General features: G+C 33.1%; 191 protein-coding genes, 6 tRNA genes, 1 other RNA gene and 1 riboswitch (2 of these 199 only partly in view). Of the genes, 85 read left to right on the forward strand and 113 right to left on the reverse strand.

Annotated features, from left to right (window positions below; translation table 11 throughout):
• The 3 genes from MJQ71_RS04530 to MJQ71_RS04540 all read right to left on the reverse strand — a co-directional run.
• Positions 1–1,295 carry the 5' portion of a PAS domain-containing hybrid sensor histidine kinase/response regulator gene (locus tag MJQ71_RS04530; protein ID WP_238804894.1) on the reverse strand. It extends 1,168 nt beyond the left edge of the window, so only the first 1,295 of its 2,463 coding nucleotides appear in the window; it begins with the start codon at positions 1,293–1,295; the stop codon falls past the left edge of the window.
• Entirely contained in the window at positions 1,295–2,374 is a 1,080-nt protein-coding gene (locus MJQ71_RS04535) for an FIST signal transduction protein (RefSeq protein WP_238804895.1), read from the reverse strand. The genes MJQ71_RS04530 and MJQ71_RS04535 overlap by 1 nt, the downstream gene beginning before the upstream one ends.
• 130 nt (positions 2,375–2,504) lie before the next feature.
• Positions 2,505–3,851, reverse strand: a complete 1,347-nt coding sequence (locus MJQ71_RS04540) for a sigma-54-dependent transcriptional regulator (protein ID WP_238804896.1) — start codon at positions 3,849–3,851, stop codon at positions 2,505–2,507.
• A gap of 170 nt (positions 3,852–4,021) precedes the next feature.
• On the opposite strand from MJQ71_RS04540, the gene MJQ71_RS04545 reads away from it, so the two are divergent.
• From MJQ71_RS04545 to MJQ71_RS04555, 3 genes are all read left to right on the forward strand, one after another.
• Complete coding sequence (locus MJQ71_RS04545) at positions 4,022–4,498, forward strand: response regulator (RefSeq protein WP_238804897.1); 477 nt, start codon at positions 4,022–4,024, stop codon at positions 4,496–4,498.
• 146 nt (positions 4,499–4,644) lie between these two features.
• Positions 4,645–5,667, forward strand: a complete 1,023-nt coding sequence (locus MJQ71_RS04550) for a radical SAM/SPASM domain-containing protein (protein ID WP_238804898.1) — start codon at positions 4,645–4,647, stop codon at positions 5,665–5,667.
• Positions 5,668–5,715: 48 nt separating this feature from the next.
• Positions 5,716–6,945 carry a nucleotide sugar dehydrogenase gene (locus MJQ71_RS04555; protein WP_238804899.1) on the forward strand — a complete coding sequence of 410 codons (1,230 nt, stop codon included), beginning with the start codon at positions 5,716–5,718 and terminating at the stop codon, positions 6,943–6,945.
• A gap of 18 nt (positions 6,946–6,963) precedes the next feature.
• On the opposite strand, the gene MJQ71_RS04560 is transcribed toward MJQ71_RS04555, so the two are convergent.
• The 5 genes from MJQ71_RS04560 to MJQ71_RS04580 form a co-directional block, all read right to left on the reverse strand.
• Positions 6,964–7,944 carry a response regulator gene (locus MJQ71_RS04560; protein ID WP_238804901.1) on the reverse strand — a complete coding sequence of 327 codons (981 nt, stop codon included), beginning with the start codon at positions 7,942–7,944 and terminating at the stop codon, positions 6,964–6,966.
• 4 nt (positions 7,945–7,948) lie between these two features.
• Complete coding sequence (locus tag MJQ71_RS04565) at positions 7,949–8,383, reverse strand: response regulator (RefSeq protein ID WP_238804903.1); 435 nt, start codon at positions 8,381–8,383, stop codon at positions 7,949–7,951.
• A gap of 2 nt (positions 8,384–8,385) precedes the next feature.
• On the reverse strand, positions 8,386–14,040 hold the full coding sequence (locus MJQ71_RS04570) for a PAS domain S-box protein (protein WP_238804905.1): 5,655 nt from the start codon (positions 14,038–14,040) through the stop codon (positions 8,386–8,388).
• 24 nt (positions 14,041–14,064) lie between these two features.
• Positions 14,065–14,466 (reverse strand): response regulator, encoded by a 402-nt coding sequence (locus MJQ71_RS04575; RefSeq protein ID WP_238804914.1) that lies wholly within the window; start codon positions 14,464–14,466, stop codon positions 14,065–14,067.
• Between the two features lie 384 nt (positions 14,467–14,850).
• Positions 14,851–16,314, reverse strand: coding sequence for a histidine kinase (locus MJQ71_RS04580; protein WP_238804916.1), 1,464 nt, complete (start codon positions 16,312–16,314; stop codon positions 14,851–14,853).
• A 221-nt stretch (positions 16,315–16,535) separates the two neighbouring features.
• On the opposite strand from MJQ71_RS04580, the gene MJQ71_RS04585 reads away from it, so the two are divergent.
• Complete coding sequence (locus tag MJQ71_RS04585) at positions 16,536–17,552, forward strand: zinc-binding alcohol dehydrogenase family protein (RefSeq protein WP_238804919.1); 1,017 nt, start codon at positions 16,536–16,538, stop codon at positions 17,550–17,552.
• Between the two features lie 160 nt (positions 17,553–17,712).
• Here the strand turns inward: MJQ71_RS04585 and MJQ71_RS04590 are convergent, their stop codons facing one another.
• Positions 17,713–18,336 (reverse strand): hypothetical protein, encoded by a 624-nt coding sequence (locus MJQ71_RS04590; protein ID WP_238804921.1) that lies wholly within the window; start codon positions 18,334–18,336, stop codon positions 17,713–17,715.
• Between the two features lie 498 nt (positions 18,337–18,834).
• Between MJQ71_RS04590 and MJQ71_RS04595 the strand changes: the two genes are divergently transcribed.
• From MJQ71_RS04595 to MJQ71_RS04625, 7 genes are all read left to right on the forward strand, one after another.
• Positions 18,835–19,896 carry an SMP-30/gluconolactonase/LRE family protein gene (locus MJQ71_RS04595; RefSeq protein ID WP_238804922.1) on the forward strand — a complete coding sequence of 354 codons (1,062 nt, stop codon included), beginning with the start codon at positions 18,835–18,837 and terminating at the stop codon, positions 19,894–19,896.
• Between the two features lie 96 nt (positions 19,897–19,992).
• On the forward strand, positions 19,993–20,763 hold the full coding sequence (locus MJQ71_RS04600; RefSeq protein WP_238804924.1) for an SDR family NAD(P)-dependent oxidoreductase: 771 nt from the start codon (positions 19,993–19,995) through the stop codon (positions 20,761–20,763).
• A gap of 2 nt (positions 20,764–20,765) precedes the next feature.
• Positions 20,766–21,533 (forward strand): SDR family NAD(P)-dependent oxidoreductase, encoded by a 768-nt coding sequence (locus tag MJQ71_RS04605; protein WP_238804926.1) that lies wholly within the window; start codon positions 20,766–20,768, stop codon positions 21,531–21,533.
• Positions 21,534–21,760: 227 nt separating this feature from the next.
• On the forward strand, positions 21,761–22,741 hold the full coding sequence (locus MJQ71_RS04610) for a VOC family protein (RefSeq protein WP_238804928.1): 981 nt from the start codon (positions 21,761–21,763) through the stop codon (positions 22,739–22,741).
• Positions 22,742–22,876: 135 nt separating this feature from the next.
• On the forward strand, positions 22,877–24,007 hold the full coding sequence (locus MJQ71_RS04615) for an alpha/beta hydrolase family protein (protein WP_238804931.1): 1,131 nt from the start codon (positions 22,877–22,879) through the stop codon (positions 24,005–24,007).
• A 42-nt stretch (positions 24,008–24,049) separates the two neighbouring features.
• A complete protein-coding gene (locus MJQ71_RS04620; protein WP_238804933.1) occupies positions 24,050–25,189 on the forward strand; it encodes an FAD-dependent oxidoreductase in 1,140 nt (379 codons plus the stop codon).
• A gap of 73 nt (positions 25,190–25,262) precedes the next feature.
• Positions 25,263–26,168 (forward strand): fumarylacetoacetate hydrolase family protein, encoded by a 906-nt coding sequence (locus tag MJQ71_RS04625; protein ID WP_238804935.1) that lies wholly within the window; start codon positions 25,263–25,265, stop codon positions 26,166–26,168.
• A gap of 78 nt (positions 26,169–26,246) precedes the next feature.
• Here MJQ71_RS04625 and MJQ71_RS04630 read toward each other — a convergent pair whose 3' ends face one another.
• From MJQ71_RS04630 to MJQ71_RS04755, 26 genes are all read right to left on the reverse strand, one after another.
• Positions 26,247–27,476 (reverse strand): serine hydrolase domain-containing protein, encoded by a 1,230-nt coding sequence (locus MJQ71_RS04630; RefSeq protein WP_238804936.1) that lies wholly within the window; start codon positions 27,474–27,476, stop codon positions 26,247–26,249.
• A 7-nt stretch (positions 27,477–27,483) separates the two neighbouring features.
• On the reverse strand, positions 27,484–27,978 hold the full coding sequence (locus MJQ71_RS04635) for a GNAT family N-acetyltransferase (RefSeq protein ID WP_238804938.1): 495 nt from the start codon (positions 27,976–27,978) through the stop codon (positions 27,484–27,486).
• The gene (locus MJQ71_RS04640) at positions 27,975–29,426 is read right to left on the reverse strand and encodes a sodium:solute symporter (protein WP_238804940.1); all 1,452 of its coding nucleotides are present in this window, start codon (positions 29,424–29,426) and stop codon (positions 27,975–27,977) included. The genes MJQ71_RS04635 and MJQ71_RS04640 overlap by 4 nt, the downstream gene beginning before the upstream one ends.
• Before the next feature lie 146 nt (positions 29,427–29,572).
• Positions 29,573–30,766 carry an NAD(P)/FAD-dependent oxidoreductase gene (locus MJQ71_RS04645; RefSeq protein ID WP_238804942.1) on the reverse strand — a complete coding sequence of 398 codons (1,194 nt, stop codon included), beginning with the start codon at positions 30,764–30,766 and terminating at the stop codon, positions 29,573–29,575.
• A 307-nt stretch (positions 30,767–31,073) separates the two neighbouring features.
• Entirely contained in the window at positions 31,074–32,489 is a 1,416-nt protein-coding gene (locus tag MJQ71_RS04650; RefSeq protein WP_238804945.1) for an MBL fold metallo-hydrolase, read from the reverse strand.
• A 341-nt stretch (positions 32,490–32,830) separates the two neighbouring features.
• On the reverse strand, positions 32,831–33,061 hold the full coding sequence (locus MJQ71_RS04655) for a hypothetical protein (protein ID WP_238804947.1): 231 nt from the start codon (positions 33,059–33,061) through the stop codon (positions 32,831–32,833).
• Positions 33,062–33,066: 5 nt separating this feature from the next.
• Entirely contained in the window at positions 33,067–33,945 is an 879-nt protein-coding gene (locus MJQ71_RS04660; RefSeq protein ID WP_238804949.1) for an AraC family transcriptional regulator, read from the reverse strand.
• 24 nt (positions 33,946–33,969) lie between these two features.
• Positions 33,970–34,470, reverse strand: a complete 501-nt coding sequence (locus MJQ71_RS04665) for a DUF6691 family protein (RefSeq protein WP_238804951.1) — start codon at positions 34,468–34,470, stop codon at positions 33,970–33,972.
• 21 nt (positions 34,471–34,491) lie between these two features.
• Positions 34,492–35,067, reverse strand: a complete 576-nt coding sequence (locus MJQ71_RS04670) for a YeeE/YedE family protein (RefSeq protein ID WP_238804953.1) — start codon at positions 35,065–35,067, stop codon at positions 34,492–34,494.
• 11 nt (positions 35,068–35,078) lie between these two features.
• Positions 35,079–36,482 carry an OprD family outer membrane porin gene (locus MJQ71_RS04675; protein ID WP_238804955.1) on the reverse strand — a complete coding sequence of 468 codons (1,404 nt, stop codon included), beginning with the start codon at positions 36,480–36,482 and terminating at the stop codon, positions 35,079–35,081.
• Positions 36,483–36,669: 187 nt separating this feature from the next.
• On the reverse strand, positions 36,670–38,349 hold the full coding sequence (locus MJQ71_RS04680; protein WP_238804957.1) for a bifunctional metallophosphatase/5'-nucleotidase: 1,680 nt from the start codon (positions 38,347–38,349) through the stop codon (positions 36,670–36,672).
• Between the two features lie 12 nt (positions 38,350–38,361).
• Complete coding sequence (locus MJQ71_RS04685; protein WP_238804959.1) at positions 38,362–38,790, reverse strand: DsrE family protein; 429 nt, start codon at positions 38,788–38,790, stop codon at positions 38,362–38,364.
• Between the two features lie 21 nt (positions 38,791–38,811).
• Positions 38,812–39,885, reverse strand: a complete 1,074-nt coding sequence (locus MJQ71_RS04690) for a c-type cytochrome (RefSeq protein WP_238804961.1) — start codon at positions 39,883–39,885, stop codon at positions 38,812–38,814.
• Positions 39,886–40,327: 442 nt separating this feature from the next.
• Entirely contained in the window at positions 40,328–40,720 is a 393-nt protein-coding gene (locus tag MJQ71_RS04695; RefSeq protein ID WP_238804966.1) for a cytochrome C, read from the reverse strand.
• A gap of 1 nt (position 40,721) precedes the next feature.
• The gene (locus tag MJQ71_RS04700; protein ID WP_238804968.1) at positions 40,722–40,982 is read right to left on the reverse strand and encodes a hypothetical protein; all 261 of its coding nucleotides are present in this window, start codon (positions 40,980–40,982) and stop codon (positions 40,722–40,724) included.
• A 28-nt stretch (positions 40,983–41,010) separates the two neighbouring features.
• Complete coding sequence (locus MJQ71_RS04705; protein ID WP_238804970.1) at positions 41,011–42,015, reverse strand: cbb3-type cytochrome c oxidase subunit II; 1,005 nt, start codon at positions 42,013–42,015, stop codon at positions 41,011–41,013.
• A 4-nt stretch (positions 42,016–42,019) separates the two neighbouring features.
• Positions 42,020–44,170, reverse strand: coding sequence for a cbb3-type cytochrome c oxidase subunit I (locus MJQ71_RS04710; RefSeq protein WP_238804972.1), 2,151 nt, complete (start codon positions 44,168–44,170; stop codon positions 42,020–42,022).
• Between the two features lie 292 nt (positions 44,171–44,462).
• Entirely contained in the window at positions 44,463–44,669 is a 207-nt protein-coding gene (locus MJQ71_RS04715; RefSeq protein ID WP_238804974.1) for a YgaP family membrane protein, read from the reverse strand.
• A gap of 154 nt (positions 44,670–44,823) precedes the next feature.
• Entirely contained in the window at positions 44,824–45,441 is a 618-nt protein-coding gene (locus tag MJQ71_RS04720; protein WP_238804976.1) for a Crp/Fnr family transcriptional regulator, read from the reverse strand.
• 161 nt (positions 45,442–45,602) lie between these two features.
• Positions 45,603–45,944, reverse strand: coding sequence for a hypothetical protein (locus MJQ71_RS04725; protein WP_238804978.1), 342 nt, complete (start codon positions 45,942–45,944; stop codon positions 45,603–45,605).
• Positions 45,945–46,199: 255 nt separating this feature from the next.
• A complete protein-coding gene (locus MJQ71_RS04730; RefSeq protein ID WP_238804980.1) occupies positions 46,200–46,418 on the reverse strand; it encodes a hypothetical protein in 219 nt (72 codons plus the stop codon).
• A gap of 62 nt (positions 46,419–46,480) precedes the next feature.
• Positions 46,481–47,896, reverse strand: coding sequence for an MBL fold metallo-hydrolase (locus tag MJQ71_RS04735; RefSeq protein ID WP_238804982.1), 1,416 nt, complete (start codon positions 47,894–47,896; stop codon positions 46,481–46,483).
• Positions 47,897–47,986: 90 nt separating this feature from the next.
• Positions 47,987–48,793: a sulfite exporter TauE/SafE family protein gene (locus MJQ71_RS04740; RefSeq protein WP_238804984.1), complete on the reverse strand. Its 807-nt coding sequence runs from the start codon at positions 48,791–48,793 to the stop codon at positions 47,987–47,989.
• A 138-nt stretch (positions 48,794–48,931) separates the two neighbouring features.
• Positions 48,932–49,582, reverse strand: coding sequence for a Crp/Fnr family transcriptional regulator (locus MJQ71_RS04745; protein ID WP_238804986.1), 651 nt, complete (start codon positions 49,580–49,582; stop codon positions 48,932–48,934).
• 167 nt (positions 49,583–49,749) lie between these two features.
• Positions 49,750–50,982 (reverse strand): MFS transporter, encoded by a 1,233-nt coding sequence (locus tag MJQ71_RS04750; protein ID WP_238804988.1) that lies wholly within the window; start codon positions 50,980–50,982, stop codon positions 49,750–49,752.
• 65 nt (positions 50,983–51,047) lie between these two features.
• Complete coding sequence (locus MJQ71_RS04755; protein WP_238804990.1) at positions 51,048–51,611, reverse strand: Crp/Fnr family transcriptional regulator; 564 nt, start codon at positions 51,609–51,611, stop codon at positions 51,048–51,050.
• A 377-nt stretch (positions 51,612–51,988) separates the two neighbouring features.
• Between MJQ71_RS04755 and MJQ71_RS04760 the strand changes: the two genes are divergently transcribed.
• The 10 genes from MJQ71_RS04760 to MJQ71_RS04800 all read left to right on the forward strand — a co-directional run bounded on the left by MJQ71_RS04760 (position 51,989) and on the right by MJQ71_RS04800 (position 56,301).
• Positions 51,989–52,642, forward strand: coding sequence for a DUF4138 domain-containing protein (locus MJQ71_RS04760; protein ID WP_238804992.1), 654 nt, complete (start codon positions 51,989–51,991; stop codon positions 52,640–52,642).
• Between the two features lie 47 nt (positions 52,643–52,689).
• Entirely contained in the window at positions 52,690–52,818 is a 129-nt protein-coding gene (locus tag MJQ71_RS20870) for a hypothetical protein (RefSeq protein WP_290370158.1), read from the forward strand.
• Positions 52,815–53,144, forward strand: coding sequence for a hypothetical protein (locus tag MJQ71_RS04765; RefSeq protein WP_238804994.1), 330 nt, complete (start codon positions 52,815–52,817; stop codon positions 53,142–53,144). The genes MJQ71_RS20870 and MJQ71_RS04765 overlap by 4 nt, the downstream gene beginning before the upstream one ends.
• 157 nt (positions 53,145–53,301) lie before the next feature.
• Entirely contained in the window at positions 53,302–53,802 is a 501-nt protein-coding gene (gene traM, locus MJQ71_RS04770) for a conjugative transposon protein TraM (RefSeq protein ID WP_238804995.1), read from the forward strand.
• A 20-nt stretch (positions 53,803–53,822) separates the two neighbouring features.
• On the forward strand, positions 53,823–54,320 hold the full coding sequence (locus tag MJQ71_RS04775) for a hypothetical protein (protein ID WP_238804996.1): 498 nt from the start codon (positions 53,823–53,825) through the stop codon (positions 54,318–54,320).
• Positions 54,321–54,358: 38 nt separating this feature from the next.
• Positions 54,359–54,622 carry a hypothetical protein gene (locus MJQ71_RS04780; RefSeq protein WP_238804997.1) on the forward strand — a complete coding sequence of 88 codons (264 nt, stop codon included), beginning with the start codon at positions 54,359–54,361 and terminating at the stop codon, positions 54,620–54,622.
• Positions 54,623–54,625: 3 nt separating this feature from the next.
• On the forward strand, positions 54,626–54,844 hold the full coding sequence (locus MJQ71_RS04785; RefSeq protein WP_238804998.1) for a hypothetical protein: 219 nt from the start codon (positions 54,626–54,628) through the stop codon (positions 54,842–54,844).
• Between the two features lie 215 nt (positions 54,845–55,059).
• Positions 55,060–55,365, forward strand: a complete 306-nt coding sequence (locus MJQ71_RS04790) for a hypothetical protein (protein ID WP_238804999.1) — start codon at positions 55,060–55,062, stop codon at positions 55,363–55,365.
• Positions 55,366–55,580: 215 nt separating this feature from the next.
• Positions 55,581–55,805: a hypothetical protein gene (locus MJQ71_RS04795; protein ID WP_238805000.1), complete on the forward strand. Its 225-nt coding sequence runs from the start codon at positions 55,581–55,583 to the stop codon at positions 55,803–55,805.
• 31 nt (positions 55,806–55,836) lie between these two features.
• On the forward strand, positions 55,837–56,301 hold the full coding sequence (locus MJQ71_RS04800; protein WP_238805001.1) for a tyrosine-type recombinase/integrase: 465 nt from the start codon (positions 55,837–55,839) through the stop codon (positions 56,299–56,301).
• A gap of 105 nt (positions 56,302–56,406) precedes the next feature.
• Here MJQ71_RS04800 and MJQ71_RS04805 read toward each other — a convergent pair.
• The 4 genes from MJQ71_RS04805 to MJQ71_RS04820 form a co-directional block, all read right to left on the reverse strand.
• Positions 56,407–56,480 (reverse strand) — tRNA-Asn (locus MJQ71_RS04805).
• Between the two features lie 154 nt (positions 56,481–56,634).
• Positions 56,635–56,919, reverse strand: coding sequence for a hypothetical protein (locus MJQ71_RS04810; RefSeq protein WP_238805003.1), 285 nt, complete (start codon positions 56,917–56,919; stop codon positions 56,635–56,637).
• Between the two features lie 20 nt (positions 56,920–56,939).
• Positions 56,940–57,572: a 16S rRNA (guanine(527)-N(7))-methyltransferase RsmG gene (gene rsmG / locus MJQ71_RS04815; protein WP_238805005.1), complete on the reverse strand. Its 633-nt coding sequence runs from the start codon at positions 57,570–57,572 to the stop codon at positions 56,940–56,942.
• Between the two features lie 42 nt (positions 57,573–57,614).
• Positions 57,615–58,841 carry a glycosyltransferase gene (locus tag MJQ71_RS04820; RefSeq protein WP_238805007.1) on the reverse strand — a complete coding sequence of 409 codons (1,227 nt, stop codon included), beginning with the start codon at positions 58,839–58,841 and terminating at the stop codon, positions 57,615–57,617.
• A gap of 128 nt (positions 58,842–58,969) precedes the next feature.
• Here MJQ71_RS04820 and tgt point away from each other — a divergent pair, with 128 nt between their 5' ends.
• Positions 58,970–60,100, forward strand: a complete 1,131-nt coding sequence (gene tgt / locus MJQ71_RS04825; protein ID WP_238806403.1) for a tRNA guanosine(34) transglycosylase Tgt — start codon at positions 58,970–58,972, stop codon at positions 60,098–60,100.
• Between the two features lie 4 nt (positions 60,101–60,104).
• Here tgt and MJQ71_RS04830 read toward each other — a convergent pair whose 3' ends face one another.
• The gene (locus MJQ71_RS04830) at positions 60,105–60,683 is read right to left on the reverse strand and encodes a DNA-3-methyladenine glycosylase (RefSeq protein WP_238805009.1); all 579 of its coding nucleotides are present in this window, start codon (positions 60,681–60,683) and stop codon (positions 60,105–60,107) included.
• Between the two features lie 92 nt (positions 60,684–60,775).
• On the opposite strand from MJQ71_RS04830, the gene MJQ71_RS04835 reads away from it, so the two are divergent.
• Positions 60,776–61,990 carry an NADH-quinone oxidoreductase subunit D gene (locus tag MJQ71_RS04835; protein WP_238805011.1) on the forward strand — a complete coding sequence of 405 codons (1,215 nt, stop codon included), beginning with the start codon at positions 60,776–60,778 and terminating at the stop codon, positions 61,988–61,990.
• Position 61,991: 1 nt separating this feature from the next.
• On the opposite strand, the gene MJQ71_RS04840 is transcribed toward MJQ71_RS04835, so the two are convergent.
• The 4 genes from MJQ71_RS04840 to MJQ71_RS04855 are packed head-to-tail and all read right to left on the reverse strand — an operon-like array spanning position 61,992 to position 68,040.
• Positions 61,992–63,365: an APC family permease gene (locus MJQ71_RS04840; RefSeq protein ID WP_238805013.1), complete on the reverse strand. Its 1,374-nt coding sequence runs from the start codon at positions 63,363–63,365 to the stop codon at positions 61,992–61,994.
• Between the two features lie 5 nt (positions 63,366–63,370).
• Positions 63,371–64,441, reverse strand: coding sequence for a mandelate racemase/muconate lactonizing enzyme family protein (locus MJQ71_RS04845; RefSeq protein ID WP_238805015.1), 1,071 nt, complete (start codon positions 64,439–64,441; stop codon positions 63,371–63,373).
• A gap of 2 nt (positions 64,442–64,443) precedes the next feature.
• Positions 64,444–65,487, reverse strand: coding sequence for an N-acetyltransferase DgcN family protein (locus tag MJQ71_RS04850; RefSeq protein ID WP_238805017.1), 1,044 nt, complete (start codon positions 65,485–65,487; stop codon positions 64,444–64,446).
• Positions 65,488–65,496: 9 nt separating this feature from the next.
• The gene (locus tag MJQ71_RS04855; RefSeq protein WP_238805019.1) at positions 65,497–68,040 is read right to left on the reverse strand and encodes a serine hydrolase; all 2,544 of its coding nucleotides are present in this window, start codon (positions 68,038–68,040) and stop codon (positions 65,497–65,499) included.
• 150 nt (positions 68,041–68,190) lie between these two features.
• On the opposite strand from MJQ71_RS04855, the gene MJQ71_RS04860 reads away from it, so the two are divergent.
• Positions 68,191–68,646: an Lrp/AsnC family transcriptional regulator gene (locus MJQ71_RS04860; protein WP_238805020.1), complete on the forward strand. Its 456-nt coding sequence runs from the start codon at positions 68,191–68,193 to the stop codon at positions 68,644–68,646.
• 18 nt (positions 68,647–68,664) lie between these two features.
• Here MJQ71_RS04860 and MJQ71_RS04865 read toward each other — a convergent pair whose 3' ends face one another.
• From MJQ71_RS04865 to MJQ71_RS04875, 3 genes are all read right to left on the reverse strand, one after another.
• Positions 68,665–69,864, reverse strand: a complete 1,200-nt coding sequence (locus MJQ71_RS04865) for a lycopene cyclase family protein (protein WP_238805021.1) — start codon at positions 69,862–69,864, stop codon at positions 68,665–68,667.
• Positions 69,865–69,891: 27 nt separating this feature from the next.
• The gene (lipA, locus tag MJQ71_RS04870) at positions 69,892–70,767 is read right to left on the reverse strand and encodes a lipoyl synthase (RefSeq protein ID WP_238805022.1); all 876 of its coding nucleotides are present in this window, start codon (positions 70,765–70,767) and stop codon (positions 69,892–69,894) included.
• Positions 70,768–70,855: 88 nt separating this feature from the next.
• Positions 70,856–71,626: a hypothetical protein gene (locus tag MJQ71_RS04875; RefSeq protein WP_238805023.1), complete on the reverse strand. Its 771-nt coding sequence runs from the start codon at positions 71,624–71,626 to the stop codon at positions 70,856–70,858.
• 163 nt (positions 71,627–71,789) lie between these two features.
• On the opposite strand from MJQ71_RS04875, the gene MJQ71_RS04880 reads away from it, so the two are divergent.
• Positions 71,790–72,203 (forward strand): OsmC family protein, encoded by a 414-nt coding sequence (locus MJQ71_RS04880; RefSeq protein ID WP_238805024.1) that lies wholly within the window; start codon positions 71,790–71,792, stop codon positions 72,201–72,203.
• A 57-nt stretch (positions 72,204–72,260) separates the two neighbouring features.
• Here MJQ71_RS04880 and ytxJ read toward each other — a convergent pair whose 3' ends face one another.
• Entirely contained in the window at positions 72,261–72,596 is a 336-nt protein-coding gene (gene ytxJ / locus MJQ71_RS04885) for a bacillithiol system redox-active protein YtxJ (RefSeq protein ID WP_238805025.1), read from the reverse strand.
• A complete protein-coding gene (locus MJQ71_RS04890; RefSeq protein ID WP_238805027.1) occupies positions 72,597–73,469 on the reverse strand; it encodes a hypothetical protein in 873 nt (290 codons plus the stop codon). It lies immediately after the preceding gene.
• 171 nt (positions 73,470–73,640) lie between these two features.
• Between MJQ71_RS04890 and MJQ71_RS04895 the strand changes: the two genes are divergently transcribed.
• The 4 genes from MJQ71_RS04895 to MJQ71_RS04910 all read left to right on the forward strand — a co-directional run bounded on the left by MJQ71_RS04895 (position 73,641) and on the right by MJQ71_RS04910 (position 77,855).
• Positions 73,641–74,915, forward strand: coding sequence for an aminotransferase class I/II-fold pyridoxal phosphate-dependent enzyme (locus tag MJQ71_RS04895; protein ID WP_238805029.1), 1,275 nt, complete (start codon positions 73,641–73,643; stop codon positions 74,913–74,915).
• 173 nt (positions 74,916–75,088) lie between these two features.
• Positions 75,089–76,573, forward strand: a complete 1,485-nt coding sequence (locus tag MJQ71_RS04900; RefSeq protein ID WP_238805031.1) for a helix-turn-helix domain-containing protein — start codon at positions 75,089–75,091, stop codon at positions 76,571–76,573.
• 117 nt (positions 76,574–76,690) lie between these two features.
• Positions 76,691–77,365, forward strand: coding sequence for a MotA/TolQ/ExbB proton channel family protein (locus MJQ71_RS04905; protein ID WP_238805033.1), 675 nt, complete (start codon positions 76,691–76,693; stop codon positions 77,363–77,365).
• A gap of 88 nt (positions 77,366–77,453) precedes the next feature.
• On the forward strand, positions 77,454–77,855 hold the full coding sequence (locus tag MJQ71_RS04910) for an ExbD/TolR family protein (protein WP_238805036.1): 402 nt from the start codon (positions 77,454–77,456) through the stop codon (positions 77,853–77,855).
• A gap of 106 nt (positions 77,856–77,961) precedes the next feature.
• Here the strand turns inward: MJQ71_RS04910 and MJQ71_RS04915 are convergent, their stop codons facing one another.
• The 11 genes from MJQ71_RS04915 to MJQ71_RS04965 form a co-directional block, all read right to left on the reverse strand.
• Positions 77,962–78,792, reverse strand: coding sequence for a CvfB family protein (locus MJQ71_RS04915; RefSeq protein ID WP_238805038.1), 831 nt, complete (start codon positions 78,790–78,792; stop codon positions 77,962–77,964).
• A gap of 37 nt (positions 78,793–78,829) precedes the next feature.
• The gene (locus MJQ71_RS04920) at positions 78,830–80,071 is read right to left on the reverse strand and encodes a pyridoxal phosphate-dependent aminotransferase (protein WP_238805040.1); all 1,242 of its coding nucleotides are present in this window, start codon (positions 80,069–80,071) and stop codon (positions 78,830–78,832) included.
• A 123-nt stretch (positions 80,072–80,194) separates the two neighbouring features.
• Positions 80,195–80,632, reverse strand: coding sequence for a Spy/CpxP family protein refolding chaperone (locus MJQ71_RS04925; protein ID WP_238805050.1), 438 nt, complete (start codon positions 80,630–80,632; stop codon positions 80,195–80,197).
• A gap of 11 nt (positions 80,633–80,643) precedes the next feature.
• Entirely contained in the window at positions 80,644–81,360 is a 717-nt protein-coding gene (locus MJQ71_RS04930) for a hypothetical protein (RefSeq protein WP_238805052.1), read from the reverse strand.
• Between the two features lie 69 nt (positions 81,361–81,429).
• Positions 81,430–81,996 (reverse strand): RNA polymerase sigma factor, encoded by a 567-nt coding sequence (locus tag MJQ71_RS04935; protein WP_238805054.1) that lies wholly within the window; start codon positions 81,994–81,996, stop codon positions 81,430–81,432.
• A gap of 62 nt (positions 81,997–82,058) precedes the next feature.
• A complete protein-coding gene (locus MJQ71_RS04940; protein WP_238805057.1) occupies positions 82,059–83,015 on the reverse strand; it encodes a transketolase family protein in 957 nt (318 codons plus the stop codon).
• 82 nt (positions 83,016–83,097) lie between these two features.
• Positions 83,098–83,964 carry a transketolase gene (locus tag MJQ71_RS04945; protein ID WP_238805059.1) on the reverse strand — a complete coding sequence of 289 codons (867 nt, stop codon included), beginning with the start codon at positions 83,962–83,964 and terminating at the stop codon, positions 83,098–83,100.
• 177 nt (positions 83,965–84,141) lie between these two features.
• Positions 84,142–84,966 carry a DUF1295 domain-containing protein gene (locus tag MJQ71_RS04950; RefSeq protein WP_238805061.1) on the reverse strand — a complete coding sequence of 275 codons (825 nt, stop codon included), beginning with the start codon at positions 84,964–84,966 and terminating at the stop codon, positions 84,142–84,144.
• Positions 84,967–85,008: 42 nt separating this feature from the next.
• Complete coding sequence (gene bcp, locus MJQ71_RS04955; protein ID WP_238805062.1) at positions 85,009–85,458, reverse strand: thioredoxin-dependent thiol peroxidase; 450 nt, start codon at positions 85,456–85,458, stop codon at positions 85,009–85,011.
• Entirely contained in the window at positions 85,391–87,451 is a 2,061-nt protein-coding gene (locus MJQ71_RS04960) for a M23 family metallopeptidase (RefSeq protein ID WP_238805063.1), read from the reverse strand. Before MJQ71_RS04960 ends, bcp begins: the two co-directional genes overlap by 68 nt.
• Before the next feature lie 81 nt (positions 87,452–87,532).
• Positions 87,533–88,144 (reverse strand): fumarylacetoacetate hydrolase family protein, encoded by a 612-nt coding sequence (locus MJQ71_RS04965; protein WP_238805064.1) that lies wholly within the window; start codon positions 88,142–88,144, stop codon positions 87,533–87,535.
• 213 nt (positions 88,145–88,357) lie between these two features.
• On the opposite strand from MJQ71_RS04965, the gene MJQ71_RS04970 reads away from it, so the two are divergent.
• The 3 genes from MJQ71_RS04970 to MJQ71_RS04980 are packed head-to-tail and all read left to right on the forward strand — an operon-like array spanning position 88,358 to position 90,071.
• The gene (locus MJQ71_RS04970; RefSeq protein WP_238805065.1) at positions 88,358–89,197 is read left to right on the forward strand and encodes a M48 family metallopeptidase; all 840 of its coding nucleotides are present in this window, start codon (positions 88,358–88,360) and stop codon (positions 89,195–89,197) included.
• Positions 89,194–89,604: a GNAT family N-acetyltransferase gene (locus MJQ71_RS04975; protein WP_238805066.1), complete on the forward strand. Its 411-nt coding sequence runs from the start codon at positions 89,194–89,196 to the stop codon at positions 89,602–89,604. Before MJQ71_RS04970 ends, MJQ71_RS04975 begins: the two co-directional genes overlap by 4 nt.
• Before the next feature lie 23 nt (positions 89,605–89,627).
• Complete coding sequence (locus tag MJQ71_RS04980) at positions 89,628–90,071, forward strand: DUF1572 family protein (RefSeq protein ID WP_238805067.1); 444 nt, start codon at positions 89,628–89,630, stop codon at positions 90,069–90,071.
• A 57-nt stretch (positions 90,072–90,128) separates the two neighbouring features.
• Here MJQ71_RS04980 and MJQ71_RS04985 read toward each other — a convergent pair whose 3' ends face one another.
• Positions 90,129–90,638: a cupin domain-containing protein gene (locus MJQ71_RS04985; protein WP_238805075.1), complete on the reverse strand. Its 510-nt coding sequence runs from the start codon at positions 90,636–90,638 to the stop codon at positions 90,129–90,131.
• Positions 90,639–90,796: 158 nt separating this feature from the next.
• On the opposite strand from MJQ71_RS04985, the gene MJQ71_RS04990 reads away from it, so the two are divergent.
• The 3 genes from MJQ71_RS04990 to folB all read left to right on the forward strand — a co-directional run bounded on the left by MJQ71_RS04990 (position 90,797) and on the right by folB (position 93,859).
• Complete coding sequence (locus tag MJQ71_RS04990; RefSeq protein WP_445447138.1) at positions 90,797–91,702, forward strand: WD40 repeat domain-containing protein; 906 nt, start codon at positions 90,797–90,799, stop codon at positions 91,700–91,702.
• Between the two features lie 210 nt (positions 91,703–91,912).
• Complete coding sequence (locus tag MJQ71_RS04995; protein WP_238805077.1) at positions 91,913–93,421, forward strand: DivIVA domain-containing protein; 1,509 nt, start codon at positions 91,913–91,915, stop codon at positions 93,419–93,421.
• A gap of 84 nt (positions 93,422–93,505) precedes the next feature.
• The gene (folB, locus tag MJQ71_RS05000; RefSeq protein WP_238805079.1) at positions 93,506–93,859 is read left to right on the forward strand and encodes a dihydroneopterin aldolase; all 354 of its coding nucleotides are present in this window, start codon (positions 93,506–93,508) and stop codon (positions 93,857–93,859) included.
• A gap of 3 nt (positions 93,860–93,862) precedes the next feature.
• On the opposite strand, the gene MJQ71_RS05005 is transcribed toward folB, so the two are convergent.
• Positions 93,863–95,854, reverse strand: coding sequence for a M1 family metallopeptidase (locus tag MJQ71_RS05005; protein ID WP_238805082.1), 1,992 nt, complete (start codon positions 95,852–95,854; stop codon positions 93,863–93,865).
• 392 nt (positions 95,855–96,246) lie between these two features.
• Between MJQ71_RS05005 and MJQ71_RS05010 the strand changes: the two genes are divergently transcribed.
• The gene (locus MJQ71_RS05010) at positions 96,247–97,692 is read left to right on the forward strand and encodes a hypothetical protein (RefSeq protein ID WP_238805084.1); all 1,446 of its coding nucleotides are present in this window, start codon (positions 96,247–96,249) and stop codon (positions 97,690–97,692) included.
• Positions 97,693–97,757: 65 nt separating this feature from the next.
• Here MJQ71_RS05010 and MJQ71_RS05015 read toward each other — a convergent pair whose 3' ends face one another.
• Positions 97,758–99,020, reverse strand: coding sequence for an asparagine synthetase B (locus MJQ71_RS05015; RefSeq protein WP_238805086.1), 1,263 nt, complete (start codon positions 99,018–99,020; stop codon positions 97,758–97,760).
• Positions 99,021–99,303: 283 nt separating this feature from the next.
• Between MJQ71_RS05015 and MJQ71_RS05020 the strand changes: the two genes are divergently transcribed.
• The 3 genes from MJQ71_RS05020 to MJQ71_RS05030 all read left to right on the forward strand — a co-directional run bounded on the left by MJQ71_RS05020 (position 99,304) and on the right by MJQ71_RS05030 (position 103,109).
• Entirely contained in the window at positions 99,304–100,416 is a 1,113-nt protein-coding gene (locus MJQ71_RS05020; RefSeq protein WP_238805087.1) for a Gfo/Idh/MocA family protein, read from the forward strand.
• 50 nt (positions 100,417–100,466) lie between these two features.
• Positions 100,467–101,708, forward strand: a complete 1,242-nt coding sequence (locus MJQ71_RS05025; RefSeq protein ID WP_238805088.1) for an ABC transporter permease — start codon at positions 100,467–100,469, stop codon at positions 101,706–101,708.
• Between the two features lie 195 nt (positions 101,709–101,903).
• Positions 101,904–103,109: a WG repeat-containing protein gene (locus MJQ71_RS05030; protein WP_238805089.1), complete on the forward strand. Its 1,206-nt coding sequence runs from the start codon at positions 101,904–101,906 to the stop codon at positions 103,107–103,109.
• An 18-nt stretch (positions 103,110–103,127) separates the two neighbouring features.
• Here the strand turns inward: MJQ71_RS05030 and MJQ71_RS05035 are convergent, their stop codons facing one another.
• From MJQ71_RS05035 to MJQ71_RS05045, 3 genes are all read right to left on the reverse strand, one after another.
• Positions 103,128–104,168: a serine hydrolase domain-containing protein gene (locus tag MJQ71_RS05035; protein WP_238805094.1), complete on the reverse strand. Its 1,041-nt coding sequence runs from the start codon at positions 104,166–104,168 to the stop codon at positions 103,128–103,130.
• 7 nt (positions 104,169–104,175) lie between these two features.
• On the reverse strand, positions 104,176–104,511 hold the full coding sequence (locus tag MJQ71_RS05040; protein ID WP_238805096.1) for a DUF6984 family protein: 336 nt from the start codon (positions 104,509–104,511) through the stop codon (positions 104,176–104,178).
• A 93-nt stretch (positions 104,512–104,604) separates the two neighbouring features.
• Entirely contained in the window at positions 104,605–105,324 is a 720-nt protein-coding gene (locus tag MJQ71_RS05045; RefSeq protein WP_238805098.1) for a hypothetical protein, read from the reverse strand.
• Positions 105,325–105,439: 115 nt separating this feature from the next.
• Between MJQ71_RS05045 and MJQ71_RS05050 the strand changes: the two genes are divergently transcribed.
• From MJQ71_RS05050 to MJQ71_RS05090, 9 genes are all read left to right on the forward strand, one after another.
• Positions 105,440–106,753 (forward strand): cryptochrome/photolyase family protein, encoded by a 1,314-nt coding sequence (locus MJQ71_RS05050; protein WP_238805100.1) that lies wholly within the window; start codon positions 105,440–105,442, stop codon positions 106,751–106,753.
• 112 nt (positions 106,754–106,865) lie between these two features.
• The gene (locus MJQ71_RS05055; protein ID WP_238805102.1) at positions 106,866–109,820 is read left to right on the forward strand and encodes a PD-(D/E)XK nuclease family protein; all 2,955 of its coding nucleotides are present in this window, start codon (positions 106,866–106,868) and stop codon (positions 109,818–109,820) included.
• Positions 109,821–109,876: 56 nt separating this feature from the next.
• Positions 109,877–110,938 carry a DegT/DnrJ/EryC1/StrS family aminotransferase gene (locus MJQ71_RS05060; protein WP_238805104.1) on the forward strand — a complete coding sequence of 354 codons (1,062 nt, stop codon included), beginning with the start codon at positions 109,877–109,879 and terminating at the stop codon, positions 110,936–110,938.
• A 28-nt stretch (positions 110,939–110,966) separates the two neighbouring features.
• Positions 110,967–111,857, forward strand: coding sequence for a glycosyltransferase family 2 protein (locus tag MJQ71_RS05065; protein WP_238805106.1), 891 nt, complete (start codon positions 110,967–110,969; stop codon positions 111,855–111,857).
• A gap of 30 nt (positions 111,858–111,887) precedes the next feature.
• Complete coding sequence (locus tag MJQ71_RS05070; RefSeq protein ID WP_238805109.1) at positions 111,888–112,685, forward strand: class I SAM-dependent methyltransferase; 798 nt, start codon at positions 111,888–111,890, stop codon at positions 112,683–112,685.
• 201 nt (positions 112,686–112,886) lie between these two features.
• Positions 112,887–112,971 (forward strand) — tRNA-Ser (locus MJQ71_RS05075).
• Positions 112,972–113,046: 75 nt separating this feature from the next.
• Positions 113,047–113,280, forward strand: coding sequence for a 4a-hydroxytetrahydrobiopterin dehydratase (locus MJQ71_RS05080; protein WP_238805111.1), 234 nt, complete (start codon positions 113,047–113,049; stop codon positions 113,278–113,280).
• 298 nt (positions 113,281–113,578) lie between these two features.
• Positions 113,579–114,874: an APC family permease gene (locus MJQ71_RS05085; protein ID WP_238805113.1), complete on the forward strand. Its 1,296-nt coding sequence runs from the start codon at positions 113,579–113,581 to the stop codon at positions 114,872–114,874.
• Between the two features lie 80 nt (positions 114,875–114,954).
• Positions 114,955–116,100 (forward strand): trans-sulfuration enzyme family protein, encoded by a 1,146-nt coding sequence (locus MJQ71_RS05090; RefSeq protein WP_238805115.1) that lies wholly within the window; start codon positions 114,955–114,957, stop codon positions 116,098–116,100.
• Between the two features lie 93 nt (positions 116,101–116,193).
• On the opposite strand, the gene MJQ71_RS05095 is transcribed toward MJQ71_RS05090, so the two are convergent.
• On the reverse strand, positions 116,194–116,334 hold the full coding sequence (locus tag MJQ71_RS05095) for a hypothetical protein (protein ID WP_238805117.1): 141 nt from the start codon (positions 116,332–116,334) through the stop codon (positions 116,194–116,196).
• A 203-nt stretch (positions 116,335–116,537) separates the two neighbouring features.
• Positions 116,538–116,672 carry a hypothetical protein gene (locus MJQ71_RS20875; protein WP_015031034.1) on the reverse strand — a complete coding sequence of 45 codons (135 nt, stop codon included), beginning with the start codon at positions 116,670–116,672 and terminating at the stop codon, positions 116,538–116,540.
• A gap of 247 nt (positions 116,673–116,919) precedes the next feature.
• Here MJQ71_RS20875 and rsmI point away from each other — a divergent pair, with 247 nt between their 5' ends.
• From rsmI to trmD, 10 genes are all read left to right on the forward strand, one after another.
• A complete protein-coding gene (gene rsmI / locus MJQ71_RS05100; protein WP_238806405.1) occupies positions 116,920–117,588 on the forward strand; it encodes a 16S rRNA (cytidine(1402)-2'-O)-methyltransferase in 669 nt (222 codons plus the stop codon).
• Between the two features lie 16 nt (positions 117,589–117,604).
• The gene (locus MJQ71_RS05105; RefSeq protein WP_238805119.1) at positions 117,605–118,525 is read left to right on the forward strand and encodes a sterol desaturase family protein; all 921 of its coding nucleotides are present in this window, start codon (positions 117,605–117,607) and stop codon (positions 118,523–118,525) included.
• Between the two features lie 69 nt (positions 118,526–118,594).
• Positions 118,595–119,341, forward strand: coding sequence for a 3-oxoacyl-[acyl-carrier-protein] reductase (gene fabG / locus MJQ71_RS05110; RefSeq protein ID WP_238805121.1), 747 nt, complete (start codon positions 118,595–118,597; stop codon positions 119,339–119,341).
• Positions 119,342–119,493: 152 nt separating this feature from the next.
• Positions 119,494–121,581, forward strand: a complete 2,088-nt coding sequence (locus MJQ71_RS05115; protein WP_238805123.1) for a VWA domain-containing protein — start codon at positions 119,494–119,496, stop codon at positions 121,579–121,581.
• A gap of 140 nt (positions 121,582–121,721) precedes the next feature.
• On the forward strand, positions 121,722–122,687 hold the full coding sequence (locus tag MJQ71_RS05120) for a Smr/MutS family protein (protein WP_238805125.1): 966 nt from the start codon (positions 121,722–121,724) through the stop codon (positions 122,685–122,687).
• A 36-nt stretch (positions 122,688–122,723) separates the two neighbouring features.
• Positions 122,724–124,130, forward strand: coding sequence for a DUF4403 family protein (locus MJQ71_RS05125; RefSeq protein WP_238805127.1), 1,407 nt, complete (start codon positions 122,724–122,726; stop codon positions 124,128–124,130).
• Between the two features lie 77 nt (positions 124,131–124,207).
• Positions 124,208–124,667: RNase P RNA component class A (rnpB, locus tag MJQ71_RS05130), an RNA gene on the forward strand.
• Between the two features lie 169 nt (positions 124,668–124,836).
• Entirely contained in the window at positions 124,837–125,376 is a 540-nt protein-coding gene (locus tag MJQ71_RS05135) for a 30S ribosomal protein S16 (RefSeq protein WP_238805129.1), read from the forward strand.
• Between the two features lie 82 nt (positions 125,377–125,458).
• On the forward strand, positions 125,459–126,022 hold the full coding sequence (rimM, locus tag MJQ71_RS05140; RefSeq protein WP_238805131.1) for a ribosome maturation factor RimM: 564 nt from the start codon (positions 125,459–125,461) through the stop codon (positions 126,020–126,022).
• Positions 126,023–126,051: 29 nt separating this feature from the next.
• A complete protein-coding gene (gene trmD / locus MJQ71_RS05145; RefSeq protein WP_238805132.1) occupies positions 126,052–126,744 on the forward strand; it encodes a tRNA (guanosine(37)-N1)-methyltransferase TrmD in 693 nt (230 codons plus the stop codon).
• 25 nt (positions 126,745–126,769) lie between these two features.
• Here the strand turns inward: trmD and MJQ71_RS05150 are convergent, their stop codons facing one another.
• Genes MJQ71_RS05150 through bla form a run of 4 tightly spaced genes read right to left on the reverse strand, consistent with a single transcriptional unit; the run spans position 126,770 to position 129,310 of the window.
• On the reverse strand, positions 126,770–127,570 hold the full coding sequence (locus MJQ71_RS05150; protein WP_238805134.1) for a hypothetical protein: 801 nt from the start codon (positions 127,568–127,570) through the stop codon (positions 126,770–126,772).
• 32 nt (positions 127,571–127,602) lie between these two features.
• Positions 127,603–128,025, reverse strand: coding sequence for a PH domain-containing protein (locus MJQ71_RS05155; protein WP_238805136.1), 423 nt, complete (start codon positions 128,023–128,025; stop codon positions 127,603–127,605).
• Position 128,026: 1 nt separating this feature from the next.
• Positions 128,027–128,515 carry a GyrI-like domain-containing protein gene (locus tag MJQ71_RS05160; protein WP_238805138.1) on the reverse strand — a complete coding sequence of 163 codons (489 nt, stop codon included), beginning with the start codon at positions 128,513–128,515 and terminating at the stop codon, positions 128,027–128,029.
• 36 nt (positions 128,516–128,551) lie between these two features.
• Positions 128,552–129,310, reverse strand: a complete 759-nt coding sequence (gene bla, locus MJQ71_RS05165; RefSeq protein WP_238805140.1) for a subclass B1 metallo-beta-lactamase — start codon at positions 129,308–129,310, stop codon at positions 128,552–128,554.
• A gap of 392 nt (positions 129,311–129,702) precedes the next feature.
• On the opposite strand from bla, the gene gyrA reads away from it, so the two are divergent.
• Together gyrA and MJQ71_RS05175 are read left to right on the forward strand one after the other, a co-directional pair.
• Positions 129,703–132,384, forward strand: a complete 2,682-nt coding sequence (gyrA, locus tag MJQ71_RS05170) for a DNA gyrase subunit A (RefSeq protein WP_290370160.1) — start codon at positions 129,703–129,705, stop codon at positions 132,382–132,384.
• A 219-nt stretch (positions 132,385–132,603) separates the two neighbouring features.
• Entirely contained in the window at positions 132,604–134,064 is a 1,461-nt protein-coding gene (locus tag MJQ71_RS05175) for a tetratricopeptide repeat protein (RefSeq protein WP_238805142.1), read from the forward strand.
• Between the two features lie 564 nt (positions 134,065–134,628).
• Here MJQ71_RS05175 and MJQ71_RS05180 read toward each other — a convergent pair.
• The 5 genes from MJQ71_RS05180 to MJQ71_RS05200 all read right to left on the reverse strand — a co-directional run bounded on the left by MJQ71_RS05180 (position 134,629) and on the right by MJQ71_RS05200 (position 140,579).
• Positions 134,629–134,955 (reverse strand): hypothetical protein, encoded by a 327-nt coding sequence (locus MJQ71_RS05180; RefSeq protein WP_238805144.1) that lies wholly within the window; start codon positions 134,953–134,955, stop codon positions 134,629–134,631.
• A gap of 65 nt (positions 134,956–135,020) precedes the next feature.
• The gene (locus MJQ71_RS05185) at positions 135,021–135,785 is read right to left on the reverse strand and encodes a ParA family protein (protein ID WP_238805146.1); all 765 of its coding nucleotides are present in this window, start codon (positions 135,783–135,785) and stop codon (positions 135,021–135,023) included.
• 690 nt (positions 135,786–136,475) lie between these two features.
• Entirely contained in the window at positions 136,476–137,564 is a 1,089-nt protein-coding gene (locus tag MJQ71_RS05190) for a YncE family protein (protein WP_238805148.1), read from the reverse strand.
• Between the two features lie 11 nt (positions 137,565–137,575).
• Entirely contained in the window at positions 137,576–139,630 is a 2,055-nt protein-coding gene (locus tag MJQ71_RS05195; protein WP_238805150.1) for a TonB-dependent receptor, read from the reverse strand.
• A 136-nt stretch (positions 139,631–139,766) separates the two neighbouring features.
• A riboswitch (cobalamin riboswitch) is annotated at positions 139,767–140,037 on the reverse strand.
• A gap of 116 nt (positions 140,038–140,153) precedes the next feature.
• Positions 140,154–140,579 (reverse strand): helix-turn-helix transcriptional regulator, encoded by a 426-nt coding sequence (locus MJQ71_RS05200; protein ID WP_238805152.1) that lies wholly within the window; start codon positions 140,577–140,579, stop codon positions 140,154–140,156.
• A gap of 818 nt (positions 140,580–141,397) precedes the next feature.
• Between MJQ71_RS05200 and MJQ71_RS05205 the strand changes: the two genes are divergently transcribed.
• A complete protein-coding gene (locus tag MJQ71_RS05205) occupies positions 141,398–142,693 on the forward strand; it encodes a voltage-gated chloride channel family protein (protein ID WP_238805155.1) in 1,296 nt (431 codons plus the stop codon).
• Positions 142,694–142,803: 110 nt separating this feature from the next.
• Here the strand turns inward: MJQ71_RS05205 and MJQ71_RS05210 are convergent, their stop codons facing one another.
• The gene (locus MJQ71_RS05210; RefSeq protein WP_238805157.1) at positions 142,804–143,613 is read right to left on the reverse strand and encodes a 2,3,4,5-tetrahydropyridine-2,6-dicarboxylate N-succinyltransferase; all 810 of its coding nucleotides are present in this window, start codon (positions 143,611–143,613) and stop codon (positions 142,804–142,806) included.
• Positions 143,614–144,063: 450 nt separating this feature from the next.
• Here MJQ71_RS05210 and gap point away from each other — a divergent pair, with 450 nt between their 5' ends.
• Entirely contained in the window at positions 144,064–145,077 is a 1,014-nt protein-coding gene (gap, locus tag MJQ71_RS05215) for a type I glyceraldehyde-3-phosphate dehydrogenase (RefSeq protein ID WP_238805160.1), read from the forward strand.
• Positions 145,078–145,117: 40 nt separating this feature from the next.
• Here the strand turns inward: gap and trmB are convergent, their stop codons facing one another.
• The 6 genes from trmB to MJQ71_RS05245 all read right to left on the reverse strand — a co-directional run bounded on the left by trmB (position 145,118) and on the right by MJQ71_RS05245 (position 154,304).
• Positions 145,118–145,777: a tRNA (guanosine(46)-N7)-methyltransferase TrmB gene (gene trmB, locus MJQ71_RS05220; protein WP_238805162.1), complete on the reverse strand. Its 660-nt coding sequence runs from the start codon at positions 145,775–145,777 to the stop codon at positions 145,118–145,120.
• 105 nt (positions 145,778–145,882) lie between these two features.
• Positions 145,883–147,193, reverse strand: coding sequence for a bifunctional folylpolyglutamate synthase/dihydrofolate synthase (locus MJQ71_RS05225; protein ID WP_238805163.1), 1,311 nt, complete (start codon positions 147,191–147,193; stop codon positions 145,883–145,885).
• Between the two features lie 113 nt (positions 147,194–147,306).
• Positions 147,307–148,311: a hypothetical protein gene (locus MJQ71_RS05230; RefSeq protein WP_238805164.1), complete on the reverse strand. Its 1,005-nt coding sequence runs from the start codon at positions 148,309–148,311 to the stop codon at positions 147,307–147,309.
• A gap of 86 nt (positions 148,312–148,397) precedes the next feature.
• The gene (locus tag MJQ71_RS05235; RefSeq protein WP_238805165.1) at positions 148,398–149,468 is read right to left on the reverse strand and encodes an HU domain-containing protein; all 1,071 of its coding nucleotides are present in this window, start codon (positions 149,466–149,468) and stop codon (positions 148,398–148,400) included.
• 40 nt (positions 149,469–149,508) lie between these two features.
• Positions 149,509–151,218 carry a TonB-dependent receptor gene (locus MJQ71_RS05240; RefSeq protein ID WP_238805166.1) on the reverse strand — a complete coding sequence of 570 codons (1,710 nt, stop codon included), beginning with the start codon at positions 151,216–151,218 and terminating at the stop codon, positions 149,509–149,511.
• 77 nt (positions 151,219–151,295) lie between these two features.
• Positions 151,296–154,304, reverse strand: coding sequence for a tetratricopeptide repeat protein (locus tag MJQ71_RS05245; protein WP_238805167.1), 3,009 nt, complete (start codon positions 154,302–154,304; stop codon positions 151,296–151,298).
• Positions 154,305–154,472: 168 nt separating this feature from the next.
• On the opposite strand from MJQ71_RS05245, the gene MJQ71_RS05250 reads away from it, so the two are divergent.
• Positions 154,473–156,296: a M61 family metallopeptidase gene (locus tag MJQ71_RS05250; RefSeq protein ID WP_238805168.1), complete on the forward strand. Its 1,824-nt coding sequence runs from the start codon at positions 154,473–154,475 to the stop codon at positions 156,294–156,296.
• Positions 156,297–156,354: 58 nt separating this feature from the next.
• Here MJQ71_RS05250 and MJQ71_RS05255 read toward each other — a convergent pair whose 3' ends face one another.
• Positions 156,355–156,597 carry a hypothetical protein gene (locus MJQ71_RS05255; RefSeq protein ID WP_238805169.1) on the reverse strand — a complete coding sequence of 81 codons (243 nt, stop codon included), beginning with the start codon at positions 156,595–156,597 and terminating at the stop codon, positions 156,355–156,357.
• Between the two features lie 106 nt (positions 156,598–156,703).
• Between MJQ71_RS05255 and MJQ71_RS05260 the strand changes: the two genes are divergently transcribed.
• A complete protein-coding gene (locus MJQ71_RS05260; RefSeq protein ID WP_238805171.1) occupies positions 156,704–157,741 on the forward strand; it encodes a tetratricopeptide repeat protein in 1,038 nt (345 codons plus the stop codon).
• Here the strand turns inward: MJQ71_RS05260 and menD are convergent.
• From menD to MJQ71_RS05295, 7 genes are all read right to left on the reverse strand, one after another.
• Positions 157,721–159,442: a 2-succinyl-5-enolpyruvyl-6-hydroxy-3-cyclohexene-1-carboxylic-acid synthase gene (gene menD / locus MJQ71_RS05265; RefSeq protein ID WP_238805173.1), complete on the reverse strand. Its 1,722-nt coding sequence runs from the start codon at positions 159,440–159,442 to the stop codon at positions 157,721–157,723. The two genes, MJQ71_RS05260 and menD, sit on opposite strands and share 21 nt — an antisense overlap.
• A gap of 87 nt (positions 159,443–159,529) precedes the next feature.
• A complete protein-coding gene (locus tag MJQ71_RS05270; protein WP_015031001.1) occupies positions 159,530–160,393 on the reverse strand; it encodes a sigma-70 family RNA polymerase sigma factor in 864 nt (287 codons plus the stop codon).
• 142 nt (positions 160,394–160,535) lie between these two features.
• A complete protein-coding gene (gene pnp, locus MJQ71_RS05275) occupies positions 160,536–162,665 on the reverse strand; it encodes a polyribonucleotide nucleotidyltransferase (RefSeq protein WP_238805176.1) in 2,130 nt (709 codons plus the stop codon).
• 151 nt (positions 162,666–162,816) lie between these two features.
• Complete coding sequence (gene rpsO / locus MJQ71_RS05280; RefSeq protein WP_238805178.1) at positions 162,817–163,092, reverse strand: 30S ribosomal protein S15; 276 nt, start codon at positions 163,090–163,092, stop codon at positions 162,817–162,819.
• A 481-nt stretch (positions 163,093–163,573) separates the two neighbouring features.
• Positions 163,574–163,657: transfer RNA gene (locus MJQ71_RS05285), tRNA-Leu, on the reverse strand.
• A gap of 96 nt (positions 163,658–163,753) precedes the next feature.
• Positions 163,754–163,826: transfer RNA gene (locus MJQ71_RS05290), tRNA-Lys, on the reverse strand.
• 84 nt (positions 163,827–163,910) lie between these two features.
• Positions 163,911–163,983: transfer RNA gene (locus MJQ71_RS05295), tRNA-Lys, on the reverse strand.
• A gap of 123 nt (positions 163,984–164,106) precedes the next feature.
• Between MJQ71_RS05295 and MJQ71_RS05300 the strand changes: the two genes are divergently transcribed.
• Entirely contained in the window at positions 164,107–164,847 is a 741-nt protein-coding gene (locus tag MJQ71_RS05300) for an SH3 domain-containing protein (RefSeq protein ID WP_238805181.1), read from the forward strand.
• An 18-nt stretch (positions 164,848–164,865) separates the two neighbouring features.
• Here MJQ71_RS05300 and MJQ71_RS05305 read toward each other — a convergent pair whose 3' ends face one another.
• Both MJQ71_RS05305 and MJQ71_RS05310 read right to left on the reverse strand, forming a co-directional pair.
• The gene (locus MJQ71_RS05305) at positions 164,866–165,687 is read right to left on the reverse strand and encodes an SDR family oxidoreductase (RefSeq protein ID WP_238806407.1); all 822 of its coding nucleotides are present in this window, start codon (positions 165,685–165,687) and stop codon (positions 164,866–164,868) included.
• A 95-nt stretch (positions 165,688–165,782) separates the two neighbouring features.
• On the reverse strand, positions 165,783–167,984 hold the full coding sequence (locus MJQ71_RS05310; RefSeq protein ID WP_238805183.1) for a T9SS type B sorting domain-containing protein: 2,202 nt from the start codon (positions 167,982–167,984) through the stop codon (positions 165,783–165,785).
• 144 nt (positions 167,985–168,128) lie between these two features.
• Here MJQ71_RS05310 and rlmD point away from each other — a divergent pair, with 144 nt between their 5' ends.
• On the forward strand, positions 168,129–169,553 hold the full coding sequence (rlmD, locus tag MJQ71_RS05315; protein WP_374759612.1) for a 23S rRNA (uracil(1939)-C(5))-methyltransferase RlmD: 1,425 nt from the start codon (positions 168,129–168,131) through the stop codon (positions 169,551–169,553).
• Between the two features lie 38 nt (positions 169,554–169,591).
• Here rlmD and trhO read toward each other — a convergent pair whose 3' ends face one another.
• Positions 169,592–170,638 carry an oxygen-dependent tRNA uridine(34) hydroxylase TrhO gene (trhO, locus tag MJQ71_RS05320; protein WP_238805184.1) on the reverse strand — a complete coding sequence of 349 codons (1,047 nt, stop codon included), beginning with the start codon at positions 170,636–170,638 and terminating at the stop codon, positions 169,592–169,594.
• A 155-nt stretch (positions 170,639–170,793) separates the two neighbouring features.
• Between trhO and MJQ71_RS05325 the strand changes: the two genes are divergently transcribed.
• Positions 170,794–171,435, forward strand: a complete 642-nt coding sequence (locus tag MJQ71_RS05325; RefSeq protein WP_238805186.1) for a deoxynucleoside kinase — start codon at positions 170,794–170,796, stop codon at positions 171,433–171,435.
• A gap of 38 nt (positions 171,436–171,473) precedes the next feature.
• Here MJQ71_RS05325 and MJQ71_RS05330 read toward each other — a convergent pair whose 3' ends face one another.
• Both MJQ71_RS05330 and MJQ71_RS05335 read right to left on the reverse strand, forming a co-directional pair.
• Positions 171,474–172,958 carry an LptF/LptG family permease gene (locus tag MJQ71_RS05330; protein WP_238805187.1) on the reverse strand — a complete coding sequence of 495 codons (1,485 nt, stop codon included), beginning with the start codon at positions 172,956–172,958 and terminating at the stop codon, positions 171,474–171,476.
• A 178-nt stretch (positions 172,959–173,136) separates the two neighbouring features.
• Positions 173,137–173,520, reverse strand: coding sequence for an START-like domain-containing protein (locus MJQ71_RS05335; RefSeq protein ID WP_238805188.1), 384 nt, complete (start codon positions 173,518–173,520; stop codon positions 173,137–173,139).
• Positions 173,521–173,720: 200 nt separating this feature from the next.
• On the opposite strand from MJQ71_RS05335, the gene MJQ71_RS05340 reads away from it, so the two are divergent.
• A tRNA-Met gene (locus MJQ71_RS05340) sits at positions 173,721–173,794 on the forward strand.
• Positions 173,795–173,844: 50 nt separating this feature from the next.
• On the opposite strand, the gene holA is transcribed toward MJQ71_RS05340, so the two are convergent.
• Together holA and MJQ71_RS05350 are read right to left on the reverse strand one after the other, a co-directional pair.
• Positions 173,845–174,852, reverse strand: coding sequence for a DNA polymerase III subunit delta (gene holA, locus MJQ71_RS05345; RefSeq protein WP_238805190.1), 1,008 nt, complete (start codon positions 174,850–174,852; stop codon positions 173,845–173,847).
• 14 nt (positions 174,853–174,866) lie between these two features.
• On the reverse strand, positions 174,867–175,490 hold the full coding sequence (locus tag MJQ71_RS05350; RefSeq protein WP_238805196.1) for an acyl carrier protein phosphodiesterase: 624 nt from the start codon (positions 175,488–175,490) through the stop codon (positions 174,867–174,869).
• A gap of 74 nt (positions 175,491–175,564) precedes the next feature.
• Between MJQ71_RS05350 and MJQ71_RS05355 the strand changes: the two genes are divergently transcribed.
• Positions 175,565–176,077: an FKBP-type peptidyl-prolyl cis-trans isomerase gene (locus tag MJQ71_RS05355; protein ID WP_238805198.1), complete on the forward strand. Its 513-nt coding sequence runs from the start codon at positions 175,565–175,567 to the stop codon at positions 176,075–176,077.
• On the opposite strand, the gene MJQ71_RS05360 is transcribed toward MJQ71_RS05355, so the two are convergent.
• A complete protein-coding gene (locus MJQ71_RS05360) occupies positions 176,074–176,550 on the reverse strand; it encodes a deoxycytidylate deaminase (protein ID WP_238805200.1) in 477 nt (158 codons plus the stop codon). The genes MJQ71_RS05355 and MJQ71_RS05360 overlap by 4 nt on opposite strands.
• Before the next feature lie 61 nt (positions 176,551–176,611).
• Between MJQ71_RS05360 and MJQ71_RS05365 the strand changes: the two genes are divergently transcribed.
• Positions 176,612–177,226, forward strand: a complete 615-nt coding sequence (locus tag MJQ71_RS05365; RefSeq protein WP_238805201.1) for a DUF2911 domain-containing protein — start codon at positions 176,612–176,614, stop codon at positions 177,224–177,226.
• A gap of 33 nt (positions 177,227–177,259) precedes the next feature.
• Here the strand turns inward: MJQ71_RS05365 and MJQ71_RS05370 are convergent, their stop codons facing one another.
• Positions 177,260–178,537 (reverse strand): M43 family zinc metalloprotease, encoded by a 1,278-nt coding sequence (locus MJQ71_RS05370; RefSeq protein ID WP_238805203.1) that lies wholly within the window; start codon positions 178,535–178,537, stop codon positions 177,260–177,262.
• Positions 178,538–178,588: 51 nt separating this feature from the next.
• The gene (locus tag MJQ71_RS05375; protein WP_238805205.1) at positions 178,589–179,539 is read right to left on the reverse strand and encodes a PhoH family protein; all 951 of its coding nucleotides are present in this window, start codon (positions 179,537–179,539) and stop codon (positions 178,589–178,591) included.
• A 257-nt stretch (positions 179,540–179,796) separates the two neighbouring features.
• Between MJQ71_RS05375 and dnaB the strand changes: the two genes are divergently transcribed.
• Together dnaB and murI are read left to right on the forward strand one after the other, a co-directional pair.
• The gene (gene dnaB / locus MJQ71_RS05380; RefSeq protein WP_238805207.1) at positions 179,797–181,419 is read left to right on the forward strand and encodes a replicative DNA helicase; all 1,623 of its coding nucleotides are present in this window, start codon (positions 179,797–179,799) and stop codon (positions 181,417–181,419) included.
• A 49-nt stretch (positions 181,420–181,468) separates the two neighbouring features.
• The gene (gene murI, locus MJQ71_RS05385; protein WP_238805209.1) at positions 181,469–182,248 is read left to right on the forward strand and encodes a glutamate racemase; all 780 of its coding nucleotides are present in this window, start codon (positions 181,469–181,471) and stop codon (positions 182,246–182,248) included.
• Here the strand turns inward: murI and MJQ71_RS05390 are convergent.
• On the reverse strand, positions 182,240–182,746 hold the full coding sequence (locus MJQ71_RS05390; protein WP_238805210.1) for a GNAT family N-acetyltransferase: 507 nt from the start codon (positions 182,744–182,746) through the stop codon (positions 182,240–182,242). The two genes, murI and MJQ71_RS05390, sit on opposite strands and share 9 nt — an antisense overlap.
• Before the next feature lie 109 nt (positions 182,747–182,855).
• Between MJQ71_RS05390 and surE the strand changes: the two genes are divergently transcribed.
• The gene (gene surE / locus MJQ71_RS05395; protein ID WP_238805211.1) at positions 182,856–183,623 is read left to right on the forward strand and encodes a 5'/3'-nucleotidase SurE; all 768 of its coding nucleotides are present in this window, start codon (positions 182,856–182,858) and stop codon (positions 183,621–183,623) included.
• A 47-nt stretch (positions 183,624–183,670) separates the two neighbouring features.
• Complete coding sequence (locus tag MJQ71_RS05400; protein WP_238805212.1) at positions 183,671–185,221, forward strand: GH3 family acyl-acid amido synthetase; 1,551 nt, start codon at positions 183,671–183,673, stop codon at positions 185,219–185,221.
• A gap of 46 nt (positions 185,222–185,267) precedes the next feature.
• Here MJQ71_RS05400 and MJQ71_RS05405 read toward each other — a convergent pair whose 3' ends face one another.
• From MJQ71_RS05405 to MJQ71_RS05420, 4 genes are all read right to left on the reverse strand, one after another.
• A complete protein-coding gene (locus tag MJQ71_RS05405; RefSeq protein WP_238805213.1) occupies positions 185,268–186,803 on the reverse strand; it encodes a c-type cytochrome domain-containing protein in 1,536 nt (511 codons plus the stop codon).
• Between the two features lie 158 nt (positions 186,804–186,961).
• Complete coding sequence (locus MJQ71_RS05410) at positions 186,962–188,725, reverse strand: RagB/SusD family nutrient uptake outer membrane protein (protein ID WP_238805215.1); 1,764 nt, start codon at positions 188,723–188,725, stop codon at positions 186,962–186,964.
• Between the two features lie 26 nt (positions 188,726–188,751).
• Entirely contained in the window at positions 188,752–192,006 is a 3,255-nt protein-coding gene (locus tag MJQ71_RS05415; RefSeq protein WP_238805217.1) for a SusC/RagA family TonB-linked outer membrane protein, read from the reverse strand.
• Positions 192,007–192,255: 249 nt separating this feature from the next.
• Entirely contained in the window at positions 192,256–193,791 is a 1,536-nt protein-coding gene (locus MJQ71_RS05420) for a S10 family peptidase (protein ID WP_238805219.1), read from the reverse strand.
• Positions 193,792–194,059: 268 nt separating this feature from the next.
• On the opposite strand from MJQ71_RS05420, the gene MJQ71_RS05425 reads away from it, so the two are divergent.
• Positions 194,060–196,810 (forward strand): DUF1553 domain-containing protein, encoded by a 2,751-nt coding sequence (locus MJQ71_RS05425; protein ID WP_238805221.1) that lies wholly within the window; start codon positions 194,060–194,062, stop codon positions 196,808–196,810.
• Positions 196,807–198,282: a DUF1501 domain-containing protein gene (locus tag MJQ71_RS05430; RefSeq protein ID WP_238805222.1), complete on the forward strand. Its 1,476-nt coding sequence runs from the start codon at positions 196,807–196,809 to the stop codon at positions 198,280–198,282. The genes MJQ71_RS05425 and MJQ71_RS05430 overlap by 4 nt, the downstream gene beginning before the upstream one ends.
• Positions 198,283–198,343: 61 nt before the next feature.
• Here the strand turns inward: MJQ71_RS05430 and MJQ71_RS05435 are convergent, their stop codons facing one another.
• Positions 198,344–199,765 carry a glycoside hydrolase family 125 protein gene (locus MJQ71_RS05435; RefSeq protein WP_238805223.1) on the reverse strand — a complete coding sequence of 474 codons (1,422 nt, stop codon included), beginning with the start codon at positions 199,763–199,765 and terminating at the stop codon, positions 198,344–198,346.
• 195 nt (positions 199,766–199,960) lie between these two features.
• On the opposite strand from MJQ71_RS05435, the gene MJQ71_RS05440 reads away from it, so the two are divergent.
• Positions 199,961–200,509 (forward strand): NUDIX domain-containing protein, encoded by a 549-nt coding sequence (locus MJQ71_RS05440; protein ID WP_238805224.1) that lies wholly within the window; start codon positions 199,961–199,963, stop codon positions 200,507–200,509.
• 1 nt (position 200,510) lies between these two features.
• Entirely contained in the window at positions 200,511–201,125 is a 615-nt protein-coding gene (locus tag MJQ71_RS05445) for a LysE family translocator (protein WP_238805225.1), read from the forward strand.
• 54 nt (positions 201,126–201,179) lie between these two features.
• Here the strand turns inward: MJQ71_RS05445 and MJQ71_RS05450 are convergent, their stop codons facing one another.
• From MJQ71_RS05450 to MJQ71_RS05465, 4 genes are all read right to left on the reverse strand, one after another.
• Complete coding sequence (locus tag MJQ71_RS05450; protein WP_238805226.1) at positions 201,180–202,106, reverse strand: SPFH domain-containing protein; 927 nt, start codon at positions 202,104–202,106, stop codon at positions 201,180–201,182.
• Between the two features lie 116 nt (positions 202,107–202,222).
• Positions 202,223–202,924: an SDR family NAD(P)-dependent oxidoreductase gene (locus MJQ71_RS05455; RefSeq protein WP_238805227.1), complete on the reverse strand. Its 702-nt coding sequence runs from the start codon at positions 202,922–202,924 to the stop codon at positions 202,223–202,225.
• A gap of 63 nt (positions 202,925–202,987) precedes the next feature.
• Positions 202,988–203,686, reverse strand: coding sequence for a GTP cyclohydrolase I FolE (gene folE / locus MJQ71_RS05460; RefSeq protein ID WP_238805228.1), 699 nt, complete (start codon positions 203,684–203,686; stop codon positions 202,988–202,990).
• Entirely contained in the window at positions 203,649–204,044 is a 396-nt protein-coding gene (locus MJQ71_RS05465) for a 6-pyruvoyl trahydropterin synthase family protein (RefSeq protein WP_238805230.1), read from the reverse strand. The genes folE and MJQ71_RS05465 overlap by 38 nt, the downstream gene beginning before the upstream one ends.
• 397 nt (positions 204,045–204,441) lie before the next feature.
• Between MJQ71_RS05465 and MJQ71_RS05470 the strand changes: the two genes are divergently transcribed.
• The 6 genes from MJQ71_RS05470 to MJQ71_RS05495 all read left to right on the forward strand — a co-directional run bounded on the left by MJQ71_RS05470 (position 204,442) and on the right by MJQ71_RS05495 (position 211,874).
• Positions 204,442–205,785: a Gfo/Idh/MocA family protein gene (locus tag MJQ71_RS05470; RefSeq protein WP_238805232.1), complete on the forward strand. Its 1,344-nt coding sequence runs from the start codon at positions 204,442–204,444 to the stop codon at positions 205,783–205,785.
• Positions 205,786–205,822: 37 nt separating this feature from the next.
• On the forward strand, positions 205,823–207,046 hold the full coding sequence (locus tag MJQ71_RS05475) for a sugar MFS transporter (RefSeq protein ID WP_238805234.1): 1,224 nt from the start codon (positions 205,823–205,825) through the stop codon (positions 207,044–207,046).
• 30 nt (positions 207,047–207,076) lie between these two features.
• Complete coding sequence (locus MJQ71_RS05480; RefSeq protein ID WP_238805236.1) at positions 207,077–208,255, forward strand: thiolase family protein; 1,179 nt, start codon at positions 207,077–207,079, stop codon at positions 208,253–208,255.
• Between the two features lie 59 nt (positions 208,256–208,314).
• Positions 208,315–209,643, forward strand: coding sequence for a galactokinase (locus tag MJQ71_RS05485; protein WP_238805238.1), 1,329 nt, complete (start codon positions 208,315–208,317; stop codon positions 209,641–209,643).
• Between the two features lie 172 nt (positions 209,644–209,815).
• Positions 209,816–211,192: an amidohydrolase gene (locus MJQ71_RS05490; RefSeq protein WP_238805240.1), complete on the forward strand. Its 1,377-nt coding sequence runs from the start codon at positions 209,816–209,818 to the stop codon at positions 211,190–211,192.
• Between the two features lie 52 nt (positions 211,193–211,244).
• On the forward strand, positions 211,245–211,874 hold the full coding sequence (locus MJQ71_RS05495) for an L-threonylcarbamoyladenylate synthase (RefSeq protein WP_238805242.1): 630 nt from the start codon (positions 211,245–211,247) through the stop codon (positions 211,872–211,874).
• A gap of 36 nt (positions 211,875–211,910) precedes the next feature.
• Here the strand turns inward: MJQ71_RS05495 and mtaB are convergent, their stop codons facing one another.
• Positions 211,911–213,242, reverse strand: a complete 1,332-nt coding sequence (mtaB, locus tag MJQ71_RS05500) for a tRNA (N(6)-L-threonylcarbamoyladenosine(37)-C(2))-methylthiotransferase MtaB (RefSeq protein WP_238805244.1) — start codon at positions 213,240–213,242, stop codon at positions 211,911–211,913.
• A 222-nt stretch (positions 213,243–213,464) separates the two neighbouring features.
• Between mtaB and purL the strand changes: the two genes are divergently transcribed.
• On the forward strand, positions 213,465–216,915 hold the 5' portion of the coding sequence (gene purL, locus MJQ71_RS05505; protein WP_290370162.1) for a phosphoribosylformylglycinamidine synthase. 278 nt of this gene lie beyond the right edge of the window; only the first 3,451 of its 3,729 coding nucleotides appear in the window; the start codon lies at positions 213,465–213,467; the stop codon falls past the right edge of the window.

Here is a 216,915-nt window from a genome sequence, read left to right on the forward strand (position 1 = left end):
ATATCAACTTTTTCATCAAATTTCAAGAAAAATCCAAGCCCTTTTTGTTCAGCTTTAAACTCATTGCTATTAATAATACTTTGGAGGATTTTCTTGAGATTAAATGGAATCTTCTGCAAAGTCATATTACCAGTTTCAATTTTAGAAAAATCTAAAATTGTATTAATAATTCCTTGTAAATTTTCTGCTGAAATTTGAAGCGTATTAATATAATCAATCTGTTGTGGAGTAAGTGAAGATTTCAGAATCAGATTTGTCATGCCCATAATTGCATTAAGGGGCGTTCGAATCTCATGACTTACCACTGATAAAAATTCTTGCTTAACTCTACTTGCTTCTTCGGCTTTTTCTTTGGCAAGTTGTAGTTCAGTTTCGTAACGTTTTCGTTCAGTGATGTCTGATTCAACGGCAATGAAATTGGTCAGAATGCCATTGTCATCAAATATAGGTTGAATAGAAAGTTCTATCCAATACTTTTCTCCACTCTTATTATAGTTTAATATTTCGGTTCTGAAACTATTGCGGAGGTTCAATTGCTCCCGAATAAATTTGATTGTTTCTTTATTTGTTTCTTTTCCTTGAAGCCAATGCCCTGGTGTTTTTCCTTTTACTTCTTCCAGCGAAAAGCCTGAAATGCGACTAAAACCAACATTCACCCACTCGATTTTACCAAAAGCATCTGTAATCACTATGGCATTATCAGTTTTTTCGGCAACAATTGCTAGTTTTTTGAGTTCTGTTTGATAGAGGATTTTTTGTTCAGTTTCTTTTAGAACTTGATTGTGAAGTAGGCAAGACTGCAAAGCAATACTAAACTTTTGTATTACTTTGACAGCCTTTTTTGCCTCATTCGTATCAAAAGCAGCTTGAGAGAAGTTATTCTCAGTGTAATAAAATTTAATAAATCCTAAGTTTGGTAATCGAATTAGCCAATAAGTACCCGAAGTAATATTTTTTTCAAAGTTAAACTCTTGAAAATTGGCCATTTCGCTATTAACGAAAATGGCCATATTTTCTTCGAGTCGGGTTACTATTTCGTGGTTAAGTGTAATTTCTTTTTGGTCAATTCTGAAATCGGGATTGGCATAAATTAGAGTATAATTATCTGAATTGGGTTTATTTATAATCTCATTTTTGAACCAAATAGAACCAAAATCAACATTTTTCTGTCTCATCCAGACAGTTAAAAAATCTTCACAAGTTTCAACTAAATTAAGTGAATTGCCAATAGATAGCGACAATTCATATAATTGTGAAAATTCCTGAACAATGTCAATTTTGATTACTTTTTCCATTAGTTATAAAGACAGGCTGCAACAATTGTTTTGTTGTAAAAATCTACAAACCCAGTTCCCGTTGAGGCAATTTCTCCGAGCGTGGCAACTCCTCTAATGTTGCATATTGAAGAATTATAAACCTCTTGTATAGCTTGTAATTCGTCCTCGAAGCGTTCATCCAAATATAATACTCTGGAAATACAGTCAAAAATCATTAAATTTGATAAGTTTTCTCTTGTTAACGTTGATTCAGCAACATGTTTTGCTGCTTCAATCAATGTTTCGGGATAACCAGTTAAAATTTGTAAAGTTGAATTTTCTGGAATGTCCGAAATACAAATGATTTCATTGTTATCATTTACTACAAAAGGGTCTCTAACGATGAATTCAGCACCTTCTTTATAAATTCCGAAAGGAAAAGTTCTTGCAATTTCTGTAAAATTATTTTCTGTAAATTTTACACTTGAATTAGATTCAATTACTTTTTTATAAACTTCAAATGCTGGTTGCCAGTTGAGTTCTTTGATTATATTTTTTTCGGTTGATGTGGCAATAAATGGGCCTGCAAACGCTTTCCAGCCATGTTTTACGCCGATTTTACTTTTAGTTTTAAGCAATGCAACCACAGCTCCATTTTGAAAAAGTCCTTCATTAGTAAAAAGGCAGGGCTCTTGTCGAAGGCTCAAAGAGCCAGCTCCTCCACCAACAATATTCATGTTACTGCCTAATACACCATATATTTTTCTTAAAAAACTATCAGTTTGGGTCATTAATCCATCGGTCAGTAGTAATGCAGTTCTGACGTCTTCCAAATTAGCTATTTTAGGAAAATTTGATTCATCCAAATTATCAAATTTTAAAACATATTCAACTTCAGGGATTTGTATCATCAAAAAACCATCCTCAAAACTTGTTGTTCCTTGAATAATCGATGGATAAATTCCACCAAAAATTTTCAAACCATGTTGATTACAAAATGCAATCAAGGAATTAGCTTGTGCTTTAGATTTGTCTGCAATGAAAACTAATAAACAACCACTATTACGTAATTCCTCAAGCGAAGAATCGGTAATATCCTGAATATCTTTAAAATACATTGTATTTATAATAGGACACGTACAATAATGTTGTTTCAGAAATTGTGCCTGATATATAAAAGATTGATAATGAGTATGTTAGTATTTTTGTTTTTTCCAAAAAAAAGACTTTTTTCCATTTTTTGGAAAATCAGACTTCCCCATTTTTAATCATATTATAGATAGTTGATTTACCAACGTCAAGTTTATCAGCAACAAATAGTACATCATTATCGTACTTATTAAGAAAATGACGGATAATTCGGCAAGTATATTCTCTTAGGGTGACTTCTTCTAATAAAAAAGCCTTTTCTGCTTTGATGGAGTTAAAAGTTATATCTTCGGATTTTATGATATTATCAGTAGACATTACGCAAGCTAATTCAATTACAGCTTTTAATTCACGAATATTGCCTGGAAAACTGTATTCAAATAATTTTTGTGCGGCTTCATTTGAAATATTAATTTTAGGAAGTCGGTTTTTCTTACAATACTCTTCTACAAAAAATTTTGAAAGCAATAAAATGTCATTTCCTCGTTCACGTAATGGTGGTAAGTGCAGATTTAGTCCAAGCAAACGATAGTATAAATCTTCTCTGAAAGTGCCTTTTTGAACCTCTTCTGCCAGATTTCGGTGTGTAGCAACAATGATTCTAGTGTCAACTTTTACAACTTGATTACCGCCAATTCTTACAATTTCTTGTTCTTGTAAAACTCTTAAAATTTTTGCTTGAATGGTTAAATCCATTTCGCCAATTTCATCTAAAAAAAGCGTTCCGCCGCTGGCTTCTTCAAATTTCCCAATGCGACGGTTTGTTGCACCTGTAAATGCTCCTTTTTCATGACCAAATAGTTCGCTTTCAACTAATTCTTTTGGAATGGCGGCTACATTGACAGCCACAAATGCATTTTTATTTCTAGCAGAATTATGATGAACAGCTTTCGCAACTAATTCTTTTCCAGTGCCTGTTTCACCATAAATTGAAATATTGATATTACTTTTTGCAGCTTTTTCCATCATCGAAAAAACCCTAAGTAAAGCAGGACTATTACCTTTGATGATGTTATCGAATTCGTATTTTTTTCTTACCTCAGCTCTTAATTGCGAAATTTCGGTACGAAGTTTTAGTGTTTCATTGATTTTTAGTATCGAATTCCATAGGTGTTCTTTGGTATTGATACCTTTTGTGATGTAATCATAAGCACCATTTTTTAGCAATTGTACCGCTGTTGAAATATCCTCTTGTCCTGAAATAATGATGACTGGAATCTCTGGGTATTCTTTTTGGATTTTTTTGAGAATTGTTTCGCCATCCATATCGGGCAGCGAATAATCAAGAGTTATAATAACAGGCCTTCGATAAAGATTATCTAGTAAATCTTTTCCTGTTTCAAATCTTTCAACAACGTAATCTGGGTTAAGTGTAATATGATACTCGAGCATGGCTCCATAAAAGGTATCATCTTCTACCACAAAAATCGTCTGTTGATTTTCCATTAATAATGTTGTACAGTTAGTGATTAAATTTCCACAAAAATAAGCTTTATTCCAAATATTGGAATGGAAACTTATTTTATGGTACTGTATTTGTTTGATTATAAGGCATTTGCATGATTTTATAATTTTGGATAGTGATTTGGAATACTTATTTTTAAAAAACAGGTAGCATGAAGAAAAGACTTTTAGTAATTGATGATAGCGAGATGATATTAGGCTTGATTAATTATTGCTTACATACAAAATTTGAATTGTTTTTGTGTAATCGTATAAGCAATGCCCAAACTTTGCTTCAAAAAGGTCTTTTGGTTGATGTTATTATTACGGATTTGAATTTGCCCGATGAAAATGGAAAGGATTTTATTCGGAAAATAAAGTCAAGCCCGATTTATTGTCATATTCCAACGATTGTAATTTCAGGAGAAAAAAACTTGCAATCCCAAAGCGAATGTTTAAATATTGGAGCTAATGATTATATTTCAAAACCCTTTAAACCCAACGAATTATTGTTGAGTATAATTAAGCAACTAGGTAATTTGGAAAAAGAAGTTTATGTGCCAAGTTTAAATTTTGAAGGCAATGATATTACCAAAACGATTGACTTTAGAAATACAGTGGCTACATTTAGAAATATTTCACATAAATAAATTGACAACTTAGTCATGGCTATTTTGCTGGAAAAAAGGCATCTGCTAGTAAATTTGAGATTCATGTCTTATATTTCGAGATATTGTGAATGAATTTAGCAGAAACTCTTAGTTTAAAAGATGCTTTTTGAATGTGAGATTGAAAAATGAACAGAAATATACAAGACGGCTTAAATTTTTTTTCTAAAGTTACCCCTGCACGAGCGTGGAATGCATTGAAAAATGTTTCAAGTTACATTGAGTCGAAAATAACGGGTAATTCAGTCCATCGCGGTTTGCCCATTGCCTTATCAATTGAACCAACAACTTCTTGTAATTTACGTTGCCCCGAATGCCCCAGTGGTTTACGTAGTTTTACTCGCCCGATTGGAATGCTTCAAGAAAGTCTATTTACAAAAACTATTGATGAACTTTCTGATACGTTACTATACTTAATATTTTATTTTCAAGGCGAACCTTATCTGCACCCACAATTTCTTGATTTGGTTAAGTATGCTGCAGCTAAAGGAATTTATACCGCAACATCTACAAATGCTCATTACCTAAATGATGAAAATGCTAAAAAAACCATCGAATCAGGTTTAGACCGAATGATTATTTCTATTGATGGAACAACCCAAGAAGTGTACGAACAATACAGAATAGGAGGGAGTTTAGCAAAAGTAATTGAAGGGACAAAAAATATTTTACGCTGGAAAAAAGAGCTAAATTCAAAAACGCCTCATGTCATATTTCAGTTTTTAGTAGTGAAACCCAACGAACATCAATTAGACGATGTTGTTAAATTGGCTCATGAATTAGGAGTTGATGAAGTGGCGTTTAAAACGGCACAGATTTATGACTATGAGGAAGGATCAGCTTTGATTCCGAGTATTGAAAAATATGCTCGTTACAAGCAAAATACTGATGGGACTTATAAAATAAAAAACAAATTGCTCGATCATTGCTGGAAAATGTGGCATTCGTGTGTTATCACTTGGGATGGTTTGGTTGTGCCTTGTTGTTTTGATAAAGATGCAACTTATCGTTTGGGGGATTTGAAGAAGCAGTCATTCAAAGATATTTGGCAAAACGAAAAGTACAAAACGTTCCGTCAATCGCTCACGACGGCTCGAGCTGAGATTGAAATGTGTAAAAATTGCACTGAAGGTACGAAAGTTTGGGGTTAATAAGCATTTTGTCAAAAGAGAAAGTAAGCTCACAAATGGAGTAAAATTATGTCGGAATCAACATTGAAAGAGAATAAAATAGCCGTCATTGGGCTGGGAAATATTGGATTACCTTTGGCAATAGAGTTCGGGAAAAAATACAAAACAATGGGTTTTGATGTTGATGAAGACCGAATTTTATCTCTTAAAAATGGAATTGATGCAAGAAATCCAAGCACTAATAAATTAAGTATTTCTGAAAATATTATTTTTACGAATGTCTTAGAAAATCTCCAAAATTGCAATATTTATATAATTTCGGTTGAAACGGCTGTTGATTTTAGCGGTAAGCCGAACCTTGATTCTTTGCTTATTGCTACAAAAAATATAGCATTGCTTCTCAAAAAAAATGATTTAGTGATTTTTGAATCAACCGTTTTTCCTGGCTGTACTGAGAATATTTGTGTGCCGATTTTGGAGCAGTTTAGTGCTTTAAAATTCAATATTGATTTTTTTGTAGGCTATTCTCCAGAGCGAATAAACACCGCCGACCCGATTCATACGTTAGTAAATACAGTCAAAATAACGGCTGGTTCTGATGCCGCAACGGCACAAAAAGTTGACCAATTATATCAATCAATAGTTGAAAGTACGCATTCTGTCTCTTCAATTAAAGTAGCTGAAGCTGCCAAATTACTCGAAAATGCTCAAAGAGATATAAATATTGCTTTCATGAATAATGTAGCAAATATTTTATCAAAGAGCGATATTCCTTTTGACGAAGTTTGGAACGCTAGTAGTAGTAAATGGAATTTTCTTAAATTTCATACTGGGCTTGTTGGTGGAGATTGTTTGCCGTTGGCATCCCATTACTTGAATTACCTTTCTGAAGAAAATGAAAATGTATTGAGCATTTCTAGAAAAATAAATGATGCTTTCCCACAAACCATTGCGAATCTTGTAATGAAGCAACTCAAACAAACATTTCCAAACGAAAAGAAGCCGAATATCCTTATTTTGGGAATTACTTATAAACCAAATACTCCGAGCGTAAAAGGGTCATTAGTGCCAATTTTAGTTAATATTTTGTTGGAAAATCAGTTAAATGTAAAAGTTTATGACCCAATGTCAGTGTTTGTAGATAATTATTTTGTTACAAACATAGATGATGAAAATCATTATCATCTTATTATAAAGGCTACACACCATCAGATTTTTGAAAAAATTGAGTTTCCAAAAATTGGAAAAGAAGGATATTTAATTTTTGATATTAATCAATTTGCCTTTAAAAAAAATTGATAGGATGAAATTTTTCGTTCAAAAATCAATTTTCTTTGTTTCTGAAACTTTTGCTTCATGCGTTTTACTCGAAATTTCTCGGATAATTTTATCCAACTCAAAGGCTGAACCTAAAAGGTTTTCTAGTAAATCGCTTTTTTCTGATTCGGTGCTTGATTCATCTTGAATAAGGTCAATCAAACCCATCATTCTTGCTAATGGAGCTCTAACAACATGCGATTGCATCCACGCTATTTCTTGTAGTTTCGTATTTTGATTTTCAATCGTATTTATGTAGTTGGTGATTTTTGTAATATCATTTACAATCACCAGATTTGCTTTTTTACCTTTGAAAAGTATCGAATTCTGTTTACATTCGACTTGGATAATCTCCCCATTTTTCTTTTGATGTTTACAAATTGAAGCTATTTCTTGAGAAGATATATTAATTTCGTTGACAGTCATGGACAGAAATTCATCTCTACTGTAACCATAATGTTCAATAGCAGCATTATTTACGTCTTGAAACTTTAAAGAATCAAATTCATAAACCCACATAGGTTGTGGACTGAGATGAAATAAATCACTATATCTTTGTTCAGATTCTTCTAACTCTAATTTCTTCTTTTTTCGCTCAATGGTGTAAATAATATTTTTATAAAGTGAAGTAGAAGTAATATCATCTTTTAATAAATAGTCTGCAACGCCTAAAGAGAGTGATTTTGTTCCAAAATCAACATCCGAAAAACCAGTTAGCACAATAATAGGTATTCCTTTGGCCATTAGAATCATTTCTGAAATTAACGCTTCTCTACTCATATCAGGAAGAGTTAAGTCCAATAGTATGACATCAAAGTTTATTTTGTTATTTTTGAAAAGTTGCTGAGCCTCAGAAAATGTCTTTAGATGCATTATTTGAGGTGCAAGAATCTGTTCTTCTAAATAATCTTCAATCAGTACAAAATCTCCGAGATTATCTTCAACAACAAGAATACCAAACTTTGTTGCATCTTTGTTCATAAACCTAATTCTTTTTTTTCGTCAATTTTACGATATTTAGCCACAGATTTTCAATTTTGGATAGTATTTTCATAAAATCCTTTATTTCAAATGGCTTGATGAGGTATCCATTTGCAAGATTTTTATCAGCTTTCTCAATGTCGCTAGTTGACGATGAAGTTGTTAGCATAATAACGGGTGTTTGTTTAATATTCTCGTTATTTCTAATTTCTTGAAGTACTTCGTGTCCATTTTTTTTTGGAAGATTTATATCCAACAATACCAAATCTGGCACGCCACTTTTGGAATAATTTCCCACTTGGTTTAGAAAATCAATCGCTTCTTTTCCATCTTTTACCACACTCACTTTATTGGCAAATTTACCTTCTTCAAACGTATCTAGTGTGAGCATAATGTCCCCGACATTATCTTCGACTAAAAGAATATGGATTGATTTCATAGTTATATATCTTGTTTAGCGATTGTAAAATAAAACGTACTACCCTTGCCTTCCTCTGATTTTACCCAAATATTGCCACCCAGATTTTCGATAATTTTCTTTGTTATAGCCAGTCCAATTCCTGTGCCAGAATACTCGTCTTTGTTGTGTAGCCTTTGGAAAATAATAAAAATTTTGTCAAAATACTTAGGGTCAATGCCAATGCCATTATCGGCGATTGAAAACTGCCAGTGGTTTTCAAAAGATTCTGCGGATATACTTATTTCAGGAATAATTCCATCTTGTGTACTGGTATATTTTAAACAATTTGAAATTAAATTTTGAAATACTTGCCTCATGTAATTTTTAGAGGTTATCAATTTTGGTAGGTTATTTATCGAAATAACAGCCTTTTTTTCTTTGATTTGTTTTCTATGCAGAATTAGTATTTCGTTAACTAATTCATTCAAATCTAATAATTCCATTTTATCTTCTGCTCTTCCAATCCTCGAAAACTCAAGCAAATCTAGGATAATTTGTCGCATGCGTTTTGCTCCATCAACTGCGAAATAAATATACTGCTTTCCTCGCTCATCAAGCACATCATTGTATTTTTTTTCTAATTGAGTCAAGAAACTTGTAATCATTCTGAGCGGTTCTTGTAAATCGTGGGAAGCAACATACGCGAATTGTTCGAGTTCAGCATTTGAAATAAGCAATTGCTGGACATATTTTTCAAGCTCATTATTGACATTTTTTATCTTTTCTTCTGCAACTTTTCGTTCAGTAATATCTCTTCCGATGCCAAGTAAACCAACAATTTTACCTTTGTCGTCTTTTATGGGCATTTTAGAAGTGAGCAACCAAATTGGATTCCCATTATGTGTAGTGAAATACTCTTCGTAATTTACTAGAGGTTTACCTGTTTTCAGAATCTCAATGTCATGCTTATATCCTTCGTGTGTCAAATTTGAAGAGAATAACTCTAAATCGGTTTTTCCCAAAACTTCCTCTTCAGTTTCTGCTCCAATCAGCGAATAGTCAAATTTATTACTTATGAGCTTTCTTGCATCGGTATCCTTATAATAAATGGTATCTGGCAAATTATCAATCAAAGTTCGAAGCAGATTTCTTTCAGATTTGATTTCTTGTTCGTTTCGTTTTCTTTCAGTAATATCTTTAAAATAGACTGTCATACCATCTTCCGAAGGGAAGGCACTCATTTCAAACCAACTTCCTAAATCAGACAAGTATTCCTCAAATCTCACAGGTGTATTTTCTTCAACAGCTCTGATATATTCATTATGAAATCTTAATGCTACAATTTGCTTAAAAGTTTGCCATAAATTTTTACCAATAATTTCTTCACGTTTAACTTTCAAAAGCTTTTCAGCTTCTTTGTTCCAATACGTAACAACCCAATTTTTATCTAAAGCATAGAAACCATCTTGAATACTTTCGAGGGTATTTACTATTTTGCGATTGGCTTCTATCAGTTGCTGTTCATGGTTTACTTTTTCAGTAATATCACGTTCAATAGCAATCCAATGAGTATACCAACCTGTTTCATCTGCAATTGGCGTTACTGAGAAATTTATCCAAAATGGCTCACCGTTCTTTTTATAATTGATAGTTGTGACTTCATACGGTTGCCAATTTCGTAGTGCAGTTCCGAGTCGATTAAGCTCTTCCATGTCTGATTGAGGCCCTTGCAAAATACGAGGACTTTTGCCAATTACATCTTCAGCACTATATCCTGTCATTTTGGTAAATGCTTCATTGACAAACAAAATACGTGGACCAGGCTCATCGAATGGTTCGGCTTCGGTAATCATTACTGAATCGTTTGTATTAAGCACGACCGATTCGTATAGTTTTAGTTGTTGCTCTCGCTCTTTTTGATTGGTAACATCTTGCATTGCACCAACCATCCTTGTTGCTTTACCATCATTATCTCTTTGAATAAAGCCTTTGGCAATTACATAAGCATACAGGCCATCAGCTTTTTGATAACGAAACTCTGCTTTCCAGTTCAGGTCATTTCCATCAATAAATTCTCTAATACTATTGCTTATTCTTTCTGAATCTTCGGGGTGCAAATGACTAATCCAAGAGTAAATATCTGACGATAATTCATCTTCGTTGTACCCAAACAGTTGTTTAAATCCTTCTCCCCAAAATAAAGTACCACTAGCTAAATCCCAATCCCAAATGGCATCTGAGGTGGCTTTTGTTGCCAAACGGTATCGTTCATTACTTTGAATGATTTTCTGTTGAGCAGCGTTTATTTCGGTTACATCGACAACAGAAGAAATTATTAAATTTTGGTCATACAGCGGAATATTTTTGCCATTAACAATCCGTTTTTCACCCGTTTGGGTAGTAATCACGATTCCGTCCCAACTCATGCGGGTTATGTCGCCACTTTCAATATCAGTCAAGATTCTTTGACTAATTTCGGCTCTATAAATTTTATCAGGAAATATTTTTTCGAAGAAATTCTGAACATCGGTTAACATTTCTGGTGGCCAGCCATAAATTTCTCCAAATTTTTTATTCATCAGCGTACTTTTACCGTCATCAATTTTATTAACAGCAATACCAATAGGCAGGTTGTCAAAGGCAGTTTCGATAAAAATATTGCGTTCTTCTAAAGCAAGTTGTGAATTTTTTTGCTCGGTTATATCTTGGATAGTTCCTTCTAACAAAAATACATTTCCATCATTATCTTTTACGAATTTTCCAATGATTTTAACCCAGTTTAAACTGCCATTTTTTAAAATGATTCTTATTTCATTATTAATTTCCGATTCACCATTAAATGCCAGTTTTTCAGCTTCTTCATATTTTTTTTTATCTTCTGGATGTATAGCATTTAAAAATGAGTCATAAGTCAGTACAAAAGATTCTTGGAGTCCAGTAAAAATATTGAATATGTCTTCTGAAATATCAAAAACTTTAGTGTTTAGATTTAACTGCCAATAACCTAGCTTAGCAATATTTGTTGCCGTGCGTAGTTTTGCTTCATTATTTCGGAGTTCTCTAAATGCTCTTACTTGTTCGGTTACGTCTTGAATTTGTACCAAAACGACTCTTTTTTCTCCCAAAGTCATTAAATGACCAACAGTTTCGACAGATATTAATTCGCCACTTTTTTTCTTGTGTCTGTATATTTTTCTATTTAATGATTTGAATGCTTCTTCGCTCTTAGTTGCCTCAGTAATGAAATGTATATCTTCTTTCGGCCTAATATCTTTAACGGACAATTGTAAAAACTCTTCACGTTCGTATCCATACTTAAGTAATGTTTCATTGTTACAATCAATGATTTGCAAGGTTTTAAAGTCGAAAATAAACATTGGTGCAGGATTATTTTCAAAAAGATATTTATAGCGATTAAACGATTCAACCAGTAAATTATCAATTGCTTTTTTTTCTGTAATATCTTTAGCTGTGCAGTAAACTAATCGACTTTTACTTTCCCATCTATTCGACCATAATATATCAACAACTCTACCGTCTTTGCGTACATAACGGTTTTCAAAATGAGCAACTTCTATATTTGATGTTATTTTAAGAGAAATTTCAATGGTTTTTTCTTTGTCTTCTGGATAAACAAAGTCTAAAAATGATTTACCAATAAGTTCATGAGGGTAATAACCCCATAATTTTTTTGAAGCGGCATTTACACTGACGAATTTGCCTTCATCATCAAATGTACAAATGACATCTAACGACAAATCTAAGATATTATTTAGGTGGTGAAGTGTGTCTTGTGTTGTTTTTTCGGCAATTACTTTTTCTGTAATAATTTTAGAAAGAACCGAAAATCCAGTCTGTATATTTTCATCACTAAAAATTGGATTGACTGTCACTTCAAAATATTGAAGTACCCCAGCTATCATTTCATCATAAATAAATGTTACGCTTTCTCCTTCAAAGGCTTTTTGGAAATTATTTTTTAGCAAATCAGCCTTTCCCATCGCATAATGTTCGAGGAGGTTTATCCCTTTATAAGGCGGTTTCCCAATCAGACCGATCGAAGCATCGACCATCGCTTTATTGAAGGTAATCATGTTGAAATCCATGTCCAACGAATATACAATGTCGGTCATATTGTCAACCAGTGCTTTAAATTCCGCCCGTTGCTCTTCTTCTTTAAGTTTAAGTTTCCTTTGCTCAGTAATATCTTTTGAGAAAATATTGATACCAATCAACACATTTTTTTCATTGAAAATAGGATTAGCCGCTACTTCATAATAAGTGATATTTTCATTTTGTAAAAAAGTGTCTTCAAATACCAGTCTTTCTCCTTTTTTTATAATCTCAAAAAAACGAAGGTATTTTTCTCTTTTTTCCTCGCCAAATAAATCAAAAACATTCATTCCTCTTTCCAATTGGACATTTCTCAACATCTTCATCAGATTTGAAAAAGAAGAATTAAATGTAATCAAGTTAAAATTGACATCTATTGAATAGATAAAATCAGGTGTATTTTCAATCAGAGCTTTTAAATCAGCTTCTTGGGCTTTTTGCTTTTTTTCAAGTGCAATAAGCTCAGTTATATTAGAGATTGTTACAAAAACGCCAATTATTTGTTGATGTCCATCGTATGCTGGATTATACTTTATTGAAAACAATAATTTATTACCATCTCTATCACAAACACCTAGGTGAGATTGTTCTTTATTGCCCTCTAAAACGTTTTCGTATATTTTTTTTACTTTTTCAAGTCTATCTGGCTGTGAATATTCAAGAATTGAAGCTCCTTTTTTTATTTCGATATTGAAATATTGTTTGTAGAGATTTTTAAATTGTTGATTAAAGGTGCTGATTATAAGGTTTGTATCAACTAAAATAAATGATTCCTCGGTGTTGTTCATTAGTAGTGACACTTCTTCTTCAGCTCGCTTCTTTTCCGAAATATCAATAATTCTGGTAAAAGTTTTTTCGATACCTTCATTGGTCAGAAATATTTGCGAGAAAACTTCAATCGGAATCTTTTTGCCATCTTTCTTAATTCCCACGAATTCTCCGAGGATATTTCCCTTCTTCTGTTGATGTTCTAAAAAATAATTAAATGATGGCGTTGTAGGATCAATCACTCCATCTCTGCCAATTTGTTGAAGTTCAGCCTCTGTATAACCGAATAACTGAGTAGCCGCATAGTTGGTAGAAATGATTGTTCCATCAGGTTTTGTGATAAAAAAAGGAGTTAATGAGTTTTGGAACATGGTTTTATAAATGCCTAAATCTTGTTCTTTTTCAAGCATTGAAACGAATTTTTCACTCACATCTTTTATTGTGTGAATGATACTTTCAACTTCATTTTTATCATTAAGTACTGGAATATTTTCTATCTCAAAGTATTTTACTTCAATTTTTTTGGTGGCTTCTTTGTGGAGAACACTTTGTATAACAACAAATTTTTGTGTTTCTTTTGTGCGGAGTGTATTCAGTAATGATTCTTCTAACTGAGCTGTTTGACCTTGTTCAGTACCATTTGAGATAAAATGTTCGAAAATACTTTTTCCTAGAATAGCTTTGGCAGCAATACTATTTTCGTTTTCGTACGCAGTATTTACTGCATTAATAGTAAATGTAAAATCATTGACCGATAGTAATAAACTTGGTAGAGGAAACGCCTTAAAAATATTATGTGTATGTATTAGATTCATAGCTTTTAGTAGTGTATGGTAATCTTAATCTTCAAATAAATGAGCTATACGCTGGTTCTTTTTTAGTTCTTCAAGCGATTTATTATTCAATGGTTTGTCAATATAACTAACAACTTGTGGATAAGACTTTGACTTTTCAAAATCACTATTATCAATAGAAGAACTAACGACAACGACATAAATTGGGTAATCTGTTGGTGTTTTATTAAGCACATCTAATAATTCCCATCCATCCATAATTGGCATATTGATGTCTAAAAAAATTAAAAGTGGTTGTTTTTCTTTATGATCCAGTATAAAATCTAATGCTAGTTGTCCGTTATCAAATTTGAGCGGATTTTCCGAAAAGCCATTTCTTTTAACCATCATTGTGTGCATTTTCTGAATCATTGAATCATCATCTACAATGAGCAAAATATGGTTCATAATAATTAAGTTTTAGTTGGATACTAAAGATAAACTTCGCGTTATGTGCAATTTTACAATGCCTTATTTGTAATTTCAATGATTTATATCAATATTATGCACTAAATTTTAGACAGAACTAAGCTGCTAATTGCACATAATTTTTCATGGCATTGATACCCTTTTTTATAGGAAATTAGTTAGAAGAGGTATTTTTAAAGAATGTACAATTTACAGTACATTTTCACATTTTTTGGGGATATTGAGCAAAACTACTTAAAAACACCAAACCAACAAAATGAAAGAATAATATATTTAATTAATTTTAATTAATAATTTTTTTAATAAATAATTTCGTAAAAAGATTGTTTTGTACATATAAAGTCAAAGATAAAACAGGATTTATTAAATCATTTCATCAGTAATTTGCTCAAAACTTATAATTACCTCAGTTCCTGTGGCTTGGTTTTGATTATCATAACAATCAATCACTTTTACTTGAAAATTTCTATCGGTTGATTCGTTAAGTAGGTCGATTCTTTTATGATTAATACCCATTGCCATTGATTTTTTATGGGGTTCGCCAAGAATATTTTTTGCCAATTGCGATTCCACTCTTCCAACGCCATTATCTTTTATTTTGCAAGTAATCACGCCGTTTGATTGACTGATTTCAATCGAAAGTTTGCTAACGATAGCAGGATTTGTAAAACCATGCTTAATTGCATTTTCAACGTATGGTTGGAGCAGCATTGGTGGAATAAACTGACTTTTTAAATGAAACCCATCGGAGATTTGAATACTAAAATCAAGGCTTTGTGGAAGCCTTTTTTTAGAAATATTAATGTACGTATTGATGAATTTTATTTCGTCAAAAAATGAAATAAATGTAGAATCCGAGTTTTCGAGCACTTGTCGCATCAATTTCGAAAATTCAGCAATATTTTGGATTGATTCTTCAATTTCACCTTTTAAAATATAGTATTGAAAAGAATTTAATGTATTAAAAATAAAATGAGGGTTAAGCTGTGAACTAAGTAATTGAGACTGAAAACGAGCACTTTGTTGTTTTTCTAAGCGAAGTGAGTTGATAATTTGTATTTTATCAGTAATATCAAATGCTATAATTGATTTACAAATCGACTGATTGAGTACAATCTGATTACAATATATTTCTACATCAATTTCTTCTTTTGATTTTTTGAAATGTTTATACCGTCCAACAAAGATATTTCCTTGTGTACTTTCATCTTTATTCAGTATTTCCATCAGTTGCTGTCCTTCAATCTCATCCCCAATGTCAATAAACGTCATTGAAAGAAGCTCTTCTTCGCTATATCCATACTTATTTATTGCTGCCTGATTTACCTGCATAAAACGTTTTTCCGATTGGTTATAAACCCATTTAGGTAGTGGACTAAGATGAAAAAGATCGCTATAACGTTTTTCGGAAGCTTCTAACTCAAGAATTGTCTTTTTACGTTCTATGGCATATAAAATACTTTTATAAAGAGAAGAAACACGAATGTCTTCTTTGATTAGATAATCAGAAACACCCAACGACAAAGATTTGATACTAAACTCAATATCGGTATATCCAGTAAGAACAAGAACGGGGCAGTCGAACGCCAAATCGATTATTTCGGATATAAGTACTTCGCCTTTATTATCGGGTAGCGTGAGATCGAGAAGAATTACATCGAATTTATTTCCACTATCTTGGAGAATATTTTTTGAATCTCGGAAATTTTTCGCCTGAGTGATACGTACATTATCCATCACTTCAGATAAATAATCGGATATTAAAATAAAATCACCAATGTTATCTTCAATTATTAGTAAATTATATGGCTTTTTGTCTTTTATCATTAATTTTCATTAATACATAAGCAAAGTAAATAATTATCCATAAAAAGCAATACGAAATGCAATCTATTTTTAAGGATATTTGTAAATTAAATTTTTTTAATAAGCAGTTGATTATCAGAAGTTTGCGATATTTTATTAGGAGCTTAATTTGTATTTGTAAAAATTAAGTTCTTAACTTTATCGTCCATAATTATCCATTTTCTAAATATTAATACCAAAAAATGAAACAATTAGTCTGCAAAACTCCCAAAGTTTTTGAGTATGAATCAGTAATAAAGCCGACTGTAAGTACTGGAAGAGCCATAATAAAAGTTAAAAGAATAGGAATTTGTGGAACAGACATTCATGCATTTGATGGTACTCAACCATATTTTAATTATCCAAGAATATTAGGACATGAATTGGCAGGTGAAATCATAGAAATAGCTCCACAATCAGATTTTTTTATAGGCGAAAATGTAACTATTATTCCATATTTTAGTTGTGGAAAATGTGTTGCTTGTCGGCAAAATAAACCTAATTGTTGCGTAGATATCAAAGTTTTTGGTGTTCATATCGACGGTGGAATGTCGGAATTTATTTCAGTCCCAATTGAGTATTTGATAAAAAACAAAAACCTGACTTTGGAAGAATTGGCACTTGTTGAACCTTTGGCTATTGGTTTACATGGAATTAGAAGAGCTGAAGTGACCAAGAATGATTTTGTGTTAGTGGTAGGGGCAGGACCAATTGGACTTGGGGTAATAGAGTTTGCCAAAATTACTGGAGCAACGGTTATTGTTTTAGACGTGAACGATGATAGATTGTCGTTTTGTAAAAATAAATTAGGAATTAGCCATGTGATAAATCCGAAATCGGAGGATGTTTTGACGAAATTAGCTCAAATAACAAATGGTGATATGGCAAATGTAGTAATTGATGCCACGGGCAATCTGAATGCAATCAATCAATCATTCAAATATTTGGCACACGGTGGGCGGTATGTGTTGGTAGGATTACAAAAAGGAGAAATAACGATTAATCATCCTGAGTTTCATAAGAGAGAAGCGACACTTATGAGCAGCCGAAATGCAACCCGTTCGGATTTTGAATATGTAATGCAATGTATTGAAAATAAAACCATTAACCCTAATCATTATATTACTCACCAATTAAATTTTGAAAAAGTTAAAGATGAGTTTGAAGAATTATTTAATCCGTCGAACGGCGTAATAAAAGCGATGATTTTTTTGGATTAGTTTAAATTCAAGTTTATTTTTAGAAGAAATTCCTAGATGTAATTAACTCAAATAACAAATATTTCATTTCAAGCACAACCATTGGTCGTGCTTGAAATTATCAATAAAGCTATTTTCTAATTAGTATTTATTGATACAATTCAGAAAATGAACATCAAATTCACTCAAAAACAGATAAAAGAGCCTCGCTTTTAATTCTTTTTGAAATATACTTCAATAAAATTAAAGAAATCATCCCGCCAATAATCAGAATTTGATTTGCACCTACTTTATGGGCCAAAAAGTGAGCTATACTACCAATTTGTTTGATATTGCTTGTTGTATGATGTTCGATCGAGCCTCCTTTTTCAATCAAAAAAGTATTTTGATATGTTTCCCAAGACAAAAAAGTTGTTGTACCTAAAATCACAGATGGGGCTAAAATAGCTTTCCAATTTTTCTTTTGCATTTTTTTCTCAACAAAATTTAATTTTGCCGCTAATGCATTTATTACAACTTTGGTGGTTTCTTCGCTTTCAAATTCAAAAGAAATATTTTTCATTTTCATTTCTTCTATAAAATAAATTTTCATGAAAGCTGTCTTGTTTTCAAATGAAATTTTTTCAATATCATGCAATTGTATTTTATTGACAGCTTTAAAAATACCAGTTTTGTAAATAGCTTTATTTTGAAATTTTTCTACATTATTTTCTTTCTTTTTGCTGAAGTAAATATGACTGTCGGTAAACATAAATGTTTGAAAAGTAGAGTCATTCAGTTTTAGCTGATAAATTGTATTTTGCATAGATTCTAGTTTTAAATACCACAAAGTGGTAAATGGTGTGGATTAATTTTTTTAATTTTTGCTGGATTAAATGTTGTACTAAATTAACAAAATTTAAGTCCAAATGAGATGAAATAAACATCAAATTTGTGCCTAAATGTACTAATGTAATTGTGAAGTTTACTCAATAAAGTATCAGGTTTAATTGAAGATGTGTTGTTTGGATTAATGGATTTGGACACAATAATATAAGTTTTTCAAGTTATTTGCAAACTTAAATTTAAAATATGACCGATTAATAACAAAATATTTTTATTGACCAACTAAAGGAAAAACGATAGTGTTTTTAGAATTAAAAGTGAAAATTTAATGCGGTAAGTTCAGCGAAGAGAAAAAAAGCATTTTAATGGGATGAGAATGATTGATTTTGATTCAAATTGGCTTTTTTTTGATTCACAAGTTGATTCAAATTGTAAGACTTTTGCTATGTAAATTTACAAAAAATAACAATATTTTTTTATGCTAATTAGGAGTAAAAGTGTTAATCCACTAAAAGATTGGCAAGTAAATCGAGATGAAATCAGGTTTCTTGGAAAAGATTTACAACGTCCAGAATGTATTTTAACCGAACCAGACGGAACTGTTTGGTCGGCTGATGCTCGTGGTGGAGTGATAAAAATGAAACATGATGGAATGCAAATTATCATCAATCCAAGTATATTAAATGATGAGTCAGAAAAACTTGGAAACACTAATGTTTTGTCTTTAGAAAACGATAATGCACGTTATATTTCTGCCATTGGGTCACTTCCTAATGGTCTTTGTTTTGATAAAAACGGTGATATTATTATTGCGAATTGGGGTACGAATAATATCGAAAAGATGACTCGTGAAGGTAGAATGACAACTATTTTAACCGAAATTGATGGAAAAACATTAGGTAAAACCAATTTTCCATTACGAGACACAAAGGGCAGAATTTGGTTTACTGTAACTACTTGTACCGAACCTTGGTCTGACCAAATTAATACGCGTGCAATGGATGGATACATAGTTTTGATGGATGAAAAAGGTGCCAGAATTGTAGCTGATGGATTTTGTGGAACGAATGAAATTAGATTTGATGACAAGGAAGAATGGCTTTATGTAGTAGAAAGTACTGCATGGAAAATTTCTCGATTGCGAGTAAAAGAAAATGGAGATTTATATAATCGAGAAACCTATGGCCCTGAAAAATTAGGAGGATTTCCTGATGGTTTTGCCTTTGATGCCTATGGAAATTTGTGGATAACACTCATTTTTACTGATGAACTTATTGTAATTACTCCTAATGGTGAAGTTTTAACTTTACTTGACGATAGCAATGAAGTAACCAAAAAACGTCTTTTTGAAGCCTACGAAAACCGATGCGTTACTCCAGACATTTTAGGAGCAACCCAAGGAACTCTTTGCCCTTGGATGGCAAGTTTGAGTTTTGGTGGAAAAGATTTGCAAACTGTTTATTTGGGTAGTTTGAGAGGCACACGGATTCCATATTTTCAAAGTCCAGTTGCTGGGCAAAAAATGATTCACTGGAAATAATAAAACCACCAAGAAAGAAAAACTAATTTGCCAAAATTTTATTCTTTTTGTGCATTATTTATATTTAAAATTGATTTTGAACTTTACCAAAATCGTATGAAAGACTTGTTTAGTTTAGTTGGGAAAATTGCAGTTATTACAGGGGCTAGTGCTGGAATGGGAAAAGCAATTGCCCGAATTTTAGGTTTAAATGGAGCAAAAGTTGTGATTTCAAGCAATGATGAAACCGCCTGCAGCAATGTTTTTGAGGAATTTCAAAAAGAAGGTATCCAAGTTACGGCCATCCCATGTGATATTTCAGTCAAAAAGGAAATTGATTTTTTGGTGAGCGAAACCGAAAGGCAGGTTGGTAAAATTGATATTTTGGTAAATTGTGTAGGCATTGCAATTCCTGGGTCATTTTTATCAATTAATACAGAAGATTTTGAAAAAACGATGCAAATAAATCTGCAAAGTGCCATTTATTTGACCAAAAAAGTAATTCCATCCATGCAACAAAAAAAAGATGGAGCAATTATTTATTTGTCTAGTTTATCAAGTGTAAGAGGAAATAAAAATTTGGGTTTATATGGTATTTCTAAAGCAGGTTTAGCTCAATTAGCTCGAAATTTGGCGGTCGAATTTGGACCAGATAATATTAGAGTTAACGCAATTTCACCAGGTGTGATTGATACTGAATTTGCAAAACCTATGACAACTAATTCCGAAATAATGGAAAGGAGAATAGCCTTAACCCCGCTTAGAAGGATTGGTAAAGTAGAAGAGGTAGCAGGTTTAGCGTTATTATTAGCTTCGAAAGCAGGTGGATTTATCACAGGACAAAATATTATCGTTGATGGCGGTACAACAATTTCAGACGGAAATTAATTATGAAAAAATTTGAAAATAAAGTTTGTTTAGTAACTGGTGCTTCTTCTGGGATTGGTAAAGCAACAGCACTTTCTTTTGCTCAAGCAGGAGCAAAAGTTGTAGTTTCTGATGTCAATGAAACACAAGGAATGCAAGTAGTTAATGAAATATCAGATTTTGGTGGAAATGCTATTTTCGTCAAATGTGATATTTCAAAAAAAGATGAAGTTGAAAATCTTGTAAAAACAACTGTTATCACTTTCGGACGTTTAGACTACGCCGTTAATTCGGCAGGTATTGCAGGAAAATTATCACTTCCAATCCATGAATATCCAGAAGATGAATGGTTGAATCAGATTCAAGTAAATCTTATCGGAACGTATTATTGTGTAAAAGCTCAAATAACTCAAATGCTTTTGCAAGGTGGAGGAAATATAGTTTGTGTTGCCTCTGCCGCAGGTTTACGTGGACAACCACAAAATTCGCCTTATGCAACTTCCAAACATGGAGTAGTGGGATTGGTTAAAACCGTTGCAATCGAATATGCAACTCAAAATATTCGTATAAATGCCGTTTGTCCAACCGCCATCGAAACGCCAATGATAATGCAAGGAAGAAGAAAATTGGCTGAAAACCCAGAAGCTCTTGAAGCAGCCAAAAATTATCAAGCCATGAAAAGAATGGGACAACCACAAGAAGTGGCAGATGTTGCCTTGTGGCTTTGTTCAGACCAATCGAGTTTTATTACTGGTCATGCAATGGCAGTTGATGGTGGTGCATTTGCTTAGAAAAAAGAAAGCACTAAGAATATTTTGATTCTTCAACTATTGAATACCCAAAGCTACTTAAATTTTTAAATAAGAATAGAGGAAGAGCATTTTATTCATGTAAAAATAAAAAACAGATTGATTTTGAATATTTATGGATTATTTATGATTCACAGCTTTCTTAAAATAAACTTAGTTTTGTATAATTTTTACTTAGAATATTTTAAATAAAAGAAACTTTATACAGAATGGCAAAGAATCCTCATTATTTATCACAATTAGCTTACGTAGAATTACTCAGCACTAACCTTAAAGAAACTGTTCGTTTCTACACTGAAATTGTAGGAATGGACCAAACTGGGCAAGATGAAAATTCGGTTTATTTACGTGCTTGGGGCGATTATTTCTTTCATACTCTAAAAATTACTCAATCTGATACCAAAGGATTAGGTGCAGTAGGCTGGAGAGCAGATAGTCAGGAAGCACTTGATGATTGTGTAGCTTATCTTGAATCAATTGGTGCAGGAAAAGGCTGGATAGAAGCTGACCTTGGCCGTGGGAAAGCATTCAAATTTCAGTCACCAGATGGACACAAACATGAAGTTTTTTGGGATGTAAAATGGTTGAGAGAAACAGGTGAAAGAGCAAGTATTTATGCCGACCGTTATGCTAGTAATCGCCGAAAAGGGGCAAATCCTCGCCGTATTGACCATTTTACGTATTTAGTTGCGAAGTTTCAATATGCCAAAGAAAAAGCATTTTGGCAGGGAATGGGCCTAAAAAATCCTGATGAGGTTAGATTAGAAGACCATATTCCACCGATTGGAGGGCTTTGGACAACAGGGAATTTATCGCATGATATAGCTATTTTTTCTGACCCAAATCTTGAGCCAGGACAAGGTATTGCCAACCATTTGTGTTATAATCTAGATAGTCGAGAAGAGGTGCTTTTGGCATTAGATTGGTTTACCGAAAAAGGATACAAAAGTGTTTGGGGAGCTCCAACAAGACATAAAGCTGACGAAGGTTTTTTCTTTTATATCATGGAACCACACACAGGTATTTTATTAGAAATTTATGCTTGTGCAAGACTAATTTTTGCTCCAGACCATGGGCCAGATGTACATTATTTGAAAGATAATCCGAATGATGCTTGGGGGTTAACGAATCCGTTTGAAGAAATGGCAAAAGGTAAAGTCGGTGGACTTGATAAGCCAATTGACATTTAATCAATGAGATGATTTGATTGTCAAGTAAATTAGATTTTTGTTCAAAACAAATAAATATGGAATTGGTAATTAATATTCGATTGCTATAAAATTAGTCAAGCACTTTCGAGTATCTTATTATTGATTAATCCAAAATTGAAAAATAAAACAAATATGTGGCATTATTTTCCTGGGCAGTATATGCCCTCATATCAAGTAAATAGAGCATTGACACAAGCTCACTACGGTGGTGGCGAATTTGCGGAATGTTTAGAAGTAGCAAGCCAAATTACACCAGGCGATAATGAAAGTTTTCATGTGGCTTGGGCAAAAATGGGAGATAGAGTATTTGATATTGCAGAAAATGCAGTCAAAAATGGTAATTTTCAAACGGCTAAACGTAGTTATTTGCGTGCTTTTAATTATTTGCGTACATCAGAGTTTTTTCTAAAACCAAGCGATGCCCGCAAAATTCCTTCTTACCTAAAATCAAGAGATGCTTTTATCAAAGCAACACCTTATTTTGAAGAAAAACCTTTAAAAATAGAAGTTCCTTTTGAAGGCTCATTTTTACCTGGGTATGTTTTCAAAGCACCAAATACAAATCATGCTCCAGCTATGATAATGTTTGGCGGTTTGGATAGTTTGGCCGAAGAATTATATTTTGGACCCGCTACTTTTCTGAATGAAAGAGGTATTTCATTGATTGTGCTTGATGGGCCAGGACAAGGAGCTTCGCTGAGATTAAATCATATTCATACAAGATATGATTTTAATGTTGCAGGTTCGGCAGCTTTGGATTGGGCAATTGAAAACTTGAAAAATGAAATAGATACGACAAAAATTGGTATAATGGCGGTTTCGATGGGTGGGTATATGGCAGCTCGTTGTGCGGCTTTTGAGCCACGATTCAAAATTTGTGCTGTTTGGGGAGCAGTTTGGTCTTACTATGAAATTTGGAAAAATCGTCCAGACAATCATCCTTTGGCCGAAATTGTACAGCATATTGTTGGAGCTGAAAATATGGAAGATGCCCGTGAACGTCTGAAGAAATTTACTTTAGATGAGGTAGCCAACAAAATTTCGATGCCAACCTACGTGCTTCATGGAGAAGATGACAGACAAAATTTTGTCGAAAATGCCTATAAGTTACAAGAGGCTTTGACTTGTGAAAAAATCATTGAAATTATTCCAAAAGAAGAAAGTGGTTCTGCTCATTGTCAAATTGATGATTTTACCAAAACATTCAATATGTACGATTGGATTGCCAAAGAATTGAAAAAATAACTGTTTGAAAAACGATTCAACCCTATAAAAATACTGATAAAAATGGCAAAAGTTAATAAAGTCCTAGTTGTTGGAGCAGGAATTGGTGGTATAACTGCTGCAATTGCTCTCAAAAAAACTGGAATTGACGTTGATATTATTGAGATTCATAAAGAATTTAATATTTATGGTGTTGGTATTATTCAGCAAGCCAATGCTTTACGTGCTTTAGATGCAATTGGCGTAGCAGACGAAGCAATGCGACGCGGGTCTCCGTACGGAAAAGTGAAAATGTGTACGCCTACTGGTCACCAAATTGGAGAAGCTGGAACGCCGCCAATGGGCCATTTTCCTAGCCATAACGGAATTTCACGAAAGATTTTACATGAAGTTTTGTATGATGAAGCTATTAAAGTCGGTATTCAATTTAGAATGGGAATTACTGTTGAAACAATTGATAATCAACCTGATAAAGTAAGTGTGACATTTACCGATGGCAGTGCTGGAGACTATGATATTCTCATAACGGCCGATGGAGTAAATTCTAAAGTTAGAGGAATGATTTTTGGCGATTACAAAGCTAAATATGTAGGACTGTCGGTTTGGCGTTATCCATTCAATCGACCTGCTGATTTGGATACTGGGTATATGTTTTTCGGTAAAAAGAGTAAAGTTGGATTGATTCCAATGACTTCAGAAACAATGTATATGTTTGTAGTAACGGCCGAAGGAGAAGATAATCCATTAATTCCAGAAAGTGAACTTGTTCCAAAACTGAGAAGTTATTTAGAGCCTTTTCCAGTAAAAATTGTTCAAGATTTAATTGAGCAAATAACTGAACCCAAACTTGTAAACTATCGACCTTTAGAAACTTTGCGTTTACCTTCGCCTTGGTACAAGGGTAGGGTAGTTGTAATTGGCGATGCTGCCCATGCAACCATTCCGCAGTTAGGTTCGGGAGCTGCTTTGGCCATCGAGGATGCGGTTGTTTTAAGCGAATTATTACAAAAAGATGCTCCAATTGAAAGTATTTTTGAAGAATACATGACCCGCCGATTTAATCGTTGCATGATGGTTGTTGATGCTTCTGAAACACTTGGAGCATGGGAGTTATTAGAATATCAAGGGAAACCCTTGCCCGAAGGAGCAAATGTAGGTATGTTGATGGGTAAAACCATGATGGCACTGACAGCCCCAATTTAATCGTTGTCTCAATTTTTCATAAAATTTTTATGAAAAATGTAATCATTCATCATTAATTTAAAAACTTGAATAAATGAAATTAGTAACATTCCTAAATAAAAACCAAGAAAGTAGGATTGGTTGGTTGGTTGGCGATGGTGTTGTAGATATGAATTTGGCAAGTGATAAACTACCCAATGAAATGCTCACTTTTATTGATAATTGCGAAGAATATTATAAAATTATTGATGAATTAGGTACAGTTGAACCTCACTTTTCGCTCAATGAAATCAAACTTTTGGCTCCTTTGCCTAATCCTCGAAGTTTCAGAGATTACATCGGCTTTGAGATGCACATGCTTAATGCGTCAAAATCGTTTGGTCATACAATAGGGAAGGCGTGGTACGAAATGCCAATATTTTACTTTACCAATCACCATGCTATTTATGGTCCTGATGATGAAATTAAGCGTCCTACCAAAGAAACAAAACTTGATATTGAGCTGGAAATAGCAGTAATTATTGGAAAAAAAGGAAAAGATATTGAAGCAAAAGATGCCAATGATTATGTTTTTGGATATACGGTTTTCAATGATTGGACAGCCAGAGCCATCCAAAAAGTTGAGATGGAAATTCCATTAGGGCCACACAAAGGCAAAGATTTTGCCAACGCCATTGGTCCATGTATCGTAACAAAAGATGAAATGGAGCAGTACCGAGGAGCAGATGGCAAATTTGATATTAAAATGATGTCAAGAATAAATGGTGTAACCGTTTGCGAAGGACATTATAACACGGTTTATCATACTTTTGAAAAAATGATTGAAAGGGCTTCTGAAAATAACGTTACGCTGATGCCGGGCGATATTCTTGGTTCAGGAACAGTCGGGTGGGGTAGTTTGATTGAAAATAATTTTACAGTTCATCGGCCCCTCGAGCCAGGCGATGTTGTTGAATTAGAAGTTGAAGGGATTGGTATTTTGAGAAATTCGGTTGTGTAATCAAAAACTGATATTTTACTAAATATCGTTTGCACATAAAAACGCCACAATAGGTTACTATTGTGGCGTTTTTGATATTTATTCACCATAATATTTTATTACTGATTGGAAGATTTTTTCTCTTATAGAATTAACATTGTAATAATCTTTGGTTTCTTGTAATCCCATGTTTTGGCGATTGATTAGCAAAATAATTGAAAGATTATCTTTTGGAACAATCGCAATACTTGTTCCAGTAAAACCAGTGTGACCAAAACTATCTTCTTTGGCATTTTTCATAAAGGCATTTTGATTATCCATCATCCAGCCCAGTCCATTTTTAAATGTATCTTTTGTTAGAAATTGTTTGATTGTTTTTTCTGAAATGAAACTTTTTGAATGCTTTTTGCTAGTATTTCTCAATACATCAATCAATTTTTGTATATCATCAACTGTCGAGAAAATACCAGCAGCACCCGAAACTCCCTCATTAGCATACCAAGCATTTCCATCATTTACTTCTCCTTTGAGCGTATATTTTCGCCAGCCATTCCATGAATTTGGGTCAATTTCATTGACTTTGAAACCTAAAGCAGCATCTTCAACCATTCGTTTTTCATAAGGATTTCCATGCGAAGTTGCTGCGATTTTAAACTTTAGTCCTTTATCATTGGGTTTGTAAGTTGTATTAGACATTTTTAACGGTTTAAAAATATTTTCTTCCATGAAAATATTTAAAGGCTTATTAGAAACTTTTTCAATAATTTCTCCCAAAATAGTAAATCCTAAATCACTATAATGGCGACCTTCTCCAAGCGGAAATTTGAGCGGCAATTCTTCGATAAATTTGTATGTTTCGGCTTTATTTTTACAACGATAATACAAAGGATACCAATCATACAGCCCCGAAGTATGCGTGAGCAAATGTCTGATTGTAATATCCTTTTTATCAACTTGATTGAACCCTTGGATGTATTTTCCTACTTTATCATCTACATTAATTTTGCCAGCATCAACCAAAAGCATTATGGCCGTAGTAGTTCCGATAACCTTGGTTAACGACGCAATATCATATAAATGATTGATTGTTGTTTTTTCAGGATTAGCCAAAATTTTACCATTAAAGTCTTTTATTTGGGCAAATCCATACGCTTTTTTGAGAATAATTTCATTGCCTTTTCTAATTTGGATAACTGCTCCCGGAATTTTAGCTTGTTCGATTTGTGTTTGAATGATGGCATCTATTTCAGAAATTAAAGCTTCTTTCTTTTGAGAAAAACCCAAAAAACAACTTAATGTAAGAAATAACGTAAATGATTTTTTTAGCATGATTAGGTCAATTTTTAACTTGTTTTTCTGATGGAACCATTGGAGCAATAGTTTTGCGAAGTAATATTTCAGTGAAACCTTCTTTCACAAAGTTATCTAAATTTCCAATGGTTTTGAAGCCAATTTGATGATAAAGTTTTATTGCTCTGACATTGAATGACGAAACACAAATAAAGATATTTGGCGAAACGTTAAATACTTTTTCTTCGCAAAAATTTAAGAGTTTTGTTCCAAATCCTTTGCCTCGGTGGGTTTCACTAATACAAAGCGTTTGAATATATCCTTTGAAAGTTCCACACATTTGCAAAATCACAAAACCAGCAATTTCCTCATTTAATTTCAAAAGATAAATCTCTTTGCATTGCCCTTCAAATGCATTTAAACATTGGCTATAATTTAAGTCCAGCGTTATCCAAGGGTCTGTTATTGCCATCATTTTAGCACATACAGCAAAATCATTAACATTAATTGTCTGTAAGATATTTAGTGCATCGGGTTTCATCTTCGTTGCTGAATTAAGGCTAAAAAAAGAATAGTCAATAAGGCATTTACAAGAATATTCATAAAACCGAAATCAAAATTATAAGCATTAATAAAATACTCATTGAGCAAATATGTAAGTAATGCAGCTCCAATACACGCCAAAGGAACGAGGGTTTCTTTGATCGTTATTTTTGAAAACAGCCCAACCAAATATAATCCTAAAAGTGGCCCGTAAGTATAGCCTGCAATTTTGAAAATAGTATTAATAATAGCTCCTTGACTATTCCAAAACGCCATTACGATAAGAAACATGACGATGTTTACACCCAATAATACTGCATTTTTTAACTTATTTTTCTTTTCGTGAGCTTGATTTTCAATATCTATAAAATCATAGCTAAAAGCAGTAGTGAGTGCCGTAATACAAGAATCGACACTAGCGAAAGTTGATGCAATAACACCTATCAAAAACGCCATTGCACCTATTTTTCCAAAATAATTTAAAGTTAGTAAAGGGTAAATTCCATCGGTATTTACAAACTTTCCGTTTTCAGTAGTAAGGCTGATGCCATTTTTTTCGGCATAAACATAAATAAGAATACCTAATCCTAAAAACAGCGTTTGGGCAAAAGCAATAAAAAAACTGAATGCAAAAACGTTTTTTCGTGCATCTTTCATGTTTTTTACTGTTAATGTTTTTTGCATCATACTTTGGTCAAGACCGACCAAAGCAATGGTTATTAGCAAACCAGAGATAAACTGTTTGAAAAAATTTGAGCCAGATTGAATATCCCAATCAAAAAGCTTTGCGTAAGGATGATGTACAATTGTTTGAATCATTTCAGAAATAGAAAGCCCCAACGAATTTTTAATAGTAAAAATGGAAATCGCAATTACAGAAATTAAGAAAAATGACTGTAAAGCATCCGTCCAAACAATTGTTTTTATGCCAGATTTGTTGGTGTATAACCAAATTAGGAGTAAAACGACTGCGATAGTTATAAAATATGGAATGTGAAAAGTATCAAAAAAAGCATACTGTAAAATTTTTACTGATAGCAGTAAGCGAAGTGCTGCACCGAAAGATTGCGACACTAAAAAAAATAATGAGCCTGTTTTATAAGTAATAGTACCAAAGCGAATTTTCAGATAAGTATAAATCGAAATCAGTTTTAATTGATGAAATAATGGAGTTAGAATGAAAGCAATAAACAAATATCCGACAAGGGTGCCAAGTATAAATTGGAAATAGTATAGATTGTTGTTGCCTACATTTCCAGGAATTGACACCAACGAAACTGCCGAAATCCCCGAACTAATCATGCCAAATGCAACCAAAAACCAAGGTGATTCCCTATTTCCGTCAAAAAAAGTATTATCATTTGTTTGTCTCGAAGTCAATCTTGCAATGACCATTAATATAGAAAAATAGGCTAAAATAACTAAAAAGATAAGTGTTGCACTCATTTTAGGTGTTTAGGGTTTGTTGAATAAAGTGTGATTATATTTGTTAAGTGAAGGCTTGCAAGATAGTTCTTAAATTAAAGAAAATAAAACAAACAAGCCCCAAAATTGCTTTCAGGGCTTGAAAAAATATAATTTTTTTACATTGTTTATGCCTTTCCTGTAAGAATTTGCCCCCAATACATTCTTGGCAAAATTTCTTTTTTAAGCATATACATACTCCAACGTTCTTTACTTTGGTCGAAAGGAAAAGTTTCCATTGGTTGATTATTATAATCAAATTCGGCTAAAACTAACTTGCCATAGCCAGTCAATAATGGACAAGAAGTATAACCTGTGTAACTCGCTCCAAAAGTCTGTTTTTCAATCAATGATAAAACATTAGCAACTACCACTGGTGCTTGCTTACGGATAGCTGCACCAGTTTTTGATGTTGGTAGTCCCGAAGCATCGCCGAGAGAGAAAATATTAGCATATTTTACGTGTTGAAGTGTGTTTTTGTCAACCTCTATCCAACCACCTGCATTAGCGAGAGGGCTATTTTTGATAAAATCGGGTGCTGATTGTGGTGGTGTAACATGAATCATATCGAATTCTACCCAAGTTTCAACGTCCTTATTGTTTTCGCCAATACCAACAAATTTTGCACGCTTTTTCGGCCCATCAATTTCATCAAGTCTTTCCATGAAATTAAGTTTGATGTTGCCACGTTTACAAACTTCTAAAAGGGTTTTCTCGTATTGAGGCACTGCAAAAAGTTTGGCTGCACCACTCCAATATTGTATGTTTGACTTGTCCAATATTCCATGTTTACGGAAGTAATCGGCAGCCATATACATAATTTTGTGCGGAGCTCCACCGCATTTAACAGGTGTATGCGGGTTATGAAAAATAGCCTTCCCACCCTTGAAGTTTTTGATACATTCAAAAGTATAAGGTGCTGATTGAAAACTATAATTACTACAAACACCATTTTTCCCAAGTGTTTCGGGCAAACCTTTGATGGCATTCCAATTGAGCTGAATACCTGGGCAAACAATTAGATAATCGTAAGTGTAAGTGGCATTATTTGTTGTAATAGCAAAGCCTTCAGGATTAAATGATTGCACCGATTCTTTTATCCAAGTAGCTTTTTTAGGCATAACATCGGCTTCATTTCTTTCAGTTTTCTGAATATCAAAAATGCCACTACCTACCAATGTCCATGCTGGTTGGTAGTAATGCTTTTCAGAAGGGTCAATTATGGCAATATCTAATTTACTATTTTTACGTAATAGCTGTGCTGCGACAGATATTCCTGCATTGCCGCCACCGACAATTATGATTTGATGATGATTTTTCATTGATTAAGGTGATTTTTGGAAATTGTTTTTTTGGAGTTTTTAAGATTTGTTAGGCTAAATAAAACTATATAAAGTATAAAAATATCTTTATATAGTTACAAATTTAGGCTTATAAACTCAAATCTTGTTAGGATAAATCATGCACTTTATAGCACTAATTATTTATTTGTAGTATTTTTTACTTCATGTACGAGCAAAAATTATAAAAGTTGGGATAAATGGTGTTTTTGGATATTGAGTCGACTATTTTAAACAAAAAAGCCAGTAAACTATAAAGTATTACTGGCTTTTGAAAAATAACAGGGATCTATAAAAGTGTTGTTGGACAAACATATTCTGTTTTAGGGACTTCTGTTTTGACAATTGCGGCAAACCCTCCTTTCACATCAACAAAATTATCCCAACCTCGTTGTTTCAAAATAGAAGCGGCAATCATACTGCGGTAGCCACCTGCACAATGCAAAATGAATGGTTTATCTTTTGGTATTTCTGCCAAATGCTCATTGATAGCATTTAGAGGAATATTTACGGCATTTATAATATGTTCAGAACCATATTCACTCTTTTTCCTAACATCAAAAACTAACAGTTGTTCGTTTGCATATTTTTGAGCAAATTCTTCTGCTGAAATTCTATCCACAGTTTCAAAATCTTTTCCCGTTGCTTTCCATGAAGCAAATCCGCCTTCCAAAAATCCAATAGCGTGGTCATAGCCAACACGGGCTAATCGTGTAATAGTTTCTTCCTCTTTACCTTCGTCAGTTACAAGTAAAATTTCTTGCTTTATATCAGGAATCAGTTCACCAACCCACATGGCAAAATTGCTATCCAAACCAATATTAATACTGTTTGGAATAAAGCCCGCAGCAAAATCATCTGTCTGACGGCTATCCAAAATCAAAGCATCGGTCTCATTAGCAACCACTTCAAATTCAGTTGGCGATAGTGCTTTCTCACCTCTTTCAATGACCGTATCCATGCTTTCATAACCTCTGATATTCATCAATACATTTTTTGGAAAATAGGCAGGTGGTGCTGTCAAACCTGTCAGGACGGCTTTAATAAACTCATCTTTGGTCATGTCTGGGCGTAAGGCATAGTTAAATAACTTCTGATTACCCAATGTATCAGTAGTTTCTTTACTCATCATTTTTCCACAAGCACTTCCTGCACCATGATTTGGATAAACAATTAAATCATCCGACAATGGCATTATTTTATTGCGTAGTGAATCAAATAAATGACCTGCTAATTTTTCTTCGGTCAAGTCTGCAATTACATGTTGGGCTAAATCTGGACGCCCAACATCACCAATAAAAAGTGTATCACCAGTTATCAAGCCATGTTCTTTCCCATTTTCATCAATCAATAGATAGGTGGTACTTTCCATTGTGTGTCCAGGTGTATGAATCGCTTTTACTTTACAAGTTCCCACTGCAAATATCTGATTATCTTCAGCAATAGTTGCCTCGAAAGCAGGTTTGGCAGTTGGGCCGTAAACTATTGTAGCACCTGTTTTTTTTGCTAAATCCAAATGCCCACTCACGAAATCTGCATGAAAATGGGTTTCAAATACATATTTGATTTTAGCATTATCTTTTTCCGCTCTATTGATATAAGGCTGAACTTCACGGAGAGGGTCAAAAATAGCAGCTTCACCATTACTTTCAAGATAATATGCGGCGTGTGCCAAACAGCCTGTATAGATTTGTTCGATTTTCATTGTTTTATTGTTTAATAGAAAAATGTTTATGATTTAATATTTTCAATTTTTGTTAGAAAATATCGTTTCAAGGGCATTTGTTAGAGCAAAAATGTTTCATTTGGCTAATTTGTTTTTATCAATTATAGGTCAAAATTGACTGTATTGAGAAAAAATAAAAATGATAATAATCATGTTCATTGAATTGTACTATCAATAGAATAAATTGTACTAAATAATATAAACATTTAAAGCTATTATGTGTATGATTTTTGAATAATAAATCAATAGGCAAAAAAACGCTCATACTTTACTGAATTGTAAAATATGAGCGTTTGCGAAATATTGTATTTTCGAGCGTTTTAAGATAGTTTTTTATTCAAAATAAAGTTTACAAATAATGCCCTGCCTAATAAAACGAATGGAAATCCATGTTGCATAAAATCGAACCAATCAAGAGCTTGCATACCTACTGCTCCACCCATTATCCAACTAACTTTACCAAAAATATGTGGCTCAGGAACAAATGGGGCAAGCCCCAAAGTTAGACTGACTACCAACCATAATTTCCAATTATTAAGATTTTTTTTCATTGTTATTACCGATTTAAAGTCCTAAATTTTTCGGGAGTGTGCCCAACGTCTTTTTTGAATAATCTGATAAAATACGAACAATCATCATATCCCAAATAATAGGCTGCTTCACAAACCGATATGCTTGAATGTAATAATAAACGTTTTGCTTCTAAAATTACTCGGTCTCTAATCATTTCTCCAGCAGTTCTACCAATTGTTTCTTTACAAACCGCATTGAGATAGTTGGCACTTATATTTAATTTTCCTGCAAAGTCTTTAACTGATTTTAAGTTCTTGTAATGTATTTCTATCAGATTTTCGAAAAGTCTTATTTTTGAAACATTCAGCGAGTTGCCATTTCCTTTAAAAATTGGTTGATAAATACGAATAGAATGCACAAGAATTAATTTTAAAAGAGACTTAACTTGACTATCTCTATATGGTTGATTCATTTGAAGCTCTTTAATGATTTCTTCAAATAAACTTTCGATAGTTTTGCTTTGCTCATCGCTAAAAACAACCAAAGGGACATCATTACTTCCATTATTGAAAAATGGTAGAGCCTGCAAAGAAAGACTCTTTTCTACCACCTCGAAAAACTCTTTTTTGAAAAATAAAGTATAACCAATAGTGTCTTCACTCAAATCCCATTCATGCACTTGACCATCATTCATAAAAAACATTTGATTTGGCTCAACAACAAATCGTTTGAAATCAATGTCGTGTGTTCCACTACCACGTTTTACATAAATAAGGTTATAAAAATCATGTCTATGAGGGAAATCTACAACCGTCAAATTTCTCATGTGAACTTCCAAGCGTCGGATATCCACATTCATCGTTATATGCTTATCGCATGAGTTTAACTGCTCAATTGTATAAATTGGAATAGTTTTCTTCATAGAGATGAAATTATTACAGTGTTATTAATTTGGTAGTTTATCTTTCAATAAACCATAAACCCAAGTACCAGCAACTGCACTCAAAAGTGTAGCAATCACGACCACATAACCACTACCAATTTGGGCAAAAAGTGGCCCTGGACAAGCTCCTGTAATTGCCCAGCCTAAACCGAAAATCAGACCGCCATAAACTTGCCCTTTTTGAAATTTCTTTGGGTGAAAATCTACTGTTTCGCCTGCTATTGTTTTGATATTAAACTTTTTAATTAAAAATACAGAAATCATTCCAACTACAACCGCACTACCAATTACGCCATACATGTGAAAACTCTGCAAACGAAACATTTCTTGGATACGAAACCAAGAAATAATTTCGGCTTTCACGAACACAATTCCGAACATTATCCCAACCACTAAATATTTAATATTGTCAGTCCAACTTTCGGCTACCTTCATATCATTTGGAGCTTCGCAAACGAATGGCTCAACAATAACAGTATTTTGGATTTCTTGAATATTTTTCATTGATTTTTTTCTTAGAAAATGTTAGAATAATTTAAAAATAATTGGCATAATTAGGTGTGTCATGGTAAAACCTCCAACCATAAAGCAACAAGTAGCAATCAATGACGGAACTTGCAAGTTTGAAAGTCCCATAATAGCATGACCAGAAGTACAACCTCCTGCATAACGAGTGCCAAAACCAACTAAAAAACCACCAAAAACAAAGAAAATAAGTCCTTTTATTGAAAATAACTTTTCAACTGAAAATAAGTCGGCGGGCATTAAACCCGAAAAATCTTTAATTCCTAATGCCTTCAAATCATTGATTGTGGCTTCTGAAAGCACAAAAGTATTTGGATTTTCTAAGAAATTAGTGGCTATAACTCCACCAAAAAATACGCCTAAAACAAAAATCAAGTTCCATATTTCTTTTTTCCAATCATATTTAAAAAAAGGAATATCGGCAGGAAAACAAGCTGCACAAACGTGTCGAAGTGATGATGAAATTCCGAAAGATTTATTGCCAATCAATAAAAGTGTTGGCACAGTAAGTCCAATAAGTGGGCCTGCTACGTACCAAGGCCAAGGTTGAATAATGAATTCAAAAATTTGTTTCATGCGATTTTATTTTAATAATGATAGTTGATAATTAAGTTTAAATGGGTCATGTTTACTTTGTTGAAAACGAAGCGGTCATTTTGGTAGGTTTCGCCAATATCGTCTTTCCGAACAACCAATAATAGAGCGTTCAGTCCTTTAAGATAATGGTCAAACTGATAAGTCAAACCTAAATTTATTTGTGAATAAGGAGGCATACCATATTTATTCAAAGCGAAATTCTTTACATCGGGTAAAGAAAAATAGCCACCGCTCAACTCTATTTTGATGTGTTTTTCAGGCTTGTAAAATGTATTAATTGTTGCAGCCGTGACATCACCAAATCCTTCGTTTCGTTCACGAGGCATGAATGTATAAAAAGGTTCACGACCCCATTCTCGTGGCATTAGATAACGCCCTTGTGCAGTTATTCGAGTGGCATTCAAAAACCAATCAAATTTTGCAGATTGTTGTCCAACTCGACCAGAAAACACTTTTGCTCCACTATTTATTTGGGTATATGCCTTGGTTGGGTCTTTATTTCCGCCATTTCCTACTGCATTTTGTTGAATATATTGCCCGCCTACAAACCAATTTTTACCTGCAATTGACTTTGATTTCCATTCGATTTTTAGTTGAGCGGTATTTAGAATGTTGTCGATATAAGTATCCCACAATTGAATATTCAATTGTTTTTTCTGATACGTTGAACCAATTACTCCAACACCAGCCGACTCAATATTATTTTTATATTGTGAAGGTTTTCCATTGACATCAACTCCCACTGGATAAATTCCGATGCTTTCGCCAGTATCAAACCACCGAACTGTTGAGCGGGGCGAAATTCGCCAAATATACTCCCCGTGCAGGCTTAGGTTTTTCCATTCTTTTACATCCAATGCGGCAGCTTCAATAAGTGTTGGACGCATTCGACCATCTTGTGGATTGATAAAAGGTGTTTGTGGAATTTGTCGTCCAATAGTTAAAATTGACTTTTTCCCTGCGTGAATCTTTAAGAATAATTCTTCAAGACGGTCTAAATCTTCGTGGTCATTGGGGCGTTCAATATCAAATAATCCAATTTCATAACGATTTACTTGATTTGTTTTTGAGTCAGATTTTGCTAAGTCCGAAGATTTTAGATTAAACATAAAAAAGCCGCTAATTCCAACTTGAAAATGTTTTAAAATCTTTGGTGTTTCATATCCAATACCCGCACCAATTCCCCAAGCATGATAGTCTGTCAGATCTCCTTTATTGACCGTTGCCGACATATATGAGCGTGCATGACCGTAAAAGCGTCCTTTTTCAAAAAAATGGCTTAATGTATTTGTGTCCTTTTCTGCTTCATGGTAAGCGTGAATTCCTTGTGCAACCGTTATGTTTATGGAAATAAAAAATGACCAAACAACATAATAAAAATTGATTCTTCTCATAATTTGATACTATAATGGTACAAAAGTATCGCTTAGAAAATGCTGAATCCGTGACAAATGTTACATTGGGAAATATTATTGATTTTTACCACTTAGGTACTAAGAAACACTAAGAAAAAAATAGAGACGTTACATTGCGGCAACGTCTCTGTAAACATAAATCATAGGTAGTTGTACTCGAAATCTTTTATACAAATTGATAATCTACGCCCGAAACTTGGCTTAATAAATCTTGTGGACCATCCAAAATCTTGGCATCGTGCCTTAATATTGGGGTAATAGGTGAGAATTTTTGTAAATATTCTTTCATCATACTATGTAGCGTAAAGGCAGTATTTGTACCTTCTTTTACACCTTTCATGCGACAAAGCATATCGTCTGGGTCGCCGTCTCGTTCACATGCACATAAAACATAGCTTTTGGTTAAATCAAGCGGTTGACCAGCAATCGTAACTTTTTGTACTCGATGCCCAACTCGTTCAAAAGCCTTAAATTCGACTTGCATTCCTTTGAAACGTATCAACCAACCGCCAAAACGCTTGGAAGCATCTTGGGCAAATACGTTTTGTAACTCTTTTTCGAGCCAATCCATGATTTGTTGACCAGTTGCTTTGGCGGTTCTGATAGTAGAATCAACGGGAAGCATATCGTATAAATAGCCTTCGGTAATGGCTACTTTGCCATCTTTTCCTGCCGTGCGAGGTGGGCAAAAACGAAAACCATTCGATAGTACCACATCTGCATTGACTTTCCATTTAAGAGCATCCACAATCATGGTATCAATGGTGTTTTCTACTACAAAATTTCGATAAAGCGGTACGGTACTGTATCCAAGTATTTTATTGATTTCTTCTTTGTAAGGTTTTTCTATTTCCTTAATAATATCCAAAACTTCCTTTTTTGCAGGAAATTTTTGCGGACTTACTTCGATGAGTTGATATTTTTCGCCAGTAATTTTTCCATTTTCGACCTTTAAATCCAGTCTTCCAACGAATGACCCAAAAGCCCCTGGTTCAACAATTTTTGAGTATTCGGCTTGAATCGGTTTGCGTACTCGCTCGTGCGTATCTGCTCCGAAAATATAATCAACGCCTTTGCAATCAGGGTGATTTCCGAGAGCAATTTGTTGCGAAAGTCCGAGATGCGAAAGAATAATGACAAAATCACATTGTTCTTGTTCTTTCAATAGTTCAACATACTGTTTTAGATTTTCTTCGGGTTTTGTATAAATAATTCCCTTGCTATAAAGTGGTGACTGGCGAAGCGGCACGAGTGGGTCAGTATAACCCAAAATGCCAATTTTTACGCCCAAACGATTGACAATTTGGTAAGGTTGGAAAATCAATTCTCCTTTCTTTCCATCGCCTAAATCGTGGTACATATTGGCACAAACTTTCGGAGCGAGCAAGCCGCCCATTAGTTTCTGCATATTTTTTTTGTAGTAAACTACTTCCCAGTTTCCTGGCAAATACATGTCATAATTGAGGGCATTGAGCAAAGGAACAAAAGCTTGTCCAGTAGTTTTTACCGAAAGCATACTGCCCTGAAACATATCGCCTGTGTCAATCGTGATGGTATTGTCGGGGTTTTCTTTCTTCAAAACATCCAAAGCAGTTGCCAAATGTGCATAACCGCCCGTTTTACGAAAAGTTAGTTGGTTATTTTCCCAAAATAACTCATCGTGAGCACGAAGCTGGCAATGCACATCGGTTGTTTGTAGAAAAGTAATTGTGCCATTTTTGGAAGTTTCTTTGCCATTTATTACCGAAACCTTAGTGTCATTATTAGCAGCTATTAAAGCACTTGGAGTTCCCGCAGCAGCAGTAGCCAAAAGCCCAGATTGTAAGAATTTTCGTCTTGATTGCATTTCTGATATTTTTTAAAATCCTGCTTTAATATATGACCAACCTTGCTCTTGCTTTTCGATAATTTCGACCAAACCCGCTGGCACAAAACCAGCTTTCGGGAAGATTTGCTCTTTGGTCAGTTTTTGTTGTTTGAGTGAGTTTTCACAAACCACAAACGAAACACCTTGCTCGATGAGATTATTGATTTCGGGTTCAAATTGGCTTTTGCCTTTTATCACCATTCCCAAACCTTTATTATGCACAACCACTTCAATTTTAGCAGTCGGCCAAACTGTAAGCACATTTGTTAGTTGTTTGGTCAATGCTCGATAGGCAACCGTATCGGGCGTAGCAAGATGAAAAACTACTCGATGTTCTTTAACTTTCTTTTGTTTTTGGGCAAAAACTTCAGTAGATGCAAATGCTAAAAATGCAAATAATAACAGATTGAGGGCTTTCATTGATTAAATATTTAAGGTTGATTATTTTGAATTTGATGATTTTTTGTGGGCTTCTTTCCATTCTTTGATTGGCTTGTAAGGACCGTATTTATGTTGTTGTTCAGAAAATGGGTCAGCGTAAGGACCAAAAGGATGGTCGAAAGGTTTGCCAGCAATATTTGGCCAATCTTTGCTTAAATCTTTAGTAGGGCGTGGTTGAGAATTGACAAAAGCTGCTAAATCCCACGCTTCTTCGTCGGTGAGTTGTGGGCGTTCGTAAGTTGCACCGAGCGGCATATTATACCTCACATAACCTGCAAAATTTGATATTCGGTATAATCCAGCACCATGATTATAACTATTTTTGCCCCAAAGGGGCGGATAAGTATAACTTTTGCCATTTTCGGCTAATATTCCCTCGCCGTTTGCTTGGTGGCACGATTGGCATTTTTGTTCATAAATTACACGTCCTTTTTCGGGGTCGTTGGCACGTTTTAAGCCTTTTACTTTAAAAATTCCAGCTCCACGAGGTGTAGTTTTCTTGGGTACATCTGAGCCTACCCATTTTATATAAGCTAAAATCGCTTTCATTTCTCGACTTGTTGAATCGAGTACTTTGCCGTTTAGACTTCGTTCAAAACAATCATTTACACGCTTTACTTGATTTTCAACTGCTCCCGAACGCTCTCTAAATTTTGGATAATTGGCTTGTACAGCAAAATAATTATTTCCCCAAGGCTGCGTTCCTGCATTCAAATGGCAGTTTTGACAATTCATGCCGTTGGAAATCTGTTTAACACTACCTTTAGGTCCTAAATATTCGGAAGTATGGGCAATGAGTTCTTTGCCGTATTTAACCAGTTTCTGTTCTTCGGGTTCGAGTTTCATTATTCGCCATTCGGCTGGGGCTGTCCAAACTTGCACGAAATTAGTGTCAATTTTTGCAACCTTTTTTCTCTCAGTAGGTTCTTCGGAAGTGTTCAAGTTGGGTACTCCAAAAAGATGTACATAAACAAATCCAAGTATAAGAAATATCGTAAGTAAGAGTAGCCCACTTAAAAAGGCTAAAATTGAGGTTAATTGTTTTGCGGCTTTGCTTGAATCTGATTTTGCCATAAGATAGCTTTGATAATTTACTACACAAAAATATGAGTAATATCATCGACCTTATGTGATATTTGTTACAAACTTAGAAATAATTGTATAAAACGAATATTTTAAGTTAAGAAAGCAACAAGCCTAATCAGCGTTGAACGCATTAAAAATGACACATTTGTTTAACGAATACCCCGTTATGGGTTAAATATTGACGGTCGGCCGCTGCTGTAAAAATAATAAAGTACCCGCCATCTAAGCCCCATCGGGGCGACCGTCGCTCGGCGAAATATTCCGCCTCGATGGGGCTTAGATGATTATTCGTTTTGAATTTTCTACCAATATACAATCCCTAACGGGATAATTACTCTTAAATACTCCAAAAATATCAATAATTTTAATGCGTTCAACCTGAAGCCTAATGATAAGACTTGTTGCTCTGCATTATTTATTCTACCTTATTTCAAGAAGTGAGAATATAATATATAGCCCAACCAAAAAATATAATCAGAGCTGCCCAAATCCACGACGGAATCGTTTTTGGCGTTTCGCTTCCATCAATCAAAAATTGCTTCTGATTGCCTTTTCCGTAGGCGTTTATCATTATCGGCAAAACTCCGTCAATCACGTCTTGGTCATTCAAGCCTTCGAGCGTAATGGCTGGACCATTTCTGACTGTAAAAGGCACAAGTTTTATGCCTTCTTTACCCGTTGGGTCTTTGCTGACAATCTTTAATGTATGTTCGCCATCAGTGAGTTTTCTGGAATCCAGCTCAAATTTGACAGGTGCTTCAAATTCACCGATAGGCTTTGGTTCGTTGTCTATAAATAAGATAACTGTGCTTTTTCCTTCCATTTTATTCAAAAGTTAAGAACATTCGTTTGATATGATTTTCTTCTTTTTCGCCTGGTTTTACCAGCCATTTTATTGCAAAAAACAAGGTAATAACCGTAATGGCGACAGTTCCCCAAACTATCACATAATCCCACTGACTTTCGGGGCCAGCTCCGTGGGCAATGCCTTGCAAAACTTTTGGTTGTTGTTTTTTACAAACATCGCAAGCAACCGAACTGACGTAGGTCATCAGAAATACCATCGAAAACAATATTTTTTTCATCGTTTTTTTTAATTTTAGCGTTTTGAAATTACTGAGCTGGTTTCTTCAAAGCCTCCATGAGTTTTTTAATTTCATCCGTCGTTACTTTTCGGCCAGTATTGCCCCAACTTGTGCGTTCGTGGTTCATTATTGCCGTTATTTCTTCGGGAATCAATTTATTATTTGTACCAACGGCAGGCATTACGCCATATTCTTCACGGGCATTATAGCCTTGCATAATGATACTTAGCATGATTTCTGGATTTTCGTCCAACACAATTTTACTGCCTTTGAGTGGTGGAAATGCCCCTTTCAAACCTTCGCCATTTTGTTGGTGGCAACTTTGGCAATTAGCTGCATAAAGAGCAGCACCGTCTAAATCCTCTGCTTCACCTGCACCGTCTTCGGCAGCTTTCTTTTCTTTTTTATACAAAAATTCAGGGTTGGGTGTACCGCCGGGCAATTTCACTTGTTTGAGCGATTGCAGATAAGTTACGAGTTGCAAAACCCTTTCAGAAGCGACTACTTTTCCTGTTTTTCCTTGCAAAAATTCAGCAGGAACATTCACAATTATATCACCATCATTGGGTTTTTCTTTAAAATCAAATAGCCATGGGTGAGCTGGCATAATTGACTGTTGCACAACTGCTCTCGGATTAAATAAGTGCAACAAATGCCAATCCAGACTTGGCTGACGAACGCCAATATTGGTCAAATCGGGGCCTGTTCGCTCCGTTCCCATGAGTGTTGCAGTATTTTGCAGAAAACTTGTTCGGGTAATTCCTGCATAATCGGCCGCAATATTTGGACGACTGCCCCAAGTTTTATCCATGTCAACATTTCGCACTTGCTGAGAGTGGCAACCAACGCAACCTTCGGAAATATAAATCAGTTTTCCAGCCATTTCATCGTCGGTCAGCGGTTGGCTGTCTGGCAAAGAGGCATTATTGGTTTGGTTTTCGATGGCAGGAAAAATTGCCACGAAAATCATCAGTATCGAAAACAGCACCACCGCTGCCGTAAACAGTTTTTTATGGTCATTAAAAAAATCCATGAGCTTAGTTTTGAGAGAGATTTACCTTTTGTTGTAATATTTTGAATGCTTCTTCTTTCACATCGAGTTCTTTGGTGGCAAACATCATTTTGTAGAAATTATATGCCAAAATCAAGTGCGAAATCCACATCATTGAGCCACCAATTGCTCGCCAAAGCCAATAGGGAGCCATCAGCACTACACTATCAATAAATGGTTTGCCTTCTGCCCACGATAAACCCTTGAAAGTACCGCCAATCATCAATGGAATGGTATAAAATTGTAAGCCAATTAGTGCAAACCAAAAATGAGCTCCGACCATTAATTGTGGTGGTTCTTGACCTGTTAGACGTGGAACAATGGCATAAATTCCTGCAAAAATGATGAATGTAATGATACCGTACATCGTGATATGCGAGTGGGCAATCGTAAAATCGGTGAAGTGCCAAATCAGGTTAGTTGAGCGAAAGGCTTCGGCAGTTCCTTGAAACGAACCAGTGAAATAATAGATAACGCCCACTACAAAAAATGGCAAAGAATAACTATTCGAGACTTTATTCCACGAACCTTTGAAGGTCATCAAGAAATTGATTGTTCCCGAAGTTACTGGAATTAACATGCCAACACTGCCAACAATTGCCACCGTTTGTAGCCACCACGGCAAAGAACTAAACACAAAATGGTGCGTACCTATGAGCGTATAAAACAAAATCTGAGTCCAGAAGGCTAAAACGCCGAGACTATATGAGAAAATCGGTTTATTGAGCTGTTGGGGAAGAAAATAATAGAGTAAACCCAAACAGAAAAACATAAACCAAAGCCCAACTGCTTGGTGCATATAAAAGCCTTGTAGAATAGTTTCACCAATGCCGTTTTGCCAAAAAGGAAGGTAAGAAACTACCGCAATAATAGGCAAGAAAATTACTGCCGAAGTGATGTACCAGTTGGAAATGTAAATTTCTTTGGTTTTGCGTAAAGCGACTGTTTTCAAATAATTTATCATACTCAAAACCAGACCTGCCGCAAAAAGCGACATGATTGGCCAAATGTATTCACGGTATTCGCCACCGCCGTTATTTACGCCAGCCATAAGCGAAATTGTACCTAAAATGTGTGATAAATTGATAAAAAACAGTGAATACCAACCCATTTTCAAACTTGCCAGAGGGCCGTTTCCGACCATCGGGACTACATAATAGCCCAAACCCAGCATTCCGAGCGATGCCCAACCCCAAAAGACCAAATTTGTATGTACTGGACGAAGGCGACCAAAACTCAACCAACTGAGTGAGTCGGCATCGGGGGCAATGAATTTTATGCCTACATATTCGCCAATGCTTGTGCCTAAAACCAACCAAAAAATTGCCGAGCCGATAAATGCCAAAATTAATTTTGTTAGATTTGGGTCAATCTTAGGACGAGGCATTGGTTTAGTTTTTTGAGCGAAGAAATTCATATCATGCTCACTTTTTACGTTTTTGAGCAAGCCTTTTTCATCGCTTGGGGCTTCTTTTCCTGACAGTTCATCATTATTTAGGTTGTAAGAAAGGGCTTTTTCTCTTCTTTCCAACTCGGTGTAATCTTGCATAACTTCGCCATTATCCAGCATTTCTGCCAATGTTTCAGCTTCTTGCATGAGATTTTTGGTTCGCATTTTGGTAAGCATTGCATTCAGCTTTGTTACCAATAAAATAAACCCAACCAAAAGCGGAATAAAGAGCAAAACCAAGGTAATCAAAACGCCAGGCTGAGTCATTAAAGATTCTCTAGTGGCAGGCAGAACATCAGACTGACCAAAACTAAATTGGCTAATGAATAGTAGTATGACCGTAAGCAAGCCTGATGATTTTAGCGAGTGAGTTTCATTATTTTTTTTGCCCAATAAGGCTCTCACTTGCTCAAAATCTAAGTCTGTGAGGTATTTTTCGGCTTTAATGCTCTGTGAAGAAAATTTTTGTTGGATAAGCTGTGTACTTTTCTTTTTGATACTTAGACCTGTATAAATAAAAAAGCCAACGATGGGCAAAAGAACAAGTAATACAAGCAGAAATAGACCTATATCGTGGCTCTCAAATAAAGCCGAACTGGTGCTGGATTGTGCAAAAACACTATTAATTGATAAAAGTAGTAATGCTGCAATCGACCATTTTGTTTTGTTGAAAATATGTTTTTTCATGTCCAAAATATTGATTGAAAATAATACTACAAATGTATGAGCAAGGTCATAAATAACTCATGCACATATCAAGGCATTGATAGTACTATTTATCTATTTTGAAATTCACGAGCAATGTCATTGTTTAAATTGTAAGCAAAACAGTTTTTATGAAAAAACAATAAAACTGCCAATTTGAAAGCATAATCGAAGAAAATAAGGTTATGTGATATTTATTACACAAGTAAAAATAAAACGTTCCACTGGAAATATTTTCAGTGGAACGAAAATGCCATATAACTATTTATATATTTTACTTTTTAACTGGACAAGTATCAATACCAATAATGGCATAAAGTGGGCAGAAACTAATTACAATTGTGAGTAAGAAAACTCCAGCGGCAACCAAAGCTACAATACCAAGTGTACCAGTAAGAATATTTGTGAAATATAGTAGCACAGCTAATGCTACTACAACGATGCGAATAATGCGGTCGGTGCCGCCCATGTTTGGTTTCATAATGTTATTTATTTTGAATGATTGAAAAATTCTATTATGAGATATAGCCCTATAAATAGCGAAAATCAAAGTAAACAAACTATTAATATTTTTATAGGTTTCGATTTCATGTATCAAATGTCGGCAATCATTTTTAACCAAGCAGTAACATTTGTTACAACCTTACTTCAATTCCATCAGGAAATTGTTCAATGAGTTTTTCATGTTCTAATTTTTTTGTTACTCGGCTAACAACTTCACGAGTTGTTCCCATCGCATCGGTAATTTCTCGGTGGCGAATTTTTATAAATGGGTCATTACTTTGTTGGGCTTTTTCTTGCAAAAAACGTAGTATCCGTTTGTCAAGATTTTCAAACAATACTTCATTGATTGTTTGAAGCAGGTCTATATAACGTAGATTATTTAATTGATGGAAGAAAATGCTAAACTCAGGAAATCGTTTGAGCCAAAAACGGATTAGTTGCGAGGGTAATAATAATAATTCGGTTTCAGTTTCGGTCTGGGCAATAATTTTACTCCCTTCCTCATTCAAAATGCTATAAAATGACATGATGCAACTTTCATTTGGCTGAATATAATAAAGTAAAAATTCTCGGTCATCATGTCGAGTAATCACTTTAAGTAGTCCATTCAAAACAATTGGAATCGCTTGAATAAATTGTCCTTCATGCACAATTTCAACACCTTTTGGAATTGTTTTAAATATTCCATTTTGCAAAATTTCATCATTTAGTTCTTGCGGAAATATATTAAACTGAGGTGGTAAAATCATTTTGAAAGCTATTTTAATGCAAATAAGGTGATTTCTTGGGGCATTTTTATTTTTAATCAGATTTGTTTTTCTGAAATTCCATCTTATAAATTACCCATCCAAAACCTGCAATTAGATGAAGTAATACTATACCGAAAATTATCTTTTCCCACATAGCTATATTAGTTTTTCGTAGCAATCATTCTAACTACATGACCTTTTCCTTGATGATAAAGGCCTTCGTCAAGGTCGATGATTTTATCTTCGAGCTGCAAAATTTTCAAGCCAGAAAATTCTTTTTCAACTTCTTCGACCGAAAATAACATAGACAAATCTTTTGGTCCACCCGATAAATAATTAAGTTGATTTTTATGAAACACCTCAAATATTATACAACCTGAAGTTTTGATGACCTGTGTTACTTTTTGATGAAATTCTTGACGTAAATGTGCAGGGAAATGAGCAAAAAATAAGCCGACTACATCAAATTGAATATTTTCGATCGAAAAATCGGCAACATTCATTATATCGTAATTGAGCGAAACTTCGTGAAAGTACGAACAAAACAGCTCGCACTTTCCTATTAAACCCTAAGCCTTATTACTATTAATGTTTTTGTCTAAAAAATCATCTTTAGAATATATTACAAAGAATATGTATTCTAAAAAACGCCTACCGTGATAAAAGTTACATAGCACAAAAAAACACGGATAAAATTACCCGTGTTTTCCGACCTGCTAAACCTCTAATTTATGGAACTATTAAATTCTTGTATCAATTTATTTGCTATTTTGTTTTAATTCTGAGTAGCCCATGTGTATCAGCAACGAAACTATCTCAACTCTTTTGATTGATGTATTATGCTCAATTTTTAAAGAAGCAAACTCTTTATCAACCGCTACCGAAAATACACCAGTCAAGTTTTTTAGGCGAATTTTGATTCTATCATAGCAATTATCGCACTTTATGTTTTCTAATACGATTTCAGAAATAGCCATTTTAAATAAATTTTTGAATCATAGCACCCACATTTAGTATTAAATGTGGGTGCTGAAATATTTTAACAAAACGCTTCTTCCATTACGCTCGTTACAACTGAATTTCCTTTATTTACCCAGTCATTGATACTTGCTGAATAATTTTTTACATTCTTGAAACCACTTTTCAGCAATAATGAATAACCAATGGCTGCTCTGTCGCCACTTTGGCAATGAATTATTACTTGCTTGTCTTTACTGATTTTATCCAAGTTTTGGAGCATTGTTCCAACAAAGATATTTTCTGCTTCGGCAATATGTCCAGTATTGTACTCGGCAACGCCTCTGATGTCGATCACTTGCACATCGTCTTTGCCTAAATAGCTTTTAAACTCATTAATTTCGATAATATCACTTTTTTGAAGTTCGATTCCTAAAGAATTTACATCCGAGACGTAACCCAAAACATTATCTAAACCGATACGCATTAATTTACGAGTTAAATCTTCAATTTGTGCATCGCTCGCCACCAACATAAACGATTCTTGATAGTTTACAAACCAACCCATCCAAGTTGCAAAAGCGTTATTTCCTTGAATATTGATACTATCAGGCACAAAACCTGCAGCAAAATCTACTTTATTACGGGCATCAATCAACTTGATTCCGTTGCTCATTGCGGTCTTTACTTCTTCTGCCGAAAGTTTCTTTTGCTTTGGCACTTCGGTCAATAAAGGTCTATCAACTTTATTGAGGTGTTTCATCATCGCAAAATACTTTGGTGGCTCTGGTTGGTCGGCCAAAAGATATTTTACAAAGCCTTCTTTGTCATCATCGTACTGGAACGCCCAGTTTCTGATTTTTTCGTAACCTACCGTTGAGCTTGGTACTGCACCCAAAGCTTTTCCACAAGCTGAACCTGCTCCGTGACCAGGCCAAACTTGCAAATAATCAGGCAAAGTTTCAAACTTTTGAATCGAACCAAACATCTGAATTGCTCCTGCTTCTTTTGTGCCAACAATTCCTGCTGCTTTTTCTAATAAATCGGGGCGACCAATATCTCCAACGAATACAAAATCTCCTGTAAATAACATCACAGGCTCTAAACTCGCAGGTTTATCTGTCAATAAAAAACTGATACTTTCAGGTGTGTGACCAGGTGTATGAATCACTTCTAAAGTCAGGTTTCCAACCGAAATTACGCTGCCATTTTTTAAACCAACATGGTTAAATTCATACTGCCAACCCTCCCCACCTTCATCGGAAAGATATATTTCTGCACCTGTAACGGCCGCCAATTCTCTCGAACCTGATAAAAAGTCGGCGTGAATATGGGTTTCGGTTACGTGTGTAATCTTCATATTGTTTTGCTTCGCAATTTCGAGATAAGTGTCAATATCTCTTTTTGGGTCAATTACGATAGCAATTCCTGCTTTTTGGCATCCTATAAAATAGCTCGCTTGAGCTAAACTTTTGTCATATACGTGTTGAAAAAACATAGTTTTATAAGTTTTAGATTTGATTCAAAATTAGATTGATTGAAAAACTTTTACTGTGACATTTATTACAAAGCCACGATTTTTTTGAAATTATTTAAAGAAAACTTCTTTCGTGATGATATAAATTCCCATTACCAGCACAAACCAACCAAATGATTTTTTGAGTTTTTCTCCAGAAATGAATTTCGACAAGTACGTTCCTAAGAATATTCCACTCACCGAAAGTGCAGTGAAAGGCAATAAGAAAGCCCAATCAACGTGGATATTCGATAAATCACCCAAAAATCCAATAAGTGATTTAGCTGCAATAATCAATAGTGAAGTTCCGACTGCCATTTTCATTGGTAAACGAGTAAAAAGAACGAGAGCAGGAATAATCAAAAATCCACCACCAGCACCAACTATTCCTGTCAATATTCCTACTAAACCGCCTTCAAGGGCAATCATCGGATAGTTGAATTTCAATTCGCCAGTGTTCTCTTCTTTTTCTTCTTTTTTATTTTTTATCATCGAATAAGATGCCGCCAACATGATTAATGCGAAGAAAACCATAATGCCTACGTTTTTGGAAATCTCAAAATCAGAAATATTAAATAGTGGGTCGGGAATGGCAGGAACTAAGTATTTTCGGGTAAGAAAAACGGTTGTAAAAGAAGGAATGGCAAACACCAAAGCTGCACGATAATTGACTAACTTTTTTTTCATAAAACTCGCCGAACCAACCAATGAAGTCATGCCAACGATAAAAAGTGAGTAAGCTGTAGAGATAACAGGGCTAATATTGAGCAAATAAACTAATACAGGTAAGGTAAGAATACTGCCGCCGCCGCCAATAAGACCCAAACTTACACCGATTAAGATTGAGGCAGCAAAGCCCATTATTTCAGTAGAATTCATTTTAATTGATAGTGTTTTGTGATTTAACACTACAAAAGTATCTTGCTTAAAATGCCTGTTCGGTGATAATTGTTACAAAGCCCCAAAAATTTATGATTTTTATCATTATTTTTTTTGAGATAAAAAAAGCCTTGAATTTTATTTCAAGGCTATATCCAGTAATTCAACTTTATTTCGAGAAAGCTTTACTCTTCCGAGGCGTTCGAGTTGTTTCAAAAGTCGAGAAATGACTTCTCGTGAAGTAGCCAGTTCATTACCCAATTCTTCGTGAGTTACATTAAAAACCGTGCATCCGCATTGAGTTGATTTTTTCTTTAATAAGGCAATTAATCTATCATCGAGTTTGAAAAAAGCGATTTGGTCAATTGCCGCCAGCAAATCATCAAAACGTTTTTGGTAAGTCATAAAAACAAATTCTTTCCAAGATGAATACTTGGTCATCCACTCATCAATTTTGCTGACAGGTACTGAAATTAACTGTGTTTGTGAGTCAGCTATCGCCGTAATTTCGCTTTGACGGCTATTCAGGCAACAAGTCAAAGACATGGCACATGAATCTTTTTCACCTAAATAATAGAGTAATGCTTCTCGTCCTTCGGAATCAGAACGCACAATTTTGACCGAACCACTCAACAAAATTGGAACTGTACGAATGTAGCCACCTGGACGCATCAAGACAAAACCTTCTTCTACGTCCATGTATGTACCAAATTCGGCAAGTTCTTTCAAAAGGCCAACTTCAAATGTTTTTCCGAATTTATCGTGTAAAAAAATAAGGTCTAATTTCATTTATTTAAATTGTTTCGTTGAGCTATCAGAATAAGTATTGTTGCAAATAGTCTCTTTTTCATAAAAAACATTTTGCTTAATAAAGTAACAATAAAAATGAATGACATTGCTCATATCTACTGTATAATAAATAAAAAATGATATAATTTAGATAAAAAGTACGATTATTAAATAGTTTTGGGCATTCGAGTTTGAATAACGATTGCCGATATAATGGTGATAATTCCAATCAAAATAACGGCGTATTGCATGCCGAAAATATCGGCAATTATGCCTGAAATAATCGCTCCAAAAGCGTAGCCTAAATCTCGCCAAAGTCTAAAGATTCCTATACTTTCTGCTCGTTGATTAGGATTTGTAAATGTGGCAATTGTTGATAAAAACGTAGGATAAACTAAGGCTGTGCCAATGCCTAAAAAAGCAGATAAAATGGTTAATACATAAAAATTCTTTGCGAAAACCAATAAAACAATAGCAATTCCTTGCACTAACATTCCCCAAAAAAGCATTTTTTTCTTAGAATAAATATCCGACATTTTTCCTGTGAAAAGCTGTCCAATGCCCCAAAAAGTTGGGTAAATAGCGGTAATAATGCCAATATCCTGATTATTTAGCTTTAATTGTAATAATAAAATTGGCAAAAATCCCCAAATCATCCCATCGTTTAGATTATTGATAAGACCTGCCTGTGTAACTGAACTCAATGTTTTATCGGAAAATGTAGTTGTCATAAATACATTTTCAGAAGTAGTAATTCTTGAATTTTTTGTTTCTTTCAAAACAAATTTTTTGGTGTCTTTCACCCAAATAATGCTTAATAAAAGCCCTAAAATAGAAATAACGATGCCTATATAAAATGGATAAGGTCGAACCCCATATTTTTCGGCAATATACCCTGTTAAGAATGCAACAATTCCTATTGCCAAATAACCAGCAAATTCATTGATTCCCATTGCGAGACCTCGTTGTTTCTCACCGACCAAATCCATTTTCATCACTACTGTACTGCTCCAAGTAAGTCCCTGACTAATACCCAGCAGCATATTTGCCACAATAATCCATGACCAGCTATTGGCATAAATAATGATAATAGGAATCGGCAATGCCAAGAGCCAACCGATTATCAAGAGGTTTTTCCGTCCTATTTTATTAGCTAAACGTCCAGTAAAATAATTGGCAATGGCTTTTGTGATGCCAAAAGCAATGATAAAAGAAAGTATTGCTGATTTTGAAGATAAACCAAATTCGGTTTCGGCTAATTGTGGAATAATTGAACGTTCTAAACCTACCATTCCGCCCACAAAAGCATTCAGAATGACCAACAAACCAAACTGTTGCCAATTTTCTTTAAGCCCTAATATAACTGAGATGTTTTGAGTGTTTGTTTTGTTAACTTCCATTTTGCATATATTTTATGCAAAGGTAGATGCACTCTTTTTAGCAAAATTTATCATAAGATAAATAATCAGCGTATACCCCTGATGCGGCTAAGGCTCACTTGTGTGATGCCCAAATAGGAAGCGATATATTTTAAAGGAACTCTTTGTAGTACATTTGGACTTTCTTTCAACAAAGCATTGTAACGTTCTTCGGCAGAATGAAATTGAATACTTTCTACTCGATTGACGGTGTCAACATAAGCTGCTTCAAATATCTTTCTGAACAAACGCTCTATTTCGGGAAATTTATCGTAGAGTTCAAATAGTTTCGGAGAATTGATGCCAATTAGTTCCGAATCCTCAATCATTTGAATGGCTTTACGAGAAGGTTTTCCAGTAAACAAACTTTCGACCCGTGCAATGATGGCATTTTCAAAAGCAAAACACTCAGTTATTTCAATTTCATCTTTATAATAGTAGATGCGAGCTACGCCTTTTTTTATAAAATAAATTGTGCGGCAAGTATGCCCGATTGATTGTAAATCTTGGTTTTTCTTAATAATTACAGGCTTACATATTTCAGAAATTGCCTTGTTTGCTTCTTCTGAAAGGGTATTGTATTTGTTGAAATATGTGATTAGGTTATTCACTATTTATCTAATAAGATTACAATATTCAAGATATTAAGTTATTTGCATTTATTACAGATATTTTGAATATATCCATCTAATATGTGTAAATCGTAAAATAAGATAAATTAATTCAAAAATAATTTTTGTCTCTAAAAAAAGATAAGAAGATTGTAAGTAACTACATAGTGGTTAGTATAAAAAGAGATACTTACGAAACCTTAGTTAATCCGATAAAATGTTTGTAAAATCAAAAACAATGATAGAAAATCGTAAGTTTTTATATTGTTGTTACACTTTCATTCTTACAGGCAGCGTGCCATCGGGCAGAAATACGATACTATTTATGTCAGTACCGAAAGTACGACGTATTTGATGAACCGATAAGCTTATTCAACTTGGGTAGCAAAGACTATGAAGCCAAAGCCGACTACCCTCATATTCTTTTCATTCGAGCCAGAACAACTTTGGCCAAACGAAGTACGATTGTAGTAACGCACGGCGATGAGATATTGACGGCTTACATTGCCTTCAAAATGAACTCGCAGGTCTTTTATGATTTCCGAAAAAAGCAATTACCGAAAGAAGAAATTATAGAGAATACTGAGCAAAAGCAAATAGAAAATAAGCTCAAATGCATGACAAGCCTGCCAAGAAATATCAAAATTGAAGCTAAAAAGCAACAAATTGAATTTAATTTATTGAATTTGTACAATGGCAATGAAGCAACCTTTTTGAGATTTTCGCTCCAAAATCAGAGTAGTATTATCTATGATTTAGACTATGTGAGTTTTACCTATATCGAAAAACGTAAACGCATGACCAAAAGGATAAATACATTGAATGGTGGTTTACAAGAAGTTGAACCGCTGATAAAAGTCGAAAAATTACTCACCGAATCGGGTAAAAGCAATGAGTATTTGTATGCTTTACCGCTATATTCTACTACTAAAGATGGCTTGTTACAAGTAATTTTTAGAGAAAAAGCTGGTTTGCGAAGTATCATCATTGAGATTCCCTTCAAGAAAATCCTTCGTGCAGAACTTTTTTAGTTGGTCAAAATTTTCAATACTACCATTTCAAAACGAATTATAAAACTATGTCTTCAGCCAATAGATTAGAAGAAAATCAAGAAGCCCAAAAGGAAGTTGGAATTCATCATAAACCAATACTGAGCAGATTTGCCAAAATCAAAGTTTTCTTGAAAAAAACTGGGCTGTATTGTTGATTTTAGTATTAATAATTATCTCATATATTGGTTTGCAAGCGGCTAAAAATGGCTTACAATCAAAAGCAAGGGAGCAAGCAGATTTCAAAGCTGGGGAAACGCCCGATTTAGTAAAGGATAACAAAGCAAAGGAGGAAGCTCAGACAAAAATTGATAGAGTTGGTGCGGCTGAAGGCAATAATCAAACTGATGAAACTAAACCATTGGAAGCAGATACTACCCAATTTGTGCGGTTTTTGATGTCAGATGCTTATAAAAAAACACAATACAATGAAGAAGGTTGCAATTGTAAAACAAGATACTATCAAGATTATAGAGAAAAATGATGTTAGGGCTGCAAAACCAATGTATAACACTCAAGTTTTCGCAGCAAAAATCAAAAGGGAGAAAATTAAGGTTTCAAAAAATGAAATCATACCAGAAACTGATGGATTCAATACAGTTGTAGTTTCATCAAAAAAGTAGGTTGAAAATACAACAAATATGGAATTTACATCACCCAAACGCTATTATAAAGCGGTAGTTTATGGCAATCAAACGGTCAGGAGTGGTTCACAAGTTCGGATAAGGTTATTAGAATCGCTCATAGTGGATGGACAAACAATTCCCCCAAATAGCCTGTGTACAAGAATTGCCATACTTGGGTCAAACCGAGTGGCTATTGCTCTTACCTCGGTCCAAGTTCATGGACAACAAATGAGTATCAAAAGCATCGTTTTCGATAAAGATTTATTGCCAGGTATTGCCTTTACCAATGAAAGTGAGGTAAAACAAAGTATTCGCCAACAACGCAATTCGGGTATTGACCAAGCCAACAATGATGTTATTAATAACATTCCACAAATCGGCGGTACAGCAGGTGCAGCTCTATCAACAGGAGTTGGCGTAATAAATGGAATTTCTAAGAGTATTCGCTATGGTGGTGAGAAATACATTGGTGAAATCACCTTAGAAGAAGGTTACAGAGTATTTATTCAACAGTAATTTAAACCAAACAAAATCTTATGAAAACACGCTTTTTAATTTTATTCCTATTGATTGGAAAAATTAGTTTTGCCCAGATTCCAAGCATTGACCTAACGGCAATTCAACGATTAATTGAATTGAAAAATACCGTTGCTACCTTGAAAAAAGGTTTAGCACTCCAAAAAAACATTGATACTAACACAATGGGCGACGAAGCCAACTCAACTGCTCTCGTAGAAGCACAAGGTAAAATCGAAGATTTTTTAAGAGATAGCGATGAATACATTCGTTTATCGTTTAATAATACTGCTTATAGCGATTTGAATAATTTGAGTCGTTTTAGCCAAAATTTGAAAAGTAATATCTCCAATAACCTGAATAGTAGTACTTGGAAAGTAAATGATTTACAAGTTTATTTGATGAGACAAACTACTCAGCCAATAGTGGTTCGGAATTTTATGATGCCCTCACTAAAGGTATTTCGTTGGATAATAAGCAAGGTACGAATACCATTAATGGCTACTATGACAATCTGAGTAAACTTTATAATCGCCAATATGCTCTGCAAACGGTTATGCAGAAAAAGAAAATTCAACAAGCTTTGACTTACTACAAAATGGCTGATGAATTGGAAGCAAAAGCAATGGCACTAAACGAAGGAATGAAAAGCCAAACAGCAGGTAAACCTTTCAGTTTACAAAACAAAGGGGTGTTTGGACTTAATAAATCCACTAATGCTGGCGGATTATTTGATGATTTATTTTCATCTAATTCGGTGGAATTACCCAATTTTACTTCGTCTGGAGTAATTAAGGTGAATGGGCAAAATTATGTATAATTGATGGCAAATCCTTTTGGACTCATTGGCTCACTGTTCAAAGGAGGGTCAAAAACATCCCAAGTGTATTTAGATGAAATAATTAAACAGAGAATAGAAGCAAAAGTACAAAATCAAGCCAATGCCGTACAAACCGAAATCTGCAATAATATCCTAAAAACTGTCTTCGAGGGTAAGGATGAAAATTATTCGGAGCTTTTGAATAGCCTTAATTTCACCTGAAGTAGTTTCAGCACAAAATCGGGTTTACGTATAAGCACAGGCGAACGCATTGCAGGAAATAAATTCTCTATTGATTTAATCACTAAGACCCAAGAACTCAGAGAAAAAGCAGATGCTCTGGTACTCGAAGCTTTAAAACGCACTGATGAACAAAAACAGTTGGATGCGGTTTGGCAAAAGGAAATGATTAGAAAATCGCTAATCAAGATGACTTTATGAGAAAAATAGCACTCATTACCCAAATTGTTGTTGCACTAAGCTGTTTCTCTTGTCAAGAAAACCCTGAAGGTGTTATGTTAGAGTATTTCAAAGTAGCAAATGAAGTAGTCAATAGCGATACCATTGAAGTGGATTATTTACACCAACATTTGTCAAAACGAGCTAAGAGAATGATTGATTCGTTACCACTTTTGATGCCATATAGTTTACTATCACTCACAAAAAAAGGGACATTGGCAATTGCTGAAATAAAAGACCAACAATCCATCACGAAAGACTCAGTTGTTTTAATGTTGATTTGATTTACATCGGAGGGAATGTTTGTACTATTCAACAAGCAATGGTCTTTGAAAATAATGCGTGGAAACTAAGTATTTCCACCAAATAAATGTTATTTTATTTAGAATAAAAATCAAAAAAATGCTCGGTTTTACTGGGTGTTTTTTTGAAATAATTTTCAAATTAATACACTTATTGCATTGTATTTGTAAAATAAACATTGACAACTCTAAATAAAATGACATTACCTACCAAAACATCGGCCTTAGATGCGATTAAAATATATGAAACAATTTATAAGGAAGTGCCTTCAATGATAGATGCCAGCCCAGAACCACTGACCTTTTGGGCAACAGTATTAGGTTTATCCAACTCGGCAGTTTCCAACAAGAAAAAAGGGAGAAGAGACTGGAAAGCCAGTGAAATAAAAAACGTACTGAAAGCACTAAAAAAAGACACTTGATTTATGGCTTTTTTCATACTTAGGCAATGGAATGAATTTTACTGATATCATCCACTTAACCTGGCAAGATATAAATGATGATAAAATCTTGTTTCAAAGACAGAAAACGATGAAAAGTAATACGGATATTTCGGTGAGAATAAATGATACTATGAGAGAGGTATTAGACCGATGGGCAAATAAGCAAAAAAATGAGAAAGACTTTGTATTTCCCTTTCTGGTCGGTATTAATTCACTTGAAAAACGTAAAGCTGAAGTGCATCAAGTCGTTAAAGTAACTAATCACTGTATGAACCAGATTGGGGCTAAGTTAGGAATAAAAGAAAAACTCAATACTTATGTTGCACGTCATAGCTCAGCTACGAGATTATTAAGAAGCAATGCTCCTTTGGCAATGATAAAAGAAAAATTAGGACATAAAAAGTTTTCTACAACTGAAAGTTATTTGGGGAGTTTTGAAAAAGAAGTAGAAGACAAATATTTAGATAAATTGTGATTTGCCGAATTTGTAGTGAGACTTGTAGTGAGACCAATTTTTTAAGGCATAAAAAAAAGAGCTACATTTTATTGTAACTCTTTGATTATAAAGCTTTTAACTCTGCTCCCGAAGCTGGGCTCGAACCAGCGACCCTCTGATTAACAGTCAGATGCTCTAACCGACTGAGCTATTCGGGAATCCTATTTTTGAATTAGATTTTGGTCTTCATTTCTTCGTTCCGAAATCATAATGCAAAGGTAAGGGTTTTATTTTTTGTTGTCAATAAAAAAATAAAATATTTTTTTACTTTTTTATCTTAATAAACAATGTTTTAAGTCATAATATTGATAATCAATGCTTTGCACGTTCTAAAATTAAATCTTTTATTTTTCGTGCATCAGACTTAACAAAGTTTTGAATCAAAATTTCTTGCTCTCTTGCTCTTGCTTTTATTCTGATTGTTGAAAAAAAGATGCCAGAGTCGATTTCTACTCCTGCAATATCATTGTAGAAAACAAAATTTTCACTACTTCTAAAAACTTTTCTCTCTTTGAATGTAACGCCTTTTTCGCTGAAAATAACTTCATCGGGCAATAATGGATTTTTAAGTGTACTTGCTGAAAATCTTTCGTTCATATCTTTAAAAGTTTGAATGTTCAAAATGGTACGTGTACTACTTTCTTGGTTTCAAAAAAATCTTCACTAAAATAGTCGGATAAATTATATAAGGTATATTCTCCGCCAAATTCGGCCAACTCTTCTTCTAAATCACCACCTTTTAAGTATAAAATGCCATTTTTTAGGTCATTAAATTGATTTTTTGTTACTTTATTCAATACCCAACCATAAAATGGCTTTAGCCGTGTTACAGCTCTGCTTATAATAAAATCGTAGTCACTTAGTACGTTTTCTGCTCTTTCATGCTGAGCTGTGAGATTTGTCAGACCAATCGCTTGTGCGACTTCTGTAACAACTTTTATTTTTTTTCCGATAGAATCAACCAAATGAAACTGACATTCTGGAAATAAAATAGCCAAAGGAATACCAGGAAAACCTCCACCTGTACCTACATCTAAAATTTCTGTACCTGGTTTGAATGACATTACCTTTGCAATCCCTAATGAATGAAGCACGTGTTTTTCGTAAAGATTTTCAATATCTTGCCTTGAAACAACATTGATTTGGGCATTCCAAAAACTATATAATTCCTGTAATTGCCCAAATTGATGCAATTGCTTCTCTGTAATACTAGGAAAATATTTTGTTATGATATTTATTGTTGACTGCATTTTAGCTTAGTTTGAATGACAGCAAGTTATACGCTTGCTTTACTAACGCCATTTGATTTTTTTAGGATTAGTAAAAATAGTTACGAGTCCAAAAATTAGATAATAACCAGCATAGAGCATATCATAATATGGTATTCTCCATGAACTAATGGTAGAATTGAGCTTTTTATTGGCTTTTGCCAAAACAATCCATCTAATGAATAACCAAAAGAAAAATACAAAGGTTATCAAACGCATCCAATCATTATACAAATAAAAATCTTGTAGATTGTTATCATCTAATAAGTAAGTAGGAATTCTTGACCATTCTGGAGCTTCAAACCAATCAGGTTTTACGAAAAATGCTGGTAAAAACCAAAGCCAACAAATTAAATGACTGGCTGCTAATAAACCTAGCGATATTTTATCACGAAGTTTATATCGTTTACCAACCGAAAGATGGCGGCGTTTTTGTGTAACCCAGTCTCCCCAAGTTTTCTTCGGAACTGAAATTGTATGAGCGTTTGCATCAATGCAAATAGCAACGTTTTCATTATTTGAGGCTTCATTGACAAATAAATCATCATCACCACCCAAAAGTCCATGGTGGCTGGCAAATCCATTTGTTACCCAAAATAATTCTCGACGATACATTAAGTTTCTACCAATACCCATGTAAGGCATTTTTGCTAAAGCAAAAGATAGGTATTGAATAGCCGTTTGAAAAGTTTCGTATCGAATTAAAGAATTAAGTCGAGAATTTTCAAATTGATATGGAGAAAAGCCCAGTACAACATCTTTACTTTGCGTCATTTGTGCAACCATTGTATCAATCCAAAATTCGCTAGTCGGGCGGCAATCGGCATCTGTTAGCAAAATAATTTCTTTGCTAGCTTTCTTGATACCCATTGTTACTGCATATTTTTTGGCTGTAAAATGCGAGGGTAAACTTTCAATTCTTACAAAATTCACTTTTTTATATCCACCTTCATTGAAAAGTAAATAATCATAAGTTCCATCTACTGAGCGGTCATCAGCAACAATTATCTCAAAATTTGGATATTGTTGTGCTTCAAGTAACGGAAGTAATTCTTTAAGATTTTCTAATTCATTCCAAGCTGCCACAACAACCGAAACACTTGGCTTTGTTTTTTGCTCTGATTCTGGCTCTGATTCTGGCTCAATATCGTTGTGCGAAAGCAAACGACTGAAAATTCCAAGAATATACGCAAGTTGAACAACTATAGCAGTAAAAAAAATAAACGGTAGTAAATAGTGCCAAAACACCATGTAAATGCGATTTAGGTGAAATATTGTGCAAATATACAAACCTTCAACGAAAGGAAGAGATAGTTGGGGCTAAAAAAATCAATCAATAAATACTTGTATTAGCCAAAATGAAGGTTGAAATTTGTTGTATGAAATATGAATTACAAAAAACTGACTCTCAATCGAAAGCTCGAGCTGGGAAAATGACAACTGACCATGGCGAAATATTGACGCCAATTTTTATGCCTGTCGGTACGGCTGCTACTGTTAAAGCTGTTCATCAACGTGAATTGGTGAATGACGTAAAAGCTCAAATTATTTTGGGGAATACTTACCATTTATACTTACGTCCAGGATTGGATATTTTAGAGCGTGCTGGTGGATTGCATAAATTTAATGGTTGGAGTGGCCCGATACTAACTGATTCGGGAGGATATCAGGTTTTTTCATTAAAAGATATTCGTAAAATTTCGGAAGAAGGGGTAAAGTTTCAATCGCATATTGATGGCTCGAGACATTTATTTACACCCGAAAATGTGATGGATACGCAACGAATCATAGGAGCGGATATTATCATGGCATTTGACGAATGTGCTCCATATCCTTGTGATTATAGTTATGCAAAAAAATCAATGGAAATGACACATCGTTGGCTTACTCGCTGTATTGACAGATTTGATTCTACTGAAGGCAAATACGGATATTCACAATCTCTTTTTCCGATTGTTCAAGGAAGCGTCTATAAAGATTTACGTATTCAGTCGGCCGAATTTATAGCTGAACAAAACCGAGATGGAAATGCAATTGGTGGTTTAGCAGTTGGCGAACCTGCCGAAAAAATGTATGAAACTATTGATTATGTAAATGATATTTTACCAAAAGATAAACCAAGATATTTGATGGGAGTAGGAACTCCTGAAAATATTTTGGAAGGAATAGCTCTTGGAATTGATATGTTCGATTGCGTAATGCCAACTCGAAATGCACGAAATGGAATGTTGTTTACAACACAAGGAATAATCAATATTAGGAATGAAAAATGGAAAGATGATTTTACGCCAATTGACGAAACACTTGGAGGCTATGCCAGTACATTTTATTCAAAAGCATATTTACGTCATTTGGTAAAATGTGATGAAATTTTGGCAGCACAAATTGCTAGTATTCATAACTTGACTTTCTATTTATGGTTGGTCGGACAAGCTCGTGAACATATTCTTGCAGGAGATTTCTTTTCTTGGAAAAATACAATGGTAAAACAAACCATGCAACGGTTGTAAAAAGTCACTTCCGACTAACAAACTTATTGCCTTCAATATAAAAACGATACGGCAAATCTGCTCCTTGTGTAATTCCGATGCGAGTGGTTGTCACGATTTGAAAATCGGTTGATTGGGTATTAATGCAGTGAAATTTGTCGGAATCCAACGGGAAGAAGTTGAAACCAGGCGTGATTGCCATCGCTTGAACTAATTTGGCAGGGCCGTTGCACAAATTACATAAATTTTTTGTGTTGCGTCTTTCTTGCATTAATTCAATGCCTTCAATTGGTTCTAATGCTCGAATCAAAATGGCTTCGCCAATATTTTTTGCACCACTCACAATATTGAAACAATGGTGTAAACCGTAAATAAGATAAACATAAGCGACTCCAGCATTTTCAAACATTGCTGCGTTTCGTGTCGTTTTTTTTCGATAAGCATGACAAGCTGGGTCATTGTGTAAATATGCCTCGGTTTCAACAATAATACCAGAAGTGCGTCCTTGTGGACTTTCATGGACCAGTGTACAACCTAGCAATTGCTTTGCTAAAGATAATGTATTATGTTTTTCGTAAAATTCTTTGGGAAGAAGGTTTTGCATCTGTACTTTTGGTAAGTTTTTACTACGAATATATGTATTATCTTTTATATACGACAATTTGAAGCATTGTCAAAAATGAATATTATTGAACCTTGAAACAAATACAATATAAATATCGTCCCGATAATCTTACGATTTCTGAACCCAATAAGTATAAAACAGAAGATTTGTACTCGGAAGAAATGGTGCTTAATCTTGGCCCTCAACACCCATCTACACACGGAGTTTTGCGTTTAGAAGTGCTTACCGATGGCGAAATTGTAGCAGATGTTGTATCTCATTTAGGTTATTTACATCGTTGTTTTGAAAAACATGCAGAAAGTTTGCCTTTCAATCAAATCATACCTTATGTTGATAGAATGGATTATGTGGCTTCCATGAATTCTGAACTAGCCTATGTAATGGGTGTAGAAAAAATGCTTGGAATTGATAAAGATTTACCAAAAAGAGTCGAATATATTAGAGTTTTGGTGGCTGAACTTAATAGGATTGCATCTCATTTTATTGCCATTGGTACTTATGCACTCGATATAGGTGCAGCAACGCCATTTTTGTGGTTATTGCGTGACCGTGAACATATTTTGAGAATGTTGGAATGGCTTTGCGGTGCAAGATTATTATATAATTATATTTGGGTTGGTGGACTTTTCTATGATTTGCCTGTTGGTTTTGAGGAACGTTGCCTAGAATTTGTTAATTACCTAAAGCCCAAATTGATAGAATTGCAGCAATTAGTTATTGAAAATCATATTTTTATTAATCGAACTGCAAATATTGGTGTATTGCCCTTACCAATGGCAATTAACTTTGGTTGTACAGGCCCTGTTTTGCGTGGTTCGGGTCTAAAATGGGATTTACGGAAAGTTGATGCGTATTCGGTTTATTCTGAAATTGAATTTGATATTCCTGTTGGAAAAGGTGAAGTCGGTAAGGTGGGGGATTGTTGGGATAGAAATAATGTTCGAGTAAAAGAGTGTTGGGAATCACTAAGAATAATTGAGCAATGCCTAGAAAAACTAACAAAAGAGCATAAACGTACCAAAGAATTTGACCCACAAGCTTTAGTTCCAAAGAAAATTCGCCCACCGAAAATGGATTTCTATTGTCGTGCCGAAAACCCAAAAGGAGAGTTAGGCTTCTTTTTTCGGACTGATGGCCGCTCAGATGTACCAACACGAGTAAAAGCTAGGGCATGTTCTTTTAATAATTTATCGGTTTTACCCGAATTATCAAGAGGAGGAATGATTGCCGATTTGGTAGCAGTTATTGGTTCGCTTGATGTGGTGATGGGGGAGGTTGACCGCTAAATTATTTCCAAAATAAATAAAATGGAATACCAGTTGCTATTAAACCTAACCCAAATAATGCTTCATAAGGTTGATTGAAAATAGTTACAAAAAGTAACGAAACACAGAAAAGTACAAAGAAAATAGGTACAAAAGGATAACCAATAACTTTGTATTTTCGCTCAATTTCTGGATTCTTCAAACGTAAAATAATTACACCTAAAGCTGTGCTTCCATAGTAGATAAAAGAAGCAAAAATTAACATGTCAGTTAGTTGATCAAAACTGCCAGACCATATTAAAAGTATTGACCATATTGACTGTAACAAGAGAGCTACATCAGGTGTTTTATAAATAGGATGAATTGATGCTGCTTTTTTGAAGAACAATTGGTCACGTGCCATGGCATAAAAAATCCGAGCCGACATCATAATTGAACTATTGGTGGCATTTAAAGTAGTTATAAGTATCAAACAGGCTACAAAAAGCATTCCCGTACTACCTAAAATTTTGTTAGCAACCTCAATCGCAGCGATTTTATTTGGAGTTTCATTGAGTTGAATAAAAAAGTCAATCGGTAAAATATAGACAAAAACGATATTCAACATTACATAAATCAAAATCACAATTCCTGTCCCAATTCCTAGAGCCAAAGGAAGATTTTTTTGTGGATTCTTGACTTCTTCACCTATATATCCAATGTGATTCCAACCTTCGTAACCCCAAAAAGCACCTAAACTAGCAATCATCATTGCTTTCATCATTCCCCAACCATACAGTTTACTTTCGTCAAAATTTACACTTTTTTGAGTTAAATTCTCAAAACTGCCTTCCTCAGCCTTTAAACCAAAAATGATGAATAAAAGCACTGCTATAAACATCAAATAGGTCAAAATACTACTTAAACTTTCAGCGAATTTTATGCCTCTATAATTTAGATAAGTAAGTAAAATAGTTAATAATGAAGCCAGCAATTTGATGGATAAATTATCAAAAATATTGATTCCAAAAATAATGCAACTGAGATTTGATGATGGAAGTGGAATAAGGCTATTGAATGATTGAGCAAAAATGTAAGCAAGAGCAGCAATGGCAGCGGTTTTCATCACTGTGAAATTTCCCCATCCATATAAAAAAGCAAAAAAACGTCCATAAATTTTTTGAAAATAAGCATATTCTCCACCCGAATCAGGAAACATACTAGCCATCTCGGCTGTTGATAAAGCTCCAGCTAAACTAATAATCCCTGCTAAAATCCAACATAAAATCACCAATAACGGCGAACCTAATTCGGCAGACATTGGGGCAATTTTCTTGAAAACCCCAGAGCCAACAATTACGCTAACCACCAAAATTGTTGCCGCTCTAAGTCCGATTTTAGGAATGAGTTTAGACATATTTTTTAATTGAGTATATCGTATCCAAATCCCGCTTTATCGGTGATTTTTAAGTAGCCATTTTCCAAAATGAAACCTCCACTTACCAAATCTTCTGCCAAATCAAAACTGCCGTCAAGGTCGAGGTAACGGGTATTTTGGCAAGCATAAGCAACGTGTAGAGCAGCCGTAATACTTGCGATACTTTCGTCATTGCAGCCCCAAAATAAATCAATATTGGCATTTTGAGCAATGGTAGCAATTTCTAAAGCTCCCATGATTCCACCACATTTCATTAATTTAATATTGAAAATTCCGAATGGCTGAGGGTTTGAGCTAAATTGTAAAGCCGATTTTGCATTTTTCAAAGATTCATCTCCAGTTAAAACTTTTCGATGTTGAGCCTCAAGCTGCAATAATTCTGATTCTTTTCCTACTTTTAGTGGTTGTTCTATCAATTCAATGCCAATAGTATCAGTTTTTGTTAGAAATTTCTTTAAATCTTGTAACGAATATCCTTGATTAGCATCAACTCTGATTTTTAGATTATTTTTATAAATTTCATGCAAACGAGTGACACGCTCTATATCTTCGTCCACATCAAGGCCTGTTTTTACTTTCAAAACTTTAAAACCTAGCTTGAAATATTTTTCTGCTTCTTCTAAAGTCTCAGTTACATTCATGATTCCAATGGTAACTGAAGTAGGCAAAAATTTAATTTTTTGTCCATAAAAATCAACAATCGGTATATTCAAAAACTTTCCAAAAGTATCGTGTAAAGCAAGGTCAATGGCAGCTTGTGTACCGGCCAAATTTGGGAATTGTTGACAGGCTTCAAAAATTATTTGCTGAAAATGTCTAATATCTCGCCCAACCAAGTTATGAACAAACTCAGTTTGCAAATTCAAATAAGTTTGTTGTGAATTTTCTCCTATAACCTCTTCTGCTGGACTTGCAGAACCCAAGCCAACGATTCCATTTTCTAGTTCAATTTCTAAAAAAACTAATTCTACATCAGTAAAAGTACTATATGCAATTGTATATGGTTTGGTTAAGGCTAAGTTTTTTAGGTAGGGGCGAACCGCTTTGATTTTCATTGCTATAAGGCTTTTAGTGTAGAAACAATCTTTTCAACGCCTTCTTGAATCGGCAATAAAACAGGTATTTTTAAAGATTTTTCATAGAAATTTTGGTATTCGTAAGCTTCTTCGGTAGAGCATTTTTCGGTGTTGAGAGCCACTGCAATTACTTTTGAACCTAATTTCTCAATAATTTCTATTTCTGATTCAACACTCGGGATTTTTCCCCAACAGGGGTCATCATCAAAAAACTTCCTTTTCGGTGCATGAAGTAAAACTACATAATTCGCATTGCCAGAAATCAATAATTCTAGTCCGCACGGCCCGCTCGGATTGCGTAAAGAAGATTGCCCTTCAAGCAAAATTATGTCAGGTTTTGTTTCATTCCAACAAGTCACAATAGCATTTTCTAACTCACCAGAAACAAAATCATTTAAAGTTGAATCGAAAATAAAACCGTATTTTCCACCTTGTAACCAACCTGTTTGTCCTGTGAAAATCATTTCTGCATTTAAGCCACTAGCTTGACAAGCTTGCTTAATCATTCTTGCGGTGGTTCGTTTGCCCATGGCACAATCCATCCCAATCACGGCAATCGTTTTAGCTTTTACTTGGTATATTTCACCTGTCCAAAAATGTAAATCTTTTCTTGTTTTAGGTTTTCTAATATCAGTTAAAGTAACATTATTTTGAGTGGCTAATTCAACAATTTCTGGTTTTTCGCTAAGGTATTCATGTAGCCCATTGACGATAGAAATACCTTTTTTAATAGCATCTTTTACAATTTCTAGCATTGGATGAGGTAAAACACCACCAATTGTTGCTATTCCAATAATCAGAAAATCAATATTGATTAATTGTTTTTGTGCCGAATGCAATGATTCAAAAATAGGAATATTTCGATTTTTTCCGTCCAACAATTCACCTGCGTCCTTTCCAGCAGTGCTTTCAGAGTCAATTACACCAATAATATTGTACCTTTCAGTTCCTCTAATTAATCCGTGTGCGGTTTTGGCATCGCCTTTTTGTAACAAGCCATTTGTTAAAATTACTGCTTTATTCATTTAAACTTTTTATTGTTTTTTTATTAATACGCCCGAATACTTTCCAGTAGATTTTTGCGATTGGAAAACTAATTCGCCATTGACCCAAACTTTTTCAATACCTGTTGAAAGGGCTTTCCCATTTTGAATATTGGCATTATCAATAACTGTATCAGGATTAAAAAGCACTAAATCAGCATAATTTCCATTGGCAATGATTCCTCGATTATTGATTCCAAGATTTTCGGCTGATAAACCTGTCATTTTATAAATAGCTGTTTCTAAAGGCATTAACTTTTGTTCTCTTACGTACCTTCCTAGTATTTTGGTGAAAGTTCCATGACCACGAGGATGCCCGCTTGATGAGCCATCCGAGCAAATATTGGTATGTGGCCAAACCAAGAATTTAGCTACATCATTTTCATCCATTGATTTGCCCATAATTGCTTCGATTCCTTCATCAAAATCAGGATTTTTTTCTTCAAAATCTGCTGCAATAGCAATCAAATCCATCAATGTTTGAGAAGGTTTTTCGTTCCGTTCTTTGGCAATTTCGGAAATAGTCTTTCCTGCATAAGTTTTATTGGGAGCAAACCTTACCAAAACAGACTTTTCAGGGTCAAATAATTGATTTACAGCAAATTCAGCACTTGCGGCATTGTTATAATCACGATTTGGAAATAAAACTCTGAGCGTCGAATTCCAAAAATCATAAGGGTAGCAATCAGCTGTAATGTTAATACCTTCAGCTCTTGCTTTTTGTAATTTGGCAAGTAACTGTGGCGACTTTCCCCATTGGTCTTTTTTGGCAATTTTAATATGAGAAATCTGTACTGGTATTTTTGAACTTCGCCCAATTTCGATGATTTCGTCAATAGCTTCATCTAAATTTATATCTTCGCTTCTCACGTGACTCATATATCTTCCGCCATTTTGGGCTACAATATCAGTTAACTGAAGTATTTCATCTCGATTTGAAAAGAAAGCCGATTCATATTCTAAGCCTGTTGCTAAACCTAATGAACCCTTTTTTAATTCATTTTGTAATAAAACCTTCATTTTATCAACTTCGGCGGCTTTGGCAGTTCGATAAAGACTTTTGGTTCCCATCACTTCTGTTCTCAAGGTTGAGTGACCCGTATAAGAAGCAACATTTATGGCTACTGGATGTTTCTTGAAGAAATTTTTTAGCGTATCCATTGGATAACTGCCACCATCTTGACCAATAACAATTGTTGTAATACCTTGGCTGACAGCAGGAATAGCTTCAGGAACTTTATTCAAGCCCCCAAAATGATGGCTGTGAGAATCAATAAATCCGGGAGACAAAACCAGTCCTTGACCATCGGTGATTGTTTCATTTGAGAATGCTTCTAAATTACCAATTTCCCAAATTTTATCATCCTTCAAACGGATATCTTCTTTTCTGGCTGGTGTTCCTGTGCCATCAATGAGTTGGACGTTTTTTATGAGTTGGGTCGAAGCAATTTTCGCAGATTTTCCTTCTAAAATGTCTTTAACGATATTTCTGACACTGGCATTACTCGAATTTGTCAGAATTATAACAGTGGTTTTTTTCTCGAGATTTCGTTCAATACTATTCAAAAAACCAACCCAACTTCCTGTATGATTTAAAATATTTCCGTTTTTCTCAATGAACCACCCAAAGCCATAATTGTAGGTTTTACCATTATTTAATTTAACTGGCGAAAAGGCTTCCTTGAGCGTTTTCGCACTCACAAGCTTGGTAGTATAAAGTGCTTGTTCCCATTTTAATAAATCTTCTGCCGAAGAATAAATATTTCCGTCACCAATGACACCATCTAGTCTAATAAGGTCATTCAAGTAGTTTTTGCCGTTTTTCCTCTCAAAACCATAAACCCGCTGAATATTGACACTCAACGGGCTTTGCATGTTTAGGTAATAAACATAGGTGTTTGTTAATGAAAGTGGTTGGGTAATATGTTTTTTGAAAAAATCTTCGATTTTCATCCCAGATGTTTTCTCAATAATTAATGCCAATATAATATAGCCTGTATTACAATATTCCCATTTTGAACCAGACTCGAAATTGAGTTTTGGTTTGAGATGAGAGAAAAGCTGAAGCATTTTCTCATTGTTAAGCGTATCAAGCGTATTATTATAACGAATTGCCAAATCAAAATACTCAGGTAAGCCCGAAGTATGCGTCAAAAGTTGCCTAATCGAAATGTGTTTGTATGGAAATGAAGGCAAAAACTTTTGAACTTTATCATCGTATTGCAATTTTCCTTGTTCTTGCAAAATCATCGTCATCATTGCCACAAATTGCTTTGAAATGGAGGCTAAATTAAAAGACGACTGTACTGAAAGTGCTTCTTGGGTTTGTATATTAGCTATTCCAAGGGCTTTTTTATACAAGGTTTTACCATCTTGAGCAATCAAAACTACTCCGTTAAACATCGACTTTTCGTGAAGTTTAACCAATGCAGAATCTAATATAACTATTTGGGAATGTGACGGTTGAGCTTTTGAAGTCAAAATTATACTTCCCAAAATCAAAAATAACAGACTTTTAAGATATAAATTCTGCATGAATGAATTCTTTATGATGCTGTAAAATTTTAATAAATCTATTTTTTATTCTTTAAAAATGAAAATTTATCAAACAAAATAAATATAAAACCTTAATTTTAAGCAAAATATTCTTTTTTACGTTTTTTTTAATTAATAAAAAAGCAAATTATGCTGGATACAATCGACAAAAAAATACTTAAGCTTTTGCAGAAAAATGCAAAATTAACAATCAAGGAATTAGCTGAAGAGCTAAATTTAACCACTTCTCCGATTTTTGAACGTATAAAAAGGTTGGAAAAAGAAGAGATTATTGAGGGATATGTTGCTTTGCTTAATGCCGAAAAAGTAGAAAAAGGACAAGTAGTTTTTTGTAATGTATCTATGCCTATTTACACGAAAGAAAATATTGATTCGTTTGAAAAAATTGTCCAATCAATGCCACAAGTGATGGAATGTTATCATTTAGCAGGAATGGTTGATTATCAATTAAAGGTTTTTGTGAAAGATATTAAGGAGTATGACAGTTTTTTGAAAAAAATGGCAGAAATTCAGGTTGTTAAAGTTCACAGTAGTGCCATAGTATTGCATAATGTAAAATATTCAACTGTGATTTCAGTTGATTAAACTTAGGCTAAAATCAATTTAAACAAAAAACTTTCGTCGTACTACATCTAAAACAGCAGCTATAAACTTTGTTTTTTTTGTTGAATACATGATTTTGATTTCTTCCAAAAGTGTAGTATCTCCATCCAAAAATTTAAAAATCTGTGAGGGTGAATTTTTGTTGTACAAGTCGGCAAAAACTTCGGCTGCTGGTAAACGTTTTTGCTCTAAAACATTCAAAAAAACGCTTGAATAGAACAAAAAACGTTTTTTAAACCAAGTTTCTTTTATAATTGGTGAACCAGTTTTTTCTAAATGAGCAACAATTTGCTTTAGTCTTCTTTGAGTATTCTGAAAGGTGTACCCTGTGGCTGGATTGGTGTACCCGCCAGCAGTACCTATTCTTATAATATGTTTACTAGGAAACTCGTTTGTGCTTTCATCACTCATCGGAATAATGCCAAATTCTTCTTCAAGAATCTGATAATGAGTCAATTGTATTTTTTCTAATATATATTTTTTTATTTCAGAATCGTATTCTTCGGTTGTCAAAAGAGATTCATTAAACAAAGTATATTCAATTAAAGCGGTATGTTCATCAAATGGTAAAACATATATAAAACGACAATCATTTTGCTGCTCAATCCCAAAATTCATCATGTCTGGTAGGGCAGGGTTGAAAATCGGTTTTTCACTTCTAATGACGAATCCTTTGAAATGTTGAAGTAAATTATGGTTGTTTTTGATGTTAAGTTTAAGCTTGTAAGTGCTATCAAAAATGAAGTTAGCTCGTATTTTTTTACCTGCTTTGGTTGTAACAAAAGCGTCGTTTTTATTTTCTTGAATGGCTGCTACCGAATCTTTTAGCCATTCAATGTTGCCAGTTTTTTTTAGCTCGCCTATAACAAAATTATAGAAATCAATTCCACGAAGGAGTTTATAATAATAATCGCCAATATCTAAAATTTGCGAATTATTTTTGGTATCGCAAAATTTAACTGAAGACCATTTTTTATAAAGAATTTGTTCGAAAGTATTGTCTCCAACTTCCCAAAATGCCCAAGTTCGGTCGTTTATATTTTTTTCTTGTGGTTCAATTATCAGAATAGATTTATTTGATATCCGACTCATTTTCAAGTAATAAGCCAACGAAAGTCCTGCCATTCCGCCACCGCAAATGATATAATCATAAACGCCTTCGGTTTCTTCAAAATGAACATCTGTATTATTTTTTGTCATGAAAAATTCATGTTTTATTTAAATAAATTAAACATGAACATGTCTTTCAGCGTGGTAACTCGAACGAACCAAAGGCCCAGATTCTACATATTTTAGACCACGTTTTAAACCTTCTTCACGATACATTGCAAATGTATCAGGGTGAATAAAGTCAATTACTTCGTGGTGCATTTTGGTTGGTTGAAGGTATTGTCCAAGTGTTAGGATATCCAAACCATTTTCCGCTAAATCATCAATTGCTTTGAAAACTTCGTCTTGAGTTTCGCCCAAACCAAGCATAATACCTGATTTTGTACGTTGACCATATTCTTTCGTACGACGGATTTGTTCTAAACTTCGGGCATATTTTGCTTGCGGACGAACATTTCTGTACAAACGTTCGACGGTTTCCATGTTATGAGAAACAACCTCTTGTCCTGCTGAAATCATGCGATAAAGAGCTTCCCAATTACTTTTTGTATCTGGAATTAGAGTTTCAATAGTAGTTTTGGGTGAAGATTCCTTAACCGCTTTTACCGTCTGGTACCAAATTTCTGCACCTTTATCTTTCAATTCATCTCGATTTACAGAGGTAATTACGGCATGTTTCACTTGCATTAAAAGAATCGCTTCTGCTACACGACGAGGTTCATCGGTGTCATATTCGTTTGGACGACCTGTTGCAACGGCACAAAATGTACAACTACGGGTACAAACATTCCCCAAAATCATGAAAGTAGCTGTTCCTTCTCCCCAGCATTCTCCCATATTTGGGCAGTTCCCAGATTGGCAAATCGTGTGAAGTTTATATTCATCCACTAAACCACGTACTTTTTTGAAGTTTTCGCCAATTGGCAATTTTACTCTCAACCAATCAGGGCGACGAGTACGTTGTTCGTTACTTACAACGGGCAATTCTATCATTATTGACTTTAATTAAGCAGATTTTGAGATTAATTTATTGATTTCTATGAATCAACGCTTTCTACCACAAAGGTACAGATTTATGTTTTTAACGAAGTTGTTTTTTTTGTTTTCTATTTCCAAAATATACAGTTAAAAAGCCTGAGGTATAAAAATTTGAATTTTTGGTTAATTGACTTGACATAATTTCAGGTGTTTTGCTGAATAATTCAGCGGTTAAACCAATTTCAAAACCAGTCAAACTATTACCAAAAGTATTCATATCAATGTTTGCTGCAACTTTAATATGAGCTCCTGGATTAAACTGAATACCTTTAAAAAACTCATTCATTATCCCAGCAGAACCTTGTATTCTGTTAAGTTCTTTATGAATATTTGGATCATATTGTACAATTTCAATAGCACCTCGCCCTGTGCGGTCATATTTTATATAATATGGTTTTTGTAACCCAATTGAAGGACCTCCTGCTAAAATTAGACTAATTCCAATGCCATCTTCGCCATTTTTCTTGAAATAAACGATCTCTCGGCCATATTGAGGTCTCACAGAAAACAAGTAATTAGTTTTACCAAAGATAAAACGATTAGCGATGCTTGTTGGCTCTGATTTTTCTTTCGGATGTTTAATATTGACTGCTTCAATAGCAATGTATCTGTGTAGTGGATGACCCTTAGTATTACCAATTGCACTTGAATGACGAACAACAAATCCGCCTAATAAGCCTGAGTTTGTATTAGTAGTTGCTCCGTAAGCAAGCATTTTATAATCTTCGCTTGTTTTTTTTGTCGGAGTTTTTTTTTGGGCAAAAGTACTTATTGAAGTCAGTACTAATAATATGCTAAATAATTTTGAAATCATTATTTTCGTCGAAGTTTACAATATAAATATAAACGTATTTTTTTAGAAAAACATCTTAAAATTAACGAAATTAATTAAACTTATGTTTTTAGTTTTTGAAAAATACTAGTTTTTAACTTATTTTGAATAGTTTATTAACAAAATAATATTAACAATTTTAGAAATGCCTACTTCAAAAATAGTTTATCTTGGCGATTTACGTACTCAAGCCACACATTTGCAATCAAATGAAACAATTATTACCGATGCCCCTGTTGATAATAATGGAAAAGGAGAAGCTTTTTCTCCAACTGATTTAGCAGCAACGTCACTTGGTAGTTGTGCAATGACAATTATGGGAATCGTAGCAAAACGTGAAGGGCTTGATTTATCAGGAACTACCATCGAAATTACAAAAATTATGTCGGGTGAAGCTCCTCGTAGAATTGCTAAAATTGAAGTAAATTTCACAATGAAAACTTCTGAGATTTTGACTGATGAAGTCAAAGCAAAATACGTAAGAGCAGCACTTACTTGTCCAGTATCATTGAGTTTACATCCTGATATTGAACAAGTTTTTAATTTTGAGTGGTTGTAATTTTATAAAAGGCTTTAATAATGAATTTTTTAAATAAATTCATTATTAAAGCCTTTACTACAAATTCTCAATTATTTCGTCAAATCTAATATCAAAGTGTGAAGCATCATAAATTGATTTTCCATTTTTGATTATTAAAACTTGTGGAGATTCGTGTTCGACATCAAATTCTTCGGCAATTTTATTAGAAATAGGTCTTAGTTTTAGTAAGTCTAAGTAATAAGGTTTTAAGCCTTTTGCATTTTCATCTTTCCAAGCACGTTCTAATCTTGATAAAGCTGTTGCACTTATTGAGCAGGTTGTACTATGCTTTAATATCATAACTGCTTGGTTATGAGATTCTTTCTTTATTTCTTCTAATTGTACTTCGCTAGTGAGGTTATTCCAATTCATCTAAAATATCTTATTTGTTTCAGCTAAAACGTGCCAAAAGATTGAAAAGTTTCTTTTGGTTGATTTGGTTATTTCATCAAAAATATTTTTTATAGTTTCCAATATTTTTTGAAAGTGAATTAAATTCTTGATGTTGAACAATACTTTAACATAATTTTTAATGAATTGTTCAAAAGATTCTTGCTGATTTAGCGAATTATTGTCTTGATTGAGAGCAATACCAACGGCAATCATAAAATAAACAAATGCACTAAGAGAATATTGAATGATATAAAGAGAAAGAATAGAATTTTCGTAAATAAAAAAATTGTAACAGTATAAAACATCTTTCAAAAAGATTAAGCTGACACCAAGTGCTACCCAAACGTAACTTTTACCTTTTACACGTCTAAATAATCCGTGAGAGATTAAAATCATTTCTTGAACAGCATAAAATATCAATAAAAAGTATAAAGCGTCAGGAATTACTGGAATGAGAACGGTTCCAAAGAAGATAAAAATAATTGTTATTGGAATGAGTAGTTTGGGTAAATCTTGCAATTTGTCAGAGTAGATTCGTGTACCTTCTTTTCTAAAAACAACAATTAGTATCATGTGCATCACAATGGTCATTGTTATTTGTAATACTTCTCCTATTTGTCCACCAAGAAGAATGAGAGAATCAGAAAAGGAACCTACGAGGTAGGTTAAGTACATGGCAATGTCTATTGAAGTAGTTCTCCAATGTCGTTTGAAACCGTACCAAATACCAATCATAGGCAGAACAAAAATATGTCCGATAGATACCAATAGTGCAATGCTATTGAAAAGACCAAAACCTGTCAATCCAATGAGCAAGACTACTAGTAATGCTATTAGCCTATTTATATTCATTTATAAGAAAACAATTATAGAAATGGGTTATTAAATACAAATATTGGAAAAAAAAATGTAAAATTATATTTATCTGTTTTTTTTAATTTAAAATATTTTAAAAATGGCATTGTTTTTGACAAAACCCTAATAAGTTATTGTCCCCAATCCATTTTTTTTATTAAAATAGTTATGAAACATTTGTCTAAACAGTTACAATTTGTAAACGACGTTTATAATCATGCAACAGATATTGGAATAATTAGGTTAAAGGCAAGGAAAGATGAGGAATCTAACAGAGTTATACACATAAATGATAACCCACTTGTTAATTTTGCTACTAATAATTTTTTGGGTTTTGAAAATGACCCACGAGTAAAAGAAGCTGCCATTGAAGGAATCAATCGTTATGGCTTATTTACTTCGGTGTCGAGAACCTACTTTTCATATGAACATTATCTTGAATTAGAAGAAAAATTAGAAAAAATATTTGACTTACCTGTTTTCCTAGCTAACAATACTTCCCAAGGTCATTTTTCGTATTTACCACTAATAATTGGCAAAAATGATGCAATTATAACTGATCAATTTTTACACGCAAGCGTTCAAGTTGTGGTACAATATCTTAAAGGTGGTGGCGTGTACAATGAAATGATTCGACATAATCAGATGGACGCTCTTGAAGCTAGAATCAAAGTTTTGAGTGAAAGTTATGACAGAATCTGGTATTTTGCTGATAGTGTTTATTCGATGCATGGTGATATGGCCCCAATGAAAGACATTGAATCTTTATTGAATACTTATGACAAATTTCATGCGTATATAGATGATGCTCACGGCATGAGCTGGATTGGCAAAAATGGTAAAGGGTTTTGTTTGCATCATTTACCAAAACATGAAAAACTCTACGCAATATGTTCTTTGAATAAAGGTTTTGGAGCTACCAGTGCAGCATTAGTTTTTCCAAATCAACAAGTAAAGGATTTGGTTCATAATTGTGGATTTCCTGTTATTTTTTCCTCACCAACCATGCATGCTGGCGTAACAGCAGCATCGAAAATTGCAGATATTCATTTATCAGTCGAAATTTACGAAAAGCAAATTATGCTAGGTGAACGAATAGAATATTTCAACCGAAGAGCCAAAGAATTAAATCTACCACTTGCTAATTTCTTGCATACACCAATTTTTTATTTAGGTTTAGGAAGTTTAGAAGAAGTATTCCGCTTTTCAAAGCATTTACAGAGCAAAGGCTTTATAATGAGTGTCGCTTCAGCTCCAAGTGTGCCTCTCAATCAATCTGGTTTAAGATTTATTTTAGGGCTACATCAAACAATTCAAGATATTGAAAATTTGGTATGTACTGTTGCTCAATTTATGGAAGATTTGGAGAAATCAGGCCAATTTAACCGAGAAATAGTATTGAAAGCCTTCCGAAAGGGCGAGAAAAAAAGAGACATAGTTTAGTATATTTCATCGAAAGAATCAAGCGTTTGTTAATTAACAAACGCTTTTTTTGTGTTTTTTCAAGAAAGATTCGTGAAATTTGTACAATTTTGTTACCTTTATTGTCGAATTCCGACAAAGTTAGTTTTCCACCAACCACCCTAAGATAAACCAAAGTAACTCCGAAATCATTAATGAGCCTTAATACCGATAATATCCGCCTTGTATTCGGACTAAAACTTAAACAACTTCGACTAGATAAAGCAATGTCCCTCACCGAACTTGCACAAAAATCTGGTCTTTCTATGTCATATATTAATGAAATTGAAAAAGGCAAAAAATACCCAAAATCTGATAAAATAGTAGCATTGGCAGAAGCAATGGGTGTTGATTATGACACCTTAGTCTCGTTGAAACTAAACAAAAAATTAGAGCCAATTTCAGAATTACTTCGCTCAAATTTCCTAACAGAATTACCTTTTGAGATTTTCGGTATTTCGCCCGCCGATTTACTAGAATTATTGTCTGACGCACCCACAAAACTTAGTGCATTTATTAGTACGATTATCGAAATTGGTCGTAGCTATAATATGTCAGTTGAGCAGTTTTATTTTGCAGTTTTGAGGTCATATCAAGAAATGCACGATAATTATTTCCCTGAAATTGAAATTGAAGTAGATAAGTTTTTAGCCGAACACAAAATTTCTGCTGAGCAACAAATTGACGAATACTTTTTGTCAAACTTACTAACCGATAAATACGGTTTTACCATTAAGTATTTTGACGAAGAGGATTATCCTGATATTGTTAATATTCGTTCTGTTTTTTTACCAAAAAATAATACACTTTTAATCAATAAACGAATTACTTCCGACCAAAGAGCCTTTACACTTGGCCGTGAGTTGGGTTTTTTGTTTATGAAAATTAAAGATAGGCCTTATACTTCTTCTTGGGTTGAAGTAAAATCGTTCGATTCGGTACTCAATAATTTTAATGCTTCGTATTTTGCAGGAGCGATTTTAATTAGAAAAGAGAAATTGATTGAGAAATTAGAAAAGTTATTCAATCAAGAAACATGGAACAATAAAACGCTGATTGAACTTGCAGATTACTTTCAAGCCACACCCGAAACACTTTATCACAGAATTAGTAATGTTTTACCAAAATATTTTGGGATTGACGGAATATTTTTCTTGCGATTTGAGTCGGCTTCAGGGCATAAAGAGTACCACTTAACAAAGGAAATGCACCTCGCAAAAAAGCATACACCTCACGAAACTCAAAAAGAACATTATTGTCGTCGTTGGATTTCGCTAAATATTTTAGATGATGTATCAAATTTGCAGCAAAATGCGAAATACAAAGTGCCATTGGTTGGCGTACAAATTTCAAATTATATTGATTCCGAAAACCAATATTTTGTAATGTCAATGGCTCGACCATTAAACATTATTTCACATATCAATGTAAGTGTGACTATGGGATTTGAGCTAAATGATAACCTTAGAAATAAGTTTAAATTTTTGGCTGACCCCGCAATTCCAGTGCGTGAAGTAAATCAAACTTGTGAGCGTTGTAGTTTATTTGATTGTAAAGAAAGGGTTGCCGCTCCAATTATTTTACAGAAAAAAAGACAAATGGATAATATGAAAATGGCTCTAAAATCAATGGGAGCGTAGTTTGTTTAATTTATATTCATTTAATTTTTTCCTTTTTTTGAAAAAAACAAGGTATTATATACTAAATTTCATTATTTTAAAGTTTAATAACGAAACCATACATTTCACGACCTAAATATGTTACAAACAATTTTGCTCCAAGTTGATTCAACCGCTACTGCGGCAAATGCACAATCAATCAATTATTTAAGCTTACTTCTTAAAGGAGGTATTGTTGTTTATCCAATTTTATTTTTGTTGTTTGTAGCCATATTTTTTATTCTCGAACGCTATTTGTTTATAAAAAATGCTTCAAATATTGATTTTGGATTTCTGAGATCTTTAAAAGACAATATTCTTCGTGGAGACTTACGAACAGCAACTACATTGTGTAAAAGTACTAATTTACCCATTGCTCGAATATTGGAAAAAGGTATTACACGTATAGGTCGCCCTGTAAAAGATATAGAAAGTGCCATGGAGATTCAGGCAAACTTAGAGGTTTCTAAAATGGAAAAAAACATGGGTTATCTTGGGCTTATCGCTGGGGTTGCTCCGATTTTGGGTTTTATTGGTACAATTTTAGGAATTATCCGTATTTTTTATGACATCGGTACAACGGGTAATTTTACAATTGAAATTATTGCCAATGGTCTTTATGAAAAAATGATTTCGTCTTGTTCAGGTCTTGTAGTTGGCTTGGTTGCTTATATTGGTTATCATAGTATAAATATGATGATTGACAAATTTGGTATTCATTTACAAGCAACTGTCATGGATTTTCTTGATACATTGAACGAGCCAGTAAGATAGTAAGCACATCAATTAATTTGTCATTAAATATTTTTACAAATAGCAAATAACTACATGTTTTTGCGAAATAAGAGATAAAATTTTTATAATGAAACTCAAAAGACAAAGAAGATTTGAAGCTGAGGTATCAACATCATCATTGAACGATATCATGTTCTTTTTGCTGTTGTTTTTCCTAATTATATCGACATTAGGCAATCCGAATGTAATAAAATTATTATTACCAAAGTCTTCAAAATCTACACATGACGTAAGCAAACAGCCTATTTCATTAACGATAACTAAAGATAAAGTATATTATATTAATTCTACACCAATACCATTTCCGCAACTGGAAGAAAGACTATTAGCGGCAGTTCAAGGAATGGAAGAACCAACAGTCGTGCTTAGAGCCGAAAGTTCGTTGACAGTTCAAGATTTAGTAGATGCGATGTCATTAGGTGCAAAACTTAAAATTAGAATGGTTTTGGCAACCGAATTGAATAAATAAACAGATTATTGCGTTTGGAAAAGGTATGATTTTAAGTCAACAAAAAAAGCTCAGGATTGATTATCAACCCTGAGCTTTTTTTGTTTTTGAATAGCATTTCAAGAAATTAATTCAAATAAATTCCATCGTCTTCTAGTCTAACTATTCTTTGGCGATATAATGCTCCAATCGCTTTTTTGAAAGTTTTCTTACTCATCTCTAGTTGGTACATTACATAATTAGCATCGCTTTTATCGGTAATATCCAAAAAACCATTATTAGACTTTAGCTTATTCAGAATTCGTTCAGCGTTTGGTTCAATATTTTCATATCCTTGTTTTTGCAAACTTAAGTCGATTCTTTTATCTTCTCGGATATTCTTGATAAAGCCTTTTGTACGCGAACCAACTTTTACCCTTTGAAAAATTTCATTTTCATAAATCAAGCCTTTGTATTTATTATTGATTACTGCATTGAGACCCATGTCTGTTTCTTCAAAAATCAATAAATCAACTTCCTGTCCAATTTTTAAATCAATGTTTTCCTTTTCAAAATAACGGTTTACTTTACAAGAGGCAACTAAACGGTCGGTTTCATCATCTAAATATAAATAAACTGCGTACCATTTTCCCTCTTCCATTTTTTTATTTTGTTCACGAAAAGGAACAAATAAATCTTTTTCTAAACCCCAATCGAGGAATGCCCCAATGGCAGTTACTGCTTTTACTTGCAAACAAGCAAATTCGTTTAGTTGAATTTTTGGTTCAAGGTTAGTTGCAATAATCCTGTCTTCCGAATCTTTGTAAATGAATACTTCAATATCATCGCCTACGATGGCATTTTCGGGGACATATTTTTTAGGTAAGAGAACATCATTTTCTTCGTCATCACCTAAGAACATTCCAACGCTTGTGCCTCGAAGTATTTTTAACGTATTTTTTACACCAAGATGAAGCATATATTTATTTAATTAATTTGCATTTTTCGACATCAAATTATGCCATTTCCATTTCATCGACTCGTGTTCGAGAATGTTCCAAAAAATTTCGGATTCTACCGCTAGCAGTTTCCAATTCTTCGGTTGATGCCAAAAAAACAATTCTAAAATGGTCTGGTTTTATATAATTGAATCCAGTGCCAGATACGACCAATACTTTTTGCTCGCAAAGAAGATCATAAGTAAATTGCTCATCATCCTTAAATGAAAACTTTCTTAAATCTATTTTTGGGAAAAGATATAATGCTCCTTTTGGTTTCACACAAGTAATTCCTGGAATATCAGTCATTTTATAATGAACCAAGTCTCTTTGTTTGCATAATCGACCAGTAGGAGCAACCAAATCATCAATACTTTGGTATCCACCAAGTGCTGTTTGGATTGCATATTGAGCGGGTACATTAGCACATAAACGCAAACTTGCTAAGAGAGTGAAACCTTCTACGAAAGATTTTGCTCGATGTGTTGCTCCGCTTAAAATCACCCAACCACCACGGAAACCAGTTGCACGATAGTTTTTAGACAAACCACCATAGGTCATCACAAAAACATCATCGCTCAAGGAAGCCATAGGTATATGTTTTGCTCCATCAAACAGGATTTTATCATAAATTTCATCTGCAAAAACTATTAAATTATGTTCTGCTGCAATTTTAATAATTCCTTCTAAAATATCTTTGTCGTAAACTGCTCCAGTTGGATTATTTGGATTAATCACTACGATTCCTTTGGTTTTTCTAGTGATTTTTCTGCGAATATCATCTAAATCAGGGTTCCAATCTGATTCTTCATCACAGATATAATGTACTGGTTTTCCGCCAGAAAGAGCCACAGATGTTGTCCAAAGTGGATAATCAGGCGATGGAATTAAAATTTCATCGCCATCATTTAGAAGTGCCTGCATCGTCATCACGATGAGTTCACTTACACCATTTCCAATAAAAATATCATCAATCGTAACACCACGCACACCAATTTGCTGAGTATAGTGCATGATGGCTTTTCTGGCTGCAAAAATACCCAAATGATGCACGTATCCTTGTGCATTTCGAATATTCATGATCATGTCATGAACAATTTCATCAGGAACATCAAAACCAAAAGGTGCTGGATTTCCAATGTTTAGATTGATGATTTTTTGCCCCATAGCCTCTAGTTGTTGAGCTTTTTCAAAAACTGGCCCGCGGATAGCATAACTCAAATTATTGAGACGATTGCTTTTATTGATATTGTTTTGCATCTTCAAAAGAATAATTTCTACACAAAATTAGTCAAAAATCATGCGTTATTTTGATTTCTTCCAATAAAAAAGGTTAGACCTCTTTAAAATCTAACCTTTTTTATCCTTTAATGTGTTATTATGTCAATTGTTTTCTTTTTCGTTGAGTCTTTCTAATAACATTTTATTGAAATTAGCTTCTGTTCGTTTAAGTTCCGAAAACTGACGAGGAGTAATTGTTTTCAATATTTTACTCATATATTCTTCTTCTAAATCTGTTTCTTTTCGACGAAGCACAAGCACTTGTTTTTGTGCAGCCACAATTTTTTCATCAGTGCTAGTTAATGAAGATGCTTCATCCATCGTTCGACGGATATTTTTTTTAAGTTCAATTCTCTTATTTTCGTATTCATTATACACAGCCCAAAATTGTGGAGCTTGCTCTGGAGTTAGATTCAATCGCTCAGTAATCATACCGATTTTTGCTGCATGAATTTTTTGCCCGCGTTGCCCAGATTCTCCCCTTTGCCCAATGGTAACAAACGGAAGTAATAATAAGATGTATATTATTAAATTTTTCATTTTTCTTTGATTTATATCTCTTCTTCTAAATCTTGGTTTTGTAAATGCTCCAAAATATCTTGTTTGCTGATTTGTAAGCCATCTAATACTTTATTTGAGTTTTGTGACGAATTGCTGTTTTCAAGGGCAGTTTCATATTCTAAATAGCTCAAATCTTGCGTTTCCAAATACGTTTTTATTTCATCTTTACTTATATTTTCTAGAGCAAGAGCGGTTTTGTCTTTAGAAAATTGCGGAATTGCAAACCATAAACCAACAAATAAGACTATACTCGCTGCCGCAGACCATTTTAACCGAGAAGATTTTAACCAGTCGATTTTTATAATTTTACCTTTGTTTAGTCGCTCGATTTTTGCTATTATTTCATCAGTTAATGAATCAAAATATCCATTTGGTACGGCAAAAATATTTGCTTTATCCAAACTTTCAATGGCGATAACTTTTTCAAGAGTCGAAAAATAATTATCAGGAGTTTGGAAAATATTAACCCTTTCCAAATCTTCTAGTTTGATTTTTTTATCCTCAATTTGGTCAATTTTTGATAAAATAATTGAAGAAAGATTGTCGAAATATCCTTCGGGTGTTGTAAATGTTTGTTTAGAAATAAAGTTTACACTTGGTTCTTTTTCTGTTTCGATTTGTTGTTGGATAGATAAAGTGAGTTGTTCAAAGTAATTGTTAGGAACTTTGAAAACGTTTGTTTTGACTATTTTATCTAAAGAAATCATCCGAGAAATTGAAAAAAATGCTTTAACGTTTATTGGACAAACATATTTTAAAATGGTTTAATACTTTTATTAAAAACTTGCTTCTTGATTATTAAGCGACTCTTCAATTTTTTTTACCGCCAAATGATAAGATGCTTTTAAAGCTCCCACTGAAGTACCAGTTATTTCTGATATTTCTTCATATTTCATATCATCATAATACTTCATATTAAATACAAGTCGCTGTTTATCAGGTAGTTGCAAAAGAGCTTTTTGAAGTTTAATCTGAATCTCATCACCTGAAATATAGTCTTGACTAATTGAGCTTTCAAGCGTATTCAACAGGTCGAGGCTATCGTTATTTTCGAGTGGGATGTGATTTTGGCGGCGTTTTTTTTGTAGAAAATTTAAACTTTCATTCGTGGCAATTCGGTAAATCCAAGTATAAAGTTGGGCGTCACCTCGAAAATTTTGGAGTCCTTGCCAGATTTTTATGAAAGTTTCTTGCACAACATCATCGGCATCGTCGTGGTCAATGACCATTTTGCGGATATGCCAGTATATTTTTTGCTGATATTTTTTTATCAGGGCTTCAAATGCCTTCCGACGGGTTTCTGGGTTTAGAATGTCGGCAACTAATTCTTGGTCTGTTTGCATAAATTATTATAAAAACTTACAGGTTAGTTTAAACTTAAACCTGTAAGTTTTGGTTATGCGTATTATGCTTTTCTAGCGATAACTTTCAATGCTTTTTCAACAATAGTTGCAGCATTTAAACCATATTTTTCCATTAATTGAGTAGGAGTTCCTGACTCGCCAAATGAATCATTTACTGCGATATATTCTTGCGGAGCTAAGAAGTTCTTGGCAAGTGTTTGAGCAATGGCGTCACCTAAACCGCCATTTGCTTGGTGTTCTTCGCACGAAACCACACATTTTGTTTTGCGTACACTTTTTAAGATTGCTTTTTCGTCCAAAGGTTTAATGGTGTGGATATTTAAAATTTCCGCACTTATTCCTTGTGCTTCCAAAATTTCACACGCTTGTATTGCTTCCCAAACCAAATGACCCGTTGCGATGATACTTACGTCTTTTCCTTCACTAACCATCCAAGCTTTGCCAATTTCAAATTTTTGGTCTGGAGAAGTGAAAACAGGCACAACTGGACGACCAAAACGTAAATAAACTGGCCCTTCGTGATTTGCTGCTGCGATTGTTGCTGCTTTTGTTTGGTTGAAGTCACAAGGATTTATAACAGTCATGTTTGGCATCGCACGCATCATTGCCAAATCTTCCAAGATTTGGTGAGTTGCACCATCTTCACCCAAAGTAAGACCTGCATGCGATACGGCAATCTTAACATTTTTATCAGAATATGCTACTGATTGACGAATTTGGTCATATACACGGCTTGAACCAAAATTAGCAAAAGTTGTAGCAAATGGAATTTTACCACCAATTGTTAGACCTGCTGCCACACCAATCATATTTGCCTCAGCAATTCCACATTGGATAAAACGCTCAGGATTTTCTTTAATGAAAGTGTCAATTTTTAATGAACCAACTAAGTCGGCACAAAGTGTTACTACATTTGGGTTCGTACGACCTAACTCGGTCATGCCAGCTCCGAATCCAGAGCGTGTATCTTTTTTCTCGGTAAATGGATATTTTGTCATTTCTATAATATCTTTATCAAAACTAAATATTTTTGTAATCAATTGGCTTTGAGTATTTTACTTAAAAATATTTTCAAGTCGATTAATAATCTCCTAAAGTTTCAGGTAATTGAGCTAAAGCGGCGGCTAATTGCTCATCGTTAGGAGCAACCCCATGCCATTTGTGACTACCCATCATGAAGTCAACACCTGCACCCATTTCTGTTTTTAACAAAATCATTACAGGTTGCCCTTTTCCAAGCAAACGTTTTGCTTTTCGTAATCCTGTAATTACTTGCTCCATGTCATTACCATCTTTAATATCTAAAACATTCCAACCGAATGCCTTGTATTTGGCTTTCAAGTCACGGTTTGACATTACTTTTTCAGTTGGGCCGTCAATCTGCTGACCGTTTAAGTCAATGATTCCAATTAAATTATCAAGTTTGTGATGAGGAGCCGCTTGTGCTGCTTCCCAAACTTGTCCTTCTTGTTGCTCTCCGTCACCCATTAAACAATAAATGGTTGTTTTTTCACCATTTAAGCGTTTTGCTAAGGCAGCTCCAATAGCTACTGACAATCCTTGTCCTAAGGAACCCGAAGCGATTCGGATACCTGGAAGATGCTCATGTGTAGTTGGGTGTCCTTGTAAACGAGAATTTATTTTACGAAATGTGCCTAATTCTGCTTTGTCGAAATATCCTCTGTGAGCTAAAACGCTATAAAATACTGGTGATATATGCCCGTTTGAAAGGAAAAATAAGTCTTCGTTTGTACCGTCCATATTAAAAGTAAGGTTTCCGCCTTTACCTTTACGATTATTGATTTTCATTTGTTGGAAATATAATCCAACCAATAAATCTGTACAGCCTAATGAACCGCCTGGATGCCCTGATTGACAAGCATGAACCATTCTAACGATGTCTCGACGAACTTGCGAAGCGATGTCTTGTAATTCTTTGGTTTGCATTTAAAAATAATTATTAAGTGTCAAATATACAATTAATACAAAAATAGATAAAAAATATAAAAAAGTAATCTTTTTATTAATATTCTACAAAAGTACGGAATACATCTTGGTTTATAAACACAAAAACCTCACGAAAGCGAGGTTTTTATTGAAATCTATATCATTTATGCAAAAAACTCAGAATAGTTTTGGAAAAAATGCAGGAACTCGCTTGGCATAAGTTTCGTAATCACTTTTAGTTTCAAGTAATTTTTTCTCTAAAAGTGTAACACCCGAAACTTTCATCAGCAAAAAGGACATTAAAAGAGGACAAAAAATATGAATTATAGCTCCATTTGAACAAGCAAATAAGAAAAATCCCCACCAAAGTAGTGCATCTCCAAAATAATTAGGATGACGTGTCAATGCCCATAAACCTTCTTGCAAAACTTTTCCTTTGTTATCAGGATTTTTTTTGAAGCTGACAAGTTGCCAATCACCAATTGTTTCAAAAGCTAACCCGATTGTCCAAAGTATAATTCCAACACAATCTAGAATGCTAAAAGATGTGTTTTTTGAAATCATCGCAGGAGCGAAAACCGAAGAAATTATCCATAAAAGGATTCCTTGAAGTAAGAAAACCCTCAAAAATGAAACCCACCACCAGTTTTGTTTGTATTGGTTTCTCCATTCTTGATAACGGTAGTCTTCTCCCTTACCAATATTTCTGAATGCCAAATGAATGCTCAATCGAAGTCCCCAAACTGAGATTAAAATACAATAAATAAGCGAACGAACATCAGAAAGGTTGAGTTGTGTACGATAATACCATGCGATAATTACGAATCCTAAACCCCAAAAAATATCAATGATACTTGCATCTTTCAAATATAAACTCAATAACCAAAGTGCAGTTAAACAAGTTATTAAAACCAAGAAACCTTCGCCAAATGGGAAGGTTTCTTGAAATGCCAAATAGCCAATTAAGCCAAGTATTATTGCAAATAATATTTTACGAATCATTGTTCTTTTGAGGTTTAAAAATAGTTATTCTACAATTATATTTTAACCTAAAATCTGTTCTGCGTGGTTTTTGGTATCAACTTTTTGTATAATTTCTTCGATAATTCCTTTTTCATCAATTACAAAAGTTGTACGGACAATTCCCATATAAGTTCTCCCATACATTGATTTTTCTGCCCAAACGGCATAATCATTGACTATTTTTTTGTCTATATCTGCCAGTAAATCGAAGGGGAGTTCGTGTTTTTTTATGAATTTTTGATGAGATTTTTCATTGTCAACACTTACACCTAAAACAATATAACCTTTTGCCAAAAGCATTTGATAATTATCTCGTAAACTACAAGCCTGAGCTGTGCAAGCAGGCGTTGCATCTTTTGGATAAAAATATAAAATCACTTTTTTACCTAAAAAATCAGAAAGATTAACGACGTTTCCGTTTTGATTTTTTGCTCGAATGCTTGGTGCTGGATTTCCTACTATGAGAGACATTTTTTCGATTTTTAGATTTCTTTTTAGATGATTTTTTTGCAATTTTTTTAATCGCTTTTTGGGTGGCAACATATTCCTCAATGTTGACTTCGTAAACGCCCAAATTTCCGACATTATCTGTTACCTCCAACTTTAAATCACCACTAAATGTTTCGGATTCATCTAACTTTATGGACCAGATTCTATTTGATTTATATTCATAATCCATCAAAACCCATTTATTATTAACATAACAATTGAAAGTTTTGATGCCAGAAAGATTATCTGATATAGAGAATCTTATCTCAGAAGAATCTATTCTGATAGGGCGAATAGAAGGAGCTTCCAAATCAGTGATTACCTGAAAATCGCCTAGTTCTTTGGTTTTAAATTGTATTGTATTTCCTGACCAAGTTCCACCCAAATATTTTCGCCCATCATTTACATAATAAGCACTTGTTTTTGGAGAGGTTGAAACTCCTAAAGGGGTAAAAGAAATATTTATAAAATCTTTTAATGGAATTTTTTCTGAATTTATGGAAAGGCGGTTGCCACTTATATTGGTTTTTAAATAGAGTGTATCGTACAAGGCATCGGCAAAATCTATTTTTAAATTTGGTTCAGAATAAAATTGCCCTTTTTGTGGTAGAATCTCTTTTTTGATTCCTATTTTTTCTGAACTATTATCAACTTGTACAAAATCTGCGATTCCTTTGTTTAAATCATGAAGATAAACCGACTCTTTATTTCTTGTATATGCAAGTGGAACAGCTATTGGAATGCCTTTATTTTGCAAGATTGCAGTTGAAACTTTTGTATTTTTTGCCCGAATAGCAAGCGTATTTTCGGTAATAGAAGTTGAAATGTTTCCTGAAAAATTACTTTCATCGGCCAATTCATCTACAAAATTTTCATTTGGCAAATCTCCTTGAATCGAAAAATTCATAGAAGTGGCATTGCCATAAGTATCTTTTACTAATATAGAAACTCTATGCAATTGATTGTCTTTAATGATTATTTTGCCTTGATTTTTGTCAGTTTCATAAATAGAAAGTCGATTTCCATCGGCAATATAACATTTCTGAATTCTGACACCGTTGGTTTCGGCAACATCAAAATCTATATGTACATTAATATCTTTCGAAATATCGAAAGGCATTTTTTCTAGATTAAGCTTATAAGTAGTAATTTCATCAACTTTCACTTCTAAATCTGTCACTCCTAATCTAAAAGGTGATGTTTGACTGCGGTCATAAGTATTAAGTTCAAGACCAATTGTACCATGAACTTTTATGACATTTGGAACAGTATAGTTGCCATCAGAATTGCGAGCTGGTGCAACCGAAACACGCCCAAATTCGCCATTTACACGAGAATAAGCATTGAGTGTTTTAAGAATTACTCTTTCGATTACTGGAGCTTGTGAATCTTGGATTTCCCAAAAACCAAATTTTAAGGGATTAATGGCATTTTCAAATTCATCACGAATTTCAAAGTGCAAATGTGGCCCACCTGAAGCACCTGTATTGCCTCCAATTGCTACAATTTCACCTTTTTTTACTGGAATTTCGTTTTCATTTAAAGATAATTCAATATCCCAAGTCTGTTGATTATATTCTTTTCGACGAACATAATCTTCTATTCTTGCATTGAAATTTTTTAAATGACCATAAACTGTCGTAAAACCATTAGGGTGCGTAATATAAAGTACATTTCCGTAACCGCCTCGCATTACCCTAATTTTGGAAATATAGCCATCGGCAGCCGAATAAACTTGGTAACCTTCAACACCTCCAGTGCGAATATCAACTCCAGCATGAAAATGGTTGGTTCGTAAATCTCCAAAGCCACCAGAAAGCGAGGCTTGTTGACCAGGTTGTATTGGAAAGATAAAATAGCCTTGTGGATAATCTTGAGTAGCTCTTCGTTTTTGGGCGAATGCCTGCATTGAAGTAGTATCCGAAACTAAATATATTATAAGCAAAAGTGTACTTAAAATGCGTGTGATAATCATAATTCCTCTAGCCCCTAAAAGAGGATTTTTTTAAAAGTATATTTATGGAATAGTAAATTGATAAAAACTGCTTTTTATGAATTACTTAACCTCGAATTCCAACATTTTTTCATTTTCAATAAAAGCTGTCAATGTATCACCAACTTTTACTGACGCTACGCCTGCGGGTGTTCCTGTAAAAATAATATCACCTGTTTTGAGTGTGAAATATTTAGAAATAAATGCAATAATAGTATCAATCGGGAAAAGCATCATTGATGTATTTCCTTCTTGCCTTAAAGCACCATTTACATCTAAGTGAAAGTTGAGGTCTGTTAAATCTGTAAATTTTGACTTAGGTACAAAAGCTGAAATAGGAGCGGAGCCATTAAATCCTTTGGCCAAATCCCAAGGTAAACCTTTTGCTTTTAACTTCGACTGAATATCTCTTGCTGTAAAATCAATACCGATTCCTATTTCCTCATAGTATTTATGAGCAAATTTTTCCTCAATATTTTTCCCCATTTTGCTGATTTTAACAATAATTTCAACTTCATGGTGAATATCTTGCGAATAATCAGGGTAGTAGAACGGCTCGCCATCCTTCAAAATTGCGGTTTCTGGTTTTGTGAAAATGACAGGTTCTTCAGGACGCTCGTTGTTCAATTCTTTGATATGTTCGGCGTAATTTCTACCAATTGCGATAATTTTCATGTAAAAATATTCTAAAATTTAAGAAAGAGTTTCAGACGAATTAACCAAATTTGTGCGTTATTCAGACAATTCTATTTACAAAAATAGGTATTTTATCTATTAGAAACGTTCCGTGAGTGGCATAATTTTTTAATCAGACCAAATATTACTCCAAGATAATTGTAATATTTTGGTTATAATCTTCGTCTAAAATAAAATTTAATAATATACAAAATGAAAATCTTTTTTAAATCTTCAGTAGTTGCTTTTGCTTTATTTACGCTTATTTTAGCTTGCCAACGCGTGCCGTTAACTGGCCGAAAACAGTTTGTTGGGTTGGTTTCTAATGAACAAATGATTACGATGAGTTTTGCCGAATATAAAGGTTTCATGGATACATCAAAAGTTGTTTCTTTGAAAGCAAAAGACGCAGAAATGATTGCCCGTGTTGGTGGTCGAATAAAAACAGCCGTTGAAAACTATTTAATTCAAAATAATTATAGCCAAGTAATTGATGGCTATCAATGGGAGTTTAAATTGGTGGAGAGCAAAGAATTGAACGCATGGTGTATGCCTGGTGGAAAGGTTTGTTTTTATACAGGAATCTTACCTATTTGTAAAGATGAAGCTGGAATTGCTGTTGTGATGGGGCATGAAATTGCTCATGCTATTGCGAGCCACGGTCGTGAAAGAATGAGTCAAGCAATGGCAGCTCAGGGAATAACTCAGTTAGGAGCGATTGGTGCTGGGGTTGCAACTGGTAATCAACAAGTAATGGAAATAGCAGGACAAGTGCTAGGCGTTGGTTCACAACTCGGATTTGTGTTGCCAAATAGCCGTAAACAAGAATCTGAAGCCGATAAATTGGGATTAATATTTATGTCAATGGCGGGTTATAATCCTCAAAATGCAGTTGATTTTTGGCAAAGAATGGCAGAAGCTGGTTCAAAATCGCAAAAACCACCAAAATTACTTTCAACACACCCAGCCGACGAAACACGTATTGCTGATTTGAAAGCTCAACTTCCGCAAGCACAAAAGTATTATCAAGTTTATAGTGGAAATAAAAAATGATTCATATCAAGAAAATTGATGCTAACGAAACTTGGCCACTTAGACATAAAGTGATGTGGCCAAACGAACCTCTAGAATTTGTTATTTTACCTAATGACGATGAGGGGATTCATTACGGATTCTTTGAAAATGAAAAATTAGTTTCAGTTATTTCGTTATTTATCAACCATGATGAAGGTCAATTTAGGAAATTTGCAACTGACATTGAATCCCAAAGAAAAGGCTATGGCACGCAATTGCTGAATTATTTGATTAATGAAGCTAAATTGTTAAATATCAAACGATTAACTTGTTCTGCTAGAGTTTCAGCGATTGGGTTTTATAAGAAGTTTGGTATGAAAACTTGCTCTGAAATAGCTAGAAAAAATGGTAAAGATTTTATTAAAATGGAACTGATTTTGAAATAAGTTTTTAACCTTAAAATATTTTTATGCTTGATTCTTTAATACTGTTGTACGACCGTGACCTTCAAAAACTCATTACAGAAATTGATGCGTATAAAATTGAAAGTGATTTATGGCTGATTCGTGGAGAAATTAAGAATTCAGCAGGAAATCTTTGCTTGCATTTAATCGGAAACCTAAATCATTATATTGGACATCAATTAGGAAACACAGATTATGTAAGAAATCGACCTCTGGAATTTGAAGACAAAGATATTCCAAAAGAAAAATTAATTTTTAATATTGAAGCAACACGAGAGATGTTGAAACGTGTTTTACCAAATATTTCAGCGGATGTTTTAGCTCAAAACCATACAGAAGAGTTTTATGGCGGAAATCATTCAAACGAATATTTTTTGATTCATCTTCTGACCCACCTTAACTATCATTTAGGACAAATAAATTATCATAGAAGATTGGTAAATGCTTGATAATAAGGAAAGTAACTGATAAGGAAAATCTAATTTTATCAGTTACTTTTATATATATCATCTTCCAAAATCGTCTTGTACACGCACAATATCATCTTCATCCGATGGATTTTCTGGGTCAGTATGTTGCCATATTTCAGCAATAATGCCCCATTCATCTAAGCCAATTAGGCGATGTCTTTCCCCTTGTTTTAGATTGATAATTGTTCCTAAAGGTAATGTTTGAAGTTCATTTTCTTCATCCGTTTCACTTGTAACCACACCCGCAGTTCCGCCTACAACTTTCCAAATTTCGGCACGGCGGAAATGATATTGCCAAGATAAGCGTTTTTGTGGAGCAACAACTAAAATTTTTGGACTAAGTTTACGACCAATTCCGAAATCATTTACTGATAAATGAGGGAAATAAGTTTCGATAAATTTAGGAGCTTGAGATTCATCTAGTACAAAAAAACCTCCCCACGGACGGCTTTGGTCTTGTTTGTCAATGTTAAATCCCAAATCAGTAATTACTTTTTCTACTGCTTCAAAGACTGATGCTTTTTCTGTTTCTGCCGAAAATTTCATGTGAATGTATATGAATGGATGATTTAAAGAATTACTTTTGCGAGCAAATTTAGTATTTTAAAAAGGCTATAACAAGTATAAAATAGAATTACTTGGTTCAAATTTTATTTTTTTTTCATAAAATAAATTAAAGGCCTGAATTTGTTTTCCAAATCTAAATGATGATGAAAGTTGAGAAAATAGATACGTTTACGGGACATCGAGATTGTATTTATGCTTTGGAGAAAACAGGCGAAAAACAACGTTTTTTTTCGGCAGCAGGCGATGGTTTTGTAGTTCGTTGGAATTTGCAAAAACCTGATGTTGGAGAATTGATTGCAAAAGTTGGACATTCAGTATATGCTTTGTCTTATTTACAAGAAGAAAATCAATTATGGATTGCCGAAAATTTTGAAGGCATTCATGTTATTGATGTTGAAACAAAACAGGAACTTCGTTCGTTAAAATTAGCACCAACCAATTATTTTGATATTCAGATTTATAATAATCAGGCATTTGTGGCTGGAGGAGATGGCGTAATAACGGTAATTGATGTCGATAATTTTAGTTTCCGAAAGCATATAAAAGTTTCTTCTGAAAGTGCAAGGTGTTTGACAATTAATCCAGTTGAAAGAGAATTTGCCGCTGGTTTTAGTGATAATTCGATTAAAATTTTTGATTTGCACACATTTGAACTCAAAAAAGTAATTGAAGCCCACACAAATTCTGTTTTTGCTCTGAAATATTCACCAGATTTCAGATTATTACTTTCTGGAAGTAGAGATGCTCGACTTAAAATTTGGAACGTTGAACAAGATTATTCTTTAGAAAAAGAAATTGTAGCTCATACTTTTGCAATAAATAATATTGCTTTTAGCCCTGATGAAAAATTATTTGCTACGTGTAGCATGGATAAATCAATAAAAATTTGGGATGCTGTTACTTTTAAGCTTTTAAAAGTAATTGATAGAGCAAGACACGCTGGACACGGAACTTCAGTCAATAAGTTACTTTGGAGCGACTATGAGAATCAGATTGTATCGGGAAGTGACGACCGAACAATTTCAGTTTGGAAATTGTCGTAAATTCACCAATATATGTTGTCTTTTTTGAAGAAAACAAGTAAAATATTAATATAAAACATACTTTTTTTGTTACTTTTGCTGATTGACTTATATATTTAGTTAAATTTTTGATATAGGAATATTATTTTCAATGTATTTCAGCAATCGAAATGGGCGAACTATTGCTCCATCATCAAAAACGTTTCAGAATTTCCTAAAACATTTTTAACAATGAAGATTACACCTCTCGAAATACGCCAGCATGAATTCGAAAAAACATTTAGAGGCTATAATATTGAAGAAGTAGATAGTTTTTTGGCAAATCTTTCGCAAGAATGGGAACGAGTTCTTAATGAGAGCAAGATGCTGAGAATGCAGCTTGAAATTGCTGAAAAAGAAGCCAATAAGTTGCGTGAGATTGAAATGACGCTGTTCAAAACTTTGAAAACTGCTGAAGATACTAGCACAATGATTACCGAACAGGCAAATCAACAGGCCGATAAATATCTTCAAGAAGCTAAGATATTAGGTGAAAAAACACTAATCGAAGCTCAGCAAAGAGCTAATGATATTATCAGACAAGCTGAAAGTAGAGCAAAATATATTAAGGATGAGGTTTTAGGTGATGTGAAAGTACTCGAACGAGATTTTCGTGCGATGGACCATTACAAAACTAATTTGTTGGTACAAATGAGAAGTCTATCGAATGCAACTTTAGACCATGTACAAAGATTTGAAGAAAAATTTGATAAAGAAGGAGTTGAAGCAAAATTTAAAGAAGCAACATCGCTATTGTCTGGAAATGAAAGCCAGAAGTCGAAAACCGATGATGTAACAACTCAAATTGAGAATAGACAGATTGAGCAAGTTGTTTTTGAAGTTAATGAGCCGATAGTTGAGGAAGAAAAAATTGAAGAAACATTGACCGAGGAAACTACTGAGGTTTCTATAGAGGAAGTTGTTTCTCAAAATAATGCTGAAACTGAAGTTTATCTTGAGGATTCGTTGGCCGAAGAAACCGTAACGATTCAAGAAGAGGAAAATGAGGTTATTGAAAAAAGCGTTGAAGACTCAGTAATTCTTGAAACAAAAGTGAATACTTTTAGTGAAGAACCAGTAAAAAATAGCGTTCCAAAAGATGATGAATTAGAAGTTATTGAAGGAATTGGGCCAAAAATTGCGATGGTTCTTTATGACGCAGGAATTTTTACTTTTCGTGATTTAGCCATAACTCCTGTATATAAAATTCAAGAAATTTTAGATGCAGCTGGGCCACAATTTGCGAGCCATGACCCAAGCACATGGACGCAACAAGCGAAACTTGCTGCAGAAGGTCGTTGGGCAGATTTGGAAGCTTTGAAGTTTTATTTGGTTGGAGGAAGAGAACCTAAAAAAGATGAGGTTGAGGAGATTCATGAAACTATTGAAGAAAATGAAATCATAGAAGTTGTTGAAGAAACCAAAATTGTAGAAGAGCCAGAAATCGAAATTCCAGTAATTGAAGAAGTAATTGATACTACACCCTCATTTACAGCAGCTCCGATTCAAAGCGAAAATAATTTGGATTCAATAACAGAGGAAATGCTTGAAAAAGTAAATAAAGTTAAAGCTGCAATCAGAAAGGCGATGGTTGAAAAAAATGATGGACTTACCAAAGATACAACGCCACTTCCGACTGTAAACGATATTATTGCTAAGAATGAAAGTTCATCGGGTAGTTCTTTTTTTGATAACCTTTGATGATATAATTATAGTAAAAAGGTTCAAGCAACAACTTGAACCTTTTTTTGTTTCTTTTTCTAAATATTGATTAATCATTAATTTATGGGAATTATTTCTCTTGAAGGATTAGAATTCTTTGCTTATCATGGATACTATGATGAGGAACAAAAAATTGGGAATAAGTATTCGATTGATATTGCAATTAAAGCAGATTTAAGTCGGGCTGCTCAAGAAGATAAATTAAAATTGACGGTAAATTATGAAGTTGTCTATAAAATAATAGCCGATGTTATGAAAGAAAAACATCGGCTATTAGAACATATTGCATATAAAATTATAGAAGCTGTAAAAATTCAGTTTCCATATATTGAAGCTGTAACAGTTAGTGTATCAAAATTTAATCCGCCGATTGGTGGCGTTTGTGAACGTTCAAAGGTTACAATATCTATTCCTTAATGGCTAGTTTACTTGTGAGCTAGCAAACTTTGAGGGTTTCCAACTATTATTTTTTATATTCGTATCTGGTAATTTATTATCGGGGTCAATTATAATAGATTCAATTGCTGATTTAGAATCATATCTAAAACTCCAAGTATTGCCTCGTTGCCAAATTTCGTAAGGTAATTGTATGCGTTTTTTTGTTCCATTGGTTTCTTTAATATCAATTGTTACTGGCATAGGCATTTTTTCTAAATTTTCAATCGTAATAACAGAACCTTTTGCAACGTCTTGTTGTACATAAGTCACATCTTTTACACCTTGGTCTATTTTCCAATCATTTAGATACCAACCTTTCCAATACCAACCCAAATCTTCGCCAGCTGCATCTTCCATTGTTCTAAAAAAATCAAGTGGAGTTGGGTGCTTGAATGCCCAGCGATTTACATATTCTTTGAAAGCATAATCAAATCTTTTTTCACCAAGAATCAATTCTCGTAGCATTGTGAGCCCATAACCAGGTTTCATGTATGCAGCAATTGCTAAATTATTTTCTTGAATTACATCAGGAATATTTGCAATTGGGTCACGGTCATAATAATAAGGTGTCATTTGACGAACATTTTCCTGACTATAGTATTCACCATTATTAAAGTTTTTTGTAGAAAGTGTATTAATGAAAGTATTGAAACCCTCATCCATCCAAGCATATTTACGTTCATTACTTCCAACAATCATTGGAAACCAATTATGCCCGAATTCGTGGTCGGTTACTCCCCATAGACTTTCAGTTTTATCACGATAATCACAAAAAACAATTCCTGGATATTCCATCCCTCCAACAACACCCGCAACGTTTACTGCACTAGGGTAGCTATATTCATAAATATATTTTGAATAAAACTCAATACAACCTTTTACATATTCAGACGAACGCCCCCAAGCATCATTACCATCACTTTCTGCTGGATAAACAGATTGTGCCAATGAAGTTTTGCCACTAGGTAAATTTATTTTACAAGCATCCCAAATAAATGCTTTTGAAGTAGCCCAAGCTATGTCTCTTGCTTGATTACATTTGAATTTCCAAGTGAGTGTGCCGTCATTTCGAGGACGAGATTTTGCGTCATTCACTTCATCTTTACTTCTAATAATAACAGTTTTTTCACTATTTTTGGCTTCGTTCAAACGTTTAATTTGTTCAGAAGTCAATACTTCATTTGGATTAATGAGTTCACCAGAACCAACCACCAAATGATTATAAGGAACAGTAACATTGTATTCAAAATCGCCATATTCCAAATAAAATTCACCTGCACCTAAATAAGGCAAAGTATTCCATCCTTCAACATCGTCATAAACTGCCATGCGAGGATACCATTGAGCAACTTCATAAATTGTACCGTCTTTGGTTTCTTGTTTTCCCATTCGGTCAGAACCATAACGAGGAATTTTGAATGAATAAGTAATTTTGATTTTTACTTCTTCGCTCGGTAAAATTGGTTCAGATAGACGAATTTGCATTCGAGTATCGTCAGTTAAATGTTCGGCGTAAACTGAGCGAAAACTTTTTTTCTTTCCAACTGATAGGGCTTTATCAACACTAACAAATTGTACGTTGTATCCACCGTCAAAACCTGTATTACCAAATCTTCCTCCAGCAATAGTTGTTGTTTTTCCTCCTCTTGAATTATCATTGAATTGATTTTGGTCTAATTGTAACCAAACAAAAGGGAGCTTGTCGGGACTATTATTTTTATACGTTATTTCAACATCGCCAGTAATGGTATTAGCGACTTCGTCGAGTTTGACATTAATTTTATAATCCGCCCTGTTTTGCCAATACATTGGGCCAGGAGCTCCAGTTCCACTTCTGTAAGCAGTTCCTGGCATAAAATTAAAGAGTGGATTGAACGCATCTCGATGGTCGTACTTTGAGATGCTTGGAGTTTGAGCTTGCAAGATTTGGTAAAAACCTAAAGCAAAAACCAATAAGATTTTATTGATTTTCATGAATTATATTTGATGATAATGTATAAAAAAATAAGAATAAATTACAAAAAAAATGACAATGCACTTTTCTAACGGTAAAGTAACGATTTTTGTTTATAAAGAGATATGTTTATTTTTTTAATGTTGCAGAGAAAAGTAGATTTTTTTGAGAAAGATTCAGCATATTTTGATTGATGTTATTAAGTTGTAAACATTAGGTGAAAAAGGGGACAAGATTTGATGTTTTTGCTTAAAATAGGGTTTAAAACAATATTTTATACGATTTTGTCTTGTCGAAAGGTATTTTTTTTCTAAATTGGCACAAAATTTTAATATTTACTATTTCTGTAATCTTAATTTTGAACCTGTATTGAATTATCTTTTTTCAAACAGAAATCTTAACAATTAACAAAATGAAATCTAGACTAATTTCCGTGCTAACTTTAGTAATTCTTTTACCATTTGTAGGAATTGCCCAGCAACGAGACTCGCCATGTAACTTACTTTCTTACTCAATTTTTAAAGGAGCTTCTGATAAAACTCCTGTAGTTTTAAAAAAACTTGGTACAAGTCCACAATTTGGTGAAATTCCTAAGCACACAGGTGCTTCTGCATACAATCATCTTAAAGCAGTGCATAAAAGTAACAAAAAAGGAAGTAGAAAAGAGATTGATGATTTGCTTAAAGCCCTTGGATACACTGGTTTTAATGACCCTGATTTTACAAGTAAAAGTTTAAATCCTGAAATTCTAACTGCTGGAACTATTGGCTGGATGGGTGCATACGGACACAAATATGCTTGGTCAAAATTAGGAAACGATTTCCCAACTTTTAAAATCTATTCAAAAGGTGGAGATTGTTTTCTATATATTATGAAAAAATGTGGTAATGCATTTTATATTCCCACTTATATCACTGTAACTCCAGATCCGATTCTTCCTGTTATTACTTGTAAAACTCAAACAATAAATATTAGCGGTTCAGGTCAAGTGCAAAGTGGCGATGTTATGAACACAAGTAAAACAATGGAGATTGTTGCGGTATCTGCTTCTTCAAAAGGAAAAGGTTTACTTTTGGGTTCATATCCAGTTTCTGTTCGTTCAACTTATGATTTTAGCCTGAAAGGGGATGCTCAATACTCTAAAACTGTGGAGGTTTGTATGGAAGGAAGTGCTACTCCAGCTCCATTGAATTTGACTTTACCAATGAATCTTAATTACAAAATAACTAAGAATGAAGTGAATGTTGGTGATGGCGATAAATTATATTTGAATGTTACTGAGGCTCAATTCAAGGCTTTGGGTAAAGCATATAAACCAATAAATGTAACTTCAACTGGTGCTTCAAATTTAGAAGTTTCAGGTAAAAAAGTTTCAAATAGCAGTGCAATTGAATCTACATCTGCTTCTTATGGTTCGGGTGATACAAAATGTGCTGACCAAAAATTTAATTTTATTGGTAAAACTGAAATAAAAGATGGTAGTTTAAAAAGTTCTAATAATGACGTAACCATTATTGGTGTTTATAAGAAAACTGGTAAATTGGACAAAGGTGAATTGGCTGACAAATATCTTTGTTTGGGAAGTTTCCAAGTTCCAGTTAAATCTGCTTATGAATTTACAACTACGGGTGGAAGTGATGTTTCTAAAATATTGAGAGTTTGTTCTAAAGACGGGGTTGCACTTGCTGACCAAAATATCAATATTCCAGTTCAGATGAGTTATAATTTTACAAAACAGGATGTAATGCTTGGCGATTATAATAAATTGTATGTTAGTCTTACTGAAAAACAATACAAAGCGTTGAGCAAAAACTACAACCGTTGTTGCTCAGATGGTGGAGAAGGAAAATGTAAATAATTTTAAGATATGCACAAAAAAATCCCCACTTACCGAAAGTGGGGATTTTTTTGTGTTTTTTAATTCTACGTTTTTAATTTCTTTTTCTTAGCAGCAGGAAATAAAACATTATTAAGAATTAAACGATAGCCTGCTGAATTTGGGTGAAGATTAAGGTCAGTCGGCTCTTCGCCTACATAGTGTTGATAATCTTCAGGGTCGTGGCCTCCATAAAAAGTCCAAAACCCTTTGCCTGCAGTTCCATGAATATAACGAGCTTCGCCAATCGAGCGATTTTCTGCCAATGTTATTACATCAGGTCTGATATATTGTTTTTTGAAAGCAGTTGTTTGACCCATAAATCCTTTAATCAAGTTTGCATGATTTTGCGTAAGCATTGTCGGAATTGGGTCCCACTTAGCCGAAAACTGAAATAACGAAAAATAATCATTGTTTTCATTTACACCACGTTCTTCTTGTTGATTATCAATGCTTGAAAATTCCATTTCGTAAGGATTCGTTATTAAATGAAAATCTTTAAAAGCGAAGCAGTTTTCATATTTGAGTTTTTTTTCTGCATTTGGGTCAGCACCATCTCCATCATATGGAGCTTCTACAATATCGACTCCATCGGCAGCCAATGCAATATCAAAAGTATCGGTTGCATTACACATGGCAAACATGTAACCACCACCGAATACAAAATCTCTGATTTTTTTTGAAACGGCTAATTTCAGGTCTGGAATTTTGGTGAAATTGTATTTTCGAGCAATTGTTTCAGCTTCTTGTTTTTGCTCTTGATACCAACCTTGTCCACGCATTCGTAGAAACTTTCCGAATTGACCAGTAAAATCTTCATGATGTAAATGTAACCAATCGTATTCGGGAAGTTTACTATCTAAGACCTCTTCATCAAAAATTTTGTCGTAAGGAATTTCGGCATAAGTAAGTACAAGCGTTACTGCGTCGTCCCAAGGTTGAGTAGTTTTTGGAGAATATACCGCAATTTTAGGAGCTTTATTCAGTTTAACTGCATCCATATTTGCATCATTTGAAGCAATCAAATTTAGAATCGATTGTGATTCTGCTTCCGAAATAACTTCATAACTCACTCCTCGAATCACACATTCATTAATATATGTTTGTGATGCTTCAAAAAGAAAACTACCACCTTTGTAATTGAGTAACCATTCAACTTCTGTTCCATGAGTTTTTAAAAGCCAAAATGCAATTCCATAAGCTTTCAAATGATTTCTTTGTGTTTCATCCATCGGAATCAATATTCGGTTTGCGAATAGATTAGTCGATAACGAAAATGTCAACAGCACTAAAAGAGTTATTTTTTTCATTTTTATCAATAAAAAGTATGTATTCAACTGTAGCAATCACCGTACCAATCATCAACGAATTTTAGATTTGATTATTAGCATTTTAAGCCAATGCAATTGTTTTTTATTATAAAATTACTGCTCAATTGTTGAATAAAGAAGCTTTTTTGCCTAAAAAAATGATAAGCGGTTGAATAGCATATCTTAATCGTTTGTGCTTTTGAAAACTCTTGATGAATTTTGTAAGGCTAAATAATACAATAAATTAGACCCAAATACTACAAATTATTCTCACTGGAAATAGATGGAAAATTTATCACGTCGTACCTTTTTAGGAAAAATAGGAGTCAGTGCGTCTGTCATTGCAGTTGCTAAACCACCATTAAAGAATGTTTCTAAGGTAGTTTATGAAGGGGAAAAACTAAATATTGCACTTTGTGGATTGGGAAGATATGCTGGATATTTAGCTGATGGATTAGAAATTTCGCAATATTGTAGATTAGCTGGGATTGTTACGGGTACACCAACGAAGGCAGAAGATTGGAAGAAACGCTACAATATCCCTCAAAAAAACATTTATAATTATCAGAATTTTGATGAAATCGTAAATAATAAAGACATTGATTTGGTATATGTTGTTTTACCAAATTCGATGCATAAGGAATTTGTGATTAGAGCAGCCAAGGCTGGAAAGCATGTTATTGTTGAAAAACCAATGGCAATTACAGCAAAAGATTGTCAAGAAATGATTGATGCTTGTAAAAAAGCAGGAGTACAATTGGCTGTTGGTTATCGACTTCATTTTGAACCATACCACAAAGAACTAAAAAGGCTTGGACAAGAAAAAGTATTTGGACAAGTCAGATTAATTGAGGTTTCATTGGGATATAGACTTGGAGGAGAGAATCCAAAAGATTGGCATTTAGTAAAAGAATTTTCTGGTGGTGGCCCATTGATGAATCTAGGCGTTTATTGTGTACAGAGTAGTCGCTATGTTTTGGGAGAAGAACCCATTTCAGTATCAGCTCAGTTTGCACCAGTTACGAATAAAACTTTATTTTCTGAAGTTGAAGAATCCATTACTTGGCAATTAGTTTTTCCAAGTGGAGCCGTTTGTACCTCAACGAGTTCTTACAATTGTGGGATTGATAGATTTTTCGCCGCTGCCGATGATGGATTTTTTGAACTTAGTCCCGCTGTCAGTTACGGACCATTTAAGGGAAGAACAAGTAAAGGTGAACTTGATTTTCCAACAATTAATCAGCAGACAACTCAAATGGATGAAATTGGAAAAGTCTTGATAGAAAATAAGCAATTGCCAACTCATATTTCAGGAGAGGAGGGTTTAAAAGATATGAAAATATTAGAGGCTATTTATGAAGCCGCAAATACAGGTAAAAAGGTAACTATAAATTAGAACGAACATTAATCAAAAGCAATAGACACAGGTTTATTGGAAATTTAATTATGAATCTTACAGAAAATATAAGTGAAGGTTTACGTTCCATCAAAGGAAATATGCTTCGTACTGTACTTACGGCTTTAATTATTGCTATTGGTATTACTTCATTGGTTGGTATTTTGACTGCTATTGATGGAATGCAAAGTTCGGTCGATAATAGTTTTGCTGGTTTGGGTGCTAATTCTTTTGACATAAAAGGCCCACGTATGTGGAGAAGACGAAGTTCGGGAGTGAATGATAAGGATTATCCTCCGATTGAATACCGAGAGGCAAAATTATACAAAGAACTTTTTCAAGGAAAAACTTCGGCCACCATAAGTATTTATACCAATGTTTCGGGGGCTGCACAGTTGAAATATAAATCTGTAAAAACGAATCCTAACAGTTTGATTCGTGGAGTTGATGAAGATTATATAAATATTAAAGGATATAAACTTATTTCAGGAAGAGATATTACTGAAAATGATATTAACTTAACTAATAATGTTGTGATTTTAGCTAATGAATTAGCAACAACTTTATTCCCGAAAGAAAACCCAATTGATAAAGACATAACTTTGTTAGGATTGCGATTTAAGGTAATTGGGGTTTTGGAAAAGAAAGGGAGTATTACTGGTGGAGGTGATGACAGAGTGGCATTAGTTCCGCTTGAAACAGGAAGACAAATTGCAGGAAATAGAAAACTAACTTTTGATATTACTACTTCCGTAAATAATGTCTCGGATATGGATTATATATTAGGTGAAGCCGAAGCTGTGATGCGTAGAGTAAGAAAAGACCAAATTGGTCAAGCAAAATCTTTTGAGATAGAACGTTCGGATGCTCTTGCAAAAGATTTTGAAGAAGTAACAGGATATTTAAGAGTGGGTGGATTTGGTATCGGAATAATTACACTTTTGGGAGCAGCCATTGCATTAATGAATATTATGATGGTTTCTGTAACTGAACGTACACGTGAAATCGGAATAAGAAAAGCAATTGGAGCAACACCATTCAAGATTCGTTTACAGTTTTTGATGGAGGCCATTGTAATTTGTATTTTGGGTGGAATAGCAGGAATTATAATGGGAATTGGTATTGGAAATCTGATTGCCAAATTGATTAGTGATAAAAGTAGCTTTATAATTCCTTGGGCTTGGATATTTATGGGATTTGTAGTTTGTGTTGTTGTTGGGATTTTATCTGGTTTTTATCCTGCTTATAAAGCTTCTAAACTAGACCCAATTGAATCTTTGAGATACGAATAGACAGTTTTTTGTTAAGAGTTATGAGTTAAAAATCCTCGTAGAAGTTTTCTGCGAGGATTTTTTTATTGATTAGATTTTTTAAAAAATGATTAAACGGATACATTTGGCATAGTGTTTGGAATAGGCTAATGAGCGATTTGTTTGTAAATCAAACATAATCTAGGGTTCGAGAAATTATTTATCAACCAAAATGTGATGAAAAAAAGAGTTTTGATAATATTGAGTGTTTGTTTTCTGTCAATTCTGAATGTTTTTGCTCAGGCGGTTTCACAAGAATTGACAATTGAAAAAAGAGAAAGTATTGGACTTTTTTTTTATGATGGAATGGCTAAAGTTAACATTGCAGGAAAATATGGCTTTGTTAATCGTCAAGGAATTTTACAAATCCCTTGTCAATATGATATGGTGACTGATTTTAAAGATGGACTTGCCATTGTTAGAGAAAATAACCGTTATAGTTTTGTTCGTCTTGATGGCTCACTTCTTACTCCAATAATTTTTGATATCTGTGAACCATTTTCAAATGGTTTAGCATTGGTTAGCTTTCAAAATAAATATGGCTTTATTGATAAAGAAGGTAAAATTGTTGTTTATCCACGTCACGATTTCGGAATGGGTTTTAGCAGTGGTTTAGGTCTTGTAGGACTAGATGGCAAGAATGGTTATATCAATACAAAGGGGAAATTGGTAATTAATTACCAATTTGAATTTTCACTGCCATTTTCCGAAGGGTATGCGTTATTTATGAAAAATGGGAAATTTGGTTATATTAATCAAAAAGGCAAAGTAGTAATTGAGCCAATATATGATTTGGCAAGCTCTTTTCATGACGGACTTGCCGCTGTAAAATTTAATAATGCTTCTGGTTTGATTGATAGAAAAGGTAAATTCGTACAAACAGCTTCCTATCAAAATATTCGTAGTTTTAAAGATGGCGTTGCCGTTATTATGAAAAACAACAAAATGGGATTAATCAACCATGATGGGAAAGAACTGATCAATGCAAAATATGATTTTCTTGATGACTTTGAAGATGGTATTGCTGCATTTAAAATAAATGGTAAATTTGGATTTGTCAACAAACAAGGAAACGAATTTATTCCTGCAATGTTTGATAAAGTAACAGCATTTGACCAAGGATTGGCCTATGCCAAACTAAATGAAAATTTTCATTATATTGATTTGCAGGGAAAAATCGTTTATACTTCTCCTATTGAACCAAAATTTAACGAAGAAGATAATTTGATTTTAGCCAAACTTGATATGAAAAAAGGATACATTGACGGAAAAGAAAAAATTTATGTCTCACTTGATGAATCATTTTCACCTGCTAGAGTTGTGTTATTAATTAACAGTAACGAATATTTGATTAATAGTGATGGAAAACTTTCTTCAAAATAGTTTTGGCTCAATCAATAACTAAAGCGATTCTTTAATTATTTGTAAAATGGCTGTATGAAATGAAAATGCTTTTTTCAAATCATTTGGAGTCCAGACAAAATTATCTAAAACAATTACACTTGTCTTGGTTGCAGGAAAATAAAAATCCATTGAGATAAAGCCAGGAGTAAAACCCGTCTGTCCATACTGTAATAATTCGTTGTCATCGCTAACCGTGATTCCATATCCATATTCAGTTTTACCAAAGAGTGGATGCTGGCGAATTGCAACTGGTTGCTTTGTAATCATCATTTGATAGGTAGTTGAATTTAATAATTTCCCATTATGCAATTGTTCATTCCATTTAGCCAAATCGTTTGCTGAAGAAATAAACCCACCTGCTGCTACATAATTTTCAAAAGTTTCTGTTTCAAAAACTAATTTTCCATCGGTATTCTCGGTATAGCCATTTACTAATTTTTTGTATTTTTTTATATCGGGATGAAAAGTGTCAAACATTTTGCATTTTTCAAACAATTTATTTGATAGGCTTGAAAATGACTGATGTTGTACATTTTCAAGAATTTGTGCCAGAATATCAAACCCAATTTGCGAGTAAGCATACCGACTACCCGCTTTAAATGCAAGAGGCTCTTCAAGATTTATGATACCGTGCGTGTGTGTTAGCAGTTGATGAATAGTTACCGAATCAGCCCATTTTTGTTTAAGATTTGGCAAATATGTGCTAATTGGAATGTCTAATCTTATTTTTCCTTCATCTAATGCTTTTAAAATCAAGACAGCAGTAAATTGTTTACTAATTGAGCCAATTACAAATTGGTCATTGAAATTAAGTTTTTTATTTGATTGAATATCAGACAATCCTCGGATATTTTCATATAGTATTTTTTCTTTCTGTTTGACTAGAATAACGCCATTAAAAGGTTTGTCTGAATTTGTATTTATCAAAGAATCTATTTTTCTTTTAACCTTACTTTGAGCTTGGACTTTTACATCAAACACAATTATGAGTGAAAATAAAAGCAAGAAAATAGCATTGATTTTCTTGAGAATTTTCATAATATTTTTATTCAGCAAAGGTTAAATTTTCTGGAATAGGATAAGTAATTAGTTTAGAAAAATCGACCTTCCAAAAATCTAAATCCAATAATTGATTATTAGAGTCTTGGGTAAGTGTAATTACCACTGGTGTTCCATCCGAATCTATGTAATTGGCTTGAATCAAATCTCCCAAATAAGGAGAAATGTCAGGATTTCCCATGCTTATGCTTCCCATTTTTCCACCTTCATATTCTTCTACATCTTCATTGATTGGATATTCTTCAATTTTTAATCCAAGTTTTTCTAAGAGAAAAATGATTAAGTTCACTTCCTTTTCTTTAATTTTTCGTCGATGTTCCATTTATTTTTTAATTCTGAAATTAGTAAAATGGTATTTGAATGAAATAAAAAGAGCAGATATTCAATTGAATACCTGCTCCTGTCATTAAAAATGTTATTCTTTGATAACAAATTCTGAATCTTTTAACCCTTTATTTACTTTTATTGATTGAACATCCGAAACAATTTCGCCCATTTGTCCACCACTTCTTTTTGTTTGAGAAGGGAACATTACTTCAACTCCTTTGAATTTTTTGTAGTTCAGATACGAAACCGTATTTTCAAATTTTCCTCTTGGAGTTTCGGCAACTGAAAAAGTTTTAACTTTTAATCCTGATTCAACATCGTAAAAATCATTCCATTTTTTGCCATCACTAGTGGATAGCTCTAATTTATAAGCATCTTTTTCGCCAACTTTTTCTATTCCAATCACCGTTTTTATGATTCCCATTTTATCATACAATAATTCTGAAAATGGATTGCTTCTCATGGCTGTCATTTGAGCATCTTTTCCTTCAAGCGGAGGTCGATTACCTCCCATGAAACCACCATTTTTCAATTTGTTTCCATCATAAATTGCCCCCATCACTTCATTACCATTCATATAAACCGACATTGAATAGCGGTCAGGAAATTTGAATTTAATTTCGGTTTCTGATGTGCCACGCTGGGTTTCACTTGTGCTGTTGATTGTTAAATCTTGAATTTTTGCAATGGCATCTTTGCCACCTATAGCAGTCAAATATTTATCAATGATAGCATCGGCAGATGGAGTGTTTTGTGCAAATGCTCCAAGTGTGAGCATTGAAAAAATTGTAACAAATATTTTTTTCATTGTTTTGTGAGTTTAAATGTATTTAAGGTTTAGACAAACAATTAACCCAAAAGTAAAGTTTTTATTCTATTGTTTCTATAAAATATTGATGAAGTTAATAAATACGAGATAAATAATGATGAAAGAAAAAATTGCAATTTTCTGGTACCGCCGAGACCTAAGACTAGATGATAATGCAGGGCTTTATCATGCACTCAAAAGTGGTTATAAAGTTTTACCTATTTTTATTTTTGATACTAATATTTTGGATATGCTTGAAAATAAAAAAGACCAAAGAGTCGAATTTATTCATCAAGCATTGGATGACATTCAAACAAAGTTAGTTGCTTTTGGGAGTTCTTTATTTGTGAAATATGGAAATCCGACAGATATTTGGCAAAAAATATTTTCAGAGTTTGATATTGCAGAAGTTTATACAAATCATGATTATGAAAAATATGCAATCGAGCGTGACCAAGCGATAGGAGCGATGCTCAATGCTAAAGGTATAGCTTTTTATACTTTTAAAGACCAAGTTATTTTTGAAAAGAAAGAAATTCTAAGCGGTGCAGGTACGCCTTACACAGTTTTTACACCATACAGTAGAAAGTGGAAAGAAACATTGAACGATTTTTATTTAAAATCATATCCAAACGAAGCTTATTTTCATAACTTTATCAAAACCAATCCTTATCCATTACCTGCTTTGGAAGATATTGGATTTGAATTGACTGGATTTCAGTTTCCTAAAAAAGATATTAGCGAACAACTGATTCATAATTATGATGAAGTACGAGATTTTCCTTCAATTTTAGGGACAAGCCGTTTAAGTGTTCATCTTCGTTTTGGAACTATTAGTGTCAGAAAATTAGCACAAGTAGGAGTTAAGCTAAATGAAAAGTGGTTGAATGAATTAATTTGGAGAGATTTTTATATGAATATTCTTTTTCATTTTCCACACATTAGTGAAGGTAAATCTTTCAGAAAAGAATATGATAATATTATTTGGCGAAATAATGAGATTGAATTTGGAAAATGGTGTGAAGGAAAAACAGGTTATCCTATTGTTGATGCTGGAATGCGAGAACTTAATGCAACAGGCTTTATGCACAATCGAGTTAGAATGATTACTGCTAGTTTTCTTATCAAACATTTGCTAATTGATTGGAGATGGGGAGAAGCCTATTTTGCAGAAAAATTAATTGACTTTGATTTTTCTGCAAATAATGGTGGTTGGCAGTGGGCATCAAGTAGTGGCTGTGATGCAGCACCCTATTTCCGAATATTTAATCCAACTGCACAAACTCAGAAATTTGACCCTGAACTTAAATATATAAAAAAATGGATTCCAGAACTTAATAGCTTTGATTATCCAAAACCAATTGTTGACCATGCTTTTGCTCGTGAAAGAGTTTTGAATGCTTATAAAAAAGCTTTGGAAAAAAAGTGAAAATCAAAAAGTACCGTAAAATAGTTAAACTATTGGTACAACTTGGTACTTCAGTGGATAGTGTGTATTTTTGAAGAAGAACTCAATTTTCTGAAAACTGTCCACTGAAAAAATGTCTTTTCTCAACAAATCTGCTAGATATATTTTTGATAAACATCAAGACAGTGATTCTAAATCAACACAACTCAAAAATATTTGTGTGGTTTTACCAAGCCGTCGGGCGGTTTTCTATTTTAAACAATATTTGGCCAAATTTTCAGAGGTACCGTTTATTGCTCCTGAGGTCCTTGCAATTGATGATTTTGTGATGCGAATGTCTGGCGTAAATCAAATAGATGCCGTAAGCTTATTGTTTGAATTATATGAAATCTTCAAGAAATATGACCCCGAAGTAAAATTTGATAGATTTATCTCTTGGGCTCCAACGCTTCTCCGTGACTTTGATACCATTGACCAATATTTAGTTGAAAATCCAAAATCAATTTTTGAGTATATGAGTGAGGCAAAAGCACTTGCTCGCTGGAATTTAGAACTTTTGGACTCAGGAAAACCAGAACTTGAAATAACACAATCGACTGATAAATACTTTAAGTTATTTGAAAATATTTATCATGTGTACGAAGACCTGCATAAATCCCTAAATGAGAAAGGTTTATCATATCGCGGAATGGCCTATCGACATTTAGCAGAATCAATAAAAACATTTTTGGTTGAAAATGATTCAGAAACAATAATCTTTGAAAAGTTCTATTTTGTTGGATTCAATGCGTTGAGTGCAGCTGAAGAAAAAATTATTGAAACGCTTGTAAAAACTAATCGTGCAGAAACGCTTTGGGATGCTGATTCTTATTTTATGAGTCAGAAGTTTAACCATAAAGCAGGTGTACTTTTGCGAGAATATAAAAATAGTGGTAGGTTTGGAAAATGGAACCGGCAGACTAATGATTTACTGACAGGTGAAAAAAAGATGCGAATCATTGGGGTAGAGAATGCAACCTTACAAGCTAAAATTGCGGGACATATTTATGGTGAGGCAGTTACTATAAATCCTGATATTCAAACCGTCATTGTGTTGGCTGATGAAAATTTGTTACAACCAGTCATGTATTCTCTTGATGAACACATCAGTGATTTTAATATCACAATGGGGCTTTCATTGAAAGGGTCAATGCTTTTTACCTTGATTGATGCCATTTTTGAGTTGCAGCAGAATATTGCAGAGTTCAAAACTAAAGATGGCGGAACTTTCAAAATGCCTAAATTTAGTCATCGTCATATCTTCAAAGTTTTGAATCATCCCTTTATTAGGAGATATGAACAAATCAAATATCCAACAATTGTTGAAGAAGGTAAAGAAAGTAATCGAACGATTTTTAGAAAAACCTTACAAGAAATTTTAAGAAGAAATACAGTTTATTTAAGTCAAGATGAAATGTTAGAGCTTGGCGAAAATGAACCAATCTTCAGAATATTATTTTCTCGTTGGGGCGATAACACTCAAAAAGCACTATTATCCTTTTATGATTTGATTGATGAATTGCGGAATATTTATCGAGAATCGAATGATGCAATTGAGACAGAATACTTGTATTTGTTTTTAACGATTTTACACCGTCTTGAAAAAATACTATTTCAGAATAAAGAACTTAACCTCAAAAGTTTCAAACATTTTCTGTATGAATTGATAAAACAGGAGAGGATTCCTTTTAGTGGAGAACCGATTTCAAATCTGCAAATTATGGGAATGCTTGAAACTCGTTGCCTAGATTTTGAACGAGTAATTATATTATCTGTTAATGAGGGAATTTTACCTTCTGGAAAACATGTAAATTCCCTAATTCCATTTGATGCTTGTATCGAATACAATTTGCCTGTTCATTCTGACCAAGATGCAGTAATGTCGTATCATTTTTTTAGACTTTTGCAGCGTGCTAAAGAAATTGATATCTTGTATGTTATTCCGAATGGAGAAGGTGTTAGCGGTGGCGGAAGTGAAAAAAGTCGTTTTATTCTACAAATTGAGAATGAACTAATCAAAGAAAATAAAAACATAAAATTATCATATCCTAAAATAGAATTTACAAAAGATAATGATAGTGAACAAATCAGCAAAATTGAGATTTTTAAAACAGATGATATTTTATTAAATATTAGTAAGTTAATTGCTGAAAAAGGTATTTATCCGACATCTCTAAGTACATATCTTAAATGTTCATTGCAATTCTATTTTGATAAAGTTGCAAAAATCTCTAAAAGAGAAGAGATTGATGAAAATTTCGGAGCCGATATTTTTGGAACATGGATTCATAATACGCTTGAAAAAATTGATAAAGATTTTGGGCCGATTATTACTAAAGAAACTATTGATACAATAATTTCTGAATTAGAGCAACATCTTGATGATGTTTACCTTGAAAATTTTGGTGGTTTTGTTGTAGAATCAGGAATGAACTATTTACTCAAACAAGTCGCAGAACAATTGTTGATAGATTTTTTTGAGAATCAAAAGGAAACACAAAGCTTTCCAATGGAGGTTTTAGAAGCGGAACAATTAATATCTGTTAGTTTTGAGAAAACTATTTTAGGTAAAATACAAAAAATAAAAATTGCAGGTCGGATTGATAGGATTGAAAGAGAAGGGCAAACACTTAAAGTAATTGATTATAAAACTGGAAAGGTAATTGGAAAAGATTTGGAAAAATCGAAAGACCAGACTTTAGAAGAGTCGTTGCTAGATCCTAGTAAAGAAAAACTTAGACAGCTATGGTTGTATCAGTATCTTATGCTTAAATCAATGACCGATACGAATGGCCTTTTTTTGAGAGGTGAAAAATTAGAAAATCATGAAGTAAAAGCTAAAATTTATTCATTCCGCAATTTAAAAGAAAAATTAGAAGTAAATTTGAACTTTGAAGAAAATTCAAATATTTTTGGTTTCATTGATAAATCTGAAGAAATTCTGACTAATACAGTTTCTGAAATGTTGAATCCTGAAGTGCCATTTACACAATCTTCTGATTTGAAAATCTGTGAATGGTGTGATTTCAAAGGTATTTGTGGTAGATAAAAATTTAATTTAAAAACTATTTTGCTTTGAGTAATATCCCATTTCTTAATCTTAAGTTGATAAACCAACCTTATGAAAAATCAATTAATGAAGCTATTAAAAAAAGTGTGGCTTCTGGTTGGTTTGTATTGGGGGCGGAAGTGAAAAAATTTGAAACTTCTTTTGCAAAATACTGCGAAACAAAACACTGTATTGGTGTTGCCAATGGCCTCGATGCTTTAGTGCTGCTACTAAAAGCGTCTGACTTTCCGGCAGATTCAGAAATTATCGTGCCATCAAATACTTACATTGCAAGTATCTTAGCAATTTCTTTAGCTGGATTAAAACCGATTTTAGTTGAACCCAATGAAGATACTTTTCTGATTGACCCAAATAAAATTGAAGAAAAAATTTCAAAAAAAACCAAGGCAATCTTAGTTGTTCATCTATATGGGAAGTGTTGCGAAATGGAGTCAATTTCAAAGATTGCTCAGAAATATGATTTGAAAATATTTGAAGATGCTGCACAATCACATGGAGCATTTTATCGGGGTCGCAAAGCAGGAAATTTATCTGATGGTGCTGGCTTTAGTTTTTATCCTACAAAAAATCTAGGAGCAATGGGTGATGCTGGTGCAATTACGACCAATGATGATATACTGGCGGAAAAAATCAAATCATTACGAAATTATGGTTCTGGAGAAAAGTATATTTTCGACTATCAAGGATTGAATAGTCGATTGGATGAATTACAAGCTGCAATATTAAATGTGAAAATTCTAAATCTTGATATTGAAAATAAATTTCGCCAAAGAATCGCAAAAAGGTTTTTATCCGAAATAACAAACAAAAAAATAGTGCTACCAACTAATCAAACAGTTGAAGAAGATGCTTGGCATTTATTTGTTGTTAGGGTTAGTAATCGTGAGGAGTTTAGACAATATTTATCAAGTAACGGAATAGGAACAGATGTTCATTATCCAATTCCTCCTCATAAACAGCAAGCTTATAGAGAATGGAATAATCGGTCATTTCCCATCTCAGAAAAAATTCATAATGAAGTTGTGAGTATCCCTTTAAATATCGCTTTGACTGATTTTCAAGTTGACTACATAATTGAAAAAATCAATTTGTATTAAACTCACTTAATTTTACTTATTATTATCAATGGATTCATCAAAATTACTTTCGGTTGTAATACCAGTTTATAAAGGAGCCAAAACGATAGCAAAATTGGTTGAAAATTTAGAGTTAGAGTTGAGTGATTATGATTTTGAAATCGTTTTGGTAAATGATGGAAGTCCTGATGATTCTGAAAAAGCTTGTCTTGAAATTGCTAAAAGAAGTACTAAAGTGAAATTTTATTCTCTCAGAAAAAATTTTGGCGAGTTCAATGCAGTAATGTGCGGATTGAATCATACAGAAGGTGCTTTTGTAGTAATTATTGATGATGATTTTCAGAACCCTCCTTCAGAAATTTTAAAATTGTTAGAAAAATCTCAAGAGAAAAATTATGATGTTGTTTACAGTTATTATGTTAAGAAGAAACATTCAATTTTTAGGAACTTTGGAAGTTGGCTCGTAAATCGATTAACAACATCACTTTTACAAAAACCGGCTGATTTATATTTATCAAGTTTCAAATTAATAAAACAAGAAGTTGTTAAAGAGATAATTAAGTACAAAGGGCCATATCCATATATTGACGCATTGATTTTTAGAGTGACCAATAATATTGGGAAGACACAAGTTCAGCATAGTGAACGCATGGAAGGAGAATCTAATTATACATTAAAAAGGTTAATAACCCTTTTTATGACAATCCTATTTGGATATTCTCTTTTGCCAGTAAGAATAATTTTAACACTAGGGATTACACTTGTATTGTTATCAATATTATTACTTTTTCTTTATATGTTTAATTTTATTCCTGATTGGAGATTATCGATGTTTATATTTTTTGGTGGAATTCAACTCACATCATTAGGAGTTATTGGCGAATATATTTCAAAATCATTTCTTTCTCAAAATCAAACGCCACAGTATGTTGAAAAATGATTTTATCATTGATTTATTTTACTTTCAGATATGCTGATTAATTACGAGGAATACCGAATGATGTATGAAGCCGAAGAAAAACTTTGGTGGTATAAGATTTTACACGAAAAAGTATTAACAGAAATTCAAAAGAAATTTGGAGAAGATACTCAAATAAGTGTCCTCGATGCTGGTTGTGGTACAGGAGGATTAATGAGTTTTCTAATAAAAAATGGGTATCATAATATTCAAGGTTTTGATTATTCAGAAGATGCCGTTAAGTTTTGTAAAGAAAGAAACCTAAATGTTCAACAAATTGATATAACAGATTTTGATTCTGTTTTTGAGAATGAAACTTTTGATGTAATCATTAATGATGATGTAGTTTATCAATTTGAAAATTCAACGATTGAAACTATCTTTTTAACTTTTGAAAGTTTATTAAAACTAGATGGTATTTTGATAAGTAATAATAATGCGTTTAATGTTTTTTTTGGAACACATGATATTGCTGTAGGAGGTAAGCAACGATTTTCTTTATCTGATTTTAAGGAAATATTCAAACCACTCTCATTAAAAATTGTTTATTATTCATACTGGAGCTGGATGCTGTCGCCGTTGATTTTACTAGTTAGATTACTTCAACGATTTCAATTAAAATTTAAGTTAATTGATTTGGCAAAGATAAAATCCGATGTTGTTGTTCCGAATCCAATTGTGAATCAGTTTTTTTATAAGCTAGTAAAGGTTGAAGAGAGGATATTAAATAAAGGTTTTTTTGGTAGTTCACTTTTTATGGTTATGCAAAAGAATAAATCAATTAAATTACCTTTTAAAGTTTTACAATAAAATAGCATTTGTTAAAATGTCTCTCTTTTAAATGTAATTTTTTGCTTAAAATATTTTTATTTAGACAACTCATTGATAATGAAATAGTTACATTTAATGCCCTTTTTCATTGAAAAAAAAGTCAAAAATATTTCTATTTACTATTGACAAAAAGAATTTTTACCCGTATCTTTGTATCCTCAATCAGGCAGAGACCAACACAGAGAGATGGCAGAGTGGTCGAATGCGGCGGTCTTGAAAACCGTTGACTGTTACAGGTCCGGGGGTTCGAATCCCTCTCTCTCTGCATTAAAGCCGAATCGAAAGATTCGGCTTTTTTTGTATATTTACCTATATATCCTTACTTTACTCTTCATCTCTCATGTGGCAAGAACAAAATGACAAACTTACTAAAACATTTAAGTTTAAAGACTTCTCAGAAGCATTCGCATTTATGACTCGTGTTGCAATGTTAGCAGAGCAGCATGCACATCATCCTAACTGGTCAAATGTTTGGAATACAGTTAATATTGAATTGACGACACATGAAATAGGAAATAAAATTTCTATTAAAGACAGAAATTTGGCTCTCGCAATAGATAAATTAATAAGTTAATGTTGATCAAAATTTGTTATCCACTGTTGTATATAACATGTTGATAATCAGTAAGTTATGATTTTAATTGGTTTTTATTTAGGCTTTAAATGCCTAATTTAAGGATTATTTTATACGAAAATGCTATAAAATGCTATGAAAATCTAATTATAAAACGCCTGAGAATTGAATATTTGCCATCTTCCTTATACTTGGGTCAATATATTTAATTCTCAAGTACTCAAAAGTAGGATAATCGTATAAAAAAAAACTATAATAGTTGATTTCAAATTGTTTATTTTGCCAATATTTTCATTTTATGTCAAATCTGCTAAAAAAACAAATTAGTCTTTACAGTCTAACAATGATTGCTATTGGCTCAAGTATTGGTTCAGGTATTTTTCGTACGCCTTCTGAAATTGCTAGATATTTACCAAGCGAAGGATTAATGCTTTCAGTTTGGGTAATTGGAGGGATTATAGCCTTATTCGGTGCATTAACATTTGCTAAAATATCGGCTCAATTTACCAAAGTCGGAGGTTTTTATGTTTTTATCAAAGAAGCATTTGGTGATTTGCCTGCATTTCTTTATGGTTGGTCAATGCTAATGGTAATCAATACGGGTTCGCTTGCTGCATTAAGTTTAGTTTTTACATCATATTTAAAGGTTTTTTTTTCAATTTCTGAAAATATAGAATTAGTTATTGCAATTGGAGCAATTACAATCTTGACAATAATGAATATTTTAGGAGTAAAATTGGGAAGTATATTTGCTAGTATTTTTACATCTGCAAAGTTATTAGGTATATTTAGTGTAGTTTTCATTGGGATATTCTTTGGAACAAATTCAAATATAAATTTTACAAATACAGTTTTCTCAGAAAATACGAATAATTTATCAATAATTCCTGCATTTGGACTTGCATTAATTGGTGTTTCTTTCTCTTATGGTGGTTATCAACACGCAACTTTTATTGCTGCGGAAGTTAAAAATGCCAGTAAAATTGTTCCCAAAGCCTTAATTTTGGGGATTCTAATTGTTTGTCTTGCTTATTTAACCATTAATTTTGCTTATCTAAAATTAATTTCTATATTAGAAATTGCAAATTCAAATAGTGTTGCTTCTGATGCTATCAGTACCGTTTGGGCCTTAGGAGGTAAATTTATTTCATTTTTAATCATTTTATCGGTTTTAGGAACTATCGGAATTTATATATTGACAGCTCCAAGAATATATTTTGCAATGGCTGATGATAAACTTTTCTTTAAAAAGTTTGCCGAAGTCCATCCCAAGTATAGAACGCCATTTTGGGCAATTATCTTTCAATCTATTTGGACAATAATACTGTTGATTTTTTGGAAAACTTTTTCAAATCTTATTACCTACGTTGTTTTTGTTGATACAGCATTTTTTTTATTAACAGCTGCAGCCTATTTTAAATTAATTAAGGAAAAAACTTTTTTTGGTAAACTTGCCGCAATAGTATTTATAGCAATGTGTTTTTTTATCATTTCCAATACACTTTTAGAAAAGCCTCAACAAGCATTGGCAGGCATTTCTTTTTTAGGAATAGGCTCAATATTATACCAGTATTTTAGGAGAAAAATGGAATGAAATTGTAAATTTAAATTTTAAAATAATCATTAAATGCTTAATAGTGAGTGTTTTATGTCCAATTTATAGAAATTGTAAATATGAATCAATCGTATATAATTAATCAACTAGCGGAAGATAGAGAAAAGTATTTCCATGCCGTTGCACCGCCAATTATTCAAACCAGTAATTTTGCCTATCCTACTGTAGATGAATTTACATTCGCAATACAGAATGAAAAAGATGAGCATATTTATACAAGAGGTAATAACCCTACGGTAAACATGTTATGTCAGAAAATGGCCGCTTTAGAAGGTGCACAAGACTGTTTGATGGTTGGAAGTGGAGCAGCTGCAATAAGTAATTCCGTAATTTCGCAAGTAAATGCAGGAGATCATATAATTAGTGTGAAAAATCCGTACACATGGGCGAGCCATTTAATGACTAAAATTCTACCTAGATTTAATGTTCATACGACATTTGTTGATGGAACCATATTTGAAAATTTTGTAAATGCTTGTAAGCCAGAAACAAAGCTCATATATCTCGAATCACCAAACTCATGGACTTTTGAACTTCAAGATTTGGCTAAAATTGCTAATTTTGCAAAAAAAAGAGGAATAACAACAATTATTGATAATAGTTATTGTACTGCTTTATGCCAAAAACCAATTGATTTTGGTATTGATTTGGTAATTTACTCTGCAACAAAATACTATAATGGGCATAGTGATGTGGTAGCTGGAGCAATTTGTGGGTCAAAAGAAAAAATAACACAAATCTTTCATAATGAATTTATGACATTTGGAAATGTACTTGCTCCTCAAAATGCTTGGCTGATGCTTCGCAGTCTAAGAACATTGCCTATCAGATTAAAACAATCTTCAGAAAGTACAGTGAAAATCTTGGATTTTTTAAAAAAATCACCCAAAATTGAAAGAATTTGGTATCCTTTTAACGACGATAATCCGCAAAAAGCACTTGCCCTTGAGCAAATGAAGATGCCAATGGGGATGTTTACGCTTGCTTTGAAAAATAGAGATGCTTCAGCAATAAAGAAATTTTGCGAAACTTTACAAAACTTTTTAATTGCTGTATCGTGGGGTGGACATGAATCTTTAATAATGCCTAAATGTGCATTTGTATCAGAAAATGACCCACAAGTAAACATGGTCCGATTTTATATCGGTTTAGAGGAAGCGGACATACTTTTGGAAGATTTAGAGCTAAGTTTAGCTTTTTTATAACTAATAAAGCTATAAATCATTCAAAAATTTACAAAAAAGATTCATGGACACATAATTTCTTATGTAATTATTGTAGAAATACAGCATGTATTCTTAATACCATGAATAAACATTACGAGGACGAGCTTGTAAGCTTACCAAATATCCTTTTGGAGCATATAACTCTTTCTCGTCGTTCATACGGGTCATTAATAGACCACCGATAGCAAGTGAGGCAATTGTAAGTAATAACATAGTTTTGCACGTTTTATGGTGTAATATTTGTTAATTACTTTAATAAATACAATGCCAAGAAAAAATCAAGTATTCATTTTCAGATTTTTTTATCATACAATCTGAAAAAATAACCTAAATATTTTCAAAAAAAGTATTAATTCTTTTTAAAAAGAATTGATTTACCACAAAATTTTCAAAAAGATTGAGACTTTTTTTTCTTACTAATAGTAATAAACATTTCGAGGGCGAGACTGCAAGTTAACTAAGTAACCTTTTGGAGCATACAATTCTTCGGTTTCACGGACTTTAGTCATCATGATTCCTCCAATGGCGAGAGCTAGAGCTGCTAATAACATGGCTTTATGGGATTTATTAGGATTAAGGAAATAATTTAATCAAAAGTAGAAAATAAAATTTTATATGTCAAGTATTTTCAGAAAATTTTGAAAATTATATAACTATTAAATTCATATTTTTATCTAGTGGTATTAAATTCTGAAAATTGATTGAGTTTTCAACATATTTAACAATCTTAGAAAGGATAATTTACTCGATTTTTGTGCTAATTAGCTTAAAAGTTGTAATTTTGTGGAAAAAAATACTGTGAAACTTGTATTAGTTCCAACGCCAATAGGCAATTTAGAAGATATTACACTGCGTGCAATCAACGTTTTAAAAGCCGCAGATTTGATTTTAGCAGAAGATACTCGTAATACAGGATTTTTGTTAAAACATCTTGAAATATCCAAACCTTTACAAAGCCATCATGCCTTTAACGAGCATCAAACGCTTGGTAAAGTAATAGAAAGAATAAAAAAAGGCGATAAAATTGTATTAGTTTCAGATGCTGGAACACCTGCAATATCTGACCCAGGGTTTTTATTAGTGAGAGAATGTCTTCGTAATGGGGTAGAAGTTGAATGTTTGCCTGGGGCAACAGCTTTTGTGCCAGCGTTGGTAAATTCAGGTTTACCATGTGATAGATTCATTTTTGAAGGTTTTCTGCCTGTCAAGAAAGGCCGTCAAACTCGTCTAAAAGCTTTAGTTGAGGAAGAAAGAACAATGATTTTTTATGAATCTCCGTTTAGATTAGTCAAAACTCTTGAGCAATTTGTTGAGTATTTCGGAGCTGAACGTCAGGCTTGCGTTTCTAGAGAAATTACTAAAATCTACGAAGAGAATGTGCGAGGTACACTGCCTGAAATTATCGCTAGTTTTACAAATCGTACAGTAAAAGGTGAAATAGTTATAGTAGTTGCTGGTAAAGAATAAAAATAATAAGTTTTTTATGTTTGAAACAATCAAAAATTTAACATTAGAGCAGTTAATAATTATTACAACAACACCATTATATACAATACTTATAGTTGGTGAAATTCTATTGAGTAATTATCAGCATCGACATTATTATACCATAAAAGATACGATTACGAATCTATATTTAATGATTCTGAATGGTGGATTAGATTTGTTATCAAGGGGCTTAACTTGGGGCGTTTTGGCTTGGGTATATCAATTTCATTTTGTTGAAATTCAAAATCCTATTTTATATTGGTTTTTATTGTTTTTAGCCGAAGATTTTGTTTACTATGTGCTTCATGTGGTAGACCACTATACGCGTTTTTTCTGGGCAGCTCATGTTACACATCATTCATCTGAAGAGTTCAATTTAACTGTTGGTTTTCGGTCATCAGTTTTTCAACCGTTGTATCGTTTTATTTATTTTATACCACTTTCTTTGTTTGGCTTTAAAGTGGCCGATATGGCTGTGATGTATTCGATAACACAAATTTATGGTATTCTAGTTCATACAAGTTATGTTCCAAAACTTCGTAAAATGCCTTTTATGTTCTTAGAATACGTATTTATTACGCCTTCTCAGCACCGTGTTCATCATGCGTCTAATATAGAATATTTGGACAAAAATATGGGAATGTGTCTTTCAATTTGGGATAGAATTTTTGGAACTTTTCAAGAAGAAATAGATGATTTGCCGATAAAATATGGTTTGACATATCCTTTAGAAAATAGAAATGCAATAAATATAGTATTTCATGCTTGGATAGATTTATGGGCAGATTTGCTTAAACCATCAAAATTATCAACCAAATTCAAATTGTTATTCATGCCTCCAGGATGGTCTCCAGATGGTAGTACCAAAACTAGTAAACAAATGAGGATAGAACTAGAAAAACAAAAAATTGAATAAAATACTGTAAAATCATACAATTAACCATTATTTTTGAGCCTTATTTCAGAATTTTATAATACCTTAATAATGACTTTATTACAAAACAAAGTAGCTTTAGTTACAGGGGCATCACGTGGTATTGGACGTGAAATTGCTAAGAAATTTGCCGAACGAGGTGCAAATATCGCTTTTACATATTTATCTAGCATTGAGAAAGGCCAAGCTCTTGAAGCTGAACTTGCGGCTTATGGAATCAAAGCTAAAGGTTATCGTTCTGATGCTTCAGATTATGCTGCTGCTGAACAATTGGTTGTAGATGTTGTAGCTGACTTCGGTTCTTTGGATATATTAGTTAATAATGCGGGCATTACTCGAGACACGCTATTAATGAGAATGTCTGAAGAACAATGGGATGAAGTAATAAGAGTAAATTTAAAATCGGTTTTTAACCTTACTAAAGCGGCTACAAAACCAATGATGAGAGCAAAAAGTGGCTCAATTATCAATATGACGTCGGTAGTTGGTTTAATGGGTAATGCTGGACAAGCTAATTACTCAGCATCAAAAGCTGGTATTATTGGTTTTACTAAATCAGTTGCGAAAGAACTAGGGTCAAGAAATATTCGTTCAAATGCAATTGCTCCAGGGTTTATCGAAACAGAAATGACTAGTGAACTGAATGAAAAAGCTCTCGAAGATTGGTTGAAAAATATTCCTTTGAAACGTGCAGGACAAGGCGATGATGTGGCAAATGCGTGCGTTTTCTTAGGCTCAGACATGTCAAAATATATTACTGGACAAGTACTTCAAGTGGATGGCGGAATGTTGATGTAATCGAATGTTTCTATATTATTTTAGAATGTCGTCAAGAAGAAGTTTTCTTCACCTTGACGACATTTTTTTGTATCTTGGCAGAATATTTGAACACCCAAAATTGTTATTACATTGAGTTACGAACGTCGCTAATTGACTAATAGATATTATTAATGAAATCAGAACTAATTTTTCAATCTTCACCTTGGTTTATTTTACTATGCTTGCTGGCTGGAGGGATTTATGCTTTTATACTTTATCAAAATAAAAAGATTTTTTCTAGTTTGCAAAATCGAATTTTGGCAATAATTAGGGGGATTTTGGTGAGCGTATTAGCTTTTTTGTTGATAAACCCGTTATTACGAAATAATAAAACTTCCATCGAAAAACCTACGGTTGTGCTAGCTGTTGATAATTCTTCGTCGATAACTCATGTTGGGCAAGAAAAAATAGCATCTTTAAAGAAAAATTTACAACAATTAAAAGAATCTATTGAAGCAAAAGGTGTAAGCGTTGAAATACAAAATCTTAATGAAAGTATTGGTAGTCAGGATATTAGCGGGATTAAATTTTCAGAAAAGAAGTCAGATTTATCCCAAATGTTGGCAAATATTAAATCTAATTATGAAGGAAGAAATCTAACGGATGTAGTTTTAATATCTGATGGAATCGCCAATGAAGGTATTTCGCCAACTTATGGAAAGTATAATTTTAATGTTCATACGATTGGATTAGGAGATACAATTCAAAAAAGAGACGTTAAACTAAATGCCATTTATGCAAATCGAATCGCATATTTGAGTAATAAATTTCCCGTGCAAGCAGAAATTTCCAGTTTTGGCTTTCAAGGAAAAACAACAACTGTTTTATTAAAACAAGCTGGTAATATTCTTGATAAACAAATAGTTAGCTTTGATAAACAAGAAGATCTGAAGTATGTAACTTTTTATGTAACTGCTCAACAAAAAGGAATGCAACGTTATACAATCGAGGTTTCAGCTTTAAATACAGAATATTCGATTAAAAATAATGTAAAAGATGCTTATATTGATGTTGTTGATGGGAAAGAGAAAGTATTATTAGTTGCTCTTACGCCACATCCAGACATAAAAGCTTTAAAAAGTATCATAGAAAAAAATGATTTATACGAGTTAACTGTAAAAATTATCCAAAGTGATGATTTAAGTCAGATTGGTTCTCAACCCTTCGATGTTTTGATTTTACACCAATTGCCTGATATGTCTGGAATGAGTGCCAATGTTGTGAGTCGTCTTTTGGCTCAAGGAAAACCTACTTTGTTTGTTCTGGGAAATCAAACTAATATCACGAGTTTTAATGGTATGCAACAAACACTTTCAATTGCTTCACAAGCAGGGAAAGCTGATAAAATAACAGCGAAGTTTAATAATAATTTCAATTTATTTAATCTTGATAGTGATAAACTTAGCTTATTGGATAGGTTGCCACCAATTTTAGCACCTTTTGGAGATTATCGTCCAACGGTTGGTAGCGAAACCATTTTATATCAAAGAATCGGCTCACTAGTTACGCCTAAACCGCTACTCATAGCAAATACAACAACAGCTCGTAAATCTGCTGTTTTAGCTGGGGAGGGACTTTGGTTGTGGAGGTTAGAAGAGTTTTCATTAACTGAAAAACAGGAGATTGTTGATGAAATAATCATGAAAACTCTACAATTAATCTCAGTAAAAGATGATAAACGAAAATTGAGGGTTTATCCGATTTCACCAGATTTTTCTGTTGATGAGAAAGTTATTTTTGAAAACGAAGCCTATAATGATATTTATGAGCGAATTTACAATCAGTCAATAAAACTTGATATTACTGACGAAAAAGGCAAAAACAGGTCTTATAACTATACTACAAACAAAGAAAATAGTCGTTTTGAGATTACTGGTTTAACTGAAGGTGTTTATAAATACAAAGCAACTACGCAGGTATTGGGGAAAAGTGAGTTAGCAGACGGTCAATTTATTGTTCGTAATACTGATTTAGAAAACCTAAATACAACTGCTGACTTTAATATGTTACGAACTTTGGCTATACAAAATAATGGAAAGTTTTTTGTTGCTAGTCAACTTGAAAAATTAGAAGATTTCTTGTCTTCAAATAAAGCACCAGATAAAGTATCAAGCATCGAAGAAATGAACGAATTTATAAATCTTAAATGGGTTTTCTTTGTGCTGCTGACTTTAGTTACTATTGAATGGAGTGTTCGTAAATATCTTGGAAGTTATTAAAATATCATCAATCTAACATTTACCAAAATATTTCATTACTTACCAGTTATCACAAAATCGTTATTTATGTTTAACGATGGTTTAATTTACCCTAATTTTGTGATACTAATTATTAATAATATAAAATTGAGGGATTGCAAATGAATATAGGCGATAAAGTAAGACTCATACACTCGAAAGAAGAAGGAATTGTTACAAAATTTTTGAAGAATGATGTTGTTGAAGTAGAAATAGAGGCAGGTTTTAAATTGCCCGTTTTAAGAAGAGAGCTTGCAGTTGTTTCAAAAGGAGAAGATAAGGCCTTTAAGCCACAAAATGTAAGTCAAGATCCAGTTATTCAACCACGAAAATTTGGTGAGGTAAAAGCTGAAAAAGGAATATTTTTGGCTTTTTTACCAATAAATGATAAATTAGTATCGCTACATATTATTAATAATAGCGATTGGGATTTGCCATTTTCAATCACTTCTGGAACAGATAAAACACACCGTGGATTTATAGGTGGCTTTCTTACTGCTCGAAGTTTTCAAAAATACACTACTGATTTAGACTTTAAGGATTTTGATGATTGGGGAAACCTGACTTTTCAAGCATTGTATTATAATTTAGGTTACTTCACTGAACGCCCGATTTTTATTAAAAGGATGCGTTTGAGGGCAAATACTTTTTTTAATCACAAGAAAATTGCACCAATTCTAGCTAAAGAATGCTACTTATTTCAATTAGATGGAGAAGAATCTCCCATTATTATCAATCCTAATGAGCTGAAAGAAAAGATGATGGAGAATAAAACAGGAGAAAATGCTCCTAAAGTGTATGATAAACCATCATCAACAATTGATTTACACATCGAACAATTAAGTACGAATGCTTTGATGATGAATAACGCTCAAATTTTAGAACTACAAATACGCACTTTTGAACGTAATTTTGAGAGTGCAATTGCTACAGGAATGGATGAAATTGTCTTTATTCATGGCGTTGGTAATGGTGTTTTAAAGCAAGAAATTCAAAAGAAATTAGCTGGACATAAAAATGTTGCTTGGTTTCAAGATGCCCAAAAAGAAAAATTTGGCTACGGAGCAACTCGAATTAAAATAAAATGAGTTTGGAAGAGTTATTTGTAAAACAATTATTTTTAAATGAAAAGTAAATTATTTGCTATTGCTTTAACTGTAACGCCCTTTTTTTTTCAGTCAATAAGTGTATTAGGGCAGAAATCAAACCCTGAAGCCCCTGTTGAAAATTATTTACAAGATACCGTACTTGTGCAGAAAATACCTTCTACAATTAGTATTCCTTTTGATATTGCCATGAGTGATATTGAAAAGCAAATCAATACGACCGTTTCAGGACTGATATTTGAAGATAACAGCTATACAGACGATAACAACGATAATTTCAAATGTAAAGTTTGGAAAAAATCTAATATTTTGATAACCGCTGCAACTAATGATGTCTTTAACTTTACAGTTCCATTGAAGGTTTGGGCAGAAAAAGGTATCGGTGCTTTTGGAATAATGAGGTATATTCCAATTGAATTTGAAATGAATTTAAAGTTTTCCACGAAATTTACGATCAAACCAGATTGGACGGTTCAAACTTTCACCACACCCAATGGATATGAGTGGATTACAAAACCCAAAGTTAATGTTGGGTTTGATGTTCCTCTTGATTTTATTGTAGGGAAAATAATTGATAATAATCACACTAAATTTGCCAAATCATTGGATGATGCCGTTGCTAAAAATATGACAATTAAGCCTTATGTCATTCAAGCTTGGAACGCTTCAATGCAGCCCTATTTAGTTTCTGAAGAATATCATACTTGGGTGAAAATTACTCCTTTAGAGATTTCTATGACCCCTTTAACAACAATTGGGCGAAATATTAAGTCAGTTTTAGGAATCAAAGCTTATACAGAAACACTCACTGGCGACCGTCCATTTGTGCCTTTTACGGTTAGTTCTGTTCCAAATTTGAAGATTGTTTCAGCAATTCCTAATGACTTTCAAGTTGGATTGATGAGCGATGTATTATTTACTGAGGCTGCCTCTGTTGCAAAAAAAATGTTTATCGGGCAGAAATATGAATTTCAAGAAGGAAAATATAAAATTGAAATCATTGATATTGATATTTATGGTAGCAACGAGTTTTTAGTAATTAAAGCAGATTTAAAAGGAAGTTTGAAAGGAACTGTTTTCATTAAAGGAATTCCAGTTTACAGTCCAGAAAAAAAGAAAATAGTTTTGTCTAATTCTCAATTTGATATAAAAACTAAAAATATATTAGCAAGAGCAGCAGCGTGGTTATTAGAGGGCAAATTAGTGAAAATGATTGAAGATGAATATGGTCTGCCCGTGGATGAACTCATCACTTATGCCAAACAAAATATAGAAACCGCAATGAATTCTGAATATAAAAAAGGCGTAAAGTTATCAGGGAAAATAGATAGTGTTCAGCCTGATAAGGTATATCTTACACCTACGAGTATTGTTGCTCTTGTGATGGCGAAAGGAAAAGTAGAAGTAAAAGTAGATGGTTTATAGTATTTTTTTATTTGCAATAGATAAAACTTGTTGGGTATTCAAGACCTTACAGGTTTTTTTATACCTTTGCGAAAGAAAAAATAAGTCGTCTTATCGCAATTTTAATTCCTTTGGAGTTGGGTTGAGGAAAGTCCGAACAGCAAAGAGCATCATGCTACCTAACGGGTAGGAAATAATTGGGAGACTGATTATTTACAGCCAGTGCAACAGAAAATAAACTACCACAGCAATGTGGAAAAGGTGAAAAGGTAGGGTAAGAGCCTACCGCTCGATTGGTGACACGAGAGGCATGGTAAACCTCATGAGCTGAAAGACCAAATATACCGACGTATCAGTGAGCAGTTATCAATTAGTCGTAATTCAGAAATGATGTACATAAAGGTTAATTGATAACTGTTCACTGAAAAGGGTTGCTCGTCCGAGTCGGAGGGTAGGTTGATAGAGGCAAGTAGTGATACTTGTTCGAGATAAATGATAAGATTAACTAACAGTTTACTGCTAGTTAAACAGAATTCGGCTTATAGGCTTATTTTTTCTTTTTTTTAAATATCCAATTTTGGATAAAAAAATCTTCAAAATTTCGTTTAAGTAGTTTTTGGTCAATAAAAAAACTTCTAATTGTTTGATTTTCAATGCAATAGTACTACCTTTGCAGTCCAAAAGATAAAACGGGGACGAGTTCCCCACCTTTAAATCAAAAAGAACAATGGCAGTTAAAATCAGATTAGCAAGAAGAGGACGTAAGCAAGCACCAATTTATGACATCGTAGTAGCAGATGCTCGCTCACCTCGTGATGGTAAATTCATCGAAAAATTAGGTCAGTATAACCCACAATCAACTCCAGCAGGAATTTCATTGAAAGATGATAGAGCTGTTTATTGGTTAATGGTAGGAGCAGAGCCAACTGATACAACAAGAAAAATCTTGTCGGTAAGAGGTGTATTGTTGAAAAAACATTTGCAAGTAGGTGTTGCTAAAGGTGCAATTACGCAAGAAGTTGCTGATGCACGTTATGAGGCTTGGTCAAAAGAAAAAGAAGCAAGTAGAGAAAGCAAAATCGCTAAATTGACAGAAAGCAAAGATGCTTCTAAAAAAGCAGCTTTCGATGCTGAAAAGAAAAAGCGTGCTGATATGGAAGCTGCTCAACAAAAAGCAATAGCTGAGGCGGAAGCAGAAGTTGCTGCTGAAGAAGCAGAAGACGCTCCAGTAGCAGAAGCTACAGAGGAAACAGCGGCTGAAGCTTAATTCTGACAATAAGAGTCATTATACAAAAATCCTCGCCCAAAAGCGGGGATTTTTCTTTGATTCAATAAATCATTCAAAAATTATGACAAAAGATGATTGTTATTTAGTAGGTAAACTTACTAAAACTCACGGACTAAAAGGTGAATTGGCTATCTGGTTAGATGTTGATTACCCCGAAGAATATGAAGAATTAGATTCGATTTTATTAGATATCAAAGGAGAGTTGATTCCGCATTTTGTGGAGGAAATTCAAATTAGAGCTAATAAATCAATAATTAAGTTTGAAGACATCGACACCATTGAAGCAGCACAAAAGATTGTTAATTGTGATTTGTATCTACCAAATGATAATTTAGCTGAACTTGACGAAGACCAATTTTATTATCATGAAATAATTGGCTTTGACATTGTAGATGATGTTCAAGGTAAGCTGGGAAAAGTAACAGCCGTTTATACTTCCGAAGCTCAAGATTTAATAGCAATGAATTATCAAAATAATGAGATATTAATTCCTGTGAGTGACGAAATTGTAAAAACAATTAATAGAGAAAAAGAAGAACTTTATACTAATCTACCTGAAGGCTTATTAGAAATCTATCTTTCTGATGATGATGATACGCCAAATGATAGTGATGAAGAATTATAACATTCAAAATAGCATCACAAAAACTGAATATGGAGAATACTTTTGACCTCAGAATTGATATTGTTTCTTGCGTACCGAGGCTGCTTGATAGTTTTTTTGACCACTCAATATTGAGGCGGGCAAAGGAGGCTGGTCATGCAGAAGTTGTCATTCATGACCTACGTGATTATTCACAACAAAAACAAAAACAAATTGATGATTATGCTTTTGGTGGAGGTGCTGGAATGGTATTGGGAATTGAAACAATTGCTAATTGTATTCGTAGTTTACAAAGTATCAGGATTTATGACGAAATAATTTACATGACTCCTGATGGCGAACGCTTCCAGCAAAAAATGGCTAATCGTCTTTCAATGAGTAAAAATCTATTGATTTTGTGTGGACATTACAAAGGAATTGATGAACGTGTGAGGGAGCATTTTATTACAAAAGAAATCTCAATTGGGGACTATGTTTTGTCGGGTGGAGAACTGCCTGCGGCAGTTGTGAGCGATGCCCTGATTCGCCTTATTCCAGGTGTTTTAAATGACGAGACTTCAGCTTTAACAGATTCCTTTCAGGATAATTTATTAGCCCCGCCAGTTTATACTCGTCCAGCAGATTTTGAGGGTTGGAAAGTGCCAGAAATATTACTTTCTGGTCACGAAAAGAAAATAAACGATTGGCGAATGGAACAATCAATTAAGCGAACGCTAGAACGCCGTCCAGATTTATTGGTCTAAACAAAAATGACTTGGATAAACCAAGTCATTTTGCTGTACGGCTTGGTCTAAACCATTCATACCAATCTTTTGGTGTATCGTTCCAACCGATGAGCCATGCCGTCACTTCATCTACTTCTAATTCATTGCTATCATAAGAAGTTCTAAGCATTACAGAGTTAGGGAATAATTTTCTGGCTCTGTTCTCTCTTTCCTGAGTTTGTGCGAAAGTCTTATACAAATCCCAAGCACCATAAATATGTAATATTTCGTGGGCAATTGACGAAGGAACTAATTCTTGTCCATCTAAGTACTTCTCATACAGAATTGCACCTTCCACAAAATATAATTCTTTATTCATTTCAGTACTTGAGGGCATTGCATAGCCGTTTCCTTTCCCTTTAGTGAAAATAATCACCTGTGTGTTTCTACATTTTGTATTTGTTTTTACCCATTCATAATAAGAAAGTGGGTTTTTATATCCAATTTGTTTGAGTACAACTGAAACTAAATCTGTTTTTTCGTTACCAGAAGCAGTTCCTCTTTCAATTTGCTCTAATTTAATATCCTTTTTTAACCCAAAATTACCGCCCTCAAATGCCAAAGCAACACCAGATTTGGCTGCTTGACTAACTAACCATTGATGAGCTTCGTCTAATTTTTTTAAAACTTCTGTTTTTTCATCATAACTCCATTCATCGTCAGGTCCAGAAATAAAACAACTAAGTGTATAAACTTTTCCTTCTAACTTGTTTCCACTACCAGCTCTCCATCTGCCAACATTTTGAGCCAAAGATATGGAAGAGATAAAAAAGGAGATGGTAAATACTAATTTGAAAATATTCATAAATTTTTTGTTTGGAATATATATTTTGTCCATTAAACCTTTTTATATAATACTTCTATATCTGAATTTATTGATGTAATATCTGAAATAAATTCATGCTTGTGTTTTGGTGATATGAGTATAGAATCATATTTCCCAAATGCGATTTCAAGTCTATCAAGCGAAGTAGCTGGCGAACTTAAAGGATTGTTTGTTTCTGATATTTTTTTTATTGTTAAAATATCAATCGTTTGGGTAAATATAAAACCACATTTTATAGTCAATTTATTTCCTTCAATTATATAGTATGTTGCCACAAACAAATGGATTATAAAAAAAATAACTAGCAATAAAATTACTATTTCAATCCACGTTGTTTTTTTGTTAACAGTTATTAATAAAATGCCACCAAATACAATAATCACAGGAATTATCAATTCAATACCTATTTTAGATTGATACACTTTTTTGGTCATATTAAACCTCAATAATATTTAATCTTATCGGAATCCATATTTCTTCTTCTGAAGTAGGGTCATTGTTTTTGTATTTTTCACCCAAAATTTCAAAGTGTGGTCGGTTGTCTAAAACATAGGTTGAGTTCGGCAACCATTTTCCAAAAATATATTGGAAAATAGAGTTATCCGTATGTAAGCCTTTGTAGTCAAAAACTGCATAAAGCCCGCTTGGTAAAACAAATGTTTCCATTTCAGTCGGCAAATTTTCAAAATTAGAAACTTCAACGGCTGCCCATCTTTCAAATTCGTTGGTTGGCTTAAATTCTACAAAATGATTTGGTTGGTAAATAACCATTGAAATTAGGTCCTTTGAAATATTATTGGTAATTTCTTTTCGTTTTGGTGAAAATGTTTGCCATAGTTCGCCAATTTTGTAATTAGCAAAACTCATCGTTATTCGCTTTCCAACTAATTTCTTTTCGTTTGATATTTCAATTCTTGGTGTCATAAGTCTTTTAAACAAAATAGAGAAATAAGGGCAAAATTATCGAACCTTGAATAAATTAATTGTATAATCAAGTAATTTATTAGTTCCGAATTCGCCGTGTCCTGGAACAACAATTTTTATATTTGGGTACTCTTTTTTTATATTTTCAACTGTTTTTGACCAATCCGTAAGATTTGCATCACCCAAATAACCTTTGCCTGCATCTATTTCTTTTATCAAACAACCACCAAACAAAATGTTTTCACTTGGGAAATATCCAACAATATTATCTTTCGTGTGTCCTTCGCCGAAAAACTTTGCAATAATATTTTCATTGCCAACTTTTAAAATAAGTGAATCCTTGAAGCCATTTCTTGGAGCAACAAAATTATTTTCCTTTGCAAGGTCTATTGTTTTGGAATTTGCATAAGAGGGAATATCTTTTTCATCAAATGCTTTTAGTCCTCCTAAACAATCGTCGTGAAAATGTGTTGGAATAACTGCATTTATTTTGCAGTGAAGAGCATCATTTATCCATTTAATTAATTCTTCCGCACTTTTATCGTTAGTTGGTGTGTCGAAAACAATAGCTTCATTGCAATTTCTTACGATGAGGCCATTACAAGGAACATTCCCAAAATCATTCGTTTGTTTAAAAGAGGTATGTTCAAAAGAGTTTTCAGCTATTTGCGTTACTATTAAATCACTTGTTTTGTAAACTTCTTTGGGTTTAAAGGCTACTTGTGTTTGAGAACCACAATTGAGATGCGAAATAGAGAATATCGCTAATATTAAAGTATGTAAAGTTGCTTTCATTTATTATTGTAAGATTTTTAAAGTCAATTTTTATTTGATAATTTCTATTCATTAATTCAATCAGATAAAATTAAATATTCTCTTCAAATCTTCAATGTTTATTCTGTCATTTATAAAAAGTTATTAAATATATTAATTGTAGGCTAGTTTATTTGATTAATACTTTTTATAAATATAATTAAATTAATACTTATATAATATATAGTAAGTATTTTATTGTAAAAAAGTATTGTTTGTTTAGTATAAACTGTGGTTTTTTCCAGTCAAACCATGCGTTTTCCTTGCAAAATCAATAAAAAAATAGTAAATTTGTATATCATTTGTCAAGAATAGTACAATAAAAACCTAAAAAAGTTATATAATTATCTTCATTTAAGTAAAATTAAAGGCTAATGGCTGAGGAAACAGAAAATTTAATTCCAACGGGCGATGATTCGCTATCTTCCAACAACGGCACAATTATCCCAATCAACATCGAAGACGAAATGCGTGGTGCTTACATTGATTATTCAATGTCTGTTATCATCTCGCGTGCTTTACCCGATGTTCGTGATGGTTTAAAACCCGTGCACCGTCGTGTACTTTACGGTATGGCAGAGCTTGGAGTCTATCACAACCGTTCTTATAAAAAATCCGCTCGTATTGTAGGAGAGGTGCTAGGTAAGTTTCACCCACATGGAGACTCGTCAGTTTATGGCACTATGGTGCGTATGGCACAGCCTTGGTCGTTGCGTTATATGCTCGTTGATGGTCAAGGTAATTTTGGCTCGATTGATGGTGATTCTCCTGCTGCAATGCGTTACACAGAGGCACGCTTGAAACGAATTGCTGAGGAGCTTTTAGCAGATATTAATAAAGAAACTGTTGATTTTCAACCTAACTTTGATGATTCACTAGAAGAACCATCGGTTATGCCTGGTAAAATCCCCAATTTGTTGCTCAACGGTTCGTCTGGAATTGCGGTTGGTATGGCTACAAATATGGCTCCACATAATCTTTCCGAAGTTGTTGATGGAATTGCTGCTTACGTTGATAATAATGATATCACTGTTGAAGAATTAATGGTGCATATCAAAGCCCCAGATTTTCCAACAGGTGCAATTATCTATGGTTATAGTGGTGTAAAATCAGCTTTTGAAACTGGTCGAGGTCGAATAGTGTTGAGAGCAGTTGCCAATTTTGAAGTATCAAAAACAGGGAAAGACCAAATCGTTGTTACTGAAATTCCTTATATGGTTAATAAAGCTGCTATGATTGAAAAAACAGCATCATTAATCAATGAAAAGAAAATCGAAGGAATTTCTGATATGCGTGATGAATCGGACCGTGATGGAATGCGTATCGTTTATGATTTACGTAAAGATGCAGTTCCGAATGTAGTTCTAAATAACTTATTCAAATATACTGAATTGCAGTCGTCATTCAGTATCAATAATGTTGCTTTATCGAAAGGTCGTCCTGTAACGGTCAATCTTAAAGATATGATTCGTTTCTATGTTGACCATAGAATGGAGATTATCACTCGTCGTACACAATATGACTTGCGTGAAGCACAAAAAAGAGCCCATATTTTAGTTGGTTTATTAATTGCCCTTGATTATCTAGATGCTGTTATTTCACTCATTCGTAAGTCGAAAGATGCTGATGAAGCGAAAGCAGCCTTGATTGCTGGCAATTTTATGACAGACAAGGAAAGAGAAGAATTCCTTACTACTGGACTTCAACGTTTACAAATCACTGAAACTTACGATAATGATGCTGCAAATGGAGTGATTTTAAGCGAAATTCAAGCAAAAGCGATTTTAGATATGCGTTTGCAACGTCTAACAGGTCTAGAACGTGATAAGATAATCGGAGAATACAATGAAATAAAAGCGTTAATCGACGATTTAAGGTCTATTTTAGCATCGGAAGAAAGAAAACGTAGCATTATCAAAGACGAATTGGCTGAATTGAAAGCTCGTTATGGTGATGCAAGACGTTCTAAAATAGAAATGGCAGCAGGTGAATTTAGCATTGAAGATATGATTCCTGATGATGAAATGCTTGTAACAATTTCGCATCAAGGTTATATCAAACGTACGCCATTGCAAGAATACCGAACTCAAGGGCGTGGAGGTACAGGTTCACGTGGTGTAAAAACTAAAGATGAAGATTATACCGAACATCTTTTTGCTGCAACCAATCATAATTATCTTTTATTCTTCACTAGAAAAGGTCGATTATTCTGGATGCGTGTCTTTGAGGCTCCTGAAGGTTCTAAAACTTCTAAAGGAAGAGCCATTCAAAACTTAATCAATATTGAGGCTGATGATAAAATTCAAGCTGTTTTGAATGTAAAAACCCTTGTTGATGAAGATTATATTAACAACAATTATATCGTGATGTGTACCGAAGACGGAACGGTGAAAAAGACGCTTTTAGAAGCTTATTCTCGTCCACGTCAAGGCGGTATTATTGCCATAAATATTGCCGAAGGTGATAATTTATTGGATGTAGCTCTTACAAACGGAGATAATAATATTGTGATTGCAGCCAGAAATGGTAAAGTTGTTCGTTTCCACGAATCAGGCACGCGTCCAATGGGTCGTACAGCTACAGGCGTAAGAGGTATTAATTTAGAAGAAGGCGACCGTGTTATTGGTATGGTTTGCGTTTCAAGAGAAGATACACAATTATTGGTAGTTTCGGATAAAGGTTATGGAAAACGTTCTGACGTAGAAGATTATAGAATCACATCTCGTGGGGCAAAAGGCGTAAAAACTTTAAATATTACCGATAAAACAGGTAGTTTAGTGGCCATCAAAGAAGTTACAGATGAAGATGACTTGATGATTATCACTAAAAAAGGTGTTGCCATTCGTATCAAAGTAGCAGATTTGCGTGTCATGGGTAGAAATACCCAAGGTGTAAAGCTTATCCGTATGAGTGATACTGATGATATAGCCTCTGTAACTCGAATCATTCGTGAAGATGAAGAAGAAATCGAAGCAACTGCTGAAGATGCAACAACTGTAATTGACGAATCTTCAGCTACAGAAATATCAGAAACTGATACACCAACAGTAGAGTAGGAGACAAGGAGCCATTAATACATTTTGTTTAATGACTCCTTTTTCAATATTATCAAACTAGAAAAAAGCGTTTAATAAATAAAAAAGAACACTTATAATTCTTTACAAATAACAGGATTGTTAATCCTTTGTTAATTGCTTGAAAATTTTTACTTTTCGAGTAATTAATGTGTCTAAACCCTAATTAGAGTAATTTTTCACTAAAACCGAATTTATCAAATGAAAAAAATCATTTTAGCGTCTGTAATGACAGTTTTTACAACAGGCGTTTTTGCTCAGAATGCAGCTCTTGATGCTCAACTTAAAGATGCCCAATGTAAAACGGCTGCTGATGATATAGCCAAAGCTGAAAAAGCGACACAAGACGCAAAAAAAGGTATTAAATCAGCCACGTGGGTGAAACTTGCAGATGCTTATTTAGAAATGGCTAGTGTTTGTGGTAAAGATTCTTTAGCCTCAGAAAAAGCTTATAATACATATAAGAAAGCCATCGAAATTGATAAGGCTGCGGGAGGGAAGGGTGTTAAAGATATTGAGACTGCAACAAGCGGTACGAGTTCTAAATTATATACTTCTTTGATGCAACAAGGTGCTGGTTTTTATAACCTTAAAAACTTTAAAAATGCACTTAATCTATTCAAATTAGCTTCTTCAACAAGCCCAAAAGATACTACTGCATCACTGTATGCAGGTATTGTAGCTCAACAAGGACAAAACTTTGAAGAAGCCAAAGCATTTTTTGGTAAATTTATTGATCAAGGTGGAAAAGATATAGCAGTTTTTTATGGTTTGTCAGAATTGTATAAAAATGACAAAGAAATTCAAAAAGCTGTTGATATTTTGAAAAAAGGTATCCAAGTAAATCCAAAAGATAAGGATTTACAAAGCTCTTTAATCAATGCGTATTTGAGTGGAGGAATGATGAATGAAGCAATTGAAATGATGAAACAATTGATTGCTAATACGCCAAATACACCTGAAAGTAGCAAGAATTTAGCTGAAAACATCAAAAATTTAGGTACTTTGTACGAAAATGGAGCTGAAGAATATGCAAGAAAAATTCGCCCAATCGAAAGCGAAATGACAAGAACACTCAAAGATAAAGCAGAATATGAAAAAGATTTAAGTGGTGCTGAACAAAGAAAGTCGGCACAAGAAGAAGAGTTAAAACGTTTGGGTGACCGTTTGAAAAAAGAGCCTAAAAGTGCAACTTCAATTAAATCTAGTATCGCTTCTGTAAATCAAATGATTGCTACTGCAAATACTGAAATTGATGTTTACAAACAAAAAATTGCTAAAATAAACACTTCAATTCAAGAAAATAGTACTAAAGAAGCTGAATTAGTAACTTTGAAGGCTAAAGAAACTGAATTAAAGGATTTAGCTGTAAGTAATTATAAAAAAGCTCTTGAAGTTGACCCTTCAAACTTTGATGCAAACTATAACTTAGGTGTGTTTTATTTTAATTCAGCTGTTGTTATTAAAGGAACAGTTGATAGAATGGATATGAAAACATATAATGAGAAAGGAAAAGCTATCGAAGAGCAAGTTTGTGCAACATTTACACAATCAAAGGTTTATTTTGATAAATGTAAATCTCTTAAAGCTGATGACCAAGATACAGATGCGAACCTAAGCAATTTACAAGGTGTTTTGGAACAATGTTCTAAGCGTAAATAATTGATTATCAGGTATATACATTGTATTGTTTCAATAAAAAAAACTCTACCAAAATAATTTGGTAGAGTTTTTTTTATTAATGGGAATGAATATTTATAAAAAATATAGGGGATTTAAACCAATCTATTTAACATAATGTAAATTATATAACACATATTTAATGCTATTTATTTAGACTAAATTATGTATTCTTATAACTTCAACCTTCATATTTACTTATTAGACTCTCCTTTTTCTTCTGATGAATTATAACTATGCAAAACGACTCTCCTGAGAATTGAATAGAAAAAAATATTTGGAATTATGTACACGAATATCGAAATCTCACGAGCCTTATTTTAAGTTAATATTAGTGGTTTTTCTAAATTCGGTCATTTAATTTATATAAATTCAAATTAATTAACATCATCACAAATTTGAATGTTGATAACTATTATCAAATAGATTCAAATGAATCTGTTTAGTATATTAATGTCACGAAATACAGAAATATCCACGTGGAACATTTGTGGAAAACACGTGGAGTTTTTGTGAATTATGTAAAAATATTAGCCCCTATTTAGTTTAATTCATAAATGCCTTTAAAGCTTTTGGTTTACGACCTACTTTCTTACGCATTTTAACTTTCTCTGGACGCTCTCTAATTTTCTTGTCTTCAAAAAATACACCTAAAGCTTCAATGATAATATCTTTTTGCGACATGCCTTCCCAATAACCATAATCTTTCATTTGTTCAACTAATTCATTAGGGCAATCAAATGTGACTTTTGTTGAAGGACCTGTTTCTTGAATAGCATTCAATACTGCATTGCTTTGAGTTAACGCGGCCACTTCCGCAGATTTCCCTGTAGGAACTAAACTCTCAAATGTGAAATTTTTATTTTTTGCCATTTTGGTTTATGTTAAAAATGGAATTTTTAAATTTTCCATTATTGATAATTTCAAAATTGTATTGCTTATTTCTTAATACTTTCCAAAATCTCTTTTGTTAAGTTATAGTAATCCATTGCCCCATTGCTATCAGGTGAGTATGTGAAAATATCTTGACCATTAGCTTGTGCCTCCGAAATCGCAATATTGTCTCGAATAGTTGTTTTAAAAAACTTATCACCCAATTGTTGCTTTGTTGCTTCTACTAAATCATTGCTTAGTTTTTTATTAATTTTAGGATTGTATCTTGTTGCAAATACTCCACCCAAATGAGTTTGTGGACTAATTTGTTGTAATTCTGAAGAATAGACCAAAAAATTTCTTAATCCTTCATAACTAAGAAACTCGGCTTGTAATGGTACCAAATACATGTCACATGCAATTAGTGCAATACGGGTCATGCCTGATAATGTTGGTGGACAATCAATCATAATGAAATCATAATTTTTCTTAACCTTGTCCATTAAGAGTTTTAAATTAAATGGGAATACAGGTGAGGCTTTTATCGAATCTTCTTTTGCATTGAGCTCTGCCGAGCTTGGAAGTAAATCTCCAATGGAAGTATTGATAACAACTTTCTCAAAAGGAATTTCTCCTGTAAGATAATTGCCGACATGATTTTGTCCGACCTGAGACTCTTGAACTCCAAAGCATCGAGTAAGACTCGCTTGCCCATCGAGGTCAATGAACAAAACTCGGGCATCTGCAAATCTTTGAAAGGCCGCACCCAAATTCTGGGTTGAAGTGGTTTTTCCTACTCCCCCTTTGTTGTTAACTACGCTAATAATCATTTGATATAAAAGAATAATATTTACTCGCAATATAGAGTAAATAAAACATATCAGCAATATTAAAAAGATTTATTTTACCCACAGTATATTAAATTTTATTATTTATATACATTTAATATTTTTAATAAAAATAAAAATATGTATAATGTGTTTATTTTATATATAAATAAAATGTATTATATATATAAATTAGTATATTTTGTAATATTATTAATTTATGTTATAAACATTTAATATAAATAAGTATTATAAAATATTAATAAAAGTATAATAATAATTATTATTAAATAATGTATAAATAAAATATATAAAAAATAACTTATAATAAGTATTTAAAGTTATATACTTTTAAAACTTATTATAATAATAAAATATATAATTAGTTTTTTAAATATATTACTAATTAAAATTAAATTTGTTGATAGGTTTGATTTAAGGCATTTTTTTTGTGTGAAATATCCAATTTACTTATATTGTATATTAAATCTTTTCAAATGGCCTATTTGGTGCCTTAAAATTGATTGGTGGTTTAATGATTGGGTGTGAAATTACATTTATAATATCCATTTGATTGGATTTGAAGAAAATGAGGAATATAACTTGTAAAGTGAGTAGTATTTATAAAGAAAAAAGGAGAAAGATTGCTCTCCTCCTTTTCAATGAATTTATATTTTATAAATATTTCTGAAATTATTTAAAGTAAAAACCACTTGGTGCTATCTCTGTTTTTACAGAATCAATTAAAACTCCTGAGTTTTGAAATCTAAAAATATATCCGGCTTGTTTGTAAGATGGAATCAAGCTAGTGTAAATTTGATTACTTTCAGAATCAAATGCAACGCTCGTAAAAGTTCGATTGATAAAAACTTTTGAAGCCCCAGTTGAAATATCAATTGTATTTATCTCTCCTTTTAATTTATAACCATCAGTGGCATCGTAAAAATTGTAGTTAAAAAAAAGAGCTTTCTTATCCTTACTGATACATAAATTACTTGGAGATTTTTTTTCATTCATTCCAGCTTTAAATTTTGTGTCAATAGTTTTGGTTAATGGATTAAATAAAACAATCTCATTCGCAGCAATCATCCAAATTTTATTTGAGGCATCCAAAACAAAATCACTTGGATTCTCTCCAACTTCTATACTGGAAACCACTTCGTCTTTTTGAGTATCAATTACTTTGATATTTTTTTGGCTACCAACATTTCCAACGAAAGCATTGCTCCCAATCACAATAATACTTTCGGCTCCTTTATCAACAGGAATCTTTTTTATGATTTTATTAGTTGTCAAATCAAGCACAGCAACAAAGCCCATTTTATATGAATAGTCTGCATTGAAAGTATCCCAACAAGTAATGTATGCTTTGTTTGCAGCTGCTTTAATTATTTTTCTAGGATTATCAACTTCGCCCTTTATTGAAGCAATTGATTTAAACGTATGAGCATCTACAATTTCAATGGCATCTTTACCATCTGTCGAGTTATCAACTAAAATAATACCCTTTTGATCTACTTCCGAATAATCGGTTATGCCACCTGATAATGAACGATTATTTTCTTTCAGGAAAATATCAAAAGAAACTGTTTGACTATTTCGAGCTATCATTGAAAGTGAGCCATTATTGTCAAAGAAATTACCAGCATTAATAACGAAAACACCATCATCATAAGGCTGGGTAGAAATTGTTTCTGTTTTCTCGCAAGAGCTATTAATAATGGCAAAAGCGATAACTCCTGAGAGAATGAATGTGCGACTAAGAAATGTTTTTTTTAACATTGATTTTGAAGTTAATTATTTGTAAAATTTATTAAAAGTGCGAGGTGAAAATTGATGCCAGGCATAGCATTTTTCTTTACATTTGGATATGTGGTATTAGTTAAGTTATTTGCTTGGAAAGTGAGGTTCACTTCATTGTGTGCAAAATTGATTTTACGAGAAAAAGTTGAGTTGATGATTAAATAAGGCGGGAAAGGCTGGCCTGAATGGTCGAAAGTGATAAATCTGGCAGAATTATAGCTACTTTGCAGCCCAACATTCCAACGTTTTTTTCTGTAGTACAGATTTGCTGAAATGGCATGACGAGGAACATAAATTAATTGCTTTCCGATAAAATCATGTGCGTAAATATCATAAACCTTTTGCTGTGAAGCATGCGTAAGCGAATACGAAAACAGAATTCCAGCCATTTGTTGTGTGAGAAAATCATTGAATTTTAGATATGAAGTCAGTTCAAGGCCTTTTGATAAAACTTGTTGAAGGTTTTCAACCCTATAATTTCGTTCTGGATTCCAATAAGTCCAATTATCAATCAGATTATGAAAGCCATTTAAAGCAATGGATGATTTATAAAACTGCCCATGCTGATACTTGTATTCTAAGCCAATTTCTTTATTTAACCCATTTTCTGGTTGAATATTGGGATTGCCCAATACTAGCCAATAACGTTCGTTCAGCGTTGGTAATCGATAACTACGAGATACGTTTGAAGTAAGTATTAATTGGCTTGTTTTATTAGTTATGAGATTATAATCAAAACCAATTGCTGGAGTAAAAGGAGCTTTGTAAAGTGTTGAAAATGCTTGACGTAGATTAAGCGATGTACTTATTCTATTCGCATTACCATTCCATCCGAATGATTTTCTGATAAGTGCATACAAGTCGCCTCTATTTTCCTGAATTAAATTATTACCATACCCATCAACCTTTGTTGCATAATGAATTAATTCGCCTCCAATTCGTAGAGTTGTATTAGCTTTGTTTTTGTTAGTGAAAAAATCATGTTCAGTTCTTACTATTATTCTATCTGTGGACGCGTTGCTAGAATTGATAAAATTACCCTTACCATAATCTAAAATATCACGAATAAAGCCAAGTTTTAAGGAAGTATTTTCGATTTGAATACCAGCAATAAGGCGATAAGCTTGTGTTTGAGTAACTTCTCGAAAATCAGGAATTGTTGGTTGAATGGTAAGTTTATTATCAGTCAACCAGATGTTCAAATAAACTAATTGATAATTTGCTTTAGATTGTGTATTCAGCTTGAAATATAAGTCTTGAACAAATCCTTTTTGTATTGTTTGAGATGGTTCAATAGCATATTCTCTCCCATTTCTGTCAGTTTTAACGACATTTAAAGCTGGATAATAACCAAAATAATTTCTGTTTGTTCCACCGTAAAATAAGGTTTTACCACTTAAAATTCCTTTTTTTAATGCTTTGTGAAATCTGATTCCTGCATTGACATTACCACTTCGGAAACTCCCATATTGTCCACCAAAGACCACATTTGAGCCTTTGTTTGTCAAATTTGGGACTGAACTCAGCAAAATGCTACCACCAACAGCGTCGCTTCCAACGCAGCTAGCTGAAGAACCATATTGAATAGCCATTTGGTCAAACCCCAAAAGTGGAATTGTAGAAAAATCTGTTAATCCAACTGTGGGTGAATTAATATTTAAGCCATTCCAAAGAACAGCTGTATGGTTAGCAGAAGTACCCCTGAATGAAATTGTTGTTAGCTGACCAGAACCATAAGATTTGAGAGCAATTGGGGTTTGAAATTGAAGAAAATCTGATAGGTTTTGGTACTGAAAACGGGCTAAATTTATTGAATCTATCCGTTGAACCTTCAATCCAGACATGAATCGTTCGGGTGAAAAACCGAATACCTTGACTTCGTTGAGGGTTTTACAATCTTTACAATCAATTATTGTTTTTTCTTGGCAAAAAGTAAGCAAAGGCAAACTTAAAAAGCATCCTACAAGAGCTAGCTTTTTAGCAAAAGGAGGACTATTTTGTGACTTTTTGATCCGTTGCATGGCAACGTTATCAGGATTTTGCATAGTGTAATTGGTCAATTTTCATTGAAAAAAACAAGGTCATTCCAATGACTTCTAGGAAGAATTGAAAGCTCTGTCTAACGACTAAAAGAATTGATTTTTAATAATTCGTATCGCTGCTCTTCCATCCGAAAGCAAGCAAAACACATAAATTAAGGCAGGTCTCCTGACTTGTCTCACTGATTACAACACCTTCCCGCTCGTAAAATTTAAGCAGTGGTAAAGCTAAGTATGCCTAGAATTGAGCAATCAGTTTCCATCTAATCTTTAATAAAATTATTTGGATAAGACTTACAGTTGCGGGGACAGTTCTCGATTAGGGCAAAAAAAATTGCTTTACGAGATTCCCTATTAAGCTAAAAGTATAAATGAAGTTTTAAACCGATAGCACCATAATTCATGACAAATGTATGAAAATACTTTTATAACAAAAAATTATCAGTGGAGGATAAAAAAAACAGCCAAGCAAAAAATGCATTGGCTGTTCTAAATAAATTGAAATGAATCTCAGAAAATTTATAGACAATTAATTCGTCTTAAATTCTTGAATAGTCCCATCGGTAAACACAACCATTATTCTTGCAATGCTTCCGTGATTGAAACTTGACAAAATGGCTGGATTTAGATTTTGTTGTGTTGCATTTAGTTCGGGTGATTTTCTTTCATTCGATTCTCGTGGAGAATACTCAGGTCGTTTAATAGCTGTAACTGTTTGATTATTAACAGTTTGAATAGCATTTTTTACGGCAATATCTTCTTCTTCTAAAAACCAATTGAAGCCTAATTCCGGGTATCTACGGTACATTTTTTGTACAATTTCCAAACTTGGCTTATTTCGGTCGGATAAAATGTGAGAAATGCTCGGACGAGGTACTCCAATCTCATCAGCAAATTTAGTTGAGGTTAAATCTTTTTCACTAATGAAACGTCTTATCTTTTCGTTGAGGTTCATTTGATTACAAGGTTAAATTACAGATGTCAATAGTAAAAAGTAATTACAAATGTATTGATTACATGGGTAAACTGACTTCTTTACAAAAATAAATAGTTTAACAATGAAAACCAAATACTTTTGTAAATTTATTTTTATCATTGTAAATAATGCTTATTTGCAAACTATTTACAATTATTAATAGCCTGATTATCAATTATTTATGGGTTAATAAATAGAAAATGTTGAAATAAATAAGCTTTGCCTGTTGTTTTATCTAAAACATATCATTTTGTTCGGATAGATACAGTTTTACTTATTTAAAATGATTTTGAGAGATTTATGGGTGTTTTACAATAGTAAATATTTTTCCTAAAAACTTGCATAATTAAATTGGTATTGTTATTTTTGTAAACAAAAGAATAATTCAGAATAATAGTGCTTTCCATTTTATAAGAAAAAATCAGACTCACGTGCTTTCCATTTTTTGTATGGATTTTAAGAAAATTTTAAGTAAAGGTTTACATTGGAGGTAATAAAACCTCAATTTGGGATTCAATCGTCTTAAACTCTAATCTTTCTAAGGTTGGAGTTTTTTGTTTTTAGAAGCTTTTAGCCATAACTGATATTGGTTTTCTACAAATTGTCTTCTAATTTTGGAGATTTACTGATACTTGAGAATTGATTTTATTTAGTGATTTATCTTAAAAAATAAAATATTTGATTCTCATTATAAAAAACATATTCGCAAATCGACTATTTCAGAAGTTGTTTTTTATCACATTCGCAATAATTATTTTAAAATAACCTTCGCATCCGCAAAAAAAAGATACAAAGTAATGAAGAATAAAGAATTTATCCTCAAGGAACAATGGCAAATTACGAAACATCTAGTTAGATGGCTATTGCTAGTATTGCCGGTAGCAGTTATAACTGGCTTGCTGGTTGCTTTATTTCTGTGGACACTAGACCTTGCTACTGAAATAAGATGGCAATTTTCTTGGATAATATTTTTGCTTCCATTGGCAGGTGTATTCATTACTGTCCTTTATAAATATTTTGGTAAAGGAACTGAACTGGGTAATAATTTAATAATCGACCAAATTCATTTGAATGACAATAATGGTGTTCCTTTAAGGATGACTCCATTAATTATATTTACAACGGTAGTAACACACCTATTTGGTGGTTCTGCTGGTAGAGAAGGAACAGCAGTGCAGGTTGGAGGTAGTATTTCAGCATTCTTTAGCAAGGTATTTAATTTGAATCAAGAAGATAATACTTTTATTTTAATGACAGGAATTGCTGCAGGATTTGGAGCTGTTTTTGGAACACCTGTCTCAGGTGCTATTTTTGCACTTGAAGTGTTGGCTATCGGTAGGATGAAATATAATGCATTGTTACCTTGCCTTATGGCTAGTATTATTGCCGATGTTACTTGTAGTTTGTGCGGTATTGAGCATACAAAATACCATATTGATTCTGTAACAACTATTACTACGATTCTTCCAAATATAGATATTGATGTTAAGTTGATGTTTACAGTTGCTAGTGCAGGAGTTTTGTTTGGATTAATTTCAATTCTTTTTGTTCAATTATCAGATTTTATTAAGAAAACGGCTACTCTATATTTAAAAAATAAATTGATAATTGCTCTGACTGGAGGCATATTAGTAATATCAATAAGTTATTTATTGGGAACACTTGATTATCTGGGTATAGGTGTAAAATCTATCAATACGGATGGTATAAGTATAGTTTCGGCTTTTAAACAAGGCGGAGTTAATTATTTTAGTTGGTTTTGGAAGTTATTATTAACGGTTATAACACTAAGTATGGGCTATAAAGGAGGAGAAGTTACTCCTTTATTTTTTATCGGTGCTGCATTTGGAAATACATTTGCTAGTATTTGTGGAGGACCAATTGATTTATTTGCAGGGTTAGGTTTCATAGCTGTATTTGCTGCTGCAACAAACACACCCATTGCTAGTTTTATTATGGGTATAGAATTATTTGGGTCTGAATATATGCCCTATTACGCAATTGCGTGCTTCGTAGCGTATTATTTTAGTGGTCATAAGGGTATTTATCATTCGCAAAAAATTGCGGTCTCAAAAGCGAATATTTTAAAATAGAATATTGTGGAGGATAAATGATAAAAATACCTGTGAAGTTGAGGATAATATCCCAAAAAAGCCCTTATAAATATTAGTTTATAAAGGCTTTTTTTAGAATTTACGTATATTTAGACTGAAACATTATTGTCTCTTAAAGCTTCATTCAACGATGTTTTTAAATCTGTACTTGCTTTTCTTTGTCCTATGATTAATGCACAAGGTACTGCAAATTCTCCTGCAGGGTATTTTTTAGGTAGCATACCTGGAATAACAACTGAATTTTCTGGAACATAACCAATGTACTCAGTTCCAGTATTTACATCAATTATTTTAGAACTTCCTGTAATTGTAACTCCAGCACCTAAAACAGCCCTTTTTCCAACCCTAGCCCCTTCAACAACAATACAACGAGATCCTATAAATACTCCATCTTCAATAATTACTGGTGATGCTTGTAATGGTTCTAAAACTCCACCAATACCAACTCCACCACTTAGATGAACATCCTTACCAATTTGAGCACAACTTCCAACAGTAGCCCAAGTATCAACCATTGTTCCGCTATCAACATAAGCCCCAATATTTACATAGGAAGGCATCATAATTACACCTTTTGCCAAATAAGCACCATATCTCGCAACAGCTGGTGGTACAACTCTTACACCAAGAGTTTCATAACCAGTTTTAAGTTTCATTTTATCATGATACTCAAAGATACCTACTTCTTGAATCTTCATTTGTTGAATCGGGAAATAAAGTATAATAGCTTTTTTTACCCATTCATTAGTAATCCAATTTCCATCATTAGTAGGTTCTGCTGCTCTTAGCAAACCTTTATCAACCAAATCAATAATATCTCTTATAGCTGCTTGAGTATTTTGTTCGTTTAAAAGCTCACGGTTAATCCATGCTTCTTCAATTACAGTCCTTTGATTCATAGTAATAATTTAATGTAATTTTTTAGTTTAATAAAAATTTGTAAAATGCTTATAGTTAGTAGTTTAATATAAAAATTTAAGACTATTTTAAGGTGATTTTTACTTTTAACTACCCTACTTCTATATGTGAATATTTGTAATAACTTACTTTCACTATAGAAAACATTTATTTTAACAAAGTTACAACTAGTATACTTATTATCAAATAGTATGAAAGGATTATTAACTATCATTTACTAAGAGTACATTTATATATAAAAACTCATATTTACAATACTAATAATTTTAGTTATAATTACTAATTTACCTAACTGGTTTTAGTTGGTTTTACTAAAATATTTAGTTATTATATTCATGGTTTTTTGAATTTAGCAATACAAAACAATATTTTATTTATTATCGAAAATTTATTAACTTGCATCGTATTACTTAAACCAAAATTTTACTTAAATGTCAAAAGTTAAAGTAGCTATTAATGGATTCGGACGTATTGGCAAATTAGCCTACCGTCAAATTTATAACATGGAAGGAATTGATGTTGTTGCAATAAACGACTTAACAAGCCCTTCTACACTTGCACATCTATTAAAATATGACAGTGCACAAGGCCGATTTAACGCTACAGTTACATCAACTGAAAATAGTATTATTGTAAATGGTGATGAAATAAGAATTTATGCTCAAAAAAATCCTGCTGATATTCCTTGGGGCGAGCATGATGTAGATGTTGTTTTAGAATGTACAGGTTTTTTCACTGATAAGGATAAAGCTGCTGCACATTTGACTGCTGGTGCTAAAAGAGTAATTATTAGTGCACCAGCAACAGGAGATTTAAAAACTATCGTTTTTAATGTTAACCATAGCATTTTAGATGGTAGCGAAACAATTATTAGTTGTGCAAGTTGTACGACTAACTGCTTAGCTCCAATGGCAAAAGTATTGAATGACAATTTTACTATTTTAGCAGGTAGTATGACAACTGTACATGCTTATACGAATGACCAAAACACTTTAGATGCACCTCATGCAAAAGGTGATTTAAGAAGAGCTAGAGCAGCAGCAGCTAACATTATTCCAAATAGTACAGGTGCTGCGAAAGCAATCGGCCTAGTTTTACCCGAATTAAAAGGTAAATTAGATGGTGGAGCTCAGAGAGTACCAACAATTACAGGCAGTTTGACCGAATTAACATCAATCCTTGACAAAAAAGTTACTTTGGATGAAGTTAATGAAGCAATGAAAGCAGCAAGTAATGAAAGCTTTGGCTACAACACTGATGAAATAGTTAGTAGTGATATTATTGGAACAACTTTTGGTAGTTTATTTGACGCTACTCAAACTAAAGTTGTAACTGTTGGAGACAAACAATTAGTAAAAACTGTTAGTTGGTATGATAATGAAATGAGTTATGTAAGCCAATTAGTAAGAACAGTTAAATACTTTGCTACATTGATTTCAAAATAATTCAATATTAATAAAGGGGCTATATGCCCCTTTATTAATATTATTTAATATTTTTTGCTGCCAAATAGTTTATTTTATATCCTTTTGAAACAAATAATTTCTCATAATGTGTTTCAATTCCGTAATGTTCATTTAACATTGGTGAGTTATATAAATCGTTAGTTTCTCTTAAAATATTATATCCTGAACTTGCAATTGATTCGAGAGAATATTCAAATAAATCGAAATTATCGGTTTTAAACAAAAAATCTCCATCATTTTTTAATATTTTTTTATATAATTCTAAGTATCTGCTATTTGTAAGTCTTTTTCGCTCTTCTTTATCCCTTGGTTGGGGATCTGGGTGAATTAACCAAATCTCGTCAATCTCATTTTCTACGAAAAATTCTTCAAGAAACACCATAGGTGTACGTAAAAAAGCTACATTATTTAATGCTAAGTCATTAGCCCTTTTACTTCCACGTGCAATCCTATCTCCTTTAATATCTATACCAATAAAATTTTTATCAGGGAAAATTTGTGCTAAACCAACCGTATATTCACCTTTACCACACGCTAACTCTAATACTATTGGATTAGAATTTTCAAAATATTTTTCTCTCCATTTGCCTTTTATTGATGTATAAATTTCTTTTCCTCTTTCAATCACATTACTTGATTGAGCATTGTATTCAAATCTAGGTAATTTTCTTCTTGCCACTCTCCTATTTAGTTTATAAGTAATTGATTATCAAATATTTAAGAAAATACAAATTATTCTTTTTGTATTTATTATATTATTAAAAAGTATTATTCAATTAAAAAGTTAAATATCATTTAACTCTGCAACTATATATGTGCTACCTCCAATATAAATAAAATCATCTTTTTTTGCTAAATTTTTCACAAATTTCAAGGCTTCATTCACGCTGACAATTGAGTATCCTGACATAGATATAGACTCAGCAATTTCTAGCAATTTCTCAGAAGGCAAAGATCTGGGGGTATTTGCCTGTGTAAAACAATAAATACCATCTTTTGGAAACAAATTCAACAAATCATCAACATTTTTGTCTTTTACAAACCCTAAAATAAAAAATTTTTGCCTCACATTTAATTTTTCAATTTGTTCCAAAACTATTTTAAGTCCATGCTCGTTATGACCAGTATCACAAATTGTTAATGGATCCTTATCCAGTACTTGCCATCTACCCTTTAAGGAAGTTAGTTCAACTACATTTGAAATTCCATTTTTAATAGCATCGTCAGAAATATCAAATCTTAGATTATTCAAGCATTCAACAACTTGAAGTACACCAGTCAGATTTTTCACTTGGTAAGTTCCAAATAATTGTGGTTCAAGATTTTCAATATAAATATTGAATTCATTAGATAACTTATTGAGTTTGTAAACATCAACTTGCAAAAATATATTATTTGAATTATTTGGAACAACTCTGTATTTATCAGATGCAAAAAATATTTCAGAATTCATTTCTGTTGCTTTTGAAATAAAAACACCTTCTGTTTCAGAATTTCTTTCAGAAATTACGATTGGAACATTTTGTTTAATAATACCTGCTTTTTCAAGAGCAATTTTAGGCAATGTATCACCAAGAATATTTACATGATCAAAACCAATATTTGTAATTACACTTAATATAGGTGTTATAATATTTGTTGAATCTAATCTACCACCAAGACCAACCTCAATAACAGCAATATCAACGTTTTCTCTTGCAAAAAAATCAAATGCAATTCCAACACTTAATTCAAAAAAAGATGGTTTTAGATGTTCTATGAAAGCTTTATGTTTGTTAATGAAAGAAACTATATTCGCTTTTTCAATTGATACACCATTTATTCGGAATCTTTCAACAAAGTCTTTTAAATGTGGCGAAGTATAAAGACCTGTTTTATACCCTGCACTTTGCAAAATTGCAGCTATAAAATGTGAAGTGCTTCCTTTTCCATTAGTACCAGCAATATGAATACTCCTAAATTTTAAATGAGGATTTCCTAAATATTCGGAAATTTTGAGAATATTAGATAAATCAGCTTTAAAAGCTATTTCACCTTGTCTATGAAAAACAGGTAGTAATGAATATAAGTAATCTATTGTTTCGTCGTAAGTCATCAAATTAAAACTAATTTACAAAGCTAAGAAGATACTCTCAAATCAAAAAAGATAAACTCAATAAAAAAGAGGTCGAATTAAAATTCGACCTCTTTTTTTAAATCAATAAACAACTAATTACCTGATTGAATATTAATTGTAATTGTACCAGTAGCTCTCGGAGGCGGATTTCCTTCTGGAGAAAGAACTGAACTTAAGCGTTGTTGAATATAATTCTTATAAAAATTTTGTACAGACGGACTTACAGTTGACGAAAAAACACTTATTCCTACAACATCACCAGAATCATCAACTGTAACTTTAAAGACAATTTTACCTGTTTCTGAAGAACCATCATCAGGTAAAGACAACTTTTTCTTATTCCAGCCATTTAATCCTCCAATTAAGGCCCCACTGCTACTATTCCCTTTTCCAGGTTTTCCCATCATACTTTTACCATCTAGAGTCCCCCTTGAGTCGCCTTTATCTCCAATTTCACCTTTATTTCCATCTCCATTATTATTTCCGCCTATACCATCTTTGGTTCCAATTGTTCCATTTGAAGAACTGTTTGATTTTGCTCCATTACCTGAACCATTTCCACTTTTCTTCATAATTGAACCTTCTTCGATATTTCTCTTTACTGGTTCAGGTTTTGATATCTCAGGTTTTGGAGTTGTAACCTTCGGTTTAGTCTCAACTGGAGTCGGTTTGATTGTTGGTTTAGTTTCAGTTTTTTTAATAGGTTTTATATTCTCTTTTTCAGAAAAAGGGCTTTCTTCATTAGAAGTGATGACTGGTTTTGAAGGTGCTTCTTTAACCTTTACGACCTTTTCAATTGGTGGTGTTGTAACTACTGGACTTGTCTTTAATGGTTTAGCATCATCATCACTTTTTTCAGAAGGCTTTACATCATAATTATTTGGCGAATTATTTGCTTTATTGGTAGTTTGGATATCACCAACACCAATTAAATCAACTCCATAATTTAGTTCAACACCATCAATTTCTTCTGGTGGAGCATATGCTAATTTTAAAAAAAATAAAATCCCAAGAAACAGTCCATAAATAACAATACTCAATAAAAAGGCTGTTGTTTGATTTTGCTTATTTTCGTTTTCAATTGAAGCCGATTGCATAGAAAATGATTTTGTGATGAAAAATAACAATTACAAAAAAACCTGTAAGGTATGCTTACAGGTTTTTTTTGAATATTTAGATTAGCTTAATTTGCTTTTATTATTGCAGGTTTTTCTCCAACTATTTTAGTGTGTCTATCTGATAGTTCAACTGCTTCTGAATAAGTATCTGCTTCAGCAGCAACAACTTTCATCAGCTCACCAACTTTGACAACTCTTGGATAAAATCCATTCTTTATTAAAATAGAACGCAAATTTTCAACATTTTCCAAACTCTTAAAAACTCCTGAAACAACCAAATAACGTTTTTCGGTAAATTTTATTGTTGAAGAAATAGATGGTTCAATGACTTTATTCAAAACTTTCTCATCTTGAGCAACTATTTCAGTTTTATTTTCAACTGACTCAATAGGTTTTTCAGGTTGATTATCAAAATTTGGTTTTATAATCTCCGAATCAAGAACTGGAGTTTTAGCAAAAGTTTTGGTCACCACTTCTTCTTTTTTAGGGATATAATCTAGTGGATTAAAACTACTCTTAGCAGCTCCATTTGTATTTTTGGCACCTGAAAATAAAACTACAAACAATCCACTTGACAATAATAAAATTGGTAATGAGTAAAGCAAATAAGTCCAAGTAGATGATTTTTTTGCTCCTGTGCTTGAGTACGAGTTTTTGTGAATAAATAAATCATCGTCACCTTGTTCAAATGTTTGACTATATAGGTATTTTTCCTTAGCAATGTGTCTCGGAAACAAACTATCAAAACCAAAACTTTCGCTATAAAAATTATTTTTTCTATCTGGCTCAAAAACTAAGCTATTTTCTTCATTTAAAGCAAAGTTTCCAATTTTATCGAATGTATAATATTTTTCAGTTGCTAAAGAGTCTTTAATATCTATTACAAAAGATTGTATCTTACGTTTGGCTTCATCAATTGTTACACTTTCTCGACGAGAAATATGAGTTGCTAATAGGCCATCATCTTGTTTTAAAATTTCGTTAAAGGCAATTCTTTTCTGAGGCGGCATCAATGAACCACTAATTTCATTAAAACTGGAAGGCATATAGTTTGCAATAAAAGCCCCAAAGTTTGGTACGGTCACATAATCGTGTTCGTATAATAAAGTACGTATATAATCGGCAACTGGTCTCATAAGAGAATTTTAGTAATTTGGAATCTTTCGTTTTGCTAAGTTAAAAGGAAAAATTGACACCTACAAGAAAATTCAAACCTTGTTGTGGATAATAAAGATAGCGTTCGTATTTCTTTCCTAAAATATTGTTTAATTTAACAAATGTAGTAAACTGCTTACCAAATAAATAATCAAACTCAGTGTTTAAATCAAAAATAGCTTTATTAGTAGCTAAAAGTAAAGTGGTTGGATTTTTGGCAAAAGTTTTGCCAATATAAAATAGATCAAGGTTTGCAACGAGTCTATCTGAAACAATTAATGTATTTCCCCATTTTACAGTTATAAAAGGACGATGAAATGGTTTTTCATAAGCTCTTTTTTGATAATGATTTATATCAGTACGTATGTAGGTACGCCAAATTTCTGATGGCTGATAATTTAATTGCACAGTAAGGTTAATATATTGAGTTCTTAAACTATCATATAAAACCGAAAACTTTGAAGTATCAGCTAAAGATTCATTAAGTTTTGGTGTATAGTTATTAAAATAATACAAATTTTTATAATATCCCATTGAACCTTTAAAATTAAAGCTTAAACCAGAAAGAATATCACCTTTACCACCAATATAAAACTCACGGATTTTTTCAGTATTCAACAGTTGAGTTTGTTGCTTCAAATATGGGTTTTCAATTAAATAACTACCAAGCGTATTTCTAACAATATCACCATTCATCCCTGCAAAAACGTATATTAAACTTGGAAATTTATATGTCAATTCTATCTTTGGAAATCCTTTTGTACGATTAATTTTTTTGACCTCATCAAATTCATTTACTGCTTTATAGCCTACACTTCCACCAAATCTATTAAGATTAACTTTAAATGATGGCTCTACCCTAAACAAATTTCTCTTATCAACAATACCATCACTTCTTTGGGCCATATTAGCATCTGCGTCAACAAGTGCAATAAACTTTTCATTAATTATTGGGAAATAGGCATTAAATGTAGTTGTCCAATCAGTTTCTTGAGCTGAATAATTATCCTTTAGTGAACGAATATTTGTTTTTAAAGAATAATCTACACGGGGATTTGGTGCAATATTTTCAAAACCGATATTAAAATTTATAGTGTTTAATACTTGCTTAATTTCATTTCTATCAAATTCAACTCGTGGTTTTTTATACCCATAAAAGTAATATTGGTCGCGATTATATGATAAACCACTACTTATTTGGAATTTTTCTGCAAGATATTTGCCATTTATTTCAGCTTTATCATACATATTTGCTGAATTTTTATCATCAACTGGGCCTCGATTTGTAGAATTGTGCATTGCATGAATACCTAAAATCATTTTCCTATCTTGGGGAGAATTTACAAATAATTCGCCATAAATTCTACCAAAATTACCCGATCCTAAACTGACATAATTATTGTATTTCTCTGCATCCTCTTTCTTTTTTCCGCCATCAGGTGAAACAACGGTCGGATTAAACTTTACTTCTTCAATTCCTTTAGGCTTTCTGTCAAAAAAAGAATATTTCATTTGACGGTCTTCTGGATTTGTTTTTACTGGAGGAATTTTTTCAAAAACTCTGCTAGCTGGGGGCAATTCAACTTTTCTATCTTTTGTAATAACAATATCATCATCTAATTGAGCAAAAGACTTTACACTTACGGATAAAAATATCCCGAAAATAGACAAAAACTTACTACTAATTATAATATTTGCCTTAATAGTTGTATATATTTTAGAGAAATTCATGTTTTAAGAAAATTTTAAGTTATAAAAGTTAACTTATTGATTATTAAGGATTAAGAGCATTTCTATTGCTAAATAAATTATTCTTTGTTTTCAATCTCTTTTAATTTTTTCTTGGCTGCATCAACTGTTTCAGGAGTGTCTGAATTTTCAATAACTGACTTTAAAGTAGCTTTTGCCATAAAGAAATCATTTAATCCAACATAATCATCAGCAATCAAAATGAAGCTTTTTTCATACCAATAAATAAATTCAGAGAAATCTTGAGCAAGTTCTTGCAAGGTTTTTATTGATTCTTTAAACTTTTTCAATTTGTACTGCATCTCTCCAATAAAGTATTTTGCTTCTGCTCCATTATTATCTTTTGCCATTCCGATTGTTTTCTTAAACTCCTCCTCTGCTTTTACAAAATCATTTTTTTGCATATATGACTTAGCGATTAATAATTGAGCCTTGTTAGGAGCTCCCATAATAATGCTGCCACCATTATTAATTATTTCACGACAAAATACCATCACAGAATCTTGATTTCCGATAGTATAATACGACTCAGAAAGTCCTTGCCAAGCTGTCACAATATCTCTCTTATTTTGTGAAGTAACTAAAACAACTCTAAAATTTGTGATAGCATTTTTGTAACTCTTATTTGCAAGTTCAATAGCCGCAGCTCTCAATGCAGATTTAGTAACAAATGTTGTTCGATTATCATTTAATACTTGGTAGTAATATTTTAAAGCATTAATCTTATCATTTGCAATGTAGTATGAATCAGCAATATAATATTTTGCTTCAAAGCTATTTGAGCTGTTAGGATAGTTTTTAATATATTTTTGGAAAGCAATTACTGCTTTGTCATATTTTTCATTTAAGTATAAATTTTTTGCAGATTCATACTCCAAATTCTCAACTGAACCATTTGCAGGATTAAGCTTTTTGTACTCATCAACAATAGCCGAGAAGTCTTCTGGACGACCAACTGAATTTAAGTTTTCTTGTAAGCCTAAAAGTGCGTTATCAGACTCTTCTGAGTTACCGTATCTTTGCAAAATAATTTTATAGTCAACAATAGCCGCCTCAAAGTTTTTTAGATTAGAATATGCCAAAGCTCTTTTAGATAAAGCCTTCGGTACAATTGCACTTTTAGACCTATCTCGAATCATTTTGCTCAATAAATTAACTGCACTTTGGTTATTTCCTCTATCTAATTCCAAAACGCCACTTTGATAAAGAGCGTCATCAACTAATCTAGAATTTGGGTATTGAGCTGAAATCTTATCAAAAATAGTTTGTGCCTCCTGATTTTTCCCTAAAAAAGTAAGTGTCAGCCCTTTTTGATACATTGCATAATCTTTTTCGGAACGATTTTCTTTTATTGCTTGGTCGTAATAGATAATTGCATCATTATAGTTTTTTGTAGCTAAATAGCAATCACCAATTCTTACAAGTGCATCTTCAAAATTTTGTCTGCTACTTTCATCTTTTTTACCTTTCAAAAACTCCTTAAAATAATTACTTGCTTGTTTATAATCCTTATTATTATAGTTGAGATAAGCTAGCCCATATCTGCTTTTTTGCTTTAGTTTTTCGTCATCCAAATTAATTACATTTTTATATAAACTCTCTGCTTCAGGCAATTTAGCAGCATAAGCAGCTTCTGCTTTCCAGAAAGATGCATTATTTTTCATTTCAATCTCATTTGGTTGGGATAGAGATTTGTCAAAATATTGAATAGCACGATTGTATCTCTCAGCATTAAAATCCAGAACACCTTGGTTATAACACAATCTTTGGTAAGCCAAATTTATTTTACCAGTTCTTTTTTTCAAACTCTCGATATAAGCAATTGCCTGTGAATAATTGTTTGAGTCGAACAAAACCTCACTTAAGATTTCATTGGCATCGTCTTCATATTTGCCATCGGGATATTTTTTTAAATATTCTTGTAGCTCATTGATTCCCTGTTGATTATTACCTAAGTCTATCGCTACTTTTGCAAAATTATATTGAGCTTCTTCTTTAATAACTTTATCAAAATCAACAGATTTTGCTCTATCAAAAGCAGCTAAAGCAGCATTTTTATCATTGATTCGAAGTGAAGAAATTCCTAGATAATAAGCGGATTGCTGCCCGATTTCGTTATTTTGAGTTGCGATTTTTTTAAAATTCTCAACAGCTTTCTCAAAAGAATTTGTTTTATACAAACTATATGCATGACGAAATGTCACTTGATTTGAAACAGCACCTCGTTTGAAATTCCTAAATTTATCATAATACTTTGCGGCTTTTTCGAAATCATCTTTAAAGAAACAAACTTCAGCAGTTACTAAACAAATATCATCAATTTTCTTTCCATTGGGTTTTTCGATTATTGGCTCAGTATAAGCCAATAATTCGTCATTCTTTTTCTGAACATATAAAATATTTGCAATCCAATTTGGAACTTCAATTCGATAAGGATTTACATTTTCAACCCTTTTAAAGTCACTCAACGCTACATCATAATTTCCATTTTTGTAATTAATTACGCCTGCATAATATGATGCATGTACCGAATAATCTGAAGCAACACTTTTAATCTCATTAAATAATGGCAAAGCTTTCAATAAATTATTGGTTTGATAATATGAAATGCCTAATTTATATTTTAGCTCCAATGTTTGTTGACTATAATTTGCATCAGCAGTAGCCTTCTCCAAATAAATAATTGCTTTGGTATATTCTCCTTGCTCATAAAAATACTTCCCCAAATCATTGTAGATTACTTTAGCTTTAGGATGGTCTGAATGATTGACTGCAAATCTTTCAATTTCAATATCTGCATCAGAAGCATTAGAGTAAAGCCCTGACAATGCTGCATAATATTCTGCATTTGTTAAGTTAAACTCATTTTCTCTTAATGATTTTTCTGTCAATTGAATGTAGTGTTTAAATTCTTCCCTTGAAGCAACATAAGCTTTTTTCTGAAAGAGTTCAATCCCCTTATGATAATATGATTCGGGGTCAGTGTAGGAAATTGTGTTTTGTGCAAACGACGTATTGCTTATTTGCAAGAAACTACAAATAAGCAAAATTGCAAGAATTTTCTTCATGGAATTAAGGATAGTAAATACGAATACCAAGTTAGGTAAATATATTAAATCAAACAGAGTGCCAATTTTTAATTTGGAAGAAAAATGGAGTATTTTTATGCAAAAAACGATATTTTTATAAAAAAATTGTTTATAAAATTTCAACAACAAACAAATCGTACTTTTTCAATGAAAAAAACGCTATTCTTACTATTTCTAGTTGTAAATAACTTTCTTTATGCAAAACCACTTGCATTTGATGAGGAGTCCAAAATTCCTAAAACAAACATTATTTATGAGCTTTCAATGCCCGAACCTTGGACGCATTATTTTGAAGTAAGTATGACTCTTGATAATATTGACAAGATTTCAGAACTCAAAAACTATGATTTTGTTGATTTCAAAATGCCAGTTTGGACACCTGGGTCTTATTTAATTCGTGAATATTCAAAAAATGTAGAAGCAGTAAAAGTAAATAATGGTACTAAACCTTTGAGATTTGAGAAAACAAGTAAAAATACTTGGCGTGTTTATGGAAAAAATAATAAAATCACAATTAGTTATAAAGTTTATTCTTTTGAATTAAGTGTAAGAAATAGTTTTTTGGATGATTCACATGGCTACTTGAATGGAGCAAGTATTTTTCTTTATGTTCCTCAACTTAAAATGTCTCCATCAATTTTGAATATTAAGCCTTACAAAAATTGGAATACAATTTCAACAGGTTTAAAAAGAATTTCTGATGACAACTTTCAATATTTCTCACCTGATTTTGATATTTTAGTCGACAGTCCAATTGAAATTGGAACTCATAAAGTCTTAAATTTTAAAGCTTCAAATATTCCACATTCAATTGCACTTTACAGCAATGCTCCTCTTCTTGCTGATGAAAAATTAACTTTAGAAACTTTTAAAAAAGTAACAGAAGCTGCAGCAAGCGTAGTGGGCGAACATCCATGTGAAGACTATACATTTATTATACATCAGCTTCCTGGTATTGGTGGTGGGTTAGAACATCTTAATTCAACCACTTGCCAAACTTCGCCTTTAGCTTATGTGAGTGAAAGTTCGATGAAAAATTCAATGGGTTTGATTGCTCATGAGTATTTCCATTTATGGAATGTGAAAAGAATTAGACCAATTGCTCTTGGGCCATTCGATTATGAAAATGAAAATTACACACACATGCTCTGGGTTTCTGAAGGAATGACATCATTTTATGGAAATAACATTTTGCTTCGTGCTGGAATCATCAGCCCTGAAGAATATATTAAGAAAGAACTAGGTGCTATCGGTAGTATTGAAAATCAGGTCGGCAACTCAGTTCAATCTGTTGCTGAAGCAAGCTGGGATGCATGGATCAAGTATTATAGACCTAATGAGAATTCACGAAATAATACAATTTCATATTATGACAAAGGAGGTGTTTTAGGGGCATTGTTAAACCTATTTATTATTGGAGAAACTAAAGGTAAAAAAAGTTTAGATGATGTGTTTAAATATTTATGGAATGAATATTATAAAAAACAAAAAAGAGGATTCAAAGATGAAGAATTTCAATATGCTTGCGAATTGATAGCTGGAAAAAATATGGATACTTTTTTTTCAAAGTATGTTTGGAGTACAGATGAAATCGATTACAATGACTTCTATAAATACGTTGGAATGACATTAATTAAGGAAACTGATTCAGTTACACCTTTTTTGGGAGCTACAGTCATAAATGGAAAAATAGTAAATTTACAACGAGGCACATCAGCTTACGATGGCGGATTAAATGTAAATGATGAAATATTAGAAATAGATGGTATGAAAACAAGTAATGTTCAATCTGCTATTTCAGAAAAGAAAGTTGGAGAAATAGTTAAAATTAAAGTCAAACGATTTGGTCAAGAATTTACCTATGAATTTTCGATAAAACCGAATCCTGCTTTTAAATTAAAACTTGAAAAAGTACAAAATCCAACTCCTGAGCAAGAAGAATTATATAAGACTTGGCTCTTTATTAAATAAATCGAATATTAAAAATTTGATTAATAAAAAGCTCGCAATTGTTATTGCGAGCTTTTTATTAATCAATTGAATCTAAAATCAATTCAAAATCTTCGGACATGGACTTGAACCGACTAATTACTTTTTCCATAAAAGTATCTCCTAGCATTTCTTCAATTTCATCTTCCCCAGATACATCATATTCATTAACTTTGTATGTTTGTTCATACATACCTGCTTCAAACTTGATAATAAACTTATTATTCCAAGCATACAATGAAGCTTTACAATAATTATTAGGAATTTCTTTTATAAATTTCATTTTCGAATAATTTGTAATAATAATAAAGATGCAAGTTTACAAAAGTTTTTCCGTGACTAAAAATATAATTCAATAAATCATCAATATAACATATAATATTTTTAAAATGAAAAAAACATTTAATACTTTTAATATTATTAGTGCATATATTTGTTTAATAGTAATAATTGGGGGTTGTGGAAGAGCAAAAAAAGATACTGAACTTTTCTTTATTCAAGGTAATGTTGCTTATAAAAAGGGTAATTTTGAAGAAGCTATAAAGTTTTACAGCGAAGCAATTGATAAAACACCAAAATTTGCGGATGCGTATAACAATAGAGGAAGTGTAAAATTAGCAATGGACAATATTGATGGTGCTATTTTAGATTTTGAAAAAGCGGTTTCTATAGATAATAAGTTTTACTTAGCAAAATATAATCTTGCAGAAGCCTACTCAAATACAGATAAGTTGGATGAATCCTTATCACTTTTAAAGCAAATTAGTCAGCAGTATAAAGATTCTTCCTTTTACTTTGTAACATTGAGTAATGTATTTATTAATAAAAATAATTTTGCTGAAGCAAGTGCAAATTTAGCTACTGCCCTTAGACTTAATGATAAAAATGATAAAGCATTAACTAATCTTGGTTATATTCAATATTCAGAAAAAAACTTTGAAGCATCAAAAAATAATTTTGAAAAAGCAATTGCGATTAATCCAAGACAAGATTTTGCCTTGAATAATTTAAGTTTAATTTATAGTTTAAATGAAGATTATAATAAAGCTTTAGAAATTATTGAAAAAGCTCTACTTATAAATAACAACGAAATTTATCAAAACAATAAAAGTTATTATTTAATAAATCTAAATAAGCTTGAAGATGGAAGAAAAATAATTCAATCTGTTTTAGAAAAAAATGATAAAAATGCGTGGGCCTATAGAAATATGGGGGTATTTTATTTAAAATCAAAAAATTACAGTTTGGCTCTTGAGAATTTCATGAAAGCTGATAAACTCGACCCTTCAGTTGAACTTTTGAATTATTACTTAGGTATAACGCAACAAAACCTTGGAAATGAATCCAAGGCTTGTGAATATTGGAAAATTGGTCAAAAAATTAATGAAGTGAAATCAATTGAAATGTTAGCTAAAGTTTGCAAATAACTTTTTATATTCATTAAATATTTCAACATTTTGCAAACCGTCCAACTCTATTTCGATTACAATTGGTCGAGTACTTTTTTCTTGAAGTAAATTTAGACTCAATTCTAAATTTACTTCATCCTTCACTTTCAAATATTTTACATTATTTTCTTGGCAAAAAAACTCTGCAGAATGATTTTGCTTAGTTTCAAAATATTCGCCAACTTCGGGTTGTTTATTTGGTCCGTCAATTATACGAAAAATATTTCCGCCATTATTATTTAAAAGTATAACTCGCAGATTATCAGGCAAATATGTATTCCAAAATGCATTCCTATCATAGAAAAATGACATATCACCAATTAAACATGTAACGGCTTTATCAGTTTTTATGGCACACCCAACAGCTGAACTTAACGAACCATCTATCCCACTTGTGCCTCTATTGGCAAAAACTTCAATATTTTTGCCTTTTCCTAAGCCAATGAGATTTGAATATCTGACGACCATACTGTTAGCAACATGAAATATTGAATTCTCAGGCAGTTTATCAAGCACATTTCTTACAACTTTGAACTCACAAAAGTTAGAATTACTCAAAAATTCATGCAAAATATGTTTTACTTTAAGATTTGATTGATTCCAAAGCTCAAAATATATATTTTCATCATCTTCATCTCCTTCTTTAAATTTCAAAAAATCTAAATCCTCAAATAATTGCTTAAAAAAATACTCTGGGGAAACTTCAACTTTATGGGTAAGTGTTTGAAACGGGTCAATCAAATCTCCATTTTCTTGAATATGAAAATGATATTTTGGCTTATTATTACGAATAAAAAGTTTTAAATTTTTAGAAATAATTGATTTACCACAAGTAATTAATAAATCAGGTTTTAGCTTATTTCTAAATTTTTCATTTTTAGAAGCTAAAATCACATCTGCCAATATTGAGTCAACCGAATTTACATTTGAAATGATGTCAGCCACTATCGGAATATTTAACTCATCAGAAAATTTAGCTAATGTTTCATTTAGCTCCGAACTTTGGCGATTTCCAACAATAATAAGTTTATTCTCAGCATCTTGCCATATTTCTTTAAAATTGTTCCAAAATTGATTGGGTAATTTTTTATCCATCAAACAGTTTTCAATTATACGAACATTAGAGTCGAATGTAATTGTTTCATTCTCATTTGGATAAAATGGTTCTCTAATCGGGATATTTATATGAACTGGCCCTTTTGGATTTGTTTGGCTAAGATTAATTGCTTCATTTATAACACGTTCTATTTGCCAAATACAATCTTCATTTGAATAATCCGCTGGTAGTTCAAAACTTTTTTTTACATGTTTACCAAAAATTTCTCGTTGATAAATTGTCTGCCCATCATATTGATGAATCCATTCAGCTGGTCTATCAGCAGTTAATATTAAAAGTGGTATTTCTTGAAAAAAAGATTCTGCAACAGCTGGTGCAAAATTATAAACTGCTGTTCCTGATGTACATATTAGCGAAACCGTTTTATTTGTCAACTGTGCCATACCAAGCCCAATAAAACCTGCCGAACGTTCATCACTAATACTAAAAGTTTCTATATCTGGATGTCTAACCATTGAAAGGGTCAGTGCAGCACTTCTTGAACCTGGACAAAGAATTACAGTCTTAACATCTTTTTTTGAGAAAATTTCTGCAATATTATGAATTGGTTGTAAAATTGCCATTGCTAGTTTTTCTTTTTAGAATTGAAAAAACAAAAAAAGGTACGATAAACGCACCTTTTTAATATTAATTTTAGATAATCATAGATATTATCCTAAATAAGCTTTTAATGCTTTACTTCTTGAAGTTTGGCGTAAACGTCTAATCGCTTTCTCTTTAATCTGACGAACACGTTCACGAGTAAGATTAAACTTTTCACCAATTTCTTCTAATGTCATCGCTTGCTCACCATTCAATCCAAAGTAATAAGTTATTACTTCAGCCTCACGCTGAGTTAATGTTGACAATGCTCTCATCACCTCTCTACGAAGTGAGTCATCAATTAAACCTTGGTCAGGTTTTACTTCACTATCATTTTCTAATACATCAAGTAAACTATTCTCTTCACCTTGTACAAATGGTGCATCAACTGATACATGGCGACCAGAGATTTTCAACGTATCAATAACTTCCGCAGCCGTTATTTCCAAAACTTCCGCTAATTCTTCAGGTGAAGGTTCTCTTTCAAATTTTTGTTCTAAATCAGAAAATGTTTTAGAAATTTTATTTAGCGAACCAACTCTATTAAGTGGTAGTCTTACAATACGTGATTGTTCTGCCAATGCTTGCAAAATAGATTGACGAATCCACCAAACAGCATAGGAGATAAATTTAAAACCACGAGTTTCATCAAATCTTTGTGCTGCTTTAATCAATCCCAAATTACCTTCATTAATTAAGTCTCCGAGTGACAAACCTTGATTTTGATATTGCTTAGCAACAGAAACAACAAAACGTAAGTTTGCTTTTGTTAAACGCTCTAATGAATATTGGTCTCCATCTCTAATTTTTTGAGCGAGAATCACTTCCTCATCGGGTGTTAGCAAATCTACCTTTCCAATCTCTTGAAGGTATTTGTCGAGAGATTGACTCTCACGATTGGTAATTTGCTTACTAATTTTTAGCTGACGCATATTTTCTTTATTAGCGGGACGCCGCCCGGCCGATTTCTTAAATAACGTAAAAAACTTAAATACCTTGGATTAAAGAACAATTATTATTACCTAAATGTTCATTTAATATCCTAACGCATGTATTTCATGCATTTTAAAAATATTATTGCCTTTCAGGTCTTGGCAAAAGTGCTTTGCGAGATAAACGGAATTTACCAGTTTTAGGATCAACTTCAAGTAATTTAACTTGTAGTTCTTCGCCAATTTCTAATACTCCATCCATACTTGGCAATCTTTCCCAAGAAATTTCAGAAATATGTAATAAACCTTCCTTACCAGGCATGAATTCTACAAATGCACCAAATGGTTGAATTGATTTTACTTTTGCATCATACACTTCACCTACTTCAGGCGTAGCTACTATTCCATAAACTCTTTTCTTGGCTTTATCCATACTTTCTCCATTTGAAGAGAAAATAGAAACATAACCTTTACCTTCTTTTTCTTCAATTGTGATTGTAGCACCAGATTCACGCTGAATCTCTTGAACGATTTTACCACCTGGCCCAATTACAGCACCAATAAATTCTTTATCAATAACTATAGTGAACGCACGTGGTGTATGAGGTTTTAATTCTGGTCTTGGAGTTGCAATAGCCTCTTTCATTTTCCCTAAAATATGAATACGACCTTGTTTTGCTTGCATTAACGCTTGCTCCAAAACTTCAAATGATAAACCACCAATTTTAATATCCATTTGGCAGGCAGTGATTCCATTCTCAGTACCAGTTACTTTGAAATCCATATCACCTAAATGGTCTTCATCTCCTAAAATATCCGATAAAACTGCCCACTTGCCAGTAGAAGTATCGGTAATTAAACCCATTGCAATACCAGAAATCGGAGCTTTAATTGGCACACCTGCATCCATTAGTGCTAAACAACCCGCACAAACTGTTGCCATTGACGATGAACCATTTGATTCCAAAATATCAGAAACTACACGAATTGTATAAGGGTTTTCAGAATCTGGAGGAAGAATTTTCTTTAATGAACGTTGAGCCAAATTTCCATGACCAATTTCTCGACGACCAGCACCACGGTTTGGTTTAATTTCACCAGTTGAAAATCCTGGGAAATTATAGTGTAAGTAAAATTTACTATATCCTGAAACCATTACTTGGTCAACAATCATTTCATCAAGCTTCGTCCCCAAAGTTGCAGTTGTCAATGATTGTGTTTCTCCACGTGTAAACAATGCGGCCCCATGTGCAGATGGTAAATAATCAACTTCACAAACGATTGGACGAATTTCATCTAACTTACGTCCATCAAGTCTTGTACGTTCATTAAGAACCATATTTCTTGAAGCATAATATTGAATATCCCCAAAATAGGTTTTTGCAAAAGATTTTTTTGTAGCTAATTCTTCTTCAGTAAGCGTAGCTAAAAATTCATCTAATATTACTCCGAATTTTTCTTTTCTAACTTCTTTTTTATTGCTTCCTTCCAAACAAACCGCATAAACTTTGTTATAAAGCTCATTGTTCATTCTTTCACGAAGTTCCTCATCATGTTTTTCATGGTTGTAAACACGTTTTTCTGTCTTACCAACCATCACACCAAACTCTTTTTGTGCATTAACCTGTACAATGATGGCTTCATGGGCAACTTTAATTGCTTCAATCATTTCATCTTCCGTACATTGGTCAGCCTCTCCCTCAACCATAATGATATTATCTACTGTTCCAGCAACAATTAAATCTAAAGTTGCTTTCTTGATTTCAGTAGTTGATGGATTGACAATATATTTCCCATCAATTTTCGCAACTCTTACTTCAGAAATTGGCCCATTAAATGGAATATCAGAAACTGCAATTGCAGCGGAAGCTGCTAAAGCAGCAAGTGCATCTGGCTGAACCTCAGCATCAGCTGAAATTAAAAACACCATTACTTGAACATCAGCATGATAATCTTCAGGAAAAATGGGACGTAACGCACGGTCAATCAAACGACTTATTAAAATTTCATTATCGGATAATCGTCCTTCTCTTCTTTGAAAGCTTCCTGGAATTTTACCAGCCGAACCAAATTTCTCTTGATAGTCAACCGAAAGAGGTAAGAAGTCGGTTCCTTCTTTGTGTTCTTGTGCTGCAACCACAGTAGCTAAGAGCATTGCATCACCACATCTTACTACCACTGAGCCGTCAGCTTGTCTTGCTAATTTACCAGTTTCAAGTGTAATCACTTTGCCATCGGGCATTTCGATGGTCTTAGAGTGAATGTTAAACATTTTTTAGTTTAAGATTAAAGCCACGTATCCGCTTTCGACGTGGTTGTTTATTATCCGTATTTCCGCGGGGATAAAATTGATATATTATTGTAGTCTTTATTTCGAATAAAAAATCAGGGAATACCCAAAAGGGATTCCCTGATATGTAATATTACTTACGAATTCCTAATTCAGCAATGATAGCTCTGTAACGAGAAATGTCATTCTTGTACAAATAATCAAGCAATCGACGACGCTTACCAACCAATTTCAACAAACCTGCTCTAGTTGAGTAGTCATGTTTGTGAGATTTTAAATGTTCAGTAAGGTGTGCAATACGATAAGTAAATAGAGCAATTTGAGACTCAGCAGAGCCAGTATCAGTTGCTTTTTTTTGGAAGCCTTTTGCAGCAAAGATTTCTTCCTTTTTTTCCGTAGTTAAATACATTGTGATGTTAACTTAGATTTAATAAAATATGAAAATAATTGCAAAGGTAGGAATTATTTTTCAATAAATAATGAAAAATAAACAACAAATAAAGTATATTGTTATACAAAAAAAGCCCTCCTCAAATTGGGAAAGCTTTTCAAATAACAAATGTTCAACTTAAACTTAAAATCTGTTAAGCTTTTGCTAGTAATTGCTTTGTAAAACTAACAATTGTTCAATCGAACGTCGACCGCTTAAACTTAAAATCTGTTAAGCTTTTGCTAGTAATTGCTTTGTAAAACTAACAATTGTTCAATCGAACGTCGACCGCTTAAACTTAAAATCTGTAAAGCTTTTGCTAGTAGTTGCTTTGTAAAACTAACAATTGCTCAATCGAACGTCGACCGCTTAAACTTAAAATCTGTAAAGCTTTTGCTAGTAGTTGCTTTGTAAAACTAACAATTGTTCAATCAAACGTCGACCGCTTAAACTTAACATGTGACGAAGAAGAGATTCGAACTCTCACAGGCTTTCGCCCACTACCACCTCAAAGTAGCGTGTCTACCAATTTCACCACCTCGCCTTTAAATCAATATGCAAAACTAAAAAAGGACAAAGATTTTTCCAAATTTTGTTTTACTTTACTACTAAAAATAAAAGCCTCAATGAGAGGCTTTTGTGATCCCGCTGGGATTCGAACCCAGGACCCATACATTAAAAGTGTATTGCTCTACCAACTGAGCTACGGAATCATCAAACATTTGGCAAAACCATTTGCTTGTATATGTAATATGTGTCATCTGACACGAGAGAAGAATTATCACTGATAACCCTTGTGATCCCGCTGGGATTCGAACCCAGGACCCATACATTAAAAGTGTATTGCTCTACCAACTGAGCTACGGAATCATTTTATTTGGTATTCTACTTTAGTTTTGTTGTAACAGATTGATATTAAATTGTTTTTACTAAATTTGTATTTTCTGTTACTATCTTCCTAAATCGTGGTGCAAAAGTAGTACTTTTAACAATATGATGCAAACATACTTTTTGAAATTTCTGAAAATATTTTTTACTTTTTTTTTAATCTTGACTCAACTTCCTGATAGTCAAGCACAAACAGCTTTAAATAAAAAAGCAGATTCTTTATTTATCAAGAAAAAATTTGATGATGCGAAAGTGATTTATGAACAAATTCTGAAAAATTCAGAAAATACAAACCCAAAAATCTACTTAAAACTTGCAAATATTTCTGAAAATAAAGGTGAATTTGTCAGTGAACTTTACTACCTAAATTTATTCTTTTTTAAAGAACCTAATGAAAAAGTCTTTGAAAAGATGTATAATGTAGCCACAGAAAATGGATTTAAAGGCTACGAAAAAAATGATTTAAACTATTTTCTATTTTATTATCGTAAATATTCTACCTACGTTTGGGGTAGTTTTCTCGTTCTTGGGATTTATATCTTTGTTGTTTTACTAGCAAAAAAAAGGAATAAACAATTTTCTCCAGTTCGACACAAAATAATATTTTTAATTTATCTGCTTTTTTTAGGAAGTTTAATTAATATTCCAAATAATTATCGTTCGGCAATAATTAAAAACCCTAAGGTTTATTTAAGAGATTATCCATCCGCCGCCTCTCAAATTATTGGACAAATTGGCGAAGGTAACCGATTAAATATTATCAAGTCTGATGATATTTGGTATCAAGTTTTATGGGAAGGACAATTTTGTTATTTAAAAGAGAGTGATATTTTAATTGTAAAATAAAAATATCACTCACAAAAATCATTCAATAAGCTGCTTCAAAGGAGAATTTTTCTCTTTTGCAAGTGTTGTATAAACTAATCTATCGACCAAACTCGGAAAAAACTTATTCAACCAAACTGTTAATCGACCTTCATTAGTAAGAATAATAGACCGCTTACGTTTGATTATCGCTTTTACAATATGCTTGGCACATTCTTCGGCCGACATCATTTTTTCTTCATCTCTTACTGTTTCTTTGCTTATCTGACCATTTCCATCTATTGCTGCAAAACGGATATTTGAAGATGTAAATCCAGGACAAGCGGTGAGAACATTTACTCCAGTATGTAGTAATTCAGTTCTTAATGATTCAAGAAAACCATTTACTGCAAATTTTGATGCGGAGTATCCACTTCTAACTGGTAATCCTCTGAAACCTGCAATGGAAGAAATGCCAGCTATCGTACCTTTTGATTTCTTAATATAGGGTAATGCAGCTTGCGTGAGATAAACCGTACCGAAAAAATTAATATCCATTACTTTACGAATGGTCGCATCAATATCAGCATCTTCAAACATTGACCGCATCGTAATGCCAGCATTATTGATCAAAATATCAATTTTTCCGTAATGATAAATGGCTTCGGCAATAATTCGTTTATTATCATCCTCAACACTCGAATCGGCCACAACATAATAATTTTCAATTCCTTTTGAACGCAATTCATGGCTCGTCAATTCTAATTTATCAATGTTACGACCAGTAATTATTAGCCTACATTGTTCTTTACCTAGCTCAAAAGCCAAAGCTTTTCCAATGCCAGAAGAACCTCCTGTTATTATTGCAACTTTATTTTTCAACATGGCAAAAATCTATTTTGGAATAACATAAAACATGAGAATACCTCTAGTTAAAATGTTTTTTTTTATAAATTTGTTCCCAAATGAAATTAAAATCAACGCACTAAATGAATAACTCCTTTAAAAATTTCATCTGAAAAACTAAGTGCATAAAAATAATCTCCTGTGGGGTCATTTTCTCCTAGCCATTTAAAATTTCGGTCGATACTGATAAAGATTGATTTTCCCCAACGATTAAAAATTTCAAATTTCTTAAATTGTCTCTTACAATTATCTTCTGAAATATGCCCTAAATCGAAATAATCATTTATTCCATCTCCATTGGGTGTAAATGTATTAAAAGGTTTCAGTAAATTTTCCGAAATAACGTTATCTTTTAAAATTAATCTGACGCTGATTGAGTCTTGTAATTGAACACAACTATTATCTCTAGAGCTAAAATTAACAACAAATTCTTTTGAATCTTTTCCTCCGAGTAAAACACAAGTTGGATTCCATTTAAACAAACTACTTACATTACCTTTACCTTCCTTGTTTTCAAAAGTCATTGAGGCATTTTTAAATTCAAAACCCTTTGGTGAACCCAGTAAGCTAAGTTGTTCATTATCAATATCTTGACTATTTACATTGAAAGTTAGTTCATTAGAAATATTTGGACTAACAGTTAACTCAACAGTATTGTTTGCCAATGAAGTATTGATTGTGGGCGAATTATTGGGCTTCGATTTTACCTCAACTGGTACCGAATAAACTGTTTGCGAACTGACTCCACATCTAAAATCTTTTGCAATAAAATCTAACAATAATTGTTTTTGCTTGACGGCTTCACAATTCGGAATAAACAATAAATCGGAATTCACTTTTCCTAAGCCTTGTTTTGGTAAAAAACTAAATCCATAATTTCCAAGAGAAAAGTTTCGGCCATTTCCAGAAAGCATTAATGTATCATTATCAATATCATTGCTGAAAACAGTAAATTTCAAAGTATCGCCATACGAAACGATGGCATTATTAATAAGCGAAGTAGTAACTAAAGGCTTATTGTTTTGATTTTCCTCAAATTGTACTTTCATCCTAAAAGCACGATTTTGTGGAACAGGACAACCATTATCGCTAATATTAATAAAAAACTCTGCTGGAGCATTATTTTTTGTGATAATACATTCATCTAAACAAAAAGAAGTTTTCAAAGTATCTTTGCTTTTTATCTCAACATTTATGGTTGAAGTTAGTAGGATTTTTTTTGTATCAAAATTCACTCCTTTTGCAGAAATTGTTACTTTTTGATTCAAATCTGCATCAGTAAAAAGTACATCAAAACAACGTTTTTCTCCTTTTTTTAAGATAATTGTTTCTCCTGACTCAAATATTTTTTTTGAGTTCTGACTACTCACCATTACTTGCGGTGGATTATTATAAATACAATCAATTACTTTTAGTTGAAAATCTCTTTTTACTCGGCCAATTCTAATTCCTTTTCTAAATTCTTCTACCATCACTGAAAAAACATAAAGCCCAAGTTTATTTGGTTTGACAAATAACACACCTGTCTGACTATCAATTTTTAAGGGAATTTCACCTGGAATGACATTATTGATATTAATTCCATCAACCCACGAAGCTTCACGATAGTTATACATCGGTGAATTAGTTGGATTTGAATTTTGGGGCGAAGAATTTCCAATCCAAGGAACAACCAAATGATAAGCTAAACTATCACCATCGGCATCAATGGCACTAAAGTCCATTTCAAAATTTTGATTAATACAAATATAATCCGCAATAATATCACGGTATTTAGGTGTAGAATTAACCAAAGTGATTGGAGGAAATTCGGTATAAAATACCATTCCGACATTGCTTGGATTTTTTATATTAGTGATAATTGCATTTCTACAACACCTTTCCCAAACAATCATATAGCCTTCAGGGTCAGAAAATAATTCAGCGGTAAGGTTTACCGCATTACTATATTTCATCAGCAAAGTAATTAGATCACCTTTTTGGCAAGAAGGGTCAACGTATTTAATTGGCTGACGAAAAATCTGAGGACAAGTTACTTCTCCAACGAGTACCAAATCGCGTTTCCGATAAATTTGAAGTTTTATCGATAAATCTTCAGCAGCCGTTCGCCCATTGATTGCATCAAAATATAAACTAAGCGTTACTTGGTGAGTTCCATTACCAGCTACAGGATTTTTTAAAGGGACCAGTTCAATTTCCCCGCCAACAATATGAGAAGCATAACTGAAAACACTAATTAATTGAATGAACAAAAAGAATACAAGTCTTTTCATAGTAAATTTATTTCAGAATTAGGTTTTTAAAATGATAGACGAAAAAAGCAGGTTAAAGGTTGGATTTTGAACTTCAAGCTAAGTTAGATACTTTTGTGAATTATAATACTTGAAAAATCAAAAAACTTGATTTTCTAGCTCAAAATGGCAATAAAAATAATGGGAAGAATAAAAACATTTGTAATTGATTCAATTGAAGTTGAAAACTTTGCGGCAGAGGGAAAATGTATTGCCAAACACAATGGACAAGTTATTTTTATCGAAGGGAGTAATGTACATCCTGGTGATAAAGTAAAATTATTTGTGAATAATCGAAAGAAAAATTATGCCGAAGCCAATGTTCTTGAAATATTGGAAGCCTCTCCCCTACGGATTGCTCCTTTTTGTCAGCATTTTGGCGTTTGTGGCGGATGCAAATGGCAACATGTACCTTATGAAAAACAGCTTGCATTAAAATGGAATCAAGTAAATGACCAACTAACAAGAATTGGAAAACTAAATTTACCAGAAATAAAGCCAATTTTAGGTTCGGATAAAACTCAATATTACCGTAATAAATTAGAATATACATTTTCTAATAGTCGATGGTTTACAAGAGAAGAAATAAGTATCGAACAAGAAATGAGCAAAAATGCCCTCGGATTTCATGTTCCAAAAAGATTTGAAAAGGTTTTGCCAATCGAAAAATGTTACTTACAAAAAGAACCATCAAATGCCATAAGACTTGCTCTAAGAGACTTTGCTAATGAACATAATTTCACTTATTATGACCACATTGCTCACGAAGGCTTTTTGAGAAATATCATGATTCGTACCTCAACAACGGGCGATATGATGGTTATGGTACAATTTGCACAAAATAACGACGCAGATATACAAGCTGTGATGGAACACCTTCATCAAAATTTTCCAGAAATAAATTCTTTGAATTATATCTTAAATCAGAAAAGAAATGATACTTTTTTTGACTTAGAAATTCAAACATATTTTGGGAATCCGTACATTGAAGAAAGAATGGAAGATTTGACATTCAGAATAGGTGTGAAATCTTTTTATCAAACAAATTCTGAACAAGCGTATGAATTATACAAAATAACTCGTGATTTAGCAGGCTTAACTGGTAATGAGTTGGTTTACGATTTATATACAGGAACAGGGACGATTGCTAATTTTGTAGCAAAAAAAGCAAAAAAAGTAATTGGAATAGAATACGTTGCAGATGCAGTTGAAGATGCAAAAATAAATGCTGATGTCAATAAATTAGATAATACGTTATTTTTTGCTGGCGATATGCGTAAGTTTTTAACAAATGAGTTTATTGCTGAGCATGGAAAACCAGATGTAGTTATCACTGACCCTCCACGAGCGGGAATGGACGAGCCAGTTGTGAGAACTCTCATGGAAGCCGCTCCAAAAACCATTGTTTATGTAAGTTGTAACCCAGCAACGCAAGCAAGGGATTTGGCAATATTGAGTGAAAAATACGATATTTCAGTTGTTCAACCAGTTGATATGTTTCCGCATACTCACCATGTTGAAAATGTTGTTAGATTGGACTTGAAAAAATAAACTCATAAAAAAAAGGTCTGAAAACTCAGACCTTTTTTTTATACTAAACCTAATTCTTCGACAATTTGAAGATTTTTAGTATTTTTTCTGGTTCGGTATGCAATCTCTGGCTTGTAGCCAACAGTTGTTTTAGCATAATAGCCAGTTCCATCGTATGTTCTTTTTCTTGGATTTTCTTTACAAGCCTCTGAACATGCACCTTCCATTTTAACGCCACAATTTTCACAAATAGGTAAATGCTCATTGCACTCAGGATTTGCACAATTGACCATTCTATCACAATCAGTACCACAAATGTGGCATTTAGAAATCACAACTGGATTAATTGTATTAACATCAGTTGTTAGTCGATTATCGAAAACGTAGCATTTTCCGTCAAAATTTTCTCCACCTTCCTCAAGACCATATTTAATAATTCCGCCGTGTAGTTGATAAACATCCGTAAAACCTTGAGAAAGTAAATAGGCACTCGCTTTCTCACACTTAATGCCGCCAGTGCAGTAGGTTACAATTTTTTTATCACGTAAATGTTCAATTTCATTGATATGGTCAGGCAATTCACGCAAATTTTCCATATCAAAAGTTACCGCTCCTTTAAATTTACCAACTGAATGTTCATAGTTTGAACGCATATCAACTAAAACAACATTCGGGTCATCTTTCAATAATTTTTTAAAATCAGCAGGCTCAATATGTTTTCCTGTTTGTTCTAATGGATTCACAGGAAGTTCTGAATGAACAATTTCTTTTTTAATCCTTACATAAAGCTTTGTAAATGCATGTTTGTTTACATGTTCAACTTTAAAATCTACTTTTTCAAAGCGAGGGTCAGATTTTACCCAAGACATATATTTGTCAGTATCTTCGACTAAACCCGAAACAGTACCATTTAAACCTTCAGGAGCAATAATAATTCGGCCTAAGAGATGATTATCTAAACAAAATTGATGATGTATATCACGGTATTCCACAACATTTTCAATTGGAGAATAAATGTAATACAACAACGCACGATAGTTTTGATTAGATAAGTTCAATTGAACTTCAGTAGAATTTTGAGTAGCTTTTTTTTCTTCTTTTTCCATTTTATCAATTTTTCAAGGTGTAAACTTGACTTGAACTTCGGCAAAATTACAAAACATATTTTTTTAATTCTATGATTTTTGTCAGATTAAGGCTTATTTTGTAAAATGATCTAAAATCAAATCCATAGATTTGAATAAAAACCTTAAATTATAAAATGCACATCGCAATTACTGGCAATATAGGTGCTGGCAAAACAACATTGGCAACGAAGCTAGCAAATCACTACGGTTGGGATGTACTTTATGAAGCTGTTGACGGAAATCCATACTTACCACCATTTTATGAAGATATGGAAAAGTGGGCCTTTCATTTACAAATTTATTTTCTAAATAGTCGTTTTGAGCAAGTTTTGAAAATAAAAAAAATGACCGAGGAAAAAACAATTATTCAGGATAGGTCGATTTATGAAGATGCGTATATTTTTGCAAGAAATTTGTATGAATCTGGAAAATTCAATGAAACTGATTATCAGACCTACAAAAGTATGTTTAATACCATCACTCAGGCAATTACACACCCAGATTTAATGATTTATTTGCGAGCAGATTTACCAAAATTACAAAGACAAATCAATAAACGAGGACGAGATTTTGAAAAAAACATTGACCCCAATTATTTATTAAGTCTTAATAAGTTGTATGAAGATTTTGCCAATTTATACACACACGGTAAACTATTAATAATTGATGTTAATAACCTAGATTATGCCGAAAATGACGCAGATTTTGAACAAATAGTTGACCTTATTGATAAAAATATCAGTATGGGAACTCAACTAGAGTTTCTAAATATTTAACAATTGAGCCTTGAAATAATTTTCAAGACTCAATTGTTTTAGGCATTTATAGGCGTTTTTGGTTTGAAATATTTCCTGTTTTTCCAGAAAGTTTTTAATCTATCAAAATATACATCATAAATATCGCTTTCAAACAATCTGGCATCATTGGTTGCTTTGCTTAGAAAGTATGTACCAAAACCCAATAAGACAACATCAGGCATCCAAACGCCTAAAAGGACAGGCCAAATATCTTCTTTAGCGTATTTATCACCAAGTTGCATTAAAACATACATCAAAATAAAGAAAGTAATAGAAAGCAAAACTGGCATTCCGAAACCACCTTTTTTAATAATAGAACCCAACGAAGACCCAATTAGAAACATCACAAAACAAGCAAATGCCATAGTAAACTTATGCCATTTTTCAACATCAGCTTTGATTCTGTCTCTTTTTTTGCTTTTTATTATATCAACAGTTGTAACAAATTGGTCACGAATATTTTTTGCTTGAGAAATTGCTGTTTCAAAGGATTCTCCCATTTTCGAAGCTGTATTAAAAGGGGCTACTTTTTCATTGGCCCATTTTCCAGCAACAATTGGTTTCTTTTCTCGAGCAAATTTAGATGTGTCTTTCGGATATTTTTTAAATTGAAATGAATACAATTGTGTGGCTGTATTGATTTGTGATTTTAAAGACATATCAATATTTTTATCAATCGAATCAGATTGAGCATTCAATTGAGAAATATTTTTCATGTATTCATGATACTTAAATTGTGCTTCATCCGTACGCCGCATTCCGAACGATTCTAATGAAAATACCATTTTATTTTGTTTGAAAGCATTTTTTACAAATTGAGTTTCATTGTAATTACCATCATTTCCACGATAATCAACATAGTTTGTGCCATTAAACAACTCAAAAACCAAATATGTATTATCGTACATAGTGTACATTTTACCAGAATCAGCCAAGGTTACATTTATATTCCCATTATTCGATGAATGGTTATAAATGGTTACGCCTTTTAGGGTTTTACCGTCAGAAAACTTTTTCAAAACTTTAATACTATAGCCAGGGATTTCCTTATAAAAAATCCCTTCTTTAACATTTAAAGTCACTTTAGTAGTTTTAACATCATATAGTAAACTGTAACCTTTGAGGTTAGCCCAAGGATTGACAGTATTATTGAACCAAAGCGAAAACAGACTTACGCCAAAAGCAAAAATCATGGCAGGTAATAAAACTCTCGAAATTGGAATTCCAGCAGACTTAATAGCGGTCAATTCTGAGTATTCCCCTAAATTTCCGAAACACATCAAAGAAGCCAATAATACAGAGAGCGGAAGGGCAATAGGAACTGTAATTAAGGAGAAGTAAATAAATAATTTCGCAAAGACATCGTATCCTAGGTCTTTTCCTACAAAATCATTGAAATAAAGCATCAGGAAACGCATTAAAAAAATAAAAACTACCACGCAGGTAGTTAGAATAAATGGCCCGATGAACGACCTAATAACTAGAATATCTATTTTTTTCATGCAAGGCAAAATGATTTTAGACACAAAATTCTGACAGGAATTTCATTTTCACAAGACCATTAAGTTTATTTAACAAAGAATTTCAGAATTGATTAATATACAAATAAATATTAGCTTGATTTCGATAAAATCAAAAGTTATCTGGATTAAATTATTATGGTTAGGTTTTTGTCGTTTTTCAACCACCAACAATTTCTTTAATCTTATAAATCATATCGTCCCAAATATCTTCAAGCTCGGTTTCGTCATTTATATCCGAATTATCCGTAATTTTCAAAAAAGTAGCATTTGTCAATTCGCTTTGGTCTAAACGAAACTCAACATAATTTCCTTTTTGGTCGTCTTTTAAAAAATCAAACTTAACAAGTTTATTAACTCTAGAAACCGACATTCTTGCTGGGTGACTCTCATTGTCCCAAACAAAATCAAAATTTGAATCACTCGTATATTTCACTTTTGAAGCAAACCACTGTTGTAATCCAGCTGGAGTACTAAAATAAGGATACAATACTTTTGGTGAGGCTTTGAATTCGTATTCTCGTGAAAATTTGAATTTTTCCATAATACTTATTTTTTAAGAAATATAACCTAAATCGAACTCGACTTAGCCTTATTAAATAACTTTTCCAAGATTCTCTATAATTTTAAAGGAAATTTTGGAATCATAAATTAGTTTTTTTGCAATGTAAGAAAACTTTATGTAATTTTGCAACATATTCTTCGGGACAACAATAAAACGTTGTGAAAATACGAAAAAAATACTGCGGGATAGCTCAGATGGTTAGAGCGTAGGATTCATAACCCTAAGGTCGGCGGTTCGATCCCGCTTCCCGCAACACCCAAAGAGTCTCATTTTTGAGGCTCTTTTTTTATTTACACTGAAAGATTAATGTAATATTTCAAAAATTAACTTTTTCAAAATATCGCTTTCTTTCTCTTCGCCTGTTTCTACTCCTTTTGATTTTAAGTCTGCAATTTTAATACAATGTATTACAAATGCTAATTTTGCCAAAGAATAATTTCGTGCTGCCATCGAATAATCTTTTGCAAAGAAACTATTCACTTTTAATAAAGCTGCAATTCCAGCATCAGATTTATCTTCAGCTCCATGAATCATCAAAACTTTACTAAAAAAATTATATAAAATAATTAAAATTGGCTGAATCGGATTATCTCTTGGGTTATTTCCAAAAAAAATAATAATCTGATTTGCCTTTAAAACATCACGTTGAATAAGTGCTTTTTGAAGTTCAAAAACATTGTATTCTTTACTTATTCCTACATATTTCTGAATCACATCAGCATCAATTCCATCACCTAATTTTACATTCAAGATAACTTTTTCTAACTCGCCTGTCAATCTTTTCAAATCATTACCAATATGTTCGATAAGGAGTTGGATTGCTTTCATACTAATCTTAACACCCCTTCCATGACAATAACTTGCAACAAATTCTGGCAATTGATTGTCATACAATTTCTTGAAATTTTGTAAAACGCCTTGTTTACCAAATGCCTTTACCCACGTTTTTCTTTCGTCTTGAGCATTGGAAAAACAAAGTACTAATATAGTTGACAACAAAGGATTAATGGCATAATCTTCAAGCAATTTTTGGTTTTCTTTTAAATCAATTCCTTGTATTTGATTCGCATCTTTAACAATAATTAATTGTTTTTCAGCCATCATCGGAAATCTACGGGCATAATTTAGTAACGCTCCTACCGAAAGTTCTTTTCCAAAAAGCACAAACTCATTAAATCCTTTTTCGTGGACAGGAATGGCCAAACTTTGTATTTTATCTACGATTTGTTCAATATGAAATTGTTCTTCTCCATGTAGTAAATATAATGATTTAATGGAATCTTTTTTGATTGATTTTAAAATTTCTGACATTGAAATATACTAAATTATTGCAAAATATTTGATACAATATAACCTTTTTTATCCAAAAAGTTTTTACACTGGGAAATCATTTCAGGAAAAAAAACTTTGAATTTATCTTCAAACAATTGATAATGTATTTTTAAATCTTCGGTAGCATTTTGCATATTTGATTCATAAACTGTTCGTCGAGAAATTCCTTGTAACGCCCTTTCAATTCCCCAAAATTCGCTATAATTTTTAAGCCAATCATATTTTATCATTGATTCTATCATAGGTTTCATGTTTTCTGGTAAAATCTCCCAATTTAATAAAAAGGCTTGATGCACTCTTTTCCTGAAGTCTGGGAATGGCTCATCCGAATATTCATCCCAATGCAAAGCCAAAAAATGGTCAAAATAAATATCAACCAAAACAGCAGCGTATTTATGATATTTTGAATAAAGCAGTGATTTACAATCACTTACAGCCAAATGAGTATCTGTAAAACTGTCTATTAAACGATGTAACAAGATTCCATCTTTAATGATTGAATTATAGGAAGCATTTCTTGGATGGTCGATTCTTCCAACGACAAAATCTTCTAAAAGATTTCCTACAATAACCTCTTGGTTTAATCCTGAAAGAAATAAATGTGCCAAAAAATTCATTAAATTGTCGAATATGTGTACGTTTGCGACAAAGTTAGAAAAATAACATCTATAAATTTAAAAAAAATTGGCTGATGAAAATCGAAGAGAATAAAGTTGTAAAAATTGTATATGAACTCCAAGTTGGAGAAGGAGAAAATCGTGAACTTATTGAAATCGTGCAAGATGACGAACCAATGGTTTTTATTCAAGGTTTAAGCGGACTTCCAGAAACTTTTGAACAAAATTTGAATGGATTACAAGCAGGTGATGAATTTAAGTTTTCGGTAAGTGCTGAAGAAGGTTACGGCGAACCAGACCCTGAAGCAATTATTGATTTTCCAATTGAAAATTTCAAGATTGAAGATGGTGAAATTCCTGAAGGAATGCTTGAAATTGGTAATTTTATTCCTTTCTCGAATGAAGATGGTAATAGAATGAATGGCAGAATCACAGAAATACATGAAGATTATGTACTTCTTGATTTCAACCATCCATTAGCTGGTCAGCAAATGCACTTTGAAGGAAAAGTTCTTGCCGTGAGAAATGCAACTTCCGAAGAAATTGCTCACGGGCATGTGCATGGTGAAGGTGGCGTAACTCATTAAGCGTTTTCTCCAAATTGAACTGCTTCAACCCCAAATTTCCTTAAGAAATCTACGCCTTCATCATTAGGAATTCCTTTGTATTGGGCGTATGATTTCCAATAAAAAACTTTTTTTATTTTCATCGAATAAATCACCCTTGCACACGAAATACAAGGAGATAAGGTCACATAAAGTGTTGAGCCTTCAATATTAGCTCCATTTTTTGAAGCATATAAAATTGCATTTTGTTCTGCATGTAATGCCAAAGAACAACTTCCTTTAGAATCCCGTGGGCACCCATGTTCAGGATATTCTTCGTCACAATTATGTGTACCAGCTGGTGGGCCATTGTATCCAATTGAAATAATTCGCGTATCTTTCGTTAGAACCGCACCTACTTGGGCTTTCACACAATGAGAACGATATGCCAGATTTTGTGCTAATTCCATGAATATTTCATCAAAGTCTGGTCGATGCTTCACAACTTTTTCCATATTAATATCGTTACTTGTAATGCTAAATGAAAAGATTTTTTTGTAATCAAAACGCTAAATTATGAAATCTTACCCAAAGAGAACACCGTCGATTGTATTTCTTTTTCTATTATTAATCTATTCCTCAACCATCGCTAGAGCAGAAATACTAGTTGATAGTATTGTAAAACCGCAAATCCGTAATAGTCCAATCGTGATTGCAAATTTAAAAACAACTGAAAATAATTACGTAAAATGTACTTATGGACAACCATTAAAAAAAGGTAGAGAAATTTTCGGAAATCTAGTTCCTTACGGGAAATTATGGCGAACTGGGGCAAATGAAGCAACAGAAATCACTTTTACAACAAACGTTAAAATTGGAGAAACAAACTTAGCGGCCGGAACATATACTCTTTTTAGTATTCCTGATAAAGAAAAATGGACAATTATTTTAAATTCTGAACTAGGTCAATGGGGTGATTTTAGTTATGATGCCAATAAAAATGTACTGATTTATGAAACGGGCGTTCAATTAAACTCTGACATTTACGAAGGATTCACGATTCAATTTGAAGATATTCAAAATGGTTTTAATATGTATCTGTTATGGGATAATGTAAAAATTAGTGTTCCAATTATGAAAATTGGAGAAATTGAAAAAAATACTAAAAAGAAGAAACGAAGAAAAAATTAATATTTTGGCACAAATAAATTTTGTGCCAAAATATCAATACAAAGCAACTTTTTTCTGAATCACCTGCTGAACTGAAGTAACAGTAAGAATATAAATTCCTGGTGATAAATCTTTATTCTTCAAAGTAATAACTGTACTTGGTAAATCTGTATAGGATTCGTTATAAATTTCACGACCAAAATTATCACGCAAAACGACATTGAAATCTTGAAAATCAGGCAATAATATTTGAAACTGAAGATTATTTAGTGGCAAAGGGTTTTGGAAATTCACTTGCAAAGTTTCAGAAGGTGGTAACTGAAACTTTGCATAATTAAGTACTCTTTTTCGTCTTTTACTCAAATCAAGAGCCGCTCTCATTCTTTCTTTTTGGCCTTGAGTAAAAATATTCATACATGAATCAGGAGAATAATCCATATAATTTTCAATCATATTCCTTGTTCGTGTTCCAGAACAAGTTGAAAAAATATCCTTACAAAATGCAGAATTATTTGACCCTGCTGCAATTGGGGTATCAGCTACATAATCAGTACCGCATCTTTCATCACCCCATGTATGATATAATCCCATCCAATGGCCAATTTCATGCGTTACTGTTCTGCCAAAACTATAAATTCCTTTTGTATTCGTACCAATTTTTTTTCCAAAAACAGTATAATCAATAAAAACACCATCTAGTCGTTCATTGGATTCAGAGTCAAGCCCTTCAATTGATTCAGCAAAAGGAAATTCACCATAACCAATATAACTTGAACTGAAAGTTGCTATCCAAATATTAAGATATTTATTACTATCCCAATAAGCAAGATTAGACATTATTTCTCTATCAGCATCATTAACTATATTAAAATCTTTTTTGGTTGAATAAGAGCGTGTGATTCCTGTAGATGGCTTTCCTAAAGGGTCAATATTTGCTAAAAAAAACTCAATTTCAACATCAGCACCAACTGGATTAGTGTTATAACCTAATGTACCTTCTTTTTTTCTATAGTCTTCGTTTAAAACTTTAATTTGAGAATATATCTGTTCATCAGAAATATTATTTCCTATAATTGCTCCATTTGCTTGGTTATGAATAACATGAACAACTACCGGAATTCTAATAATCTCCGCTGCAATCCTAAAGTTTTTTTGAGAATTTATCTGTGCTTCAAGTGCTTGCTCATACCTAATTTTTCGTACACTATATTGTGAATTAGAAAATTTTGCAATGGAATCACATACTTCATTCGCACAAATACGTGTTTTTTGAGCCATTGAAGTAAATCCAACCAAAACAAAAAAAAGTAAAATGTTTATTTTTTTTTTCATAAAATTAAAGACGAGAACATTAACACTTTGGGTTGCAAGCATTTATGTAATCTAGTTTGCCTCAGATTTTTCGTAAGCTTTCAAAATATCACGCACTAACTTGTGCCTAACTACATCTCTATCATCCAACTCAATAAATCCGATTCCTTTAATATCTTTCAAAATATGTAAGGCATCAGCCAGACCAGATTTTTGTTTGGTAGGCAAGTCAATTTGCGTTTTATCTCCTGTTATAAATGCTTTTGAAAGTGGCCCCATTCTCGTTAAAAACATTTTAATCTGCATTGGTGTTGTATTTTGGGCTTCGTCAAGCAAAATAAAAGCATTATTCAACGTTCGACCACGCATATAAGCAAGCGGAGCAATTTCGATCGTATGATTTTCAATATAAAATTTGAGCTTTTCAGATTGAATCATATCTTCCAACGCATCATAAATTGGACGTAAGTAAGGGTCAATTTTTTCCTTCAAATCTCCTGGCAAAAAACCAAGATTTTCACCCGCTTCAACTGCAGGTCTTGTAATTATAATTTTTTTAACTTGTTTTTCCTTCAAAGCCTTCACAGCAAGAGCAACAGCTGTATAAGTTTTTCCAGTTCCAGCAGGACCGGTTGCAAAAACAATATCAAACGTTTTTCCTGCTTCAACCATTTTTTTTTGGTTAGCAGTTTTTGCCTTGATTGCGTTACCTTTTGTGCCTATTAAAATTAGTTCATCATCAGGAGTTTCATGCGTGGCAGATTCTGCATCTTCTTTCAAATAACTTTTTACTTGTTCGGTTGATAACCTACCATATTTTTGCAAATGCTGAATCAGCAAATCTAGCACATCAGAAATTCGATTTATTTCATCTGTATTTCCTTTAATCAATATTTGATTTCCACGCGAAATAATTTTGCTCAATGGAAATGCACTCGCCACTTCTTTGATATTAATATTTTCTACTCCAAGAAAATCAGTCAAAGAAATTTCTTCATCCAACGTAAATACTTTATCTGTCAAAATTAAAATGTTTTGTTAAATCGTTGTAAATTGTACCAAACTATCGACCAAATCACTAAGACTATTATTCAGTATATAGACTTATTGTGACACCCAAAGTTCAAAAATTATTCACATATTTGCTTATTTTTCCACAAAAAAATATCAAAAAGTTACTTTACTACTGATTATCAGTCTTTTATAAAACTTTTAAGGTTTTGATTAAATGGATAGCACTTTTAAAAAACCTTTTTTCTTCTTAACATTGTGTTAATATTATGGAAAAAAGTTATCAAAATAATTCGTCTAATAGCAACCAAAATCCAAGAGGCTTTGGAAAAAACCTCTTTTTAGAAACTTTGCGTACAGAAACTGGTAAACTTCCTCCACAAGCCATCGAACTTGAAGAAGCTGTTTTGGGTGCTTTAATGATTGAAAAAGATGCACTCACGGCGGTTGTTGATATTCTTCAGCCATCGAGTTTTTACCGCGAATCACACCAAAGAATCTATAATGCAATTCTGCAGCTTTTTGGTAAATCCGAGCCAATTGATATGCTTACAGTTACAACTCAACTGAGAAGTAATGGTGAGTTAGAATTCGTAGGTGGAGCTTCATATTTAGTCAAATTAACAAATAAAGTTAATTCGGCCGCTAACATTGAATTTCATGCCCGTATAATCACTCAATCTGCGATTAAACGTGACATGATAAAAATTGCAGGGGATATTTTAAAGGATGCCTACGAGGACACAACTGATGTTTTCAATCTTTTAGATAAAACTGAGCAAACTTTCTTTGAAATTTCCGAAAGAAATATTCGTAAAAATTACGCTGATGCAAGTACCATCATGCGTGCAACGATTGAAGAGTTAGAGAAAAAGAAAAATAATAAAGATGGCTTAACGGGTGTTGCCAGTGGTTTTACAGCACTTGATAGAATTACAAGTGGTTGGCAAAATACCGAGCTAACAATTATTGCAGCCAGACCTGCGATGGGAAAAACTGCTTTTGTAGTTTCGGCAATGAGAAATGCCGCCGTCGAATGGAATATACCAGTTGCGATGTTTTCACTCGAAATGTCAGCAACACAATTGATGTTACGTTTGATTTCAGCTGAAGCCGAAATAGACAGTAATAAACTAAGAAAAGGTAAACTCGAAAACCACGAATGGGTTCAATTACACCAAAAAATTAAAAATTTATCAGCTGCTCCAATTTATATTGACGATACTCCTGCCCTTTCGATTTTGGAAATGCGGGCTAAATGTCGTCGTTTAAAAGCTCAATTTGATATTGGTCTAGTAATTATTGATTATTTGCAGCTAATGACTGCTGATAGTGGTGGCGGGGCAAAAGGAAATCGGGAACAAGAAATTGCCGCTATTTCAAGAGCAATGAAAAATCTTGCAAAAGAAATCAATGTTCCAGTGATTGCTCTTTCTCAATTAAGTCGTGCTGTTGAAACGCGTGGTGGAGATAAAAGACCTCAACTTTCAGATTTACGTGAATCTGGTTCGATTGAGCAAGATGCCGATATGGTTATGTTTTTGTATCGTCCTGAATATTATAAAATCACACAAGATGAACAAGGAAATTCAACCGAAGGCATTGGTGAGGTAATTATTGCCAAAAATAGAAGTGGTGATGTTGATACTGTTAAGCTAAAGTTTATTGGAAAATATACGAAATTTACCGATTTAGACGGTTTTTATTCTCCTTTACCTGGACAAGATGGTTTTGGAGATTTCAATATGCCAAAACCAATAAATACGGCAAATTCGTTAGAAAGTTTTGAAAAAAGTGTTAATCCAAGTCCCAATTTGGGTGGAACTGTAACACTAGGTAGTAAAGCCAATAAACCACGAAATTTGGATGATGAAAAGGATTTTCCATTTTAAACAATATTTTTCCTTTTAATTAAGAAAGGAAAAATCTACTCATTTTTTCATGATTGGTGTTTTCGACTCAGGCATCGGCGGATTGACTTTATTGCACGAAATTATTGAGCAATTGCCAAATGAGCAGTATTGCTACTATGCTGATACTGAAAATGTTCCCTACAGTACGAAAACTGAAGAACAAATCAAGGAATTTGTTGAAAATGCTGTCAACTTTTTTCTCCAAAAAAATGTAAAAGCAATCGTTTTGGCTTGCAATACTGCTACAAATGTTTGTGTTGAAGATTTAAGAAGTCGACTGAACATTCCAATTATTGCCATTCAGCCAGCCGTTAAAGTGGCTGTTGATTATGATTCTACGAAATTGAATGGTGCAAGAAAAAAAATATTGGTTTGTGCAACACCAATAACACTTCGTTCTGATAGATTTCAACGTTTAGTTGATTCTCTTAATGCAGATACAATTGTTGAAAGAATGGCTTTGCCAGAATTAGTAAAGTTTGCTGAAAATGAAATTTTTGACGGTCCTTCATTTAATTATATAAAGGAAACTTTGAATCAGATTGAACTGCGTAAATTTGGCTCTTTTGTATTAGGATGTACTCATTTTACTTATTTTGAGCCAATATTCAAGAAATTAGCTCCTCAATTAAGTATTTTTGATGGAAATGAAGGCACGGCTAGACATTTAAAAAATATTTTAGAAAAAATGAATTTGCTTGAAAATAGTCAGAGCAAATTTTCCATTGAATACATCGAATCGGGCAAGCCAACGGTAAACATAATGCGATTTAATAGATATATTGATTTTATTAAAACATTATACTAATTCTTTTCGCATCACATAATCATTCATCCAATATGGTCCAATAGGAATATCTTCTTCTAAAAGCATCTTAAAACCAACCTTTTCATAAAAAAAACGAGCTTTATTGAATCTATTTACATTTAAGTCTAAGGTTTTAACACCTAATTTCGTTAATTGATTTTCCACTTCCTCTAAGATTTTTCGGCCAAAACCTCCCCCTTGAAAATCAGGATTCAAGTATAACTTATTCAATTTATAAATCTTATTTTTATCATCTTTTTCAGAATAAGAAGCAAACGAAACGACTTGATTATCAATCAGTTGTAAAACAAATGTTTGACCATTATTCATTTGTTCTGCTAATGCCTCTTCACTATAAATCAAATCAAACATGTATTGTGGTTGCTCCTTTCCAAGAATAGGTTCGTATGTAACAAACCAAGTTTTATTAGCAATTTCTCGAATCACTTTAATATCTTTGTGCGTTGCATTTCTGTAGGTAACTCCTTGTTGAGACATAGTCTTAAATTTTATAAATTTATAGGCAAATATAAACTCTGCTTGCATAACATTTTGTTAATTTGCACTAAAATTATTTCTGCGAATCAATTTTCGCTACAACAAAAATATGAAACCACTAATATTAGTTACCAACGATGATGGAATAACATCTAAAGGAATTGCTGTTTTAATTGAAGTAATGAGAAAAATCGGTGAAGTTTTTGTTGTTGCTCCCGATAGCCCAAATTCTGGAATGGGTCATGCAATTACTGTAGATAGTACGATTCATGTTAAAAAAAATAAAATATTCAAAAATATAGAAGCCTACGAGTGTTCGGGAACACCCGCCGATTGTGTAAAATTGGCAAAACATCATTTTTTGAAAGACCGTAAGATTGATTTAGTAGTAAGTGGAATTAATCATGGACTAAATTCTTCTATTTCAGTCATTTACTCGGGAACAATGTCTGCCGCTGTTGAAGGAGCAATAGAAGGGATTCCTTCAATCGGTTTTTCTTTAGATGATTTTAAGTATGATGCAGAGTTTACTCACATTAAACGTTGGATAAAACGCATTACTGAGAAAGCTTTAGCAAACGAATTTCCTGCAAATGTTGCTTTAAATGTTAATTTTCCTGCTTACAGTGAAAATCCTATTAAAGGTGTAAAAATCTGCCGTCAAACAAATGGTTATTGGCACGAAGAATTTGATGCAAGAAAAGACCCACATGGGCGTCCATATTTTTGGATGGGTGGCGATTTCGTGAATCGAGAACCAAATGCTGAAGGAACAGATTTACACGCATTAAGTCAAAATTATGTTGCAATTGTACCTGTGCATTACGATATGACTGCCCATAATACAATTAAAGAATTGAAAAGGTGGAAACTTTGATTAGTACAACAAAATAGAATCATTAACTTATTATTTCATGTAAATATATGGCAGTTTTAGGTAGATTATTGAAAAGTAGTATCAAATTTACAAGTACTATTCAACAAATCAGAAAAATTAAACCAGCTAAATGGCAAAAAAAAGCTTTTACGAAACTCATTTCAAAGGCTCGTTATACTCAATTTGGTGAAAAATTTAATTTTGAAGAAATTTTAAGTTCAGCCATTTTTGAAGGAGATACTGAGTTTTATGAAAAATATAAAAAATATGTTCCAATTTATGATTATAGTAAAATTTATCAAGATTGGTGGTATAAAGCTCGATTGGGTGAAAAAAATGTGTGTTGGCCTGGTAAAGTAAAATATTTTGCCTTGAGTTCGGGAACTTCTGATGCTGCGTCTAAAGCAATTCCAGTTACTAAGGATATGATTAAAGCTATTCAGAGAACGAGTATTAATCAAATTATTACACTAGGACAATATACTTCATTGCCAGCAGATTTGTATGAAAAAGGCTATTTAATGCTAGGTGGAAGCACCGCCTTGAATGAAGTTGATTCACATTATGAAGGTGATTTGAGCGGTATAACTACTGGAACAATCCCGATTTGGTTTCAAAACTTTTATAAACCAGGTCAAAAAATTTCTGCACTAAAAGATTGGGAAAATAAACTTGAAGACATTACAATAAATGCTCCAAACTGGGATATTGGATTTTTAGCGGGTGTACCTGCATGGCATACAATTTTACTCGAAAGAATTATAAAAAGATATAATCTAAATAATATTCATGAAATGTGGCCTAATTTGACCGCATTTGCATGGGGCGGAGTTTCGTTAGAACCATACAAACAAGGGCTTGAAAAATTATTTGGAAAACCAGTAATCTATATTGAAACATACATGGCTTCAGAAGGATTCTTGGCTTACCAAGACCGTCCAGATGGAAATTTAAGATTAGTCTTAAATCGAGGTATATTCTTTGAATTTATACCTTTTAATGAAAACAATTTTGATGAAGACGGTAATTTAGTTTCAAATCCTGAAACTTTAATGGTTCAGGATGTTGAAGAAGATATTGATTATGCACTTCTAATTTCTACTTGTGCTGGAGCTTGGCGTTATTTAATTGGCGATACAGTTAAATTTACTGATAAAAAACGCATGGAAATCAAAATTACTGGAAGAACAAAGCATTTTTTGAGTTTATGTGGAGAACATCTTTCAGTTGACAATATGAATCATGCCATTGAAATTGTTTCTAAAGATTTAGGGCTTGATATCAGAGAGTTTACTGTAATTGGAGTAAAACATCCACCTCTTTTTGCTCATCAATGGTATATCGCTACTGATGATAAAGTGGATGAACAACAACTTTGCGAATTAATTGACAAAAAGATTTGCGAACTAAACGATGATTATGCTGTTGAGAGGAAACATGGTTTGAAAAATATTTTTGTAAAAGCACTTCCAAGTCAGGCATTTTATGATTGGATGAAAATGAAAGGTAAAGTTGGTGGTCAACACAAATTTCCGAGAGTTTTAAAAGGGAAATTAATTGATGAATGGGAAACATTTTTAAAAGAAAATTATTCCTGAACATGACCTAAAAAAGGCCTGAATTATTAATAATTCAGGCCTTTTATTATTTCTTCTTATAAACATCATCACTAATTGTATCAGCTTTAGCTTTTAACAATGTTGCTATTTGTTGTTCTGTCATACCTAAATCAATTACAAGATTGGGCAATGATTTTTTGAGTTTTTCTGCACCGACTTGACTTACTTTTGTTTTCCATAAAAATATCTTTTTTAAATTTTTGAGCAAAGCTAATCGTTGTAATCCAGTATCGGTAATTGATGTACCAATCAAATTAAGATATTCTAGGTTTTGGAGCGTTTTTAATTGGTCTAAACCTTTGTCAGTAATTTTTGTATTTTGGAGATGAAGGCGAGTTAAGTTTGAAAGTTTGGAAACTTCTGTTAATGCTTTATCAGTAATCTGTGTATTATTCAGTTTTAACCATAAAGTTTGATTTGGAGCTATTGCTATTAATTTCGAATCATTATCAGCAAATTTGGCATTATTAAGATACGTAAGTTCAACATAATTAGTGTTTTGAGATAATGGCAAAATCATCCCACCTGATTTTTTTATTTCCTCGAAAACATTATTATCAATGGCATCGACTTCTGCTGTGAGTAATTTTTCTTCCATTTCAAATTTTACTTGTTTTACTATAGAATTTGATGAAACAGCAACTCCCATTCCACCACCAAGTGTTGCCAAAACAGGTTTAATTGATTCATTTACAGCTAGTTGTGAAACTTTTTTTGTAAATGAAGCACCTTCTTCAACCCACCATTTCATTAACGAAAGTTCGTTTTCAGAAACTTGATTTTTACCTTTTGGTGGCATGTGATGTTCGTCCGATTCGGGCAATAAAATTCTTTTAATAAACTCACTTTCAGCAATATTATTTGCCTTGAAAATAACCCCATTTTTACCACCTTTTTGTAATAATGAAATATCATCCATTCTTAATTCACCTTTTATTTTATTTTTGTTATGGCATTGCTCACATTTTTCCTTAAAAATTGGATGAATTATATCTTGGTAAACCATTGCGTCATTGACATTTGCAATTTTTGTTCTTTCTGATAATTTGTCATTGTTTTTTTTCTCTGACATGCCAAACCATTGCCGTAAAAGAGTTGGTGTATTTTCCGTTAAATAATTTTCGCCATGTGTAAGATTGCCTCCATGGTGCCCTGCAACAAACATCATTAAAGTTGCAAAAATCAAAGATGGAATATAGAATACCGTATTTATTCCAATTTTATCTGTTAACCAGTCATTTTTTGAAGACCAGGCAATCCAACAAAAAATTGTCATCCAGATACCTTGCCATTTATGTTCACTTAGCATTTCTTCTTCATAACCGCCTTCCAGTGAAAGAAAATATCCTACAACGCAAGCCAATGAAGCCATTAGTCCAGTTACAAATAATGAAATTTTGACAAAATCAGAACTGATTTCTAATTTACCAGATATTTTCAGGATTTCAATGATGGCAATTAGTAATAAAAATCCAATAGGTAAATGAACTAAAAGAGGATGGAAACGCCCAAAAAAGGAGGTCCATTCATTTATAGAAAGAAGAATTGGTGAGTAAAACATATAGTTTAATATCTTAGGATTGAGTGCAACTTGTTTAGACAAGTTAGTATTTCAAAAATACGAATCATAAAGTAAGAATCAAAAAAAAGAGCCAAAACATAAAGTTTTGACTCTTTTAAAATCATTTTCTTAAAGAGAAAATAGTTTTTTTAATAAAATTAATAGCCAGGATTTTGAACCAATGTAGGTTTTCCATCTTTTTGGCTATTCAATATTTCATCATTTGGAAGTGGGAAATAAGCATTTTTAGAAGTAAATACTTTTCCTTTCAAATAACCACGTTTGTTATAAGTTCTACCACTCATATCTACACCGTCAACTGACTCTTCAGCCACGTACTTATTAAGGTATTTTTCAGCAATTCCCCAACGTACTAAATCGAAGAAACGGTGACCTTCCATTGCAAATTCCAATCGATTTTCCATACGAACGGCATTACGAGCAAAGTCAGCTCCATTTGCAGCAAAAGTACCACTTGGATAAGGATTTACAACATAATTAATTGAAGGATCTTGAACTGAGCCAGTTTTTGCACGGTTACGAATCATATTTACATATTCTTCTCCAGCTTGTAGGTTTCCTAATTCAATTTCACATTCAGCTAACCATAAAATAACAGAAGACATTTTTAATAATCGGTAGTTGTTATTTACGTTTCTTTTAGAAGTTGAGTGAGTTGAACTACCTTCATCTGCTAAATAATACATCCATTTTTTTCCAATGTATGGTCCAGAATAGTTTTGGTTTCGTATCCATGAATAGCCAGGCATTTGTCCCCAATCAAGGAAATTTACACCTCTACGTCCAACAGTCCAATCCAAGCGTGGGTCAACTGGAATTGTTCTATCAAGATTAAATGCTTGATCAGATTTTAAGCCTTGGTCATTTGGTAAATCAACTTTGTTATAGGTATCTTCAGTTCCATCTGGTGAATTACCAATTAAAGGCAAACCATTACTGTCGGTTTTAAAGGCATTTACCAAGTTTTGCGACGGTAAATAGAATCCACAACATCCTCTACCTGGAGAGTTAGCAGAATATGGCCAGTTTAAGTTATCTCCAGCGTTTCCGTTATTTCCATTTGTACCATCATTGATTGAAAACTCAACTTCAAAAACTGATTCAGCATTATTATTAGTGATATTACGATAATTATCATGGTAATTTGGCATTAATTTTTTGCCAGAATTTTTATAAACATCTTCCAATAAAGCTTTAGCAGCAGCCCATTTCTTTTGGAAAATAAGTGCTTTTGCTAAATAAGTTTTAGCAGCCCATTTTGTAGCTCTACCTTTTTGACCTTGCACAGCTGGTAAGTTATCAGCAGCAAATTGAAAATCGGCTTCAATTTTTGACCAAATATCTTGATCATTCGGTATTTTGGTTGAATTTGGGTCAGCAGCAACATATATTTTCTCATCGATATATGGTACTTTATTCCACATTTTTTTTGCTTCAAAATGATAGTGTCCACGTAAAAATCTTGCTTCTGCAATTACTTGATTTTTTTCTGCATCTGTCATGTCTTTTATTTCTGGACTCGCCACTAATTGAATTGCTTCGTTTGCACGAGCAACACCATCGTAAGAATGTTGCCATTTTCCTAAGAAATAAGTATTGTCTGACAACCAGTTATATTGTTCTATATATTCTTGTTCTGGTTGGTCACCAATATCTGTACCTTTTACGGCATCACCGCTCGTAATTCCGCCAAAAACATAATTGGAAATCGTTGATTGACGTCCTGTATTACCAGCACCTACGCCGTCAAGTAATGAGTAAGCACCAATCAATACGGCATTTACACCATTTTTGTTGCTCAATGAAGCCAATGAAGCTGCTCCTTGAGGCTGAATATCGAAAAATGACTCAGAACAAGAAACGCTTATTCCTATCAATCCTATTATTAATAATTTTTTCATTTTAATATTTTTAAATGTTTTTTAAATTAAAATCCTAATCTTAAACCAACGTTATAAGATTTAGCCACTGGGAATGCACCTTCATCGATACCCATGTGAATATCTTGGTTATCAGTTCCAGAGTTTCTTAAGTTAATGTCTGGGTCAAGACCTTTGTATTTTGTGAATGTGAAAAGGTTTTGTCCTTGAACATAAATTTGAGCAGAACTTAATTTAATTTTAGAAACCATTGCAGTTGGGAAAGTATAAGTCAACTGAATATTCTTGATACGCATATATGAGCCATCTTCTACAAAATATGAAGAAATTTGTTGGCTAACACCATCTTGTGAATTCAAACGAGGTAATAAAGCATTATCCCCTGGTTTTTTCCAAGATTTATAAAGCATATCAGCCGAACGGTTTCCTTGGAATGTATTGAAATCAGTCCAATATTTTAAGTAATTAAAAATTTCATTTCCTTGCGAACCTTGACCGAAAATAGCTAAATCCCAGTTTTTATAGCCTAAATTAATGTTAAAACCATAAGTGAAGTCAGGATGAGGATTTCCGATGATAGTTTTATCAGCCGCAGTAATGATACCATCACCGTTAACATCTCTAAATTTGAAAACACCAGCTCTTGTATAAGTTCCAAATTTTGGAGCAGCTGCTGCTTCAGCATCATCTTTAATTACACCGTCAATGATATAACCATAGTAACTAGCAATTGGAAGACCTGCTTTTGTTACAGAAATTGCTGGAAGACGAGTTGAGAATCCAAAAACAGTTGCATTAGGGTCATTATTTAACTTAACAACATTGTTTTTGTATTTACTAATCATTCCGCTAATAGTATAACGCAATTGGCCAATTTTATCACGGTAAGTGATATTCAAATCTACCCCTTTATTGTTTACTTCACCGATATTTACATAAGGAATTGAACCCGTTCCAGCAGTTCTAGGAATTGGTACTTGCGTAAGCATATTTGAAGTAGTACGTGAGTATAAATCCAAAATCACTTCTAATTTACTTTTTAACATCGTTGCATCAATACCAACGTTTGTAGAAGTATTTGTTTCCCAACGGCCATTTGGATTACCAAATTGAGATAAATCAAATCCATTTGCGATTGAGTTTCCTGAACCAGTAATATCATAAGCATTATTTAATGGGTCTGGAGTATATAAAGTATAGGCATTATATACGTTAGGAATCAACTGGTTACCTGTTTTACCCCATCCTCCACGAATTTTTAAATCGTCAACAAAAGTTAATTTCTTCATGAAATCAAACTCTGTCAAACGTAATCCAAGTGAAAACGCTGGGAAAACACCATAACGATAAGCTGGTGAGAATCTTGAAGATCCATCACGACGCATCGTAACATCAGCCAATAAGAAATCTTTGTATGAATAGTTGATTTTACCAAATTGCGAGAATAATGCACTAATAGTTGCTCCAGAACCTGAATTTGCTAAACCAGCTGCAGCACCAAGATTAAGATAACGATATGATAAATTATCAAATGCGTAGTTACTACGTGCGGCACTAAAACCGAAAGCATAAGTAGAAACAGCTTCAGTTCCAACTAATACATTAAATGAATGGCTGCCGATTGTTTTGTTATAATTTAATGTATTAAACCAAGTGATGGCACGGTCAAAGTTATTTGAAACAGTTAAACTGTTTGAACTACGAGGTTCAGCCGCTTCAATATCACGGTTAAAATATTGAGAGAAATTATAATTATTAAACTCAACACCCAAACTTGTTCTGAATTTTAAATCTTTTAAGATTCCTAATTCTGCAAATACATTACCAAAAATGTGTGTTCCTTTGATAATATTATCTTTTTCACGCCATTGTCTAGCCAATGGATTTGGTGCGTTACCTAAGTTTGAACCTCTACTTCCAGCAAAACCATTCAAATCCGAAGTATTAGTACCACCCAATGCCTTAGGGCCACCTGTAATATCAAAAACTGGAATAATTGGTTGAATACGAATAGCGAACATAATTGGATTACTTTCGTTATTGTTTCCACTTGGTACACCAATTCTTTCATCATACGAAACTGTAAAGTTTTCACCAAAAGTTAATCTATTTTTAGTAAATTCAGTATTCGCACGCACAGAATAACGTTTGTAGCCTGTATATTTCAAAATACCATCTTGGTCAAAATAACTACCTGAAATAGCATATTTACCATTTTTTGAACCACCTGTAGCTCCTAATTGATAATTAGAAATTTTTGCAGGTCCAAAAATTACATGTTGCCAATCTGTTCCTTCTTTATTAGCTTTAGTAATGTTAAATGCAGTTTTTCCTAGATTTGGGTCTGCAATATCATTTGTGTAAGTGTAATTAGAAGGAAGAGAGCCATACACGTTTGGATAAATATAATCTGCAATCGTTTGTGAACCATCTGGGCCAAATTTATATTGAGCTGAGGGCGAAGTACCAGGTGTTTTACCAGCTCCAATTTCAGACTCATAATAGTATTGACCAAGTTCTTTTGTATTAAGCAAATCTAAAGTTTTTCCAACTCGTTGAGTACCAGTGTACATATCAAATGTAATTTTGGGCTCGCCAGATGAACCTCTTTTTGTAGTAATGATTACTACTCCGTTGGCTGCTCTCGCTCCATAAATTGACGCCGCAGAAGCATCTTTCAATACTTGCATTGATTCAATATCATTAGGATTGATTTGGTTTAAAGTTCCTTGTGTTGGCGTTCCATCAATTACATATAAGGGGCTGTTATTGTTAATTGAGCCAAAACCACGAATACGAACCATTGTACCGCCACCAGGAGAGTTATCGTTTCCGACGGTAACCCCAGCAGCTCTACCTTGTAACATTTGGGTAACACTCGCTGTTGGTAATGAAGTCAATTCTTTTGCACCTACAACAGTTACAGCTCCAGTAATGTCTTTTTTACGTTGGCTTGCGTAACCAGTTACAACAACTTCACTTAAAGCTTTAGCATCAGATTGTAAAACAACATCAATTATTGAACGATTGCCAACTGTTTCTTCTAAAGTCACATAACCAATTGAGGAGATTACAATAGTTGAACCCGCAGGAACATCAAGTGAAAATGCTCCATTTGCGTCTGAAGAAGTGCCTTTATTAGTACCTTTAACTTGAATTGTTGCACCAGGCAAACCAATGCCACTTTCAGCATCTGAAACTTTACCAGATACCTTTTTTTGGGCAAAAACTAATGAACTTGTCAAAAAAAGCAAAAGCATTAAAACTTTTACCTTGATTGGAACAGGGTATGCGTGTTTCATAAATTGATAAATTGATTAGGTTGAAAATGTAAACATTCAAATATAAAATTAAAATAATTTAATATCTAATCTTTTTTTAATTTTTTTAAAAACATCACATTTATATAATATAATCAACAAAATAATAACTTATAAATAAATTATATTTAATATATTATCATAAACAATGTTATATAAAATCATACTTCGACCAAAACAAAAGAGCCTCATTATCTAAGAATGAGGCTCTTTTGTTTACAGAAAAAATAATTAATATTTTGCAGGTTGACCTTGTTTTGGTAAGGATTGCTTAATGAATTGTCTGATATCTTCATTTCCGGTAGCTAAATCTTCTCGACGTAGATACATCATGTGACCACTTCTATAACCTTTCCAAGACATTCTATCTTTCAGTTTTCCACTTGGGTCCATTTGCCACATATTATATTTTGCATTGAAATAATCACAAGCACCGTCAAAATATCCCGATTGAACCATTACATGCAAATATGGATTTTGTGCCATAGCTGCTCTTAAATTTTCACCCGTATTATCACCAGTTCTATCCCATGGACTTACAGGGCCAAACATATAATATTTAAGGTCTGTTTTATAATTTAGTTCATTCCTTACATAAATATTAATTGCTGGCGTAAATGAATGTAACCAAGAAGTGAGTTCTGAATTAAAATCAGGTTTTTCTCCCGCATCTTTTTTGTCAATTCCTCTGTAACGAGAATCAAGACGCCCAACTGTATAACCTTTATCCCTTAATAATTCTTTCCAAAAGAAATCTAGTGGAATATCCAAGTTATTTTGTAAAATCACTTTTTCTGAAAGTCCAGAATAACGTGACATTTTAGCTGCTATTTCTTTTCGTTTTGATTCTTCCAAAAATCCACCTCTACTGATTGCAGGAAGTAATTCATTTATCGTAAAATTTTCAACTTCGGGCAGCATTTCGGTCAAATCTTTATTTTGTAGATCTGGACTCAGCATTTTATGATACCACGCTGTGGCAGCAAAATAAGGAAGTTTAAGTGCAGCACCAGAAGCAGCTCCTCTTTCAATACCAAGCGTAGTTGGTGAAACTAGAATCACACCATTAAAATACATCCATTGAGCAGTTTGCAATTGTAGTGCTAGTCCTGAAACACGATTTGTTCCATAACTTTCACCAATCAAATACTTTGGCGAAGCCCAACGATTACTACGAGTAACAAATGTACCAATCCAATCTGCCAAATATTTAATATCAGCATTAACTCCGAAAAATTTTGAAGTCGGCACATCTTTACTTGTCGGCCTTGAAAAACCGGTATTTACAGGATTAACAAAAACAATATCAGCCACGTCCAAAATAGAATACGGATTTTCTTTTATTCCATAAGGCTGAACAGGATAACCCTCATCATCAATATTAAGCAAATGCGGGCCTGTGTAAGCGATGTGCATCCAAACTGAAGCAGAACCTGGCCCACCATTAAATGAAATCACCAAAGGTCGAGAAGCTTTATCTTTAATATCAGTTCTTTCATAATAAGTATAAAATAATCCCGCAATCGCTTTACCTTCTTCATCCCAAACAGGCATTGTTCCTGTGGTAGCTTGAAAAGGTACTTTTTGCCCTTTGATTGTAGTAATGTGTTCTGTAACAATAAACGAATCTGGGTTAAAAGGAATAGTTAAAGCTGGTTTTTCATCTTTGATTATTGGAGGTGTTGATGGTATTTGGGGCGTTCGTGTTTGATTTTGAGAAAAAGCAAACACACTCATAAACGCTAATGGGAAAAATAGTTTTTTCATGCTGATGAGTAAATTTTTAGGGATAGATTTTAAAAAAAGTTAAATAAATAGAATGTAAGCTAATCATTATTTAAAAAAGAAAACTTCTTTCATTTTGTAATATTCAAATATTTTAGACTCAAAAAACAATATTTATAATACCAAAATGCATTTTAAGTAGCTTTTATCGGATTATTCAAAATTATTAAAAAAATTTAATAATCTTATAAATATCAATTATATTAGTGCAAAATATTATTGAAATTATACATTTTCAAATTAATTTTTCATGAATTTCCTGTCTGCAAAATGGATTGTTATTTTTATGATTCCGATTATTGCTTTTGTTTATTTTTTTAATGAAAGAAAAGCAATTATCAGCTATAATGAATCCATTCGACCAATTTTCAATAAGAAATGTATTGTTTGCCACGGTGGAGTAAAGAAAAATGGAAATTTTAGCCTTTTATTTCCAGAAGAAGCTTATTCAAAGGCAAAATCTGGCAAATATGCCATTATTCCTTTTGATTCGGAAAATTCTGAGCTAATAAAACGGTTGAAAACACACGATTTGGAAGCCAGAATGCCAAAAGATAAAGAACCTTTAACAGCAGAAGAAATCAGTAAAATTGAACAATGGATTAATGAAGGTGCTAAATGGGAAGACCATTGGTCGTATATCAAACCAAACAAAAATATCGAACCGCCAAATGTAGGCAAACAATGGGCTGTCAACGGAATTGATAATTTTATTTACGAACGATTAGAACAAGAAGGACTTAAACCTTCGGAAGAAGCCGACAAAGCAACTTTACTTCGTCGATTAAGTTTAGATTTAATTGGGTTGCCCCCTACTCCACAAGAAACTGCTATTTTTATTAATGATAATTCCGCAAATGCATATCAAAAACAGGTTGAAAGGTTGTTGAAATCTCCTGCATTTGGAGAGCGATGGGCTTCAATGTGGCTTGATTTAGCCCGATATGCAGATTCAAAAGGTTATGAAAAAGACCTCGACCGAAGTATTTGGAAATACAGAGATTGGGTAATTCAAGCTTTCAACAAAGATATGCCTTTCGACCAATTTACTATTGAACAATTGGCTGGAGATTTAATTCCACGCTCCCCTAATGAACCTTCAGAAAAGCTTGAAAATCAACTCATTGCTACAGCATTTCATCGCAATACAATGGCTAATGATGAAGGCGGCACAAACGATGAAGAATTTAGAAATATGGCTTTAATTGACCGCGTTTCTACCACAATGGAAGTTTGGCAGGGTACAACAATGGCTTGTGTTCAATGTCACAGCCATCCGTATGACCCATTTCGTCACGAAGAATTTTATCAATTAGCTGCTTATTTCAATAATACGCAAGACCGAGATTTATACAATGAAAAACCTCTTTTCAGAACATTTACAGTTGAAAATGAGCAAAAAGTAAATCGTCTTTTGCATTGGATGCAACAACAATTACCTGCCAAACTTCAAGATAATACTTTTTCAAATAATATTCCTCTAGATGAAAAAAGGCAAAGTTTTGTCAGAAAAATGGGATTTTATCGCATTGAAGCGGAAGCATTTGATAGCACAAGCCGACACATCGAACTTTGGAATAATCAAAAAGAAATCATGCAAACAACCGAAGGAGCATTTACGGTTTATGAGGATGTCGATTTGACAAATATTGATGAGGTAAATTATAGGTATCAAAGTGGTGCAGAAAATGCTTTTATAGAAATGCGAATTGATAAAGTTGATGGTGAACTAATCAGTAAAGTTGAAACAAAATGTAGCGAAAAAGAAGTAAATGTTGGTTGGTATAGTTGGAATCAATACACACAATCCGCTGCAAAAGTTAAGCCTACAAAAGGTATTCATGATGTTTTCTTGGTTTATCGCAAAGGTAAAAACTTTTGGACTGATTTAATGCACCTCGATTGGATGGAGCTAAAAAGCAAAAAATCTCCAAAAAATTCCTTTCCAAAGTTTTTTCAAGATTCTTTAATAAAATTGGCAGAAATCGAAGCAATTGCTACCCCAATTATGGCCGAAAGACCAAAATCAAGGGCTAGACAAATGCATGTTTTTACTAGAGGTAATTGGATGTTAAAAGGAAATGAGGTAAAACCTAATGTACCAAAATCTCTGCCATCAATGAATGATTTTGACCAAAATCGTCTTGGTTTAGCTAAGTGGCTCGTTGACAAAGATAATCCTTTAACTTCAAGAGTTATTGTTAATCGTTTCTGGGAACAACTTTTTGGCATTGGACTAGTCGAGTCATTAGAAGATTTTGGAAGTATGGGGGCAAAACCTACGCACCCTGAATTACTCGATTGGCTGGCCGTTCAATTTATGAAAGAACAAAAATGGCATGTAAAAAGTCTGCTGAAAACAATGGTTATGTCGGCAACATATCGGCAATCAGCCATTATTTCTAAGGATTTACAAGCAAAAGACCCAAGAAACTTGCTTTTAGCCCGTGGCCCTAGAGTAAGGCTCTCGTCGGAACAAATGAGAGACCAAGCTCTTTTTGTGAGTAATTTATTGAATACAAAGATGTTTGGGCCGAGTGTTCGTCCGCCAAATCCGACGGATGCCGCTTGGAGAAATGAATCGAAACAAAATCAAAATAGAAGAGCAATTTATACTTATTGGCGACGAACAAATCCCTATCCTTCAATGATAACTTTTGACAGTCCTCAAAGAAATGTTTGTGTTTCTCGACGAATCAGAACAAATACTCCTTTGCAAGCATTAACGGCTTTGAACGACACAGTTAATTATGCTGCTGCCCAAAATATTGCTTTAAAAATGGCAAAAATAAAATCTAAGAAGGTAGAAGATAAAATTAGTGCTGGATATTATGCTATTTTTCAAAAACTTCCATCCAAGCAAAAATCTGAATTATTAACTCAACTTTTCCAAGAAAGTTTGATTGATTTGAAAAGAAAAAAGAAGCAAAAAGCTGAATATTTTGCTTTTACCATCACTGCCAATGCAATGATGAATTTAGACGAATTCCTAACAAAATGAAAAGAACATCAATTTTTGAAGAAGCTTTTTTTGATGAAGCCACATTTAATACCCGTCGTCATTTTCTAAAAAAATGCACTTCGGGTCTTGGTGGATTAGCAATTTCGTCAATTTTAGGTGGTTGTTTGAGCAATGAACAAAAAAGTATAGACGAAAATCCTTTTGCTGTAAAACCTCCACATTTTCCCGCAAAAGCTAAGAATATTATTTATTTGCACATGGAAGGAGCTCCATCTCAATTGGAATTATTCGACTATAAACCTGAATTAGCAAAGTTAGACGGTCAACTTTGTCCACAATCGCTCTTAGAAGGTAAGCGTTTCGCATTCATAAAAGGCGTGCCGAAAATGCTTGGTCCACAAGCTACTTTTCAGCAATATGGGCAATCTGGGGCTTGGTTTTCTGATTATTTCAAGCACTTGCCTCAACTCGCTGATGAACTTACTTTTTTGAAAGCAATGCACACTGATGAATTTAATCATGCTCCTGCCCAATTATTTATGCACACAGGGAGTTCCAGAGTTGGGCGTCCGAGCTTAGGTTCATGGATAACTTATGGTTTAGGTTCAGAAAATCAAAATTTACCTGCCTATGTAGTTTTGGTTTCGGGTTCTGAACCAAGTGCTGGAAAATATTTATGGGGAAATGGTTTCTTACCTTCAGTATATCAAGGTGTCCAATGTCGGACAAAAGGCGATCCAGTTTTATACATCAATAATCCTGCTGAAATTGATGTTCATTTACGTCAAAAGTCAATAGAAACAATCAATAAAATTAACGAATTGACTTATAATGAAATTGGTGACCCAGAAACATTAACCAGAATTTCTCAATACGAAATGGCTTTCAGAATGCAAGCTGAAGTACCAGAAACGATGGATATTTTAAGTGAGCCAGCATATATTCACGAAATGTATGGAACTGAAATAGGAAAAGCAAGTTTTGCAAATAATTGTCTTTTAGCTAGAAAATTGATAGAAAAAGGAGTTCGAGTTGTTCAGCTTTTTGACCGCCGTTGGGATAATCATGGAACTGATGCTGGCAGTGGAGTTGATATTGGTCTGCGTAGAAATGTAGAATACGTTGATAAACCAATTACCGCTTTAATTAAAGATTTGAGCCAAAGAGGATTACTGGACGAAACACTTATTGTTTGGGGTGGTGAATTTGGGCGAACACCAATGATGGAAAATCGTGCTGGAGATAATAATACTCCGCTTAAAGGGCGTGACCATCATGTAGATGCATTTACAATGTTTATGGCTGGTGCTGGTCTAAAAAAAGGTTATTCTCATGGAGAAACTGATGAAATAGGTTATTATGGAATCAAAGGAAAAACTCATATTCACGATTTACAAGCGACTATCATGCACATTATGGGCTTCGACCACGAAAAATTTACATTCCCATTTCAAGGCAGAAACTTTAGATTAACAGATGTAGCAGGAAAAGTAATTAAAGAAATTTTATAACAAATATCCATTTTGATAACGAGCTAATTTGAATTCATAACAAATTAGCTCGTCAATTAAATCAAAGAATTGCTTTCAATAAATGTGGCCGCTCTTTTTCAATCTTTAAAATCATTTCTCCAAAAAGAGTATTTGCCCAAGCAAACCATTTTCTAGTAAAATTTTTTGCATCATCTTTATCAAATGATTCGTGCATAAATCCTGTATTTGCATGAGTTTTTTTCAGAAATCGAAGTTGCTGTAAAATTTCTTTATCATCATTCGATGTCATTGCTCGCATAATTATACTCAAATGCCAAATTTGATTGACCAACGTATGCGGACTTCCGACTCCTTCAGCAGCTTTTCCCTTGAAAAAATATGGATTATTTTCACTTAATATAAAACGACGAGTATTTAGATAAATTGAATTATCTGCTTTTACTGCTCCTAAATATGGTAAACTCATTAAATTAGGCACATTCGCATCATCTTGCAACAAACAATTTCCAAATCCATCCACTTCCATAGCGTAGATTTTTCCAAATTTAGGATGATTAATTACTGCGTGCTTATTAATCGCCATTTCAACTTCATTTGCAAAATCGTTACACACTTTCGCAAAATCAGCATTTTTATACACTTGCTTTGAAATTTCAGCTATTTGTCGGAATGAAACAACCGCAAATAAATTTGACGGAATCAAGAAAGGATAAATAGCTGCATCATCGGAAGGCCTGAAAATACTATGAATTAAACCGTTTGGTTTTGTAACATTTCCAAAGCCATTTCCTGGAACAGTATCAGTTGACCAAGATGTAGTTCTTCCAAATTTATATTTTCCAGTTCCATTTATTCTTTGCTGTTCTCGGCAAGTTTCAATAATTGTACTAGCGGCATTGAGCCAATTTTCATCAAAAACACTCGTATCCTTAGCTATTTTCCAATAATTGTAAGCCAATCGAACTGTATAACAAAGCGAATCTAACTCCCATTTTCGTTCATGAAGTTCAGGTTTCATCACAGTATGGTCACTTAACCACTCAGATTTTCCAGCTCCATCATTGAATGCATTGGCATATGGGTCAATCAAAATACATTCAGTTTGACGATTGATTACACCAGCGATGAGTTGCTTTAATTTTTCATCTTCTTTAATCAATGACAGATAAGGTGTAACTTGAGCAGTGCTATCTCGCAACCACATGGCATGAATATCACCCGTAATTACAAAAGTGTCAGGGCGGCCATCTTTAATTTTATAATTGACAGTTGTATCTAGTGTATTTGGAAAACAATTTTCAAAAAGCCAAGCCAATTCAGCATCTTTGATTGTGGTTTTCATTCGCTCTATTGTCGCCTCAATAATTGGACTACTAAAATTTCGTCGGTCAACCGAAACTCGTACAATTGGAAATTGGTTGGAAAAAGCATCTTTATTTATAAATAGCCCTGCACTTGCAAGAGCGGTCGTTTGAATAAATTTTCTACGATTAAGTATCATTTTGAATTGAATATTATTTTTTAAAAGGATGAATCTAATTTATGCTAAACTTTCTCAAAAATAGCATTGAAAAACTAATATTAATGGATAAAATAAATAATTCTGTTTGTCTAAAATGTTTCATCAAAGTTTATACATTAACTTCCAAATCTTTTACAGCTTTTATCCTTACTGAATTTATTATATTTTTGTATTATGAATGAAATTATTAACCCTTGGCAAATACTTGATTCAGAAGTTAAGTATGAAAATAACTGGATTGAAGTAGTGCATCAAAATGTAATTAATCCGAGCGGAGGAAAAGGCATTTATGGTGTAGTGAATTTTAAAAATATTGCAGTTGGTGTTGTTCCTATTGATGCTGATGACAATACATGGTTGGTGGGACAGTTTCGGTTTCCATTGAATGAATATTCGTGGGAAATTCCTGAAGGAGGTTGCCCTGACGGAGAAGAAGTATTAGCAACGGCAAAAAGAGAATTGAAAGAAGAAACAGGTTTGATTGCTCAAAAATGGACTTTGATTTCAAAATTACATACTTCAAATTCGGTTTGTAATGAAGTTGCTTTTATTTTTTTGGCAGAAGAATTAACGCAATCTGAAAGTCAGCCCGAAGAAACTGAACAGCTTCAAGTAAAAAAAGTTTCATTAAAAGCAGCACTTGATTTGGTTTTAGCAGATGAAATAACCGACTCAATGAGTGTTGCAGGAATTTTAAAAGTTGCACGTCTTAAAGGATTATAATATGCTTGAAGCAATTGTTTTTGGATTTTTCACTGGTGTAGTTTTAAGTTTTGGCTTCGGAAGTGTTTTCTTTGCTCTCATTCAAGATAGTATTCAATATGGATACAAAGCAGGTATAAAAATTTCATTAGGTGTTGTTTTTGGTGATGTCTTAATGGTTTTAATTGCTTTTTTAGGCACTTCTTTTCTTCCAAATATTCCTGATTTTGGACTATATTCTAGAATATTTGGAGCAATTTTATTAATTAGTTTGGGCGTAGTTCAATTCAGAAAAACAAAAGTTGTTTCTAAAATACAAGATTTTAAACTGGCTCGTTTTTTTTATTTTTTCGGAAAAGGTTTTTTACTAAATGTCATTAATCCAGTAAATTTTATTTCTTGGATGCTAGTTTCTGCAACCTTAAAAGGCTATAAATATGATGTCTTTGACGAAACATTATTCTTTGCAACTTGTATTTTAACAATTTTTGTATTAGAATCTGCTTTCGCAATTTTTTCGGATAGAATTAAAACCAAATTAAACGACAAAACAATATTATACATCAAATATATTTCAGGATTAGTCTTTATTGGTGTTGGACTTAAAATGGTTTACGACGCATACAGACTATCCTAAAAATAAAAATGCCACATCGAAATGTGGCATTTTTTAACTTTAAATATTGATTTTTTATTTCTTTTGTTTATTCTCTGAATTTTGATTCAAGGCCATCATTTGTTTCATTGTCTTATCAAAACCTTCAACTGAACCATCCATAAATATTACATTTCCTTTCCCATCTTGTGCTACTTGACGCATCGTTTCTGTCCAAAGTGAAAATAATATTATTGATGGGTCAAGATGTGCTTTTTCCATTTCAGCTGCGGCAACAGCCATACCTTTTGCAATTTCTTCTCTAAATTGAGCTAATCCTTGCCCACGAAGGCGAGCTGCTTCACGTTCTGCTTCGGCAGAAATCCTGATAGCATTTCCATCAGCTTCTGCACCTTTAGTTTTGGTAATTAATAACGCTTGACCTTCATTTTCTGCTGCAGCTTTTAAGTTATTTGATGCCACAACTCTCGACATTGATTTTACAATTTCTTCATCAAAAGTAATATCATTGATTTGTAAATCTAATAAATGATAGCCCCAGCCGTTCAATATATGGTCTAAATTTGCCTTTACATCATCCACAATTTCATTTCTCAATCCCAAAATCTCAGCTTGTTTTTTTGTTGCCACGAAGCTACGAATCGAACCTTCGATTGAACGAACTAATGCTTGCATAAAATTGGCTTGGTCAATAAACTTAAATGCAACATTTTTAATTTGGTCTTCCGAATTATCAGTTACTGTATAAAGTAACATTGCTTTAAAATAAACATTTGCTTGGTCATTGGTAATTGCTTGAAACTGCAATTCAGCCGAACGGTTTTGAATTGATATTGTCCTAAAAACAAATTCAATAAACGGAATCTTGAAATTCAAACCAGGCGTCATTATTCGACTATACTTTCCGAAAATAGTGATTACAGCAACATTTCCTTGTTGAACAATTACAATTGATAAGTAAAGAATTACTAAAGCAGGTATTAAAATAAAAATTGCTCCCATTGTTTTTAAAGATTTTAGTTAGAATTAATGGTCAAATGTAGATTAAAAACTTCAAGCTAGGCTATTTTCTTTATAAATGGTAAGTTTTACTTATTTTTTTGTAAAAAAACTATTTATCATTTCAATGTACCCATTCCACCATCAATATGAAATATTTGTCCAGTAATCCAACTTCCTTCCTCTGAAAGTAAAAACTTCGCCATCGAGGCAATATCTTCACTTTTACCAACTCTGCCAAGTGGATGTCGTTTATTGGAAGCCTCAATTTTTTCGGGTGACGAAAGCAACATTTTAGCCAAAGGCGTATCAGTCAATGAAGGGGCAATTGCATTCACACGAATTTTAGACACCGAAAATTCAGCCGCAAGAGATTTGGCTAATCCTTCAATTGCTCCCTTTGATGCTGCAACAGAAGCATGAAAACCCATTCCAGTCTGCACCGCAACTGTGCTAAAAAGCACAATCGAAGCATTTCCTGCTAATTTTAATCGATTAAGATTTGTTTGAATGACATTGATTGCTCCTAACACATTTATTTGAAAATCTTTTTGAAAATCTTCATTCGTTAAGCGATTGAATGGTTTCAAATTTATTGTTCCTGGACAATAAACAATTCCGTCTAATGTTGTTGGTAAATCAGAAAAAACTTGGTTATCGGGAATTGATGCATCCCAAGTGAAGTGTTTGAGAGCTAAATTAGGCTGTGTTCTTGAAGCTGAAAACACATTTGCACCTTGTTCGATTAATGTTTGTGCTAAAGAAAACCCTATTCCAGAACTAGCACCAACTATTAAGAAATTTTTGTTTTGAAAAGACATTGATTCGGTTGTTTGTTTAAAAATAAACAGCCGAATCAATGAATTGTTTTGAAGCCACTTAAATCAAATACTTAAAACTTTCAAAAACTCGCTTCTTTTTTCTTCTTTATTGAAAGCTCCACTGTAAAATGATGTGATTGTCGAACTAGTTTGGTCTTTTACTCCTCTCGAAGAAACACATTGATGGTCGGCATCAACAAAAACTGCAACATCATCAGTCATCAACGCATTTTTGATTGCATTTCCTATTTGAATTGTCATTCTTTCCTGAACTTGCGGACGGCGTGCAAAATGATTAACAATTCTGTGTAATTTCGATAAGCCAATTACTTTTCCATTAGAAATATATGCCACATGAACTTTACCAACTATTGGCACAAAATGATGTTCACAACAAGAGTAAAATTGAATATTTTTCTCAACCAACATTTCATTATAATTATACTCGTTGGTGAAAAGCGTCATCGCAGGTTCATTTTCAGGATTTAAGCCAGAAAATAATTCTTTCACATACATTTTAGCAACACGGCGGGGTGTTCCTCGTAAACTTTCATCAAGTAAATCAAGACCTAAAGTGTACATAATTTCTTTGAAATGTTTTTCAATTATTTCGATTTTTTCATCGTCATTCAAATCAAAGGCATCTTCTCTTAAAGGTGTATCTAATTTTGTAAACGGATGGTCTTGGTCGTCTAATAATAAGTCGTTCACTACGTATTTATCTTTAAATTGGATATTCGACATAATTTCTTTCTGTTTCATAAAGTCTAACTTTTAAATCAAATTGGTTTGAAATTTTTGTTCTCAAAATTTCATAAATTACAATTGCAATGTTTTCGGCTGAAGGATTCAATTCACGAAATTCATCAGTGTCAAGATTTAAGTTTTTGTGGTCAAACTTATCTAAAACATTCTCTTTGATTATATCGCTTAAAATTTTCATGTCAAAAACATATCCTGTTTTCGGGTCAACTTCACCCGTCAGTTGAACAATCAAATCATAATTATGTCCATGATAATTGGGATTATTGCATTTTCCAAAAACACGGTTGTTTTCTTCATCCGTCCAAGCAGGATTGTGAAGTCGATGTGCGGCATTGAAGTGTTCTTTACGAAACACTGCAACCCTTTTTTTTTGATATTCCAAGTTTAATGTTTAATGATGAATAAATAGTTAGCCAGACAGTCATTACAAAGGTTGTGTACAACACTTGTAGGCTACCGAGCGGCGGTTGATTCGCTCAGAGAAACAGTTTCAAATACATTAACAAGTCGTATTTTTATTTTGTTCAAGATTTTCTTAAAAAAACTATGTATTTTTCAATACAGATTTTTAATTAAAATATTTTTTCTTTATTATTATAAAATAACAAAATTTATTTTTTAATATTTTCCTTAAAATCAAAATATTTTATTTTAATTTTGGTATTTATCACTTAAAAAGTTTCTTTTGTAAGAATATTTTCTAGAATTAGACAAAAAGTATTTAACTTGTCATCTACAAACCAACCTAAAATATGAACCGTAGAAATTTCCTTTCAACCAGTTTAGCAACATCAAGTATTCCTTTTATAGTTAAAAAAAACAATTTAAAGGATGATAAAAAAGTTAGATTAGGTTTTATTGGCGTAGGTCTTCGTGGCCGAAACCACCTCGAACAAGCCTTGTATCGCTCCGATGTAGAAATTCCAGCCATTTGCGATATTGATTTGAATTCAATTGCAGAAGCGAATAAAATTTTTAAAAAATTTGGCAAAAAAGAACCTATCGCATACACAAAAGGAGAAAGAGACTTTGAGAATTTTGTAAAAAGAGATGATTTAGATGGAATTATAATAGCAACCCCTTGGGAATGGCATGTGCCGATGTCTGTTGCTGCAATGAAAGCTGGAAAATATGCTGGTGTTGAAGTTTCAGCAACAGTCACATTGCAAGAGTCTTGGGATTTGGTTGATACTTACGAAAAAACTGGGTCTCATTGCATGATTCTGGAAAATGTTTGTTATCGACGAGATATTATGTCGGTTTTAAACATGGTTCGTAAAAATATGTTTGGCGAAATGCTATACGGACATTGTGGCTATCAACACGATTTGAGATTTGTTAAATTAAACGACGGAAAATCTGCCTATGGCAAGGGAGTTGAGTTTGGTGAAAAAGGTTTTAGTGAAGCTAGATGGCGTACTCAACATTCGGTAGATAGAAATGGTGACCTTTATCCTACGCATGGACTTGGTCCAGTTGCTCATTGGATGGATATTAATCGAGGAAATCGTTTTGAGTATTTAACCTCAACAGCTACAAAATCTCGTGGAATGCACAATTATATTGTAGAAAATGGCGGAGCTGACCATCCAAATGCGAAAGTTAAATTCAAATGTGGCGATATTGTAACGACGACTATTCAATGTGCCAATGGTGAAAATATTGTGATTATTCACGATACAAATAGTCCAAGACCCTATTCATTAGGTTTTAGAGCACAAGGCACAAAAGGGATTTGGATGAACGACGGTAATCAAATTTACTTAGAAGGTGTTTCAAAAAAACATGATTCGTGGGAACCTTTTGCAGATTACCAAAAAGAATATGACCATCCGTTATGGAAAAAATATGAACAAGATGCTGTAAATGCTGGTCACGGTGGAATGGATTTTTTCGTTCTTAGAGCATTCATTGAATCAGTAAAAAATAAAGTTGCTCCACCGATTGATGTCTACGATGCTGCCGCTTGGAGTGCTATCAGTCCATTATCAGAGGTATCAATTGCCCGTGGAAGTTCACCAGTAGAAATTCCTGATTTTACACGTGGAAAATGGAAAACCAACAAACCAATTTTTGGATTAGACGACAATTTTTAATGATTATAACTTTAAATAAACCCTAAAATTAAATTTTATGCAAGATAATAGTAAAAACTATACTGGTCCATTAATCATAATTGGACTACTTTTCTTTGTATTTGGATTCGTTACTTGGGTAAATGGAACGTTGATTTCATTTTTCAAAAAAGCCTTCGATTTGAGTAATGCAAATTCCTATTTAGTAACTTTTGCATTCTTTATTTCATATACTGTAATGGCGATTCCGTCGTCAGTAGTTTTAAAAAAAGTAGGTTTCAAAAAAGGAATGTCGATAGGTTTAGCAATTATGGCGATTGGTACATTTATTTTTGTTCCAGCCGCAAAAGCAGAATCATATCCATTGTTTTTAGCAGGTTTATTCACTATTGGCATTGGTCTGACATTACTACAAACGGCATCAAATCCGTACGCAACTATTTTGGGGCCAAGAGAAAGTGCCGCTCAACGCATTAGCATTTTAGGAATAGCGAATAAAACTGCTGGAATTATTAGTCAAAAAGTTTTTGGTGGTATTCTTTTAGCAGGAAGTGTTGCTGGTGTAGCTATTTCTCCCAAAGCTGAACTTGAAAAAGTAATAACTCCATATTTGATACTTACAGGAGTTTTGATTGCCCTTGCAGTTTTGATTCAATTAACGAAAGGTTTACCCGAAGTCAGTGAAGAGCAAGATGGTAATGATGCTTCAACTTCGGCTAAAGCAAGTGTTTTTCAATTTCCAAATTTAGTTTTAGGACTCATTGCACTGTTTTGTTACGTTGGAGTAGAAGTAATTGCTGGCGATTCTATCATTAGTTACGGTATTTCGCTAGGCTTTTCGACCGAGGAAGCAAGTCAATTTGGAACTTATACACTATGGTTAATGATGTTGGGTTATATTTTAGGTATTGTTTTAATCCCAAAATATGTTTCTCAACAAACTTGGTTAAAACTTTCATCAATTTTTGGTATTATCATTACTATATTTGCATTGGTAACCACTGGATTTACATCAGTACTTTGCATTGCAGTTTTAGGACTTGCCAATGCAATTATGTGGCCAGCAATTTGGCCATTGGCTATTGATGGATTAGGGAAATATACAAAAGTTGGCTCAGCTTGGTTAATAATGATGATTGCGGGAGGAGCAATTTTACCGTATTTATATGGAATTTTGTCTGATTCCCTTAAAAGTTCTCAGACTGCTTACGCCATAATGATTCCGCTTTACGCTTTTGTTTTATATTTCGCAATGTTTGGTTACAAAAAGAAGAGTTGGTAAAAATTCATCAAGCATTAAACAATCATAATAGTGCAAAATTCATTCATTATTTCAGCGGTTCGAACGCCAATTGGTAGTTTCGGTGGTTTACTTTCCAGTATTTCTGCACCAAAATTAGGGGCAATTGCCATTAAATCTGCGGTAGAAAAAGCTGGAATTGACCCAAATTTGATCGAAGAATTATTATTTGGAAATGTTTGTCAAGCAAATGTCGGTCAAGCACCCGCTCGTCAAGCAGCATTATACGGAGGGCTAAGTAACAAAACAAATGTTACAACCATTAATAAAGTTTGTGCTTCAGGGATGAAGTCAATAATTTTTGGTAGCCAATCAATAGAATTAGGTCAGAATGATTTAGTAATAGCGGGTGGAATGGAATGTATGTCACAGATTCCATTTTATTTAGCAAAAGCACGTTATGGATACGGTTATGGCAATGGTGAATTAATTGACGGATTGGCAAAAGATGGTTTGGTCAATGTTTATGATGGCAATGCAATGGGCTGTTTTGCAGATGCAACAGCCAATAAATATGATATTTCAAGAGAAGAACAAGATACTTTTGCCATTCAATCATATAAACGCTCAGCTGATGCTTGGGCAAATGGATTATTTACATCGGAAGTAACTTCAGTAGAAATAACTGACAAAAAAGGTAATGTTAAAGTTGTATCTGAAGATGAAGAATTTAAAAACGTAAACTTTGATAAAATACCAACATTAAGACCAGTTTTTACCAAAGATGGAACTGTTACCGCCGCAAATGCTTCTACAATCAATGATGGAGCATCGGCACTTTTACTCTCTTCTGAAGCCGCGATTGAGAATCATGGATTAAAACCAATTGCTAAAATTATTGCTTATGCAGATGCTGAACATGAACCAGAATGGTTTACAACTGCCCCAATAATGGCTGCAGAAAAAGCACTTAAAAGAGCTGGTTTAAGTATAAATGATATTGATTTCTTTGAAATAAATGAAGCATTTGCAGTTGTTCCGATGGCTTTCGCGAAAGTATTAGGTATTAGCAATGATAAAGTCAATGTTTTTGGAGGAGCTGTTTCTTTAGGGCATCCGCTTGGTTGTTCTGGAGCTAGAATTGTAACAACCTTGATAAATGTACTTCACAAAAAAAATGCTCGCTACGGACTAGCAGCCATTTGCAATGGTGGTGGAGGAGCAAGTGCCATTATAATTGAGAAAATATAAAATATCTCGAACTCAAACCTTGCAAGTATGAATAACTTGCAAGGTTTTTTTTGATTAAAATGAAAATAAACTCAAGTACAAACCCTATTATTCAGTCCTTTTTCGGACCAAATCAATTAATTACTCAATGCAGTTCTCCTGGTAGAATGGATGTAATGGGTGGAATTGCTGATTATTCTGGCTCATTAGTTCTTCAAAAACCAATTAAGGAAAAAGCAACAGTTTCGATTAGCATCAGAAACTATAATCAACTTCATATCAAGAGTTTAGATATAGAAAAAGACAATGAAATCTATATTGATTTAGACGAAATTCCAAAGAATTATGAACAAACCCGACACTATATTAAAAGCCTACCAGGTGGAGATTGGGCTGCTTATATCGTTGGGTGTTATTTGGTACTTGCTAAGGAAAAGAATTTAAAATTAGGTGGTCTTGATATTTTAATTCAATCTGATGTACCTGTTGGAAAAGGAGTTTCTTCTTCTGCGGCTCTTGAAGTAGCAACTTTGAAATCGATTTGTGAACTTTTTTCTATCGAATTAACTGATACTGAGCTTCCAAAACTTGCTCAAAAAGCCGAAAACTTAGTTGTTGGAGCTCCATGCGGATTAATGGACCAATTAGCTTCATATTTTGGCGAAAACACAAAACTACTCCCTATTCGATGTCAACCTGATATTTTATTTGATTTAGTAGAAATTCCCGAAAATCTGTCTTTCTTGGGCATAGATAGTGGAATAAAACATGCAGTAAGTGGAGCGTCTTATAGTGAAGTGCGTACGGCAGCTTTTATGGGTTACTCTATTATTGCTCAAAAACACGGTATTAATAAGGCTCAACTTCAAAAATTGTCTTCGGAAAATTTACCATATAACGGCTTTCTGAGTAATATTTCACCTTCTCAATTTGAATCAAATTATGCACGAAACCTTAATTCAATGTATGGAAAGGATTTTACTCACGATTATGGCGTTGTAAATGATAGTCTTTCTCAAATAAAACCTGATACATTTTATAATATTAAAGCTTGCACACAACACCCTATTTATGAAAATTTTAGGGTTAGCTCTTTTTTAGAATTATTAAAAATTGTCAATAAAAATAACTTTATACACATTCTACCTTTAATGGGCGAATTAATGTATCAATCGCATGAAAGTTACAATAATTGCGGTTTAGGCAATGAAATGACTGATAAAATAGTAGAAATGGCTCGAAGAAAAGGATTTGAATCAGGAATTTATGGGGCAAAAATAACAGGTGGAGGAAGTGGCGGAACCGTTTGCCTTATGGTTTATGGAGAAAAAGGTATTCAATCAGCCAAAGAATTATTTGCAGAATACAAAGATTTAACCAATCAAGAATCACTAATTTTTATTGAGTAAGTCATTTTTTCTAGAAATTCATTTTAAAAAAATTTTGTCTTAATTATGTTTAAATCAAAGATGTATTTTCCAAGCATATTCTAAAGAAACAATGAGTGCAATTAATGTGAAATAAATAATTTGTAAACGATTTTTGATTAAATTTGAATCATCTTAACTAAAAACTAAAATAATGAAAAAAATCCTAACTACCATCCTAAGTATTTCTTGTGGATTGGCATTTAGTCAATCGGCTCTCAAACCTAAAATTAATTCAGGTGCTGATGCCATTGAACAAAAAATTATTTCTTGGCGTCGAGATTTTCATGAACATCCAGAATTAGGAAATATGGAAGTTCGTACAGCAAAAATCGTGGCTGACCATCTCCGCTCTTTAGGAATTGAAGTGCAAGAACAAGTTGCTGTAACTGGCGTTGTGGGTATTTTGAAAGGTGGAAAACCAGGCCCAGTTGTTGCTCTTCGTGCAGATATGGACGGACTTCCTGTAAGTGAAAGAGTTAATGTTCCATTCAAATCAACCGTCAATACAATATACAATGGTCAAAAAACGGGTGTCATGCACGCATGTGGTCATGATTCTCATGTCGCAATCTTGATGGGTGTTGCAGAAGTTTTAGCTTCAATGAAAAGCGAAATTGCTGGAACAGTTAAATTTTTATTTCAACCTGCCGAAGAAGGAGTTTATGACCCAAAATTGCTAAAAAATGGCAAATCAGGTGCAGAATTAATGGTGATGGAAGGTGTGATGGAAAATCCAAAAGTAGATGCCGTTTTTGGATTACATATTAGTTCAGTTACTGAAGTAGGCACAATTGGCTACCGTTCTGGTGCTACAATGGCCGCAGTTGACCAACTAGGAATAAAAATAAATGGCAAACAAACACATGGTGCAAATCCTTGGTCAGGCGTTGACCCAATCGTAACTGCATCTCAAATTGTGATGGGTTTACAAACAATTGTTAGTAGAAATGTAAATATTACTGAAAATCCTGCCATTGTAACCGTTGGAGCTATTCATGGAGGTATTCGTCAAAATATCATTTCTGAGTCACTTGATATGATTGGCACAATCAGAACTTTTGGAACAGAACAACGAGAATTAGTTCACCGTAGAATTAAAGAAGTTGCTACAAATATTGCTGAAAGTGCAGGTGCAAAAGCAGATGTAACAATTGATACCGGTTATCCTGTAACTTACAATGACCCAATTTTAACAGAAAAAATGATTGGCTCAATTGAAGGGATCGCTGGTAAAGAAAATGTTAAAGTACAGCCAGTTCAAACAGGAGCAGAAGATTTTAGCTTTTTCCAACAAAAAGTTCCAGGATTCTTTTTCTTCTTAGGTGGAAAACCGAAAGGAAGCACTACCCCAGCTCCTCATCATACACCTGATTTTTATATAGATGAATCTGGTTTTACCTTAGGATTAAAATCTTTGGCTCATTTAACAGTTGATTATATGGAAATGAACGCTGTGAAATCGACCGATAATCAGGCAACTGCAAAAGGGAAAAAAGATAAAAAAGTAAATAAATATTTTAAAGACTAATTATCAGCAATCTATTGCTGATAATTAGTCTTTAATAATTGATAAAGGATTCATGTCTGCTGAAATAATTGAAATTTTTCCAAGTAATTTAGATGAAAGAAAACTTCGTCATGTGGTAGATTGTCTAAAAAATGGGGGAATAATCATTTATCCCACCGACACAGTTTATTCGATGGGTTGTGATATTTTTAACACAAAAGCTGTTGAAAAATTAAGCAAAATCAAAGGAATAAAATTGCAGCATAATAACTTTTCAATTGTTTGTCATGATTTAAGTAATATTTCAACTTACGCAAAAGTTTCAAATAATATATTTAGATTATTAAAAAGAGCTTTACCTGGTCCTTTTACATTTATTCTTCCTGCAACTGGAGATTTACCCAAAACGCTTCAAACCAAACGTAAAACAATTGGTATCAGAATTCCTGACCACGAAATTCCTCTTAAAATAATTGAAATGTTGGGCAATCCAATTATTACAACTTCAGTGAAAGACGATGTTGATGATATGCTGGAATATCCCAATGAAATAGAGGTTATCTATCAACAAAACAGTGAAAAAGTTGATATAATTATTGATGGAGGTTGGTGTGGCATTGAGCCTTCAACTGTGGTTTTAGCCGTTGATGACGACTTTGAAGTAATTCGTGAAGGTGTGGGTGATTTGAGTCAATTTTTGTAAAAAATCCGTGTTTTAAAGATAAAACACGGATTTTTTTTAATGATAAACAATTTCTTCAATCTCATCAACTTCAACTAACATTTTATCATTGACCGATGTTAAACAAACTTTCTTTGTTTCATTAATTAATATTGGGTCATATTTTGCCATCACTCTTACATAGTTTTCTGTCCAGCCGTGCATCTTTCCATCTTCAATATCTTCTTCAAAAAGAACAGAAAATTGCTTTCCAACTTGGCTTTCATAAAAAAATCTTCTTTTTTTATCTGATAAAATATGCAACATTTTTGACCGCTCAGCACGTATATTTTGAGGAACGCTTGGCTTAATCGTTATTGCATGCGTATTTGGTCTTTCAGAATAGGTAAATACATGTAAATAACTGATATTCAGTTCATTCAAAAAATTATAAGTTTCCAAAAACTCTTCTTCAGTCTCGCCAGGATGACCAACTATTACATCTACTCCAATGCAGCAATCTGGCATTAATTCCTTAATTTTATTCACTCTTTCAACATAAAGTTCTCTTTTATAACGACGTTTCATCAAAGCCAAGACTTTGCTAGAACCCGATTGAAGTGGAATATGAAAATGTGGTACAAATTTCTTTGATTTGGAGACAAATTCAATAATTTCATCAGTCAAAAGATTGGGTTCGATACTTGAAATTCTGAATCTTTCAATCCCTTTTACTTCATCTAAAGCTTTCACTAAATCAAAAAAAGTTTCAACACGAATACCATTTTGTAGACCAAAATCGCCAATGTTAACACCAGTTAGAACAATTTCTTTTACACCACTTTCAGCAATTTCATGGGCAGCATTAACGACATTTTGAATGGTATCCGAACGACTTTTTCCTCTCGCCAATGGAATTGTACAGTAAGAACAAGGATAATCACAACCATCTTGTACTTTCAAGAAAGTACGAGTTCGGTCGTTTAATGAATATGAAGTATGATAATCAACGGCTTCTTCAATATTTGAATTAAAAATCTTCGCTTTTTCTTCAATTTTACGAGGTTCTTTCACGAAATCACCTAGAATATCAACCAAACGAAACTTTTCAGCCGCTCCCAAAACTGCATCAACACCTTCAATTTCCGCAATTTCTTTCGGTTTTAATTGTGCATAACAACCAATAATCGCTACAAAACCATCAGGATTTATACGACTCGCTTCTTTAACAATTTTCTTGCATTTCTTGTCGGCATTTTCAGTTACTGAACAAGTGTTAATAATAAAAATATCTGGATTTTCATTAAACTCCACTTTCTGAAATCCACGACTTTCAAACATCCGTCCAATTGTTGAGGTTTCTGAATAATTGAGTTTACAACCTAATGTATAAAATGCTACTTTTTTCATTACTTTATTAAAATATTAGTACAAAGTTAGTGAAAAAAGCGTTCTTTTTTATTCTATTATTTTACTACAAAGTATTTTACGAAAATTATAAGTTGAGTGTTTTAAGAAACAATTGAGCAATTATAACTATTCCAAGAAGTTTTATAAACAATTTTTTTAATCTTCAAATCGACAATTTTCAAATTATTTATTTCTCGCTTTGTTCGCTTAATTAAATTAATTTTGTGTTTTCAAACCAAAAAAATAGCAAAACAAATGATTCATTTCTTCGGAAGCCATCGGTCTGCCGACCAGTCAGACACAGTATTTGCGGTTCAAACGCAAGACAATCTTTCAAATGAAGACATCAAAAAATTGCTTTGGCTTTTTAATAGTCAAGCCGATAACAGATACACGATTACAAACACCATAGATTCGTCATTAAATGCTTATTTTGTTGGTCCACGTGCGGCAATGATTACTCCTTGGAGTACAAATGCCGTTGAAATTACTCAAAACATGGGTATTTCAGGAATTATTAGAATTGAAGAATTTCAGGAAGTAGTGGCAGATTTTACAGATTTTGACCCAATGCTTTCACAAAAATATTCTGAATTAAATCAAAAAATCTACTCTATCAATGTCAATCCTGAACCGATTTTAGAAATTGATGATATAGCTGCTTACAATAAAAAAGAGGGGCTTTCGCTCAGTATTGAAGAGGTTGAATATTTAAATAATTTGTCAACCAAATTAAATAGGAAATTAACAGATTCTGAAGTTTTTGGTTTTTCACAAGTAAATTCTGAGCATTGTCGACACAAAATATTTAACGGAACTTTTGTTATCGATGGCGAAGCAAAAGAAACTTCTCTTTTCAAATTAATCAAGAAAACTTCTGAAACACATCCAAACGATATTGTCTCTGCCTATAAAGATAACGTTGCGTTCATAAAAGGCCCAAAAATAACTCAATTCGCTCCATTAAGTGCAGATAAACCTGATTTTTACTCAGAAAAAGAGTTTGATTCTGTGATTTCTGTTAAAGCTGAAACACACAATTTTCCAACAACTGTTGAGCCTTTTAATGGAGCAGCTACAGGTTCGGGTGGTGAAATACGTGACCGTTTAGCAGGTGGACAAGGTTCACTTCCATTGGCAGGAACTGCTGTTTATATGACATCATATTCTCGATTGGAGGAAAATCGTCCTTGGGAAAAAGGTATGAACGAACGTCCTTGGCTTTATCAAACACCAATGGATATTTTGATCAAAGCGTCCAACGGAGCTTCAGATTTTGGAAACAAATTTGGTCAGCCATTGATTACAGGTTCAGTACTTACATTCGAACACGAAGAAGACGCCCGTAAACTAGGTTTTGATAAAGTTATAATGATGGCGGGAGGAGTAGGTTATGGAAAAGAAAGCCAAGCAAAAAAACAGAAACCTTCAGTTGGAGATAAAGTTGTCATTTTAGGCGGTGAAAACTACCGCATCGGTATGGGAGGAGCGGCCGTTTCTTCAGCAGACACAGGTGCTTTTGGCTCTGGAATTGAATTGAATGCAATTCAAAGGTCAAATCCTGAAATGCAAAAACGAGCTGCAAATGCAATTCGTGGCTTGGTTGAAAGTGATCATAATCCAATCGTTTCTATTCATGACCATGGTGCTGGCGGTCATTTAAACTGTCTATCAGAATTAGTTGAAGAAACTGGCGGTTTGATTGACCTTGATAAATTACCAGTTGGAGACCCTACCCTTTCTGCCAAAGAAATAATAGGAAACGAATCGCAAGAACGAATGGGTTTAGTAATTGGTGAAAAAGATTTAGGTATTCTTAAAAGAATTGCCGACAGAGAACGCTCGCCAATGTATGAAGTAGGTGATATTACAGGAAGTCATAGATTTACTTTTGAATCAAAATCAACTGGGTTAAAACCAATGGATTTTGCCATTGAAGATATGTTTGGTAGCTCTCCCAAATTTATCATGGAAGATAAAACTGTTGAAAGAAGTTATAATGGATTAAATTATTCGACAGAAAATATACCAACATACTTAAATCAAGTACTCCAACTAGAGGCAGTTGCTTGTAAAGATTGGCTTACAAACAAAGTTGACCGTTGCGTAGGTGGACGCGTTGCTAAACAACAATGTGTTGGACCATTACAATTGCCTTTGAATAACGTTGGCGTAATGGCCTTAGATTTTAAAGGAAAAGAAGGAATTGCCACTACAATCGGACATTCACCTGTTTCTGCATTGATTGACCCAGTTGCCGCTTCAAGAACTGCCATTGGAGAATCTTTGTCGAATATAGTTTTTGCACCATTGAAAGATGGCTTAAAATCTGTTTCTCTTTCAGCAAACTGGATGTGGGCTTGTAAAAACGAAGGAGAAGATGCCCGTTTATACGAAGCAGTAAAAGGATGTTCAGATTTTGCCATTGAATTGGGAATCAATATTCCAACAGGAAAAGATTCGCTTTCAATGAAACAAAAATATCCTAATGACGAAGTAATTGCTCCAGGAACTGTTATTATTTCTGCTGGTGCTAATTGCTCGGATATTACAAAGGTGATAGAACCTGTCTTAAAAAGAAATGGTGGCAATATTTATTATCTAAATCTTTCACAAGACACGTTCAAATTGGGTGGAAGTTCGTTTGCTCAAATATTGAATAAAGTAGGCCATGAAGTTCCGACGATAACTAATGCCGAATATTTAAAAAATGCCTTTAATGTTTTTCAAGAATTAATTAAAAAAGGCCAAATTCAATCAGGACATGACGTAGGCAGTGGTGGACTTATAACAACACTATTAGAAATGTGTTTTGCAGATGTCAATTTAGCTGCAAATTATGATTTAACTTCTTTAGGAGAAAGAGATACTATTAAAGCATTTTTCAACGAAAACATAAGTATTGTTTTTCAAGCAAATTCAGAGATTGAAGAAACTTTCGCTCAAAATAATATTGAGATTTTTAAAATTGGAACTGTAGTTGAAGGAAATAGCATCAATATTAAAAATAACAATGATTCTTTCACGTTCAATATTTCGGAAATAAGAGATACTTGGTATAAAACATCATTCTTGTTAGATTCCAAACAAACCAAAAATAGTGTTTCGCAAAAAAGGTATAATAATTATAAAAATCAACCTTTGAAATATTCTTTTCCAAATCATTTTGATGGGAAAAAACCTATAATTGATTTGACCAAACCTAAACCAAAAGCGGCTATTATTCGTGAAAAAGGAAGTAATTCTGAAAGAGAAATGGCCAATGCCATGTTTTTAGCAGGTTTTGATGTAAAAGACGTTCACATGACAGACCTTATTTCAGGTCGTGAAACATTAGAGGATATTCAATTTATTGGTGCTGTTGGCGGATTCTCAAATTCAGATGTTCTAGGTTCTGCGAAAGGTTGGGCTGGAGCTTTTTTATACAATGAAAAAGCAAATATTGCTCTTAAAAATTTCTTTGCAAGAAAAGATACACTTTCGGTGGGCATTTGTAATGGATGTCAATTATTAATGGAATTAGAGTTAATCAATCCTGAACATGAAGTTCATGGAAAATTACATCATAATACATCTCATAAACACGAAAGTATTTTTACTTCTGTGAAAGTCCAGAAAAATAATTCTGTCATGCTTTCAACTTTAGAAGGTGCCACATTAGGTGTTTGGGTTT

Source organism: Emticicia aquatica, from assembly GCF_923079645.1.
Classification (GTDB): domain Bacteria; phylum Bacteroidota; class Bacteroidia; order Cytophagales; family Spirosomataceae; genus Emticicia; species Emticicia aquatica.

Coding starts and splice junctions, on each gene's coding strand:
- MJQ71_RS05125 (WP_238805127.1), top strand. CDS start 122,724: ATGAAAAGTAAATTATTTGCTATTGCTTTAACTGTAACGCCCTTTTTT.
- MJQ71_RS05055 (WP_238805102.1), top strand. CDS start 106,866: ATGTCTTTTCTCAACAAATCTGCTAGATATATTTTTGATAAACATCAA.
- MJQ71_RS04560 (WP_238804901.1), bottom strand. CDS start 7,944: ATGAACAAAGATGCAACAAAGTTTGGTATTCTTGTTGTTGAAGATAAT.
- rlmD (WP_374759612.1), top strand. CDS start 168,129: ATGGCAATAAAAATAATGGGAAGAATAAAAACATTTGTAATTGATTCA.
- MJQ71_RS04630 (WP_238804936.1), bottom strand. CDS start 27,476: ATGCTAAAAAAATCATTTACGTTATTTCTTACATTAAGTTGTTTTTTG.
- rpsO (WP_238805178.1), bottom strand. CDS start 163,092: ATGTATTTAACTACGGAAAAAAAGGAAGAAATCTTTGCTGCAAAAGGC.
- gap (WP_238805160.1), top strand. CDS start 144,064: ATGTCAAAAGTTAAAGTAGCTATTAATGGATTCGGACGTATTGGCAAA.
- MJQ71_RS05425 (WP_238805221.1), top strand. CDS start 194,060: ATGAATTTCCTGTCTGCAAAATGGATTGTTATTTTTATGATTCCGATT.
- MJQ71_RS04740 (WP_238804984.1), bottom strand. CDS start 48,793: ATGAATTCTACTGAAATAATGGGCTTTGCTGCCTCAATCTTAATCGGT.
- MJQ71_RS05105 (WP_238805119.1), top strand. CDS start 117,605: ATGTTTGAAACAATCAAAAATTTAACATTAGAGCAGTTAATAATTATT.
- MJQ71_RS04575 (WP_238804914.1), bottom strand. CDS start 14,466: ATGAACCATATTTTGCTCATTGTAGATGATGATTCAATGATTCAGAAA.
- MJQ71_RS04720 (WP_238804976.1), bottom strand. CDS start 45,441: ATGATTTTACCACCTCAGTTTAATATATTTCCGCAAGAACTAAATGAT.
- MJQ71_RS04600 (WP_238804924.1), top strand. CDS start 19,993: ATGAAAGACTTGTTTAGTTTAGTTGGGAAAATTGCAGTTATTACAGGG.
- MJQ71_RS04780 (WP_238804997.1), top strand. CDS start 54,359: ATGCAGAAAAAGAAAATTCAACAAGCTTTGACTTACTACAAAATGGCT.
- MJQ71_RS04940 (WP_238805057.1), bottom strand. CDS start 83,015: ATGACAAAATATCCATTTACCGAGAAAAAAGATACACGCTCTGGATTC.
- murI (WP_238805209.1), top strand. CDS start 181,469: ATGATTGGTGTTTTCGACTCAGGCATCGGCGGATTGACTTTATTGCAC.
- MJQ71_RS05455 (WP_238805227.1), bottom strand. CDS start 202,924: ATGTCTTTTCAAAACAAAAATTTCTTAATAGTTGGTGCTAGTTCTGGA.
- folB (WP_238805079.1), top strand. CDS start 93,506: ATGGGAATTATTTCTCTTGAAGGATTAGAATTCTTTGCTTATCATGGA.
- pnp (WP_238805176.1), bottom strand. CDS start 162,665: ATGTTTAACATTCACTCTAAGACCATCGAAATGCCCGATGGCAAAGTG.
- tgt (WP_238806403.1), top strand. CDS start 58,970: ATGAAATATGAATTACAAAAAACTGACTCTCAATCGAAAGCTCGAGCT.
- MJQ71_RS04605 (WP_238804926.1), top strand. CDS start 20,766: ATGAAAAAATTTGAAAATAAAGTTTGTTTAGTAACTGGTGCTTCTTCT.
- MJQ71_RS04785 (WP_238804998.1), top strand. CDS start 54,626: ATGGCAAATCCTTTTGGACTCATTGGCTCACTGTTCAAAGGAGGGTCA.
- MJQ71_RS04685 (WP_238804959.1), bottom strand. CDS start 38,790: ATGAAAGCCCTCAATCTGTTATTATTTGCATTTTTAGCATTTGCATCT.
- MJQ71_RS05230 (WP_238805164.1), bottom strand. CDS start 148,311: ATGCAATCGGCTTCAATTGAAAACGAAAATAAGCAAAATCAAACAACA.
- MJQ71_RS05180 (WP_238805144.1), bottom strand. CDS start 134,955: ATGGCAAAAAATAAAAATTTCACATTTGAGAGTTTAGTTCCTACAGGG.
- surE (WP_238805211.1), top strand. CDS start 182,856: ATGAAACCACTAATATTAGTTACCAACGATGATGGAATAACATCTAAA.
- MJQ71_RS04565 (WP_238804903.1), bottom strand. CDS start 8,383: ATGAAATCAATCCATATTCTTTTAGTCGAAGATAATGTCGGGGACATT.
- lipA (WP_238805022.1), bottom strand. CDS start 70,767: ATGATAGAATTGCCCGTTGTAAGTAACGAACAACGTACTCGTCGCCCT.
- MJQ71_RS05030 (WP_238805089.1), top strand. CDS start 101,904: ATGAAAAAAAGAGTTTTGATAATATTGAGTGTTTGTTTTCTGTCAATT.
- MJQ71_RS05225 (WP_238805163.1), bottom strand. CDS start 147,193: ATGACTTACGACGAAACAATAGATTACTTATATTCATTACTACCTGTT.
- MJQ71_RS05025 (WP_238805088.1), top strand. CDS start 100,467: ATGAATCTTACAGAAAATATAAGTGAAGGTTTACGTTCCATCAAAGGA.
- MJQ71_RS05010 (WP_238805084.1), top strand. CDS start 96,247: ATGAAATCTAGACTAATTTCCGTGCTAACTTTAGTAATTCTTTTACCA.
- MJQ71_RS05270 (WP_015031001.1), bottom strand. CDS start 160,393: ATGCGTCAGCTAAAAATTAGTAAGCAAATTACCAATCGTGAGAGTCAA.
- MJQ71_RS05245 (WP_238805167.1), bottom strand. CDS start 154,304: ATGAAGAAAATTCTTGCAATTTTGCTTATTTGTAGTTTCTTGCAAATA.
- MJQ71_RS05435 (WP_238805223.1), bottom strand. CDS start 199,765: ATGATACTTAATCGTAGAAAATTTATTCAAACGACCGCTCTTGCAAGT.
- MJQ71_RS04925 (WP_238805050.1), bottom strand. CDS start 80,632: ATGAAAAATTTAATAATATACATCTTATTATTACTTCCGTTTGTTACC.
- MJQ71_RS05255 (WP_238805169.1), bottom strand. CDS start 156,597: ATGAAATTTATAAAAGAAATTCCTAATAATTATTGTAAAGCTTCATTG.
- MJQ71_RS05235 (WP_238805165.1), bottom strand. CDS start 149,468: ATGAGACCAGTTGCCGATTATATACGTACTTTATTATACGAACACGAT.
- MJQ71_RS04725 (WP_238804978.1), bottom strand. CDS start 45,944: ATGAATGTTGCCGATTTTTCGATCGAAAATATTCAATTTGATGTAGTC.
- MJQ71_RS20870 (WP_290370158.1), top strand. CDS start 52,690: ATGTCTTCAGCCAATAGATTAGAAGAAAATCAAGAAGCCCAAAAGGAA.
- MJQ71_RS04550 (WP_238804898.1), top strand. CDS start 4,645: ATGAACAGAAATATACAAGACGGCTTAAATTTTTTTTCTAAAGTTACC.
- MJQ71_RS05090 (WP_238805115.1), top strand. CDS start 114,955: ATGAATCAATCGTATATAATTAATCAACTAGCGGAAGATAGAGAAAAG.
- MJQ71_RS05150 (WP_238805134.1), bottom strand. CDS start 127,570: ATGAATATTTTCAAATTAGTATTTACCATCTCCTTTTTTATCTCTTCC.
- MJQ71_RS04645 (WP_238804942.1), bottom strand. CDS start 30,766: ATGAAAAATCATCATCAAATCATAATTGTCGGTGGCGGCAATGCAGGA.
- MJQ71_RS05050 (WP_238805100.1), top strand. CDS start 105,440: ATGATGAAAGAAAAAATTGCAATTTTCTGGTACCGCCGAGACCTAAGA.
- MJQ71_RS05450 (WP_238805226.1), bottom strand. CDS start 202,106: ATGGGAGCAATTTTTATTTTAATACCTGCTTTAGTAATTCTTTACTTA.
- MJQ71_RS05300 (WP_238805181.1), top strand. CDS start 164,107: ATGATGCAAACATACTTTTTGAAATTTCTGAAAATATTTTTTACTTTT.
- MJQ71_RS05330 (WP_238805187.1), bottom strand. CDS start 172,958: ATGAAAAAAATAGATATTCTAGTTATTAGGTCGTTCATCGGGCCATTT.
- MJQ71_RS05310 (WP_238805183.1), bottom strand. CDS start 167,984: ATGAAAAGACTTGTATTCTTTTTGTTCATTCAATTAATTAGTGTTTTC.
- MJQ71_RS04970 (WP_238805065.1), top strand. CDS start 88,358: ATGAAAATCTTTTTTAAATCTTCAGTAGTTGCTTTTGCTTTATTTACG.
- MJQ71_RS05185 (WP_238805146.1), bottom strand. CDS start 135,785: ATGATTATTAGCGTAGTTAACAACAAAGGGGGAGTAGGAAAAACCACT.
- MJQ71_RS04880 (WP_238805024.1), top strand. CDS start 71,790: ATGCCTACTTCAAAAATAGTTTATCTTGGCGATTTACGTACTCAAGCC.
- MJQ71_RS04625 (WP_238804935.1), top strand. CDS start 25,263: ATGAAATTAGTAACATTCCTAAATAAAAACCAAGAAAGTAGGATTGGT.
- MJQ71_RS05355 (WP_238805198.1), top strand. CDS start 175,565: ATGAAAATCGAAGAGAATAAAGTTGTAAAAATTGTATATGAACTCCAA.
- MJQ71_RS04680 (WP_238804957.1), bottom strand. CDS start 38,349: ATGCAATCAAGACGAAAATTCTTACAATCTGGGCTTTTGGCTACTGCT.
- MJQ71_RS05200 (WP_238805152.1), bottom strand. CDS start 140,579: ATGAACCTCAACGAAAAGATAAGACGTTTCATTAGTGAAAAAGATTTA.
- MJQ71_RS04965 (WP_238805064.1), bottom strand. CDS start 88,144: ATGAAAATTATCGCAATTGGTAGAAATTACGCCGAACATATCAAAGAA.
- MJQ71_RS05440 (WP_238805224.1), top strand. CDS start 199,961: ATGAATGAAATTATTAACCCTTGGCAAATACTTGATTCAGAAGTTAAG.
- MJQ71_RS04670 (WP_238804953.1), bottom strand. CDS start 35,067: ATGAAACAAATTTTTGAATTCATTATTCAACCTTGGCCTTGGTACGTA.
- MJQ71_RS04735 (WP_238804982.1), bottom strand. CDS start 47,896: ATGTTTTTTCAACACGTATATGACAAAAGTTTAGCTCAAGCGAGCTAT.
- MJQ71_RS04540 (WP_238804896.1), bottom strand. CDS start 3,851: ATGGAAAATCAACAGACGATTTTTGTGGTAGAAGATGATACCTTTTAT.
- MJQ71_RS05095 (WP_238805117.1), bottom strand. CDS start 116,334: ATGTTATTACTTACAATTGCCTCACTTGCTATCGGTGGTCTATTAATG.
- MJQ71_RS05335 (WP_238805188.1), bottom strand. CDS start 173,520: ATGGAAAAATTCAAATTTTCACGAGAATACGAATTCAAAGCCTCACCA.
- MJQ71_RS05210 (WP_238805157.1), bottom strand. CDS start 143,613: ATGAATCAAAGGACTGTAATTGAAGAAGCATGGATTAACCGTGAGCTT.
- MJQ71_RS04995 (WP_238805077.1), top strand. CDS start 91,913: ATGAAGATTACACCTCTCGAAATACGCCAGCATGAATTCGAAAAAACA.
- MJQ71_RS04705 (WP_238804970.1), bottom strand. CDS start 42,015: ATGGATTTTTTTAATGACCATAAAAAACTGTTTACGGCAGCGGTGGTG.
- MJQ71_RS04610 (WP_238804928.1), top strand. CDS start 21,761: ATGGCAAAGAATCCTCATTATTTATCACAATTAGCTTACGTAGAATTA.
- MJQ71_RS04860 (WP_238805020.1), top strand. CDS start 68,191: ATGCTGGATACAATCGACAAAAAAATACTTAAGCTTTTGCAGAAAAAT.
- MJQ71_RS04850 (WP_238805017.1), bottom strand. CDS start 65,487: ATGAATAAAGCAGTAATTTTAACAAATGGCTTGTTACAAAAAGGCGAT.
- MJQ71_RS05475 (WP_238805234.1), top strand. CDS start 205,823: ATGCAAGATAATAGTAAAAACTATACTGGTCCATTAATCATAATTGGA.
- MJQ71_RS04745 (WP_238804986.1), bottom strand. CDS start 49,582: ATGAAATTAGACCTTATTTTTTTACACGATAAATTCGGAAAAACATTT.
- MJQ71_RS04695 (WP_238804966.1), bottom strand. CDS start 40,720: ATGGAAGGAAAAAGCACAGTTATCTTATTTATAGACAACGAACCAAAG.
- MJQ71_RS05040 (WP_238805096.1), bottom strand. CDS start 104,511: ATGGAACATCGACGAAAAATTAAAGAAAAGGAAGTGAACTTAATCATT.
- MJQ71_RS04950 (WP_238805061.1), bottom strand. CDS start 84,966: ATGATTCGTAAAATATTATTTGCAATAATACTTGGCTTAATTGGCTAT.
- MJQ71_RS05240 (WP_238805166.1), bottom strand. CDS start 151,218: ATGAATTTCTCTAAAATATATACAACTATTAAGGCAAATATTATAATT.
- MJQ71_RS04905 (WP_238805033.1), top strand. CDS start 76,691: ATGTTACAAACAATTTTGCTCCAAGTTGATTCAACCGCTACTGCGGCA.
- MJQ71_RS20875 (WP_015031034.1), bottom strand. CDS start 116,672: ATGTTATTAGCAGCTCTAGCTCTCGCCATTGGAGGAATCATGATGACT.
- MJQ71_RS04875 (WP_238805023.1), bottom strand. CDS start 71,626: ATGATTTCAAAATTATTTAGCATATTATTAGTACTGACTTCAATAAGT.
- MJQ71_RS04535 (WP_238804895.1), bottom strand. CDS start 2,374: ATGTATTTTAAAGATATTCAGGATATTACCGATTCTTCGCTTGAGGAA.
- MJQ71_RS04975 (WP_238805066.1), top strand. CDS start 89,194: ATGATTCATATCAAGAAAATTGATGCTAACGAAACTTGGCCACTTAGA.
- MJQ71_RS05120 (WP_238805125.1), top strand. CDS start 121,722: ATGAATATAGGCGATAAAGTAAGACTCATACACTCGAAAGAAGAAGGA.
- MJQ71_RS05325 (WP_238805186.1), top strand. CDS start 170,794: ATGCACATCGCAATTACTGGCAATATAGGTGCTGGCAAAACAACATTG.
- MJQ71_RS04800 (WP_238805001.1), top strand. CDS start 55,837: ATGAATTTTACTGATATCATCCACTTAACCTGGCAAGATATAAATGAT.
- MJQ71_RS04890 (WP_238805027.1), bottom strand. CDS start 73,469: ATGAATATAAATAGGCTAATAGCATTACTAGTAGTCTTGCTCATTGGA.
- MJQ71_RS04935 (WP_238805054.1), bottom strand. CDS start 81,996: ATGCAAACAGACCAAGAATTAGTTGCCGACATTCTAAACCCAGAAACC.
- MJQ71_RS04635 (WP_238804938.1), bottom strand. CDS start 27,978: ATGAAACCCGATGCACTAAATATCTTACAGACAATTAATGTTAATGAT.
- MJQ71_RS04865 (WP_238805021.1), bottom strand. CDS start 69,864: ATGACAAAAAATAATACAGATGTTCATTTTGAAGAAACCGAAGGCGTT.
- MJQ71_RS04700 (WP_238804968.1), bottom strand. CDS start 40,982: ATGAAAAAAATATTGTTTTCGATGGTATTTCTGATGACCTACGTCAGT.
- MJQ71_RS05045 (WP_238805098.1), bottom strand. CDS start 105,324: ATGAAAAAAATATTTGTTACAATTTTTTCAATGCTCACACTTGGAGCA.
- dnaB (WP_238805207.1), top strand. CDS start 179,797: ATGGAAAAAAGTTATCAAAATAATTCGTCTAATAGCAACCAAAATCCA.
- MJQ71_RS04690 (WP_238804961.1), bottom strand. CDS start 39,885: ATGGCAAAATCAGATTCAAGCAAAGCCGCAAAACAATTAACCTCAATT.
- MJQ71_RS04830 (WP_238805009.1), bottom strand. CDS start 60,683: ATGCAAAACCTTCTTCCCAAAGAATTTTACGAAAAACATAATACATTA.
- MJQ71_RS04650 (WP_238804945.1), bottom strand. CDS start 32,489: ATGAAAATCGAACAAATCTATACAGGCTGTTTGGCACACGCCGCATAT.
- MJQ71_RS04675 (WP_238804955.1), bottom strand. CDS start 36,482: ATGAGAAGAATCAATTTTTATTATGTTGTTTGGTCATTTTTTATTTCC.
- MJQ71_RS05485 (WP_238805238.1), top strand. CDS start 208,315: ATGAAAATAAACTCAAGTACAAACCCTATTATTCAGTCCTTTTTCGGA.
- MJQ71_RS05400 (WP_238805212.1), top strand. CDS start 183,671: ATGGCAGTTTTAGGTAGATTATTGAAAAGTAGTATCAAATTTACAAGT.
- MJQ71_RS05420 (WP_238805219.1), bottom strand. CDS start 193,791: ATGAAAAAACTATTTTTCCCATTAGCGTTTATGAGTGTGTTTGCTTTT.
- MJQ71_RS05085 (WP_238805113.1), top strand. CDS start 113,579: ATGTCAAATCTGCTAAAAAAACAAATTAGTCTTTACAGTCTAACAATG.
- MJQ71_RS05370 (WP_238805203.1), bottom strand. CDS start 178,537: ATGAAAAAAAAAATAAACATTTTACTTTTTTTTGTTTTGGTTGGATTT.
- MJQ71_RS04590 (WP_238804921.1), bottom strand. CDS start 18,336: ATGCAAAATACAATTTATCAGCTAAAACTGAATGACTCTACTTTTCAA.
- MJQ71_RS05410 (WP_238805215.1), bottom strand. CDS start 188,725: ATGAAAAAATTATTAATAATAGGATTGATAGGAATAAGCGTTTCTTGT.
- MJQ71_RS05260 (WP_238805171.1), top strand. CDS start 156,704: ATGAAAAAAACATTTAATACTTTTAATATTATTAGTGCATATATTTGT.
- MJQ71_RS04960 (WP_238805063.1), bottom strand. CDS start 87,451: ATGATTATCACACGCATTTTAAGTACACTTTTGCTTATAATATATTTA.
- MJQ71_RS04920 (WP_238805040.1), bottom strand. CDS start 80,071: ATGCAAAACAATATCAATAAAAGCAATCGTCTCAATAATTTGAGTTAT.
- MJQ71_RS04570 (WP_238804905.1), bottom strand. CDS start 14,040: ATGAATCTAATACATACACATAATATTTTTAAGGCGTTTCCTCTACCA.
- MJQ71_RS05205 (WP_238805155.1), top strand. CDS start 141,398: ATGAAGAATAAAGAATTTATCCTCAAGGAACAATGGCAAATTACGAAA.
- MJQ71_RS04820 (WP_238805007.1), bottom strand. CDS start 58,841: ATGGTGTTTTGGCACTATTTACTACCGTTTATTTTTTTTACTGCTATA.
- MJQ71_RS05135 (WP_238805129.1), top strand. CDS start 124,837: ATGGCAGTTAAAATCAGATTAGCAAGAAGAGGACGTAAGCAAGCACCA.
- MJQ71_RS04595 (WP_238804922.1), top strand. CDS start 18,835: ATGCTAATTAGGAGTAAAAGTGTTAATCCACTAAAAGATTGGCAAGTA.
- MJQ71_RS04795 (WP_238805000.1), top strand. CDS start 55,581: ATGACATTACCTACCAAAACATCGGCCTTAGATGCGATTAAAATATAT.
- trmD (WP_238805132.1), top strand. CDS start 126,052: ATGGAGAATACTTTTGACCTCAGAATTGATATTGTTTCTTGCGTACCG.
- MJQ71_RS04620 (WP_238804933.1), top strand. CDS start 24,050: ATGGCAAAAGTTAATAAAGTCCTAGTTGTTGGAGCAGGAATTGGTGGT.
- bcp (WP_238805062.1), bottom strand. CDS start 85,458: ATGTCTCTCATAGTAGGAAATCCAGCACCAAGCATTCGAGCAAAAAAT.
- MJQ71_RS05350 (WP_238805196.1), bottom strand. CDS start 175,490: ATGAATTTTTTGGCACATTTATTTCTTTCAGGATTAAACCAAGAGGTT.
- MJQ71_RS04580 (WP_238804916.1), bottom strand. CDS start 16,314: ATGATAAAAGACAAAAAGCCATATAATTTACTAATAATTGAAGATAAC.
- folE (WP_238805228.1), bottom strand. CDS start 203,686: ATGAAACAGAAAGAAATTATGTCGAATATCCAATTTAAAGATAAATAC.
- MJQ71_RS04900 (WP_238805031.1), top strand. CDS start 75,089: ATGAGCCTTAATACCGATAATATCCGCCTTGTATTCGGACTAAAACTT.
- menD (WP_238805173.1), bottom strand. CDS start 159,442: ATGGCAATTTTACAACCAATTCATAATATTGCAGAAATTTTCTCAAAA.
- MJQ71_RS05250 (WP_238805168.1), top strand. CDS start 154,473: ATGAAAAAAACGCTATTCTTACTATTTCTAGTTGTAAATAACTTTCTT.
- MJQ71_RS04910 (WP_238805036.1), top strand. CDS start 77,454: ATGAAACTCAAAAGACAAAGAAGATTTGAAGCTGAGGTATCAACATCA.
- rsmG (WP_238805005.1), bottom strand. CDS start 57,572: ATGCAGTCAACAATAAATATCATAACAAAATATTTTCCTAGTATTACA.
- MJQ71_RS04555 (WP_238804899.1), top strand. CDS start 5,716: ATGTCGGAATCAACATTGAAAGAGAATAAAATAGCCGTCATTGGGCTG.
- fabG (WP_238805121.1), top strand. CDS start 118,595: ATGACTTTATTACAAAACAAAGTAGCTTTAGTTACAGGGGCATCACGT.
- MJQ71_RS05365 (WP_238805201.1), top strand. CDS start 176,612: ATGAAATCTTACCCAAAGAGAACACCGTCGATTGTATTTCTTTTTCTA.
- MJQ71_RS04930 (WP_238805052.1), bottom strand. CDS start 81,360: ATGATTTCTTTAGATAAAATAGTCAAAACAAACGTTTTCAAAGTTCCT.
- MJQ71_RS05020 (WP_238805087.1), top strand. CDS start 99,304: ATGGAAAATTTATCACGTCGTACCTTTTTAGGAAAAATAGGAGTCAGT.
- MJQ71_RS04810 (WP_238805003.1), bottom strand. CDS start 56,919: ATGAACGAAAGATTTTCAGCAAGTACACTTAAAAATCCATTATTGCCC.
- MJQ71_RS04710 (WP_238804972.1), bottom strand. CDS start 44,170: ATGAAAAAACATATTTTCAACAAAACAAAATGGTCGATTGCAGCATTA.
- MJQ71_RS05360 (WP_238805200.1), bottom strand. CDS start 176,550: ATGGAAAAAGTTGTGAAGCATCGACCAGACTTTGATGAAATATTCATG.
- MJQ71_RS04895 (WP_238805029.1), top strand. CDS start 73,641: ATGAAACATTTGTCTAAACAGTTACAATTTGTAAACGACGTTTATAAT.
- MJQ71_RS04790 (WP_238804999.1), top strand. CDS start 55,060: ATGAGAAAAATAGCACTCATTACCCAAATTGTTGTTGCACTAAGCTGT.
- MJQ71_RS04945 (WP_238805059.1), bottom strand. CDS start 83,964: ATGCAAACCAAAGAATTACAAGACATCGCTTCGCAAGTTCGTCGAGAC.
- MJQ71_RS05430 (WP_238805222.1), top strand. CDS start 196,807: ATGAAAAGAACATCAATTTTTGAAGAAGCTTTTTTTGATGAAGCCACA.
- MJQ71_RS05490 (WP_238805240.1), top strand. CDS start 209,816: ATGAAAAAAATCCTAACTACCATCCTAAGTATTTCTTGTGGATTGGCA.
- gyrA (WP_290370160.1), top strand. CDS start 129,703: ATGGCTGAGGAAACAGAAAATTTAATTCCAACGGGCGATGATTCGCTA.
- MJQ71_RS04990 (WP_445447138.1), top strand. CDS start 90,797: ATGATGATGAAAGTTGAGAAAATAGATACGTTTACGGGACATCGAGAT.
- MJQ71_RS05155 (WP_238805136.1), bottom strand. CDS start 128,025: ATGACCAAAAAAGTGTATCAATCTAAAATAGGTATTGAATTGATAATT.
- traM (WP_238804995.1), top strand. CDS start 53,302: ATGGAATTTACATCACCCAAACGCTATTATAAAGCGGTAGTTTATGGC.
- MJQ71_RS05195 (WP_238805150.1), bottom strand. CDS start 139,630: ATGCAAAATCCTGATAACGTTGCCATGCAACGGATCAAAAAGTCACAA.
- MJQ71_RS04980 (WP_238805067.1), top strand. CDS start 89,628: ATGCTTGATTCTTTAATACTGTTGTACGACCGTGACCTTCAAAAACTC.
- MJQ71_RS04730 (WP_238804980.1), bottom strand. CDS start 46,418: ATGGCTATTTCTGAAATCGTATTAGAAAACATAAAGTGCGATAATTGC.
- MJQ71_RS05160 (WP_238805138.1), bottom strand. CDS start 128,515: ATGACACCAAGAATTGAAATATCAAACGAAAAGAAATTAGTTGGAAAG.
- MJQ71_RS04640 (WP_238804940.1), bottom strand. CDS start 29,426: ATGAGTGCAACACTTATCTTTTTAGTTATTTTAGCCTATTTTTCTATA.
- MJQ71_RS05015 (WP_238805086.1), bottom strand. CDS start 99,020: ATGAAAAAAATAACTCTTTTAGTGCTGTTGACATTTTCGTTATCGACT.
- MJQ71_RS05080 (WP_238805111.1), top strand. CDS start 113,047: ATGTGGCAAGAACAAAATGACAAACTTACTAAAACATTTAAGTTTAAA.
- MJQ71_RS04545 (WP_238804897.1), top strand. CDS start 4,022: ATGAAGAAAAGACTTTTAGTAATTGATGATAGCGAGATGATATTAGGC.
- rimM (WP_238805131.1), top strand. CDS start 125,459: ATGACAAAAGATGATTGTTATTTAGTAGGTAAACTTACTAAAACTCAC.
- mtaB (WP_238805244.1), bottom strand. CDS start 213,242: ATGAAAAAAGTAGCATTTTATACATTAGGTTGTAAACTCAATTATTCA.
- bla (WP_238805140.1), bottom strand. CDS start 129,310: ATGAAAGCAACTTTACATACTTTAATATTAGCGATATTCTCTATTTCG.
- MJQ71_RS04985 (WP_238805075.1), bottom strand. CDS start 90,638: ATGAAATTTTCGGCAGAAACAGAAAAAGCATCAGTCTTTGAAGCAGTA.
- MJQ71_RS05390 (WP_238805210.1), bottom strand. CDS start 182,746: ATGTCTCAACAAGGAGTTACCTACAGAAATGCAACGCACAAAGATATT.
- MJQ71_RS04660 (WP_238804949.1), bottom strand. CDS start 33,945: ATGAAGAAAACTATTCCAATTTATACAATTGAGCAGTTAAACTCATGC.
- MJQ71_RS05115 (WP_238805123.1), top strand. CDS start 119,494: ATGAAATCAGAACTAATTTTTCAATCTTCACCTTGGTTTATTTTACTA.
- MJQ71_RS05005 (WP_238805082.1), bottom strand. CDS start 95,854: ATGAAAATCAATAAAATCTTATTGGTTTTTGCTTTAGGTTTTTACCAA.
- MJQ71_RS05065 (WP_238805106.1), top strand. CDS start 110,967: ATGGATTCATCAAAATTACTTTCGGTTGTAATACCAGTTTATAAAGGA.
- MJQ71_RS05035 (WP_238805094.1), bottom strand. CDS start 104,168: ATGAAAATTCTCAAGAAAATCAATGCTATTTTCTTGCTTTTATTTTCA.
- MJQ71_RS05470 (WP_238805232.1), top strand. CDS start 204,442: ATGAACCGTAGAAATTTCCTTTCAACCAGTTTAGCAACATCAAGTATT.
- MJQ71_RS05175 (WP_238805142.1), top strand. CDS start 132,604: ATGAAAAAAATCATTTTAGCGTCTGTAATGACAGTTTTTACAACAGGC.
- MJQ71_RS04665 (WP_238804951.1), bottom strand. CDS start 34,470: ATGAAAAATATTCAAGAAATCCAAAATACTGTTATTGTTGAGCCATTC.
- MJQ71_RS04840 (WP_238805013.1), bottom strand. CDS start 63,365: ATGTCTAAACTCATTCCTAAAATCGGACTTAGAGCGGCAACAATTTTG.
- MJQ71_RS04655 (WP_238804947.1), bottom strand. CDS start 33,061: ATGAAAAAAAATCTTAATAATTGGAAATTATGGTTGGTAGTCAGTCTA.
- MJQ71_RS05495 (WP_238805242.1), top strand. CDS start 211,245: ATGTCTGCTGAAATAATTGAAATTTTTCCAAGTAATTTAGATGAAAGA.
- MJQ71_RS05415 (WP_238805217.1), bottom strand. CDS start 192,006: ATGAAACACGCATACCCTGTTCCAATCAAGGTAAAAGTTTTAATGCTT.
- MJQ71_RS05445 (WP_238805225.1), top strand. CDS start 200,511: ATGCTTGAAGCAATTGTTTTTGGATTTTTCACTGGTGTAGTTTTAAGT.
- MJQ71_RS04750 (WP_238804988.1), bottom strand. CDS start 50,982: ATGGAAGTTAACAAAACAAACACTCAAAACATCTCAGTTATATTAGGG.
- MJQ71_RS04915 (WP_238805038.1), bottom strand. CDS start 78,792: ATGCTTCATCTTGGTGTAAAAAATACGTTAAAAATACTTCGAGGCACA.
- MJQ71_RS04845 (WP_238805015.1), bottom strand. CDS start 64,441: ATGAAAATCAAAGCGGTTCGCCCCTACCTAAAAAACTTAGCCTTAACC.
- MJQ71_RS05070 (WP_238805109.1), top strand. CDS start 111,888: ATGCTGATTAATTACGAGGAATACCGAATGATGTATGAAGCCGAAGAA.
- holA (WP_238805190.1), bottom strand. CDS start 174,852: ATGTCAGAAATTTTAAAATCAATCAAAAAAGATTCCATTAAATCATTA.
- trhO (WP_238805184.1), bottom strand. CDS start 170,638: ATGGAAAAAGAAGAAAAAAAAGCTACTCAAAATTCTACTGAAGTTCAA.
- MJQ71_RS04585 (WP_238804919.1), top strand. CDS start 16,536: ATGAAACAATTAGTCTGCAAAACTCCCAAAGTTTTTGAGTATGAATCA.
- MJQ71_RS04715 (WP_238804974.1), bottom strand. CDS start 44,669: ATGAAACCAAACATGGGCGGCACCGACCGCATTATTCGCATCGTTGTA.
- MJQ71_RS05405 (WP_238805213.1), bottom strand. CDS start 186,803: ATGTTTTACTCACCAATTCTTCTTTCTATAAATGAATGGACCTCCTTT.
- ytxJ (WP_238805025.1), bottom strand. CDS start 72,596: ATGAATTGGAATAACCTCACTAGCGAAGTACAATTAGAAGAAATAAAG.
- MJQ71_RS04855 (WP_238805019.1), bottom strand. CDS start 68,040: ATGCAGAATTTATATCTTAAAAGTCTGTTATTTTTGATTTTGGGAAGT.
- MJQ71_RS04775 (WP_238804996.1), top strand. CDS start 53,823: ATGAAAACACGCTTTTTAATTTTATTCCTATTGATTGGAAAAATTAGT.
- MJQ71_RS05190 (WP_238805148.1), bottom strand. CDS start 137,564: ATGTTAAAAAAAACATTTCTTAGTCGCACATTCATTCTCTCAGGAGTT.